The organism is Marinovum sedimenti, assembly GCF_054052205.1.
Map to the genome: position 1 here is coordinate 2,972,501 of NZ_CM133223.1, position 224,684 is coordinate 3,197,184.

The 224,684-nt window shown below is 61.5% G+C and carries 205 protein-coding genes, 2 tRNA genes, 2 rRNA genes and 7 pseudogenes (1 of these 216 cut by a window edge); 121 read left to right on the forward strand and 95 right to left on the reverse strand.

All coding sequences use genetic code 11. The features are described from left to right. Positions 1–40: 40 nt before the first annotated feature. The 4 genes from ACW9UO_RS14265 to ACW9UO_RS14280 all read left to right on the forward strand — a co-directional run bounded on the left by ACW9UO_RS14265 (position 41) and on the right by ACW9UO_RS14280 (position 4,731). A tRNA-Ala gene (locus ACW9UO_RS14265) sits at positions 41–116 on the forward strand. 516 nt (positions 117–632) lie between these two features. Continuing rightward, positions 633–4,168: ribosomal RNA gene (locus ACW9UO_RS14270) — 23S ribosomal RNA — on the forward strand. Between the two features lie 250 nt (positions 4,169–4,418). Continuing rightward, positions 4,419–4,533 (forward strand): 5S ribosomal RNA (rrf, locus tag ACW9UO_RS14275). A 121-nt stretch (positions 4,534–4,654) separates the two neighbouring features. Next, positions 4,655–4,731, forward strand: a tRNA-Met gene (locus ACW9UO_RS14280). A gap of 520 nt (positions 4,732–5,251) precedes the next feature. Here the strand turns inward: ACW9UO_RS14280 and ACW9UO_RS14285 are convergent. The 7 genes and pseudogenes from ACW9UO_RS14285 to ACW9UO_RS14315 all read right to left on the reverse strand — a co-directional run. Continuing rightward, positions 5,252–5,446 (reverse strand): annotated as a pseudogene (locus ACW9UO_RS14285) (IS3 family transposase); the annotation flags it as partial. 260 nt (positions 5,447–5,706) lie between these two features. After that, positions 5,707–6,745: pseudogene (locus ACW9UO_RS14290) on the reverse strand (IS110 family RNA-guided transposase). A 40-nt stretch (positions 6,746–6,785) separates the two neighbouring features. Then, positions 6,786–7,058 (reverse strand): annotated as a pseudogene (locus tag ACW9UO_RS14295) (integrase core domain-containing protein); the annotation flags it as partial. A gap of 36 nt (positions 7,059–7,094) precedes the next feature. Further along, the gene (locus ACW9UO_RS14300) at positions 7,095–8,468 is read right to left on the reverse strand and encodes an IS30 family transposase (protein ID WP_457085814.1); all 1,374 of its coding nucleotides are present in this window, start codon (positions 8,466–8,468) and stop codon (positions 7,095–7,097) included. A gap of 46 nt (positions 8,469–8,514) precedes the next feature. Beyond that, positions 8,515–9,179, reverse strand: a pseudogene (locus ACW9UO_RS14305) (IS3 family transposase); the annotation flags it as partial. Next, a complete protein-coding gene (locus ACW9UO_RS14310) occupies positions 9,180–10,541 on the reverse strand; it encodes an IS110 family RNA-guided transposase (protein ID WP_457085813.1) in 1,362 nt (453 codons plus the stop codon). A 213-nt stretch (positions 10,542–10,754) separates the two neighbouring features. Further along, a pseudogene (locus ACW9UO_RS14315) lies at positions 10,755–11,009 on the reverse strand (transposase); the annotation flags it as partial. Between the two features lie 63 nt (positions 11,010–11,072). Here ACW9UO_RS14315 and ACW9UO_RS14320 point away from each other — a divergent pair. After that, a pseudogene (locus ACW9UO_RS14320) lies at positions 11,073–11,513 on the forward strand (ATP-binding protein); the annotation flags it as partial. A 339-nt stretch (positions 11,514–11,852) separates the two neighbouring features. On the opposite strand, the gene ACW9UO_RS14325 reads toward ACW9UO_RS14320, so the two are convergent. From ACW9UO_RS14325 to ACW9UO_RS14335, 3 genes are all read right to left on the reverse strand, one after another. Then, on the reverse strand, positions 11,853–12,548 hold the full coding sequence (locus tag ACW9UO_RS14325; protein ID WP_457086453.1) for a hypothetical protein: 696 nt from the start codon (positions 12,546–12,548) through the stop codon (positions 11,853–11,855). Between the two features lie 13 nt (positions 12,549–12,561). Next, positions 12,562–12,903 carry an antifreeze protein gene (locus ACW9UO_RS14330; RefSeq protein WP_457086454.1) on the reverse strand — a complete coding sequence of 114 codons (342 nt, stop codon included), beginning with the start codon at positions 12,901–12,903 and terminating at the stop codon, positions 12,562–12,564. A gap of 217 nt (positions 12,904–13,120) precedes the next feature. Then, positions 13,121–13,693, reverse strand: coding sequence for a TlpA family protein disulfide reductase (locus ACW9UO_RS14335; RefSeq protein ID WP_457086455.1), 573 nt, complete (start codon positions 13,691–13,693; stop codon positions 13,121–13,123). Here ACW9UO_RS14335 and argH point away from each other — a divergent pair. From argH to ACW9UO_RS14365, 6 genes are all read left to right on the forward strand, one after another. Next, complete coding sequence (gene argH, locus ACW9UO_RS14340) at positions 13,692–15,083, forward strand: argininosuccinate lyase (protein ID WP_457086456.1); 1,392 nt, start codon at positions 13,692–13,694, stop codon at positions 15,081–15,083. The genes ACW9UO_RS14335 and argH overlap by 2 nt on opposite strands. Beyond that, positions 15,080–15,226 carry an argininosuccinate lyase gene (locus ACW9UO_RS14345; protein ID WP_457086457.1) on the forward strand — a complete coding sequence of 49 codons (147 nt, stop codon included), beginning with the start codon at positions 15,080–15,082 and terminating at the stop codon, positions 15,224–15,226. The genes argH and ACW9UO_RS14345 overlap by 4 nt, the downstream gene beginning before the upstream one ends. A 14-nt stretch (positions 15,227–15,240) precedes the next feature. Then, positions 15,241–15,558 (forward strand): DUF2834 domain-containing protein, encoded by a 318-nt coding sequence (locus tag ACW9UO_RS14350; RefSeq protein WP_457086458.1) that lies wholly within the window; start codon positions 15,241–15,243, stop codon positions 15,556–15,558. A gap of 187 nt (positions 15,559–15,745) precedes the next feature. Further along, complete coding sequence (locus ACW9UO_RS14355) at positions 15,746–16,915, forward strand: sugar-transfer associated ATP-grasp domain-containing protein (protein ID WP_457086459.1); 1,170 nt, start codon at positions 15,746–15,748, stop codon at positions 16,913–16,915. Positions 16,916–16,957: 42 nt separating this feature from the next. Beyond that, entirely contained in the window at positions 16,958–18,223 is a 1,266-nt protein-coding gene (lysA, locus tag ACW9UO_RS14360) for a diaminopimelate decarboxylase (protein ID WP_457088662.1), read from the forward strand. 39 nt (positions 18,224–18,262) lie between these two features. Next, complete coding sequence (locus ACW9UO_RS14365) at positions 18,263–20,911, forward strand: TIGR02302 family protein (protein WP_457086460.1); 2,649 nt, start codon at positions 18,263–18,265, stop codon at positions 20,909–20,911. A gap of 57 nt (positions 20,912–20,968) precedes the next feature. On the opposite strand, the gene ACW9UO_RS14370 is transcribed toward ACW9UO_RS14365, so the two are convergent. After that, a complete protein-coding gene (locus ACW9UO_RS14370) occupies positions 20,969–21,862 on the reverse strand; it encodes a zinc-ribbon domain-containing protein (RefSeq protein ID WP_457086461.1) in 894 nt (297 codons plus the stop codon). A gap of 177 nt (positions 21,863–22,039) precedes the next feature. On the opposite strand from ACW9UO_RS14370, the gene ACW9UO_RS14375 reads away from it, so the two are divergent. Genes ACW9UO_RS14375 through ACW9UO_RS14385 form a run of 3 tightly spaced genes read left to right on the forward strand, consistent with a single transcriptional unit; the run spans position 22,040 to position 24,368 of the window. Next, complete coding sequence (locus tag ACW9UO_RS14375; RefSeq protein ID WP_457086462.1) at positions 22,040–22,717, forward strand: cell division ATP-binding protein FtsE; 678 nt, start codon at positions 22,040–22,042, stop codon at positions 22,715–22,717. Between the two features lie 26 nt (positions 22,718–22,743). Then, positions 22,744–23,619 carry a cell division protein FtsX gene (locus ACW9UO_RS14380; protein WP_457088663.1) on the forward strand — a complete coding sequence of 292 codons (876 nt, stop codon included), beginning with the start codon at positions 22,744–22,746 and terminating at the stop codon, positions 23,617–23,619. Continuing rightward, a complete protein-coding gene (locus ACW9UO_RS14385; RefSeq protein WP_457088664.1) occupies positions 23,619–24,368 on the forward strand; it encodes a lysophospholipid acyltransferase family protein in 750 nt (249 codons plus the stop codon). The genes ACW9UO_RS14380 and ACW9UO_RS14385 overlap by 1 nt, the downstream gene beginning before the upstream one ends. A 93-nt stretch (positions 24,369–24,461) precedes the next feature. Here the strand turns inward: ACW9UO_RS14385 and lpdA are convergent, their stop codons facing one another. From lpdA to mdh, 9 genes are all read right to left on the reverse strand, one after another. Then, complete coding sequence (lpdA, locus tag ACW9UO_RS14390) at positions 24,462–25,856, reverse strand: dihydrolipoyl dehydrogenase (RefSeq protein WP_457086463.1); 1,395 nt, start codon at positions 25,854–25,856, stop codon at positions 24,462–24,464. Between the two features lie 89 nt (positions 25,857–25,945). Beyond that, complete coding sequence (locus ACW9UO_RS14395; protein ID WP_457086464.1) at positions 25,946–26,356, reverse strand: MAPEG family protein; 411 nt, start codon at positions 26,354–26,356, stop codon at positions 25,946–25,948. Then, positions 26,353–26,571 carry an HTH-like domain-containing protein gene (locus tag ACW9UO_RS14400; protein ID WP_457086465.1) on the reverse strand — a complete coding sequence of 73 codons (219 nt, stop codon included), beginning with the start codon at positions 26,569–26,571 and terminating at the stop codon, positions 26,353–26,355. Before ACW9UO_RS14400 ends, ACW9UO_RS14395 begins: the two co-directional genes overlap by 4 nt. 48 nt (positions 26,572–26,619) lie before the next feature. After that, positions 26,620–28,143 carry a 2-oxoglutarate dehydrogenase complex dihydrolipoyllysine-residue succinyltransferase gene (odhB, locus tag ACW9UO_RS14405; protein WP_457086466.1) on the reverse strand — a complete coding sequence of 508 codons (1,524 nt, stop codon included), beginning with the start codon at positions 28,141–28,143 and terminating at the stop codon, positions 26,620–26,622. A gap of 4 nt (positions 28,144–28,147) precedes the next feature. Continuing rightward, the gene (locus ACW9UO_RS14410) at positions 28,148–31,117 is read right to left on the reverse strand and encodes a 2-oxoglutarate dehydrogenase E1 component (RefSeq protein ID WP_457086467.1); all 2,970 of its coding nucleotides are present in this window, start codon (positions 31,115–31,117) and stop codon (positions 28,148–28,150) included. Between the two features lie 98 nt (positions 31,118–31,215). Further along, positions 31,216–32,103 (reverse strand): succinate--CoA ligase subunit alpha, encoded by an 888-nt coding sequence (gene sucD / locus ACW9UO_RS14415; RefSeq protein ID WP_457086468.1) that lies wholly within the window; start codon positions 32,101–32,103, stop codon positions 31,216–31,218. A 1-nt stretch (position 32,104) separates the two neighbouring features. Continuing rightward, positions 32,105–32,530 (reverse strand): hypothetical protein, encoded by a 426-nt coding sequence (locus ACW9UO_RS14420; RefSeq protein WP_457086469.1) that lies wholly within the window; start codon positions 32,528–32,530, stop codon positions 32,105–32,107. A 3-nt stretch (positions 32,531–32,533) separates the two neighbouring features. Beyond that, positions 32,534–33,727: an ADP-forming succinate--CoA ligase subunit beta gene (sucC, locus tag ACW9UO_RS14425; protein WP_457086470.1), complete on the reverse strand. Its 1,194-nt coding sequence runs from the start codon at positions 33,725–33,727 to the stop codon at positions 32,534–32,536. Positions 33,728–34,029: 302 nt separating this feature from the next. Next, a complete protein-coding gene (gene mdh, locus ACW9UO_RS14430; protein ID WP_457086471.1) occupies positions 34,030–34,992 on the reverse strand; it encodes a malate dehydrogenase in 963 nt (320 codons plus the stop codon). A gap of 160 nt (positions 34,993–35,152) precedes the next feature. Here mdh and ACW9UO_RS14435 point away from each other — a divergent pair, with 160 nt between their 5' ends. Beyond that, a complete protein-coding gene (locus ACW9UO_RS14435; protein ID WP_457088665.1) occupies positions 35,153–35,908 on the forward strand; it encodes a sulfite exporter TauE/SafE family protein in 756 nt (251 codons plus the stop codon). Positions 35,909–35,930: 22 nt separating this feature from the next. On the opposite strand, the gene ACW9UO_RS14440 is transcribed toward ACW9UO_RS14435, so the two are convergent. Then, complete coding sequence (locus tag ACW9UO_RS14440) at positions 35,931–36,251, reverse strand: hypothetical protein (RefSeq protein ID WP_457086472.1); 321 nt, start codon at positions 36,249–36,251, stop codon at positions 35,931–35,933. A gap of 249 nt (positions 36,252–36,500) precedes the next feature. Between ACW9UO_RS14440 and ACW9UO_RS14445 the strand changes: the two genes are divergently transcribed. From ACW9UO_RS14445 to ACW9UO_RS14500, 12 genes are all read left to right on the forward strand, one after another. Next, positions 36,501–37,358, forward strand: a complete 858-nt coding sequence (locus ACW9UO_RS14445) for an HpcH/HpaI aldolase/citrate lyase family protein (RefSeq protein WP_457088666.1) — start codon at positions 36,501–36,503, stop codon at positions 37,356–37,358. Positions 37,359–37,364: 6 nt separating this feature from the next. Then, positions 37,365–37,925, forward strand: a complete 561-nt coding sequence (locus ACW9UO_RS14450) for an NnrU family protein (protein ID WP_457086473.1) — start codon at positions 37,365–37,367, stop codon at positions 37,923–37,925. Continuing rightward, the gene (locus tag ACW9UO_RS14455; RefSeq protein WP_457086474.1) at positions 37,922–38,125 is read left to right on the forward strand and encodes a DUF1737 domain-containing protein; all 204 of its coding nucleotides are present in this window, start codon (positions 37,922–37,924) and stop codon (positions 38,123–38,125) included. Before ACW9UO_RS14450 ends, ACW9UO_RS14455 begins: the two co-directional genes overlap by 4 nt. Next, positions 38,126–39,157, forward strand: a complete 1,032-nt coding sequence (locus ACW9UO_RS14460; RefSeq protein WP_457086475.1) for a MaoC family dehydratase — start codon at positions 38,126–38,128, stop codon at positions 39,155–39,157. A gap of 351 nt (positions 39,158–39,508) precedes the next feature. Beyond that, a complete protein-coding gene (gene sdhC / locus ACW9UO_RS14465; protein ID WP_457086476.1) occupies positions 39,509–39,898 on the forward strand; it encodes a succinate dehydrogenase, cytochrome b556 subunit in 390 nt (129 codons plus the stop codon). Positions 39,899–39,911: 13 nt separating this feature from the next. Further along, positions 39,912–40,283, forward strand: a complete 372-nt coding sequence (gene sdhD / locus ACW9UO_RS14470; protein ID WP_457086477.1) for a succinate dehydrogenase, hydrophobic membrane anchor protein — start codon at positions 39,912–39,914, stop codon at positions 40,281–40,283. Positions 40,284–40,299: 16 nt separating this feature from the next. Further along, positions 40,300–42,102, forward strand: coding sequence for a succinate dehydrogenase flavoprotein subunit (gene sdhA / locus ACW9UO_RS14475; RefSeq protein ID WP_457086478.1), 1,803 nt, complete (start codon positions 40,300–40,302; stop codon positions 42,100–42,102). Further along, a complete protein-coding gene (locus ACW9UO_RS14480) occupies positions 42,102–42,374 on the forward strand; it encodes a hypothetical protein (RefSeq protein WP_457086479.1) in 273 nt (90 codons plus the stop codon). Before sdhA ends, ACW9UO_RS14480 begins: the two co-directional genes overlap by 1 nt. Positions 42,375–42,379: 5 nt before the next feature. After that, positions 42,380–42,700, forward strand: a complete 321-nt coding sequence (locus ACW9UO_RS14485; protein WP_457086480.1) for a hypothetical protein — start codon at positions 42,380–42,382, stop codon at positions 42,698–42,700. Positions 42,701–42,710: 10 nt separating this feature from the next. Next, positions 42,711–43,490, forward strand: a complete 780-nt coding sequence (locus ACW9UO_RS14490) for a succinate dehydrogenase iron-sulfur subunit (protein ID WP_457086481.1) — start codon at positions 42,711–42,713, stop codon at positions 43,488–43,490. 534 nt (positions 43,491–44,024) lie between these two features. Continuing rightward, positions 44,025–44,192: a hypothetical protein gene (locus tag ACW9UO_RS14495; protein WP_457086482.1), complete on the forward strand. Its 168-nt coding sequence runs from the start codon at positions 44,025–44,027 to the stop codon at positions 44,190–44,192. A gap of 175 nt (positions 44,193–44,367) precedes the next feature. Continuing rightward, positions 44,368–45,222, forward strand: a complete 855-nt coding sequence (locus tag ACW9UO_RS14500; protein WP_457086483.1) for an urea carboxylase-associated family protein — start codon at positions 44,368–44,370, stop codon at positions 45,220–45,222. A gap of 199 nt (positions 45,223–45,421) precedes the next feature. On the opposite strand, the gene ACW9UO_RS14505 is transcribed toward ACW9UO_RS14500, so the two are convergent. From ACW9UO_RS14505 to ACW9UO_RS14515, 3 genes are all read right to left on the reverse strand, one after another. After that, positions 45,422–46,759 carry a serine hydroxymethyltransferase gene (locus tag ACW9UO_RS14505; protein ID WP_457086484.1) on the reverse strand — a complete coding sequence of 446 codons (1,338 nt, stop codon included), beginning with the start codon at positions 46,757–46,759 and terminating at the stop codon, positions 45,422–45,424. Positions 46,760–46,836: 77 nt separating this feature from the next. Further along, positions 46,837–47,409: a hypothetical protein gene (locus ACW9UO_RS14510; RefSeq protein ID WP_457086485.1), complete on the reverse strand. Its 573-nt coding sequence runs from the start codon at positions 47,407–47,409 to the stop codon at positions 46,837–46,839. A gap of 156 nt (positions 47,410–47,565) precedes the next feature. Further along, positions 47,566–48,552 carry a 2-hydroxyacid dehydrogenase gene (locus ACW9UO_RS14515; RefSeq protein ID WP_457086486.1) on the reverse strand — a complete coding sequence of 329 codons (987 nt, stop codon included), beginning with the start codon at positions 48,550–48,552 and terminating at the stop codon, positions 47,566–47,568. Positions 48,553–48,719: 167 nt separating this feature from the next. Here ACW9UO_RS14515 and ACW9UO_RS14520 point away from each other — a divergent pair, with 167 nt between their 5' ends. Further along, positions 48,720–49,193 carry an SH3 domain-containing protein gene (locus ACW9UO_RS14520; protein WP_457086487.1) on the forward strand — a complete coding sequence of 158 codons (474 nt, stop codon included), beginning with the start codon at positions 48,720–48,722 and terminating at the stop codon, positions 49,191–49,193. A 141-nt stretch (positions 49,194–49,334) separates the two neighbouring features. Here the strand turns inward: ACW9UO_RS14520 and deoD are convergent, their stop codons facing one another. Next, positions 49,335–50,042 (reverse strand): purine-nucleoside phosphorylase, encoded by a 708-nt coding sequence (gene deoD / locus ACW9UO_RS14525; protein ID WP_457086488.1) that lies wholly within the window; start codon positions 50,040–50,042, stop codon positions 49,335–49,337. A gap of 150 nt (positions 50,043–50,192) precedes the next feature. Here deoD and ACW9UO_RS14530 point away from each other — a divergent pair, with 150 nt between their 5' ends. After that, positions 50,193–51,647: a putative bifunctional diguanylate cyclase/phosphodiesterase gene (locus ACW9UO_RS14530; RefSeq protein WP_457086489.1), complete on the forward strand. Its 1,455-nt coding sequence runs from the start codon at positions 50,193–50,195 to the stop codon at positions 51,645–51,647. 12 nt (positions 51,648–51,659) lie between these two features. On the opposite strand, the gene ACW9UO_RS14535 is transcribed toward ACW9UO_RS14530, so the two are convergent. Continuing rightward, on the reverse strand, positions 51,660–53,627 hold the full coding sequence (locus ACW9UO_RS14535; RefSeq protein ID WP_457086490.1) for a methylmalonyl-CoA mutase family protein: 1,968 nt from the start codon (positions 53,625–53,627) through the stop codon (positions 51,660–51,662). Positions 53,628–53,763: 136 nt separating this feature from the next. Between ACW9UO_RS14535 and ACW9UO_RS14540 the strand changes: the two genes are divergently transcribed. From ACW9UO_RS14540 to rimO, 6 genes are all read left to right on the forward strand, one after another. Continuing rightward, positions 53,764–55,104, forward strand: a complete 1,341-nt coding sequence (locus ACW9UO_RS14540) for a 1-acyl-sn-glycerol-3-phosphate acyltransferase (RefSeq protein ID WP_457086491.1) — start codon at positions 53,764–53,766, stop codon at positions 55,102–55,104. Between the two features lie 131 nt (positions 55,105–55,235). Continuing rightward, complete coding sequence (ccrA, locus tag ACW9UO_RS14545; RefSeq protein ID WP_457086492.1) at positions 55,236–56,528, forward strand: crotonyl-CoA carboxylase/reductase; 1,293 nt, start codon at positions 55,236–55,238, stop codon at positions 56,526–56,528. A gap of 386 nt (positions 56,529–56,914) precedes the next feature. Beyond that, a complete protein-coding gene (locus ACW9UO_RS14550) occupies positions 56,915–57,610 on the forward strand; it encodes a helix-turn-helix transcriptional regulator (RefSeq protein WP_457088667.1) in 696 nt (231 codons plus the stop codon). Positions 57,611–57,693: 83 nt separating this feature from the next. Continuing rightward, complete coding sequence (locus ACW9UO_RS14555; RefSeq protein WP_457086493.1) at positions 57,694–58,326, forward strand: acyl-homoserine-lactone synthase; 633 nt, start codon at positions 57,694–57,696, stop codon at positions 58,324–58,326. A gap of 140 nt (positions 58,327–58,466) precedes the next feature. Then, positions 58,467–59,993, forward strand: a complete 1,527-nt coding sequence (locus ACW9UO_RS14560; RefSeq protein ID WP_457086494.1) for an ATP-dependent DNA helicase — start codon at positions 58,467–58,469, stop codon at positions 59,991–59,993. A gap of 43 nt (positions 59,994–60,036) precedes the next feature. After that, complete coding sequence (gene rimO / locus ACW9UO_RS14565; protein ID WP_457086495.1) at positions 60,037–61,416, forward strand: 30S ribosomal protein S12 methylthiotransferase RimO; 1,380 nt, start codon at positions 60,037–60,039, stop codon at positions 61,414–61,416. A 68-nt stretch (positions 61,417–61,484) separates the two neighbouring features. Here rimO and ACW9UO_RS14570 read toward each other — a convergent pair whose 3' ends face one another. Then, positions 61,485–61,943: a phage regulatory CII family protein gene (locus ACW9UO_RS14570; RefSeq protein ID WP_457086496.1), complete on the reverse strand. Its 459-nt coding sequence runs from the start codon at positions 61,941–61,943 to the stop codon at positions 61,485–61,487. 261 nt (positions 61,944–62,204) lie between these two features. On the opposite strand from ACW9UO_RS14570, the gene ACW9UO_RS14575 reads away from it, so the two are divergent. Beyond that, positions 62,205–62,786, forward strand: coding sequence for a thymidine kinase (locus tag ACW9UO_RS14575; protein WP_457086497.1), 582 nt, complete (start codon positions 62,205–62,207; stop codon positions 62,784–62,786). Positions 62,787–62,790: 4 nt separating this feature from the next. Here ACW9UO_RS14575 and ACW9UO_RS14580 read toward each other — a convergent pair whose 3' ends face one another. From ACW9UO_RS14580 to ACW9UO_RS14590, 3 genes are read right to left on the reverse strand one after another with little or no spacing between them, the layout of a single operon-like run. Beyond that, entirely contained in the window at positions 62,791–63,129 is a 339-nt protein-coding gene (locus ACW9UO_RS14580) for a tRNA-binding protein (RefSeq protein ID WP_457086498.1), read from the reverse strand. Beyond that, positions 63,122–63,937, reverse strand: coding sequence for a pyrroline-5-carboxylate reductase (proC, locus tag ACW9UO_RS14585; RefSeq protein WP_457086499.1), 816 nt, complete (start codon positions 63,935–63,937; stop codon positions 63,122–63,124). The genes ACW9UO_RS14580 and proC overlap by 8 nt, the downstream gene beginning before the upstream one ends. A gap of 34 nt (positions 63,938–63,971) precedes the next feature. After that, positions 63,972–64,472: a type III secretion system chaperone family protein gene (locus ACW9UO_RS14590; RefSeq protein WP_457086500.1), complete on the reverse strand. Its 501-nt coding sequence runs from the start codon at positions 64,470–64,472 to the stop codon at positions 63,972–63,974. 321 nt (positions 64,473–64,793) lie between these two features. Between ACW9UO_RS14590 and ACW9UO_RS14595 the strand changes: the two genes are divergently transcribed. After that, complete coding sequence (locus tag ACW9UO_RS14595) at positions 64,794–65,945, forward strand: GAF domain-containing protein (protein WP_457086501.1); 1,152 nt, start codon at positions 64,794–64,796, stop codon at positions 65,943–65,945. A gap of 71 nt (positions 65,946–66,016) precedes the next feature. On the opposite strand, the gene ACW9UO_RS14600 is transcribed toward ACW9UO_RS14595, so the two are convergent. After that, entirely contained in the window at positions 66,017–67,666 is a 1,650-nt protein-coding gene (locus tag ACW9UO_RS14600) for a BCCT family transporter (protein ID WP_457086502.1), read from the reverse strand. Between the two features lie 343 nt (positions 67,667–68,009). Next, positions 68,010–68,255, reverse strand: coding sequence for an accessory factor UbiK family protein (locus tag ACW9UO_RS14605; RefSeq protein WP_457086503.1), 246 nt, complete (start codon positions 68,253–68,255; stop codon positions 68,010–68,012). A 93-nt stretch (positions 68,256–68,348) separates the two neighbouring features. Between ACW9UO_RS14605 and lgt the strand changes: the two genes are divergently transcribed. The 5 genes from lgt (at position 68,349) to ACW9UO_RS14630 (ending at position 72,561) form a co-directional block, all read left to right on the forward strand. Beyond that, entirely contained in the window at positions 68,349–69,233 is an 885-nt protein-coding gene (gene lgt / locus ACW9UO_RS14610) for a prolipoprotein diacylglyceryl transferase (protein ID WP_457086504.1), read from the forward strand. After that, positions 69,230–70,291 carry a class I SAM-dependent methyltransferase gene (locus tag ACW9UO_RS14615; RefSeq protein WP_457086505.1) on the forward strand — a complete coding sequence of 354 codons (1,062 nt, stop codon included), beginning with the start codon at positions 69,230–69,232 and terminating at the stop codon, positions 70,289–70,291. Before lgt ends, ACW9UO_RS14615 begins: the two co-directional genes overlap by 4 nt. Continuing rightward, positions 70,288–71,043 carry a peptidoglycan editing factor PgeF gene (pgeF, locus tag ACW9UO_RS14620; RefSeq protein ID WP_457086506.1) on the forward strand — a complete coding sequence of 252 codons (756 nt, stop codon included), beginning with the start codon at positions 70,288–70,290 and terminating at the stop codon, positions 71,041–71,043. Before ACW9UO_RS14615 ends, pgeF begins: the two co-directional genes overlap by 4 nt. 261 nt (positions 71,044–71,304) lie before the next feature. Continuing rightward, a complete protein-coding gene (locus tag ACW9UO_RS14625) occupies positions 71,305–71,442 on the forward strand; it encodes a hypothetical protein (RefSeq protein WP_457086507.1) in 138 nt (45 codons plus the stop codon). Positions 71,443–71,760: 318 nt separating this feature from the next. Continuing rightward, positions 71,761–72,561 (forward strand): Hint domain-containing protein, encoded by an 801-nt coding sequence (locus ACW9UO_RS14630; RefSeq protein WP_457086508.1) that lies wholly within the window; start codon positions 71,761–71,763, stop codon positions 72,559–72,561. Between the two features lie 86 nt (positions 72,562–72,647). Here ACW9UO_RS14630 and clpA read toward each other — a convergent pair whose 3' ends face one another. After that, complete coding sequence (gene clpA / locus ACW9UO_RS14635) at positions 72,648–74,978, reverse strand: ATP-dependent Clp protease ATP-binding subunit ClpA (protein ID WP_457086509.1); 2,331 nt, start codon at positions 74,976–74,978, stop codon at positions 72,648–72,650. 173 nt (positions 74,979–75,151) lie between these two features. Further along, the gene (gene gloB, locus ACW9UO_RS14640) at positions 75,152–75,922 is read right to left on the reverse strand and encodes a hydroxyacylglutathione hydrolase (RefSeq protein ID WP_457086510.1); all 771 of its coding nucleotides are present in this window, start codon (positions 75,920–75,922) and stop codon (positions 75,152–75,154) included. A 63-nt stretch (positions 75,923–75,985) separates the two neighbouring features. Here gloB and ACW9UO_RS14645 point away from each other — a divergent pair, with 63 nt between their 5' ends. From ACW9UO_RS14645 to ACW9UO_RS14700, 12 genes are all read left to right on the forward strand, one after another. Then, a complete protein-coding gene (locus tag ACW9UO_RS14645; RefSeq protein WP_457086511.1) occupies positions 75,986–76,732 on the forward strand; it encodes a methyltransferase domain-containing protein in 747 nt (248 codons plus the stop codon). 248 nt (positions 76,733–76,980) lie between these two features. Then, positions 76,981–77,583 (forward strand): F0F1 ATP synthase subunit delta, encoded by a 603-nt coding sequence (locus tag ACW9UO_RS14650; RefSeq protein ID WP_457086512.1) that lies wholly within the window; start codon positions 76,981–76,983, stop codon positions 77,581–77,583. Beyond that, positions 77,584–79,122: a F0F1 ATP synthase subunit alpha gene (atpA, locus tag ACW9UO_RS14655; protein WP_457086513.1), complete on the forward strand. Its 1,539-nt coding sequence runs from the start codon at positions 77,584–77,586 to the stop codon at positions 79,120–79,122. A 12-nt stretch (positions 79,123–79,134) separates the two neighbouring features. Beyond that, on the forward strand, positions 79,135–80,016 hold the full coding sequence (locus ACW9UO_RS14660) for a F0F1 ATP synthase subunit gamma (RefSeq protein WP_457086514.1): 882 nt from the start codon (positions 79,135–79,137) through the stop codon (positions 80,014–80,016). 16 nt (positions 80,017–80,032) lie between these two features. Beyond that, entirely contained in the window at positions 80,033–81,457 is a 1,425-nt protein-coding gene (gene atpD / locus ACW9UO_RS14665; protein WP_457086515.1) for a F0F1 ATP synthase subunit beta, read from the forward strand. Between the two features lie 54 nt (positions 81,458–81,511). Next, complete coding sequence (locus ACW9UO_RS14670) at positions 81,512–81,946, forward strand: F0F1 ATP synthase subunit epsilon (protein WP_457086516.1); 435 nt, start codon at positions 81,512–81,514, stop codon at positions 81,944–81,946. A 213-nt stretch (positions 81,947–82,159) separates the two neighbouring features. Further along, the gene (trpB, locus tag ACW9UO_RS14675) at positions 82,160–83,392 is read left to right on the forward strand and encodes a tryptophan synthase subunit beta (protein WP_457086517.1); all 1,233 of its coding nucleotides are present in this window, start codon (positions 82,160–82,162) and stop codon (positions 83,390–83,392) included. A 140-nt stretch (positions 83,393–83,532) separates the two neighbouring features. Next, the gene (gene metG, locus ACW9UO_RS14680) at positions 83,533–85,251 is read left to right on the forward strand and encodes a methionine--tRNA ligase (RefSeq protein WP_457086518.1); all 1,719 of its coding nucleotides are present in this window, start codon (positions 83,533–83,535) and stop codon (positions 85,249–85,251) included. A 244-nt stretch (positions 85,252–85,495) separates the two neighbouring features. Beyond that, positions 85,496–86,011, forward strand: a complete 516-nt coding sequence (locus ACW9UO_RS14685) for a spore coat protein U domain-containing protein (RefSeq protein ID WP_457086519.1) — start codon at positions 85,496–85,498, stop codon at positions 86,009–86,011. Between the two features lie 29 nt (positions 86,012–86,040). Next, positions 86,041–86,484, forward strand: coding sequence for a fimbrial biogenesis chaperone (locus ACW9UO_RS14690; RefSeq protein WP_457086520.1), 444 nt, complete (start codon positions 86,041–86,043; stop codon positions 86,482–86,484). A 63-nt stretch (positions 86,485–86,547) separates the two neighbouring features. Beyond that, positions 86,548–88,950, forward strand: coding sequence for a fimbria/pilus outer membrane usher protein (locus ACW9UO_RS14695; protein ID WP_457086521.1), 2,403 nt, complete (start codon positions 86,548–86,550; stop codon positions 88,948–88,950). Next, positions 88,947–89,879, forward strand: a complete 933-nt coding sequence (locus tag ACW9UO_RS14700; RefSeq protein WP_457086522.1) for a Csu type fimbrial protein — start codon at positions 88,947–88,949, stop codon at positions 89,877–89,879. Before ACW9UO_RS14695 ends, ACW9UO_RS14700 begins: the two co-directional genes overlap by 4 nt. 79 nt (positions 89,880–89,958) lie before the next feature. On the opposite strand, the gene ACW9UO_RS14705 is transcribed toward ACW9UO_RS14700, so the two are convergent. Together ACW9UO_RS14705 and ACW9UO_RS14710 are read right to left on the reverse strand one after the other, a co-directional pair. After that, the gene (locus ACW9UO_RS14705) at positions 89,959–90,393 is read right to left on the reverse strand and encodes an FKBP-type peptidyl-prolyl cis-trans isomerase (protein ID WP_457086523.1); all 435 of its coding nucleotides are present in this window, start codon (positions 90,391–90,393) and stop codon (positions 89,959–89,961) included. Between the two features lie 124 nt (positions 90,394–90,517). Further along, positions 90,518–90,901: a VOC family protein gene (locus ACW9UO_RS14710; protein WP_457086524.1), complete on the reverse strand. Its 384-nt coding sequence runs from the start codon at positions 90,899–90,901 to the stop codon at positions 90,518–90,520. Between the two features lie 100 nt (positions 90,902–91,001). On the opposite strand from ACW9UO_RS14710, the gene ACW9UO_RS14715 reads away from it, so the two are divergent. From ACW9UO_RS14715 to ACW9UO_RS14725, 3 genes are read left to right on the forward strand one after another with little or no spacing between them, the layout of a single operon-like run. Continuing rightward, positions 91,002–91,688 (forward strand): haloacid dehalogenase type II, encoded by a 687-nt coding sequence (locus ACW9UO_RS14715; RefSeq protein WP_457086525.1) that lies wholly within the window; start codon positions 91,002–91,004, stop codon positions 91,686–91,688. Position 91,689: 1 nt separating this feature from the next. Next, positions 91,690–92,514 carry an alpha/beta fold hydrolase gene (locus ACW9UO_RS14720; protein WP_457086526.1) on the forward strand — a complete coding sequence of 275 codons (825 nt, stop codon included), beginning with the start codon at positions 91,690–91,692 and terminating at the stop codon, positions 92,512–92,514. Further along, positions 92,511–93,476, forward strand: coding sequence for a threonine ammonia-lyase (locus tag ACW9UO_RS14725; protein ID WP_457088668.1), 966 nt, complete (start codon positions 92,511–92,513; stop codon positions 93,474–93,476). Before ACW9UO_RS14720 ends, ACW9UO_RS14725 begins: the two co-directional genes overlap by 4 nt. Before the next feature lie 41 nt (positions 93,477–93,517). On the opposite strand, the gene ACW9UO_RS14730 is transcribed toward ACW9UO_RS14725, so the two are convergent. Further along, positions 93,518–94,639, reverse strand: coding sequence for a hypothetical protein (locus ACW9UO_RS14730; RefSeq protein ID WP_457086527.1), 1,122 nt, complete (start codon positions 94,637–94,639; stop codon positions 93,518–93,520). Positions 94,640–94,826: 187 nt separating this feature from the next. Here ACW9UO_RS14730 and ACW9UO_RS14735 point away from each other — a divergent pair, with 187 nt between their 5' ends. The 5 genes from ACW9UO_RS14735 to ACW9UO_RS14755 all read left to right on the forward strand — a co-directional run bounded on the left by ACW9UO_RS14735 (position 94,827) and on the right by ACW9UO_RS14755 (position 99,223). Then, on the forward strand, positions 94,827–96,044 hold the full coding sequence (locus ACW9UO_RS14735; protein WP_457086528.1) for an endonuclease/exonuclease/phosphatase family protein: 1,218 nt from the start codon (positions 94,827–94,829) through the stop codon (positions 96,042–96,044). Positions 96,045–96,159: 115 nt separating this feature from the next. Continuing rightward, positions 96,160–96,483: a 5-aminolevulinate synthase gene (locus ACW9UO_RS14740; protein ID WP_457086529.1), complete on the forward strand. Its 324-nt coding sequence runs from the start codon at positions 96,160–96,162 to the stop codon at positions 96,481–96,483. A 71-nt stretch (positions 96,484–96,554) separates the two neighbouring features. Continuing rightward, positions 96,555–97,346, forward strand: a complete 792-nt coding sequence (gene pcaD / locus ACW9UO_RS14745; RefSeq protein ID WP_457086530.1) for a 3-oxoadipate enol-lactonase — start codon at positions 96,555–96,557, stop codon at positions 97,344–97,346. Beyond that, positions 97,339–98,049 carry an alpha/beta fold hydrolase gene (locus tag ACW9UO_RS14750; RefSeq protein ID WP_457086531.1) on the forward strand — a complete coding sequence of 237 codons (711 nt, stop codon included), beginning with the start codon at positions 97,339–97,341 and terminating at the stop codon, positions 98,047–98,049. Before pcaD ends, ACW9UO_RS14750 begins: the two co-directional genes overlap by 8 nt. A gap of 88 nt (positions 98,050–98,137) precedes the next feature. Then, positions 98,138–99,223, forward strand: a complete 1,086-nt coding sequence (locus tag ACW9UO_RS14755) for a zinc-binding dehydrogenase (RefSeq protein WP_457086532.1) — start codon at positions 98,138–98,140, stop codon at positions 99,221–99,223. 5 nt (positions 99,224–99,228) lie between these two features. Here ACW9UO_RS14755 and ACW9UO_RS14760 read toward each other — a convergent pair whose 3' ends face one another. Continuing rightward, positions 99,229–99,663, reverse strand: a complete 435-nt coding sequence (locus ACW9UO_RS14760; RefSeq protein WP_457086533.1) for a GNAT family N-acetyltransferase — start codon at positions 99,661–99,663, stop codon at positions 99,229–99,231. A gap of 27 nt (positions 99,664–99,690) precedes the next feature. Between ACW9UO_RS14760 and ACW9UO_RS14765 the strand changes: the two genes are divergently transcribed. Continuing rightward, on the forward strand, positions 99,691–100,926 hold the full coding sequence (locus tag ACW9UO_RS14765) for a mandelate racemase/muconate lactonizing enzyme family protein (RefSeq protein WP_457086534.1): 1,236 nt from the start codon (positions 99,691–99,693) through the stop codon (positions 100,924–100,926). 159 nt (positions 100,927–101,085) lie between these two features. Beyond that, positions 101,086–101,400: an ArsR/SmtB family transcription factor gene (locus tag ACW9UO_RS14770; protein WP_457086535.1), complete on the forward strand. Its 315-nt coding sequence runs from the start codon at positions 101,086–101,088 to the stop codon at positions 101,398–101,400. Here the strand turns inward: ACW9UO_RS14770 and ACW9UO_RS14775 are convergent. Then, positions 101,388–102,575, reverse strand: a complete 1,188-nt coding sequence (locus tag ACW9UO_RS14775; protein ID WP_457086536.1) for a DUF1963 domain-containing protein — start codon at positions 102,573–102,575, stop codon at positions 101,388–101,390. The genes ACW9UO_RS14770 and ACW9UO_RS14775 overlap by 13 nt on opposite strands. Positions 102,576–102,660: 85 nt before the next feature. Beyond that, positions 102,661–103,278, reverse strand: coding sequence for an ImuA family protein (locus tag ACW9UO_RS14780; protein WP_457086537.1), 618 nt, complete (start codon positions 103,276–103,278; stop codon positions 102,661–102,663). Between the two features lie 268 nt (positions 103,279–103,546). On the opposite strand from ACW9UO_RS14780, the gene ACW9UO_RS14785 reads away from it, so the two are divergent. After that, positions 103,547–104,590: an aldo/keto reductase gene (locus ACW9UO_RS14785; protein ID WP_457086538.1), complete on the forward strand. Its 1,044-nt coding sequence runs from the start codon at positions 103,547–103,549 to the stop codon at positions 104,588–104,590. A 99-nt stretch (positions 104,591–104,689) separates the two neighbouring features. On the opposite strand, the pseudogene ACW9UO_RS14790 reads toward ACW9UO_RS14785, so the two are convergent. Next, positions 104,690–105,583, reverse strand: a pseudogene (locus ACW9UO_RS14790) (IS481 family transposase); the annotation flags it as partial. A 136-nt stretch (positions 105,584–105,719) separates the two neighbouring features. On the opposite strand from ACW9UO_RS14790, the gene ACW9UO_RS14795 reads away from it, so the two are divergent. After that, positions 105,720–106,379 (forward strand): thermonuclease family protein, encoded by a 660-nt coding sequence (locus ACW9UO_RS14795; protein ID WP_457086539.1) that lies wholly within the window; start codon positions 105,720–105,722, stop codon positions 106,377–106,379. Positions 106,380–106,477: 98 nt separating this feature from the next. Here the strand turns inward: ACW9UO_RS14795 and scpA are convergent, their stop codons facing one another. Next, positions 106,478–108,610: a methylmalonyl-CoA mutase gene (gene scpA / locus ACW9UO_RS14800; protein WP_457086540.1), complete on the reverse strand. Its 2,133-nt coding sequence runs from the start codon at positions 108,608–108,610 to the stop codon at positions 106,478–106,480. A gap of 128 nt (positions 108,611–108,738) precedes the next feature. Between scpA and ACW9UO_RS14805 the strand changes: the two genes are divergently transcribed. After that, positions 108,739–109,323, forward strand: a complete 585-nt coding sequence (locus ACW9UO_RS14805) for a DUF4174 domain-containing protein (RefSeq protein ID WP_457086541.1) — start codon at positions 108,739–108,741, stop codon at positions 109,321–109,323. Positions 109,324–109,495: 172 nt separating this feature from the next. On the opposite strand, the gene ACW9UO_RS14810 is transcribed toward ACW9UO_RS14805, so the two are convergent. The 8 genes from ACW9UO_RS14810 to ACW9UO_RS14845 all read right to left on the reverse strand — a co-directional run bounded on the left by ACW9UO_RS14810 (position 109,496) and on the right by ACW9UO_RS14845 (position 116,239). Continuing rightward, complete coding sequence (locus ACW9UO_RS14810; protein WP_457086542.1) at positions 109,496–110,329, reverse strand: hypothetical protein; 834 nt, start codon at positions 110,327–110,329, stop codon at positions 109,496–109,498. Between the two features lie 7 nt (positions 110,330–110,336). Continuing rightward, positions 110,337–112,382: an ATP-binding protein gene (locus ACW9UO_RS14815; protein ID WP_457086543.1), complete on the reverse strand. Its 2,046-nt coding sequence runs from the start codon at positions 112,380–112,382 to the stop codon at positions 110,337–110,339. Then, positions 112,364–112,951: a hypothetical protein gene (locus ACW9UO_RS14820; RefSeq protein WP_457086544.1), complete on the reverse strand. Its 588-nt coding sequence runs from the start codon at positions 112,949–112,951 to the stop codon at positions 112,364–112,366. Before ACW9UO_RS14820 ends, ACW9UO_RS14815 begins: the two co-directional genes overlap by 19 nt. A gap of 14 nt (positions 112,952–112,965) precedes the next feature. Next, positions 112,966–113,328 carry a hypothetical protein gene (locus tag ACW9UO_RS14825; RefSeq protein ID WP_457086545.1) on the reverse strand — a complete coding sequence of 121 codons (363 nt, stop codon included), beginning with the start codon at positions 113,326–113,328 and terminating at the stop codon, positions 112,966–112,968. A 66-nt stretch (positions 113,329–113,394) separates the two neighbouring features. Next, positions 113,395–113,538 (reverse strand): hypothetical protein, encoded by a 144-nt coding sequence (locus ACW9UO_RS14830; protein WP_457086546.1) that lies wholly within the window; start codon positions 113,536–113,538, stop codon positions 113,395–113,397. 214 nt (positions 113,539–113,752) lie between these two features. After that, entirely contained in the window at positions 113,753–114,214 is a 462-nt protein-coding gene (locus tag ACW9UO_RS14835) for a DUF6497 family protein (RefSeq protein WP_457086547.1), read from the reverse strand. 95 nt (positions 114,215–114,309) lie between these two features. Beyond that, on the reverse strand, positions 114,310–114,666 hold the full coding sequence (locus ACW9UO_RS14840; RefSeq protein WP_457086548.1) for a hypothetical protein: 357 nt from the start codon (positions 114,664–114,666) through the stop codon (positions 114,310–114,312). Positions 114,667–114,706: 40 nt separating this feature from the next. Beyond that, on the reverse strand, positions 114,707–116,239 hold the full coding sequence (locus ACW9UO_RS14845; RefSeq protein ID WP_457088669.1) for an acyl-CoA carboxylase subunit beta: 1,533 nt from the start codon (positions 116,237–116,239) through the stop codon (positions 114,707–114,709). Positions 116,240–116,475: 236 nt separating this feature from the next. Between ACW9UO_RS14845 and ACW9UO_RS14850 the strand changes: the two genes are divergently transcribed. Beyond that, positions 116,476–117,693: a multidrug effflux MFS transporter gene (locus ACW9UO_RS14850; RefSeq protein ID WP_457086549.1), complete on the forward strand. Its 1,218-nt coding sequence runs from the start codon at positions 116,476–116,478 to the stop codon at positions 117,691–117,693. Between the two features lie 71 nt (positions 117,694–117,764). After that, entirely contained in the window at positions 117,765–119,171 is a 1,407-nt protein-coding gene (locus tag ACW9UO_RS14855) for a helix-turn-helix domain-containing protein (RefSeq protein WP_457086550.1), read from the forward strand. Here ACW9UO_RS14855 and nhaA read toward each other — a convergent pair. From nhaA to ACW9UO_RS14870, 3 genes are all read right to left on the reverse strand, one after another. Then, positions 119,159–120,352 (reverse strand): Na+/H+ antiporter NhaA, encoded by a 1,194-nt coding sequence (gene nhaA, locus ACW9UO_RS14860; protein ID WP_457086551.1) that lies wholly within the window; start codon positions 120,350–120,352, stop codon positions 119,159–119,161. The genes ACW9UO_RS14855 and nhaA overlap by 13 nt on opposite strands. Before the next feature lie 277 nt (positions 120,353–120,629). Continuing rightward, positions 120,630–122,171: an alanine/glycine:cation symporter family protein gene (locus tag ACW9UO_RS14865; RefSeq protein WP_457086552.1), complete on the reverse strand. Its 1,542-nt coding sequence runs from the start codon at positions 122,169–122,171 to the stop codon at positions 120,630–120,632. Positions 122,172–122,202: 31 nt separating this feature from the next. After that, positions 122,203–122,637: a universal stress protein gene (locus ACW9UO_RS14870; protein ID WP_457086553.1), complete on the reverse strand. Its 435-nt coding sequence runs from the start codon at positions 122,635–122,637 to the stop codon at positions 122,203–122,205. A 253-nt stretch (positions 122,638–122,890) separates the two neighbouring features. Between ACW9UO_RS14870 and ACW9UO_RS14875 the strand changes: the two genes are divergently transcribed. The 8 genes from ACW9UO_RS14875 to ACW9UO_RS14910 all read left to right on the forward strand — a co-directional run bounded on the left by ACW9UO_RS14875 (position 122,891) and on the right by ACW9UO_RS14910 (position 128,381). Continuing rightward, positions 122,891–123,898, forward strand: a complete 1,008-nt coding sequence (locus tag ACW9UO_RS14875; protein ID WP_457086554.1) for an endonuclease/exonuclease/phosphatase family protein — start codon at positions 122,891–122,893, stop codon at positions 123,896–123,898. A 100-nt stretch (positions 123,899–123,998) separates the two neighbouring features. Next, positions 123,999–124,889, forward strand: coding sequence for a carbon-nitrogen hydrolase family protein (locus tag ACW9UO_RS14880; protein WP_457086555.1), 891 nt, complete (start codon positions 123,999–124,001; stop codon positions 124,887–124,889). A 71-nt stretch (positions 124,890–124,960) separates the two neighbouring features. Then, positions 124,961–125,179, forward strand: a complete 219-nt coding sequence (gene infA, locus ACW9UO_RS14885) for a translation initiation factor IF-1 (RefSeq protein WP_457086556.1) — start codon at positions 124,961–124,963, stop codon at positions 125,177–125,179. An 11-nt stretch (positions 125,180–125,190) separates the two neighbouring features. Next, positions 125,191–125,772 (forward strand): Maf family protein, encoded by a 582-nt coding sequence (locus ACW9UO_RS14890; RefSeq protein ID WP_457086557.1) that lies wholly within the window; start codon positions 125,191–125,193, stop codon positions 125,770–125,772. Further along, positions 125,769–126,788, forward strand: coding sequence for a ribonuclease E/G (locus ACW9UO_RS14895; protein ID WP_457086558.1), 1,020 nt, complete (start codon positions 125,769–125,771; stop codon positions 126,786–126,788). The genes ACW9UO_RS14890 and ACW9UO_RS14895 overlap by 4 nt, the downstream gene beginning before the upstream one ends. Further along, positions 126,785–126,967, forward strand: coding sequence for a DNA gyrase inhibitor YacG (locus tag ACW9UO_RS14900; protein WP_457086559.1), 183 nt, complete (start codon positions 126,785–126,787; stop codon positions 126,965–126,967). The genes ACW9UO_RS14895 and ACW9UO_RS14900 overlap by 4 nt, the downstream gene beginning before the upstream one ends. A gap of 147 nt (positions 126,968–127,114) precedes the next feature. Then, complete coding sequence (locus tag ACW9UO_RS14905; RefSeq protein WP_457086560.1) at positions 127,115–127,465, forward strand: hypothetical protein; 351 nt, start codon at positions 127,115–127,117, stop codon at positions 127,463–127,465. Positions 127,466–127,595: 130 nt separating this feature from the next. Further along, positions 127,596–128,381 (forward strand): inositol monophosphatase family protein, encoded by a 786-nt coding sequence (locus ACW9UO_RS14910; protein WP_457086561.1) that lies wholly within the window; start codon positions 127,596–127,598, stop codon positions 128,379–128,381. On the opposite strand, the gene ACW9UO_RS14915 is transcribed toward ACW9UO_RS14910, so the two are convergent. Further along, complete coding sequence (locus ACW9UO_RS14915; protein WP_457086562.1) at positions 128,378–129,370, reverse strand: zinc ABC transporter substrate-binding protein; 993 nt, start codon at positions 129,368–129,370, stop codon at positions 128,378–128,380. The two genes, ACW9UO_RS14910 and ACW9UO_RS14915, sit on opposite strands and share 4 nt — an antisense overlap. A gap of 111 nt (positions 129,371–129,481) precedes the next feature. Between ACW9UO_RS14915 and ACW9UO_RS14920 the strand changes: the two genes are divergently transcribed. The 9 genes from ACW9UO_RS14920 to ACW9UO_RS14960 all read left to right on the forward strand — a co-directional run bounded on the left by ACW9UO_RS14920 (position 129,482) and on the right by ACW9UO_RS14960 (position 142,905). Next, entirely contained in the window at positions 129,482–129,961 is a 480-nt protein-coding gene (locus ACW9UO_RS14920) for a transcriptional repressor (protein WP_457088670.1), read from the forward strand. Next, positions 129,961–130,722, forward strand: coding sequence for an ATP-binding cassette domain-containing protein (locus tag ACW9UO_RS14925; RefSeq protein ID WP_457086563.1), 762 nt, complete (start codon positions 129,961–129,963; stop codon positions 130,720–130,722). Before ACW9UO_RS14920 ends, ACW9UO_RS14925 begins: the two co-directional genes overlap by 1 nt. Next, positions 130,719–131,522: a metal ABC transporter permease gene (locus ACW9UO_RS14930; protein ID WP_457086564.1), complete on the forward strand. Its 804-nt coding sequence runs from the start codon at positions 130,719–130,721 to the stop codon at positions 131,520–131,522. The genes ACW9UO_RS14925 and ACW9UO_RS14930 overlap by 4 nt, the downstream gene beginning before the upstream one ends. Before the next feature lie 145 nt (positions 131,523–131,667). Further along, complete coding sequence (locus ACW9UO_RS14935; RefSeq protein WP_457086565.1) at positions 131,668–132,951, forward strand: ferredoxin reductase family protein; 1,284 nt, start codon at positions 131,668–131,670, stop codon at positions 132,949–132,951. Between the two features lie 12 nt (positions 132,952–132,963). Then, the gene (locus tag ACW9UO_RS14940) at positions 132,964–136,590 is read left to right on the forward strand and encodes a c-type cytochrome (RefSeq protein WP_457086566.1); all 3,627 of its coding nucleotides are present in this window, start codon (positions 132,964–132,966) and stop codon (positions 136,588–136,590) included. A gap of 14 nt (positions 136,591–136,604) precedes the next feature. Then, positions 136,605–137,834 (forward strand): OmpA family protein, encoded by a 1,230-nt coding sequence (locus ACW9UO_RS14945; protein ID WP_457086567.1) that lies wholly within the window; start codon positions 136,605–136,607, stop codon positions 137,832–137,834. Next, entirely contained in the window at positions 137,818–139,461 is a 1,644-nt protein-coding gene (locus ACW9UO_RS14950) for a caspase family protein (protein WP_457086568.1), read from the forward strand. Before ACW9UO_RS14945 ends, ACW9UO_RS14950 begins: the two co-directional genes overlap by 17 nt. 6 nt (positions 139,462–139,467) lie before the next feature. Then, positions 139,468–141,171, forward strand: a complete 1,704-nt coding sequence (locus tag ACW9UO_RS14955) for a caspase family protein (RefSeq protein WP_457086569.1) — start codon at positions 139,468–139,470, stop codon at positions 141,169–141,171. Between the two features lie 9 nt (positions 141,172–141,180). Continuing rightward, the gene (locus ACW9UO_RS14960) at positions 141,181–142,905 is read left to right on the forward strand and encodes a caspase family protein (RefSeq protein WP_457086570.1); all 1,725 of its coding nucleotides are present in this window, start codon (positions 141,181–141,183) and stop codon (positions 142,903–142,905) included. A 371-nt stretch (positions 142,906–143,276) separates the two neighbouring features. Here ACW9UO_RS14960 and ACW9UO_RS14965 read toward each other — a convergent pair whose 3' ends face one another. Beyond that, a complete protein-coding gene (locus tag ACW9UO_RS14965) occupies positions 143,277–143,687 on the reverse strand; it encodes a hypothetical protein (RefSeq protein WP_457088689.1) in 411 nt (136 codons plus the stop codon). Between ACW9UO_RS14965 and ACW9UO_RS14970 the strand changes: the two genes are divergently transcribed. The 3 genes from ACW9UO_RS14970 (at position 143,590) to groL (ending at position 158,633) form a co-directional block, all read left to right on the forward strand. After that, entirely contained in the window at positions 143,590–156,324 is a 12,735-nt protein-coding gene (locus ACW9UO_RS14970) for a DUF7933 domain-containing protein (protein WP_457088671.1), read from the forward strand. The two genes, ACW9UO_RS14965 and ACW9UO_RS14970, sit on opposite strands and share 98 nt — an antisense overlap. 314 nt (positions 156,325–156,638) lie before the next feature. Beyond that, positions 156,639–156,926, forward strand: coding sequence for a co-chaperone GroES (gene groES / locus ACW9UO_RS14975; protein WP_457086571.1), 288 nt, complete (start codon positions 156,639–156,641; stop codon positions 156,924–156,926). A 60-nt stretch (positions 156,927–156,986) separates the two neighbouring features. Continuing rightward, a complete protein-coding gene (gene groL / locus ACW9UO_RS14980; protein WP_457086572.1) occupies positions 156,987–158,633 on the forward strand; it encodes a chaperonin GroEL in 1,647 nt (548 codons plus the stop codon). Positions 158,634–158,862: 229 nt separating this feature from the next. On the opposite strand, the gene ACW9UO_RS14985 is transcribed toward groL, so the two are convergent. The 4 genes from ACW9UO_RS14985 to ACW9UO_RS15000 form a co-directional block, all read right to left on the reverse strand. Further along, entirely contained in the window at positions 158,863–159,330 is a 468-nt protein-coding gene (locus ACW9UO_RS14985; protein WP_457086573.1) for a DUF1178 family protein, read from the reverse strand. Between the two features lie 77 nt (positions 159,331–159,407). Beyond that, positions 159,408–159,884, reverse strand: coding sequence for an NUDIX hydrolase (locus ACW9UO_RS14990; RefSeq protein ID WP_457086574.1), 477 nt, complete (start codon positions 159,882–159,884; stop codon positions 159,408–159,410). Positions 159,885–160,021: 137 nt separating this feature from the next. Next, positions 160,022–161,227, reverse strand: a complete 1,206-nt coding sequence (locus tag ACW9UO_RS14995; protein ID WP_457086575.1) for a 3-deoxy-D-manno-octulosonic acid transferase — start codon at positions 161,225–161,227, stop codon at positions 160,022–160,024. Between the two features lie 63 nt (positions 161,228–161,290). Further along, complete coding sequence (locus ACW9UO_RS15000; protein ID WP_457086576.1) at positions 161,291–162,922, reverse strand: AMP-binding protein; 1,632 nt, start codon at positions 162,920–162,922, stop codon at positions 161,291–161,293. 75 nt (positions 162,923–162,997) lie between these two features. On the opposite strand from ACW9UO_RS15000, the gene ACW9UO_RS15005 reads away from it, so the two are divergent. The 3 genes from ACW9UO_RS15005 (at position 162,998) to ACW9UO_RS15015 (ending at position 164,892) form a co-directional block, all read left to right on the forward strand. Continuing rightward, positions 162,998–163,918, forward strand: coding sequence for a DMT family transporter (locus tag ACW9UO_RS15005; protein ID WP_457086577.1), 921 nt, complete (start codon positions 162,998–163,000; stop codon positions 163,916–163,918). Between the two features lie 9 nt (positions 163,919–163,927). Beyond that, positions 163,928–164,572 carry a sulfotransferase family 2 domain-containing protein gene (locus tag ACW9UO_RS15010; RefSeq protein ID WP_457086578.1) on the forward strand — a complete coding sequence of 215 codons (645 nt, stop codon included), beginning with the start codon at positions 163,928–163,930 and terminating at the stop codon, positions 164,570–164,572. 143 nt (positions 164,573–164,715) lie between these two features. After that, the gene (locus tag ACW9UO_RS15015) at positions 164,716–164,892 is read left to right on the forward strand and encodes a hypothetical protein (RefSeq protein WP_457086579.1); all 177 of its coding nucleotides are present in this window, start codon (positions 164,716–164,718) and stop codon (positions 164,890–164,892) included. A 37-nt stretch (positions 164,893–164,929) separates the two neighbouring features. On the opposite strand, the gene ACW9UO_RS15020 is transcribed toward ACW9UO_RS15015, so the two are convergent. Then, positions 164,930–165,817 carry an S-methyl-5'-thioadenosine phosphorylase gene (locus tag ACW9UO_RS15020; RefSeq protein WP_457086580.1) on the reverse strand — a complete coding sequence of 296 codons (888 nt, stop codon included), beginning with the start codon at positions 165,815–165,817 and terminating at the stop codon, positions 164,930–164,932. Between the two features lie 251 nt (positions 165,818–166,068). On the opposite strand from ACW9UO_RS15020, the gene ACW9UO_RS15025 reads away from it, so the two are divergent. After that, positions 166,069–167,703, forward strand: coding sequence for a SulP family inorganic anion transporter (locus tag ACW9UO_RS15025; protein ID WP_457086581.1), 1,635 nt, complete (start codon positions 166,069–166,071; stop codon positions 167,701–167,703). A gap of 82 nt (positions 167,704–167,785) precedes the next feature. Here the strand turns inward: ACW9UO_RS15025 and tyrS are convergent, their stop codons facing one another. Then, entirely contained in the window at positions 167,786–169,138 is a 1,353-nt protein-coding gene (tyrS, locus tag ACW9UO_RS15030) for a tyrosine--tRNA ligase (protein ID WP_457086582.1), read from the reverse strand. Positions 169,139–169,199: 61 nt separating this feature from the next. Between tyrS and ACW9UO_RS15035 the strand changes: the two genes are divergently transcribed. Next, the gene (locus tag ACW9UO_RS15035) at positions 169,200–170,300 is read left to right on the forward strand and encodes an anhydro-N-acetylmuramic acid kinase (RefSeq protein WP_457086583.1); all 1,101 of its coding nucleotides are present in this window, start codon (positions 169,200–169,202) and stop codon (positions 170,298–170,300) included. Positions 170,301–170,853: 553 nt separating this feature from the next. Here the strand turns inward: ACW9UO_RS15035 and ACW9UO_RS15040 are convergent. Then, positions 170,854–171,459: a flavin reductase family protein gene (locus ACW9UO_RS15040; RefSeq protein ID WP_457086584.1), complete on the reverse strand. Its 606-nt coding sequence runs from the start codon at positions 171,457–171,459 to the stop codon at positions 170,854–170,856. Between the two features lie 101 nt (positions 171,460–171,560). On the opposite strand from ACW9UO_RS15040, the gene ACW9UO_RS15045 reads away from it, so the two are divergent. The 4 genes from ACW9UO_RS15045 to ACW9UO_RS15060 all read left to right on the forward strand — a co-directional run bounded on the left by ACW9UO_RS15045 (position 171,561) and on the right by ACW9UO_RS15060 (position 174,384). Next, positions 171,561–172,031: a GNAT family N-acetyltransferase gene (locus ACW9UO_RS15045; protein WP_457088672.1), complete on the forward strand. Its 471-nt coding sequence runs from the start codon at positions 171,561–171,563 to the stop codon at positions 172,029–172,031. Positions 172,032–172,105: 74 nt separating this feature from the next. Then, on the forward strand, positions 172,106–172,867 hold the full coding sequence (locus ACW9UO_RS15050; protein ID WP_457086585.1) for an EcsC family protein: 762 nt from the start codon (positions 172,106–172,108) through the stop codon (positions 172,865–172,867). 120 nt (positions 172,868–172,987) lie between these two features. Next, entirely contained in the window at positions 172,988–173,305 is a 318-nt protein-coding gene (locus tag ACW9UO_RS15055) for a hypothetical protein (protein ID WP_457086586.1), read from the forward strand. Between the two features lie 122 nt (positions 173,306–173,427). After that, entirely contained in the window at positions 173,428–174,384 is a 957-nt protein-coding gene (locus ACW9UO_RS15060) for a LysR family transcriptional regulator (RefSeq protein WP_457086587.1), read from the forward strand. Positions 174,385–174,421: 37 nt separating this feature from the next. Here ACW9UO_RS15060 and ACW9UO_RS15065 read toward each other — a convergent pair whose 3' ends face one another. Beyond that, entirely contained in the window at positions 174,422–175,177 is a 756-nt protein-coding gene (locus ACW9UO_RS15065; RefSeq protein WP_457086588.1) for an alpha/beta fold hydrolase, read from the reverse strand. A gap of 42 nt (positions 175,178–175,219) precedes the next feature. On the opposite strand from ACW9UO_RS15065, the gene ACW9UO_RS15070 reads away from it, so the two are divergent. Next, positions 175,220–175,672, forward strand: coding sequence for a hypothetical protein (locus ACW9UO_RS15070; protein WP_457086589.1), 453 nt, complete (start codon positions 175,220–175,222; stop codon positions 175,670–175,672). 10 nt (positions 175,673–175,682) lie between these two features. On the opposite strand, the gene ACW9UO_RS15075 is transcribed toward ACW9UO_RS15070, so the two are convergent. Together ACW9UO_RS15075 and glyA are read right to left on the reverse strand one after the other, a co-directional pair. After that, entirely contained in the window at positions 175,683–175,841 is a 159-nt protein-coding gene (locus tag ACW9UO_RS15075) for a hypothetical protein (protein ID WP_457086590.1), read from the reverse strand. Between the two features lie 136 nt (positions 175,842–175,977). Continuing rightward, positions 175,978–177,273, reverse strand: coding sequence for a serine hydroxymethyltransferase (gene glyA, locus ACW9UO_RS15080; protein ID WP_457086591.1), 1,296 nt, complete (start codon positions 177,271–177,273; stop codon positions 175,978–175,980). Positions 177,274–177,451: 178 nt separating this feature from the next. Between glyA and ACW9UO_RS15085 the strand changes: the two genes are divergently transcribed. Continuing rightward, entirely contained in the window at positions 177,452–178,213 is a 762-nt protein-coding gene (locus ACW9UO_RS15085; protein ID WP_457086592.1) for an NAD kinase, read from the forward strand. A 2-nt stretch (positions 178,214–178,215) separates the two neighbouring features. Here ACW9UO_RS15085 and ACW9UO_RS15090 read toward each other — a convergent pair whose 3' ends face one another. The 3 genes from ACW9UO_RS15090 to ACW9UO_RS15100 all read right to left on the reverse strand — a co-directional run bounded on the left by ACW9UO_RS15090 (position 178,216) and on the right by ACW9UO_RS15100 (position 183,741). After that, on the reverse strand, positions 178,216–178,905 hold the full coding sequence (locus ACW9UO_RS15090) for a Crp/Fnr family transcriptional regulator (RefSeq protein ID WP_457086593.1): 690 nt from the start codon (positions 178,903–178,905) through the stop codon (positions 178,216–178,218). 438 nt (positions 178,906–179,343) lie between these two features. Next, positions 179,344–181,233, reverse strand: a complete 1,890-nt coding sequence (gene prpE / locus ACW9UO_RS15095) for a propionate-CoA ligase PrpE (protein WP_457086594.1) — start codon at positions 181,231–181,233, stop codon at positions 179,344–179,346. 225 nt (positions 181,234–181,458) lie between these two features. Then, positions 181,459–183,741: an NADP-dependent malic enzyme gene (locus ACW9UO_RS15100; protein WP_457086595.1), complete on the reverse strand. Its 2,283-nt coding sequence runs from the start codon at positions 183,739–183,741 to the stop codon at positions 181,459–181,461. A 232-nt stretch (positions 183,742–183,973) separates the two neighbouring features. Between ACW9UO_RS15100 and ACW9UO_RS15105 the strand changes: the two genes are divergently transcribed. From ACW9UO_RS15105 to ACW9UO_RS15130, 6 genes are all read left to right on the forward strand, one after another. Beyond that, positions 183,974–184,375 (forward strand): cytidine deaminase, encoded by a 402-nt coding sequence (locus ACW9UO_RS15105; protein ID WP_457086596.1) that lies wholly within the window; start codon positions 183,974–183,976, stop codon positions 184,373–184,375. Further along, positions 184,372–185,682, forward strand: a complete 1,311-nt coding sequence (locus ACW9UO_RS15110; RefSeq protein WP_457086597.1) for a thymidine phosphorylase — start codon at positions 184,372–184,374, stop codon at positions 185,680–185,682. The genes ACW9UO_RS15105 and ACW9UO_RS15110 overlap by 4 nt, the downstream gene beginning before the upstream one ends. Then, positions 185,679–186,887: a phosphopentomutase gene (locus ACW9UO_RS15115; RefSeq protein ID WP_457086598.1), complete on the forward strand. Its 1,209-nt coding sequence runs from the start codon at positions 185,679–185,681 to the stop codon at positions 186,885–186,887. Before ACW9UO_RS15110 ends, ACW9UO_RS15115 begins: the two co-directional genes overlap by 4 nt. Then, positions 186,884–187,870: an adenosine deaminase gene (locus ACW9UO_RS15120; protein WP_457086599.1), complete on the forward strand. Its 987-nt coding sequence runs from the start codon at positions 186,884–186,886 to the stop codon at positions 187,868–187,870. The genes ACW9UO_RS15115 and ACW9UO_RS15120 overlap by 4 nt, the downstream gene beginning before the upstream one ends. Further along, positions 187,867–188,499 (forward strand): uracil phosphoribosyltransferase, encoded by a 633-nt coding sequence (upp, locus tag ACW9UO_RS15125; RefSeq protein WP_457086600.1) that lies wholly within the window; start codon positions 187,867–187,869, stop codon positions 188,497–188,499. Before ACW9UO_RS15120 ends, upp begins: the two co-directional genes overlap by 4 nt. A gap of 91 nt (positions 188,500–188,590) precedes the next feature. Continuing rightward, positions 188,591–189,832: an SPOR domain-containing protein gene (locus ACW9UO_RS15130; protein WP_457086601.1), complete on the forward strand. Its 1,242-nt coding sequence runs from the start codon at positions 188,591–188,593 to the stop codon at positions 189,830–189,832. Between the two features lie 37 nt (positions 189,833–189,869). Here the strand turns inward: ACW9UO_RS15130 and ACW9UO_RS15135 are convergent, their stop codons facing one another. From ACW9UO_RS15135 to ACW9UO_RS15160, 6 genes are all read right to left on the reverse strand, one after another. Further along, positions 189,870–190,895: a hypothetical protein gene (locus tag ACW9UO_RS15135; RefSeq protein ID WP_457086602.1), complete on the reverse strand. Its 1,026-nt coding sequence runs from the start codon at positions 190,893–190,895 to the stop codon at positions 189,870–189,872. 86 nt (positions 190,896–190,981) lie between these two features. After that, a complete protein-coding gene (ccoS, locus tag ACW9UO_RS15140) occupies positions 190,982–191,140 on the reverse strand; it encodes a cbb3-type cytochrome oxidase assembly protein CcoS (RefSeq protein WP_457086603.1) in 159 nt (52 codons plus the stop codon). Positions 191,141–191,144: 4 nt separating this feature from the next. After that, on the reverse strand, positions 191,145–193,331 hold the full coding sequence (locus ACW9UO_RS15145; RefSeq protein WP_457086604.1) for a heavy metal translocating P-type ATPase: 2,187 nt from the start codon (positions 193,329–193,331) through the stop codon (positions 191,145–191,147). Continuing rightward, positions 193,321–193,782, reverse strand: a complete 462-nt coding sequence (locus ACW9UO_RS15150) for a FixH family protein (RefSeq protein ID WP_457086605.1) — start codon at positions 193,780–193,782, stop codon at positions 193,321–193,323. The genes ACW9UO_RS15145 and ACW9UO_RS15150 overlap by 11 nt, the downstream gene beginning before the upstream one ends. Before the next feature lies 1 nt (position 193,783). After that, on the reverse strand, positions 193,784–195,211 hold the full coding sequence (gene ccoG, locus ACW9UO_RS15155; RefSeq protein ID WP_457086606.1) for a cytochrome c oxidase accessory protein CcoG: 1,428 nt from the start codon (positions 195,209–195,211) through the stop codon (positions 193,784–193,786). Positions 195,212–195,322: 111 nt separating this feature from the next. Beyond that, positions 195,323–196,195, reverse strand: a complete 873-nt coding sequence (locus ACW9UO_RS15160; protein ID WP_457086607.1) for a LysR family transcriptional regulator — start codon at positions 196,193–196,195, stop codon at positions 195,323–195,325. 102 nt (positions 196,196–196,297) lie between these two features. On the opposite strand from ACW9UO_RS15160, the gene ACW9UO_RS15165 reads away from it, so the two are divergent. Continuing rightward, the gene (locus tag ACW9UO_RS15165; RefSeq protein WP_457086608.1) at positions 196,298–196,456 is read left to right on the forward strand and encodes a hypothetical protein; all 159 of its coding nucleotides are present in this window, start codon (positions 196,298–196,300) and stop codon (positions 196,454–196,456) included. A gap of 157 nt (positions 196,457–196,613) precedes the next feature. Then, on the forward strand, positions 196,614–197,069 hold the full coding sequence (locus ACW9UO_RS15170) for a DsrE family protein (RefSeq protein WP_457086609.1): 456 nt from the start codon (positions 196,614–196,616) through the stop codon (positions 197,067–197,069). A gap of 63 nt (positions 197,070–197,132) precedes the next feature. Here the strand turns inward: ACW9UO_RS15170 and ccoP are convergent, their stop codons facing one another. From ccoP to ccoN, 4 genes are read right to left on the reverse strand one after another with little or no spacing between them, the layout of a single operon-like run. Beyond that, positions 197,133–198,008: a cytochrome-c oxidase, cbb3-type subunit III gene (gene ccoP / locus ACW9UO_RS15175; protein ID WP_457086610.1), complete on the reverse strand. Its 876-nt coding sequence runs from the start codon at positions 198,006–198,008 to the stop codon at positions 197,133–197,135. Beyond that, complete coding sequence (locus ACW9UO_RS15180) at positions 198,005–198,196, reverse strand: cbb3-type cytochrome oxidase subunit 3 (protein ID WP_457086611.1); 192 nt, start codon at positions 198,194–198,196, stop codon at positions 198,005–198,007. The genes ccoP and ACW9UO_RS15180 overlap by 4 nt, the downstream gene beginning before the upstream one ends. 11 nt (positions 198,197–198,207) lie before the next feature. Next, complete coding sequence (gene ccoO, locus ACW9UO_RS15185; protein WP_457086612.1) at positions 198,208–198,936, reverse strand: cytochrome-c oxidase, cbb3-type subunit II; 729 nt, start codon at positions 198,934–198,936, stop codon at positions 198,208–198,210. A 12-nt stretch (positions 198,937–198,948) separates the two neighbouring features. After that, a complete protein-coding gene (gene ccoN / locus ACW9UO_RS15190) occupies positions 198,949–200,562 on the reverse strand; it encodes a cytochrome-c oxidase, cbb3-type subunit I (RefSeq protein WP_457086613.1) in 1,614 nt (537 codons plus the stop codon). Between the two features lie 205 nt (positions 200,563–200,767). On the opposite strand from ccoN, the gene ACW9UO_RS15195 reads away from it, so the two are divergent. Beyond that, positions 200,768–201,607, forward strand: a complete 840-nt coding sequence (locus ACW9UO_RS15195; protein ID WP_457086614.1) for a universal stress protein — start codon at positions 200,768–200,770, stop codon at positions 201,605–201,607. Positions 201,608–201,621: 14 nt separating this feature from the next. Here ACW9UO_RS15195 and ACW9UO_RS15200 read toward each other — a convergent pair whose 3' ends face one another. Then, positions 201,622–202,056: a DMT family transporter gene (locus ACW9UO_RS15200; RefSeq protein ID WP_457086615.1), complete on the reverse strand. Its 435-nt coding sequence runs from the start codon at positions 202,054–202,056 to the stop codon at positions 201,622–201,624. A gap of 122 nt (positions 202,057–202,178) precedes the next feature. Between ACW9UO_RS15200 and ACW9UO_RS15205 the strand changes: the two genes are divergently transcribed. After that, entirely contained in the window at positions 202,179–202,592 is a 414-nt protein-coding gene (locus ACW9UO_RS15205) for a c-type cytochrome (RefSeq protein WP_457086616.1), read from the forward strand. A gap of 56 nt (positions 202,593–202,648) precedes the next feature. Here ACW9UO_RS15205 and ACW9UO_RS15210 read toward each other — a convergent pair whose 3' ends face one another. The 3 genes from ACW9UO_RS15210 to ACW9UO_RS15220 all read right to left on the reverse strand — a co-directional run bounded on the left by ACW9UO_RS15210 (position 202,649) and on the right by ACW9UO_RS15220 (position 203,913). Continuing rightward, positions 202,649–203,146, reverse strand: coding sequence for a MarR family winged helix-turn-helix transcriptional regulator (locus tag ACW9UO_RS15210; RefSeq protein WP_457086617.1), 498 nt, complete (start codon positions 203,144–203,146; stop codon positions 202,649–202,651). Between the two features lie 84 nt (positions 203,147–203,230). Then, entirely contained in the window at positions 203,231–203,518 is a 288-nt protein-coding gene (locus tag ACW9UO_RS15215; protein WP_457086618.1) for a succinate dehydrogenase assembly factor 2, read from the reverse strand. Then, positions 203,515–203,913: a helix-turn-helix domain-containing protein gene (locus tag ACW9UO_RS15220; protein WP_457086619.1), complete on the reverse strand. Its 399-nt coding sequence runs from the start codon at positions 203,911–203,913 to the stop codon at positions 203,515–203,517. The genes ACW9UO_RS15215 and ACW9UO_RS15220 overlap by 4 nt, the downstream gene beginning before the upstream one ends. 91 nt (positions 203,914–204,004) lie before the next feature. Between ACW9UO_RS15220 and ACW9UO_RS15225 the strand changes: the two genes are divergently transcribed. Together ACW9UO_RS15225 and ACW9UO_RS15230 are read left to right on the forward strand one after the other, a co-directional pair. Then, on the forward strand, positions 204,005–205,216 hold the full coding sequence (locus tag ACW9UO_RS15225) for a pyridoxal phosphate-dependent aminotransferase (protein WP_457086620.1): 1,212 nt from the start codon (positions 204,005–204,007) through the stop codon (positions 205,214–205,216). Continuing rightward, the gene (locus ACW9UO_RS15230; protein WP_457086621.1) at positions 205,213–205,614 is read left to right on the forward strand and encodes a hypothetical protein; all 402 of its coding nucleotides are present in this window, start codon (positions 205,213–205,215) and stop codon (positions 205,612–205,614) included. The genes ACW9UO_RS15225 and ACW9UO_RS15230 overlap by 4 nt, the downstream gene beginning before the upstream one ends. Positions 205,615–205,849: 235 nt before the next feature. Here ACW9UO_RS15230 and ACW9UO_RS15235 read toward each other — a convergent pair whose 3' ends face one another. The 5 genes from ACW9UO_RS15235 to ACW9UO_RS15255 all read right to left on the reverse strand — a co-directional run bounded on the left by ACW9UO_RS15235 (position 205,850) and on the right by ACW9UO_RS15255 (position 210,947). Further along, positions 205,850–207,202, reverse strand: a complete 1,353-nt coding sequence (locus ACW9UO_RS15235; RefSeq protein ID WP_457086622.1) for an MATE family efflux transporter — start codon at positions 207,200–207,202, stop codon at positions 205,850–205,852. Positions 207,203–207,265: 63 nt separating this feature from the next. Further along, complete coding sequence (locus ACW9UO_RS15240) at positions 207,266–207,973, reverse strand: DUF1194 domain-containing protein (RefSeq protein WP_457086623.1); 708 nt, start codon at positions 207,971–207,973, stop codon at positions 207,266–207,268. Beyond that, on the reverse strand, positions 207,940–208,368 hold the full coding sequence (locus ACW9UO_RS15245; RefSeq protein ID WP_457086624.1) for a VOC family protein: 429 nt from the start codon (positions 208,366–208,368) through the stop codon (positions 207,940–207,942). The genes ACW9UO_RS15240 and ACW9UO_RS15245 overlap by 34 nt, the downstream gene beginning before the upstream one ends. Before the next feature lie 66 nt (positions 208,369–208,434). Beyond that, complete coding sequence (locus ACW9UO_RS15250; RefSeq protein ID WP_457086625.1) at positions 208,435–209,904, reverse strand: hypothetical protein; 1,470 nt, start codon at positions 209,902–209,904, stop codon at positions 208,435–208,437. Between the two features lie 2 nt (positions 209,905–209,906). Further along, positions 209,907–210,947, reverse strand: a complete 1,041-nt coding sequence (locus ACW9UO_RS15255; RefSeq protein WP_457086626.1) for a hypothetical protein — start codon at positions 210,945–210,947, stop codon at positions 209,907–209,909. A 197-nt stretch (positions 210,948–211,144) separates the two neighbouring features. On the opposite strand from ACW9UO_RS15255, the gene thyX reads away from it, so the two are divergent. Further along, on the forward strand, positions 211,145–212,059 hold the full coding sequence (gene thyX / locus ACW9UO_RS15260) for an FAD-dependent thymidylate synthase (RefSeq protein WP_457086627.1): 915 nt from the start codon (positions 211,145–211,147) through the stop codon (positions 212,057–212,059). Here the strand turns inward: thyX and ACW9UO_RS15265 are convergent. The 3 genes from ACW9UO_RS15265 to ACW9UO_RS15275 form a co-directional block, all read right to left on the reverse strand. Continuing rightward, on the reverse strand, positions 212,046–212,561 hold the full coding sequence (locus ACW9UO_RS15265) for a hypothetical protein (protein WP_457086628.1): 516 nt from the start codon (positions 212,559–212,561) through the stop codon (positions 212,046–212,048). The genes thyX and ACW9UO_RS15265 overlap by 14 nt on opposite strands. A 39-nt stretch (positions 212,562–212,600) precedes the next feature. Continuing rightward, the gene (locus ACW9UO_RS15270; protein WP_457086629.1) at positions 212,601–212,918 is read right to left on the reverse strand and encodes a hypothetical protein; all 318 of its coding nucleotides are present in this window, start codon (positions 212,916–212,918) and stop codon (positions 212,601–212,603) included. Between the two features lie 1,159 nt (positions 212,919–214,077). Next, on the reverse strand, positions 214,078–214,527 hold the full coding sequence (locus tag ACW9UO_RS15275; protein WP_457086630.1) for a YHS domain-containing (seleno)protein: 450 nt from the start codon (positions 214,525–214,527) through the stop codon (positions 214,078–214,080). A 531-nt stretch (positions 214,528–215,058) separates the two neighbouring features. Between ACW9UO_RS15275 and ACW9UO_RS15280 the strand changes: the two genes are divergently transcribed. Then, positions 215,059–215,508, forward strand: coding sequence for a copper chaperone PCu(A)C (locus tag ACW9UO_RS15280; protein ID WP_457086631.1), 450 nt, complete (start codon positions 215,059–215,061; stop codon positions 215,506–215,508). A 74-nt stretch (positions 215,509–215,582) separates the two neighbouring features. Here the strand turns inward: ACW9UO_RS15280 and ACW9UO_RS15285 are convergent, their stop codons facing one another. After that, the gene (locus ACW9UO_RS15285) at positions 215,583–216,272 is read right to left on the reverse strand and encodes an NAD-dependent deacylase (protein WP_457086632.1); all 690 of its coding nucleotides are present in this window, start codon (positions 216,270–216,272) and stop codon (positions 215,583–215,585) included. An 82-nt stretch (positions 216,273–216,354) separates the two neighbouring features. Between ACW9UO_RS15285 and ACW9UO_RS15290 the strand changes: the two genes are divergently transcribed. Next, positions 216,355–216,798: a low molecular weight protein-tyrosine-phosphatase gene (locus tag ACW9UO_RS15290; protein ID WP_457086633.1), complete on the forward strand. Its 444-nt coding sequence runs from the start codon at positions 216,355–216,357 to the stop codon at positions 216,796–216,798. Between the two features lie 78 nt (positions 216,799–216,876). Here the strand turns inward: ACW9UO_RS15290 and ACW9UO_RS15295 are convergent, their stop codons facing one another. Continuing rightward, entirely contained in the window at positions 216,877–217,086 is a 210-nt protein-coding gene (locus ACW9UO_RS15295) for a dodecin (RefSeq protein WP_457086634.1), read from the reverse strand. 136 nt (positions 217,087–217,222) lie between these two features. Here ACW9UO_RS15295 and ACW9UO_RS15300 point away from each other — a divergent pair, with 136 nt between their 5' ends. Then, positions 217,223–217,411, forward strand: coding sequence for an entericidin A/B family lipoprotein (locus ACW9UO_RS15300; protein WP_457086635.1), 189 nt, complete (start codon positions 217,223–217,225; stop codon positions 217,409–217,411). A gap of 211 nt (positions 217,412–217,622) precedes the next feature. On the opposite strand, the gene lepA is transcribed toward ACW9UO_RS15300, so the two are convergent. Beyond that, on the reverse strand, positions 217,623–219,422 hold the full coding sequence (gene lepA, locus ACW9UO_RS15305; RefSeq protein WP_457086636.1) for a translation elongation factor 4: 1,800 nt from the start codon (positions 219,420–219,422) through the stop codon (positions 217,623–217,625). A 124-nt stretch (positions 219,423–219,546) separates the two neighbouring features. Here lepA and ACW9UO_RS15310 point away from each other — a divergent pair, with 124 nt between their 5' ends. Beyond that, positions 219,547–219,828, forward strand: a complete 282-nt coding sequence (locus tag ACW9UO_RS15310; RefSeq protein WP_457086637.1) for an acylphosphatase — start codon at positions 219,547–219,549, stop codon at positions 219,826–219,828. A 163-nt stretch (positions 219,829–219,991) separates the two neighbouring features. Here ACW9UO_RS15310 and ACW9UO_RS15315 read toward each other — a convergent pair whose 3' ends face one another. Then, positions 219,992–220,444 (reverse strand): Lrp/AsnC family transcriptional regulator, encoded by a 453-nt coding sequence (locus tag ACW9UO_RS15315; RefSeq protein WP_457086638.1) that lies wholly within the window; start codon positions 220,442–220,444, stop codon positions 219,992–219,994. A 131-nt stretch (positions 220,445–220,575) separates the two neighbouring features. Here ACW9UO_RS15315 and ACW9UO_RS15320 point away from each other — a divergent pair, with 131 nt between their 5' ends. After that, entirely contained in the window at positions 220,576–221,622 is a 1,047-nt protein-coding gene (locus ACW9UO_RS15320; protein ID WP_457086639.1) for a Glu/Leu/Phe/Val family dehydrogenase, read from the forward strand. Positions 221,623–221,719: 97 nt separating this feature from the next. After that, positions 221,720–222,463, forward strand: coding sequence for a 1-(5-phosphoribosyl)-5-[(5-phosphoribosylamino)methylideneamino]imidazole-4-carboxamide isomerase (locus ACW9UO_RS15325; RefSeq protein ID WP_457086640.1), 744 nt, complete (start codon positions 221,720–221,722; stop codon positions 222,461–222,463). 45 nt (positions 222,464–222,508) lie between these two features. On the opposite strand, the gene ACW9UO_RS15330 is transcribed toward ACW9UO_RS15325, so the two are convergent. Further along, entirely contained in the window at positions 222,509–223,201 is a 693-nt protein-coding gene (locus tag ACW9UO_RS15330; protein WP_457086641.1) for a metal-dependent hydrolase, read from the reverse strand. A gap of 301 nt (positions 223,202–223,502) precedes the next feature. On the opposite strand from ACW9UO_RS15330, the gene gatC reads away from it, so the two are divergent. Together gatC and gatA are read left to right on the forward strand one after the other, a co-directional pair. Then, positions 223,503–223,790, forward strand: coding sequence for an Asp-tRNA(Asn)/Glu-tRNA(Gln) amidotransferase subunit GatC (gene gatC / locus ACW9UO_RS15335; protein WP_457086642.1), 288 nt, complete (start codon positions 223,503–223,505; stop codon positions 223,788–223,790). Further along, a protein-coding gene (gene gatA, locus ACW9UO_RS15340) for an Asp-tRNA(Asn)/Glu-tRNA(Gln) amidotransferase subunit GatA (RefSeq protein ID WP_457086643.1) crosses the window boundary here: on the forward strand, positions 223,790–224,684 show its 5' portion. The gene runs 593 nt beyond the window's last position; the window shows 895 of its 1,488 coding nt (coding positions 1–895); its start codon is at positions 223,790–223,792; its stop codon lies beyond the right edge, outside the window. The genes gatC and gatA overlap by 1 nt, the downstream gene beginning before the upstream one ends.

Consider the following 224,684-nt stretch of genomic DNA (forward strand, 5'->3'; position numbering starts at 1 on the left):
TTTACGGCCCCTTTGATGATCCGCATTGCGGATCATCAAAGGGGCCTTAGCTCAGCTGGGAGAGCGCCTGATTTGCATTCAGGAGGTCAGGAGTTCGATCCTCCTAGGCTCCACCATAGTTCTTTCGTCAACGACGAAAGAACGGAACAGGCGAAAGTGGTTGGCGCAGCCAAACACGTGCCGCACTTTCCAGGCGACTCCACGAAAAAAACATAGTCTTGTTCATGACCAATCGATTAGATCGGCAAGCATTTGCGAATGCTTTCCCGTCCAATCGGACGTTGGCTTTCTTCGGAAAGCCTTTGACATCGTTTAGAGAGATACAAAATATCAACACTGTTTGATCGCCCGAGTATGGGATTGATCTCAGTGGGGTGCTGATCCCTTCGGGGTGACGCGAGCAGGATTTTAGGTTGTTTCCTCGACCGAACCCCTGTCTGCCTTGCTGAAAAGAACAGAGTTGTCCAAGTCAAGTACACTAACTGATGCTGATCTTAGGATCAGCATGGGATAGTTTGCTTTTGATCGGAAAGAACGTTTGTATATTGTTTTACGGCTGGCTGCCTGGTGTTTAACCGCAATCAGGTTGTCGTGAAGGCTGTGAGATGAGCAATCTGTCTCTTTCTGGATCAAATCAAGCGCGAGAAGGGCGTTTGGTGGATGCCTTGGCAGTAAGAGGCGATGAAAGACGTGATACTCTGCGATAAGTCATGGGGAGCTGAGAATAAGCTTTGATCCATGAATTTCTGAATGGGGGAACCCACCTGATATTCTGTTATTGTTGCCCGCAAGGGTGATCAATAATGGGGTAAACCAGGTACTTAAGAACTGAATACATAGGTTTTTAAGAGCAAACCCGGGGAACTGAAACATCTAAGTACCCGGAGGAAAGGAAATCAATTGATACTCCCCTAGTAGCGGCGAGCGAACGGGGACCAGCCGAGCTGTGAGTGTGAATAGAATGGCATGGAATGGCCAACCATAGTGGGTGACAGTCCCGTATATGAAGCATGATCAGACGTATTAAGTAGGGCGGAACACGTGAAATTCTGTCTGAAGATCGGAGGACCACCTTCGAAGGCTAAGTACTCCTTACTGACCGATAGCGAACCAGTACCGTGAGGGAAAGGTGAAAAGCACCCCGACGAGGGGAGTGAAACAGTACCTGAAACCGAACGCCTACAATCAGTCGGAGCTTGACTGGACTCTAATGATAATCTGATGCATGTCCTGCCCTGGAAATGGGGAGTTGGACATGGCGGATGGAACCTTTGCCATATTGATGTTGGTCGCAGGACTGACGGATATGGGCATGAATTACTGTGGCACACCGCAAGGCTGTTTAGGCCGAAACGATGTGGCACCGCGGATCGCCTTCTCAGGTGGTCAGGTTCTTGAACGCCGCGCAAAGACGGGTCGTGAAGCCTATCTTCGCTATGATCTGGGGCACCGTAATGGTCCTTTTGGTCATGCGGTGGGGCTCAGTGTCGGCAGCCGGGGGTCAACCTGGTTCGGCATTGGACAGACGTATACGGTGAACGATGGTTCATCGCCGTTTTATGCGCAATTGCATGCGATGACCGGCATTTATAATGCGGGTGACGGCCTTGATCTGGGTGGACCCATTGTGTTCCGCTCGGGTGCAGAGGTCGGTTGGCAGAACAATCGCGGTTGGCGATTTGGTCTCAGCTTCGACCATCGGTCGAATGCGGGGATCTACGATCACAACCCCGGAGTAGAGACGGTGCAACTGCGCCTCTCGATCCCAACCAGATAAGTCGCATCGAAAATTGCATTCTTTAAAACCATCTTCGAAATGGCACGCCAGTGCCGATCCGAAGGATTGGTGTACCGGCATTGCGCCGGCACGGAGTGCAAATCAAACATGATTATTATCAGTGTCCAGTCTTGTGACGGCGTACCTTTTGTATAATGGGTCATCGACTTAGTGTATCTAGCAAGCTTAAGCCGTTAGGTGTAGGCGTAGCGAAAGCGAGTCTTAATAGGGCGATTGAGTTAGATGCATTAGACCCGAAACCGAGTGATCTAGGCATGACCAGGATGAAGGTAAGGTAACACTTACTGGAGGTCCGAACCCACACCTGTTGAAAAAGGTCGGGATGAGTTGTGCCTAGGGGTGAAAGGCCAATCAAACTCGGAGATAGCTGGTTCTCTGCGAAATCTATTTAGGTAGAGCGTCATCCGAATACCCTCGGGGGTAGAGCACTGGATGGGTAATGGGGCCCCACAGGCTTACTGATCCTAACCAAACTCCGAATACCGAGGAGTACTAGATGGCAGACACACTGCGGATGCTAACGTCCGTAGTGGAGAGGGAAACAACCCTAACCTACAGCTAAGGCCCCTAATTCATGGCTAAGTGGGAAAGCAGGTGGGACGACCATAACAACCAGGAGGTTGGCTTAGAAGCAGCCATCCTTTAAAGATAGCGTAACAGCTCACTGGTCTAAATAAGTTGTCCTGCGGCGAAGATGTAACGGGGCTCAAGCCATGAGCCGAAGCTTAGGATGCCGTAAGGCATGGTAGCAGAGCGTAGTGTGACATAGGACCCTTCCTCTTTAGCATCTTTCGGGATGTTGCGGAGGATTGGGTTCTTTCTGTGAAGCCGGCGCGTGAGCGATCCGGTGGAGAGATCACTAGCGAGAATGATGACATGAGTAGCGACAAAGAGTGTGAGAGACACTCTCGCCGAAAGTCCAAGGGTTCCTGCTTAAAGCTAATCTGAGCAGGGTAAGCCGGCCCCTAAGGCGAGGCAGAAATGCGTAGCCGATGGGAACCACGTTAATATTCGTGGGCCAGGAGGATGTGACGGATCATGAAGGTAGTTCATCCTTATTGGATTGAATGGGCTGCTAATTGGTCCCTGGAAATAGCCCTCCATCAGACCGTACCCTAAACCGACACAGGTGGACTGGTAGAGAATACCAAGGCGCTTGAGAGAACTATGTTGAAGGAACTCGGCAAAATACCTCCGTAAGTTCGCGAGAAGGAGGCCCGGTTCTTAGGAAACTAGGGGCTGGGGGCACAAACCAGGGGGTGGCGACTGTTTACTAAAAACACAGGGCTCTGCGAAGTCGCAAGACGACGTATAGGGTCTGACGCCTGCCCGGTGCCTGAAGGTTAAAAGGAGGGGTGAGAGCTCTGAATTGAAGCCCAGGTAAACGGCGGCCGTAACTATAACGGTCCTAAGGTAGCGAAATTCCTTGTCGGGTAAGTTCCGACCTGCACGAATGGCGTAACGACTTCCCCGCTGTCTCCAACATAGACTCAGCGAAATTGAATTGCCTGTCAAGATGCAGGCTTCCCGCGGTTAGACGGAAAGACCCCGTGCACCTTTACTACAGCTTCGCACTGGCATCAGAACTGCAATGTGCAGGATAGGTGGTGGGCTTTGAAGCAGGAACGCCAGTTTCTGTGGAGCCTCCCTTGAGATACCACCCTTTGCATTTTTGATGTCTAACCGCGGTCCGTTATCCGGATCCGGGACCCTGCGTGGCGGGTAGTTTGACTGGGGCGGTCGCCTCCTAAAGAGTAACGGAGGCGCGCGATGGTTGGCTCAGACCGGTCGGAAATCGGTCGTTGAGTGCAATGGCAGAAGCCAGCCTGACTGCAAGTCTGACAAGACGAGCAGAGACGAAAGTCGGTCATAGTGATCCGGTGGTCCCGAGTGGAAGGGCCATCGCTCAACGGATAAAAGGTACGCCGGGGATAACAGGCTGATACTGCCCAAGAGTCCATATCGACGGCAGTGTTTGGCACCTCGATGTCGGCTCATCTCATCCTGGGGCTGGAGCAGGTCCCAAGGGTACGGCTGTTCGCCGTTTAAAGAGGTACGTGAGCTGGGTTTAGAACGTCGTGAGACAGTTCGGTCCCTATCTGCCGTGGGTGTAGGATACTTGAGAGGAGTTGCCCCTAGTACGAGAGGACCGGGGTGAACGATCCACTGGTGTACCAGTTGTTCCGCCAGGAGCAGTGCTGGGTAGCTATGATCGGACAGGATAACCGCTGAAGGCATCTAAGCGGGAAGCCCCCCTCAAAACAAGGTATCCCTGAGGACCGTGGTAGACCACCACGTCGATAGGCCAGAGATGTAAGCGCGGTAACGCGTTCAGTTGACTGGTACTAATGGTCCGATAGGCTTGATTTGATCCAGTAAAAGACAGATTTGAAACGCACTCAAGTAGCCGAAAGGCGGTAGCGCAAATCAAATAAGTCCTTACCGGACGAAGATCAAAGCAAACATCACACTAAATCAGAACGTCACGCTGCAAAGCGGACGTAAATGACTTGACTTGGACACTCTCAAACGAGAGTGAAATCAACCTGTACATAGCAATACTACAGGTCGTTGCGCTTCAGCCGCGCAACACAATCCACCCTTACCGGGGCTTTCCTGGTTTGGTGATCACAGCACGAGCAAAACACCCGGTCCCATCCCGAACCCGGCCGTTAAGTGCCGTCGCGCCAATGGTACTGCGTCTTAAGACGTGGGAGAGTAGGTCATCGCCAAACCTGATAAGCCCCGATAAGTTGTATCTCTCAAACGATATCAGCGACACTGGCCAGAACCAGCCGCTACAACACAGGCCCACAGCCTAAAGTAGCCGCTAACCACCCGGCCAAACAAAACTGTCGCGGGATGGAGCAGCCCGGTAGCTCGTCAGGCTCATAACCTGAAGGTCGTAGGTTCAAATCCTACTCCCGCAACCAACAATTACACACTGAAATCAAGACCATAACAGACACCTCCGGGTGGATATCCGCGTTCCGTTCTGCGCTATGTCCGGCTGATGTGCGTCTCGAAACCAAGGCCGAAATCGCTCCACTGGAGCAGTTACGTATCAGGAAAACCTCGTCAGCTTCCCGACCTGAAAGGTGATCCGCGTCTCGGAGAGCGTACGAAACGCCAATTCCAGCGGAGAACGGGCGGAGGGGAGGGCGGGCGAAGGTTCAAATCCAATTCCTGTTAACCAAAAACAAACTTAAGTCGCAAACCCCGCCACAAGCGGGGCGTTAGAGGTGGCTCGGCTTGTCTGAACAGTTTCCGAGCATTTTCTAAGTGGTTTTCCGCCTCGGTTACGCCGCCACCGCTTCGGGCATTGGCTGATTGAAGTAGGCCTGATCGGGGGTTTTCCCTTCAAGTGACGAATGCGGGCGGCGGCTGTTATAGAAGCTGAGATAACAGCCGATCTGAATCGCCCCGGTTTCACCGGAGACCTATAGCTTCATTTCACGCGACCATATCGAGCACGTCGCGCTGTGCATAGAAGTTCTCTTCAGCCTCTGCTGGCGGGATGTTTCCGATGGGGCCAAGCAAGCGTCTGTTGTTGAACCAATCGACCCATCCGAGGGTGGCCATTTCCAGATCCTGCATGTTCCGCCACGGTCCCTGGCGATGGACCAGCTCGGTTTTGTAGAGGCCGTGTGTGGATGCCCCTTTCAATGCAAGAAGTTTTTCAGATTGCTTGGAACAAGTGATCAGTGCAGTCGTGTGTCCGGCCTTTGAATGCGGCTTTCACACGCCGCTGGCCTGTATGGTGTCCGTGGATCGGGTCCAAATCGTTGATGCGAGCACAAGGCTCCTGGCTTCTATCTGGTTTTCCCAACCCCGTCTAATGACCGTTGTTCCTTACTCTCCTTCGCCCTTCTCACATTGCCGGTTTACTCCAACGCATAGTGCAAAGCTTATGCAGCCAGCGGTGGAATTCGATAGTTCTCTTTTGTGGTTGTTAACGCCCAAACAGTGCGGGCCAGCTTGTTTGCCAGTGCAGTCGCCACCAGCATACGAGGCTTGCGCGCCAGCATCTTGGCAAGCCATGATCCAGGTGGTGGACCTTTCCGGATGGCCCAACGGATGACTGCCATTCGCTGCCCGGCAGTGCATGTTCACATGCATGAGAGGGGTGCCTGTGATCAGCAATCGCCGGATATCGCGCTGTCCCATTTTTGAGGTTCTACCCAGGATTTGTCGCCCACCGGTCGACTTCTGCCTTGGTACAAGCCCGCACCAAGCTGCAAACTCACGCCCATTAGAAAATTCTTCCATTGGTGGCGCGAAGGCCTGAATAGTCGTAGCATACATAGGCCCAACTCCGGGGATTGTCATAAGCCGTGATGTTGCTTCATCTGTTTTTGCTCGGCCTTTGATCTCGTGATCCAGCACCACAATCCTTTCGTCAAAAAGAGCGATCTGATCAATGTATGCTTGGCAAAGGCTTAGAATTTGCGCGGGCAGGTCAACCGCGACTTCATCAAAGCTGGTTATCATACGTCTAAACTGAACCATCCCTTGAGCGACGACGACACCGTACTCCGCTAAATGACCCCGCAAAGCGTTTACCAACTGGGAGCGTTGGCGGACAAATAAATCGCGTGTTCGAAAGACCATGCCCTGCGACTGTTGTTCTGCGCTTTTGACCGAGACGTAGCGCATCGTCGGGCGCGATGCCGCCTCTGCGATTGCTTCTGCGTCATTTGCGTCGTTCTTTTGACGCTTCACAAACGGCTTAACGTAAACAGGTGGGATAAGGCGCGCTTCGTGGCCAAGCTTGCCAATCTCGCGCCCCCAATAATGGGACGTAGCGCAAGCCTCCATCACAACAACGCACTTTGGAAGCTCACTCAGGAACGCGGTAAGCTGAGGGCGCGACAATTTCTTGCGGAACACGACAGAACCATCAGCGGCAGCCCCGTGCAGCCGGAAGCTCCGTTTTGCTAAATCAATTCTGGACCTGTCACGCTTTAGTGCCGCCCCAAGTGCTCGTTTATGCCACCTTTCGTTCAAAAGCGACCGGGCTTTTCCAGCCGAGTGCCGAGTGGCGTCGGCGAGGATTGTAGAAGCCGTTGATGTATTCGAAGATCGCCATCTCAGCCTTCCGTCGCGTTTCCCAAGGGTGTCTCCAGATCAGCTCAGCTTTGATGGTTTTGAAGAACGTCTCGACCGCTGCATTGTCGTAGCAATTTCCTTTACCGCTCATGGACACTTTGAATCCATGCTGACGCAGGATCTTCTGATAGTCGTGAGAGCAGTATTGGGCGGATTCAACTGGTCGTCGCAACGGTTGGTTTATATCTTACCGCAGGACGTCGTCCAATGCCTCTGCAGGCGTTCTCCAGCCAAGCGTTTTGCGGGGTCTGCTGTTGAGTGTGTGTGCCACGGCGTTCAACTCGTCCTCACCATGCGCACTTAGATCCGTTCCTTTGGGAAAGTATTGGCGCAGCAGGCCGTTGGTGTTTTCGTTAGAACCGCGTTGCCAGGGGCTTTGAGGTTCGCAAAAGTAGACGTCGATCCCGGTTTCAGACGTCAGCGTTTCGTGCTGAGCCATTTCAGCACCTTGGTCCCACGTGAGTGATTTACGCAAGTGTTCGGGCAGATCCTGAATGGATTTGGCGATGGCGTCGCGCACGGCTTCAGCGCCGTGCCCGGCAAGAGCTGGGCCGTTCTTGAGGCGCAGGCCCGTTCCATGGCCGGGCATAGGTGGCAAATGAAGCAGCAGCGTAAAGCGGGTTTTGCGTTCAACCAATGTGCCGATCGCAGAGCTTTTAAGACCGAGGATCAAATCTCCCTCCCAGTGTCCTGGAACCGCACGATCCTCGACTTCGGCTGGACGTTCACTGATCATTATCTCGTCCGTAACGTAAGCCTTGCCTTTACCCTTTCGTCGCGCGCGAGGAACGCGCAAGGCGCGGCCAGAGCGCAGGCAAGCGACCAATTCTCGACGCAGCGCACCACGCCCCTGAATAAACAAGGACTGATAAATGGCTTCATGGCTGATACGCATCAAGGGGTCATCCGGATAATCCAGCGGTAGGCGGCGTGCAATTTGCTCAGGGCTCCAAGCCAGGGCCCATTTGCGGTGCTGGCGCCGCACCGAACGCCGCTTTGTCCAGCGTACGGTAGGACCAGCGACAACATCCCCATCGGGGCCCGCTATCTGACCCGACAGCCGCTCTTCGACATAGTGCCGCAACATATCATGTCGTGCCAGTTTTGTTGTCTTGGGTCTGCGCGCTGCACGATCAGCGTGCCATTGGGCGGTTGTCGCGCGATACTCAAAACCGCCGCTGCGCGTTGCTGCATTACGACGCAATTCTCTGGAAATCGTAGAAGCAGCTCTGCCAATCTTACGGGCGATCGCGTTGACGCCCAAACCTTGAGCCCGACAAAGCGCAATCTCTTCACGTTCTGCAAAACAGAGATAGCGCCCCGAAGGTGGCGGTGCGGAACTGGAGTATTGTGATGGCGGCATGCCTCCGGCCTCTCGAAACCAACGACTGCCAACAGGGGCAGACGCTCCAGCTTGAACTGCGGCTTCTTCGCTGGAAATGCCCTGTTCAATCAATCGCCAAAACAAAACTTGCTGAGCGCGATCTGCCACTTTGGGCCGTCCTGGCGAGCGCATCTTGTCTCGGGTGCTTCGATCCGAAGCTCGTTTGTGTGTTGTCATCACAACCTCCAATCTGGAACCGTTGCGACGACCAGTTGAATCCGCCTTGGCTGCCGCGATCCGTGTGGTGGATGCAGTCTTTCGGCGGTGACCGGAACGCGATGGCCATTTTCAAAGCCCGGATCGCAAGATCGCGCTTCATGCGATTGCTCACAGCCCACCTGTTACCCGGCAGTGGTTTGCCTTTGCAAACCATGAGAGGGCGATGACACGACGGGAATGCAAATCTATGACCACAGCCAGATACAGCCATCCCTCACGGGTCCAGACGTAGCTTATGTCACCAGCCCATTTCTGATTTGGCCCATCTGCGTTGAAGTCACGATCCAGCAGGTTTGGCGCGATATTGAACTTGTGATTGCTGTCTGTGGTCACCTTGTGTTTGCGCGTCCTGACCACAGATATGCCGTTCTGACGCATCAAGCGCCCGACACGGCGGTGCCCGACATCCAGACCAATCTCTTTCAGTTCTTCGGTCATCCGTGGCCTTCCATAACTGCCCAAACTAAGACGGGACTGTTCTTTGATGTGGGCCAAGGTCACCAGATCTGACCGCTGCCGACGGCTGGCAGGACGACTGCGGAAGGCACGTAGACCGCGTGCGCTGACACCAACGACATCGCACAAGCGATTGGCTGGGAAGCTGGACATGTGCTCTTCGATGAACCTAAACCTCATTGCTTTAGACCCGCGAAGAATTGGGTGGCCTTCCTAAGAAACAGCCGCTGTCTCCGGGATGGGCGCCAATGCAAATCCGAGGGTCTTGGCGCGCCGTTGAAGGTTTGACAGCACACGTTGCCGATGTCGTTCGTCATAAGCTGCGGCGCCTTGATCTTGGTAAGTCATGCCGTGCCGCACAGCGTTGTAAAACAGAACTGCGATCTTGCGCGCCGTTGCGGTCACCGCCTTCTGCTTGCCGATCCGGGCCGAGAGGCGTCGATAGAACGCACCGAGGGCCGTGTCACTTCGGCCAATCGTGACGGCTGCAAGACGCAGAAGTGCAGCGGCGCGGCTTGAAGATCGGCGTGTCCGCGAAGACAGCAGCTTGCCACCAGAGATCTTGTTGCCCGGCGCCAGACAGAGCCACGACGTGAAGTGCTTGGCGCTCTTCCACGCGCGCAAATCCGTGCCGCATTCGGCCACCAGCTTCAAAGCCAGCGACGGCCCAAGGCCATGGATCTGCGTCAGGTCCGTGCCCAGCACCCCGTAAAGTGCAGCGCGCACATCGAAAGACGGCGCGTTGTGCTGCTTGCACTTGATCCGTGCCTTGGGCAGTGGGGCCAGATCTCCATCTGCCTTGGCAGTCAGCGCTCCGACCGCCGTCTCGAGCCTGCGGTCGCATGCTTCGATCTGCGATTTGTAGAAATCGTAAAGTTCCAGCGACTGTGTCAGGGCAAAGACATGCTCCTCACGGTCGTTGCCGACCAGCGCGGCCTTGATCGTGTCCATAGAGGATTTGCAGCGAACATCCCGGAACGCGGCGAGAGCCTCCGGATCACGCTCGCCAGCGACGATGGCGCGGATGATCCGCATACCGGTCCCGCCTGTGATATCGGAGACGACATGATGCAGTTGCAGGTTCATCTCCATCAGCGCCTTCTGCATGTGTTGGATGTGAGCGGCGGCATATTCTGTCAGGCGTTCGCGCTGGCGCATATAGGCGCGCAAGGTGGCGATCTCGGCCTCAGGCCGAAAACTGCCACGCAACAGACCATAGGAGTGTAGCTGACGCAGCCATCCGGCATCGCTGACATCGGTTTTGCGGCCAGGCACATTCTTGGCGTAACGGGCGTTCACGAGGATGACCTCGAAGCCATTCGCTTCCAAGATCTCGAAGGCCGGTATCCAGTAAACGCCGGTCGACTCCATGGCCACGCTGGTGACACCGCACGACCGGAACCAGTCGGCAAGGTCGTGCAAATCTTGTGTGAATGTCCCAAAGGCGCGCACTGGCATGATGTCGGTGTCAGGGTTCACAGCCGCCATGTGCATCGTCGAGCCGATGTCGATCGCGGCCGCATTGGGATTGACCATCTTCAAGTCCGGGTGGCCACCGGATTTACGCTTCGTCATGGCACCTCCTCCGTTCAAGGCGAAGGGCGTGGGCTATGCAAGTTCGTCATCTTCCTAACCGGGATCACCGCGATGGCGGCGTCACCACTCTCAAGTGCGCATCAGCCCATGTGCCACGTTTTTTAACGGGGTCCAGCCCACCAATAAGCCATCGGCAACTGCCCTTCAGGCGCAGCATAGCACAGGCTGTTTATACTGCGCACAGGCGGGCTGCGGCCGGGAACGGTTTTTTAAGATCTCCCTCTCCTCCTTGAGGAGCCTGATCTCGCGCCGAAGCCGATCATTCTCTTTGGCGAGGTCTAAATCCTCTTTGGAAACCACGTCTGTATCTCGGTGCGCGGTGATCCATTTGTTCAGCGTTGACATGCCAACACCCAGATCGTCAGCCACCTGCTTACGTGTTAGCCCACTGGTTAGTGCGATACGAACCGCATCTTGGCGGAATTCGTCCGTCCGTTTCAGTCCCATAGTCAATCTCCTTTGTTGCAGTAAATGCTATCAAAGGAGCGGCATCAAACCGCGACAGGTCCACTCATCGCCCTGGGCCCAAGCGGCACCGGCAAGACCCATGTCGCCCTGGGACTGGGATTGGCGGCCTGCCAGAAGGGTCTGAAGGTCCGCTTCACGACTGCCGCTGCCCTGGTTCATGAACTGATCGAGGCTGCCGATGAACGGCGCCTGCAGCGCCTGCAAAAGCTCCTGGTCAGCCAAGACCTTCTGATCATAGACGAACTTGGCTTTGTTCCGCTGTCCAAGACAGGCGCCGAATTGCTGTTCGAGATCATCTCCCAGCGCTACGAGCGCGGCTCGATAATCATTACCTCAAACCTGCCCTTCGATGAATGGACCGAGGTCTTCGGCTCAGAACGTCTGACCGGTGCCATTCTGGACCGCCTGACCCATCATGTGCATATCCTGGAAATGAACGGCGAGAGCTTCCGTTTGCGCCAAAGCCGAAAAGCCCAATCCTGAAATCCACATACCAAGATCGGAAGGGCTGGCCTGCGGCCAGCGCGCCTTGACACGCGTCAGCTATTTGGCAAGCACGCGCGCCAAGGCGCCGCTAACTCCCAACCAAACTGTCCAATTTTACACCGGGAAACTGACCCTTTTTGCGCCGGGATTGACAGCGATGCGCAGCCGCTTCTGTGGCCCATTATTGATCCGCGTTTTACACAGGCGTATAGAAAATTCGGGGCACCTCACCCCTCAGGCCAAAGAAGCTTGCCAAAAGTTCTGCCCGCTTGCTCGCATACAAAAACGGCGGCTCTTCAGGAGCCGCCGTTCTAGGTCGTTCAGGTAAATAATGTCTTACTTGCTGTCGGGCTTCGCCTGCGCGGCTGGTGTCGCGGAAGTCTGCGACGGAGTGCTCGGCTTTTCGGCCGGGCTGGAAACCGCGGGTTTGGACGATGCGGAGGAAGGTTGTGCCTGTGCTGTCGGTGCGTTTTGCGGCGCGGTTGGCTTCGCTTCGGCAGGTTTCGGCGCAACGGCTTTCGCCTCGGGTGCCTTCGGCGCGACCGGCGCGGGTTTCTTCACCTCAGGCGCGACCGGCGCAGCGGCTTTGGGTGCGGATTGCGGAGCAGGGGTCGGTTCTGCAGGCGCGGCTTTCGCGGAAGGTGCTGCAACCGGAGCGGCTTCTTTCGCCGGGGCGGTTGCGGCGGCTGGCGTCGCGGGCGATTTGGCCTCGGGAGCGGTCTTCTTCGCGACAGACGCGGATTTTTTCGGGCTTTTGGAGGCCTTTTTCGCCGCCGGTGCCGTTTTCACCTCGGGCAAATCAGCAACAGGTGCGGCCACTGGTTTAGGCGCAGCTTTGGCCGATGCCGGTGCCGTCGTCACATTGCTAGCCGGCGCTGCCGACACAGGTGTCACGGGCGAAAACCGCGCAGCGCTTTCGAAGGCGGAGGTCACGATGATCCGGGCCACGCGCAAGTTGCTTTCCAGCGTGCGGTTGGCCATTTGGATATAGGCGGCGGACATCTCAAGTTGTTTTACAAGCAGGTTCATCAATAAATTCCCGTAGTCAGAGTGTGTTGCTGAACAGGGCACCCGGAACAGTGGGCCCCCTTTTTTCCAGCCGCGCCAGGTTGCTTCCTACGGCGTCCGAAAGCGGAGCGACCCAGGCCAACGTCACTTGTTCGGGCCGGTTGCCCGCGAAAAATGCCTTGGCAGCGGCAAGATTGGCTTCAAGAAAGGCCACCGGTTTCTCGGCAACCATGCGTTGATTTTCGTCTTTTTCCAAGGACCAGCCGCCCAGCATGCCGAGGCTGCGATAGGCGATGACGCTTTGCGCCTGAACGGTGAGGGTTCCGAGTTCCAGACACGCTTTCCAGCCGTCCAGCGCTTGTCTGATTGAGGCATTCATCGTGTCTGTATCCTTCCATGCACCGGACAGATCCGGGTATGACCACCTCTGCGCCGCTGAAACGAAATCCAGACGCGCCGACAGCCATAAGTCAATTCCCGTTCATACTAGCATATTATTCTGCGCTTGCATTATAATTATGCTGCACTGCGGCAATGCTCGGCGACCTGTTGCCGCCGCGCGTAGGCGATTCAAAATTCTGTACTATTACAATGGCTCAGTGGTCGATGAAGGCCTGCAAAATGGCCTTTGCGCTGTCGCTGGACCAGTCTGCCTCACCCTGCATACGTGCGACCTCTTGACCCTGACGGTCAAGAATCACTGTGGTTGGCAGACCGAAAACCCCCATGCCGCGCGCGATCAATTGGTCGGGATCGCGGTGCAGGGGGAGGTTTTTGATCCCGACGGTGTCAAAAAACCGGGTCATCGCCGGCGCCGGATTGCGGCCTGTGGCCATCGTGACCACTTCGAAATCCGCGCCGCCGAGTTCGGTCTGAAGATCGGCGAGCATCGGCATTTCCTTGCGGCAGGGCGCGCACCATGTGGCCCAGAAGTTCAACAGAACCACCTTGCCGTGATAATCCGAAAGGTTCAGCGCTGCGCCGTCGAAATCGGTGAAATCGGTGGCCTCGACCGGCACCGGATCCGCATGCAACATCAGCATTTGCATTCCGCCGTCGCGCATCGCTTCGAGCTTGGCAATATCCGCAGCATTTGCGCTTGCCCCCAAGCCCATATAGACAGCCACAGCAACAGCCGACGCCATTATTCCCCGACGAGTGAGCTTCATGTCAGACAAATCCTCAAACCAGATGTGGGGCGGCCGCTTTGCCGCCGGACCGGACGCGATCATGGAGGCGATCAATGCCTCGATCGGGTACGATCAGCGGATGGCCGCCCAGGATATCGCGGGCTCGCGTGCCCATGCCGCCATGTTGGCCGCGCAAGGCATCATTGACGCTAAAGATGCCGAGACCATTCGGGAAGGGCTTCTCACGATTTTGTCAGAGATCGAGGGCGGCAAATTCGAATTTTCCACTGCGCTGGAAGACATTCACATGAATGTCGAGGCGCGGCTGAAGGAAGTGGTCGGCGAACCGGCCGGGCGTTTGCACACCGGGCGTTCGCGCAACGATCAGGTGGCGACCGATTTCAAACTCTGGGTGCGCGATCAGTTGGATGCGGTCGACCTCGCGCTTGGCGCGCTTTTGCAGGCGCTTCTTGCGCAGGCCGAGGCCGGTGCCGACTGGGTGATGCCCGGTTTCACCCATTTGCAAGTGGCGCAGCCCGTCACCTGGGGCCATCATATGATGGCCTATGTCGAGATGTTCGCCCGCGACCGCTCGCGTATTCAGGACGCCCGCAAGCGGATGAACGAATCGCCGCTTGGCGCCGCCGCTCTGGCGGGCACCTCCTTTCCCATCGACCGCGACGCCACGGCCAAAGCGCTTGGCTTTGATCGCCCCGCCGCCAACAGCCTCGATGCGGTGTCCGACCGTGATTTCGCGCTGGAATTCCTTGGCGCGGCGTCGATCTGTGCGATGCACCTGAGCCGTATGGCCGAGGAGTTGGTGATTTGGTCGTCGGCGCAGTTCCGGTTTGTCGCTTTGTCCGACCGGTTTTCGACCGGTTCGTCGATCATGCCGCAGAAAAAGAACCCCGATGCAGCTGAACTGATCCGGGCCAAGATCGGGCGGATTTTCGGGGCCAATGTGGCGCTGATGATGGTGATGAAGGGCCTGCCTTTGGCCTATTCCAAGGACATGCAGGAAGATAAGGAACAGGTGTTTGACGCCGCCGACAGTCTGATGCTGGCGTTGGCCGCGATGGAAGGCATGGTCAAGGATATGTCTGCCAACCGCGACAGCCTTGAAGCCGCTGCTGCGACCGGGTTTTCCACCGCCACCGATCTGGCCGATTGGCTGGTGCGGGTGCTTGGCATGCCGTTCCGTGATGCGCATCATGTCACCGGGTCGCTTGTGGCCATGGCCGAGGGCAAGGGCTGTGATCTGCCCGACCTTAGCCTTGAGGATATGCAGTCGGTGCATGAACACATTACCGCCGATGTGTTCGAAGTTCTCGGCGTGCACAATTCGGTCGCTTCGCGCGTCTCATATGGCGGTACAGCGCCGTCAAGGGTGCGCGAACAAGTGGCGCGCTGGAAGGAGATACTGGCATGAAGGCTTTCGTCGGTGTGGCAGTGGCTCTTTTCCTCGTCGGATGCGGTGTGGATGGCGCGCCAAAGCGGCCTGAGGCCGACAGCCCGGTCGCCATTAAAGTGACCGGCACCGCCGAGGTTGGCGTCTCTGGCGGCTCGAACTAGGCGCGATGGCGGGCATGTCTCCTCTTCGTTGGGCCTATCTGGCACTTGCGCTTTGGGGCACGGTGCATCCGATGGCGTATTTCGGACAGTGGCTCTGGGCCAACGGCTGGCAACTGTCCGGTTTGATCGACGCTTGGCACGTAAACGCCGCCACCCAAGGGCTCGTCTGGGATCTGACGATCGCTGCACTCGCGCTCACCCTCTGGATCGGAGCAGAGGTTGCGGTGCGTCGCAATTGGCTGGCCTTGATCGCCATTCCGGCGACATTTCTTATCGGGTTGAGCTGCGGTTTGCCGCTCTACTTGTTTTTGCGAAGCCGCCCGGTGGTCTGACGTCGAGTCGGGCGGTGGCGTTTGTTTACCACAGGACGCGAAATCTCCGAGTGAAATACCGTTAAAATTGTAATTTCCTGCAAACCTATCCTTAAGATTTGGTGGGTAATGGTGGTGTCGGCCGCATTCCGGCCACAATTGCCTGTGACTTTTGCGGACACGTTTAGCGATACCTCCGGAGGATTCCATGACCCCTGCCATCGCCCACAAAGGGCTGCTGACTGTTCCTGCTGCGGATCTCGGCCACCCGGTCGGGCAAATGGCCAAGGTGGCCCGCGCGCACGGGATAGGGCGCGTGCAGCAATACGCTCAGTTGCTTGCGTTACGTCTTAGCGGCACAGGCCTGCGGACGTGCGAATATTACGACTACGGTCTCTACGCCAAGGGCCATAGCCGAAGCAGTCGCGCGCAGTTTCTTGGTGCGCGGGGCAGCGAACGCCTCAATCGCGAACTGGCACAGCCCGGCGACGCAGAGCATGCCGCGCTGATGACCGATAAGGCGGCTTTGACATTCTACCTGGCGGAACGTGGGCTTGCCACGACCGCAACCCAAGCGGTCGTGGGCAACCGAATGCAATCCGGCGCGCTCCCCATGCTCAAAAATGTCGGACAAATTCTCAGCTTTCTGACCGGTGCCGCCCAATATCCGCTGTTTGCCAAGCCGGTGAATGGCGAGCTCACTGTCGGCTCGGCCCGGATCGAGCGACTTGATGATGAATGCCGCTTCCTGCAATTCTCCAATGGCCGCTGCATGGATCTCATCGCGTTTGCGGAAGAGGTGATGCGCGACCACGCCAAAACCGGATTTATGTTTCAAACGGCCGTGCGTCAGCACCCTTTGTTGACCGCGATGGCCGGTTCGACGCTTGGCACAATCCGCATCGTCACCGCAACCGAGGAGGCGGGCGCGCCGCGTCCGCTGTATGCGTTGTGGAAAATTCCGGCCCCGGCGGCGATGTCCGACAGCTTTGGTCGCAGCGGCGCGATGCTGGCGCATGTGGATGTCGACACCGGGGAAATCCTGCGGGTGCGCCGCGGAAAGGGCCTCAAGACCGAGCATCTGGATCATCACCCGACAACGGGCCGGCGGTTGACCAACCAATTTCTGCCGCACTGGCGAGAGCTGCGCACGCTGGCGAGCGAGGCGCATTGGATGTTTGGCCACGACGGCGTTCTGGGCTGGGATATCGGTATCTCAGCGCAGGGGCCGCAGATCGTATCCTGCACCGATGCACCGCTGCACCGGCTTTACCAACTGGCCAGCGGCGAGGGCGTGATGAACGACCGCTTCGCGCCGGTGTTCCGGATGATGGCAAAACGCCAGGCCGCGGCACCGCGACAGGCAAAGACCGCTTGATCCACCATTGATCCCGTCAGCGGTTTTGCTATGACCGCCGATATGGATCATTTTCTCTACCGCGACGGCGCGCTTTTCGCCGAGGATGTGCCCGTGGCCGAGATTGCCGCCACGGTCGGAACCCCGTTTTACGTCTACTCAACCGCCACGTTGCTGCGCCATTTCCGGCTCTTCGACGAGGCGCTCGAGGGCATGCCGCATCTGGTGTGTTACGCGATGAAGGCCGCCTCGAACCAGGCGATCCTGAAAACCCTGGCCGAGGCCGGGGCCGGGATGGATGTGGTATCAGGTGGCGAATATGCCCGCGCCAAAGCAGCAGGCGTGCCGGGCGCGCGCATCGTGTTTTCCGGCGTCGGCAAGACCCACGAGGAAATCCGCGACGCACTGACCGGTGGCATCCGCCAGTTCAACGTCGAAAGCGAGCCAGAGATGGCGGTGATTTCCGAGGTTGCCACATCTTTGGGCACCGAGGCCCCGATCACCATCCGAGTGAACCCGGACGTTGACGCTAAGACCCACGCCAAGATCGCCACCGGCAAGAGCGAAAACAAATTCGGCATCCCGATCAGCCGCGCGCGCGAGGTGTATGCCCACGCCGCAACCTTGCCCGGCATCCGTATTATCGGCATCGACGTGCACATCGGCAGCCAACTCACCGATCTTGAACCCTACCGGCTTGCCTATCGCAAGGTCGCAGAGTTGACCGAGATCTTGCGCGCCGACGGCCACGATATCCAGCGGCTTGATCTCGGCGGCGGCCTCGGCATTCCCTATACACGGTCGAACGAAAAGCCGCCGCTGCCGGTGGAATATGGCCAGTTGATCAAGGACACCCTCGGCCATCTTGGCTGTGAGATCGAGATTGAGCCGGGCCGCCTGATTGCTGGCAACGCCGGGCAATTGGTGTCGAAAGTGCTTTACGTCAAGCAGGGCGAGGACCGTCAGTTCCTGATCCTCGACGCGGCGATGAATGATCTGATCCGCCCCGCGATGTACGACGCGCATCACGATATCGAGCCGCTCAACGAACCTGCGCCGGGTGTGGAACAGGTGCCCTACGACATCGTCGGCCCGGTCTGCGAATCGGGCGATACCTTTGCCAAGGGGCGGATGATGGCGCCGCTGGCGGAGGGCGATCTCGTGGCGTTCCGCTCGGCGGGCGCATATGGCGCGGTGATGGCCAGCGAATACAACACCCGGCCCCTGATCCCCGAGGTTCTGGTGCGGGATGATAAATTTGCTGTCATCCGGGCGCGTCCCACCTTTGACGAAATCATAAATCGAGATACCATTCCCGAGTGGCTCTGACGCGCGTCCGCGTCTGGGCCTCCTTGAGAATGGAGCGGTATGATCCCCCAGACGACACGCTATCTTGAAAGCCTGAGCCAAATTCGCGGCGCTGTGACGCTCACCCATCTTGGCCTTTGGGCCGAACGGGTGACGCGCGCGTTTTGGCCTTTGTGGTCTTTGGTTCTGGCGGCCGTGGCGCTGCTCATGCTGGGCGTGCAGGATCACCTCCCGATCGAGGCGGTCTGGGCGTTGATCGTGCTGTCTGCGCTTGGCGGGCTTTGGGCACTGATCCACGGTATTCGGCAGTTCCGCTGGCCCGCGCGGCAAGAGGCGCTTGACCGGCTGGATGCCACGCTCAAGGGCCGGCCGCTGCAAACCCTGCGGGATTCGCAAGCAATTGGCGGCAAGGATGCGGCGTCGGTCGCCGTCTGGCAGGCGCATCAGGCGCGCATGGCGCAACGTGCTGCCGAGGCGCGGGCGGTGTCGCCCGACCTGCGGGTGTCGCGGCGGGATCCGTTTGCGCTGCGTTATGTTGCGGCGTTGGCGCTGGCCGTTGCGCTGCTGTTTGGCTCGGTGTGGAAGGTGTCGTCGGTGGTGGACATGACGCCGGGCAACGGCGCGCTTGCCGGTGGCCCAACATGGGAGGGCTGGGTCGAACCGCCCGCCTATACCGGCTTGCCCTCGCTGTATCTTGCTGACCAGGCCGCCGCGACGCTGACCCTTGCTGAGGGCAGCCGCATCACCTTGCGGCTTTATGGCGAGCTTGGCGCGCTCACGGTGTCTGAGACGATTTCGGGGCGCAGCACAGACCTTTCCGGCGCAGATCTCCCCAGCGCAGAGGACAACCCCGGCACCGCCGATCCCTCGCAAAGCTTTGACGTAACCCGCGCCGGCACCTTGGCCATCGACGGTCCCGGTGGCCGCAGGTGGGACATCCTGCTGGCGGGAGATACGCCGCCCTCGGTGCGGGTGACGGACGAGATCACTACAGCGGCGCGGGGCGAAATGTCCTTGCCGTTCGAGGCGCGCGACGATTTCGGAGTGATGGGCGGCGAGGCGGTGATCACGCTTAACCAAGCCGCGATAGACCGCCGCCACGGACTTGCCCGCGCGCCAGAACCGCGCGATGCGATCCGGGTGCCTTTGCCGCTGCCGATTGCCGGGTCACGGGCCCAGTTCAACGAAACCTTGATCGAGGATTTCTCAGAGCACCCTTGGGCCAATCTGCCGGTGCGGATCGAATTGACGGTTTACGATGACCTCGATCAGGCCAGCGCGCCCGAAGTGCTTGAGGTGCCGCTGCCGGGCCGACGGTTCTTTGATCCATTTGCCGCCGCGATCATCGACCAGCGCCGCGCGCTGTTGTGGACGCGCGACAACGCCCCCGACACCATCCAGATCCTGCGCGCCATCGCCCACCGGCCTGAGGATCTGTTCCGGTCTTCTGTGCCTTATCTGCGGATGCGCACGATCCAGAGACGGCTTGAGGCGTTCACGGCGCAGGGGTTGACTGAGGCGCAGCGGGATGAACTGGCAGAGGCCATGTGGGATCTTGCGGTTTTGCTCGAGGACGGCGATCTTTCAGATGCGCTTGAGCGTTTGCGCCGGGCACAAGAGCGGCTGAGCGAGGCGATGAAAAATGGCGCTTCGGATCAGGAAATTGCCGAGCTGATGCAGGAATTGCGCGAAGCGACCGACGATTACATGCGGCAACTGGCGCAGCAACAGCGCGAAAATGGCGATCAGAATTCCGAGATGGCGCAGAATCCGGGCGACACGATGGAGATGTCGCAGGACGATCTTCAGGCGATGATGGACCGGATTCAGGAACTGATGGAGCAAGGCCGTATGGCCGAGGCCGAGCAGGCGCTGCGCGAATTGCAGCAGATGATGGAGAACATGCAGGTCACCCAAGGCCAGCCGGGGCAGGGCCAGCCTTCGCCGGGACAGCAGGCGATGGACGGTCTCGGGGAAACGCTGCGCGAGCAACAAGACCTGTCGGATGAGGCGTTCCGCGACCTTCAGGAGCAGTTCAACCCCAATGGCCAACAGGGCCAGAGCGAGGGTGAGCAAGGGCAGCAGGGCGAGCCGGGGCAAGGGCAGCCAGGCCAGGGCCAGCCAGGCCATGGTCAACCAGGTCAGGGACAGGACAATCAGCCGGGCGAGGGCCAAAGCCAAGGCCAGCAACCCGGCCAGCAGCAAGGGCAGGGCCAGCGTGGCGGGCTTGCCGACCAGCAAGAGGCGCTGCGCCGCGAGCTTGAGCGTCAGCGCGGGGCGCTTCCCGGTCAGGGCACCGAGGCGGGGCAGCGCGCGCAGGAGGCGCTTGAAGATGCCGAGCGTGCGATGGACGGCGCGGAAGAGGCGCTGCGCGGCAACGATCTGCCTGAGGCGATTGACCGTCAGGCCGAGGCCATCGAGGCGTTGCGCGAAGGCATGCGCAATCTGGGCGAATCGATGGCCGAGGAGCAACGCCAGCAGGGCGGGCAGGGCGATACGGCTGGCGCGCCGGGCGGCGACCGCCGCGATCCGCTGGGCCGTGATCCGGGCAACAGCGGCAACGTCAACAGCAACGAAGACCTGTTGCAGGGCGAGGATGTCTATCGCCGCGCGCGGGAATTGCTGGATGAGATTCGTCGGCGGTCCGGCGATGGCGACCGCCCCAAAATCGAGCGCAACTACCTCGAACGATTGCTCGATCGCTTCTGACAAGACGGACCCGATCCATCAATGGATCGGTCCCGATCTGTTGACAGATCGGCCGCGTTACTGCGGCGAAGCTTCGGACGCCATGCCGTCAAGCCATTGCAATCCGGCCAAAATCCGGGCGTCGAGCCAAATTCGCATCTCACCCACCCAGATCACATAGGCCTCAAGCGTTGACGCAAGTGCCGGCACGCGCTCGGCGATCTGGGGCGCATAGATGTACAGCAGTGCCGCGACCGCCGCCAACAACAGGATATAAGTGAACCCGCGTCGAAAGCCGCTGCGCGTGGCCCGCTCGGGCTCGGCGGCACTCTCTTCGCTGGCGTGCTGCTGGCGCGGTTGGTCGGTCGAGCGCAGGGTGGAGTTGATCTCTTCGATATCGGGCAAAAGCTCGCGCCGCGACCCGCTGGCCGCTGCGGCTGCCGCTGCGGTGGCTGCCGAGGTTTGCGCCGCCGCCTTTTCGGGATCTTGCCCGCGCATCCGTGCCATACGCTCGCGCGATTGACGGGCGCGTATTTCAGCGTCGTGGTCCGTGCTCGACATATCATCGAGGCCGAGGTCAGGCTGGCTTTCCACCGCGCCCCGCTCGGCCTGGCGCACGCGCGTTTCGCGCTCGGCCTCTTCGCGCAGAACGCTGGCAACCTCGGGGTCAAGCTTGCGCGGCTGTGCCTCGGGCATATCGGGCGCAGGCTCTGGCCGAGGGGGCGGCGCTGGCGCGGGCTCTGGTGGGGGGACGGGCGCAGGGGCTGGCGCAGGGTCTGGTGCGGATTCTGGCACGGGGTCGGGACGTGCCGACTGTCGCACCGGATCGGCGTCGTCCATTGCATCCTCGTTCGGCGCGGCCTGAAACCAGGTCTTGCCGCAACTGGAACATTGCACATCCCGGCCATCGGGCGGGATCACATCGTCCGGAACCTCGTATTGCGCGTCACAATTTGGGCAAGTCAGCCGCATTTTTCCTACCTGTCGCTCATTGGGGCACGTGCCCCGCCTTAACTTGGATCATATGGCCCCGGAACAGCAAGGAAAAGCTCAATGACATCAAGGGCGCGGATTGCAAGTAGGCCTGTGCTGTTGCATTACAGGCCATAATTGACGGCAATCCAACGAAATCCGAAGCGGGGCGCGCAGGTGATCGAGCTTGATGAAGTGGCTTACAGCTATGGCGGCGGCGAACTGCTGACCGATATGTCGCTGCGTCTGGCACCGGGATCCTTCCATTTCCTGACCGGTCCGTCGGGCGCGGGCAAGACGACGTTCCTTAAACTGTGCTACGGCGCGCTGGTGCCGACCGGCGGCCATGTGCGGCTGTTTGACAAGGATGTGCGCGAGCTTGACCGCGACGGGGTGGCCTATGCCCGCCGTCGCATCGGCGTGGTGCATCAGGATTGCCAGTTTCTGGATCATTTGACTGTGGCCGAAAACATTTCACTGCCCTTGGCGGTGTCGGGGCAGGACAAGCTGGAAACGCAGTCCAACCTAAAGGAGCTGATGAGCTGGGTCGGGCTGTCGTCGCGCGCCAAAGCCTATCCGCCGGAACTGTCGGGCGGCGAACGTCAGCGCGCGGCGCTGGCGCGGGCGCTGATTCTGTCGCCCGAGGTGGTGCTGGCGGATGAACCCACCGGCAACGTCGATTGGGAAATGTCGCAGCGGCTTTTGCAATTGTTGGTCGAGCTGAACAAGATGGGCACGACGATCATGATCGCCACCCACGATCTGAGCCTGATCCGCGCCGCCAAGCATCATGTGCAGGCGCGGGTTCTGCGCATCTCGGGGCGTAAGTTGCAATTGGCGGGGGCGGATCTGTGAAGCTCGACCTTTCTGCCATCACTGACATGATGTCGTTTGACGCGGGTGCGGACCGCGTGGTGCCGCCCACCGGATTTACCGCGCGGCTGACGGTGTTCACTGCTGGGGCGATGGCCTTTCTGGCGGTGTTTGCGCTGGCTCTGTCGCTGGCCTCGGGGCGGTTGGCTTCAAATTGGAGCGACGCACTGGCCGGCAGCGCCACTTTGCGGATCTCGGCCCCCGTCGCGCAGATGGCGGCCCAGACCGAACGCGCGCTCAAGATCCTGTCCGAGACGCCGGGCGTGGCCGAGGCCCGTGCTTTGGACGCCGATGAACAACGCGCGCTGCTCGAGCCGTGGTTTGGCCCCGATCTGCCGGTTGAAAGCCTGCCGGTGCCGCAGCTGATCGAAGTGCGCGAAACCGGGGGCGGCTATGACAGCGACGGTCTGCGGTTGCGGCTTCAGGCGGAACTACCGGGCGCGGTGCTTGACGATCACACCCGTTGGCGCAAACCGCTGGTCAGCGCGGCCGGGCGGCTGCGGCTGCTGGGCTGGGTGGCGATCCTGCTGATCTTTGGCACCATGGGCGCGATGATCACGCTGGCGGCCAATGCCGCATTGGCGGCCAATTCGCAGGTTATTCAAGTGCTTCGGCTGGTGGGCGCGACCGATACCTATATCGCCCGCGCCTTTGTGCGGCGCTTTACCCTGCGGGCGGCGATGGGGGCGGCGATGGGCGTGGCGCTCGGGCTTTTGGCGGTGTTGCTGCTGCCCTCGGCCCGTGTGGATGCCAGTATTTTGACCGGCCTGCGGTTTCAGGGCCTGCACTGGCTTTTGCCGCTGATGGTGCCGTTTCTGGCCGCTGCGGTGGCCTTTGGCGCCACCCGCTGGGCGGCAATGCGCGTTCTGGGAGGGCTGCGGTGATGCAATATATCCGGTCACTGATTTTCAATATTCAGATGTATGTGATGATGGCCCTGATGGGCATCTTCTTCTTTCCGCTGGCCCTGATCAGCCGCCGTGGCGCGCGCTGGACCGCGCGGACCTATTGCCATTGGGTGCGCTGGACCGCGAGCTGGATGATCGGGCTCAAGACCGAAATCCGCGGAAACGTGCCGCAGGGCGAGGTGATGGTGGCGTCGAAACACCAATCCTTCCTCGACATCATCATGATCTATTCGGCCCTGCCCAACGGCAAGTTCATCATGAAACGCGAGCTGTTGTGGACGCCGATTGTTGGCCAATACGGCCTGCGCGTCGGCTGTGTGCCGGTGGCGCGCGGCAAGCGGGGCGCGGCGATCAAGAAGATGGTGGCGGATGTGGCAGCCGGGCTGGAAAACCCCGGTCAGCTGGTGATTTACCCGCAGGGTACGCGCGTCGCGCCCGACCGGTATCTGCCGTATAAAGTGGGCAGCCACGTTCTGTATTCCGAGATGAAGCACCCCTGCGTGCCGGCGGCAACCAATGTCGGCGTGTTTTGGCCGCGCCAGACCGTTCTGCGCAAACCCGGCCTTGCGGTGATTGAGTTTCTTGATCCGATTGCGCCGGGGATGGACCGGGCCACCTTTATGCCGCTGCTGGAAAAGACCATTGAGGTCCGCTCCGTGGCATTGATGCGCGAAGCAGGGTTCGACGCGTTCCCCGAGGAAACCCTCAAGGTCGTCGCACCCTGAACGGGTGAAATTCCATCGATGGAATTTTAAAAAGTTTATTAAAAACTTTTGGTCGTCGCCGGTGGCGGGCGTTGGCGCGCCACCGGCAGGGGATCACATGTGGATCGGGCCGTCACCACAGGCCAGAGCCGCCTCGCGGACCGCTTCGGAGAAGGTCGGGTGCGCGTGGCAGGTCAGCGCGACATCTTCGGCAGAGGCCCCGAATTCCATCGCCACACAGATCTCATGGATCAGGTCGCCGGCACCCGGTCCGATGATGTGGCAGCCGAGAACCCGGTCGGTTTCTTTGTCGGCGATCAGCTTGACGAAACCGTCACCGGCAAACACCGCTTTTGCGCGGGCGTTGCCCATGAAGGAGAATTTGCCGACCTTATAGGCGCGGCCTTCTGCTTTCAGTTGGTCCTCGGTCTTGCCGACGCTGGCCACCTCGGGGTGGGTGTAGATCACGCCCGGAATGACGCCATAGTTCACGTGCCCGTGCTTGCCCGCGATGACCGCAGCGGTTGCCATGCCCTCGTCTTCGGCCTTATGCGCCAGCATCGGGCCTTCGATCGCGTCGCCGATGGCATAGATGCCTTTGACGTTGGTCTGCCAGTGGTCATCTACCTTGATCTGGCCGCCCTTGGTGGTCTCGATCCCGAGCGCCGCGAGGCCGAGGCCATCGGTAAACGGACGCCGCCCCGTGGCGCAGAGCACCACGTCCGCCTCGGCGGTGGCTTCGCTGTCATCTTTGCGCAGTTTGTAGGTGACTTTCGCCTTGGTCTTGTTGGCGTCGACCTTTTGCACAGCCGCACCAAGGGTGAATTTCAGCCCCTGCTTTTCGAGCAATTTCTTGAACTGCTTTTGCACGTCAGCGTCCATGCCGGGGGTGATGTGGTCGAGGTATTCGATCACTTCGACCTCGGAGCCAAGCCGCGCATAGACCGAGCCCATCTCAAGCCCGATCACGCCCGCGCCGATCACGATCAGCTTCTTCGGGATCTTGCCGAGGTCCAGCGCGCCAGTCGAGGTTACCACGACCTTTTCATCCACGGTGACATCCGCGCCCGGCACTGGCGAAGGCTCAGAGCCGGAGGCGATGATGATGCTTTTGGCGTCGTGGATCTCGTCGCCAACCTTGACCTTGCCGGCCTCGGGGACCGATCCCCAGCCTTTGAGCCAGTCGATCTTGTTCTTTTTGAACAGGAATTCGATGCCTTTGGTGTTGGTGTCGATGGTGTCCTGTTTGTAGGCCAGCATCTGTTTCCAATCGACGGAGGGCGATTTGCCCTTGAGGCCCATCTTGGCAAAGTTATGCTCGGCCTCGTGCAGTTGGTGGCTGGCGTGCAGCAGCGCCTTGGACGGGATGCAGCCGACGTTGAGGCAGGTGCCGCCAAGGGTTTCGCGGCCTTCGACACAGGCGGTTTTCAACCCGAGTTGCGCACAACGGATGGCGGCAACATAGCCGCCGGGGCCTGCGCCGATTACGATGACATCATAGCTTGCCATGGTTTGTCCTTTCTTGAGAGGGCGTTTCGGGGGCGCTGCCCCCGGACCCCCGGGATATTTTCAAAGCCAGAGAAGAGGGCGGTGAGCGCTCATAGCAGGGTGGCCACGAGCAGGATGAGGATGGCGACAAGGCCGAGCGCCCAGAACAGCGAGCGCCAGGGCACCCAGCCGAAGGCGTAGGCCGGGATATAGAGCACACGGGCGATCAGGTAGAGGCCGCAGGCGGCCCCGGTGATGGCGTTGCCTTTGTCGGCGAAGGTGACGGTGAGGGTGGCGATGGCGAAGAGGAGCAGGCTTTCGAAGTGGTTGGTCATCGCGCGGTGCAGGCGGGCGGTGCGCGGGGTGACTTGCTCCATCAGCGGCTTGGTCATCCGGTGGGGGTCACGCGGGCTGAGGGTCTTGGCGGTGCCGAGCTCACGGTTGGCCGGGATCGCCATGAGGGCGATCTGGATGATTTGCAGCAGGGCTGCGAGGGTGAGGGCGGTGAGTTCGGGGGTCATTTTAGCGTGACAAACTCTGCCAGCCTCATACCCTTGCGCAATTCTGTCCCATAAGATGTCGGAACGTCAGCATCAGCGCAAATCTGTTTGAGGTTGTGGCCGTCGAGTTCTCTTGCAAACTCAATGCCGAAAAGATGAATTGTTACGACGGTCATGCCATTGGCGGCCGCATGGTATCGCTTCTTAAATTCCATACTAAGCGCTTCAGCTTGCATAACGTTCACCTCGAAACGAAGGCCGGGCCATGAGCCCGGCCTCATTTTTTACAAATCCATCAGCATCCGGCGCGGGTCTTCCAGCGCTTCTTTGACGCGGACGAGGAAGGTCACGGCACCTTTGCCGTCGACGATGCGGTGATCGTAGGACAGGGCGAGGTACATCATCGGGCGGATCTTGATTTCGCCGTTAATGACCATCGGACGGTCCTGGATCTTGTGCATGCCGAGGATGCCGGACTGCGGTGGGTTGAGGATGGGCGAGGACATCAGCGAGCCATAGACGCCACCATTCGAGATGGTGAAGGTGCCGCCCTGCATTTCGGCCATCGACAGTTTGCCGTCGCGGGCGCGTTTGCCTTTTTCGGCGATGGCCTTTTCGATCTCGGCAAAGCTCATCTGGTCGGCGTCACGGATCACCGGCACGACGAGGCCCTGCGGGGTGCCCGCCGCGATGCCCATGTGCACGAAGTTCTTGTACACAATATCGGTGCCGTCGATCTCGGCGTTCACTTCCGGCACTTCTTTCAAAGCGTGGCAGCAGGCCTTGGTGAAGAACGACATGAAGCCGAGGCGCGCGCCGTGCTTTTTCTCGAACAACTCTTTGTATTCGCTCCGCAATGCCATGGTCTCGGTCATGTCCACCTCGTTGTAGGTGGTCAGGATCGCGGCGGCGTTTTGCGCGTCTTTCAGGCGGCGGGCGATGGTCTGGCGCAGGCGGGTCATCTTGACCCGTTCCTCGCGCGAGGCATCGTCAGCCGAGACCGGCGCACGCGGCGCGGCAGCAGGGGCCGAGGCGGCGGGCGCTTTGGCAGAGGCTGCGACAGCCTTGGCCACGTCATCCTTCATCACCCGACCATCGCGGCCCGAACCGGTCACTTGATCGCGCGACAGGCCGGCTTCGGCCATGGCTTTCTTGGCCGAGGGCGCGTCTTCGATATCTTCCTGCGCGCGGCCTGCGGGGGGCGTGGTGTACTGGCTGCCGCCTGCGGGGTGTTCGACATCGCCGCTTGCAGCGCCCGCACCAGCCTCAGAGGAAATCACCGCCAGCTTGGCAGAGGCATCTACGGTGTCGCCTTCTGCGGCCACGATTTCGGTCAACACGCCAGCGGCGGGCGAGGGCACTTCAACGCTGACTTTGTCGGTTTCCAACTCGCAGAGCATCTCGTCTTGCGCCACGGTATCGCCGACCTTCTTGAACCAGGTCGAAACGGTCGCTTCGCTTACGCTTTCGCCCAGTGTCGGCACCATGACGTCAACCGATTTGGCGGCCTCGGCAGCAGGGGCAGCCTCGGCTTTCGGGGCGGCGTCGGCCTTGGGGGCCGCCGCTTCACCGCTTTCGGCGATATTGGCGAGGAGCGCATCAACGCCCACGGTTTCCCCTTCGGCGGCGACGATATCGGCCAGCACACCAGCGGCGGGCGAGGGCACTTCAACCGTCACCTTGTCGGTTTCCAGTTCGCAGAGCATTTCGTCCACGGCCACCGCTTCGCCCGGTTTCTTGAACCAGGTTGCGACGGTGGCTTCGGTCACGGATTCACCCAGAGTGGGCACACGTACTTCGGTTGCCATATCGTTAGTTTCCTTCGATCGTCAGCGCCTGGTCAATCAGCGCTTTCTGTTGGGCTTTGTGTTGCGAAGCGAGGCCCGTTGCGGGCGACGCGCTGGCCGAACGGCCAACATAAACGGGGCGCGAATGGGCCGCGTTGATACGGTTGAGCACCCATTCAAGGTTGGGCTCCATAAAGGTCCAGCCGCCTTGGTTCTTGGGTTCTTCCTGACACCAGATCATCTCGGCATTCTTGAACCGTTCCAGCTCTTTCACCGCCGAGATGGCCGGGAAGGGGTAGAATTGTTCGAACCGCATCAAATAGACATCGTCGATGCCGCGGGCGTCACGCTCTTCGAGCAGATCGAAGTAGACCTTGCCCGAGCACATGACCACGCGCTTGATCTTGTCGTCGCCTTGCAGCGTGGTGTCGGAGTTGCCCTTTTCGGCGTCGTCCCACAGCACCCGGTGAAAGCTGGACCCGGTGGTGAAATCTTCGGCCTCAGACACCGCGAGCTTGTGACGCAGCAGCGATTTCGGCGTCATCAGGATCAGCGGTTTGCGGAAGGTGCGGTGGATCTGCCGGCGCAGGATGTGGAAATAGTTCGCCGGCGTGGTGCAGTTGGCGACAATCCAGTTGTCCTGACCACACATTTGCAGGAACCGTTCGAGCCGTGCGGAAGAGTGCTCTGGGCCCTGACCCTCATAGCCATGCGGCAGCAGGCAAACGAGGCCCGACATCCGCAGCCATTTGCTTTCGCCCGAGCTGACAAACTGGTCAAACATGATCTGCGCACCGTTGGCGAAATCGCCGAACTGTGCTTCCCACATCACCAGGGCGTTGGGCTCGGCAAGCGAATAGCCATACTCAAAACCGCTCACCGCGTATTCGGACAAGGCGCTGTCGATGACTTCGTAGCGCGCCTGACCTTCGCGGATGTTGTTGAGCGGGAAATAACGCTCTTCGGTGTCCTGATTGATGATCGCGGAGTGGCGTTGCGAGAAGGTGCCGCGCGCGGAATCCTGCCCCGAGAGGCGCACTTTGTAGCCCTCGGTCAGCAGCGAGCCATAGGCCAGCGCCTCGGCGGTGGCCCAGTCAAAGCCCTTGCCGGTTTCAAGCATCTTTTGCTTGGACTCAAGGATGCGGCCCACGGTTTTATGCACCGGATAGCCTTCGGGGACGCGGGAAATCGCGTCGCCCACTTCCTTGAGCGTTTCGGGTTTCACCGCAGTTTCGCCGCGCTGATAATCGTCTTCGGCACGCCGATCAAGGTGGGCCCATTTGCCATCAAGCCAGTCGGCCTTGTTGGGTTTATAGTCTTTGCCGGCTTCGAATTCCTCGTTCAGATGCGCCTGAAACGCGGCCTTCATATCCTCGATCTCGCCTTCGGGGATCAGCCCGTCTTTGACCAGCCGTTCGGTGTAAAGCGACAGCGTGGTTTTGTGGCCTTTGATCTTTTTGTACATCAGCGGGTTGGTGAACATCGGCTCGTCACCTTCGTTATGGCCGAACCGGCGATAACAGAAGATGTCGATGACAACGTCCTTTGAGAATTTCTGGCGGAACTCGGTCGCCACTTTGGCGGCGTGCACAACCGCTTCGGGATCGTCACCGTTGACGTGGAAAATCGGCGCCTCAACCACCAGCGCGTTGTCGGTGGGATAGGGGGACGAGCGTGAGAAGTGCGGCGCCGTGGTGAAACCGATCTGGTTGTTCACCACGATGTGGATGGTGCCGCCGGTCTTGTGACCGCGCAGACCCGACAGGGCGAAACATTCCGCCACAACACCCTGACCAGCAAAGGCCGCGTCGCCGTGCAACAGCACGGGGATAACCGTCTTGTGCTCGGCGTCGTTCTTTTGGTCCTGTTTGGCGCGGGCCTTGCCCAGCACCACCGGGTTTACGGCTTCAAGGTGCGAGGGGTTGGCTGTCAGCGACAGGTGCACCTTGTTGCCATCGAATTCGCGGTCGGACGAGGCGCCAAGGTGGTATTTCACATCGCCAGAGCCGTCGACATCTTCGGGTTTGAAGCTGCCGCCCTGAAATTCGTTAAAGATCGCCTTGTAAGGCTTGCTCATCACGTTGGCCAAAACGCTAAGACGGCCACGGTGGGGCATGCCGATCACGATTTCCTGCACGCCAAGCGCGCCGCCGCGTTTGACGATCTGTTCCATCGCCGGAATAAGGCTTTCGCCGCCATCGAGACCAAAACGCTTGGTCCCCATGTATTTCACATGCAGAAATTTCTCAAAGCCCTCGGCCTCGACCATCTTGTTGAGGATCGCCTTGCGGCCTTCACGGCTGAATTTGACTTCCTTGCCATAGCCTTCGATCCGCTCTTTGAGCCATGCCGATTGCTCGGGGTCGGAGATATGCATGTATTGCAGCGCAAAGGTGCCGCAATAGGTGGCTTTGACGATATCGACGATCTGACGCATCGAGGCGATTTGCAGCCCCAGCACGTTGTCGATGAAAATCGGCCGGTCCATATCGGCGGCGGAAAAGCCGTATGTCTTTGGATCAAGCTCGGGGTGCGGATTGTCTTCGCGCAGGCCCAGCGGATCGAGATTGGCGGCAAGGTGGCCGCGAATACGGTAGGCCCGGATCAGCATCAGCGCCCGGATCGAATCCAGCACAGCGCGCTGGATCTGGTCGTCGGTCAGCTCGACACCCTGCGATTTGGCTTTGGCGACGATCTTCTTGCCGGCGGATTTCGCCTCGGCGGGGGGCGGTGCCGGCCATTCGCCAGTCAGCGCGCCGGTCATCTCGTCCATGGGCATCGGCGGCCAATCGGCGCGCGCCCAGCTGGGGCCCTGCGCCTCTTTCTTGACGTCGAGACCATCGTCGCCCAACTGCCGGAAAAAGTCCTGCCACGACTCGTCAACCGCATTGGGGTCGTCGGCGTAGCGGGCGTAAATCTGTTCCAGGTATTCCGCGTTATGCCCCTGCATAAAGCTGGAGGCGTGGAAAATATCGTTGGAGCTTTGGTCGGTCATCTTGGCACCTTTGGCGAGCGTGAACCGGTTGTAGATTGCGGCAGGGCGGGGGCTAACCCCGCCTTACCATAAGATATTCTGGTCGGATTGACAGGGTGTCAGCCCTTGTCGATCGCTTCCTTGACCGCTTCGCCCAGAGTGGCGGGGCTGTCTGCGACGATGATGCCAGCGGCACGCATGGCTTCGATCTTGTCCTCGGCACCGCCTTTGCCACCGGCAACAATCGCGCCCGCGTGGCCCATGCGGCGGCCCGGAGGGGCCGTGCGACCGGCGATAAAGCCAGCGGTCGGCTTCCAGCGGCCTTTTTTCTTCTCATCGGCAAGGAACTGCGCCGCTTCTTCTTCTGCCGAGCCACCGATTTCACCGATCATGATGATTGACTGCGTTTCGGGATCCGCGAGGAACATTTCCAGCACGTCGATATGCTCGGTGCCTTTGATCGGGTCGCCGCCAATGCCAACAGCCGACGACTGGCCAAGGCCAAGATCGGTGGTCTGCTTGACCGCTTCATAGGTGAGCGTGCCCGAGCGCGAAACAACGCCGCAAGAGCCGCGCTTGTGGATGTGGCCGGGCATGATGCCGATCTTGCAGGCGTCGGGCGTGATGACACCGGGGCAGTTCGGCCCGATCAGGCGGCTTTTGGAGCCTTCGAGCGCGCGCTGCACCTTCATCATGTCAAGCACCGGGATGCCTTCGGTGATGCAGACGATCAGCGGCATGCCGGCGTCAATCGCTTCGAGGATCGAGTCGGCCGCAAAGGGCGGGGGCACATAGATGACGGAAGCGTTGGCTTCGGTCACATGCATCGCCTCGTGCACAGAGTTGTACACCGGCAGATCCAGATGCGTCTGACCGCCCTTGCCGGGGGTGACACCGCCGACCATTTTGGTGCCATAGGCGATGGCCTGTTCGGTGTGGAATGTGCCCTGCGAGCCGGTGAGGCCCTGACAGATCACCTTGGTGTTTTCGTCTACAAGTACGGCCATTTTAGTGTTCCTCGAAATGCGACCTGACAAAATCCGCGACGTCGGGTTCTATCGATGCAATTTTATTGAGAGTGTGTGTGTAAAAGACCCGTCCCGCAGCCGGTTTCGGTGTCTTCCTGACACCGTCACTGCGCGAGAAAATCTGATCCAACGACAGCGCGCGTGTCGGCGCGGCTGCGGTGATCTCAACGTCGAGCACAAGTTCCTTGTGCTCACCGGGTCCGGATGGGTTGGGCATGGTTTCGATCCGGGACGCAACAACAGTGCCGCGCGCGGCAAGGTTGTGCCCGCCGGACATCTCGGATGTCCAGACGAAGATCTCTTCTCCGACATGCGCGTCAGCGGCTTTGTAAGGCCGCGCATGGATTTGCGCGGTCTCACCTTTGGCGACAGTCAGCGGAGGATCGATTTTCGCGATCACAGCCATGGTTTATCCCTTCACCGCTTTCACGATCTTCTGAGCGCCATCTTTGAGGTCGTCGGCGGCAATCACATCAACGTCGGAGTTGTTGATGATCGCTTTGCCTTGCTCAACGTTGGTGCCCTCAAGGCGCACAACCAGCGGCACTTTCAGACCGACTTCTTTCACCGCGGCAATCACGCCTTCGGCGATGACGTCACAGCGCATGATGCCGCCGAAGATGTTGACCAGAATGCCTTTGACCTGCGGATCGGAGGTGATGATCTTGAAGGCTTCGGTCACTTTCTCTTTGGTCGCGCCGCCGCCGACATCAAGGAAGTTGGCAGGCTCGGCGCCGTACAGCTTTATGATGTCCATCGTCGCCATCGCAAGGCCGGCACCGTTCACCATACAGCCGATTTCACCGTCCAGAGCGATGTAGTTGAGGTCATACTTCGACGCCTCAAGCTCTTTGGGATCTTCTTCGCTGGTGTCGCGCAGTTCGGCGATGTCGGGGTGGCGATACATCGCGTTGCCGTCAAAGCTGATCTTGGCGTCGAGCACCTTGAGATCGCCGCTGTCGGTAACGATCAGCGGGTTGATCTCCAGCATCTCCATGTCTTTGTCCATGAACGCTTGGTAAAGCTGGCCCATCAGGACAACGCACTGCTTAACCTGTTTGCCTTCAAGGCCAAGGTTGAAAGCGATGCGACGGCCGTGAAACGCTTGGTATCCGCTGGCCGGATCAACCGAGAAGCTGAGGATTTTCTCGGGCGTTTCCGCCGCCACTTCTTCGATGTCCATGCCGCCTTCGGTCGAGCAGACAAACGACACCCGGCTGGTCTGGCGATCCACCAGCAGCGCGAGGTACAGTTCGGTTTCGATGCCCGAGCCGTCTTCGATATAGATGCGGTTGACCTGTTTGCCCGCTGGGCCGGTCTGATGCGTGACCAGTGTGCGGCCGAGCATTTTCTTGGCTTCGTCGGCGGCTTCCTGCACCGATTTGGTCAGGCGTACGCCGCCTTTTTCGCCAGCGCTTTCTTCTTTGAAAGTGCCTTTGCCGCGGCCACCGGCGTGGATTTGCGCCTTGACGACCCACAAGGGCCCGTCCATTTCGCCAGCTTTGGTTTTGGCCTCTTCTGCCTTCAATACGACGCGCCCATCCGATACCGGTGCGCCGTAGGAGCGAAGCAGTGCCTTCGCCTGATACTCATGAATGTTCATGGATCATCTGTCCCGTCTTGCTGCAATTGCATCCTCTTTTGCACAGCAATATCCGGCAGCTAAACGCCAATTTGCCGCAGTTGAGGTGTTAGCGGCAAAAATCCGACATTTGTGATCACAGCTTGAAATCGTGTGATCACAAATCTGGAGGGGTGCCGGCGCTAGGAGCGATTTGGGCGAATCACTTCGCCTTGGGGTTGCTCCGACCTAACGTCACTTTGGGCGCGTGCGGGCCCCGGTCTTTCGGAAACGAAAAAGGGCGCCCCGCATGGGACGCCCTGTAACATCGTATGTCCGGCAAATTATGCCAGCGAGTTGTCGATGCCTTTGCAGGCTTCCACGAGGCCTTTGACAGCCTTGACCGAGGTGTCGAACATCTCTTGCTCTTCTTTGTTGAGCTTGATGTTGACGATTTTCTCGACGCCGCCGGCACCGATCACGGTCGGCACGCCGACATACATGCCGTTCAGGCCGAACTCGCCGTCGCAGTACGCGGCGCAAGGCAGAACGCGCTTTTGGTCTTTGAGGTAGGCTTCGGCCATTTCGATGGCAGAGGTCGCAGGCGCGTAAAACGCCGAACCGGTTTTCAGCAGGCCAACGATTTCGGCGCCGCCGTCACGGGTGCGCTGCACGATCGCGTCGAGTTTCTCTTGCGTGGTCCAGCCCATCTTTACGAGGTCGGGCAGGGGGATGCCGCCAACGGTCGAATACCGCACCGAAGGAACCATCGTATCGCCGTGGCCGCCAAGAACGAACGCGGTGACGTCTTTCATCGACACTTCGAATTCAGTGGCGAGGAAGTGGCGGAAGCGTGCGGAATCGAGAACGCCGGCCATGCCGCAGACTTTGGCGTGGGGCAGGCCGCTGAATTCGCGCAGAGCCCAAACCATCGCGTCGAGCGGGTTGGTGATGCAGATCACGAACGCATCGGGTGCGTTGTCGCGGATGCCTTCGCCGACCGATTTCATGACCTTGAGGTTGATGCCCAGCAGATCGTCGCGCGACATGCCCGGCTTGCGCGGGACACCGGCGGTCACGATGCAGACGTCGCAGCCTGCGATGTCGGCGTAATCCTGCGTGCCCTTCAGCGTGGCATCAAAGCCTTCCGACGGGCCGGATTCCGCGATGTCGAGCGCTTTGCCTTCGGGTATACCCTCGGCAATATCGAACAGGACGACATCGCCCAGTTCCTTGAGCGCGACGAGATGCGCGAGCGTGCCGCCGATCTGTCCGGCGCCGATAAGGGCAATCTTGGGTCTGGCCATGGAAATTTCTCCGGTCCGTGATGAATTTGGCCGTTTGGGTAAATCGGAATTCGTCCCGGCGCAAGGGCGCTGCACTGCGGCACGTGCACAATCAACCGCTGGAAGAGCGGCACCGATAGCGCTAAAGACCCGTTAACTAGGGCAGTTAGGCATGATTGGTATGCTGGATTTCACGCCGGGATTTTTCGCGATAGCATTGCCTGCGGTGGCGTTTGCGGGGTTTTCCAAGGCCGGTTTCGGCTCGGGTGCCTCCTTCGCAAGTGCTTCGATTCTGGCGATTGTTCTGCCGCCGGGGCTGGCGCTGGGCATCATGTTGCCGCTTTTGATGCTGGTAGATGCGGCCAGTTTGCGGCCCTATTGGCGGCGTTGGTCCTGGCCCGAGGCACGGGTGATGATCCTTGGCGCATTGCCCGGCGTGGTGATCGGCGCGCTGCTGTATTCGGTGACCGATGATGACGCGATCCGATTGCTGATCGGCGTCATCTCCATCGCCTTTGTGGTCTGGCAGGTCGGCGTGGCGCGCGGATTGATCCGCCTCGGCGGGCGGCCTTTGCCGCTCCGGGGCGGCTATCTCGCGGGGCTGACCGCGGGCTTCACCAGTTTTGTCAGCCATGCTGGAGGACCGCCCGCCGCGGTGTTTCTACTCGGTCGCAAGCTTGACAAGACCACCTATCAGGCCACGACCGTGCGGGTGTTCTGGGCGGTCAATCTGTTCAAATTCGTGCCCTACAGCTTTCTCGGGATCTTCACCCTTCAGACTGTACAGGCCGATCTTTTGCTCGCCCCCGCCGCCCTGATCGGGGCCTGGCTTGGGGTGCGGGCGCATCATATCGTGCCAGAGCGCGCCTATTTCGCGCTCACGTATGTCCTGTTGGTCTGCACCGGCTCCAAGCTGATCTGGGACGCGCTGACCTGAAAACCCCTCCAGTCAGCCGAAGTTAGGCGTCCTTGCCTTTGGCCGGCAAAGTCTCGGCCATCGCCTCAAACGCCTGCCCCGATGCCAAAAGGCAGGTTGTGCCATCCGCCAAGGTCACGGTGATGGTCCAGCTGCCGCTTTCTTCCGAGGCGAAGACCTCCATCATCGCGTTGTTGCCGCCCAATCCCATCGACTGGCGGCTTTCGCCATATTTCTCGGCCAGCCGCTGGACCACGATGTCACGCGGCGCGCATTGATTGGCTGTTTGCGCCTCAACCAAGGTCGCGCCCAGAACAAGGATGCTTGCGCCAAGGCCAAGCGTCATTTCCCGCATGCTTTTCATATCAAACCCTCCGGTGGTGGCAGCACGCCAGTGCGGCCGCTTCATTCCTGCCGCCAGATGTCCGATCCTTCGGGTCATCTTTTGTGCGACGATGTCCCGAGACTGCCAAAAAATGGTTAAAATCGCGGTAAACACACCGTACGCTGCCCCGCCTTGCGTATTTTCGCTGCGCTGCGGCACTTCTGCTCTTGAAGTTTTTGCAAATATTGCGCCTTATCCGCGCAACTTTGTTGCAAGAGGAATCCGATGATGGACATGCGCGCACGCCCTTACCGTTCCGTTCTTTATATCCCCGGCTCGAAAACCCGGGCGCTGGACAAGGCGCGCACGCTGGCCGTCGATGCGATCATCTTTGACCTCGAAGATGCGGTGTCTGTCGACGAAAAGGCCAACGCCCGCGCCACTCTGGCCGAAGCTTTGGCGCAAGGCGGCTATGGCGCGCGGATGAAAATCGTGCGGATCAACGGGCTCGATACCGATTGGGGCCGGGCCGATGCCGAGGCTGTGGCGGCGATGAAACCCGACGCGGTGCTGCTGCCCAAGGTCAACGGGGCCGCCGATCTTGACGCGCTGGCCGCGATCACGGGCGACATTCCGATCTGGGCGATGATGGAAACGCCGCTGGGCATGTTGCGCGCCGAAGAGATTGCCGCGCATCCCAAACTGGCCGGTTTTGTCATGGGCACCAATGACTTGGCCAAGGATCTGCAAAGCCGCTTTCGTGCCGACCGCTTGCCGATGATGGCGTCGCTCGGCCTGTGCCTGCTGGCGGCCAAAGCGCATGGGGTGGTGATTGTCGATGGCGTCTATAATGCCTTCAAAGATGACGAGGGCCTGCGCGCCGAATGTGAGCAGGGCCGCGATATGGGCATGGATGGCAAAACGCTGATCCACCCGGCACAGATTGACGTGGCCAACACCGCCTTTGCCCCCTCGGGCGAGGAAATCGACCTCGCGCAGCGCCAGATTGCGGCGTTTGAAGAGGCCGAGCGCCAAGGGCAGGGGGTGGCCGTGGTTGATGGCAAGATCGTCGAAAACCTGCATGTTGCCACGGCGCGCGAGATACTGGCAAAAGCAGAGGCAATTGCAGCCATCTCAGCGGAGTAATCCCCCATGTTCTTCCTCATTCTCGGCCTCGCCCTTTGGGTGTTGGCGCATTTTTTCAAACGCCTGATGCCCGAACGCCGCGCCGCTTTGGGCGACAAAGGCAAGGGCATCGTGGCAGCGGTGCTGTTTGCCTCAGTCGTGCTGATGGTGCTTGGGTATCGCGCGGCACCAATCGTGCCGATTTATACGCCGTTCCCCGGGGCCGGGCATCTTAACAACCTGTTGATGGTGATCGCTGTGCTTTTGTTTGGCATGGGGTCGTCGGGCAGCTGGTTGTCGACAAAGACGCGCCACCCCATGCTGATCGCGACCAAGATCTGGGCGCTCGCCCACCTTTTGGTCAATGGCGATCTGGCCTCGATCCTGCTGTTTGGCACCATTCTGGGCTGGGCCGTGGCCGAAGTGATCCTGATCAACAAATCGGGCGCCACATGGGCACGCGACCCCAACAGCAAACCGGGCAAGCGCGATGCAAAGCTCCTGGTGATTTGGTCGGTGATGTTTGTGGTGATTGCGGGCGTTCACATCGCGCTGGGCCACAATCCGTTCATGGGCACCTATGGATGAAACTCTATCGTTTCCTCTCGGCCGATGATTCCTCGGCCTTTTGTCACAAGGTCACGGCGGCGCTCAATAAAGGTTGGGCGTTGCACGGGCCGCCGACCTATGGCTTTGACCATGCCAATGGCGTGATGCGCTGTGGGCAGGCGGTCACCAAAGAGGCCGAGGGCACCTATACCCCTGATATCAAACTGGGAGATCAGTGAATGGCCAAAACCAATCCGGGCCGGTTTTTCGAAGATTACACGCTGGGCGACGTGATCCCCCATGCGGTGCCGCGCACCGTGTCGGGCGGTGAACGGGCGCTGTATCACGCGCTGTATCCGGCGCGCCACGCGCTGTACTCCTCGGACGAATTCGCGCGCGCCTCGGGCCTTCCGGCCGCGCCGATTGATGATCTGGCGGCGTTTCATGTCGTATTTGGCAAGACCGTGCCGGACATCTCGCTGAACGCGGTGGCCAATCTGGGCTACGCCGAGGGCAACTGGCGGCTGCCGGTCTATCCCGGCGATACCCTGCGCTCTGAGAGCGAGGTGATTGGCCTCAAACAGAACTCCAATGGCAAATCCGGGGTGGTTTATGTCCGCACGCGCGGGCTTAACCAGCGCGATGAGGTGGTGATGGACTATGTCCGCTGGGTCATGGTCCGCAAGAATGACCTTGATGCACCGGCACCGGAAACGGTGATCCCTGAGCTGCAAAAGGTGATCCCGGCGGCGGATCTGGTGATCCCCGAGGGGCTTGATTTCACCGGCTATGATTTTGCGCTTGCGGGCGAGCCGCATCGGTGGGGCGATTACGAAGTGGGCGAAACCATCGACCATGTCGACGGTGTGACCATTGAAGAAGCCGAGCATATGCTGGCCACACGCCTGTGGCAGAACACCGCCAAAGTGCACTTCGACGCCACCTTCCGGCCCGACGGCCAGCGGCTGATCTATGGTGGCCACATCATTTCGATGGCCCGCGCGCTGAGTTTCAACGGGCTGGCGAATGCGCAGATGATCGTCGGGTTGAACGGCGGGGCGCATGCCAATCCGTGTTTCTCGGGGCTGACGGTCAAGGCGTGGTCCGAAGTTCTCGACAAGGCCGAGACCTCGGCCCCTGGTGTCGGCGCGATCCGGCTGCGGCTGGTTGCGACCTCGGGTGGCGATGCCTTCACGCTCAAAGGCGAGGATGGCAAATACCTGCCGCATGTGTTGCTGGATCTGGATTATTGGGCGCTGATGCCGCTGTGATCGCAAAAGATGCGCCCCTGGGGCGCGTCTGTCCGCAAACCGGTCCGCGGACTGGCCGGCGGACATCCCGCGCAAAAGCAGCGTGATCACAGAGGTCCGTTGTGTGAACGCTAACACCGCGTCGCGCGGTTTCGGCGCATCTCGAAACCGCAATCGTTGATTGAGTCGCGGCATTTGCTGCAAGGCGGCATTTTTGTGATCACTGCCTTCGCGGCTGTGATCACAAAAAGCGAAAAAACCACGCAAAGCGCGAAAAAACCGCGACAAAAGCCCTCAAAACCCCTGAGGGCGGCGTGACAGCGCGGAAAAAATCTTTATCACCTAGGGGCAAGAGAACCGAAAGGAACAGCCATGGCCGATGTGAATCGCGGCAATCGCCCGCTCTCGCCCTTCATGCTGGGCAAGTATTACAGGTTTCAGCTCAACTCAGTGACCTCGATCCTCACCCGTATCACCGGCAACGCGCTGCTGCTTGGCGCGCTTCTCGTGGTTTGGTGGCTTCTGGCCGCTGCGTCGGGGCCGGAGTATTTCGCCACCGTCGATTGGATCGTCACCAGCTTTATCGGTGATTTGATCATGCTCGGCTCGGCCTGGGCGCTCTGGTATCACCTGCTGGCCGGTCTGCGCCATCTGGTCTGGGACCAGGCCAAGATGCTCGATATGGCCACCGCTGACAAACTCAGCTGGGGCGTTATTGGCGGCTCGGTGCTGCTGACCCTCATCACAATCATCGCAGTCTAAGGAGGCTTCCATCATGGCATTTCTGACGGACCGCAAACGCGCCGTAGGCTGGGGCTCGGCCAAAACCGGCACCGAACACGCCTGGGGCATGAAGGTCTCATCTGCGGGCCTTTTGATCCTGATCCCGCTGTTCATCTTCAACTTCGGGGCCATGCTTGGCGCTCCTTATGAGGACGTCGTGGCCCATTTCGCGCGGCCTTATCCTGCGATCCTCGCGGCGCTGACCATCGTTGTCGGCTTCATGCACTTCAAAAGCGGCGCGCAGATCATGATCGAGGACTATGTCCACGGCACAACGCAGAAGGTGCTGATCATCGGCGTCATCTGCCTGTCTTATGCCGCTATGGCGACCGGGCTTTTCGCCATCGCCAAACTCGCACTTTGAAAGACCGGAGCTTGTAATGGCTGAATACACCTACGAGACGCATGATTATGACGTCGTGGTTGTGGGGGCTGGCGGCGCCGGTCTGCGCGCAACGCTTGGCATGGCCGAACAGGGCCTGCGCACCGCCTGTGTGACCAAGGTTTTCCCGACCCGCTCGCACACCGTGGCCGCACAGGGCGGCATCGCCGCGTCGCTGTCGAACATGGGGCCGGACCACTGGCAGTGGCACATGTATGACACCGTCAAAGGCTCCGACTGGCTCGGCGACACCGACGCGATGGAATACCTCGCGCGTGAAGCCCCCAAGGCGGTCTATGAGCTCGAACACTACGGCGTGCCGTTTTCGCGCACCGAAGAGGGCAAGATCTACCAGCGCCCCTTTGGCGGCCACACCACCGAGTTTGGCGAAGGCCCCGCCGTGCAGCGCACTTGTGCCGCCGCCGACCGTACCGGCCATGCCATCCTGCACACGCTCTATGGCCAGTCGCTGAAGAACAACGCGGAATTCTACATCGAATACTTCGCCATTGATCTGCTGATGGAGGATGGCGTCTGCAAAGGCGTGCTCTGCTGGAAGCTTGATGACGGCACCATGCATGTCTTCAACGCCAAAATGGTGGTGCTGGCGACGGGCGGTTATGGTCGCGCCTATTTCTCGGCCACCTCGGCCCACACCTGCACCGGCGACGGTGGCGGCATGGTGGCGCGCGCGGGTCTGCCGATGCAGGACATGGAGTTCGTCCAGTTCCACCCCACCGGCATCTACGGCTCGGGCTGTCTGATCACCGAAGGCGCGCGCGGGGAGGGGGGCTATCTGACCAACTCCGAAGGCGAACGCTTTATGGAGCGTTACGCGCCGCAGTACAAAGACCTCGCACCGCGCGATTACGTGTCGCGCTCGATGACGATGGAGATCCGCGAAGGCCGTGGTGTCGGCGCAGAGGGCGATCACATCCACCTCAACCTGTCGCACCTGCCCGCCGAAGCTTTGGCGGAACGCCTGCCGGGCATCTCGGAATCGGCCAAGATCTTCGCGGGTGTCGATGTCACCAAAGAGCCGATCCCGGTCATTCCGACGGTGCACTACAACATGGGCGGCATTCCGACCAACTATTGGGGCGAAGTGCTGAACCCCACCGCAGACGACCAGACCGCCGTCGTGCCGGGCCTGATGGCTGTGGGCGAAGCGGGCTGTGCGAGCGTTCACGGGGCCAACCGCCTCGGCTCGAACTCGCTGATCGACCTCGTGGTCTTTGGCCGCGCCGCTGCCATTCGTGCGGGCAAGGTTGTGGACCCCGAAACCGCCGTGCCGACCGCCCCCAAGGCGGAAATCGACAAGGCGTTTGACCGTTTTGACGGGCTGCGCAATGCCAAGGGCGGCATCTCGACCGCCGATCTGCGGCTTGAGATGCAAAAGACCATGCAGCGCGACGCGGCTGTGTTCCGCACCGCCGAGACCATGAAGCAGGGCGTCGAGGCGATGACCGAGATTGCCGGCAAGATGGGCGATCTCAAAGTCACCGACACCTCGCTGGTGTGGAACTCGGACCTGATGGAAACGCTGGAACTGGCCAACCTGATGCCCAACGCGCTGGCCACCATCGTCGGGGCCGAGGCACGCACCGAAAGCCGGGGTGCCCACGCGCACGAAGACTACAGCACGCGTGACGATGAAAACTGGCGCGTGCACACCGTTGCGCGCATCGATGGAAATAAAGTTGATCTGAGCTACCGTCCGGTGATCACAGATCCCCTTTCGACCGAAGCCGAAGGCGGCATTTCGTTGAAGCGGATCGCACCGAAAGAAAGGACGTTCTGATGAAACTGACCCGATTTGCTGTGTGTGTGACCCTGTCTGCCATGTTGACGGCCCCGGTGGCTGTTGTCGCCCAGGACGCCTATGGCGAAAAGGGTTGGGTGGAGCCTGTGGACGCCAAATCCTATGTGCCCGAGCAAAACCACTATGTTGCACCGCGCCGCGAAACCCGCGTTTACGTGCAGCAAACCCATGTCGTCCGCTCCAGCACCCATGGCTGCGTCATGGGTATGGGCGTCATGCAGCGCGGCACGCTGCTGTGTCCGGGGCACTGATCGGGATGCGCGCGCGCTCTCTTATCCTTGCGGTGGTTGCGGTGTCGCTGGCCGGTTGCACCGCCGCCACGCAGGACCAATTTGCCCGTGGCGCGGCCAAATCGGTCGTGGCCCGCACCGCCGCAGAACGGCTGCCCGGTGTACCGGTCGAGCCCTACACTGACTGCATCATCGACAACGCCACTTCGCAACAGATTCTGGCCCTCGCCGCCGATAGCGTAACCGGCCCCACCGCCTCGTCGTGGGAAATCATCACCGGCATCGCGCGCAAGCCCGAGACCCTCCAATGCCTGCTGACCAATGGTGTCAGCGCCTTGCTGCAATAGGAGCAACGACATGGTACAACTGACCCTTCCCAAGAATTCCCGCATGACCACCGGCAAAACCTGGCCCAAGCCGGAGGGGGCCACCAATGTGCGCAAGTTCCAGATCTATCGCTGGAACCCGGACGACGGCAAACAGCCCAGCGTCGACACCTATTTCCTCGACATGGACAAATGCGGCCCGATGATTTTGGACGCGCTGATCAAGATCAAGAACGAGATCGATCCAACGCTGACCTTCCGCCGCTCTTGCCGCGAAGGCATCTGCGGCTCTTGTGCGATGAACATCGACGGCATCAATACGCTGGCCTGCATCTATGGCCTCGACGAAGTGAAAGGCGACGTGCGGATCTATCCGCTGCCGCACATGCCGGTGATCAAGGACCTGATCCCCGATCTGACCCACTTCTATGCCCAACACGCCAGCATCATGCCGTGGCTGGAAACCAAGACCAACCGCCCGGCCAAAGAGTGGAAGCAGTCGATTGCCGACCGCAAAAAGCTCGACGGCCTGTATGAATGCGTGATGTGCGCCTCTTGCTCGACATCGTGCCCGTCGTATTGGTGGAACGGTGATCGCTATCTTGGACCGGCAGCGCTGTTGCACGCCTACCGCTGGATCATCGACAGCCGCGACGAAGCCACCGGCGAGCGCCTCGACCAGTTGGAAGACCCGTTCAAGCTCTACCGCTGCCACACCATCATGAACTGCACCAAGACCTGCCCCAAGGGTCTGAACCCGGCAGAGGCGATTGCGGAAATCAAGAAGCTGATGGTGGAACGGGCCATTTGATCTCAAGCCTCAGGGAAAGTGTTACCGCCACCTTCCCTGTGCTTCTTCTGTTTCAAAATACCTTGGGGGTCTGGGGGCAAAGCCCCCAGCCTGTCGACACGCGCAGGCGTGGGGAAATTCTCTCCGCCAAGCAGCGCCACATATTGCAAAACCATCAAAAGCCACGCCTAGCTGAACCGCCATTATTATTTGGCGTATTGAAAAGAGAGCTTGCCCTGTGATCATTGCAGTCGGCCTCATCCTCGCCTTTCTCCTGATGTTGATCTTTGCGCGCCCCGGCACCCGACACTGCCGCTGGCGCGAATATCGCCAAGACACTGGCAGCCAGTGGAATTGCGCGTTCTGCGGTGCCTCAATCGAGGGGCAAAAGGGCCAGCCGCCGCGAAAATGCCTCCGGAACCGCGACTAAAGCGCGAAAGCGTCCCGTTGCGTCCGACGCAAATCCAATATGTGCAGTCTGGGGGTGTTTCTTCGCCACACCTGTCCTATCTACAGTCGCAGGGAGGGGGCTAACTTCGCACGAAGGCGACCCCTATGACACAGACACGTAGAACCACGGCCAATATTCCTGCCAATATTCCGGCCAAAACCATGGCAAAGGCCGCACTGGCCGACCTCGATCAAGCTTGGGTCTACTACACGCCTGAACCACTTATCCCGTCGGACGCACCGATATACGAAGCGATCCCGACCGCGGCTTGACCATCCTCCACCACAAAATCACCGCGCGCGACTTGCATTTGCAGGGTCGGGCGCGCGCATGTGCGGCCTGCGGGCCGGACAACGGGATCTGGCCACGCGCTTTGCAAGGATCGCAAGCGGCTCTTGCCAAGCGCGGGGCCAGCCTGTCACATCGGCGCGAACAGGAGACTGATCCATGCGCCAAATCCCCGCCGATGCCGAAGATCGCCGCGCCCGTCCGCCGGTGATCTGCTATCCGCCAGAGACGCTCCCCGATGCGGAGCTGGCACTGAAACAGGCGGCGCGGACCTCTGCGCACAAAGTGGGCGAAGTGATCATTCCGCCGCGTGACGCCCGCACGTTTGAGGTCAAGGCCGGGCAGTTCTTTCGGATCACCAGCGTTGAGGGCCCGCAGGTCGGGGATCTGAACCTGTGGAACGCAGATGATCTGAACGAGCGCTTTTTCTCCGGCAAGACGCGGGCGTTGCACGGCACCCATGTCAGTACGGGTGACCGGCTGTGGAGCAATCTGCCTTATCTGCGCGCGATGGCCACGGTGGTCGAAGACACGCTGGATTGGTACGGAATCGACGCATTCGGCGGGTCGGTGCATGATGTGATCGGCACCCGCTGTGACCCCTATACCGGCAATCTGCTGTCGGGTTCGCAGTACCACAATTGCTGCCATTCCAACCTGACGCGGGCCTTGGCCGAGGCGTCAGAGCTGCCGGCGCACGCCTGCGAATTTCATGTCCACGATGTGCTGAACGTTTTTATGTGCACGGGGTTCACCCGAGACACCGGCCAGTATTTCATGAAGGCGAGCCCGGTGCGGCCCGGCGATTACATTGAATTTTTCGCAGACATCGACCTGATGGGAGCCTTGAGTGCCTGCCCCGGTGGCGATTGCGCGGCCGAGCATTCCTCGGACACGGCCGCCTGTCATCCGATGCTTGTGGAGGTGTTCGAGCCTGATCGCGCCGCGCTTGGCCGCTGGCGGCCGTCGCCGGCAAACGGGTATGACCGCACGCATGGTTTGGAGATGGACTGACCGGCCACGCCCCCCTTCCGACATGCGCGCAGGAAGACCGATCCATCAATGGATCGGTTCCGATCTGTCAACAGATCGGTTCGCGCGCCGAGCCGCTGCTGTCTTGCTGTGTGAATGACCCCGATCTGGTCAAATCCGATCCATTGATGGATCGGTTCCGATCTGTTGACAGATCGGGGCCCACGCCAGGCCGCCACTGTCACGCCGTATGAATGAACCCGATCTGATCGAAGCTGGCGCGCCAGTCCGCGACATCCGCGGCCATCGTTTCCGGCGCGTCCGACTTGAGCGCTTGCGCCACCAAAGCGGCCAGCTTTGGCGCGTGGTCCACCGTCATGCCCCAGCGGACCAGTTCCGGCGTGCCAATCCGCACGCCGTTCATGTCGCCCGCGACCGGATCAACCGGCAAACCGATGCCGCTGGTGAGAAAGCCAGCCTTGCGCAGCTTTCTTGACGCGGCTTGACCGCCGCCGAAATCGGCGGCTTCCACCGCAAATTGATGCGACCGGGTGCTGCCGTCCTTGGTGCGAAACACCGGCAGCCCCTCGGCCGCCATTGCGCGGGCCAAAGCGCGAGCCATGGCGATCATCTGCGCCGCATAGGCCGCGCCGTGGTCGCGCCAGTCGAGCAGCGAGACTGCCAAAGCCGCTGATTTTGCGGCGTCGAAGTTGGCGGTCAGGCCGGGAAAGGCGATCTGTTCCAGCCGCGCGGCCAACTCCGCATCGCGGGTGACAATCAATCCGCCGGGCGGCCCGCCCAGCGATTTGTAGGTGCTCATCGTCATCAGATGCGCCCCTTCGTCCAGCGGATTGGGCCAGGCCCCACCGGCGATGATGCCGCATTGATGGGCCGCGTCAAACAGCACGCGGGCACCGCTTCGGTCGGCAATGGTGCGGATCTCGCGCACCGGATGGGGCAGGAGGTTGAGGCTGCCGCCGATGGTGATCAACTGCGGCTCGACCGCGTCAACCATATCGGCCAGCCCCTCGAGATCGACGGTAAAGCCCGAGGCATCCACCGGCGCTTCGTAGATCGTCAGGCCGAACAGCCCCGCCGCCCCGGCGTCGTGATGGGTGACGTGGCCGCCGATGCGCGCGGGGGGCACAATCACCGCATCGCCGGGCTGGCACAGAGCCATAAAGGCATAAAGATTGGCCATTGCGCCCGACGGCACCCGGATCTCGGCATGGCTGGCGCCAAAGATTTCGCAGGCGAGCTCGGCGGCAATCACCTCGATCTCCTCGATCGCCTCCAGCCCCATTTCATATTTGTCACCGGGATAGCCGAGCGATGGCCGGGTGCCGATCCCGCTCGACAGCAGTGCCTCGGCGGCGGGGTTCATCACGTTGGTCGCGGGGTTGAGGTTAAAGCACTCGCGCTCGTGGATGCGCCGGTTCATCGCGGCCAGTGTCGCGATCCGGCGGGCGGTCTCGCCGCTGCCTCGGTTGGCGGTGCTGGTGGCGATCTTGTCGATCAACGCGGCGCTGTGATCCGGCAGCCAGGGCCGTTGCGCGAGAAAAGCAGGTTTGTCGGACATCTATAGCCTCGTTGTGACGGCTCTGAAGCCTGCCGCACCTCATGGTTGAAATCAATCGCCGGGCGGGGCGTCGGCGGTTAGCGGCCCGCGGCGCGCTGTTCGCGGCGGATACGCCAGACGGTTTCGCGCGGGGTCCAGCGATAGCGCAGATCGTTGCGGGTGTGTGCCCAGAACAAGGTGCCGCCTTGGCGCCACGGGTCGAGCACAATGCCATCCTCAAGCGATTGGCCACGGGCGCTGAGGATCACTGTGCTGTGCTCTAGCAGGATATTATCCCAATTTGCGACGGCGCGGTGCAACTGCAACGTCTGAAATTGCTCTTGCTTGAGACGTTTCTCCAGATCGTCAGCCCAATGATAGCACAGCCCGCGCGGCTTGATCCCGAAGTTGACCTTGGAGTTATGGGTGAGCGGCGCATCTTCGATTTCATATTCCTGCGCCAGCCGCCAAACCTCGGCATAGGTGACGCGGGCGGCGCGGTAGGCCTCTTCCGGGGACACACCCGGACCCATGATGCGAAAGGCCTGCGTCAGCGCCTCGTGATCTTGCGGGGTGGCGCGCGTGGGGCCATAGGTGCCCGGCGTTGCACAGGCCGCGAGGCCAGAAGCGGGCAGGGCAAGAAGGAAGAAACGGCGTGTCAGATGCGGCATGGCTACCCTGCGAAACTCAAGATCAGTGCAGGGAGTTGTAGCGCGCCCGGCGCGGCTGTCGAGCCGCGCCAAGGTGAGAAAGCTGCGGATGTTGCCCGTTCGCACAGCGGTGTGCACAGTGGTTCGCGCACCGGTTCGCGCCTCGGGCAACCCCGGTTACAGCATCGACGGAACAACCTGGTCGGGTGGCCGGTGGCCATCTGCGAAGGTCTTGATATTCAACAGAACCTTTTCGCCCATCTCGATCCGCCCTTCCAGTGTGGCCGACCCCATATGCGGCATCAGGGCCACGTTGGGCATATCGCGCAGATCGGGATTGACCGTCGCGCCATGCTCGTACACATCGAGGCCCGCGCCGGCGATATCGCCAGCTTTGAGCATCCGCGCCATCGCATTCTCATCGATGACCTCGCCGCGCGAGGTGTTGACGATCACGGCGGTGGGCTTCATCAGCTTCAGCCGCCGGGCGTTCATCAGATGGAAGGTCGAGGGGGTGTGCGGGCAGTTGACCGAGACCACATCCATCCGCGCCAACATCTGATCAAGGCTTTCCCAATAGGTGGCCTCGAACCGCGCTTCGACCTCGGGGCGCAGGCGGCGGCGGTTGTGGTAATGGACCTGCATGCCAAAGGCCATCGCGCGCCGCGCCACGGCCTGACCGATGTGGCCCATGCCCAGAATGCCCAGACGGCGGCCGCCAACGCGGCCCCCCAGCATGGCCGAAGGCGACCACCCCTGCCAAGCGCCCGATTGCATCAGCGACAGGCCCTCGGGAATGCGGCGGGTGACGGCGAGAATCAGCGACATCGCCATATCGGCGGTGTCCTCAGCCGACACGCCGGGGGTGTTGGAGACCAACACGCCGCGGCTGCGCGCGGTCGCGACATCGACGTGGTCAACCCCCGCGCCGTAATTTGCGATCAGTTTGAGCTGTTCTCCGGCACCGGAAATCAACCCGGCGTCGATGGTGTCAGACAGGGTCGGGACCAGAACATCGGCTTCCTGCATTGCTGCGGCCAGTTCCTGACGGCTCATCGGGGTATCGTCCTCGCGCAGGCGCACGTCGAACAACTCCTTCATCCGGGTCTCGACCACCTCGGGCAAGCGTCGCGTAACGACAACACTCAGGCGTTTTGATGGCATAGGCTCCCGGCTCCTTCTTCCCTTCGGGGTCTTGTTGCTGGCACAGTGACGCAGAGCACGCGGAGGCACAAGAACCCCGTGGCGAATAAACGATTGGCAGGCAGTGCAAGGTGGCGGACATGGTGTCGCGGGGCAGGCGAACAAGCGCGTTGAGCGCAATTTTTCTGATGTTTTCAATAGGACTGGCGGCTGGTGTGGCGGCGGCTGCCGAAGGGCGGGGGCCGGTGACGAACCTGCCGATGCCCCGGTTCGTGTCGCTTAAGGCGACCGAGGGCAACGTGCGGCGGGGGCCTTCGCTAAGCCATCGGATCGACTGGGTGTTCAAACGGCGCGATATGCCGCTGGAAGTGACCGCCGAATATGGCCACTGGCGCCGGGTGCGCGACCGCGAAGGCGCGGGCGGCTGGGTGCATTACGCGCTGTTGTCCGGCTCGCGGACGGTGATTGTGGATATGGACCTTCTGCCGCTGCATGTGCGCCCGGATGACCGCACGCCGGTCAAGGCGCGGCTTGAACGCGGGGTGATCGCGCGGTTGGGCGATTGCGATCTGGCGTGGTGTCAGGTCAGCTCGGGCGGCTACAAGGGCTGGGCCGAGAAGACCGCGCTTTGGGGTGTGTTGCCGGACGAAATCCGCGAGTGACGCGTTTCGGGGAGAGGGTAGGGAGGGGCTTTGCCCCTCGGCCTTGCGGCCTCACCCCAAGGTATTTTTAAACAGAAGAAGACCTTTTGGTCGGGATGTGGGGCCAGCTGCGGGGCATCTCGCGGCGGCGGGCCCAGTGGTTTAGGTTTTGAAAGCGGCTTCTAGGGCGATTTCGACCATGTCGCCAAAGCTTTTCTCGCGCTGATCGGAGGGCAGGGCCTCGCCGGTGATCAGGTGATCGGAGACTGTGAGCACCGCCAGCGCCCGGATCTTGTGGCGCAGGGCGAGGATGTAGAGCTCGGCTGCTTCCATCTCGACGCCAAGAATGCCGTGACGGGTCATTTGTTCGTTGAGATCGGGGCGTTCGTCGTAAAACACATCTGAGGAATAGATGCCGCCGACATGGGTGGGCGTGCCACGGGCCTCTGCGGCATCGGCGGCGGCGCGCAGCAGGCCGTAATCGGCGCAGGGCGCGAAATTCAGCTCGCGCAAGATGCCACGCGACGGGGTCGACAGCGTGGTCGAGGTCATTGCGATGATGATGTCGCGGACGTTGATCTGTTCCTGCATTGCGCCGCAAGAGCCGATGCGGATCAGCGTCTTGGCCCCGTAATCGCGGATCAGCTCATTGGCGTAGATCGACAGCGAGGCCATGCCCATGCCCGACCCTTGGATCGTGACGCGATTGCCTTTCCAGGTGCCGGTATAGCCGAGCATGCCGCGCACCTCGTTGATACAGACCGCATCGTCTAGAAAGGTCTCGGCCGCCCATTTGGCGCGATAGGGGTCGCCGGGCATCAGGACGGTTTCGGCGATCTCGCCGGGCTTGGCACCGATATGAATGGTCATGCGACCTCCGCTATAGACGTGTTGTGGCAAAGACTGACACCCACGGGCTGGGATCGCAAGATGCCTCGGGTTTCAAATATTACGATTGCAGAGACCGACTTTATCCCTAGGGTTGTGACGGGTGGGGGCAAATTTGGAAGGCATGCATTCATGTCACCCTTTTGGGTATCGACTATTATATTGGTATGTCTGGTCGGGGTGGTGGTCAGCCGGCTGTTGCGACGTCGGTCACAGCAACACCTCGACAGCATCACCGCATTGAGCGAGCGCAACCGCGCGCTTGCGACGGAAAACGCCCGCCTGCTGAACATGGCTGAGTTCGACGATCTGACAGCGGCGCGGTCGCGGCGGTATCTGCGCGAAATGTTTGCGCGCACCCGTCAGGACGGCAACAACGCGATGATCTTTGTCGATCTGGACGAATTCAAGAGCGTCAATGATGGCTTTGGCCACCGCGCTGGCGATGGATTTTTGCGCCGGATCGCCGAGGCGCTGCGCCTGGAGTGCCGAGAGGGTGAAACCCTGTTTCGCCACGGGGGCGACGAATTCTGTATTTATCTGCAACAGATGGATGTGGCCGAAGCGGCTGCGCGGGCCCGGGCCTTTGTGCGGGTTGTGGGCGAAACGGTGGTGGATTTTGGTGGCGTGCGGGTGCGGCGGACCGCAAGCGCAGGCGTGGCGCGGATTGACCCCGGACAGGACATGGTGGGGGCGCTGTATTACGCCGACGAGGCGCTGTATGCCGCCAAGCAGGCGGGTGGCAATACGGTCAAGGTGGTCGAGGGGGAAACGCTCAAATCGATGATCGCCCGGCGCACCGGGCCGCGTGCCGAGGACCTTGCCGAAGCCCTGCGCCGCGATGAAATCACCTATTACGTTCAGCCGATCTATGACACCGCGCGCGGCCGTGCCGTTGGGGTTGAGGCGTTGATCCGCTGGGTGCGCGGCGACGGGGATGTGCTGTTGCCCGAGAAGTTTATCGACATGATGCACGGCAGTCGCCACCGCGAGCTGATGCCGCCTGTGGCCGCCTCTGCCGATGTGGCCGAGCGGCTGTGTCCGGTGAACGAGGGGTTGTATTGCGCCTTCAACGTGTCGTCGCGCTTTCTGGAACGCTCGGTTCAGGACAATCTGGAATACACCCGCGCGCTGACACGGAGCATTGACCCGTCGCACCTGGTGTTTGAGCTGGTGGAAAGCGCGGTGATCCGCAATCCGGGGCGCACGTCTGAGCTGTTGCAAGAGTTGCGCGGTCTCGGCGTCCGGATCGCGCTCGACGATTTCGGCACCGGGTTTTCAAACCTTGATCGGCTTCAGGATTATCCGGTTGATATGGTCAAGATCGACCGGCGGTTTGTGCGCGGTTTAAGCCAGGGGCGGGGCCATCGGGGCATTCTACGCGCGCTGCACGATCTGTCTTGCGATATGGGGTTCACGGTGATTGCCGAGGGGGTCGAGACCCGCGAAGAGCTCTCGATTTTGCAGGAGATCGGGATCTCCAACGTGCAGGGCTACCTCCTCGGGCGGCCCGAGAAGGTAGAGTATTGGCAGTCGCGGCTTGGTGCGCCGCTGCCGTCGGCGCTGTGCACGCTGAAATCGGCGTGACGTGCCGGGCGGTTACTCTGCCGCCACCGATTTGGGATCGGCGAGGGTGACGATATCGGCCATGATGGTGTTGAGCTCGAAATCTTTCGGCGTATAGACCCGCGCCACGCCCATCGCCAACAGCCGCTTGGCATCGTCGTCGGGAATGATGCCGCCGACGATCACCGGCACGTTGCCAAGCCCGGCGGTGCGCATCCGCTCGATCAGGTCTTCGACCAGCGGGATATGCGAGCCTGACAGGATCGACAGGCCGACCACATGCGCTTTGTCGTTTTCCGCGGCGGTGACAATCTCTTCGGGGGTCAGGCGGATGCCATCGTAAGAGATGTCCATGCCGCAATCCCGCGCGCGGTAAGCGATCTGTTCGGCCCCGTTGGAGTGGCCGTCGAGCCCCGGTTTGCCGACGAGGAACTTGAGCCTGCGGCCCAGACGGTCGCTGACGGCATCAACGGCACTGCGCAGATCGTCGAGGTTCTCGGTGCGGTTGGATTGCGACGAGGACACACCGGTCGGGCCGCGATACTCACCGTAAGCGGCGCGCATTTCAGCCGCCCATTCGCCGGTGGTGACCCCGGCCTTGGCCGCCGCGATTGAGGGCGGTACGATATTGCCGCCGTCTTTGGCGGTTGCGCGCAGATCGGCCAATGCGGCGTCGACAGCGGCGGCGTCACGGGTGCCGCGCCATGCGTCGAGCCGGGCAATCTGTTCCTGCTCCGTGGCGGGGTCGACCACCATGATGCCGCCATCTGCGGTCATCAGCGGCGAGGGCTCGGTCTCTTTCCAGCGGTTCACGCCGACAACGGTGGTTTCATTGCGCTCGATCCGGCCCAGCCGTTCGGCATTGGCATCCACCAGCCGCGATTTCATGTATTCGATGGATGACACTGCGCCGCCCATGCTGTCGAGGTTGGCCAGTTCATGCCGCGCGCCGTCCTTGAGCGCCTCAACCTTGCGATCCACCGCCGGGTTGCCATCGAACAGGTCGTCAAATTCCAGCAGGTCGGTCTCATAAGCCAGGATTTGCTGCATCCGCATCGACCATTGCTGATCCCACGGGCGGGGCAGGCCCAGCGCTTCGTTCCACGCGGGCAATTGCACGGCGCGGGCACGGGCGTTTTTCGACAGCGTCACCGCCAACATTTCGATCAAAATGCGATAGACGTTGTTTTCGGGCTGTTGCTCGGTCAGGCCAAGGCTGTTGACCTGCACGCCATAGCGAAAGCGGCGCATCTTGGGATCGGTGATGCCGTAGCGCTCGGCACAGATTTCATCCCAGAGATCGACAAAGGCGCGCATCTTGCACATCTCAGTCACAAAGCGGATGCCGGCGTTAACGAAAAACGAGATGCGGCCAACGACTGTGGGGAAATCTTCGTCCGGGATACGCGGTTTCAGCTCGTCCAGAACCGCCGTCGCCGTGGCCAAAGCAAAGGCCAGCTCTTGTTCGGGCGTCGCACCGGCCTCTTGCAGGTGATAGGAACAGACGTTCATCGGGTTCCATTTGGGGATGTTGGTGTAGCAATATTCGGCCACATCCGCGATCATCTTGAGGCTGGGTTTGGGCGGACAGATATAAGTGCCGCGCGACAGGTATTCCTTGATCAGATCGTTCTGCACCGTGCCTTGCAGCTTGGTCACATCGGCGCCTTGCTCTTCGGCCACGGCTATATAAAGCGCCAACAGCCAAGGGGCGGTGGCGTTGATCGTCATCGAGGTGTTCATTTCCTCAAGCGGGATGTCATCAAACAGCGCGCGCATGTCGCCAAGATGGCAGACAGGCACGCCGACCTTGCCCACCTCGCCACGCGCCAGCACATGGTCGCTGTCATAGCCGGTCTGGGTGGGCAGATCGAAGGCCACCGAAAGCCCGGTCTGGCCCTTGGCAAGGTTGCCGCGATACAGCGCGTTTGAGGCCTTGGCGGTGGAGTGGCCGGCGTATGTGCGGATGAGCCACGGTTTGTCCTTGGTCGTCTCGGTCATGTCAGCCCTCGATTCAGATGCGCAACTTTGTTTCGTTTGATGTGACATAATCGAAATAAAGTGGCGCTGTCAATTCGCTGCGTTGCGGCGTGCGACTTATGTTTACGCAATTGCAGCAAAATGCAAATGTCACCGCATGTCTGGTAGCGTTGAAATCCCATTATGGCTGTTTTTGTTGATTGTTGCCTTCGCGGCGATCACTTTCGCCTCACATTTCCTGTTCCCCTCGGTGCGCTGGTTTCTGCGCCGCAGGATGGAGCGGGTGGTGGCGCGGATCAACGAGAGGCTGGAACGGCCGATCCACCCCTTCAAGCTGGCGCGGCGGACGGATATGATCCAGCGGCTGGTGTATGATCACGAGGTCAACAAGGCGATCCTCGACTATGCCCGCGAAGAAGGGGTGCGCGAGGATGTGGCCTCGGAGAAGGCGCGCGACTATGCGCGCGAGATTGTGCCATCGTTCTCCGCCACCGCCTATTTCGGCTTTGCCATCCGCGCCGCGCGCTGGTTGTCGCGGGCGCTGTATGATGTGCGTCTGCTGCGCAAGGATGATGGGGCGGTGGCCAAAATCGACCCCGAGGCGACGGTGGTCTATGTCATCAACCACCGCTCGAACATGGATTACGTGCTGGTGACTTATTTGGCGGCGGAAAGCTCGGCGCTGGCTTATGCGGTTGGTGAATGGGCGCGGGTCTGGCCGTTGTCGGGGCTGATCCGCTCGATGGGGGCCTATTTCATCCGGCGGAAATCGCGCGATGCGCTCTATCGCCGGGTTTTGGCGCGCTATGTGGCGCTGGCCACCGGCGGCGGCATCAATCAGGCGATGTTCCCCGAAGGCGGGCTGAGCCTTGATGGCGCGTTGGCCCCGCCGCGCGTTGGGCTGCTTAAGTATATCGTCGATGGCTGGGAGGACAGCGGGCGCGATGTGGTCTTTGTGCCGGTGGCGCTGAATTATGACCGAGTGCTGGAGGATCGGGTGCTGATCTCCGCGCATCAATCCGGCGAGCGGCGGTTTCGGGGGCGTCTGGGCGAGGGGCTGGCGTTTCTGGGGCGGCAGATCCGGTATCGGATCACCGGTCGGTCCAATCGCTTCGGCTGTGCGGCAGTAAGCTTTGGGCCGCCGATCAAGCTGCGCGCCTTTGTCGAGGAGAACGGCCGCAACCCCGAGGCGCTGGCGACGGTGCTTATGGCGCGGATTGCGGCGGTGATGCCGGTGCTGCCGGTGCCCTTGGTGGCGCAGGTGTTGCGCGATGGTGTGATCCGGAGCGAGGCGGCGATCCTTGAGGCCGCGACACGTATCGCGCCAGAGGCGGCGGCGGCGCTGGTTCCGGCGGGCATCGCAGGCTTGCTCAAGCGTAAACTGATCCGCGAGACCGGCGAAGGATACGAAGTTGTGCCCGAAAACGCTGACGTCGTGGCATTTTACGCCAATTCCATCACCCATCTTGATCCGCATAATTCTGCAGCAGCACGGTAATTTCTGCACTGGCTCGGTTATAAAATTACAAAACCGCTACATTCTTTGTTGCAATGTTGCGTATCGCTCGATATTTCAAGGATAGAGCCCGCGATTCTGCATTGCGGCATGATCTAACGATGGAGGCCGACATGGCACTGGACACGCACGGCGGCATCGCCGCCTATGAGGCGCCTGAAAAGGACCTGTACGAACTGGGCGAAATGCCCCCTCTGGGATATGTTCCCAAGCAAATGTACGCTTGGGCGATCCGCAAGGAACGCCACGGCGACCCGGACACCGCGATGCAGTTGGAAGTGGTCGATGTGCCGGTTCTCGACAGCTACGAGGTGCTTGTGCTCGTGATGGCGGCGGGCGTGAACTATAATGGTGTCTGGGCCTCACTTGGCCAGCCGATCAGCCCGTTTGACGGCCACAAGGCCCCCTATCACATCGCCGGTTCCGATGCGTCCGGCATCGTTTGGGCGGTGGGCGACAAGGTCAAGCGCTGGAAAATCGGCGACGAGGTGGTGATCCACTGCAACCAGGATGATGGCGACGACGAGGAGTGCAACGGCGGCGATCCGATGTATTCCCCGACCCAGCGTATCTGGGGTTATGAGACGCCGGATGGCAGCTTTGCCCAGTTCACCAACGTGCAGGCGCAGCAACTGATGCCGCGCCCCAAGCACCTGACCTGGGAAGAGGCGGCGTGTTATACGCTGACACTCGCCACCGCCTACCGGATGCTGTTTGGCCACGAGCCGCATGACTTGAAACCGGGGCAGAACGTGCTGGTTTGGGGCGCGTCGGGCGGTCTTGGCTCATATGCGATCCAGCTGATCAACACGGCGGGTGCCAACGCGATTGGCGTGATCTCGGACGAAACCAAGCGTGATTTCGTCATGTCGCTGGGCGCGAAAGGCGTGCTCAACCGGCGCGATTTCAACTGCTGGGGCCAGTTGCCCACGGTAAACACCCCGGAATACGCCGAGTGGTTTGCCGAGGCGCGCAAATTCGGCAAGGCGATCTGGGAGATCACCGGCAAGGGCGTGAATGTCGACATGGTGTTCGAACACCCCGGCGAGGCCACGTTCCCGGTGTCGACCTTCGTGGTCAAAAAGGGCGGCATGGTTGTGATCTGCGCCGGCACCAGCGGGTTTAACCTGACGTTTGACGTGCGCTACATGTGGATGCACCAGAAGCGTTTGCAGGGCTCGCACTTTGCGCACCTGAAACAGGCGAACTCGGCCAACAAATTGATGCTCGAGCGGCGGCTTGATCCCTGCATGTCGGAAGTGTTCGAGTGGGATGACCTGCCCGCAGCGCACATGAAAATGCTGCGCAACGAGCATAAGCCGGGCAATATGTCGGTTCTGGTGCAATCGCCCCGCACCGGGTTGCGCACCTTCGAGGACGCGCTTGAGGCTGGCCGCAAAGCCTGAACGCCTAAGTGATTCTGATTTCGGCCCGTCGCTTCACACCTGAAGCGGCGCGCCGAAGTGTTTACGAGGGATGAAAACTACCTTTTCAATTGTTTATATTTTGCCGCCTCGCCGTTTCTGGGGAGGGGTATTACGTGAATATTTTAGAAACATCTTGTGTGTTATGGTTGATTTAATGCTTCGTTAACCAATCAAAATGAGAATTGTCATGCAACACGACTGGATTTTAGACGTACTGGCTGACCTCAAAGCTTTTGCGGCGTCGAACGGACTGCCGGCTCTTGCCGAACAGTTGGACGATGCGCGGATTGTAGCAATGGCTGAGGCTGCCTCGTGCGCGGAGGAGACTCATTTTGGGATTCGAGGCAACGACGCCACGATTGGACATAGTCCTCAAGCGGTTGGAGCAGTCCGACGCGCATGAGGAATTGCAGGACATCATAACGGAACTGCGCGATGCGTTTTGCGTGGACCACATGGTGTATCATTGGGTAAGCAGCAAGGGCGAACAATACGGCTGCGGCACGTATTCGGCGGAATGGGTCGCGCACTATCTGGAACAGGGGTATCTCAGAATCGATCCCGTTGTTCTGGGGTGTTTCCAGCGCTTCCACCCGGTCGATTGGAAACGTCTGGATTGGTCGTCGAGGGCGACCAAGGCCTTTCAGAAAGACGCCATTGCGCATGGCGTCGGGAACCAAGGGTACTCGATCCCGATCCGGGGCCCAAACGGCCAGTTCGCCCTGTTTAGCGTCAGTCATTCGTGCACGGATGAGGCGTGGGAGGACTTCTACTACAGCCATCGGCGCGATCTGATATTGGTGGCGCATTTCTTTAATCAGAAAGCGCTGGAATTCGAACCGGGGCGATTGCCAGAACAAGGCCAGGCGCTCAGCCCGCGAGAGGTGGACGCGATCACGCTGATTGCTGTCGGCTACAACCGGGCGCAGGCCGCCGAGATGCTGTCGATTTCAGAGCATACGCTGCGCGTCTATATCGAATCCGCCCGCTTCAAACTGGGTGCGTTGAACACGACACATGCCGTGGCACGCGCGCTGAGTCGCGGGTTAATCGTTGTCTGATCGTTAACAGGGTCGGCTGTCTGGTTCGGTGGTGTTAACTGTGTTTGCGCCAAGCTTCTCTCAGACACGAGAGGAGTGCCACCATGATCAGATTTCTTTACGCCGATGAGCTTGCCCGCAATCCACAGCTGCAGCGCGCCATGTTCCGCGACAGGGCCGACCAGTTTCACACCCGTCTGGGGTGGGAGGTATCGGTGAACGACGCGGGCGAAGAGCGTGACGAATACGATGATGAGAACCCGCTGTATGTGATCTGGCAAAATGCCGATGGCAGTCATGGCGGCTCGATGCGGTTTTTGCCAACCACCGGGCGCACAATGGTCAATGACCATTTCGGCCATCTTACCGGCGGTGGCAAAATCCAAAGCCCGTTTATTTGGGAATGCACGCGGTTTTGCCTGGCGCGTGGGGCAGGGGGGAATGTGGCGGCAGCGCTGATGCTGGCGGGCGGCGAGATCATGGAAAATTTCGACGTGCGCCACTTTGTTGGTGTGTTCGACGCCCGGATGGTGCGGATTTATCGCCGTATCGGCGCATCGCCCGAAGTCTTGGGCAGCGAAGGTGAGGGGCGGGCAAAGGTCAGTGTCGGGCTTTGGGAGTTTTCCGCCGCCGCACAGGCGCAGGTGGCGCAAAGTGCAGGGTTTTCGCCGTTGCAGTCCCGGCAGTGGTTTGATCAGGCCTTTGGATGTGCCCCCCTTTTGGCGCAGAGCGCGTGATCCGCGAGGGCGGCATTTGGGGGCTCTGCCCCCCGGCCTTCGGCCGCCCCCCGCGATATTTAGGAACAGAAGAATGACCGGGCTCGCACAGGGGCGCGAAGGCTCTGGTGCTTGTCAGAGCGGGGCGATAGTGTCCGGCCATGACCTTGCCCGCGCTGACATTTTCCGAAGATCAGGCCGAAGCCTTTGACCGTGTGAGCGCCGCCTTGCGCGAGGTTGGCGTTAACCTTGATGAGGGGTTGCTGGCCCCGCCGCAAGAGGGACGCTCCGGGGTTCTCGCGGTCACGGGCAAGGCGGGATCGGGCAAGACATTGCTTTTGGCCGAACTTTACAAAGCGCTGAAGGATGCCGGTGTTGATATCATCTCGGGCGACTGGGAAGGCAAGCGGCGCAAGGACCGGCGGACGCTGGCGATTCTGGCTCCGACCAACAAGGCGGCGAGCGTGCTGCGGATGCGCGGTGTGCCGGCGACGACGATCCACCGCATCCTTTATACGCCGGTTTACGATCCGGAATATGAACGCATTGCCGAATGGCTGGCCGGGCAGGGCGATCGGCCCGAGATTGAAGCGCTGAGCGATGCGGCGCTGGACCGTGCCTATGCGTTTTATCAGACCAACAATTCCGTGCCCGGTGCGATGGCGGCGGCAGGCTTGCGCGGGTCGGACTTTATCACCGGCTGGAAACGGCGCGAGGAAGAGCTTGATATCGGCTTTGTCGATGAGGCCTCGATGCTGGACGACCGGCAATATGATGACCTGCGCGAAATTTTCCCGACGCTCTGTATGTTTGGCGATCCGGCGCAGTTGGCCCCGGTCAACCAATCCGGCGCTATGGTGTTTGAAAAGCTGCCCGAAGAACAGGTTCTGGCCCTGCGCCGCATCCACCGGCAGGAAGCGGACAATCCGATCCTTGATCTCGCGCATGCTTTGGCCGATCCGAGCCTTGAGTTTCACGACTTTGAGCGGATGGTTGAGGAGAAATCCAAGGTCGATGACCGGGTGGTCTGGGGCCAGCGGGTCGAGGTCGATCTGATGGCGCGCTCGCCGGTGCTGGTCTGGCGCAATGCCACGCGCATTCGGCTGATCAACGCCTTTCGCAAGGTGCATGATGCGCCGGATGATCGGCTGCTGGAGGGCGAGCCACTGATTTGCGACGGCATAGAATTGCCGCTCAAGCATCGGAAAAAGCGGCTGGATCTGGAGGCACGCGGGCTTATCAAAGGCGCGCAGGTGATTTTTCTGGGCGAGGGGCGCAAGCCCGGCTTTTCACGTTTGCATGTGATGGGGGCCGAAGATCCGCGGGTCTCTGCCGCCTCAATCGTCAAGATCGAGATGCCCGATGAGGAAGAGCCGTTCATTCCATTCGCGGCCCGGATGGGGGCGACCTTTCTGCATGGTGCGGCGGTCACGATTCACAAAGCGCAAGGGTCGCAGTGGGATTCGGTTCAGGTGTTTGCGCCCGATTTGTTTGTTGCCGCGCGCATGGGCCGGGTCGAGGCCGGGCAACCGCTGTGGAAGCGCTTGGCCTATGTGGCGATCACCCGCGCGCAGGAGCGGCTGATCTGGGTGGTGCGCAATCGGCTGTCGAAACCGACCTATCCGCTGCGGATAGACGATCTGCCCGCGCCGCAGCAGACGCTGACTTTGGAAGCGCTGGGCGAATAGCGCCCCCTTCCCACAGGCGCGGGCCTCGGCTATAGCGCGTGGCATGACAACCAATCCGCCAAACCTCCGCCCCGATCTCGCTCATATGACTTTGCCCCGGGATCAGTCCCGCCGGGGCCAGCCGACCATCGGCATGGTCTCGCTTGGCTGCCCCAAGGCGCTGGTCGACAGTGAACGCATCCTGACCCGGCTGCGTGCCGAAGGCTATGGCATTTCGCCCCAGTATGCCGGGGCCGATGCAGTGATCGTGAACACCTGCGGCTTTCTCGACAGTGCCAAGGTGGAAAGCCTTGAGGCGATTGGCGAGGCGCTGCGCGAGAATGGCAAGGTGATCGTAACGGGGTGTCTGGGCGCAGAGCCGGAGTACATCACCGGCGCGCATCCCAAGGTTTTGGCCGTGACCGGCCCACATCAATACGAACAGGTGCTGGATGCGGTTCACGCGGCGGTGCCGCCTGATCCCGATCCGTTTATCGATCTGTTGCCGGGCAGCGGGGTCAAGCTGACGCCGCGCCACTACAGTTACCTCAAGATTTCCGAGGGCTGTAACCACAAGTGCAAATTCTGCATCATTCCCGACATGCGCGGCCGTCTGGCGTCGCGTCCCGCGCGGGCGGTGCTGCGCGAGGCGGAAAAGCTGGTCGAGAATGGGGTGAAAGAGCTGTTGGTGATCTCACAGGACACCTCGGCTTATGGCACCGACTGGAAAGACCGCGAGGTGAAGGCGCCGATCCTGCCGTTGGCGCGTGATCTTGGCAGCCTTGGGGCCTGGGTGCGGTTGCACTACGTCTATCCTTATCCGCATGTGCGCGAATTGATCCCGCTGATGGCGGATCCGGCGAATGGTGTGCTGCCCTATTTGGATATTCCGTTCCAGCATGGGCATCCTGAGGTGCTTAAACGTATGGCGCGTCCTGCGGCGTCGGCGCGGACTTTGGATGAGATTGCGGCGTGGCGCAGCGATTGCCCTGAGATTATTTTGCGGTCGACCTTTATCGTCGGCTATCCGGGCGAGACGGAGGCCGAGTTTGACTATCTGCTCGATTGGCTCGATGAGGCGCAGCTCGATCGGGTGGGGTGTTTTCAGTATGAGAACGTCGCGGGTGCGCGGTCGAATGATCTGCCGGATCATGTGGCCCCTGAGGTCAAGCAAGAGCGCTGGGATCGGTTCATGGCCAAAGCGCAGGAGATTTCCGAAGCGCGGTTGGCGGCGAAGGTTGGCACGGTGATGCCGGTGATCGTGGATGATGTGGATGAGGACGGGATTGCGACCTGTCGGACGATGGCGGATGCGCCCGAGATTGATGGCAACCTGTTTATCGACGAAGGCGCAGAGGCGCTGACACCCGGCGACATCGTGTCGGTCGAGGTGGACGAGGCTGGCGAATATGACCTGTGGGGGCGGCTTCTGTCGAAACCGTAGGCCGAGGCGGCGGGCCGATCCATCAATGGATCGGTACCGATCTGTCAACAGATCGGCGCCCGCCCCGATTAGACCTCGCCGTCTTCGAGATGCAGCTTCATATCGATCAGCACCTGTTGCAGCGCCAGCGTCTCGTTCAACATGCGCTTGGCTTCGTTGACGGTGATGATGCCATCTTCGATGGACTGCGAATATTCCGACATCAGCATCGCGAACCGTTGGCTTAGCGCCACAACGTCCGCATTCACACCGCCGGTGCGCTCGGCATTTGGGCGGGGTTTGGTGAACGACAGGGTGATCCCGCGCAGTTCGCTCAGGGCGGCGGTGACATGCGGATAAGACGAGGCCGCTTCCAGTGCCGCCACCGCATCGATTGGCATGAACCGGTCGGCGTGCTCGTCATGTTCGGAATAATAGCGCCCCAGGGTGGCCTTGGATTTTCCGGTCACTTCGCAGGCGGGTTCGATGCCCACTTCCTTGACCAACGCTTCCGTGTGCCGTTTCAGATAACTTCCAACGCTGTTCATTCTTGCTCCCGGCCCTCTGCTGCGACCCACCGTCAGGGGAATTCCCTGATTTTTTCCCATTATTCGACTTAACAGGATTTGTCATTCATGGAACACCCCTTAACCTGGGGATTAACGAGTTACCGGCGCCCAAGGCCGGTGTCAGGGTGGGGACAGTAACGCGTTTGTCGATTTGGGAGGCAGATCCGCTGATAAGGCCGCGTTACGCCCCGTGTTTCCCCCTCTTGCCTTGGCCGCCCGCGCCCGGCATAGCATCGCCCCATGGCCAAGCTTTATTTTCACTATTCCACGATGAACGCCGGCAAATCGACGTTGTTGCTGCAGGCGGCGCATAACTACCGCGAACGCGGCATGGACGTGTTCTTGATGACCGCGCGCCATGATGATCGCGACGGTCCTAGCCGCATTGGCAGCCGGATCGGCATCGGCAGCGCCGCAGAGACCTATGCCCCGGGCGAGGACCTTTTGGCGACAATCACCGCGCGGCTTGCGCAGGGGCCGGTGGCCTGTGTGTTCCTCGACGAGGCGCAGTTTCTGGAGCCGGATCAGGTTTGGCAATTGGCGCGCGTGGTTGATGATCTTGGCGTGCCGGTGATGTGTTATGGGCTGCGGGTGGATTTTCTGGGCGAGCTGTTTCCCGGCTCTGCCACGCTTTTGGCGCTGGCGGATGAGATGCGTGAAGTGCGCACCATTTGCCATTGCGGGCGCAAGGCCACGATGGTGGTGCGCCAAGACGAAAGCGGTGCGGTGCTGATCGCGGGCGCGCAGGTGCAGATCGGCGGCAATGAAACCTATGTCAGCCTGTGCCGCCGCCATTGGCGCGAAGCCACCGGCGACCGCTAAGGGTTCAGTGCATCCGCGCGCCGTTGGCGACCGGTTGACCCGGCTCAAGCAGCACAATCCCACCCTCGGCGTCCGACACGCCCAGCGTCAGCACCTCGGACATGAACTTGCCAATCTGGCGCGGGGGAAAGTTCACCACCGCCATCACCTGTTTGCCGATAAGGCTCTCGGGCGTGTAATGCGCGGTGATCTGGGCCGAGGTCTTTTTCTCGCCAATCTCCGCACCAAAGTCGATCCATAGCTTGATCGCTGGTTTGCGCGCCTCGGGATAGGCTTCGGCGCGCACAACGGTGCCGGTGCGGATGTCGACCTTGAGGAAGTCGTCAAACGTGATCTCAGCCATTGCTCAGCTCTTTCGACCGGTCCGCTGCCGCCTTGACCGCGCGGTTCAGCAGTGGTGGAAAGCCGGTCACCGGGTCCATCAGCACCTCAAGCGCGGCCTGCGTGGTGCCATTGGGTGAGGTCACATTGGCGCGCAACTGGCTGGGGCTGTCGTCGGACTCTTCGGCCAACACGCCGGCACCGCCCACGGTGGCCCGCGCCAGTTTAAGCGCAAGATCCGAAGGCAGCCCCTGTGCCTCGCCCGCCGCCGCCAGCGTTTCGATCAGGTGAAACACATAGGCCGGGCCAGAGCCGGAAACGCCGGTGACGGCATCCATCTGCTCTTCGGTCTCAAGCCGCACGGTCTGGCCCACCGCCTGCAACAGGTCTTCGGCCAGTTCCATATGGGTGCCGGTCACGCCCGCGTTGCCAAACAGCGCGGTGATCCCACGCCCGACGGCGGCGGGGGTGTTGGGCATGGCGCGGATGATCGGGTTTTTGCTACCAAGCACGTCCTCAAAGCTGGCCAGCGTCACGCCGGCAGCCACCGAAAGGAACAGCGTGTCGCCATTCGCCATCGCTTTGATTGCGGGCAGGGCATCGCCCATCATCTGGGGTTTTACGGCGATCAGCACAATCGCGGGCGCGGCGGGCAGGGGGGCGTTGATGTGAACGCCCTGCTCCGAGAGCCAGTCCGAGGGGTTGGGGTCGATCACATGCACCGACGTCGCGGGCAGGCCATCGGCCAGCCAACCTCGAAGCATCGCCGATCCCATTTTGCCGCATCCCAGCAGCACGAGGCCGCGTTCGGCCAGATCATTTGAGGTCATCGCCCCCTCCTGTCTTTGCATTCAGGGGCGAGTGTTACGCGCGGCCGTATGCCTCTGCAATGGCAACCTGAAGCGCCTCTTTCGGGCTACGATCCCCCCAGACAACCAGTTGCAGCGCGGGGTAATAGCGCTCGCAGCTCATCACAGCGGCGTTGATCATCGTGTCGATCTGATCGGGGCTGGCGACCTGACCGCCGGCCAGAACCAGACCGTAGCGATAGACCATAAGCTGGTGGCCCTCCCACCAAGTGAACGCGCCGGCCCAGCATTGATCGTTAATCGCGTTGATCGCCTCGCAGAGCTGCGGGGTTTTTTCTTCGGGCGGCTCCATTTCGAAGCTGCAAATCAGCCGCAGCGTTTCGTCATAGGCCGACCAGGCCAGCGTAATCGAATAGGTGCGCCATTGGCCCTCAATTGCCATAGCGATCTGATCATCGTGGATACGGTCGAAATCCCAGTCGTTGTGGTCGGCGATATGCTCGACGATGTCGATGGGGTGGAGGTCGTCCTCCAGATACTGCTCGGAAAGTGCCATGCGCCACCTCTTTGTTTTATTAGCACAAGGGGGTGGCAGCGCCCCAAGCGCTAGGTGCCTGCTCTAGGGGCGGTGGGCATAACCGCAGCCCCTACCCGATATGGTGCGGGTCGAGGGCTTTCATGTAAAGCGATATTTGCGTGTGACTCGCAATAAGTTGTGGATGGATTGGAATTTAGCACTAACTATCGCCGTAACAAGATTGCCCCGGCGTGAGCCAACCGATTTGAAACTAACTCCGTGCACATGTGGCAGACCTCGCATAAGGTGGCAGGCGCATTTGCGGAGGCAATTGCCGACCCATTCCAGGAGGCCTCTGGCTTGCCCAGCACAGACAATGATTTTCCGAAGAAGCCCATCGAATTGCACAGTGATCGGCTGAACGATCCTGTTCGGCTCAAGAGCCTTGAGTTGTCCGCCCTGATGGACACCATGGCAGAAGAGGCGTTTGACCGCGCGGTGCGCATCGCCACCGAAGCCATCGGCGTGCCGGTTGGCCTTGTGTCGCTTGTTGATGGCCAGCGGCAATTCTTCAAGGCGCAGACCGGTCTGCCGGAACCGGCGGCCACCGATATGCAAACGCCGCTGAGCCATTCGTTCTGTCAATTCGTTGTCTCTGGCGACCGGCCGATGACCATTGCCGACGCCCGCGAACATCCGATGCTGCGCGACAACCTCGCCATCGAAGACCTTGGCGTTGTTGCTTATGCCGGGGTGCCGATCCATGCGCCTGACGGGGCGACGCTCGGCTCGTTTTGCGCCATCGACAGCGAGCCGCACGACTGGACCGAGAGCGAATTGCAGATCCTCACCGACCTGTCCGGTTTCCTAGAGGCCGAGCTGCGGCTGCGGGTCGAGGTCAACGCCCGCCAGCTTTTGGCCGAGGAATTACACCACAGGATCAAGAACATATTCGCCATCACCGGCGGCATGATCAACATGACCGCGCGGATGAGCGACACCAAGGAAGAGATGACCGATGCCTTGCGCGGCCGTCTGGCTGCATTGGCGCAGGCGCATGAAATCATCCGCCCCGCGATCACCGGCGATGCCACGGGCAGCGGCGATGCGGTTGTCTCGACGCTGCTGGCCACGCTGATCGAGCCGCATGTGGTGCCGGGTGGCAACCACATGACGCTGGACGGTCCGAACCTGATGATCGGGGCCAATTGCGCCACGCAACTGGCGCTGGTGCTGCACGAATTGGCGACCAACGCCGCCAAATACGGTGCGCTTTCGGTGCCCGAGGGGCGGCTTGATCTGCGCTGGCAGGATGACAACGGCCTGTTCCGCCTGACGTGGACGGAAACCGGCGGCCCGGCGGTGAGCGCCGAACCGACAAAGAAGGGCTTTGGCAGCAGGCTTGTCGACATGACGATCACCGGCCAATTGCGCGGCACGCATGACAGGCGCTGGCTCGCGTCCGGGGTGCAGCACGACATCGCCTTTCCCATCGGTGAGCTGGAAAAGTGACCCTCTGAAACGCAAGCGGCGCGCAGGCTGAATACCCCGCGCGCCGCAATTTTCGCTGTGATCAGGCCCGCTTAGCGCGGCTCTGAGCGCAGGCCCTTGATGATCGCCACGCAGATCAGCAACAGGATGACGGTGAACGGCAAGCCGGTCGAGATCACCATCGCCTGCAGCGCGCCAAGCCCGCCGCCGATCAGCAGCGCAATCGCCACAAGCCCCTCAAACGTACACCAGAACACCCGCTGCGGCAGCGGTGCGTCGACCTTGCCACCGGCGGTGATGGTGTCGATCACCAGCGATCCGCTGTCCGACGAGGTGACAAAGAACACGATCACAAGCACGATCCCGATGGTCGAGGTGATCCCCGCCAGCGGCAGGCTTCCCAGCATCGCAAACAGCGACAGCGGTGGATTGTAGCTGTCGATCACCTGCGCCTTGACGGCACTTCCGGCAGGATCCGCGAGCACTTGTTCAATCGCTGCGCCGCCAAACACGGCCATCCACAACAGGCAGACAAACGACGGGATGATCAACACGCAGGTGATGAATTCGCGCACCGTGCGGCCGCGGCTCACCCGAGCGATGAACATGCCAACAAACGGTGACCAGGAAATCCACCACGCCCAATAGAAGGCGGTCCAACCCTGCATATAGCCGGTGTCTTCGCGGCCATGCGGGTTTGACAGTGGTATAACCTCTTGGAAATAGGCGACAACGCCCTTGCCGAATTCCGACAGGATGGTGCCGGCACCCGCCGCGAACAGCACAAACAGCAACAGCAACAGGGCGATGACCATGTTGATCTCGGACAGGACTTTGACCCCGCCATCAAGCCCCCGCATCACCGAAATCAGCGCCACGGCGGTGATCGCGATGATCAGGATAACCTGCACTGTCACGCTCATCGGCACGCCATAGACGTATTCCAGCCCGGCGTTCGCCTGCTGCGCGCCAAAACCAAGCGATGTGGCAAGGCCAAACAGCGTGGCAAACACCGCCAGCGTATCGATGATATGGCCGGTCCAGCCCCAGACCCGCTCGCCAAAGATCGGGTAAAACGCCGAGCGGATCGTCAGCGGCAGTCCCTTGTTATAGGTGAACAGCGCCAAGGCCAGCGCCACCACGGCGTAAATCGCCCAAGGGTGAAGCGCCCAGTGATACGACGTTGCGGCCAGCGCCATGCGCCGGGCTTCGGCGACGTTTTCGGCGATCAGCACGCCATCTTCGGTAAAGGGCCGCGCCGCGCCCAAAGGCGCATCGCCCCAGGGTGTGCCGAAATAATACACCGGCTCCAGCACGCCAAAGAACATCAGCCCGATGCCCATCCCGGCGGCAAACAGCATGGCGAACCAGCCGAGGTAGCCATAGTCCGGCTTGGCATCGCGCCCGCCCAACCGGACCTTGCCCCAGGGCGACACGATCAGGAACAGGCAGAAGATCACAAAGATGTTCGCGGCCCAGAGGAAGAACCAGTCAAAGGTCGAGGTCAGAGCCGGGCGGAGCCAGCCAAAGAACTCGGCCGCCTGCGTCGGGGCAACCAGCGCATAGGCCACGAAGGCCACGATCGACATGCTCGAAATCAAAAAGACCGGGTTGTGAATGTCAAACCCGATCGGGCCAACGCTGGATTCGAGGTTGTCCTGACCGATCTCGTAATCGGTATCGATCACATCCGACGCGCCCGATGGCGGCGGAATGCCTTGGTCTGTGTTTGTGTCAGTCATTGCACAATTTCCTTGCCCCTTGGATATGTGTTTTCGAGTGGCGTGGTCGGCCACCCTTCGTTTTTATCAAAGCGATGCGGGACTGTGATTTGCCCGCGCATGGTGATCTGTCTCCGCGACAAGATCGGCCATTACCGCCGTTTTGATGGATCGGTTCCGCGCCCATGTGCGCATAGGCCCGCCGCCGCATAGTAGGTGCAAAAACCCCAAAGATGCAAACATCAGCCAGCCGCCCCCCGCAAGGGAGCTAGGCCAAGCGCCAAGCAAGTCACGGGTATCGCGCATAAAAAAAGGCCGGGCGCTGGGCCCGGCCGTTTTCGTTAGGTGTCTTGGGGGTTTGGCCTCAGACGTCCTTGCGCTCCAGCGCGTCAAGCCGAGACTTCAGCGTCTCGTTTTCTTCGCGGGCCTTTTGCGCCATCGCGCGCACGGCGTCGAACTCTTCGCGGGTCACAAAATCGCGGTCCGCCAGCCAGCGGTCCATCATCGATTTCATCGCGGTTTCAGCTTCGGTTTTTGCACCCTGAGCCACGCCCATTGCGTTGGTCATCAGTTGTGACAGGTCGTCGAATACCTTGTTGCGGCTTTGCATGGGGTCTCTCCGTTACATTTTAATACTATATGGCGGCGCTGTTGCCGGGCGACAAGGTTGACCTTGGCAATAGTGAAAGGCAAAGGAGCGGATATGTTGGCGATGATCCCTTTCCCCCCGCTCAGTTCCGAGATTTTCTCAATCGAAGTCTTCGGTTTCGCGTTTGCTTTGCGCTGGTATGCGCTGGCCTATATCGCGGGCATTCTGCTCGGCTGGTGGCTGGGGGTGCGCCTGTTGCTGCGCCCGGCGCTCTGGCGAAACGACAGCCCGCCGATGACGCGCGAACAGCTCGAAGATCTGATGACCTGGATCATTCTGGGCATCATTCTTGGTGGGCGGCTGGGCTTTGTGCTGTTTTACCAACCGGCGTATTACCTGCAGAACCCCTCTGAGATCCTGATGATCTGGCAGGGCGGCATGGCGTTCCACGGTGGATTGCTCGGGGTCGTTTTCGCCGCGTGGATCTGGAGCGCGCGGCAGGGTGTGTCGCGGCTCGGGATGGCGGATATTCTGGCGCTGGGCACATGGCCGGGGCTGCTGTTTGGCCGGCTGGCGAACTTCGTCAACGCCGAGCTTTGGGGCCGCCCGACCGATGTGCCTTGGGCCGTGGCCTTTCCCGGCACGGCGGCGCAGGATTGTGGCCAGCCGGTGGGCGAGATCTGTGGCCGGCATCCCAGCCAGCTGTACGAGGCTGGGCTTGAGGGGCTGGTGCTCGGCGCGCTGCTGCTCTGGCTGGCGCTGGCGCGCGGTTGGCTGAAAACGCCGGGGCGGATCACCGGATTTTTCCTCGCTTGGTACGGCGCGGCGCGGTTCTTTGTTGAGCTGTTTCGCCAGCCCGACGCGCAGTTTGTCAGCGACGGCAATCCTTTGGGACTGGCCTGGCAGATCGGCGGTCTGGGCCTGACGATGGGGCAAATGCTGTCCCTGCCGATGATCGCGGTGGGCCTGTACCTGGTGGCGCGGAAACGCCCGGCATGACGCCGCTAGAGCAGATTTTGCTCGAACGGATTGGCGCGACCGGGCCGATCTCGATGGCCGATTATATGGCCACCTGCCTGCTGCATCCCGATCACGGCGTCTATACCGCGCGCGACCCGCTGGGGGCGGCGGGGGATTTCACCACCGCGCCCGAGATTAGCCAGATGTTTGGTGAAATGCTCGGCCTCGCGTTGGCGCAAAGCTGGATCGATCAGGGGCAGCCCGCGGCGTTTACACTGGCCGAACTGGGGCCGGGGCGCGGCACCCTGATGGCCGATATCCTGCGGGTGGGGCGCAAGGTGCCGGGGTTTGTCGAGGCGGCGCAGGTGGTGCTGGTCGAAGCCTCGGGCACCATGCGCGCCCGCCAAAAAGCGGCACTGGGCGACCATGATGTGACATGGGCCGACCACGCCGGCGACTTGCCCGATGCGCCTTTGTGGCTGGTTGCCAACGAATTTTTCGACGCACTGCCGGTGCGCCAGTTCGAGCGGCAAGGCGCCGGCTGGTGCGAACGCCGGGTCGGAGCCAAGGACGGCGCGCTGGTGCTGGGCCGGACCGAAGCCGCTCCGATTGATGCCTTGGCGCACCGTTTGGCCGACACCCGCGACGGCGACATCGTTGAAATCGCCCCGGCCTTTCCCGCCGTGACCGAAGCCATCGGCGGGCGTATCGCGGCGCATGGCGGCGCGGCGCTGATCGTGGATTATGGCGACTGGCACTCCCTGGGCGACACGCTTCAGGCGCTGCGGCGGCATGACCCTGTTGATATCCTCGACGGCCCCGGCACCGCCGACCTCACCGCGCATGTGGATTTCGAGGCCATCGCAGCCGCCGCGCCCTGTGCCCACACCCGGCTGACACCGCAGGGTGTGTTCCTCGAACGGTTGGGCATTACGCCGCGTGCGCAGCAATTGGCCAACGGGTTGGCCCCTGTCGCGCTTGAGGCGCATATTGCGGCACATCGGCGGTTGACGCACCCCGACGAAATGGGAACTCTCTTCAAAGTGCTGGGGCTGTTGCCAAAGGATGCCCCGCCGATACCGGGACTGGACACATGACGCTCGAAATTCTTTCCTCCGATCTTCTCGCCCCGCTGCGCCACGGGTTTTACACTCGCCGCGGCGGCGCTTCCTCGGGCGTGTTTTCCGGGTTGAACTGCGGGATGGGGTCGTCTGATCAATCCGAAATCGTGGCGATCAACCGAGGCCGGGTGGCCGACAGTCTTGGGGTGGAGGCGCGCAACCTTTTGACCGTGCATCAGGTGCATTCGGCCACGGCGCTGGCCGTTGACGCGCCGTTTGACACCCCGCCGCAAGCCGATGCGATGGTCACAAACCGCCCCGGACTGGCGCTTGGCGTGCTAAGCGCGGACTGCCAGCCGGTGCTGTTTGCTGATGCGCAGGCCGGGGTGATCGGTGCGGCGCATGCCGGATGGCGCGGCGCGCTGGATGGCATCCTCGAGGCGACATTGGACGCGATGGAAGATCTCGGCGCGGCACGCGGCCGTGTGCACGCGGTCATCGGCCCGGCCATCTCGCAGCAGGCCTATGAAGTCGGGCCGGAGTTCCTTGAGGATTTCATGGCCGAGGACCCCGACAGCAGCCGGTTCTTTGCGCGCGGCGAGGGCGATCGCTATCTCTTTGACCTTCCCGGTTTCGGAGTGCACCGGCTCCGCACGGCGGGCGTCGGCGAGGCCGCCTGGATTCGCCACTGCACCTATTCCGACCCGGATCGCTTTTATTCCTATCGCCGTTCGGTGCACGCCGCCGAGGCGGATTACGGGCGCTTGATCTCGGCCATCACCCTCTGATCTCAGCGATTGCGGCAGTGGCGGGGCAGGCCACCGCCGCAGTGCCGCCACAAACCCCGGGCCGCGCCAAAAGGATATATGGACTATCCTTCTGATATTTAGACATATTCTGTATATTCAGGCGGTGCCCATTTTGGCCCGTGCAATTGCGTAAACTTTGCTGAAAATTTTCTGTTTTGCCCCAAGCTTGCCGGAAATACCCGTCATCTTGGTAGGGTAAGAGCGGTCAGACCGGCCGCCGAAAGATTTCAGGAGAGCGACATGAAAACCCGTTTTATCCAATCCGTCGTGAAAACCGCACAGACCACCCGCACCGAAATGCCATGGGAGCGTGGCTATCGCCGTGAGGTGATGATTGCCCGCCGCAAAGGTGTGGTGGAGCAGCGCAAAAGCGCCTGATCCCGGTCTTCCGACCCCCGACATCCCTCGAAAAAGCCGTGCCCCGAAAATGGGCGCGGTTTTTTGCTTTTGGCGGAGTCGGATGGCCAACTGCACCAGAATCGCCCGGATTCGAATTGTGGCAAACCGCGCGGCTGAAACGGGGACAATCGGGCGGGCAGGGGTGGATTGTGGATGGTAAGCGTATCAATTAGCGCCATTTTTTGACGGACCGGCAGAAATAAGCGATATTGTAGGGGTTAGTAATGAATTGATGTTGTCGATCTGACGTTGTCGGTGGGGCCGATGCGGATGTGACCAATAAGCTGGAAGCATGCCATGACGATTCCCCACCTGCCGCAGCAGCGGTTTCCAAACGACACCCGTTCCTATCCGGTCCCGTCCAAGGATCGATTTGCCCGCAGGGACGCGCAGCCTCGACGCGATATGGCGCTTATGCGCCGGATCGAAGTCAGCTCTCTGGGCCCCGATTTCTCTATTCAAGACAGCGTTCATGTCGTGCCGCAAACGGAAACGTTTGAGCGCGCCGTCTGCGGCATTGCGCGCGGCACTTTGATTGCAACGCCACAAGGGCCGCTCGCGATCGAAGACATGCTGCCCGGCGATATGGTGAACTCCTCCGAAGGGCCGCAGCGCGTGCTTTGGATCGGATCCACGACGATCTTGCCGGGGCAAACGGGTGGGTCGGGCGTGCTTGACGGGCTGATCCGGGTGACGGCAGATGCGCTTGGCATGGGCCGCCCCGCTGGCGATCTCGTGCTTGGGCCGGGGGCGGCGATGCTGCACAACCCGCCGCAATTTCGCGCGGCGAATGGCAAGGGGCATGTGCTGACGCCGCTGGCGGATTTTATCGACGGACTCAGCGTGTTTCGGGTGACGCCGCCGAGCGCGGTCAAAGTGTATCACCTGATGCTCGCCCGGCACGCCGTGATCCAGGCCGGGGGGCTTGAGATCGAGAGCTATCATCCCGGCATCGGGGCGGTTGCAAAGATGGGGGCCTCGGCGCAGAACCTGTTTATGTCGCTTTTCCCGACGGTTACGCAGCCGCGTGATTTCGGTCCGCTGTCCTACCCACGGGTCGAGATGGAGATGCTAGACGGCTTGCGCGCGAGCGGCTAACGCCCCCCGGCACCGCGTGGGGTGAACCGAAAAAGGCCCGGCTTCACGCGAAGCCGGGCCTTTGATTTGCGCAAAGGATGCGCGGTTTATTCCGCCGTCAGCAGGGGCGGCTTTTTGCCTGCAATGCGCGGTTTGTCTGGCCCGCTCATCTGCAGATCGATTTTGCCGTCCTTGATCGTCACCCGCACGACGCCGCCCTTGGCCAGTTGGCCAAACAGAAGCTCTTCGGCCAGCGGCTTTTTGATGTGCTCCTGGATCACACGCGCCAGAGGCCGCGCGCCCATTTTATCATCATAGCCTTTCTCACCCAGCCATTCGGCGGCGGGTTTGGTCAGCTCGATGGTCACGTTGCGATCCATCAGCTGGGCTTCGAGTTGCAGCACGAACTTCTCGACCACTTGCGAAATCACCGATTTCGGCAGCGGCTTAAAGCTGATCACCGCATCCAGACGGTTGCGGAATTCCGGCGTAAAGGTGCGTTCGATCGCTGCCGTATCCTCGCCTTCGCGGCGGTCGCGGCCAAAGCCGATGGCGGCCTTTGCCTGTTCCGTCGCGCCGGCGTTGGAGGTCATGATCAGGATCACATTGCGGAAATCCACCGTGCGACCATTGTGGTCGGTCAGCGAACCGTGGTCCATCACCTGCAACAGGATGTTATAGACATCCGGGTGCGCCTTTTCCATCTCGTCGAGCAGGAGCACGCAGTGTGGATGCTGGTCGACGCCGTCTGTCAACTGGCCGCCCTGATCAAACCCAACATAGCCCGGAGGCGCGCCGATCAGACGGGACACCGCGTGTTTCTCCATGTATTCCGACATGTCAAAGCGCAGCAGTTCCACACCCAGCGTATCCGCCAGCTGCTTGGCCACCTCGGTTTTGCCCACGCCTGTTGGCCCGGCAAACAGATAGTTGCCGATGGGCTTTTCTGGCTCGCGCAGACCGGCACGGGCCAGTTTGATCGCGGAGGAGAGCGCCACGATGGCGGCGTCCTGACCGAAGACCACCCGTTTCAGGCTGGTTTCCAGATCCTTGAGCACCTGCGCATCATCCTTGGAGACGTTTTTCGGCGGGATGCGGGCAATTTTGGCCACAACATCCTCAATCTCTTTGGTGCCGATGGTCTTGCGACGCCGCGATTCCACCACCAGATGTTGCGCCGCACCGGCCTCGTCGATCACGTCGATGGCCTTGTCGGGCAGTTTCCGGTCGGTGATGTAGCGCGCCGAAAGCTCCACCGCGCTTTTGATGGCGTCGGCGGTGTACTTGATGTGGTGGTGATCCTCGAAATACGGCTTCAAGCCTTTGAGAATCTTAACCGAATCCTCGACCGAAGGCTCCACCACGTCGATTTTCTGGAACCGACGCGCCAGTGCCCGATCCTTTTCGAAGTGCTGGCGGAACTCTTTGTAGGTGGTCGAGCCCATGGTGCGCAGCTTGCCGCCCTGAAGCGCAGGCTTGAGCAGGTTCGAGGCATCCATCGCGCCGCCCGAGGTCGCCCCGGCACCGATCACGGTGTGGATCTCGTCGATGAACAGCACCGCGTCGGGGTGTTCTTCGAGCTCGTTCACCACGGCTTTCAGGCGTTCTTCAAAATCGCCGCGATAGCGGGTGCCCGCCAAAAGCGCGCCCATGTCGAGCGAATAGATCGTGGTATTGGCCAGAACTTCGGGCGTTTCCCCCGAAACAATCTTACGCGCGAGGCCTTCGGCGATGGCGGTTTTGCCCACACCGGGGTCGCCCACCAACAGCGGGTTGTTCTTGCGCCGGCGGCACAGCACTTGAATGCAGCGTTCAACTTCGCTTTCGCGGCCGATCAGAGGATCAACGTCGCCAAGCCGGGACTTTTCATTGAGATCAACGCAGTATTTGCCAAGAGCGCTTTCCTTCTGGTCCGCCTCTGGTGCGCTGTCGGCGGCTTGCGCCTCATCGTCCATGTCCTGCGCACCCGAAACCGGGCGGGCCTCGCCATAAGCGGGGTCTTTGGCCACGCCGTGGGCGATGAAATTCACCGCATCATAGCGCGTCATGTCCTGCTCTTGCAGGAAGTAGGCGGCGTTCGACTCGCGTTCGGCAAAGATCGCGACGAGCACGTTGGCCCCGGTCACTTCGGTGCGGCCAGAGGATTGCACATGGATCGCCGCGCGCTGGATCACGCGCTGGAAGGCGGCCGTTGGCACGGCTTCAGACCCTTCGATATCGGTGACGAGGTTGGCGAGATCGGCATCGACATATTCCACAAGCTTCGTGCGAAGCTCTTCGGTGTCGACCGAACAGGCCTTCATCACCCGTGTCGCATCGGGTTCGTCAATCAGCGCCAGCAGCAAATGCTCCAGCGTTGCGAATTCATGAGAACGGCTGTTGGCCAAGGCCAGGGCCGCGTGGATCGCTTGTTCAAGCGTATTAGAGAATGAAGGCACTGTTTCCGTGCTCCTTCTGATCTGGGTCGGCGGGCGGTTGCGCACCAACCATGGCCTCATAAGGTTAAAGTTTGGTCGATCTTTGGCGCGCTTCAAGGTTTTTCTTTGCGAACCCGGTCACATTTCCAAACACTGTGGGCACAGCGCCGTGATTTGCGGCAGTGCAGCATAAGCTAGGAGAAGCTGTCGCGGCGCTTTCGCACTTCGGTAAAGACGGCCAGTGGGGTGCCATCCGCCAGGCCAACCGTAGCCTGAACTGCCGGGACATGGCAGCGCAGAAAGGGGTTGGCGTCCAGCTCTTGTGCCAGAGTTGTGGGGACAGTGGCGCGCCCCGCTGCGCGCGCCGCTGCAATCTCATCTCTACGAGAGATAAGTGCGGGATTGTCAGGGTCAATAGTCAGGGCGAAACGGACATTGGTTTGCGCGTATTCGTGGCCGGAACAGACGGTGGTTTCGGGCGGCAGGGCGGCCATCTTTTGCAGGCTGTCGAACATCTGCTCCGGGGTGCCTTCAAAAAGGCGGCCACAGCCGAGGTGCATCAGGCTGTCCATCGTCACCAGTATGGCCGAGCCGGGCAGGTGATAGGCGATATGGCCGGTGGTGTGGCCGGGCACCGCCATCACCTCAACGGTTTCGCCACCAAAGGCGATACTGTCGCCCTCACCCAGTTCGTGGTCCAGCGACGGCAGGCGGTGGGCATCCGCGCGGCCGCCGTAAACCGGGGCAGGGGCCTTGGCCAAAAGGTCAGAAACGCCCTGCACATGGTCGGCGTGGTGGTGCGTCAGAAAGATATGGCTAAGCGTCCAGCCGCGACTGTCGAGCATGTCGAGAATCGGTCTGGCTTCGGGCACATCGAACACTGCCGTCGCGCCGCTTTCGGCGTCATGCACGAGATATGTGTAGTTGTCGGACAGGCAGGGAATGGTGACGAGCTCAAGGGGCATGGCAATTCGCGGCTCCGTTGCTAGAGTGGCCCTCAAGTCTGGCGCAAGGGAGCACGGATCGCAATGCATCTGGATGTGCAGGACCTGAGGAATTTTTATTACCGCAGCGCCATCGGGCGCGCGGCGCAAAAGGCTGTGCGGGACCGGATGCTGCGGATCTGGCCCGAGGCCAAGGGACAGACGGTGGCGGGCTTTGGCTTTGCTGTGCCGCTGTTGCGCCCCTATCTGGCCGAGGCGCGGCGGGTGATTGCCTTTATGCCGGGGCCGCAGGGGGTGATGCCCTGGCCTGCGGGCATGCCGAATGTCTCGGTTTTAACCGAAGAAACCCTTTGGCCGATCGACACCGGGCGGATCGACAAGCTGGTGCTGATGCACGGGCTGGAAACATCCGAACGGCCGTCGCAACTGCTTGAGGAATGCCACCGCGTGCTTGGGCCGGGGGGCAAGGTGCTGTTTGTGGTGCCCAACCGCGCCGGGCTGTGGTCGCGCAGCGATGCCACGCCCTATGGCTTTGGCCGCCCCTACACCCAAAGCCAGCTTGAGACTCAGTTGCGCACCCACGGCTTTATGCCCGAAACCCATGCCACCGCGCTGCATCAACCACCCTCGCCGCGCCGGTTCTGGATGAAGACCGGCCCGGTTTGGGAACGTTCGGGCCAAAGGTTTGGTCTGCCGCTGCCCGCCGGTGTGCTGATGGTCGAGGCGTCAAAGCGCGTTCAGGCCCCGCATGGCCCCGGCACGCGGGTTCGGGTGCCCAATCCGCTCGAAGTTCTTAGTCCGAAGCCCGTAAAAGAGGCCAAGCCAGTTTAGGCGCTAACATTCCATAACCGGTGAAATATAGGGCGAAGGAATCGTCTATCTTCACGAAATTGCAGGCTTTTTGTGGGGTCTAGGGGGGCGCAATAGGTCGCACATGGATCAAGGCGTTGAAATTATTAATTAATCCACCGCCCTTAAAAACCCTCATCTCTGTTGCTAGGTTAGGAAGGCTCTGCTACATCCGGCGTGATTTTGCGCCTTGAACACCTTCAAGGCCGAGAAACGCCCCCGGAAGTCACATGTTCGTGGCCAACCGGGGCCAGATAGTCGGAAGGGTGGACGTGTCCGAACCAGCTTCGATTTCCTCCGGCATTGCCAATCGCTATGCGACGGCAGTGTTCGAGATCGCAAACGAGAATGGCAAACTTGCCGAACTTGAAGGAAACCTCGATGATCTGTCGGCTGCGCTGGGTTCCAGCGAAGAGCTGCGTGATCTGACAAAGAACCCGCTTTATTCGCGCGAAGAGCAGGGCGCGGCAATCACCGCGATTGCCAAAAAGATGGACCTGCGTCCGGTGCTGATCCAGACCCTCGGTCTGATGGCATCCAAGCGTCGTCTGTTCGTGCTGCCGCAGCTGATTGCATCGCTGCGCGACAAAATTGCCGCCCATAAGGGCGAAGTGACCGCGGATGTCACCAGCGCCCGTGCGCTGAGTGACGCGCAAGCGAAGGCCTTGGCCGAAACGCTGAAGAAATCCGTGGGCAAAAATGTGAAAGTCAATGCGACTGTCGATGAAAGCCTCATCGGTGGTCTTGTCGTCAAGGTGGGCTCGAAGATGATCGATACGTCGATCCGCTCCAAGCTCAATTCCCTCCAGAATGTAATGAAAGAGGTCGGATAAATGGGTATCCAAGCAGCCGAGATTTCTGCGATCCTAAAGGAGCAGATCAACAACTTCGGGCAAGAAGCCGAAGTTGCCGAAGTGGGCCGCGTGCTTTCCGTCGGTGACGGTATCGCGCGTGTGTACGGCCTCGACAACATCCAGGCGGGTGAAATGGTCGAGTTCCCCGGCGGCATCATGGGCATGGCGCTGAACCTCGAAACCGACAACGTCGGTATCGTGATCTTCGGCACCGACCGTGACATCAAAGAAGGCGACACCGTCAAGCGCACCAACTCGATCGTTGACGTGCCTGCCGGCCCCGAACTGCTTGGCCGCGTTGTTGACGGTCTTGGCAACCCGCTGGACGGCAAAGGCCCGATCAACGCCTCCGAGCGTCGTATCGCAGACGCCAAAGCCCCCGGCATCATCCCGCGTAAATCGGTTCACGAACCGATGGCGACCGGCCTCAAAGCCGTTGACTCGATGATCCCGATTGGCCGTGGCCAGCGTGAGCTGATCATTGGTGACCGTCAGACCGGCAAAACTGCCGTGGCTCTCGATGCGATCCTGAACCAGAAATCCTACAACGAAGCCGCTGGCGACGACGAAGACAAGAAGCTGTACTGCATCTATGTCGCCGTTGGCCAAAAGCGTTCGACTGTGGCCCAGCTGGTGAAACGTCTCGAAGAGACCGGTGCCATCGACTATTCCATCGTCGTTGCGGCCACCGCGTCCGATCCGGCACCGATGCAGTTCCTGGCACCCTATGCCGCGACAGCCATGGCCGAATACTTCCGTGACAACGGCAAGCACGCGCTCATCGTATACGATGATCTCTCCAAGCAAGCTGTGTCCTACCGCCAGATGTCGCTTCTCCTGCGTCGTCCGCCCGGACGTGAAGCCTATCCGGGTGACGTGTTCTATCTCCACTCCCGCCTGCTGGAACGTTCGTCGAAACTGAACGAAGACAATGGCTCGGGCTCGCTGACGGCTCTGCCGATCATCGAAACCCAAGGTGGCGACGTTTCGGCGTTTATCCCGACCAACGTGATCTCGATCACCGATGGCCAGATCTTCCTTGAAACCGAACTGTTCTATCAGGGCATCCGTCCTGCTGTGAACACCGGTCTGTCGGTTTCGCGGGTTGGTTCGTCCGCTCAGACCAACTCGATGAAGTCGGTTGCTGGTCCGGTGAAACTCGAGCTTGCTCAGTACCGCGAAATGGCGGCCTTTGCGCAGTTCGGCTCCGACCTCGACGCCGCAACCCAGCAGCTGCTGGCCCGTGGCGCGCGTCTGACCGAGCTGATGAAACAGCCGCAGTATTCGCCGCTGACCAACGCGGAAATCGTTTGCGTCATCTTCGCTGGCACCAAAGGCTATCTCGACAAGGTCAAAGTGTCCGAAGTTGGCCGGTTCGAAGCGGGTCTGCTTCAGCATCTGCGCTCCAAGCACAGCGATCTCTTGGCCTTCATCACCAATGAAGACCCCAAGATCAAAGGTGAAGCCGAAGACAAGATCCGTGCTGCACTGGATGAATTCGCCGCTGACTTCGCATAAGGAGATAGGGCTATGCCAAATCTCAAGGACCTGAAAAACAGGATCGCGTCGGTCAAATCGACCCGCAAGATCACCAAGGCCATGCAGATGGTGGCCGCCGCAAAACTGCGGCGGGCACAGGAAGCAGCCGAAATGTCACGTCCCTATACCGAACGGTTTAACGCCGTGATGGCGGGGCTGGCACAATCGGTGGGCGACAGCGACAGCGCGCCCAAGCTTTTGTCGGGCACCGGCAGTGACGATGTGCATCTGCTCATCGTCATGACGGCGGAACGTGGTTTGTGTGGCGGCTTTAATGGCAACATTGCCAAGCTGGCGCGCAACCGTGCTGACGAGCTGCTGGCCAAAGGCAAGACGGTCAAAATTCTGACCGTCGGCAAAAAAGGCCGTGACGTTCTCAAGCGTGAATATGCTGCGCATCTGGTGGGCCATATCGACCTGAGCGAAGTCAAACGTGTGGGCTATGCCAACGCGCAAGACGTTGCAAAGGACGTGCTGGGCCGCTTTGACGCGGGTGAATTTGACGTGGCGACTTTGTTCTATTCGAAGTTCCAGAACGTCGTGACCCAGATCCCAACGGCGCAACAAATCATCCCGGCCCACTTCGAAGTGGACGCGGACGAGGATGCGGGCGCAAGCACGCTCTATGATTACGAGCCCAGCGAAGAGGCCATCCTGGCCGATCTGCTGCCGCGCGGTGTTGCGACACAAATCTTTGCGGGGCTGTTGGAAAACGCGGCGTCCGAACAAGGCGCGCGGATGTCCGCAATGGACAATGCCACGCGCAACGCCGGCGACATGATCGACAGGCTGACCATCGAGTATAACCGCTCGCGTCAGGCCGTCATCACCAACGAACTGATCGAAATTATCTCGGGCGCGGAAGCGCTCTAAGAACCGGAGACCTAAAATGGCAAACGCACAAGGCAAAGTGACCCAGGTCATCGGCGCCGTTGTCGACGTACAGTTCGACGATGAGCTGCCGGCGATTCTCAACGCGCTGACCACTGACAACAACGGCAACCGCCTGGTTCTGGAAGTTGCCCAGCACCTGGGTGAAAACACCGTCCGGACTATCGCGATGGAAGCCACCGAAGGCCTCGTTCGCGGTCAGCAGGTTGAAGACACCGGCGGCCCGATCTCGGTTCCGGTTGGCACGGCCACACTTGGCCGCATCATCAACGTCATCGGCGAGCCGGTTGACGAAAAAGGCCCGGTCGAAGCCAGCGAAACCCGCTCGATTCACCAGCCCGCTCCGGAATTCTCGGATCAGGCGACCGAAGCCGAAGTTCTGATCACCGGCATCAAGGTCATCGACCTGCTGGCCCCCTACGCCAAGGGTGGTAAAATTGGTCTGTTCGGTGGTGCCGGCGTTGGCAAAACCGTTCTGATCATGGAACTGATCAACAACATCGCCAAGGTGCACTCGGGTCTGTCCGTGTTCGCCGGTGTTGGTGAGCGGACCCGTGAAGGCAACGACCTTTACTACGAAATGATCGAATCCGGCGTTATCACTCCTGATAACATGGCGGACTCGAAAATTGCGCTGGTCTACGGCCAGATGAACGAGCCTCCCGGTGCGCGTATGCGTGTTGCTCTGACCGGCCTGACACTGGCCGAACAGTTCCGCGACTCGACCGGTTCGGACGTTCTGTTCTTTGTCGACAACATCTTCCGCTTTACCCAAGCGGGTTCGGAAGTGTCGGCTCTGCTCGGTCGTATCCCGTCTGCTGTGGGCTATCAGCCGACACTGGCCACCGACATGGGCGCAATGCAGGAACGTATCACCTCGACAAAACGCGGTTCGATCACCTCGATCCAAGCCGTTTACGTTCCCGCGGATGACCTTACCGACCCTGCACCGGCCACAACCTTTGCGCACCTCGACGCGCAAACCGTTCTGTCGCGTGCGATTTCGGAGCTCGGCATCTATCCGGCCGTTGACCCGCTCGACAGCTCGTCGCGTCTGATGGACCCGGCGATTGTGGGCGAAGAGCACTACAAAGTTGCGATGGACGTCCAGAACATCCTTCAGCGTTACAAATCGCTGCAGGATATCATCGCCATTCTCGGCATGGACGAACTGTCGGAAGAAGATAAGCTGACTGTTGCGCGTGCGCGTAAAATCCAGCGTTTCCTCTCGCAACCGTTCGACGTGGCCAAAGTGTTCACCGGCTCCGACGGCGTTCAGGTGCCGCTCGAAGACACCATTTCGTCCTTCAAGGATGTTGTGGCCGGCGCATACGATCACCTTCCCGAAGCGGCCTTCTATATGGTTGGCGGCATCGACGAAGTGAAAGCCAAAGCCGAGAAGATGGCTGCCAACGCGGCCTAAGTGGTAGGGTGCGCAGCAATTGCGCACCTTTTCCCATCCGAATGGAGGCCATGAATGGCAGATGAAATGCAATTCGACCTGGTCAGCCCCGAGCGCAGCCTTGCTTCGCTCAAGGTGACTTCGGTTCAGATCCCCGGTGCGGACGGCGATATGACGGCTATGGCCGATCATTCCCCGACCATCACCACCCTGCGCCCCGGCGTTCTGCGGATCGAAGGCAGCGAGACGACGGAATATGTCGTCACCGGTGGCTTTGCCCAGATCAAAGCTGATGGTGTGACCGTTCTGGCCGAACGCGCGATCCCGCGTGCGGACATGACGCAAGAGATGCTTGACGAGATGGTTGCCGAAGCGGCGGCTGTGCATAAGTCGGCGAAAGAGGCGAAAGAGCCGGACACCAATGCCGTTGACGAAGCGGTAAAGCTGGTGGCCGACATGGTGGCGATGGGCGGCGAAATCGGCCTGTCTTCGCAACAGCCGAGCCTCTGAGCCCCCTCTGATAACGTTAGACAACGGCGTGCCCTTCCGGGCGCGCCGTTTTCGTTTGCGCGCGACGCGGGCCGATCCATCAATGGATCGGTTCCGATCTGTTGACAGATCGGGCCCCAGTTCCGCACCCAGGCCCGCCAAAGCCATCACAAAGGCTTTCCTTCCCGAAGATGCGGCGGTATTCAATGCGGCGAAACCGACAAAGGTGCACCCATGTCCAACGACCTTTTCAACTCTTTCATGACCGGCCCTGACGAAAACGGCCGTTTCGGCAATTACGGCGGGCGGTTCGTGTCCGAAACGCTGATGCCGCTGATCCTGTCGCTTGAGGAGGAATACGAAAAGGCCAAGACCGACCAAAGCTTCTGGGACCAGATGGACTACCTCTGGAAGCACTACGTGGGCCGTCCCAGCCCGCTGTACTTCGCCGAGGGCCTGACCGAGCGGTTTGGCGGCGCGAAAGTCTATCTCAAGCGGGACGAGTTGAACCACACGGGCGCGCATAAGATCAACAACGTGCTCGGGCAGATTCTGCTGGCGCGGCGCATGGGCAAGACCCGGATCATCGCGGAAACCGGGGCAGGGCAGCACGGCGTCGCCACCGCCACCGTCTGTGCCAAGTTCGGTCTGAAATGCGTGGTCTACATGGGCGCGCATGACGTCGAGCGGCAAAAGCCCAACGTGTTCCGCATGCGCCTGCTGGGCGCCGAGGTTATTCCCGTCACGTCGGGGCGGGGCACGCTGAAAGACGCGATGAACGACGCGCTGCGCGACTGGGTGACCAATGTGCGCGACACCTTCTATTGCATCGGCACCGTGGCGGGACCGCACCCCTATCCGGCAATGGTCCGCGACTTTCAGGCGATCATCGGCAAGGAATCCAAGGAACAGATGCAAGAGGCCGAGGGCCGTCTGCCCGACACGATCATTGCCGCGATTGGCGGCGGGTCGAACGCGATGGGCCTGTTCTACCCGTTCCTCGATGACAAATCTGTCCGCATCATCGGCGTCGAAGCCGGCGGCAAAGGCGTGACCGAGAAGATGGAGCACTGCGCTTCGCTCACCGGCGGCCGTCCGGGCGTGTTGCATGGCAACCGCACCTATCTGTTGCAAGACGACGACGGCCAGATCCTCGAAGGGTATTCGATCTCGGCCGGCCTCGATTATCCCGGCATCGGACCCGAGCATTCCTGGCTGCACGACACCAAGCGCGCCGAGTATGTCTCGATCACCGACAAGGAAGCGCTCGCCGCCTTCCAGCTGTGCTGCGAAAGCGAGGGCATCATCCCGGCGCTCGAACCCAGCCACGCGCTGGCGCATGTTGCCAAGATCGCGCCCGATCTGCCGAAAGATCACCTGATCATCATGAACATGTGCGGGCGCGGCGATAAAGACATCTTTGCCGTGGCGAAACACCTTGGGTTTGACATGTCCGACGTCGACTGAGCGGGGCAAAATTCCATCAATGGAATTTGCAAAAGTTTTTGAAAACTTTTGGCCCGTCTTCCACGCCTCTGTCTGCCGTGGCTCTGGCCCCGCGTGCCCCTCTGGGGTAAACGGGGCCAAATGACCATGCGGGACCGCTCATGACACGCCACCTCATCACCTCTGCCATTCCCTATATCAACGGGATCAAGCATCTCGGGAACCTCATCGGCTCGCAGCTTCCGGCCGATCTGTTCGCCCGCTATCAACGGGCACGCGGCGAAGAGGTGCTGTTTCTCTGCGCCACCGATGAACACGGCACGCCCGCAGAGCTTGCCGCCGCCAAGGCCGGCAAGCCGGTCGATGCGTTTTGCAAAGAGATGCACGCCGTTCAGACCGAGATCGCCAAAGGCTTCCGCCTCAGCTTCGATCACTTTGGCCGCTCCTCCAGCCCGCAGAACCACAAGCTCACCCAGCATTTCGCCGGGCGTCTGGCCGAGGCCGGGCTGATCCGCGAAGTCAGCGAAAAGCAGGTCTATTCCCACGCCGATGGCCGCTTCCTGCCTGACCGCTATATCGAAGGCACTTGCCCGAACTGCGGCTATGACAAGGCCCGTGGCGACCAATGCGAGAACTGCACCAAACAGCTTGATCCGACCGACCTGATCGAACCGCGCAGCGCCATTTCCGGCTCCACCGATCTTGAAGTGCGCGAGACCAAGCACCTGTACCTGTGCCAATCGCAGATGCGCGGCCAGCTTGAGGAATGGATCAACGGCAAAACCGATTGGCCGATCCTCACCACCTCGATTGCCAAAAAGTGGCTCAATGACGGTGACGGCCTGCAAGACCGGGGCATCACCCGCGATCTTGACTGGGGTGTGCCGGTCAAGCAGGGCGATCAGGACTGGCCGGGGATGGAGGGCAAGGTCTTCTACGTCTGGTTCGACGCGCCAATCGAATACATCGCCTGCGCCGGCGAATGGGCCGAGGCCAACGGCAAGACCGACGCCGATTGGGAAAGCTGGTGGCGCACCGACAAAGGCGCAGACGATGTGCGCTACACCCAGTTCATGGGCAAGGACAACGTGCCGTTCCACACGCTGAGCTTTCCGGCCACGATCCTCGGGTCGGGCGAGCCGTGGAAGCTGGTCGATTACATCAAATCGTTCAACTACCTGAACTATGACGGTGGCCAGTTCTCGACCTCGCAGGGCCGTGGCGTCTTTATGGATCAGGCGCTGGCCATCCTGCCGGCGGACTACTGGCGCTGGTGGCTGCTCAGCCATGCCCCCGAAAGCTCGGACAGTGAGTTCACTTGGGAAAATTTCCAAGCCTCGGTCAACAAGGATCTGGCCGACGTTTTGGGCAATTTCGTCAGCCGCGTCACCAAATTCTGCCGCTCGAAGTTCGGCGAAGATGTGCCAGCAGGCGGCGCCTATGGCCCGCGCGAGCAGGCGCTGATCTCGGATCTGACCACGCGGCTGCGCGCCTACGAGGGCCACATGGAGGCGATCGAAGTGCGCAAAGCCTCGCAAGAGCTGCGTGCAATCTGGGTGGCGGGCAACGAATACCTGCAAGACGCCGCGCCCTGGTCGACCTTCAAGACCGACCCAGAGGCGGCGGCGGCGCAGATCCGCCTCGCGCTCAATCTGATTCGTTTCTACGCGGTGGTCTCTAGCCCCTTCATCCCCGATGCCTGCGCACAACTTATGACGGCAATGCAGTCGGATGACACAACTTGGCCCGATGATTTGACTGCCGCGCTCAACGGTCTGGAACCCGGCCACAGCTTTACCGTACCCGAGGTGACATTCCGCAAAATCACCGATGACGAGCGTGAAAAGTGGCAGGAAGATTTCGCTGGCACGCGAAGCTAAACGTATAGAATTATATGCTTTTACAACCTTGACAGGGTTGTTTGAAACCTCGGCTTCGGCCGGGGTTTTTTCGTTTTACGGGCCGTCCGCCGCGCCAAAGCGACGAACAAGTTAATCACTCTCCTTTGCTTAACGAACAAATTCAATGCGTTGCGCCGACACATTTCAGGCTCAATCCAATGGAATCATAAGTCGAACCTGAAATGCACGTTTGAACGCGCCAAGGGCCGGTCGCGTGCCAGTTATGGAGATGTTTATGTTTACCAAGTCGATAGCGAGCGCCATGTGCCTGACTTGCATGACGGCCTTTGCCACCACTGCAACCGCCGCTGAAACCACGTCAAACCTCGGCGTCATCGCCGTGGTGGCCGATACCTGCATCCTTGCCGCAGGCACGGCGCTGTCGTTTGCCACCATCAACACCGGACAGGCAAGCAACCAAGCAACCCCCGGCGTCGTGACCGTGACTTGCACCTCGACCAAGGATGCGATTTCCGTGACGGTCGGGGGCGGAGCCGGTGCCAGCGGAGGCAGCCGTCATATGAAAACCTCCGAAGGCGATGTGATGAAATACAGCATCCATTCCGACAGCGGCCACGCCAGCGAAGTCGGCATCGACGGCACGCTGTATAGCCAGGGCGTCACCGCCGCCGTGCCCAAGCTGATCCCGGTGTACGGCCAGATTCCAGCCGGGAATTACAAGGTGGGCGCGTACACGGACACCCTGCTTGTCACGCTGAACTACACAGTCGCACCCTGATTTTTTTGACGTTCAATGGAGGTAGAGTCATGTTTAACGATTGTCTGAAAACCGGCGCGCAGCGCCTTATCCTGGCCACCGCACTTGTTCTGGCACCGGGTCTGACCCTCGCCGACAGCGTTGCGGTGTCACCGACACAACTGTCTGTCCCCAACAAGGGCAACCAGACCACGCTGACGGTCAAGGCCGGCGGGCGCGAAATGTCGGTTGTGCAGCTGCGCGTTGTCGCTTGGAACCCGCGCCATGACCCGGACCGGGTCAAAGCCACCCGCGATGTCGTGGTCAGCCCGCCCATCGCCAAACTGCGCCCGCGTCAGGAACTGACCGTGCGCGTGGTGCGCACCAAAGGCCGGGCGGTGCGGGGCACGGAATGCTACCGCGTCCTGGTCGACCGGCTTCCGGGCAAAGAGCAATCCGGCAAAGCGGTGAAATTGCAGGTCCGCCATTCAGTGCCGCTCTGCTTTTCATCCTAAGCGAAACCATCGGGGAGGGGCGCTGGCACGGCCAAACCAGAGGCACGGTCAGCAGGCTACGTCATGAAAGTCATCCGCATCACCCTTGCCACCTTTGGGCTGGTTGCCGGTTTGTCCGCCGTTAAGGCCCAGACCGGCGACACCGCCGACCTGCTGCTGACAGCCGAGGTTGGCGATGACTTTGCCGACGCGGTGATCCCGCTGTTCCTTGCGGTCACGGTGAACGGACGCGACACCGAGTTGATTGCCGAATTCTCCGCCGATCTTGATGGTGCCAACATGGCCTCACCACGCAGCGAACTGACCGAGCTTGGGATCAAGGCCCCGCTTGGGGTGGGCGAGCAGGTGCAGCTGTCTGCGATCAAGGGGCTGAGCTACAAATACGATTCCGAACAACAGATCATCCACATCTCGGCCCCGCATAAGGTGCTGTTACCAGATGTGATTTCCGCGGCCCACACGCCTGCGTTCGAAGAGTCCGACACGTCGTATGGCGCGGTCCTGAACTATTCGCTGGTGGGCGACACCGGGTTTGGCGAGGGGTACGAAGGCTATGATGGCACCGTTTCGGCCAGTCTTGAAGGCTGGGCCTTTGCTCCGCTGGGCCGGCTCGCCGCGACCGGCTATTTCAGCAAAGAATTGGGCGATGGCGGCGAGGCCAAGGCGCTTCGGCTTGAGACCTCTTTTACCGCTGATGTGCCGGAACAGGCGCTGACCCTGACGGTGGGGGATTTCACCTCGTCCGGGCCAAGCTGGACCCGCGCAATCCGCATGGGCGGCATCGAGCTGCGCCGCGATTTCTCGTTGCGCTCGGATCTGGTGTCGGACCAGCGGTTTTCCTATTCGGGGGCGGCGGCTGTGCCGTCCTCAGTCGATGTCTTTATCGAAAACAGCCGGGTGTTTTCCGCACAGGTGCAGGACGGGCCGTATCGGCTTGAGGATGTGCCGGTGCAGGGCGGCGGCGACGCCGAGATCGTGGTGCGCGGCATTGACGGCCAGACCACCCGCCGCACCGTCAGCTTTTTCACCTCGGATGGCTTGCTGAAACAGGGCATGGCGGATTACGCCATTGGGCTGGGCCGGGCCCGCCAGGGCTTTGGCACCGAAAGCAGTTCTTACGGCAAACATGACGTCTTTACCGCCAGCCTGCGCTATGGGCTGACCAAGAAGATCACGGTTGATGGCCACTACAGCGCAACCGACAACCTGCAGCTTGCGGGCATCGGCATGACCGCGGTGCCGCTGTCACTCGGCGAGGTGCGCCTTGCCGTGGCCTCCAGCAATTTCATGGGGCGCACCGGCAATTTTGCGCAGCTCGATCTGCAAACCCAGATTGGCGGCGTCGATATTCGCACGTCGAGCACCCGCACCGATCCCGGCTTTGCAGATCTGGCCTACGTCACCGGCCTCGATTACCTCGGCAGCGCGGGCGTCTCCAATGGCTCGCTGCTCGAAGTGCCGCTGGCGCAGGATGTGGTCAGCCTGTCGATCCCGGTGACCAAATCCAAGCGGCGTCTGGGCCTGTCTTATGTCAACGCCCGCCGCGAAACCTCGCGGGATGAGCTGGCGTCGGTGTCCTTTGGCGCGCCTTTGCGCGGCGGGCGCGGGTCGTTCAGCGTCAACAGCACCTATAATTTTGACTCCCAGGATGTGCGGGTCTCGCTGGGCCTGTCGATGAAGCTTGGCGCGCGCACCTTTGGTCAGGCCAGCGCGTACCGCGATGGGTCGGGGCGGGAAACGCGGGATATCTCGCTCAATCGGTCGATGGGCGAAGGCATTGGCGCATGGGGCTATCACCTTCAGGCCGCGCAGCGCGATGGCAAGACGCCGGTGCGGTTCAAAGGCGATTACCGCAGCCGCTATGGCGAGATGTCGGGCGAGGTGCAGACCCAAGGCGAAAGCAGCTATCTGCGCGGCCAGATCGACGGCGCGGCGGCCTTTACCGGCGGCGCGTTTGCGATGGGCAACACGGTGAACGATGGCTTTGCGGTGGTCGATCTTGGGGTGTCGGATGTGCCGGTCTACCTTGATAATCGCCCGGTGGCGCGCACCAATGCGCGCGGTCGGGTCTTGGTGAACGGGCTCAACGCCTATCGCCGCAACCGCCTGTCGGTGAATGTGCGCGACTTGCCTGACAGCGCCTCGCTCGGCGTGTCGGCCGCCGATATGGTGCCTGCGCGCGGCTCGGGCCAATACGTGAGCTTTGGCGGCAACGAAGCCGGTGGCGTGCTGGTGGTGATGCGCGACGAGGCAGGCCGGGTTTTGCCAGCGGGCACAGTGGTGTACGCCGATGGCGAAGAGCAGGAAGCCTATGTCGGTTATGACGGCGAAACCTGGATCGAGTCGCCAAAGGTGCGCAACACCGTCACTGCAGGCGTGGCCGGCGGCACCTGCACCGCGCATTTTTCCTACAACCGGTCCGAGGCGCTGCAGGAGGTGATCGATCCGGTCACGTGCCGCCGATGATCCGCGCCTTTGCCCTTGTTTTTGCGTTCTTTCTCGGGCTTTTGATGGGTGCCCCGGCGCAGGCCGCGACCTGCACGGCAGAGGTCAGTGACATCCTGTTTGGCGCCATCAGCCTGCGCTCGGGCGAGGTCAACCGCACCTCCGGCACCCTGACTGTATCGTGCTCAAACGCGCTGGTGTCGGATGTTGGCGTGTGCGTGCGGTTTGGGGCCGGATCGGGCGGCGCAGGCAGCGGCAATACCCCGCGTTTCATGACCGGCCCCACCGGCCAGTCGTTGGCCTATCAGCTGCGGCGCGGCGGCCACGGCGCGGCCTATGGCACGCTTGACACTGCCTATCTCAACGTCCCCATCGTGCGCGGGCAGGGGCAGGCCACCTTGCCGATCTATGGCGAGATCCTGTCCAACGGCACCGAGTATGACACCGGCGTCTATGCCTCGGTGTTTTCCGGCCCCTCCAACATCGAGCTGAGCGCGGGCGTTGTCAGTTGTGATCTCTTTGGCCCCAGCACCCCGGTGCCGGATTTTCGCGTGTCGGCCCAGACTGTTGCGAGCTGCGAGCTTGACGTGGGATCGATGAACTTTGGCCAGATCACCGGCCTTGGTCGCGCGCCTGCGGATGCCATCGGCACGGTCGATATTCGCTGCACCTCGGGGGCCGAATATGCGGTGTCGATGGGGCTGGGAAACGGGTTGGGCGTGAGCAACCCCACCTATCGCAAGATGCGCAGCGGCCTTAGTACGCTGGTCTACGGATTGTTCCGCGACAGTGCGCGCAGTCTTGTCTGGGGCGAGGCCCCGAACCAGCGCGCCTATGGCACCGGCAGCGGCTATGGCCAGCGCTTCAACGTCTATGGCCGGGTTTACAAAGGCCAACCGGCGGCGTTTGGCACCTATGACGATTCCGTTGTGGTGACGGTGCATTACTGAAGTGCGCCGACAAATCCGCATGAAAAACGCCCGCCGGAGCCAGTCCGACGGGCGCAATCTTTAGCGTAAGTCCTGAAGATCAGGCGGCTTTGATGTCGACCAGCTCGATGTCAAACGTCAGGTCTTTGCCCGCGAGCGGGTGGTTGGCATCAAGCGTCACCTGCTCGTCGGTCACTTCGACCACAACAACCTGCATCGCTTGGCCGGTGGGGGTCTGAACCTGCAACTGTGTGCCAAGATCGAGCGGGATATCGTCGGGGATTTCCGCGCGCGGCACCGCTTGGCGGGCGTTGGGATCGGGCTGGCCATAGGCTTCGTCAGCCGCGATTTCGACAACCTTCTTGTCGCCAACCACCATGCCGGGGATCGCCTTGTCGAGACCGGGAATGATCTGGCCCGACCCTACGGTGAATTCCAGCGGATCGCGGCCTTGCGAACTGTCGAACGTGGCACCGTCAGCAAGGGTTCCGGTATAGTGAATGGCAACGGTGTCGCCCGATTTAACCTGGGTCATACTAGCTCCGAGAATTTGGGGGGTGTGATGGGGAGGCCGCCGCTCTGACGGGTGCTCCGCGAATATGCGCGGCACCCTAACCGAGGCGCGCGCAAATGGCAAACCGCGTGCTCGGCCAAGGGGGTTACGCGCTTAGCGGCTTGGTGAAACCAAAGGCGGCCCCTGAAGGATCTTTCACAATCGCAAACCGGCCCACGCCCTCCACATCGAATGGCGCGCGCATCACCGTGCCGCCCATTTCGGTGGTGGTTTTGGCGGCGGCGTCCACGTCTGCCACCTCTAGATAGGTCATCCAATGCGCTGGCATGTCGGCCAATTCGGGCATTCCGGCGAGGTCGAATACCCCCGCCGCCATCTTATCGCCCGCCATCGCGACGTGATACTCGCCATCCTCCATCGGCATCACATCCCAGGTCCAGCCGCAGACCGCTGTGTAATAGGCTTTGGCCCCCGCCACATCGTGGGTGTTCAATTCGGTCCAATGAACGGTACTTTGAAAATCAGCCATTCCGGCCTCCCTTGTTACAACGCCCCAAACCTACCACGGAATCGGGCTTTTCGCCCAGTGTTTCCCATGCCAGTCTCGCGCCCGGACCAAGGGGGATTTCATGACCATCACGACCTGCATCTTCGACGCCTATGGCACATTGTTCGACGTCGCCGCCGCCGCCCGCGTCGCTGCGAGCGAGCCGGGGCAGGGGCATTGGGCCGGCAAATGGCCGGCGCTGGCCGCCGATTGGCGCGCGAAGCAGCTGCAATACACTTGGCTGCGCGCGATCACCGGCGATCACTGCGATTTCTGGCAGGTCACGCAAGAGGGGCTGGATTGGGCGATGGAGCATCAGGGGTTGGACGGCAACCCCGAGCTGCGCGAACGTCTGCTGGCACTCTACTGGGAGCTTCAGGCCTATCCGGAAGTGCCCGAGATGCTGGGCGCGTTGCAAGCCGCCGGGCTGAACACCGCGATCTTGTCGAATGGCTCGCCGGATATGCTGAGTGGCGCGGTGCAAAGCGCCGGGCTCGAGGAGTTGCTTCACGACGTGCTGTCAGTCGAAAGCGTTGGCATCTTCAAACCGGCGCGGCAGATCTATGACCTCGTGGGCAAGCGGTTCGACTGTGCGCCCGAGCAGGTGCTGTTTGTGTCCTCCAACGGCTGGGATGCGGCGGGGGCGGCGGGGTATGGCTTTCGTACCGTCTGGGTCAACCGTGCGGGCGACCCGGTCGACCGGCTGCCCGCAGTGCCGCACGATATCCTCACCGATCTGACCGATATTCCGAAACTGGCAGGGGTTTGACATGCCGCATTTCACCACCTCCGACGGGCTGAAACTGCATTTTGAGGACGAGGGCACCGGCCTACCGCTGCTCTGCCTTGCTGGCCTTACCCGCGATGGGCGCGATTTCGACTATGTGCTGCCGCATCTGAGCGGCTGCCGGGTGATCCGGCTCGATTACCGGGGCCGGGGCAAATCCGAATTCGCCGCCGATCCGTTGACCTACAACATCCCGCGCGAAGGGCTGGATGTAGTGGAATTGCTCGACCATCTCGGGCTGGATAAGGTTGCCGTTCTTGGCACCTCGCGTGGCGGGCTGGTGGCGATGCTGCTGGCGGCGACGGTGCCCGACCGGCTGATCGGGGTGACGATGAATGACATCGGCCCGGTGATCGATCCGGGCGGGCTGGAGTTCATCATGGGCTATCTTGGCAAGCAGCCGCCGTGGAAAACCTATGAAGAGGCGGTGGCGGCGCGGCGCGGCAATATGCCGGGCTTTGTCGATGTGCCCGACAGCCGTTGGCGTGCCGAGGTCGAGAAGTTCTATGACCTCACCGACGATGGATTGCGCATCACCTACGATCCGAAACTGCGCGATGCGGTCGAAGCGGCAGGGGCGCAACCTGCGCCCGATCTCTGGCCGCTGTATGATGCGATTGCGGGCAAACCGCTGGCGATCATTCAGGGGGCGAATTCCGATCTGCTGTCGGCTGAGACCTTGGCCGAGATGCAAAAACGCCGCCCCGACGCGCATGTCGCCGTGGTGCCGGGGCGCGGCCACGTGCCGTTTCTGGATGAGCGCGAAGCTTTGGTGGCGCTAAGCGCATGGCTGGACGACATGCGATGAACATTGAGATGATCGAAGCCGCCTACGCGCGGATTTCCGGCGAGGTGCGGCGCACGCCTCTGCTGTCGTCGCCCTTCCTTGATGAGATCGCCGGGCGGCGCGTTTTGGTCAAGCCTGAGTGCTTGCAGCACACCGGCAGCTTTAAGTTTCGCGGCGGCCTGTCGGCGGTATCGGCGCTGGATTCGGCCGTGCGCGCCCGTGGCGTACTGGCGTTCTCGTCGGGCAACCATGCGCAGGGCGTGGCCTTGGCGGCGCAGAAATTCGGCGTGCCAGCGGTGATCGTGATGCCGTCCGACGCGCCTCAGATCAAGATCGCCAACACGCGGGCCTATGGCGCCGAAGTGGTGCTTTACACCCGTGGTGTGGACAATCGCGAGGCCATTGGCGCAGAGCTGACCGAGGCGCGCGGCTCGACGTTGATCCGGCCTTACGACGATCCGCAGGTGATCGCGGGGCAGGGCACCTGTGGGCTGGAGATTGCGCAGCAGGCGGCAGAGCTTGGCGTGGCCAAGGCCGATGTTCTGGTGTGCTGCGGTGGTGGCGGGCTAAGTTCCGGCATCGCTTTGGCCGCCGAGGCGCATGCGCCCGGCCTGCGCGTGCGCCCGACCGAGCCGGAGGGGTTTGACGATACCGCACGCTCGCTCAAAAGCGGTACGCGCGAGGGCAACGCGACCGAGGCCGGTGGCTTCTGTGACGCCATCCTGACGCCAAGCCCTGGCGAGCTGACCTTTCCGATCCTGCACCGGCTCTGCGGGCCGGGGGTGGTTGTCAGCGACGGTGAAGTGCGCCGCGCGATGGCGCTGGCGTTTGCCCATCTTAACGTGGTGGCCGAACCCGGCGGCACCGTCGCACTGGCCGGCGCGCTGTTTCACGGCCCGGAGATCGAAGGCGACGCGGTGATCTGCACGATCACCGGCGGCAACGTCGACCCCGAGGTCTTTGCGCGCGTCTTGGCATCGTGATCCCCGCCCTCGGCCGACTGTGACCGGGGGCGGATCGCGGCTTATCTCACGTGCAGATCGTATTCCACGCTACTCATCAGGTCCGGATACTTGGCCTTGTACGCGTCCCACATGGCCCGCAATTCGGGGCTGTGCGCCTTGATCGGGTCGCTCACCGAGGGGCGGGTAAACAACACCGATTCCTCAAGCGTCATCATCTTTTCGCCAACCTTGACTTGCTTGGGCGGCGTCCGCACCCGGCGGATGTCTTCGCTGATCACAAAGCACACGTGACCCTTTGGAATATCCGGCCCCGGCACCGTCTTGGACCACGTTTGCATCTCTGCAAAGGTCTTGTCCAATTCCTCGGCGACCTTGCTGGCCGTATTGCGCGCTTCGGAAAACGACAGACCGATGGTGACGGCATTCTTGGCAATGCCTTCGCTGCCGCTTTGGTATTTGTACTGCACGGATTGCGAGTAAGTGTCAGTGTCGCTGTGGCTCGAGGAGGACGACGTCACCAGCTTGGTTGTGACGGTCGAGGTGATGGTATTGGTGATCGGGGTCTTGGCGTTGACCAGTGAGATTGCGCTAAAGGTGCCCAGCGGGCTGTCGTGCCACGTTCCCTTGGGCCGAATAATCTTTGTTCCGGCCACGGCGGCCGGATAGCGGATCTCTTTTGATTTAAGCTTTAGCCGGTCCCATGTCGATTCATTACCATCAACGCCGCTGCGTCCCGGGAATTTGATGGTTTCCGCGATCGTGGCCTTTTTGTTGAACGTTTTCGCTAACCATGCCGTCAAACCGGCGCGCGAATTATCATCCTTGCGCCGTTTGACGGCGGTCTTTGCGTCCTCGCTCGAGGCAAACACCAGAATGTCCATTTCGAGGTCGTCAAAAACCCAGCCATCGCGGTTCGTCATCGAAAATTCGAGGTTCTTGGGAAACCCGATATCGCCCACATCCCCGGCATGGATCATGAAGTAATCCGGGGTCTTGGTCTCAAAGTTGTTCTTGGAATTGTCCAGCAGAACGGTCGTTGGCGCGTCCTGCGTATCGCCATTGATTTTTAGATAAATGGGGGCGTCACTCTGCTGTAGCGTCTTGACCGAGATTCCATAGACAATCTGCGTATAAGCCTCTGCTCCAAAATTTATGCCGGTCGTGGCGGTGTTTTGTGCCATCGTTTAGGTCCCCCCTTGTTGTCCCGGAAATCGGGCAACGAAACAGGGTAGGGCGGGCACCCGCTTTCGAGCAAGCTTTTAAACGGGGGGCTGTGAGCGGTGTGTTGAGCTTGCCCCCCATGCGGCCCTTGCGCCAGCGCGGGTCTGGTGGTTCCCTGCGGGTGTCCCGCGCAGCAAGGAACACGCCATGACCGATTTCACGATTGCCTCGTTCAACGTCAAAAACCTGATCGGACCGGACAAGGAATATTACCAGTTTCAGACCTATACCCCCGAGGAATACGCCTGGAAAAAGGACTGGATGGCCGACCAGCTTTTGACGATGGATGCCGATATCGTCGGCTTTCAGGAGATCTTTGAGGAAGAGGCGCTCACCGATGTGATCGAAGAGGCCGACGCCCGCGGGGCCGCGCTCAACCGGGCGTCGATCCCCGACAAGACCAAGCGTTACCACAAGAAAGCGATCTTCCGAAAACTGGCCTACCGCGCCTATGACGATGCCTCGCTCGCCTTTGCGCCCAACGCCGCCGATGACGGCGTGCCGGGCCAGCGCCGCCCCGGCGTGGCGATCCTGTCGCGCTTTGGCTTTGTGGGCGAACCGGAGGTTATTCAGGATCTCGACACGCCTCTGACCATCCCGTTCCGCCCGCTGCGCGGCCTTGAGGCGGGCGACAGCGGCCAGTTCACCCTGCACCGTCTGTCGCGTCCGGTGCTCAAGGCGCGCATCCCGGTGGGCGGGCAGGTGATCACCGTGTTCAACTGCCACCTGAAGTCGAAACTGGGCGAATACCTCACCCCGCCGGGGGCGGAATTTGCGCCCGAAGAAAACCTGTTGCGCTATGATCCTGTGGGCCGCGCGATGGGGTCTTTGCGGGCGGCGGTGCGGCGGATGGCCGAAGCTTGGGTGCTGCGCGGCGAGATCGTCGCCGAGCTCGACCAAGGCAATCCAGTGATGGTGCTGGGCGATTTCAACGATGGCGAAGATGCGGTGAGTTCGGAAATCATCGCCGGTGAGGTGCCGTTCAAGAACTACGGCTGGATGCTGCGCCACGATGCCGAGGACCGAGGCGACCGTTATACGCGGGAAGAGAACCTGCAAATCACCGAGGCGGTGGATAAGGTCCGGTTGCATTCTGCGGAAAAGCTGTTCGTGCGCAAATCCCTGCGCGATATGGTGTTTACCTCGGCTTTCGGTGGCAACTTCCAGTCGATTGACCAGATTTTCATGTCGCGCCATTTCCACCCCGACCATGACAAACGCATCGGCCAGATGGAGTATTTCAGCGCGCTCAACGATCACCTGACCGACGGCAGCCACCCCGAAGCGCCGTATAACAAGCTCGCCTCTGACCACGGCCAGATCATGGCGCATATCCGGCTGAACACGGGGGACAGGAATACCTGACTTTCCCGCGCGGCACAGGCTGGGCTATCCTTGATCCATTGTGGTTTTCAGGTGAAAGGTGGCGTCCGACGCCCCGTTTTTTAATTTCACTGCGGGTCGGTCGCTGTGTTTAAAAATGGAATTATTTGACGCGCGCCTCGGTGTTCTGGCGCTTTTGGCGGCTGCTGGCTATGGCGTGGCCACAATCGGTATGAAGGTTGCCTCGGACGGCTGGACCGGCGTTGCGCTGGGCCTGATCTTGGTGGGGTTCTTCGCGGCCACACAGGCCGAGATTATCCTGATGCGGAGCATGTCGCTCAGCGTGCTGTATTTTGCTGTCATCGCACTCGAAACGTTGATCGTGCTGACCTATGCCTTCAGCATCGGCGAGGGGCTAAGCGCGCGTGAATCGCTTGGCGGCGGGATGATCCTGACCGGGCTGATCATCGTGTCGCATTAAGCCTCGGGCGTTGCCCTTGCTATTGCTCCGCCAGTTGGTATGCCGATTGCCGTAGGCAACCGGGGGCCGTGATGGGCAATTTCGTCGATGCAAATGGCATCAGCTTGTACGTCGTGGAAGAGGGCGACCCCGGTGGCGCGCCGCTGGTGTTTTCCAACGCGCTGGGCTGTGATCTGCGGATCTGGGACGGCGTGGTGGCGCAACTGCCGCCCGGTTTGCGCATCATTCGCTATGACACGCGCGGCCACGGGCGGTCGGATTGCCCGCCGGGGCCGTATGCGATGGGCACGCTGATCCGCGATGCCGAGGCGCTGATGGATGCTTTGGAGGTGCGCGATGCGGTGATGGTCGGGCTGTCGCTGGGCGGGATGGTGGCGCAGGGGTTAGCGGTCAAACGGCTCGATCTGATCCGCGGCTTGGTGCTGTCACACACCGCCGCCAAGATCGGTCTGCCCGCGCATTGGGACGCACGGATTGACGCGGTCAAGGCGGGCGGCACGGCGGCGATTTCCGACATGCTGATGGAGCGCTGGTTCACCCGCACATTTCGCAGCAGCCCTGCGGCGCAAGCGATCCGCGAGATGCTGGAAAGCCAGCCGCGCGAGGGCCACGCCGCCTGTTGCGCCGCGATTTCGGGCACCGATTTCTACACCCCCACCTCTGGCCTGCGTCTGCCCTGCCTCGGCATTGCCGCGAGCGAAGATGGCACCACGCCGCCCGACCTAGTGCGCGAAACCGTTGAGTTGATCCCCGGATCGCGCTTTGCGTTGATGCGGCGGGCCGGGCATATGGCCTGCGTCGAGCGGCCCGAGGATTATGCCGAGTTGCTGACCGGCTTCCTGAGAGAGATTGGCCATGTCTGACATTCTGCTGATCCACGGTTCCTGCCACGGCGCATGGTGCTGGCGCGACCTGATCCCCGCACTCAACGCGCGCGGCCATAACGCCCGCGCCATCGACCTTCCCGGTGCGGGGGCGGACGAAACGCCGCTGGCCGATGTCACCCTCGACAGCTACGCCGAGGCGATTGTCGCGGCGCTTGGCCCGCGTACGGTTCTGCTTGGCCATTCCGCCGCCGGATATGCCATCACCGCCGCCGCCGAGCGCGCGCCAGAGCGGATTGCGCGGCTGGTCTACCTTTGTGCCTACGTGCCGGAACATGCCCGCTCGATGCTGGATCTGCGCCGCGATTCCGCGCGCCAGCCGCTGAGCGGTGGGCTGATCAAAAGCGACGATGGGCTAAGCTATGCCGCGCGCCCCGAGGCCGCCGCCGCCACGTTCTATCACGATTGCACCCCCGATCAGCAGCGCTTTGGGCTTGCCCACCTCGGCCCGCAGCCGATCGCGCCGCAAGCCGCAGTGCCACTGATCAGCAATGCCTCGCGCGATCTGCCGCGCAGCTATATCCTGTGCGGCGATGACCAGACCATCCCACCCGAGCATCAGGCCGCGATGGTGGCCAATTGGCCGCCCGAGGATGTGCATCGCCTCGCGTCCGGGCATTCGCCGTTTCTCTCGGCACCGGGGCCGCTTGCCGCGCTGATCGACCAGTTGTTGCCAAAGTGACCTCACGTCGCATTCGCCGCAGGGGGGCGTTTGCGGGTTTCCAGCTTGCGGCGTTTTTGCTTGGGTGAACCTCTTAAATGGAGACATCATGCCAACAATCAAAGCCGCCGTTCTGCGCGAATTCGGAGCGCCGTTGGAGATCGAAGAGATCACCCTGCGCGCCCCCGAAGCGGGCGAAATCGAAGTGACGTTGGAGGCGGTGGCGATCTGCCATTCCGACATTTCCTTTGCGGATGGATCATGGGGCGGCACCTTGCCAGCGGTTTATGGCCACGAGGCGGCGGGGCGGATTTCGGCGCTGGGCGCGGGTGTGAGCGGGCTGTCCGAGGGCGATTTCGTTGTTGTGACCCTGATCAAACCCTGCGGCACCTGCCCCAATTGCGGCACCGGCAAACCCACGATCTGCGACACACCCAATGATACGGCGCAAAAGCTGACTGATGCCAGCGGCGCCCCGGTTGAGGCGGCGATGAACTGCGGGGCCTTTGCCGAACGGGTGGTGGTGGCCGCATCGCAGGTGGTGCGCGTCGACAGCGCCATTCCGGCCGAGAGCGCGGCTTTGCTGGCCTGTGGCGTGATCACCGGCGTCGGCGCGGTGATCAACGCCGGGCGGCTGCGCGTGGGCGAGGATGTTGTGGTGATCGGCGCCGGCGGCGTTGGGCTGAACGCGATCCAAGGCGCGAAAATCGCCGGAGCGCGGCGGATTGTGGCGGTCGACATGAGCGAAGAGAAGCTCGCCATCGCCCGCGAATTTGGCGCGACGCATGGCGTGCTTGGCACCTCAAAAGCGCCGTGGAAAGATGCCTTTGATGCGCTGGGCGGGCGCGGTGCGGATGTTGTGGCCGTCACCGTCGGCGCAATCCCGGCTTATGACGACGCGCAGCGCTATCTTGGCTGGGGCGGGCGGATGGTTATGGTCGGCATGCCCAAAACCGGTGCAATGGCGCAGTACGAACCGGTGGTGAACGCCTTCATGAGCACCGCGATGGTGGGCTCGAAAATGGGCGACGTGGTGATTGCGCGGGATATTCCGTGGATGGCCGATCTGTACGCGCAAGGGCGGCTTAAGCTGGATGAGCTGGTGTCGGGCCGCTGGCGGCTCGATCAGATCAACGAGGCGATTGCCGACACCAAATCCGGCGCGGCACGGCGCAATGTGATCCTGTTCGCGTGAGCGGTTCAGTCATCGTCAAATGCGCCATCCCAGCCGAACCCGACAATCGTCTCTTCCATGCCGCGCATCGCCCGGTACAGCGCCAAAGCGGCGGCATTGTCCGGTTCGGTCCCAAGCCAGATGCCGTTTTCACAGCCGATGCCGCGCGCATGGGCCATCAGTGCCTGCGTCACCGCTTGGGCCAATCCCTGCCGCCGGTGGCACGCGCGGGTGCCGACCTCATTGATGAAAAATCCCGGCGGTTTGTCGGGGTGCAATAGCACGGTGCCCGAGGCGAACGACACGATATTCCCGCCCTCAATCGCCGCCGCCATCGCGTGCAGCGGGCTGTGCAGAAACGCCTGCGCCTGTTCGTGAATGATGGGGGTATCAAACAACCCCTGCGTGACATTCAACAGCAGCGCGGTATCCTGCGCTGACAATATGCGGATGTCCGGCATGACCCACCTCAAAAGAAAGACCCTGCCATGAAGCTCGCCGATTTGGATGTGATTGTCACGGCGCCGCCTGCGCCGGGGTGGGGCGGGCGCTATTGGATTTTGGTCAAAGTGACGACGGACAACGGCATTACCGGCTGGGGCGAATGTTACGCTGCCTCGGTTGGGCCCAAGGCGATGGAAGCGGTGATCCGCGACGTGTTCGAGCGGCATATGGCGGGCGAAAACCCCGAGAATATCGAGCGGATGTACCGCCGCGCCTATTCGTCGGGCTTTACCCAGCGCCCCGATCTGACGGTGATGGGCGCGTTTTCCGGGCTTGAGATTGCCTGTTGGGACATCCTCGGCAAGGCGCGCGACCGTCCGATCTGGGCGCTGCTCGGCGGGATGATGAACGAGAGGCTGCGCGCCTATTCCTACCTCTATCCTTTGCCCGACCACCCGCTGCCCGACTTCTGGATCTCGCCTGAGATGGCTGCCGAAAGCGCGCTCGATCTGGTGAGCCGAGGCTATACAGCGGTCAAATTCGACCCGGCAGGGCCCTATACCATGCGCGGCGGCCACCAACCGGCGCTCAGCGATATTTCCATGTCGATGAGCTTTTGCGAAGCGGTGCGCGAGGCGGTGGGCGACCGGGCCGATCTGTTGTTCGGCACGCATGGGCAGTTCACCACCGGCGGCGCGATCCGGCTGGGGCAAGCGATCGAGGCCTATCAGCCGCTGTGGTACGAAGAGCCGATCCCGCCGGATAACCTGCTCGAGTTCCGCAAGGTGGCCGAAGCGGTGCGCATCCCACTCGCCACCGGCGAACGGATGACCACGCGGGCCGAATTCGGCGCGGTTCTGCAAACCGGCGGGGCCAGCATCCTGCAACCGGCGCTGGGGCGCTCGGGCGGGATATGGGAGACGCGCAAGATCGCGGCGATGGCCGAGGTGTTCAACGCCCAGATCGCGCCGCATCTTTATGCCGGGCCGGTGGAATGGGCGGCGAATGTGCAACTGGCCGCCACGATCCCCAACCTGTTGATGATCGAAACCATCGAAACCCCGTTTCACCACGATTTGATCGGCGGGGCGATCACCGTCGATCAGGGCTTTGTCACCCCCTCCAACGCCCCCGGCCTTGGCATCGAGGTGAACGAAGCCCTCGCCCGCGCCCATCCCTATGACGACACCGGGTTGCACCTCGAGATGCAGGAAGCGCCCTGTAACTATGCCGGTGGCAACCTGTTTGCCGGGGGCGCGCCAGTTAAGATCGACCAGTAAAACTAGACCCTTGAAGATCGACCAGTAAAGCTCGACCAGTAAAGCTCGACCAGTGAAGCTAAACCGGTGCAGCTAAACCCATGCAGCAAAGCTGATTGTCGCAACCGGCAGGGCCGTGATACATGTGGGCAGTAGTGAGTTTCTAGGCAACGGCGTATTGTGACAGACACACAGGCGAACCCTGACCCCGACCAGCTGGCCGAAAGCGCGAAGTTGGCCGCCGGGTATCTCAAGACGCTGGCCCATGAGGGCCGGCTGATGATCCTGTGCCACATCGGCCAAGGCGAGATGTCGGTCGGCGCGCTAGAGGAAACGCTAGGGATGCGGCAGGCGGCGGTCAGCCAGATGCTGGCCCGCCTGCGCGACGAGGGTTTGGTGACCACCCGGCGCGAGGGCAAGACGATTTACTATACGCTCGCGGATGACCGCACGCGGCGGATGATCGAACTGCTGTACGAATATTACTGTAGCTGATCCTCGGTCCAGCGGGCGGTGCTTTGGCTGAAATCGCCTTCGGCCAGCGCTGCCAGCGGCAGACATATCTCCAAAGCCTCTGCCTGCCAGTTCCAACCAATCAGCGGCGCGCGCGGCAGCCGCAGCAGCGATGCAACCGGCCCCTCGGCGGTAAAGGTGACGTCGCCCATTGCCAGAGTCGTGGCCTCGGCGGTGCTGGCGAGATAGGCCTCCCAATCGGCGCGGGCCTCGGGGGGGAGCGCCTCTTTGTCCGTCGCCAGCATGGCGCAGGCGCGTGCGGCCAGCATCAGGTGCCAGTCTTCGGCCCAGCGGCTGCGCGGTGTGCCCTCGGGGCCCCAGGCCGAGCGAACGGCCGGGACATTGCGCTGATAAATCCGCACCGGTTCGGGCTCTTCTGCGACAGTGGGCAGGTCCGGCGCAGGTTCGCTCAGGAACAGCGGCAACTCAAGATGGCCGAGCACATCACAGATCAGGGCAAGCCCCTCGGGCGGCAATTCGTCCTGCACCCGGTCCAGCAGGTCATCTATCCGGGCCAGCGTGGCGCGGGCGGCGGCAATATCCTGGTGCCCGGTGTGCAATATACCGGGGTTGGCAATCGGGCGGGCCATCCGGCGGGGCTGTGGCGCACTGCGCAGCATCCGGCCCCAGATGCCATTCGCACCGGGTTTTTGCTCCGCTTGCGCGCTGGCATCTTCGGCGCTGGCTTCGGCACTCAGCTTGTCAAGATAGGCCACCGACCGGTCAAGCTCGGCGTGCAACGCCGCCATCAACTCAAGCGCTGACGCAAGGTTTACCGGCTGACAGGAGGGGTGGCTGAGGTCAAACGCAAGCGGCTCTGGCGGCGCGGCAGGATACGGCGTGCGCGCCAGATCGCGGCGCAGCGTGTCGGTGCCATTGGTCGGTGTGCCCTTTTGGGTGCTGTGAATAACAATCGGCTGGCCATTCTCAGCCAGAAACAGCCGCAGCCAGCCCCGGCGTGGCCCGCGTCCGCGCCAAAGTGCGGCGGGCAGGGCGCTCATGTCGATCTGGGCCAGAAACCGCGCTGCCTTTGGCGCGGCCATGCCGTGGGGCAGGTCGGGGCGCCCGCCTATCCATCCCAACGCCGTGTCGGGCGTGTCTGTGGTGGGGTAAAGCCAAACGGTATCGTCGTCCAGTAAGGGGGCGCGTTGTTCCATAAATGTATTCCTCTCGCGCCCTGATTAATCAAAAGATTGCGGGAAAATTGCGGCACAACCACGGCAATATAGGCGAGGGCGGGGGCTATTCCGGCACAAGCTCGGGGCCGGATGCGCCCAGCCTTACCTGCCAGTCGCGCACCGGGGCGGTGCGCGCGCGCAACCGGGCCAGGCGCCATCTCTCGGCCTCGGGGTGATGCGCGGGGTCAAGCTTCCAGCGGCTCTCCACTCCCGGCGCGCCACCTGTTGTGCCCGGCGTCAACAACAGCCCCAGCGGGGCGCTGCCTTGGGCCTTTGCCCCGGCTTCGGCGGCCAGATGCATCCGCCGCACCTGCGTCAGGTTGGGCAGGCCGGGCAGGTCGCCCACCACCAAAGGCACGGCCCCCGAGCGCAACACCTCTTCCAGCGTCCAGAGAATATCCTCGGGGCGCTTGGGGCTGACAAAGATAAACCGCTCCGGCTTGCAAAACGCCACCATTCCGGGGCCATAAAGCCGATCCGCCTCCCAGGCGGGCGCGACCCAGATCACCGGGCCAGAGCTTTCGCGCTGGACCGCACCGGCGATCCAGGCCGCAAGGGTGCGCCGCGCCCGGCCGCACAGCTCATGCACCCGCATCTGTGCAAGGGACAACTCGCCCATGACAGACAGCGCAGGCCGGCCCTGATCCGGGGCACGCGTAAGAAGGGCAAGATGGCGACTCATGGGCCCATCTTACATGTTCGCGAAATGTTCCGCAAATACTCTTGCCGTGACGGCCCGGCCCATCGCGGCGCAAAAACCGGCGCGCCGCTTCGGCAACTGTACCGCGTGACCGACACCTACCGGCACCCGCGCCCCTTCTGCGGCCCGGACCACGCGCGCGCGACCTACCGAACGACCTGCCGAACAGTTTACCAACCGGTTTTCGGGGCTTTATCTTCCCCGCCCGCGCGGCATAGGGTCCGCACAACTCTGACCGAAGGACCGACCCATGAAGATGACGCAGCTTGGCCGCAGCGGCCTGAGTGTTTCCGAACTTTGCCTTGGCACGATGACATTCGGCACCCAAACCCCGCCCGCCGAAGCCCACCGACAGATCGACCGCGCATTGGCCGCCGGCATCAACTTCATCGACACCGCCGAGATGTATCCGGTCAATCCCAAGTCGCGCGAAACCGCCGGAGGGACCGAAAGCATCATCGGCGATTGGGTCGCTGCCAGTGGCCGGCGCGGTGATGTGATCCTTGGGACCAAACATCTGGGCAACGGGTCAAACCAGTCGCCCGACGGGGGGCCGATTTCGTCCAAGACCATCCCGGCGGCGATCGAAGGCTCGCTCAAGCGGCTGAAAACCGATGTGATCGACCTCTATCAATTCCACTGGCCCAACCGCGGCTCTTACATGTTTCGCAAGAACTGGACCTTTGATCCCTCGTCCCAGAACCGCGCCGCAGTGATTGACGATATCGAGGATTGCCTTGGCGCGCTCCAACGCGAGGTTGAACGCGGCACTATCCGCGCCTTTGGCGTGTCGAACGAAAGCGCCTGGGGCACAACGCAGTGGATCGAAGCGGCGGGGCGCGTGGGCGGGCCTCGGGTGGCCTCGCTGCAAAACGAGTATTCGCTGATGTGCCGGTTGGCCGACACCGACGTTGCCGAAATGTGCTGGAACGAAGATGTGGGCCTGTTGCCCTTCTCGCCGCTGGCCTGTGGCTATCTGACCGGGAAGTACAGCGGTGCGCAGGCGCCCCAAGCCTCGCGCATGGATCTCACCGGCGACATGGGCGGCCGCGACAGCACGCGCACCCGCGAGATTGCCGATCTTTACGTTGGCGTCGCGCGCAAACACGGGCTCGATCCGGTGCACATGGCGCTGGCCTGGACGGTGCAGCGGCCTTTCGTCGCCTCCTCGATCTTTGGCGCGACGACTTTCGAGCAGTTGGAACACGCTTTGGGGGCCGCAGATGTCACGCTGGATCAAGAGGTTATCACGGAACTCGACGCGGTGAACCAAGCCCACCCCATGCCGTACTAAGCACGGCTGACACAGCGGAGCGGTTAACTTTCCCTAGGTGTTCAGTCCCGGCATGTGGTGGATCGGATTTACGATGAAACGATCTGGCTCTGAAGTCTAGATTTTACAGATGTATTCGTGGGGCGTCAGACCGTTGAGCGTCTTGAGTCTTCGGGCGAAGTTGTAGGCTGCTATGAAGTCGGCGAGGTGCGTGCGCAGCCGTTCGTGGTTTTCGTAAAGGAAGCGTTTGACGTTTGCTTCCTTGATGGTTCGGTTCATTCTCTCGACCCTGCCTTTGGTCCCGGGATGGTTTGGCTTGGTCAAGCGATGCTCAATCCCATGCGCCTCACAGATCATGTCGAAGCGCATCTGGCGCGAATATGCTGTGTTCGTGTTGCGGCGTTGCTCGGCAAACTGAATGCGGTTGTCGGTCAGAATTGTGTGGATGCGATAGGGGACTGCCTTGAGCAGATGTTCGAGGAAATCCCAGGCGGTCTTGCGATCCGCCTTGTCCACGAGTTGGGTGATCGCAAATTTGCTGGTCCGGTCAATGCCTACAAAGAGATAGAGCTTGCCCTCCGCCGACTGAACTTCGGCGATATCGATATGAAAGAAGCCGATAGGGTAACGCTTGAACTTCTGCCGCTTTGGCACGTCACCTTCGATATCCGGCAAGCGAGAGATGCCGTGCCGCTGAAGACACCGATGTAGCGCGGATCGCGTCAGATGCGGGACAGGCGGCTGAAGAGCATAGAGACAATCATCCAGCGGCAGTAACATGTGCCGCCGGAAGGCAACGATCATTGCCTCCTCTGCTTGCGTAAGAACGGTTGAACGCGGTTCCTCCGGCCCTGTCATCAAGTCTTCGACCGTCGCGCGCTTGCGCCACTTTGCGACGGTCTTGGGATTGATGCTTATCTCCTCGCTCAACTGCGAGAGCGAAGCTTGCGATCGCTGTATCGCAGCTCTGACGGCGTGCGTTGTCGTGGCGCTCCCGTGACGAACTTGTCCCACATAGCTTCCTTCTATTTCTGAGAAAGAATCGCACCATCAAACCGTGGGATCAAACACCTTAACATTTCAGCTTGCGCGCGGTGAATTCTGCGCTCATTTTAACGAAATGTTAAAGTTTTGTTCCCGCTTCGTTTTGTTGGCTGCCGGTTTTCTGGCTGTGCCGGTTGGCATGGCCCAAGCCGTCACTCCCGAGATTTCCGGCGTGACGCGCGTGATCGACGCCGACACGCTGGACGTGGACGGAACCCGCATCCGGCTGTTCGGGATCGACGCGGTGGAAACCCGCCAGACCTGTCGCCATCCGACCCGTGGCGTCTGGCCCTGTGGCCGGGATGTGACGCGCGAAGTGTCGGTCTGGCTCGACGGCGAAACCCTGCGCTGCTTGCCGCGTGACACCGACCGTTATGGCCGTGTGGTGGCGATCTGTTACCTGAAGGAGGCCGACGTCGGCGGCGTGCTGGTCGAGTCTGGCCTCGCCTTTGCCTATCGCAAATATTCCGAACTTTATCTGCCGCATCAGGCGCGCGCGCTCAAGGCGGGACGGGGGCTTTGGACCTCGGTTGTGATCCAGCCGGAAGCCTTTCGGAGGGGCGGGACAGGCACAGATAAGCCGGTGGTTCCGGTGCAGGCGGGCTGTCGGATCAAGGGCAATATCTCGTCCAAGGGCGTGCGGATATACCATGTGCCGGGGCAGAAATATTACGAGAAAACAAGGATTTCGCCGCGAAAAGGCGAGCGCTGGTTCTGTAGCGAAACTGAGGCCCGCCAAGCCGGATGGCGCAAGTCGCGCATCTAAGCGGGGCCAAATTCTATTGATAGAATTTTGAAATTCCTTCGAAGGAATTTGGCACCCGATTGCTAAGCAAGCCGCCGGGTGCCACCGTCATTCGTGTATCAGCTCTTGCGCGCCTCGCGGATCAACTGGAGGATGTTCTGCGCTGCTTCGGGGATATTGGTGCCCGGCCCAAAGATCGCCTTCACGCCGGCGTTTTTCAGGAAATCGTAATCCTGCTGTGGGATAACCCCGCCACAGATCACCAGAATATCGCCCGCGTCATTGGCCTGTAGCGCCTTGATCAACTGCGGCGCCAGCGTCTTGTGGCCCGCCGCCTGGGACGAGATGCCGATGACGTGCACATCGTTGTCGATGGCGTCTTGCGCGGCCTCATCCGGGGTCTGGAACAGCGGCCCCACATCGACGTCAAAGCCGATGTCGGCAAAGGCGGTGGCAATCACCTTGGCCCCGCGATCATGCCCGTCCTGGCCCATTTTCACCACCAGCATCCGAGGGCGGCGGCCTTCTTCCTCGGCGAAATCCTCGACAGATTTCTGGATCGCGGCAAAGCCTTCGTCACCTTCATACGCCGCGCCATACACCCCGGCGAGGGTCTTGACCTCGGCGCGGTGCCGACCGAATTGCTTTTCCATCGCCATGCTGATTTCTCCTACGCTGGCACGGGCACGCGCGGCTTCGACCGCCGCGTCCAACAGGTTGCCGCCCTCTTTGGCGCGGCGGGTGAGTTCCTCAAGTGCCGCATCACAGGCCGCCTGATCGCGGCTGCCCCGGATGCGTTCGAGCCGAGCAATCTGGCTGTCGCGGACCGCCACGTTGTCGACGTCGAGAATGTCGATCGGGTCTTCCTTGTCCTTGCGATATTTGTTGACGCCCACAATCACCTCGGTGCCACGGTCGATCATTGCCTGACGGGTGGCGGCGGTTTCCTCGATCCGCAGCTTGGGCATGCCCGAGGCCACGGCCTTGGTCATCCCGCCCATCTCCTCGACCTCTTCGATCAGCGCCCAGGCCTTTTCGGCCAGATCATGGGTCAGCTTTTCAACGTAGTACGAGCCCGCCAGCGGATCGACCACATTGGTTACGCCGGTCTCTTCTTGCAGGATCAACTGGGTGTTGCGTGCGATCCGGGCTGAGAAATCGGTGGGCAGGGCAATCGCCTCATCAAGCGCGTTGGTGTGCAGCGACTGCGTGCCGCCGAGCACCGCCGACATCGCCTCATATGCGGTGCGGATCACGTTGTTATAGGGGTCTTGCTCTTGCAGCGACACGCCCGAGGTTTGGCAGTGGGTGCGCAGCATCTTGGAGCGGTCATTCTTGGCCCCGAACTCGGTCATGATCCGGTGCCACAGCAGGCGTGCGGCGCGCAGCTTGGCGGCCTCCATGAAGAAGTTCATCCCGATGGCGAAGAAGAAGGACAGACGCCCGGCGAATTTGTCGACGTCCATCCCGGCCTCGATCGCCGCGCGCACATATTCGCGCCCGTCGGCCAGCGTATAGGCCAGCTCTTGCACCAGGTTCGCCCCGGCCTCTTGCATGTGGTAGCCAGAGATCGAGATCGAGTTGAATTTCGGCATCCCGTCCGAGGTGTATTCGATGATGTCCGAGATGATCCGCATCGACGGTTCCGGCGGATAGATATAGGTGTTGCGGACCATGAACTCCTTCAGAATATCGTTCTGAATCGTGCCCGACAGCAGCGCCTTGTCGTGGCCTTGCTCTTCGCCCGCCACGATAAAGCTCGCCAGAATCGGGATCACCGCACCGTTCATCGTCATCGAGACCGACACCTTGTCGAGCGGGATGCCGTCGAACAGGATCTTCATGTCCTCAACCGAATCGATGGCCACGCCCGCCTTGCCAACATCGCCTTCGACGCGAGGGTGATCACTGTCATAGCCCCGGTGGGTGGCGAGGTCGAACGCGACCGAAACGCCCTGTTGCCCGGCGGCCAGATTGCGGCGGTAAAAGGCGTTGCTCTCCTCGGCGGTCGAGAAGCCAGCGTATTGCCGGATCGTCCAGGGCCGGCCGGCATACATCGTCGCCTTGGGGCCGCGCGTGAACGGCGCAAAGCCCGGCAGGCTGCCCATATGCGGCAGGTCGGCGGTGTCTTCTTCGGTGTACACCGGGTTGACCGGGATGCCCTCAAGCGTGTTCCAGGTCAGGTCGTCCAAGGGGCGGCCGCGCAGCTCCTTTTCCGCCAGTGCCTTCCAGTCGTCCTTCGAATGGGTCATCTGTTGTCCTTTCCAATGGGCAGGGCACGGGGCACACCTGCGAATTCGTATTGCATCGGCGTTATGTCACGCCATTCTCAGTCGCAATTCGGCGGCAAACGCCTATATGCTGTGAACGAGGAGAGCCCATGGCCAATATGTACCGCGTTCTGATGTTGTTCTGTGTCCTGACCGCCACGGCGGCGGTGGCGCAAGAAGATGTGGCCGCCGCGCCACCGAGCGAGGACGCGCCAACGCTGGATGTTCCGACGCTGGAAAACGCGGCCCCTGTCACCGGCGATCCGCTGGATGGGGGGGATATTGTGGCCGATGAGGTCGAGGCCGAAGAGGACCCGGTGATCCTGCCCGCAGGCGCGCATGAGCTTAGCGAATATCTTTGGCTCAAACGCCCTGTGGTGGTGTTCGCCGACACCGAGAATGACCCGCGCTTCCAGCAACAGATGGATCTGTTGAGGGAGCGTCTGGCCGAACTGGCCGAACGCGATGTGGTTGTGCTGACCGATACCGATCCCAGCACGCTTAGCCCGTTGCGGGAAAATTTGCGCCCGCGCGGCTTTATGCTGGTGCTGCTCGGCAAGGATGGCAGCGTGTACCTGCGCAAACCCTTCCCGTGGTCGGTCCGCGAGATTTCGCGCTCGATCGACAAGATGCCGCTGCGCCAGCAGGAAATCCGCGACAGACGCGAGCGGCGGGATGACTCGCCGCGCAACTGACCACCAGATTCATTGAAATTTGACACAATCGGTCTTATATAAAGGCCAAGACCCGTGCGATACTTGGCACTGGTGAGACCAGAGAAAGGACTGCGGACGTGCAATATCAGCCCAAACAGCCCGAAAAGACGCCCGGTGGACCGGGGGGCGGCGGCGATTACTGACGCGCTGTTCATAGCAAGATATCCTTATTCAGCCCGGAGCGTGGAATCGCCTCGGGCTTTTCTACGCCCAGATTTCGGTTGACCGCTTCCAGCGCCCGTAGACCCCAATAAAGCGTGCCCTTGCGCTGTTGCGTCAGCTCGGCGTGCCATGACACCCGGCGCAGCGCTTCCAGCGCGCGAAACTCATCGCGGTGCGTATCTGCCACCATCGTCGTCAACTCGGACACCGCCGAATAAAACCGCAACAGCGGCTCAAGCGTGGCGGGGTTGATCACATGCAACTGGCCCGACACGGCGTCATAGACGGTGGCAGGGCTTTCCGAGGCGGCGAAGGGGAAATAGGCGCTGCCCGGCGCATCGCCGCCCCGCTTGATTTTCTCCTGCACCGCTTCGGCCTGTTCGGTGATCGGGTGACTGTCGAGCTTTTCGACAATGGTGAACACCTCAGAGCGCAGTGCGAGCAACAGGTCGAACTCCTGCGCCTTGCGCTCGGAAAACCGGCGCTCTTCTTGCAGCACAAAGGTGGTGAGCCAGCCGGCCACGATGATCAGCCCGGCCAGGATCGCCTGACGCAGCCGCACATCCATCGCCGTATCGGTCATCACCCAGATCATTGGCAGCAAGATCGCCAGCACGATCGGCAGGATCACCAGCAAGCCGCGCCGCAGCATCCGCAAAAGATCGCGGTCGCCCCGGCGCCAATAGGCGGCCAAAAGCAGCACCAGAACCAGCGTTGTGAGTGACAGACCGGCCATCCGGTCCGCCAACACCACGCCAGTTGCGGCAAAGCTTAGCCCCAGCCACACGGCCAGAAAGGTTGCTATCCAGCCCAGCGCCGCCATGACAGGATCATTCGAATTCCATGATCACGTCGTCAACGGCAAGGCTTTCCCCCGCGCTGGCGTTGATCTTGGACACCACACCGGCTTTCTCGGCGCGCAGGATGTTCTCCATCTTCATCGCCTCGACGGTGCACAGCGCCTGACCGTCCTGCACCTCGTCGCCCACTTCAACGTTGACCTTCACGATCAGGCCGGGCATCGGGCATAGCAGCAGTTTCGAGGTATCGGGCGGCAGTTTCTCGGGCATCAGTTCGGCAAGCTCGGCCTGACGACGCGAACGCACATGCACCTTAAGATCGGCCCCGCGGCTGCGGATGCGGAACCCGTGGGTGATCTTGTCGGCCTTGAGCACCAGCGGCGCGCCATCCACCGACATCTTGGCCAGTGTCTGGCCCGGCAGCCAGTTGCCTTCAACCCGCAGGCTTTCGCCATCCTCAAAATGGACGTCCGCGCCCGCGGCCTCGGCGTCAAGCGTCAGGTGGTAGGTCACACCTTGCAGAGTGACAGTGGCCTTGTTGTCGACCCGGCGTTCGTGGTTATCGAGGCGTCCGGACACGCGGGTGCGGCGAATTTCGGCCACCCGGTTCATCGCCGCCGTACAGGCCGCGATCTGGCGCAAGGCAGTATCGTCGAGCGTAACCCCCTCAAAACCATCGGGATATTCCTCACCGATAAAGGCGGTGGTCATCTCGCCGCTGGCAAATTTCTCGTGGTCCATCACCGCCGACAGGAACGGAATGTTGTGGCCAATGCCCTCAACCTCGAAACTGTCGAGCGCCACGCGCATCGCCTCGATCGCTTGGTCGCGGGTCGGGGCCCAGGTGCAGAGCTTGGCAATCATCGGGTCGTAATACATCGAGATTTCGCCACCCTCGAACACGCCGGTGTCATTGCGCACGGCGGTCGCGCCTTCGGGGGCCTCGCCCTGCCATTTGTCGTTCACCAACAGCGGGCCAGCAGCCACCTCGGCGGGCGGACGATAGCGCGTCAGGCGGCCAATCGAGGGCAGGAACCCGCGATAGGGGTCTTCGGCATACAGCCGGCTTTCCACCGCCCAACCGGTCAGTTTTACATCGTCTTGGGTGATGCTCAGCGGCTCGCCTGCGGCAACGCGGATCATCTGTTCTACCAAATCTACACCTGTGATCAATTCGGTCACAGGATGTTCAACCTGGAGTCGTGTATTCATTTCAAGGAAATAGAAGTTTTTGTTGCCGTCGACAATGAACTCTACAGTCCCGGCGCTGGTATAGCCCACGGCTTTGGCCAGCGCGACAGATTGCTCGCCCATTGCCTTGCGGGTGGCTTCGTCAAGGAAAGGCGAGGGGGCCTCTTCGATGACTTTCTGATTGCGGCGCTGGATCGAACATTCCCGCTCGCCGAGGTAAATGCCATTGCCATGCGCGTCACATAGCACCTGAATTTCAATATGGCGTGGTTGCGTTACGAACTTCTCGATAAAAATCCGGTCGTCGCCAAAACTATTCGCGGCCTCGTTTTTGGAGGATTGAAAGCCTTCGCGGGCCTCTTCGTCATTCCAGGCAATCCGCATGCCTTTGCCACCGCCCCCGGCGCTGGCTTTGATCATCACCGGATAACCCACCTGATTCGAAATCTTAACGGCGTCGTCGGCATCTTCGATCAGGCCCATATAGCCCGGCACGGTGCTGACATTGGCCTCTTGGGCAATCTTTTTCGAGGTGATCTTGTCGCCCATTGCCTTGATCGCGTCGACGGGCGGGCCCACAAAGGCAACGCCAGCGGCCTCAAGTGCCTCTGCAAACTTGGGGTTTTCTGACAGAAAGCCATAACCGGGGTGCACGGCTTCGGCCCCGGTCTGCTTAATCGCCTCCATCACCTTATCAATAACGATATACGATTGGTTGGCGGGTGGCGGGCCAATATGCACCGCTTCATCGGCCATTGCCACATGCAGCGCGTGTTTGTCGGCGTCGGAATAAATCGCGACGGTCTCGATACCCATCTTGCGGGCCGTCTTGATAACACGGCAGGCAATTTCGCCGCGATTGGCGATCAGGATTTTTCTGAACATGGGGAGTCCTTCTTGGTCTTATTGGACACGACAAAATGGCCCCACGGTGCAATGCGCACCGGGAGCCACTTGAAGGTGGTGAGAGGAAGCAGGTTTAACGCAGAAGTGGCGAGACCATTGAATAGCCCGACCGAGAGGTTATCTCGGCTCGGCTGCACGATGAAACCGTGGCCACCACGAACACCAATACCATGATGAATTGAATTTGTTTTACTGCTCTCATTTTTTGCCCCTTTTGGCAGGCGCTTAATGGAGTTCAGGTTACGCTTTTGTTTCCAATTCGTAACCCCAGTTAATTCAATTGGTGGTTGTCCTGATGCGAATCCGCAGCAGTTGCATTTTGCAACTATATTGCTGCGGTGCGGCAATTGAGGAAAAGGCGCGGACGGATGCATAGGGGAAACGCAGAGCCGTCCGCAGATCGCAGGGTCACGGGGGATGGCAGGAAGAGACTGGAAAGACCGCCGCACCCGTGTATCTGCAACACTGCGTCCAGTTTTAAGCAATGCCAAGCGCAAGCCGACGGCCCTGAAAGGCTCGGCAGAGCTCCGCGCGTTTCGCAGAATCATGGGCGGGAACATGCTCAATTCCAGGTTCCGCCCTGCTCAAAGGCCTCGGGGAACGCGCGGCGCGCGGCGTCTTCGTCGATGATCAGACGCGCCTCATAGTCCTCAATATCAAAGGGGTCGTCATACGGCAGCACCTCGCGGCCAAACAGCCAGCTCAGCCGCCCTCCGTCAAGGTTGCCGCGCTCGAAGGGCTCAGTGCCGAACTGCATCCACAGCGCCGCCATAAACCACAGGTCGGCCCGCTTGTCGGGGGGGCGGCGGTCACGTTTGCGCTCGCGCCGGATCAGCGGCGTGGCGCCATCGGGATTGGCGCGTCGGATGGTAAATTGGAAATCGGTGCCGGGAAGGCGGCCAGGGAAACCGCGATGCTTGATCATGCCATGCCTCCCCGGATGGAGGTGGGCGCAAGCGGAGCAGGCCCAAAGGCCTGCCCCGAAGTGTTATTACTTGTATTTGCCGGTGTAGACGGGCTCGACCGAAATCGGCTCCGGATCAACGACAATGTATTCCTCTTCTTGCTGCTGCGAACATGCGGCAACAACTGTGAAAAGGCCAAGCGCTGCGATGAGCTTGATGCTCTTGGACATAAAGTTCTCCTGTCAGTCACAACGGCACAGTTGCGCGCGCCGCGCGCGGCACCATGCCGACACATAGGTAAGGTCACTTGGGGGTAACCCGCCTTAACTTTAGCCGATAAGCATACGGAAATATACGGGTTTTCGCTTTGTCCACGTCCATGTGGCGCGAAAGCCGCAAACTGTGATCCGGCGGCGGATTGAGCCGCAATATATAGTGTTGTCATCAGAACAACTCCCAGATGCAGATGCCGTCCTGAAGTGAATAGGACTCGAAATATTGGGCGATGTCGGGTGCGATACTGCCAAACGCCAGCGGCTCAGTGCTGATTGAAACGATGATCCGTTGGACGGCAATTCCACGAAGCGTGACTTCGGGAACAGCGGCAGCATTGCAGAGGTACTCCATGTCGGTAAACACCGCCTCAAGGTCGTCGATCTTGGACTCAAGGTCGGGTGCCACAAACCTGGCACGAAAGATGCCGTGCATGTCTGCGGTTTCATCAAGGTATTCAAGCAAGAACGCCCCAAGACCCGACGGCATATCAACCGGCGCCGGGTCTACCGGGGTCTGGTCGCTCAGAGTAGGATCAGCCAGGGCCGGATCGATCAGCATCGGATCCGCCAATGCCGTATTGGTGGCAGGGGCAGGGGCCCCGAATACAGCGATGAATGCAAGTGTGATCAAGGGGCAGCCCCACCCCCGTTGCCGGGCTCCTCCCGGTGGGGCTGCGCGGCATGTGGGTCCCCCTCGTGCCGCTTTTTCCTTGATCTGAAGAGTGGTCATAACAGAACTTTCCGCCGCGTCAATAGCGCAGAATGAGACCAGCGTGCGCGCAGCCTGCTATCATCCAAAAGCGCTTTGATCTGCGCTTCGGTTTCGTCCTTGGGGAAGCGCCCCGCAACCGCACCGCCTGCCGTCACCCGCAGGCCATCATCGTCCTGTTCGATCCGCACCGCGGGCGCAAATCCGCGCAGCCCGCGCAGCCGCCGCCACATGTCCTGACGGATCATATGCGCCAGCGGCACCATCCGCAGCGGCGCAAACCGCGTCACCGCCGACACATCAAACCGCGCCACGGCATGGCGGGACAGGGTCAGCCCCTGCGCGTCTCGGGTGATGTGCCAGCGTTTGGCCACGGGTGGTGCCTCCGGTTAAACTGCGGTGCCTTGAGTGGCGTTACAACGGGATGTTGTCGTGCTTTTTCCACGGGTTGGTGAGCTTTTTGCCGCGCAGTGCCGCAAAGGCGCGGCTGACCCGTTTGCGGGTCGAATGCGGCATGATCACCTCGTCAATAAAGCCACGTTCGGCGGCGACAAACGGGTTGGCAAAGCGGGTTTCATAATCCGCCGTGCGCTTGGCGATCTTCTCCGGGTCGCCCAGTTCCGAGCGATAAAGGATCTCGGTCGCGCCCTTGGCCCCCATCACCGCAATCTCGGCGGTGGGCCAAGCATAGTTCATATCGCCGCGCAGGTGCTTGGACGCCATCACGTCGTAAGCCCCGCCATAGGCCTTGCGGGTGATCACCGTGACCTTGGGCACCGTCGCCTCGCCATAGGCAAACAGCAGCTTGGCGCCGTGTTTGATGACACCGCCATATTCCTGCGTCGTGCCGGGCAAGAAGCCCGGAACGTCAACAAAGGTCAGGATCGGGATTTCGAAGGCATCGCAGAATCGGACGAATCGCGCCGCCTTGCGCGACGAATCGATATCAAGGCACCCGGCGAGCACCATCGGCTGGTTGGCGACAACGCCCACGGTCTGGCCTTCAAGCCGGATAAAGCCGGTGATGATGTTCTTGGCGAAGTCCTCTTGAATCTCATAGAAATCACCTTCATCCGCCGTTTTGTGGATCAGCTCTTTCATGTCATACGGCGTGTTGGCGTTTTCGGGCACCAGCGTATCAAGGCTTTTGTCGAGCCGGTTCACATCGTCGAAAAACGGCCGCACCGGCGGCTTTTCGCGGTTGTTGAGCGGCAGGAAATCGACAAGGCGGCGCACTTCGGCCAGCGCTTCGACATCGTTCTCAAACGCACCGTCGGCGACCGATGACTTCTTGGTGTGGGTGGACGCACCGCCCAGCTCTTCGGCAGTGACCTGTTCGTTGGTCACGGTTTTCACCACGTCGGGGCCGGTGACGAACATGTAAGAGCTGTCGCGCACCATAAAGATAAAGTCGGTCATCGCCGGGGAATAGACTGCGCCGCCCGCGCAGGGGCCCATGATCACGCTGATCTGCGGCACCACGCCCGAGGCCATGATATTGCGCTGAAACACCTCGGCATAGCCGGCCAGCGCGTCGACGCCTTCTTGGATGCGCGCGCCGCCGGAATCATTGAGGCCGATCACAGGCGCGCCGTTCTGCATCGCCATGTCCATGATCTTGCAGATCTTTTGCGCGTGGGTCGCGCTGACCGAGCCGCCAAGAACGGTGAAATCCTGGCTGTAGACATAGACCATGCGGCCATTGACCGTGCCCCAGCCGGTGACAACGCCGTCGCCTGCGGGCTGGTTGTCTTCCATGCCGAAATCGGTGCAACGGTGGGTGACGAAGGTGTCGTATTCTTCGAAACTCTCCTCATCGAGCAGCAGCTCGACCCTTTCGCGCGCGGTCAGTTTGCCCTTGGCGTGCTGCGCGTCGATCCGCTTTTGGCCTCCGCCCATGCGGGCGTCTTGGCGGCGGTCTTCGAGTTCCTGAAGAATATCTTTCATCATCGGCCCCTTGAATGTGTGGCGCGACAATACTGCAGTGCAGCACTGAGGCAAGGGAAACGTGGCATATTTGCAAATCCCTTCGCTGCATAATATGAATATTTGCAAATTTTGGCTGCTTGAAAATTATCGCGCGCAAATTTCTGCATAAATGCACAATCCACTGTGCAAACCAGACCGGACTTTCCACGCTCGCACCGATGGACACCCCCTAAGCCCGGGCGTAACAAAAACAAATGTCAGACACACCCAACGTTCGTTTTCTCGACCGGTCGACCCCGCCCCATATCGCAACTTTGATACTCTTGGCGGGCATGTCGGCATTGGCGATGAATATCTTTCTGCCGTCGCTTCCGGGCATGACGGCCTATTTCGGCACGGAATACCGGCTGATCCAGCTTTCGGTGGCGATTTACCTTGCGGTCAACGCCCTGCTGCAGCTGGTGGTGGGCCCGTTGTCCGACCAAATGGGCCGCCGGCCGGTGATCCTTGGCGGGCTGGCGATTTTCGTTGTGGCGACGCTGGGCTGTATCTTTGCGCCCAATGTCACGGTGTTCCTGGTTTTCCGCATGGCACAGGCGGCGGTGGTGACTGCGATGGTGCTCAGCCGCGCCGTGGTGCGCGATATGGTGCCGCAGGATCAGGCCGCGTCGATGATTGGCTATGTTACGATGGGCATGGCCGTGGTGCCGATGCTCGGGCCGGTTGTTGGCGGCTTTCTCGATGGGCTTTGGGGTTGGAAGGCCTCGTTCTGGCTGTTGTTTATCGGTGGTGCGGCCACATTGTGGCTGGCCTACCGCGATCTCGGCGAGACCAAGCAGCGCTCAGGCCAAACCCTGTTGCAGCAGTTCCAAGATTACCCCGAGCTGTTCGCCTCGCCCCGGTTCTGGGGCTATGCGCTGGCGGCAGCGCTGTCGTCGGGCGCGTTCTTCGCCTACCTCGGCGGCGCACCTTTTGTCGGATCGCAGGTGTACGGGCTTGAGCCGACGATGCTTGGCCTGTTGTTCGGCGCACCGGCGGTCGGGTATTTCGTCGGCAATGGCCTGTCGGGGCGGTATTCCGCGCGCATTGGGGTCAATCGCATGGTGCTGATCGGCGGCTGCATTGTGACCGGCGGTATGGCGTTGTCTTTGCTGGTGTTTGCCTTGGGCCAAGGCTCCGCGCTTAGCTTTTTCGGTTTCATGACCTTCGTCGGCCTCGGCAACGGCATGACCATTCCCAATGCCACAGCGGGCATGTTGTCGGTGCGCCCGCATCTGGCGGGCACCGCCAGCGGCCTTGGCGGCGCGATCATGATCGGCGGCGGGGCCGGGCTTTCGGCCTTGGCGGGCACTTTGTTGCAGCCGGGCACCGGGCCCTGGCCGCTGCTCTGGATGATGCTGATCACCGGCGGATTGAGCATCTGCGCCATCCTCTATGTGATGCTGCGCGAGCGGCGTTTGGGGCTGGCCTAGGCCAAAGGCGGCTTGCGCGCGGCGGTTTGCAAACTTACTCTGCGTGGAAAGCAAATCCGCAAAGGCACGTGATGGCGACCCAGAAACTCTATGCTGGCGCAAAACTGCGCGAGACCCGCACGCGGCTTGGCCTGACGCAAAAGGACTTTGCCGCCAAGCTTGGGGTCTCGTTGCCCTATCTCAACCAGATGGAAAACAACAACCGGCCCGTCAGCACAACCGTGGTGCTGGCGCTGGCGCAGGAGTTCGGCTTTGACGTCACCGAGCTAAGCTCTGGCGATGCCGAGCGGCTGGTGTCGGACATGCGCGAGGCCCTGGCCGATCCGGTGTTCAATCAGGGCGAGGGCGGCACGCCCCCCTTGGCCGATCTGCGGCTGACCGCCTCGAACGCTCCGGCGCTGGCGCGGGCTTTTCTCGAATTGCACCGCTCTTATCGCCAAACCCATGAGCGGCTGGCCTCGCTGGATGCCGCATTGGGGCATGAGGGCGGCGGGCTGCAACTGAGCCCATGGGAAGAGGTGCGCGACTTCTTTCATTACTGCGACAATTACATTGATGCGGTCGACCGCGCCGCCGAGAATTTCGCCGCCACCGCGCCGCGTGGCGATGTGCCTGCTGCCGCCGAGGCTTGGCTGAACGGGCAGGGGATCACCCTGCGCATCGCCGACACCGACCGCCTGCGCGATCTTGACCGCGCGGCGGGTGTGGTCACGCTGTCCGACCGTTCCTCACCCGAAACCCGCAACTTTCAACTGCTGTTGCAGGTGGCGCTGTTGCAGCAGGACAAGCTGTTGAATGCAACGCTCGATCTTGCGCGGTTCCAGTCCGACACCGCGCGCGACATCGCCCATATCGGGCTGGGCAATTACTTCGCCGGGGCCGCGTTGATGCCCTATCGTCCGTTCCTTGAGGCGGCGCAGCAATCGCGTCATGATCTTGAGCGGCTGACCACGCGGTTTGGGGCGTCGATTGAGCAGGTCGCGCATCGGCTATCGACGTTGCAAAGGCCGGGGGCGAAGGGCGTGCCGTTCTTCTTTGTCCGGGTTGATCAGGCCGGGACGATCACCAAGCGCCACTCGGCCACCCGGCTGCAATTTGCCCGCTTCGGCGGTGCCTGTCCGCTGTGGAACGTGCACCGCGCGTTTGAAACGCCGGGGCGTTTCATGCGGCAGTTGGCGGAAACGCCGGACGGGGTGCGCTATATCTCGATCGCGCGCGACATCTCGAAAAGCGGCGGGCGTTACGGTGCGCCGGTGCGGCGCTATGCGATGGCGCTGGGGTGCGAGGTCGAGCACGCGGCGCAGATTGTCTATGCCGATGGGATGGACGTGGGGCAGGACGCGGCGTTTGAACCCATCGGCATCTCGTGCCGCATCTGCGAACGCACCCACTGCCATCAGCGCGCCATTCCCCCATTGGAACAGCGCCTTAGCATCACCCGCGACAGTCGCGGGGTGCTGCCGTATCAGGTTGACTGAGCCGCGTCGGCCTGTGTTGCGGTGCTGCGCGAGGCCGCCAGCATCAGCGCGCCATAGCCCAGAACACCCGACACCAGCGAGCCCGACAGCACGCCCAAGCGCACCTGATTCATCAGGGCCGGATCGTTAAAGCTTAGCGAGCCGATGAACAGTGACATGGTGAAACCAACCCCGGCGAGGCAGGCCAAGCCATAAATGTGCAGCCAGTTCGCGCCATGCGGCATCCGCGCCAGCCCGGTTTTCACCATCGCGTAGGTCACGCCAAACACGCCGATCTGTTTGCCGATGATCAGGCCGAGTGCCACGCCCAACGGCAGCGGCGCAAGCAGATCGCCAAAGCTCATTCCCTTGAGGACAACCCCGGCGTTGGCGAACGCAAAGATCGGCACGATGCCATAAAGCACATAAGGCGTCAGGCCGTGTTCCAGCGAATGTAGGGGGCTTTTGCCCCATTTGTCCTTCAAAGGAATACAAAAGGCCGTAATCACCCCGGCCAGCGTGGCATGCACGCCGGACTTGAGCACGAAATACCACATGATGGTGCCCAGCAGCAGCGCCGGTGCAATCCGGTGCGCGCCTTTGAAGTTGAGCCAAAGCAACCCGACCAGCGGCAGCAGCGCCATAAAGAGGTAATCGACTTTCAACTCGGCGGTGTAAAACAGCGCGATGATGATGATCGCGCCGAGATCGTCAAGAATGGCCAGCGTTAGCAGAAACACCTTAAGCGATGATGGCGCGCGGCTGCCCACCAGCGCAAGGATGCCCAGCGCAAAGGCGATGTCTGTCGCCGCCGGGATCGCCCAGCCGCCCAGTGTGGCAGGCGAAGACCAGTTCAGCAGCACAAACACCAGCGCGGGCAAGGCCATACCACCCACCGCCGCGGCACCGGGCAGCACCACGTCGCGCGGGTTCTTGAGCTTGCCTTCCATCATCTCGCGCTTGAGCTCGAGACCGATCAGAAAGAAGAACACCGCCATCAGCCCGTCGTTGATCCACAGGATTGCCGGTTTCGCCAGCCCTTCGCCATTGACAGTCAGGCTGAGCAGCGCCCCGAGAAAGGCGTCATAGGCCCCGGACAGGCCGGAATTGGCAACGATCAGCGCCGCGACCGCAGACAGCATCAGGAGAATGCCCCCCGATGCCTCATGACTGAAAAAACGGTCGAGCGCGCGCAAAAGCATAGGGGTCTCCAAAATCAATGTGTTTGGTTTGATATGACCTAAAAGGCGATTTTTTCAATGCTGCTAACCGTTCGCAAATGGCGAAAGTTGCGCCGGAAGCGGGCGCAGATTGTCGCATGCTGCACAGCGGCGGCGTTGGGGGCGAATTTTAGGGGAGGGGAGGGCCTTGGCGCAGGCGGATATTCAAGCCGGGCATTGAGAAGCGGGGCACGAAAAAGCCGGGCACGAAAAAGCCGGGCACCACAGATGCCCGGCCTGTTGTCTTATCGCAAAGAGATCAGGTGTATTTCTTGATCTCGCCGGATTTCAGCCGCGACAGATAGCTGTTCATCTCGGCTTTCACGATCGGCATCAGGAAGTAGAGCGCGAAGATGTTGACCACCGCCATCGCAAAGATCGCCGCATCCGAGAAGTCGATGACCGGGCCAAGGCTGGCCGACGCGCCGACGATGACGAACAGGCAGAAGATCACCTTGAACACCAGCTCTTTGGTTTTGCCTTCGCCAAACAGGTAGGTCCAGGCCTTGAGGCCGTAGTACGACCACGAGATCATCGTCGAGAAGGCGAACAGGATCACCGCCAAGGCGAGGATATAGCGGAACCAGCCGAAGGAGGCCGAGAACGCCGCCGAGGTCAGCGCCACACCGGAGTTGCCGTCAACCGTCTGGATCATGCCGTTTTCACCCACCAGATACAGGCCGGTGTCGGCATCAATCATAAGCTGCCCGGTGATAACGATCACCAGCGCGGTCATGGTACAGATCACCACGGTATCGATGAAGGGTTCGAGCAGCGACACAAAGCCTTCGGTGATCGGTTCTTTGGTGCGCACCGCCGAGTGGGCGATGGCCGCCGAGCCAACACCGGCTTCGTTCGAGAACGCAGCCCGTTTGAAGCCCTGGATCAGCGCGCCAACCATGCCGCCGGCCACGCCAAGCCCGGTAAAGGCCCCTTCAAAGATCTGGCCAAAGGCCCAACCGATCTTGTCAAAGTTGAGCAGCAGGATGATCAGAGCGGTCAGGACATAGAGCACGCCCATGAACGGCACGACCTTTTCGGTCACGCTGGCGATGGACTTCAGGCCGCCCACAATCACCGCAAACACCACACCGGCAAAGATAAAGCCGGTGATCCAGCCGGGATAATCGCCAAGGACGTTGGTCAACTGGGCATGGGCCTGGTTGGCCTGGAACATGTTGCCGCCGCCAAGTGCGCCCAGGATACAAAAGATCGAGAACATCACAGCGAGGATACGCCCGCCCGGCAGGCCACGCTCGGCGAAGCCCTTGGTCATGTAATACATCGGGCCGCCCGAAACGTGGCCGTCTGCAAACTCGTTGCGGTACTTCACGCCCAGCGTACATTCGGTGAACTTGGACGCCATGCCCAACAGACCGGCGAGGATCATCCAGAAGGTTGCCCCCGGTCCGCCGATGCCGACAGCCACCGCAACGCCGGCGATATTGCCAAGGCCGACGGTGCCCGAAAGCGCGGTGGCCAGCGCCTGAAAGTGGCTGACTTCGCCCGCGTCATCCGGGTCGGAGTAGTCGCCTTTGACCAGCTTGATGGCGTGGCCAAAGGTGCGGAACTGCACAAAGCCGAAGTAGATCGAAAACACGGTGGCGGCGACAACCAGCCACATCACGATCCAGGGAAAAGAGGTGCCCGGAAAGGGCGAGAAAATGAAATTGACGAACCAGCCGGTAGAGCTGGCGAAGATCTGATTGACCTTTTCGTCAATCGACTGGGCCAGTGCGGGTGCGGCGGAAATGACCGTGCCCGCGGCCGCCAAAACGGCGGCTTTTGATAAGGATGACATGCGTTGATCCCTGTTTTTATGTTTTAATTCGTTATGGAACGATCGTGACCGGGGCTGGCGCGGCTTGGGCCAGTGATCCGGCAACCGAGCCAAACAGCCGCGATTCCATCGCGGAATGCCCGGTGCGGCCGATAATGATATGTGAGGCACTGTGCTCGCGGGCCACTTTTAGCAGTGTTTCCGCGATGTGGCCGTATTTCAGCGAGGTTTTCACTTCAACGCCACTGGTCGACAGTTCGGCCAACAGCGGGTCAAGCAGGGCGGTTTCCGCGCGCTTAAGCTCTTCGCCCCGGCGTTTGTGCCGTTCTTCCAGCTCGGTCGGGGTGAGGAAGGAATAGGGCGACCATTCCAGCACATGGGCAACGACGATGGTGTCGCCTTGTGCCTTGGCCGTGGTCACCGCGAATGCGACGGCGCGCTTTGCGCTGTCGCTGCCGTCGAAGCCGACGACGATGGTTGAGGCCATGATGAACTCCTTGTTGGTTGCTTGGCCCCCGGCGGGGGCAATGCCCGAGCATAACAGCACAACCACAGGCGGTTTCCCGGTTTTTCGACATTTGGGCACGCTTTCCGACGGAAATTTTGGCAATTCGCCGGAAATTCGAAGATTCTGCGCAAAGGACTGGCGGTTCTGCAGCGCTGTGGCTTGCGGTTGCCTCGGGCGGCTGGGGTGGTGATAGTGCGGGCGAATGCCCTTCCCGACGGCCGCGAGGACCCCGATGCGCATAGCCACTTATAATGTCGAATGGTTCGACGCGCTGTTTGACGACGACGGGCGGCTTTTGGCGGATGACGCCTGGTCGTCGCGCCACGATGTCACCCGCCGCGAGCAGGCCGAGGCGCTGGGCATTGTGTTCACCGCGCTGGATGCCGATGCGGTGATGGTGATCGAAGCCCCCGACAGCCACAGCGGGCGCGATGGGGTGCGGGCGCTGGAAACCTTTGCGCGCGACTTCGGGCTGCGCGCGCGTAAGGCGGTGATGGGGTTCACCAACACCACGCAGCAGGAAATCGCGCTGCTGTATGATCCGGATGTGATGACGGTGGCGCATGCGCCGGGCGAGAGCGCGCAGACGCCGCAGTTTGATCGGGAGTTCGAGATTGATCTCGATTTCGACGCCCGCCGCGACCGGGTGCGGTTTTCCAAGCCGCCGCTGGAGTTGGCGGTGACTTTGGCGGGCGGGCAAACCCTGCGGATGATCGGCGCGCATCTGAAATCCAAGGCCCCGCATGGGGCGAAGACCCGCGATCAGGTGATGCGGATTTCGATTGCCAACCGGCGCAAGCAACTGGCGCAGGCGATCTGGCTGCGGCAACGTGTGGAAGACCATCTTGCGGCGGGGGAGGCGTTGATCGTGCTAGGCGATCTGAACGACGGGCCGGGGCTGGATGAATACGAAGAGCTGTTTGGCCGCTCTTCGGTCGAGATCATTCGGGGCGAGGCCGAGGACAGTCCGCACCTTTACGATCCCAACGCCAATATCGCCTTGCAACGCCGGCTGGGGGCGATGCCCACCACCGCGCGGTTTTTCATTGCGCCGCAGAACCGGTATTTGCAGGCGCTGCTCGATTACATCTTTGTTTCGCCGGACCTGAGGGCGCGTGATCCCAAGTGGCGGATCTGGCATCCGTTCAATGACCCCACCTGCTGGCAGACCGAAGAATTGCGCTCTGCTTTGGTCACGGCCTCGGACCACTATCCTGTGACGCTGGACATCGATCTCTGAGACAGGACGAATTTTTTCAAAAAATTCGGGCCGATTTATTGATAAATCGCGCCAAAATTCATGATGAATTTTGGGTGCGTGTGAGGAAAGGACATTGAAAATGAAACTTGCCACTGCGGCTTATGAGATGTCGTTTCTGCGCTCTTGGGCGGAGTATGAGGACAAGATTGCCGCTTGGGTGGGCGACGCCGCGGCGCAGGGGGCCGATCTTTTGGTCTTTCCCGAGTATGGCGCGATGGAGCTGGCGACGCTTGCGGGCGCTGACGTTGCGGGCGATCTCGAACGTTCTTTGCACGCCGTTTCCGAGCGGATGCCCGAGGCCAATGCGCTGCACGCCCGGCTGGCGGCCGAGCACGGCGTGCATATTTGCGCTGCCTCTGCCCCGGTGTTTGACGGCCGCACCCGCCCCGTCAACCGCGCGCAATTCTTCGCGCCCAGCGGCCAGAGCGCCTATCAGGACAAGCAGATCATGACCCGGTTCGAGCGCGATCCTTGGGGTGTGACCGGCGGCGATCCGCTGTGTCTGATCGATACGGATCTGGGCCGTATCGGCATTCTGATCTGCTATGACAGCGAATTTCCCCTTTTGGCCCATGCCCTTAGCGACTGTGACCTCCTGCTTGTCCCCTCCTGTACCGAGGCGCTTGCCGGCTATTGGCGGGTGCGCATCGGCACTATGGCCCGTGCGCTAGAAACCCAATGCGTGGCCGTCATGGCAAGCACCGTTGGCGATTGCCCCTGGTCCGAGGCGGTCGACACCAACACCGGCGCGGGCGGCATCTTTGGCCCGCCTGACACTGGCTTTCCATCCACCGGCGTTTTGGCCGCAGGCACGTTGAATGTAGCGGGCTGGACCTTTGCCGACCTCGCCGCTACAAGCATCGCCGAAGTGCGCCGGACGGGCGTTGTTGCCAACCGTGCCCATTGGACAGAGCAGACCTGCGCTGATCTGTCGGTCACAAAGCGCGACCTGCGTTCACATAGCTCTTGAAAAATTGCAAACATGCGCCCATTTAGGGCGCGCTTGGCCGATGTGCCGGGTTTTGATAACAAGGAGAGACCATGGCCAAGGAAGAGATGCTCGAATTTCCCGGTGTCGTGAAGGAACTCCTGCCGAATGCGACATTCCTGGTCGAGCTGGAAAACGGCCATACGATCATCGCACATACGGCAGGCAAGATGCGCAAGAACCGCATCCGTGTTCTGGCAGGCGACAAAGTTCAGGTGGAAATGACACCGTATGATCTGACCAAGGGTCGGATCAACTATCGATTCAAATAACCGGGGTTCCAGTGAAGTTTATCTTGGGATCGGGAAGCCCCAGACGGCGTGAGCTGCTGGGGCTTTTGGGTGTTGTGCCCGATGACATCCGTGCGCCCGACATCGACGAGACGCCGCATAAGGCCGAACAGCCGCGCGCCTATTGCATCCGCATTGCGCGGCAAAAGGCCGAGGCGCTGGACGTGGCCGAGGGCGAAGTGCTGCTGTGCGCTGACACCACGGTGGCTTTGGGCCGTCGCATTCTTGGCAAACCGTCGGATATGGGCGAGGCGGCAGAGTTTCTGACCAAGCTTGGCGGGCGGCGCCATCAGGTGATCACGGCGGTTGCCGTGCGCACCGCCAGTGGTTTCTGGCAGCGTGACGTTGTCAGTGCGGTCAAGATGAAGCGGCTTAGCGACTTGGAACTGAACGCTTATCTGCAATCGGGCGATTGGCAGGGCAAGGCGGGCGGTTACGGCATCCAAGGCATGGCCGGGGCGTTTATCCCGTGGATCCAAGGGTCTTACCCCGCGATCATGGGCCTGCCACTGGCCGAAACCTCTGCACTGTTGCAAGCTGCGGGTTATCCGCTCTATCGGGAGGGTGCCGCATGAAGGGCCGCCAGATCGTTCTTGATGAATACGCCGGCCAAGAGGCTGCGGCGCTTTTGGTCGATGGCAAGCTTGAAGACCTGCTGATTGACGGCGAGGGTGTGCGCGTCGGGGCCATCTATCGCGCCAAGGCCGACCGGCCGATGAAGGGGCAGGGGGGCATGTTCCTCACCACCCCCGACGGCCCGGTGTTCCTGCGCCAGGTCAAAGGGTTGAAACCAGGCGAGCCACTGTTGGTGCAAGTCACCGGCAGTGCCGAGCCGGGCAAGGCTGTGCCAGTCACGCAAAAGCTGTTGTTCAAGAGCCGCTATGCCATCGTCACACCCGGCGCGCCGGGGCTGAATATCTCGCGTCAGATCCGCGATGAGGATGTGCGCGACGGGCTGTTGGAAATCGCCAACGAGGCGTTGCCCGAGCGTGACATGGGGCTGATCCTGCGCTCGTCCTGTGCCGAGGCCGACCCCGAAGACATCGCGGAAGACATCCTTGCGATGCTGGACTTGGCGCGCAGTGTGCTGGCCGATGCTGAGGGCGCGCCGGAAAAGCTTACCGAGGGCGATGGCCCGCATGTTCTGGCCTGGCGCGACTGGGTCGAGCCTGCGGATGTTGAGACGGATGAGGGCGGATTTGAGCGTCTCGGCGTGCTCGACTTGATCGAAGAGCTGCAACAGCCGATGGTCTCGCTGCGCGGGGCTGGGCATATGTATATCGAGCCGACCCGCGCCTTGGTGGCGGTCGACGTGAACACTGGCGGCGATACCTCGCCCGCGGCAGGGCTTAAGGCCAATCTGACCGCCCTGCGCGATTTGCCGCGGCAGCTGCGGTTGCGCGGTCTTGGTGGGCAGATTGTGATCGATATGGCTCCGATGGCGAAGAAGGATCGGCGGGTGGCCGAGACCGAACTGCGTCGCGCGCTAAAGGCCTGCACGGTCGAAACCACGATGGTCGGCTGGACCAACCTTGGCCATTACGAGCTGCACCGCGCCCGTGTGCGCCCCGCCTTGCCGGAGGCGCAATGAGCTGCCCGATCTGTGCCAAACCGACAGAGGCCAAGTACCGGCCGTTCTGCTCGAAACGCTGCGCCGATCTTGACCTCGCCAAGTGGTTGACCGGCGCTTATGCGATACCGCTCGAGGAGGAAGACGAGTTCAGCGACACGACCGCGCCCATCGACCCGTCGCCAGACCGCACGCATTAACCTTTGGCCCCAAGGGCCAGAGGCGCACCCCCGTCAAACCCCGGAAATATCAGGCATTTGTGCAGGCTTTCGTTGACTTGGGCAAAGAAGCAGGTAGCCTTGCGGAATCATACGGTCACGAGTTTGCAGCCTGATACGGGGGATACCATGAATTTTACCAAAGCCACTTTGATCGCCGGTTTTCTGGCGCTCAGTGTTACGATGAGCGCCTCGCCTGCGCTGGCCTGGGGCGACATGTATATGGGGGATGGCACCACAAAGGCGGGGCAAAATCTGGTGTATGCCTATCCCGGCGTGCCGAATTACTGCCCGGCGGGGCTGCAACCGGTGCTGGCCAATGGCGAGATTTGCTGCGGCAAGCCCAACACCACCGGCACCTATTACAACGCGCCCGGCAAGGCCAAGGCGGTGCGGGTCAAGCGGCGCAGTCATGGGGCGAAATCCTATGCGCCGAAAGCCTATGCGCCTGAGGGCGTTAAGGGCGTGATTTACCGCTAGGCCGCAACGTCTTGCCGCCAGTTTAACCACCAAAGCCGATCCGGCCTTGGCAAGACCCGACGGGCCGCGTATATGCGCGGCCTGATGCTTTTCGTGCCCGCGTAGGGGCGACGACCCCGAAGGAACCGATATGCAAGGCAGCGCCAATCTTAACATCATGCTCAAGACCGCACGCAAAGCGGGCCGGTCTTTGGTCAAGGATTTCCGCGAGGTCGAGAACCTGCAAAGCTCGTCCAAGGCGGCAGGCGACTTTGTCACCAAGGCTGACATCGCCTCAGAAGCCATCATCCGTGAGGAATTGATGGGCGCGCGTCCGACCTATGGTTTCCTCGGGGAAGAGGGCGGCGAGACTGCCGGCCAAGACCCCACCCGCCGTTGGATCGTTGATCCGCTTGATGGCACCTCGAACTTTCTGCACGGTCTGCCGCATTGGGCGGTGTCGATTGCGCTGGAACACAAGGGCCAGATCGTTTCCGCCGTGGTGTTTGACCCGGCCAAGGACGAGATGTTCTTCGCTGAAAAGGGCTCGGGCGCCTGGATGAACGACACCCGTGTGCGGGTGTCTGACCGGCGCAAGATGAACGAAGCGCTGTTTGCCACTGGCATTCCGTTTGGCACCCGTCGTGGTCTGCCTGAGACGCTCAAGGATATCGCGCGCCTGATGCCGGTCTGTGCCGGGGCGCGCCGCTGGGGCGCGGCGGCGCTTGACCTGTCGTATGTCGCGGCGGGCCGGTTTGACGGCTACTGGGAGCGTAACTACCAGATTTGGGATGTGGCCGCGGGCCTGTTGATTGCCCGCGAAGCCGGGGCGCTGGTCGAAGCGATCGATCCGGCGGGGGATCCGCTTGAAGATCAGTCGATGATCTGTGCCAACGACCAAATCTTCAATCAGTTCGCCAAGGTTTTGCGGGCCTAACCCTCGAAACAACTGGCCATGGCGTCGGCCATCCCGGTGATCAGCGCCGGATAAAACCCCGGTCCGGTGGGCAAAGTGCTGCCCAGCGGATCGAGCACGGCGATGCGCGCCGCTGATCCTTCTGCCAATGTGGTCACCAGGCCTTTGTCGAATTGCGGTTCGGTGAACAGGCAGGTGATGCCTTCGGCGGCGATCTTTTGTTGCAGCGCGCGGATGCGGGCGGGGCCGGGGGCCGCCGCGTCGCCTTGGGCCACGGAGCCGGACATGGTCAGGCCGAAACTCTCTTCGAAATAGTGATAAGCGTCGTGATAGACGAGGAATGACGCCGCAAGGTGCGGGGCCAGCCGGGCATCGACCTCGGCGATCACTGCGTCGATCTCGGCCACAGCGGCGCTGGCATTGGCGCGGTAGGTGGCGGCGTTGTCAGGGTCGGCCTTGGCGAGTTCAGTGGCAATCGTCTCGGTCCAGAGCTTGGCGTTGTCGGGGTCGAGCCAGCTGTGCGGATCGGCTTCGTCGGGGTCATGGCCGTGTCCGTCGTGCATCGCCTTGGTGTGGGTTTCATCGTGGTCGCCATGGTCGTCTTCGGCGTGATCGTCATGACCGTGCGCATCGTTGTGATCGTGATCATCGTGCTCCTCCTCGTGGCCGTCTTCGTCGCGCCAATCGAGCAGATGCGTGCCGGGCAGGGCGTTGAGGTTGATCACGCGCGCCTGCGAGACATTGTCCATCGTCCGCCCCAGCCAGGGCGTCAGGCTTGGCCCGGTCCAGAACACCAGCGCGGCGTTTTCCAGCGCGCGGGTTTGTGATGGGCGCAGGGTGAAATCATGCGGGGTGGACTCGGGGGGCACGATCAGGTCGGGCGCGCCGAGGCCCTCCATCACACGGGCGACAAGGCCATGCACCGGGGCGATGTCGGTCACGACTTGCGGCGCTTCGGCCATAACAGCGGCGGGCAGGGTGAGCAGGGCGGCAGAGATAATAGTTTTCATAAGCAGTGTTACCTTATAACAGTCGCCGCTTGATACATGCCATGTTATAACGTATCAAGTCGGAAAATGACTCTGCGTGAAATCGCAGTGCCCCTGCGCGAGGAAACCGGAATGCAATCGCTTGGCTTTGAGACCCACGATCACGACAATTGCATGTCGGGCGGTGTGACGGCGGCGGATGAGTATTGCGCCGCGCGTGGGCTGCAATTTACCCCGGTGCGGCGGCGCACGCTTGAGATTTTGCTGACCGAACACCGGGCGATGGGGGCCTATGACCTGCTTGAGGTGCTGGGCAAAGAGGGCTTCGGCTCGCAACCGCCGGTGATTTATCGCGCGCTGGAATTCCTTGTGAAACATGGGTTTGCGCATAAGATCGAGCGGCTGAATGCCTTTGTCGGCTGTGTGCATCCCGGGGCCGACCATGCGCCCGCGTTCCTGATTTGCCGGTCCTGCGATGCGGTGGCCGAAACCCGTGCGCGCCCGGCGATGGCGCTGCTGCGCGAATTGGCGCAAGAGGCGGGGTTCGCGGTCGAGCGCGCGGTGATCGAGGCCGAGGGCCTGTGCCCGAATTGCCGCGAGGACGTGCGCTGATGGCGCTTTTGTCGATGCAAGGGGTGAGCATCCGCCACGGGGTGCTTCCGGCGCTGCGCGACGTGGATTTCGCGGTCGAGGCTGGCGAGATTGTCACTGTGGTGGGGCCGAACGGTTCGGGCAAGTCGACGCTTTTGCGGGCGATGATTGGCGCGGTGAAGCCGTTTTCGGGCCGGATCATCCGGGAAACCGGGCTGCGCGTTGGTTATGTGCCGCAAAAGCTGCATATCGATCCGACGCTGCCCTTGCCGGTGGATCGGTTCCTGTCGCTGCCGCATGGCGCGACGCGCAAGGACCGCGAGATTGCGCTGGAGCGCGCCGGGGTGTCGGACCTTGGCAACCGCCAGATGGCGCGGCTGTCGGGCGGGCAAATGCAGCGGGTGCTGCTGGCGCGCGCCATCCTGAACACGCCGCATCTGTTGTTGCTCGACGAGGCGACGCAAGGGCTGGATCAGCGCGGATCGGCGGCGTTTTACCGTCGGATCGAAGAGGTGCGGGCCGAGATCGGCTGTGCCGTGGTGCAGGTCAGCCATGAGCTGCATGTGGTGATGAGCGCGTCTGACCGGGTGATTTGCCTCAACGGTCATGTTTGCTGCGAGGGCCGCCCCGAGGTGGTGGCCTCGGCCCCGGAATACCGCGCGCTGTTTGGGTCGGGCACCGGTGGGGCGCTGGCGCTGTACCGGCATGAACATGACCACGCCCATGACGCGGGCTGCAATCATGACCACGGGCACGATGATGTACATGAGGCGGCGCAATGAGCTTGCTTGACGATTTTCTGGTGCGCGCGGTTTTGGCGGGCCTTGGCGTGGCTTTGGCGGCGGCGCCTTTGGGCTGTTTCGTGGTCTGGCGGCGGATGGCGTATTTTGGCGATGCCACGGCGCATGCCTCGATCCTTGGGGTGGCTTTGGCGCTGGCTTTCTCGGTGTCGCCGTTCATCGGCGCGCTGGTGGTGGCGCTGTTGATGGCAACGGTTGTGACCGCCTTGTCGGGGCGTGGCTTTGCCGTTGATACCATGCTGGGCGTGCTGGCGCATTCTTCGCTGGCCTTTGGGCTGGTGGCGGTGTCGTTGCTGGATGGCGTGCGCATCGACCTGATGTCGTATCTGTTTGGCGATATCCTCGCGGTGGGTCGCGGCGACCTTGCGGTGATCTGGGGCGGGGCGGCGCTGGTGATTGGGCTGATGCTTTGGCGTTGGCAGGCGCTGTTGACCGCGACGCTGAGTGATGAGCTGGCCTGGGCGGCGGGCATTGATCCGCGACGCGAACAGATCGTGTTGACGCTGGCCTTGGCGCTGGTGGTGGCGGTGGCAATCAAGGTGGTTGGCGTGCTGCTGATTGCGGCGATGCTGATCATCCCCTCGGCGGCGGCACGACCGCTGTCATCCACGCCCGAAGGCATGGCGGCGATTGCCGCGATGGTGGGGGTCGGCGCGGTGCTGGGCGGGGTGCAATTGGCGCTGATCCTCGATTCCCCCACCGGGCCGACAATTGTCTGCACCGCTGCGCTGCTGTTCGTGGCCAGTCTGGCGGTGGCCATGGTGCGGGGCAGGAATACCTGACTGGCGCGGGGGTGGGGCCGGGACCAAAGGTATGGATTTCCAGACGTTTTTGGCCATCGGGCGTCATTTCCGTTGACTCAACGACGGCCAGCGCGCGACCGTGGGGTAAGGATTTTTCCCGCTGCCACGGAGCACGCGCCCAAATATGTTTTATTTTCTCGTCTTTCTAACCGGCGTCGCCGCCCCCACCGCATTGATTGTCTTTGCCGCCGGCAATGCCAGCCTGCAAAGCGTTGCGGCGCTGTCGGCGGGGGCCAGCGCCTTTAGCCTGATGGCGATCAACCTGTTTCTCGCCACCCGCCCGCGCGGGATCGAGGCTTTGGCCGGCGGGTTGGATCGGCTCTATCAGGTGCACAAATGGACCGGCATTTCGGTGCTCGGATTTGTGCTGTTTCATGAAGGCGTCGGCATGGACCTTGATGGTCAGATCGTCGCCTCGGGCATCGCCAAGACCGCTGTCGACATTGCCGAATTTGTCTATCCGGTGCTGATTGGCCTGCTGCTTGTCAGCTTTTTCAAGCGGCTGCCTGACAAGATCACCCGCCGGTTTCGCGCTCTAAACCGCGATCTTGTGCCCTATGACCTGTGGCGCTGGTCGCATCGGGTGCTGGGGCTGCTGTTCATGGCTTTGGTGGCGCATCAGTTCTTTGTCAAAGTGCCGTTCAACCTCACGGCGATGGCGGCGCAATACCTTAATTTCATGGCCATTCTGGGGGTGCTCAGCTTTCTCTACAGCCAGCTTCTCGCGGTGTATCGCCGCCGGCCTTATGACATCACATCGGTCGAACATCACCCTGCCGCGACGATCATCGATGCCAAGCCACGCGGGCGCGGTGTGCGCCCCAAACCCGGTGCCTTTGCGGTGATCTCGATCAAGCGGTTGGGCCTGCGTGAACCGCATCCGTTTACCATTTCCGGCACCGGGCCGGACGGTGAGGTGCAGTTTTCGATCCGGGGCTTGGGCGATTACACCAAACGCCTGCGCGACGTGGTCAAGGTGGGCGACAAGATGACGGTTGAGGGCGGCTATGGCCGGTTCAATTATGCCAAAGGCCCCAAGGAACAGCTTTGGGTCGCGGGCGGCATCGGTATCACGCCGTTTCTAGCCTTTGCCGACAGCCTGAGCGCCGATGAGCCGCGCACCATCAAGCTGGTGTATTGCGTCAACGCGCCGGAAGAGGCCGTGGGGCTTGACCGACTCCGTGCTGCTGAGCGACGATGTAGCGGATTTGAGCTGGACCTGCATGTCAGCAAAACCGACGGTCGCCTGACCGCACAGGTGCTGGCCGACAAGGTCTCATTTGATCTCACCAAGGCCGGATTTTGGTTTTGCGGACCGGCCCCCATGCGCAGCGCTTTGTTATCAGGGCTGAAGACCCTCGGGAAATACCCGGCTTCTGTCCATTTTGAAGAATTTGAGTTCCGTTGAAAGGACAATGACATGAGACTTCCTCTCACTTTCGGCCTCGTCCTTGGCGTTTTTGCCACTGCCGCCTTTGCACAAGATGCTGAACCCTTTGCCGAAGGGGCCTATAGCGATTATTCCGCCGACGCGGAAAATGGCAAAACCATCTATTACGCCGCGGGTTGCGCCACCTGTCACGGGGTGGATGGCGATGACACGCTTTTGGCGGGCGGCCAGTCGATGGCAACGAAATTTGGCGATCTTTATACGCCCAACATCACCCATCACAACGCCGACGGGATTGGCGAGTGGAGCAACGCCACCTTCCTCAATGCCGTGTTGCGGGGGCTGACACCCGAGGGCGAAAGCTATTTTGGCGCGGTCTTTCCGTACCCCGCCTATTCGCTGATGAAGCCTGAAGATGCGCTGGATATGAAGGCGTATATGGCGACCTTGCCGCTGTCGGACGCGAAATCGCGCGATCATAACGTCAGCCTGGTCAGCCAGACGGTGCTGAAATACTGGAACCGCTACCGCGAGCCTTTGCCCACGCTGGCCGATGCGCAAATGGCGCGGGGTCAGTACCTTGTCGAAGCGGTGGGCCATTGCGGCGAATGCCACACCCCGCGCGGCGGCACCCTGGGCGAAAAGCCTGATACCGCGCGTGCCTATCAGGGCGAGTTTGGGCTGTTGGGCGAATATGCCCCCGATATCAGCGCTTCCCGGTTGGCCAATGTCGAGCCGGTGGCCTTTGTTGTGGGCGCCTTGACCGAGGCGACCAAGCTGAACGGCAACCCGATGACCTCGCCTTCGATGCGCCGGATCGCGCGGCAGACGCAGAACCTCGGGGTTGAGGATCGCACCGCGATCTTTGCCTATCTGTCGGGCAAATCGGTTGACGTAAGCACCTTGCCGCAGGTTGAAACCGTGGCCGCAGGCAGTGGTGAGACCGGTGGCGAGACGGGCAGCGATTCTGGCGGTGGCTTTACCCCCATCATCGAGGACACGCCGATCATTCTGGCCGAGGCCGACACCCGCACCGCCCCTTCGGAGCCGCGCCAACAGGTGGTGCCCGATTTCACCGAGGCCGACCGGCTGGTCAAGCGGGTGGACGCCTATTGCCAATCGACCGAGCCGGTGATGGCCGAGGTCCCGCCCGCCCGCGCCGCAGCGCCCGTGGCTGCGCCCAAAATCGCGACCGCTCCGGCCAAGGCTGGCATTGACCCGGCTTTGGTGAGCGCTGCCGATCAGTTGATCGAGGACTATTGCCGCGCCTGCCACGCGCCGGGCAAAAGCTTTTTCAGCGTCTTTCCCACCGGCGACATTGCCGACATGAAGTTCGACAAACGCATCCTCACACCCGGCGACCCCGAAGCCTCGCCGCTGTATTCCTCTATCGCCAAGGGCACCATGCCCAAGGGCCTGAAGATGAACTCCGATCAGTTGGGCGTGCTGCGCGACTGGATCAACGCGTTGGCCGAGCCTGATGCGCCGGTTGACGCCCCTGTTGTGGCCGAATCCACCCCGGCACCGGCAGCGCCGGCACCTGCGCCCGTGGCCCAAGCGCCGCGTGAAGAGCTGCCCGCGCCGCTGTTTGCCGGGTTCTCGCGCCAGCAACGCATGTTGGCCATCGCCAATGACATCGCCAGCGTTGATGAGCGTGACCGGCAATATGTGCGCTACTTCACCTTTTCGGAAATGCCGCTGGCCAAGATTGATTGCAACGACGCCGGTGCGATGCGCAACCCGATGCACTACCTGCACGCGGGCTTTAACAAGCTGATCAATTCGCTCTCGAACGGCCCGCGCATCGTGACGGTGACGCCGGTGCCCAACACCGAAGGCGCCGTGGTGCGCATCGATCTGCGCGATTACGACTGGAGCTTTGACGACTGGCTGACCCTTTCGACCGGTGTCTTTACCCAAGAGGCGGCGGATGCCGATTTTGGCCGCGACGCCTGGGAGGATCTGGCCGTTGTCTATCCCTATGGCATTGATCCGCAATACGATCCGCTGCTGCAAACCGTGTCTGACGCCACCGGGGCCTATGTGCCGATCATGCGCGCCGATTGGGTGTCGCGCTTTGCCTCGCAGTCGCCGTACTACGATGTGCTGCTTAATCTGACCGGTGACATTCGCGATATGGAAGAGCGGCTTGGCATCGACGTTGACCGCGAAATCGAAGGCCTGCGGATGATCCGCGCCGGCATGCTGCCGGGGTCTTCGGGGGTGTCCGATCACAACCGGATGCTGGAACGCTTTGACCTGCCGCGTGGCGGATACTATTGGAAATCCTACGATTTCGCCGGTGACTCTGGCGAACAATCGCTGGAACTGCACCCCGATGGCCCGCGCGAATTGCCCTATGTGCCGTCGCAGACCGCGCCGTTCGAACATGACGGCGGCGAGATGATCTTTTCGCTGCGCAATGGCATGCAGGGCTATTACCTGTCCACCAACCTGGGCGAGCGTCTGCTTGTGGGTCCGGCGTCGATCGTATCGTTCCGCACCAAGCCGATCGGCAAGGGGGTCGAGATCGTCAATGCCCGGTCCTGCTTTGATTGCCATGACAATGGCATGATCGAGAAGAAAGACGAGATGCGCGACGCGATGCTGTCATCGCAACGGTTCTCACGCGATGAGCTGGAAGTTTTGCTTGAGATGTATGTCGAGAACGACGAGCTCAGCGAGTATTACAGCAAGGACCGCGCCACCTTCTTGTCGGCCATGCGCCAGATGAACGCCACCGATATGACGGCGGGCGGCGAAGTGGCCAGCCTGCGTGCGCCGATGTCGGCGGGGGGGGCCGAGCTTGTCACCTATATGGCGGACACGCATTTCCACGCGCTTGAAATGCCGCAACTGGCGCGGGACTTTTATCTGGATGAGGATGAGTTCCGCACCCGCGCCCGCCGCATGGGCGACCCGACGCTGACGTTTATCGTCGGCGACTGGATTTCGCGGCTGGATGCCGGTGGCAAGATCCAGCGGTCCGAGGTTGAGAAATACTACGGCGATATCCTTGAACGGATCACCGATCTGCGCGCCTATCGTGCCAAAGGCAGCAGCTATGAGGCCGTGAAACACGAGCCGGTCTATGTTGCGCCTGAGGTCTATGAGGAGAAGGTTGAAAAGGCGGTTGAGGTCTATGTTGCCAAGGAAGAGGTTTATGAACCCGCGGTCAAAGAGCCGGTGGATTACGCGCCGCCAAGTTATGAGCCGGATCATGACAAGCTGACCCTCGCGATCCATGTTGACCGCAATCAGTACTACGTCAACGACCTGCTGGAGTTCGAAATCGAGGTCAACAAACGCTGCGAGTTGCAGGTGTTCTATGTCGAGGAAAGCAAGAACATCGAAGAAATGCCGCCGCAGCTGCTTGGGCCGACTTTCATGGAGGCCGGTGAGCGGCGCAAGATCCCTTACGACGGATCGGACCTGCAAATCCGCTTTGATACGCCGGGCTCGGGCGAGACCATGCTGGCCTTTTGCCGCAGTGGCGGCTTGGGCGACAAGAAGATGAGCGCCGAGGGGGCCAAGGACTATGCCAAGTCGCATTTCCAGCCGCTGACCCGTGGGATTTCCATCGAATCCGCCAAGATCGTGGCCGAGGACGATGGGCAGAGCGCCACCAACCACGTCACCTTTGACGTCTACAAATAAGGAAGGATGCAGAGATGTTACGCACAACACTTTACGCCGCCGTCCTGATTGGCGCAGGGCTTCCTGGTGCGGCTTTGGCCGCCTGTGCAGACAGGCTTACCGATCTGCGCGCCACCTATGCCGCTGGAAGCGTTGAGGATATCCTTGGCGCGGTGTCTTCGCTGCGCGCGGGGGGCGATTGCAACGACGCCACGGTGCGGCGGGCGATGGCGCAGGCCTCGGGGGTGTTGGCCGGGCGGGCCGGGCGCTTTGTCTCGCAGGATGATATCGCCTCGGCCGAGGCGATACTGGCGCGCGCGCCGGGGCTGCATTGGGCGGTTCAGGCGGTGCGGGGCGACATTGCCGCCAAACGCGGGGATCGCGCCGAAGCGGCCCAGCTTTACAACGCTGCGTTGGACACGATCACCGATCCGTCGCTGACGCCGCCCAGCGCCAATCTTGTGCCCATCGCCGAACGTCTGGCGCAATTGGCGCAAGAAAACATCATGCTCGCGGGCACGCTTGACGGCACGGTAACACGCGGCGGATCGCCCAGTGGCGTGCTCAAGGCCGCCAAGCGCGGCATCGCCATCGAGGCTTACGGCGACCCGGTGAATGAGGACTACAAAGACGAGGTGGCCAAGGTCGACGATGTTTACGTCGCGCCGCCCAAAAAGGAGGAAGAGGTCTATGTTGATCCTCCGAAAAAGGAGGAGGTCTACGTAGAGCCACCGAAAAAGGACGAGGTCTATGTAGAGCCGCCGAAGAAGGTGGAGGTGTATGTCGAGCCGAAAAAGCCGGATGACGCCTATGTGCCGCCGAAAAAAGAGGTGGTTTACGAAGACCCCTATGCCGGTGGCAAAAAGGAAGATTACGCCGTGGCCGATGGGGCCGCCAAAGCGGTGACAACCGTGTTTTTGCCAATCAAGTTCGCCACCGATTCCGACCGGCTTGATGACAAGGGGCGCTATGAGGCCGACTATATCGGGGCCTTCCTCAAGGCCAACAAGATCACCGAAGTCACCCTTGTCGGCCACACCGATGAACGCGGATCAGACGGGTATAACCTTGATCTGTCGTTCCGCCGCGCGCAGGCGGTGCGCGATTATCTGACCCATTACCTTACCACCTATGACGCCTACACCTACATCCATGTGGATGGCAAAGGCGAACGCGCGCCACCAAGATTGTCCGATCCCTATATCTATTCGATTGCGGAGCGGCAGGCGATTGCCCGGAGGGTGGAGCTTGTCTTGCACAAATAGCCTCCGCTCTACGGTCTGTTCTGCGGCCAGTGCTGCGGCCAGTACTGCGGCCTGCGCCCTGACCCTTACCCTGGCCGCTGCTCCGGCGGCCTGGGCTGCGCAATTCGGCATGGTGGTCGGGATCGACGATTACCGCGCGTTTCAGCCCTTTCCCGCCCCGCCGGGCGAGCTCTCCGATCTTCAGGGCGCGGTGAATGACGCCAATCGGATCGCCGGGGCGATGCGTTCGGTCAACATCGATCTGCCCGAAAGCCGCTTTCTCACCGACAGCAATGCTACGGTGGAAAACTTCCTGAAATCATGGCGCGCGATGATGGCCGGGGCAACGCCGGGCGATACGTTGATTGTGACCTTTTCGGGCCACGGCGGGCAGGAACATGAGGTCTCGGAACCCTTTGACGAGGTGACGGACCAAAAGGACGAAACCATCATGTTCTTTGAGTTCGACCCGGAAAACCCGCGCAGGGGCCGGTTGAACGATGACCAATTGCGCGAGGTGCTGAACGAGGCTGCGGCCTTTAACGTGATCTGGGTGATGGACAGTTGCCACTCTGCCGGGCTGACCCGCAAGGTCAAACCCGGCGCGATTGGGCTGACCCGCAACGGCGGCGTCTGGGATGCCGGGATCGTGCCGCTGGAAGATGAGATCATTGCGGAGGTGGGCGACGACGGTAGCGAAGGCCTGCCGCATGTGACGCAGATCCTTGCCACCGCGAGCGAGGAGCGGCTGGTGACGGAAACCCGGATTGATGGCAAACAGCATGGCGCGCTGTCGTGGTTCTTTGCCGAGGCGATCACTGGCGCGGCCGACACCAACAAAGACGGCGCCATGACCCGCGCCGAGATTGCCGAATTCCTCGAAGATCGGGTGTTCGCGCATATGAACCAAAGCCAGCAGCCGCGTATCCTTCCGCGCGGTGACAGCCGCACGGTGCTGTCGTTCAACGACCCACCGCCGCCGCCACCGCCCACGGTGCCCAAACGCGAAGACCCGCCGCCGGGCACGGTAACGGTGAAATTTGAAGGCACGCCGCCGCCGGGGCTGACACAGGGCAGCTTTTTCGCCGTCGACGTTTCGCCCGAATTGCTGTTCGAGGATCTGGGCGGCGGGCGCTGGGATGTTTACAACCACACCGGCGATCGGATCACCACCATCGCGGGCGAAGATGCCTGGCGGCTGGTGGCCCGCACCAAGGCGCTGCGCCATATCCGGGGGTCGAAAAAGGCCAATATCCCCGGCATCGGGCTGACCGCCGGGCAGGATCATACGCTTAACCCCGTGGGCGCGATTGTCAGCTATAAGTTCGCGCCGCCCAGCCCCGACATGGGCTATATCACGCTGTTCAACGTCGCGAGCAACGGCACGCTGCAATATCTTCACCCGCTCAATCCCTCGGGGGATGATCCGGTGGGGCAGGGCGGCTTTCCGGTGCGATTCCGCGTGACCGAACCCACCGGGGCCGATCAGCTGGTGGCGATCTTTTGCACCCGTCCGCCGCTTGATCTGCGCCGGATGCTGGCGCAGTTCGATGGCAAGACGGTGCCCGATGACGACACCCTGCCATCGGTTTTGAACCGTGGCACATGCCAGACCGGGATCATCGGTCTGTATACCGAGGGAGGTTAGGGCGCCATGTTACGACTGCTCATTGTCCTGTGGGTTTGTGGGATGAGTGCCACGCTGGCCACGGCTGAAACCCGCGTGGCGCTGGTGATCGGCAATTCCGACTATGCCAATACGCCGCGTCTGGTGAACCCGATGAACGACGCCCGCGCCCTGACGGACAAGCTTAAGGGCATGGGGTTTGAGGTGATGGCGCATGAGAACCTTGATGGGCAAGGGATGCGCCGCGCCTTGGGTGCGTTTACCGAGGCCGCGCTGCGGGCCGATCTGGCGCTGGTGTTCTATGCTGGCCACGGGATCGAGATGAGCGGGCGCAATTACCTGATCCCGGTGGATGCCGAGATGCGTTCAGAGGCGACCGCGCAATTCGAGGCGCTGGCGCTGGATGATGTGATCTCGGCGGTGCGGCTTGCGGGGTCGCTGGGCATCGTGATGCTCGATGCCTGCCGCGACAATCCCTTTGCCAGCAAGATGCAGCGCAACAGCGGCACCCGGTCGCTGTCGCGCGGCTTGGCGCCGGTGAATGTTGAGGGCGAGCAGGGGCTTGTCGTTAGCTTTGCCGCGCAAGAGGGCAGTACGGCGGCCGATGGCGATGGCACCAACAGCCCCTATACCGCCGCGCTGCTCAAGGTGATCGATGAGCCGGGGCTTGAGGTGGGGCGGCTGTTTCGCCGGGTCCGCGCGCAGGTGCGTGAAACGACCAAGGGCCAGCAGGTGCCGGTAGAGCGGATGCAATTGCCCGACAAGGCGATCTATTTTGTGCCTGACGGTGCCGCGCCCGAGGCCCAGCCCGTGGTGCAGCCTGTCGCCCCCCCGCGTGGCCCGGTCGCGCGCGACCCGATGGTGATCTATCTTGAGGCGGTGGCCAGCGGAGAGCTTGAGCCGCTGAATGATTTTGTCAGCCGCTACCCCGATCACCCCCGCACCAAAGACGCCCGCAACCTGATTGCGATGCTACAGGATGATGCCTTTTGGGCGCAGATCGTGGCCGAGGATACGGTGCAGGCCTATCGCCGCTATCTGATCGCGTTTTCCGACGGCCAGTATGTTGATCGCGCGTCCGAGCGGATCGCGGCCCTGACCGAACCGCCGAAGGCCACAGCGCCAGTCGTCACCCAGCCTGTTGTTACCCAGCCAGTCGTCAGCCAGCCTGTGGTGACACAGCCGGCAGCGCCTTCGACACGGGGCGATGTGTCGCCCAGCTTTGATTGCGGGCGGGCGACGACCTCAGTTGAGCGGGCGATCTGTTCCAGCGCCGGGCTGGCGCAGCAGGATAATGACCTGTTGGCCGCCTATCAAACCGCGCGCAACAACGGCTGGGTCAGCCAGTCCAACCAGCGCAGTTGGGTGCAACAGCGCGGCGCCGCCTGCAATGGCGTTGGCTGGCAGGTGGTGGACTGTGTCGGCACGATTTCGGGCGACCGGATCAACGGGCTGCGCGCCGGGCGGCTGTCGGGCAACATCAGCCCCGGTTTCAACTGCGCCAAGGCCGGCACCAATGTTGAACGCGCGATCTGTGGCAGCGATGTGCTGGGCCGTCAGGATCACCTGCTGTTGACCCTCTATAAAAGCGCCAAAAGCCGCAATACCTCGGCCGCCCGGTCGCAGGGCGACTGGATCCGCCAGCGCGAAACCCAATGCGGCCGGCAGAGCGATGTTGCGCTTTGTGTGGCCAAAACGACGGCCGACCGCATGAGCGCGTTGGCCAGATAGGAGCAACCGATGTCTCGTTTTCCCAGCCTCGCCGCCCGCCTGTTTTTCGGGCTCACGCTTTTGCTGTGGTCCGGGTTTTCGACGCAGACACAGGCGCAAGACCAAAACCGCATCGCTTTGGTGATCGGTAATGCGGCTTATGCCAACACCACCCCGCTGGCCAACCCGGCCAATGACGCCCGCGCCGTGGCCGAAAAGCTGGGCGCCATGGGCTTTGAGGTCATGCTGCGCGAAGATCTGACCGGCCAGGGGTTTCGCATCGCGCTGGGCGAGTTCACCGAAAAGGCGCTGCGGGCCGATCTGGCGCTGGTGTTTTATGCCGGTCACGGGATCGAGATGTCGGGCAGCAACTATATGATCCCGGTCGATGCGCAGATGCGATCAGAGGCGACAGCGGTTTTTGAGGCGATCAAACTGGATGCGATGCTGACGGCGGTGCGTCAGGCGGGCAAGCTGGGCATGGTGATGATCGATGCCTGCCGCGACAATCCCTTTGCCTCGTCGATGAACCGCAACAGTGGCACACGTTCGCTGCGCCGTGGGCTGGCGCCGGTGTCGCTTGAGGGCGAAAGCGGGCTGGTGGTGAGCTTTGCCGCCGAGGCGGGCAGCACCGCCGATGACGGCGACGGCATGCACAGCCCCTACACCGACGCGCTTTTGGCGGTGCTTGATGAGCCGGGGCTTGAGGTGGGGCGGATGCTACGCAAGGTGCGCGCGCAGGTGCGCCAAACCACTGGCGGACGGCAGGTGCCGATCGAGCGCACGCAACTGCCCGACGAAGAGATCTATCTTGTGGCGCTGCCCGAGGGAGGCGGCGTGGTGCCGGTTGTCCCGACGCCCGATCCGGGCACCGTGACCCGCCCGCCGCTGACCGAAGATCCGTTTCTTGTCTACCTCAATGCCGTCAGCAGCGGCAACAAGGCCGACCTCGAGACCTTTATTTCCCGCTATCCCGACCATCCCAAAGCGGCGGATGCGCGCAAGCTTTTGCTTGAGATGGCCGACCGCGACTATTGGGAGCGTATCCTGGCGCAAGACAACGAAGACGGCTATCGCACCTATCTGATTGTCTTTCCCGAGGGCCGTTTTGCCGATCTCGCCAAAGAGAAACTGGCGACCTATCAGCGCCCCCCGGCCGACCCTGAACCGCCCAAGGAAGATCCGCCGTTCCAGCCGCCCGTTTCGCCGCCTGTTACGCCACCCGTCACGCCGCCCAGTTCGCAATATTCCTGTGTGCCGCTGAATGGCCAATGGTCGGTGACGGCGATCCCCACCGACGACACCTTGTTTGTCCGCTCGGGCGCGGGCAGCAAGTTCAAGGCCATCGGAGAGTTGCCGTTCAACGCCAACGGCGTGCGGGTGCAAAGCTGTGGCAGCAACGGCTGGTGTCAGGTGACGTATGGCTGCACCAAGGGCTACGCCTTTGGCCGCAAATACCTCAAGCAATCGCAAGGCGGCCATCCGAGCTCTGCTTATGCGGGCAGCTATTCCGTGGTGGATGTTGCCTCTAATGACACGCTCAACCTGCGCTCGGGGCCGGGGAAATCGAAATACGGCGACGAATACGGTGTTGTCGCGGAGCTGCCGTATAACGCCACCGGGGTTGTTGTTTCGGATTGCCAGGTCAAGTCGAACTACCGATACCGCTGGTGTTCTGTGCAGTGGCAGAACGTGTCCGGGTGGGCCTATGGTCGCTTGCTCCAGACCGCGCAGGGCTATCGCCCGGCCCGGTAAGACCGGCAGTGGCGGGCCGAGCGGGGCCAAGGACGTTGAGAGGCCGGTGAAAGGCCGGTGATTTGCGCGTGCCGTGGCGCTTGGCACGCTGTCGCGCGGGGCAGGGCGGTTGCTGCCAAGGCGGTGTTGAGGGCCGATTGCGGCGCGTGGCGACGCCGCCGCGGCTGAGAGAATCGGCCCGCCAAGCCCGCCCGCGCGCCAACCCGATCCAGCGCCTTTCCCGCCCAAACACGGTGCGCGTCGCCTGCGGCCAAACGTACCACTCCTGCTTTGAGCCTGAGAGTCGGTGCGATTGCGCAACACTTGGCTTGTTTCCCGCCCGATCCACGCAATTTGTGAGAACAGTCACAACGCAGGCCGGTAAATCTAGATTACGAAAGCGTGACAGCCGAGCAATTGTTCGGATTCGGCTGTGTCGTGCGACACTCGTCGCTGCCGCCCTTGTGCGGCTTTTTATCCGTCTGCGGCCACAGCGCCGAGGCGGCCTTTTCTAACACGCCGGGCCTGGCCCGGAATTGAATAACGAATGGGGCATTCGACATGGGTTTTTCTCGGGCAAAGCAGATGTTTGCGGTCTTGTTCGCAGTGGTCTTGGGCAGCGCAATTGCCTCAGATGCGGCGGCACAAGCTACTTTCGAGCAAAGCTTCTCACCCACGACGATTAACACCGGTGCCAGTTCGGAACTGACCTTTACTATCTCAAATAACGGCACCGACGGGATTACCGACGTCGCCTTCTCCAATACATTGCCAGCCGGTCTGAACTTGGTCGGCGTTGGCACGACCGATTGCTTTAATGCCACGCTGACCACTGCCGATGGCGGCACGGATATCGCCCTGACCGATGGCCAAGTCGGGCCGGGCGAATCCTGTGAAACGGCTGTGATCGTCACGGGCAGTGCCGTAGGCGAATACGAGCTTGGCAGCACACAGCTTTTCGCGAATGGCGGCGTTGTGGCCGAGGCCAGCACCTTTCCGCAAACTCTGACCATCGAGGCGATGCTGCTCGATTTCGAGAAAACCACGAGCGTGAGCGCGCTTCGGGTCGGCGACGAACTCACGCTGACTTATGAACTTACTGAAACCGGGGGGGGATTTCAGTCGGTCAGCTGGTCTGAAACCTTTCCAAACCAGTTTGTTGTGTCGTCTCCCTCGAATTTGCGCACGACATGCGGGAATGTCGGATCAACTACGACGACTGGCAACTCAATCAGCGTTCAAAATGTATTCTTATCCGCAAATACGTCATGCCTTGTCGAAGTCCGGCTCACAGCGGCTGACACCGGTCCCGTCACCCTGTCGAACGATTACAGCTATAATAATTTTAGTACCACCGAACGCGCGTCGGTGTTTGTCGATGTGGCCCCGTTGGCGAGCGATGACTTTCTCTTGGTCAAGCGGTTTGAGGGCGATGTCACCGCGGGACAGACCGTCAATTTGACGTTTGAGCTGATCAACGCGTCGCCGACCGATGATGCCGTCGACATCAGCTTTACCGACGATCTGAATGCATTCCTTGCCGGTGCGAGCATTTCGGGCCCGATTCCCACAGGGTTGTGCGGCGGGGCCACGATTAGCGGAAATTCAAACCTGTCGTTCAGCGGCGGCGTTGTGCCGATGCGGGACCGATGCAGCTTTACCGTCGCGGTCGATATTCCTGCCAATACCGCAGGCGGAGACTACGGCAACACCACGTCGGCTGTGACCCTGAACCTTGGCGGGAACACGATAAAAGACCCCGCAACAGACACCCTGACCGTCATTGACGCGAACAACGCCGCGCCGCTGTTGACCAAGGCCTATCTCACGAATCCGATTTTGCCGGGTGAAAGCACCACGCTGGAATTCACCATCACCAACCAAAGCTCCACCGGCGTGGCCACCGACATCGAATTTACCGATGCGTTGACCAATCCCAGCGGCATGACACCATCCCTGCCGGCATTCGGGTTTTGCAATGGCGGCGCGGTCGGCTATGATAGTTTTACAGGGGTGGCTACCTTTTCCGGGATGGAACTCGCGGTGTCCGGAAGCTGCACTTTCTCGGTCGGGCTTGCGGTAGATGGCAATGTTCCGGGCGGCGATTACCTCAATACCACCTCGGAAATCTCGGCCACGGTCGGCGGGGTCGCCGTAACCGGGCCTGCGGCCTCCGATACGCTGACCGTTCAGTCAAATGCAGACATGCGGTTTTCCAAGGCGTTTGCCTCCTCCACCGCCGCGCCGGGATCGCTTGTCGAGTTGACGTTCACCATCGAGAACCTCGACTCCTCGACCGCCACTGCCGAGGGCATCGCCTTTTCCGACGATCTTAATGCCTTCCATTTCGGTTCGACCTTCGATTCTGCGGTGTCGAACACCTGTGGCGGCATGGCGACCAATGGGTCGGGCGCGAGCGTCTTTGACTATGCGGGCGGCTCTTTGGCACCCGACAGCACCTGCACGATCACCATCAATGTGCTTTTGGGCGCGGGGGAAGCCGACGTAAGAAATACGACGTCCGAACTTACAGCGACGGCCGATGGCATCGCGAAAACCGTCCCGCCGGCATCTGCCGATTTGAGCGTGAGCAACACCATGCCGCTGGTGGTGGCGATGGCAATTACCGACAATCCTGCAACGCCGGGCGGCACAGCCACCCTGGAATTCACCCTGACCAACCCGAATGCGTCAGACGCGGCTTCGAATGCCGTCTTTACGCTTGATGTGGACGCCAATTTGCCCGGGCTGGCAAGCATATCGCCGGATGCTGCGGACGTTTGTGGTGCGGGCAGCGCTCTTTCCAACGTCAGCGGGGGAACCTTTCTCGTGTTCCAGAACGGTTCGCTTGCGCCGGGGGGAAGCTGTACCTTCTCGGTGACGCTTGATGTGCCGGCTGGTGCCGCAGCCGACGATTATCCTCTTGCCACGTCGTCAACATCGGCAACCATCGGCGGTACGAACAAGGCGTCCGCACCGGCGCGTACCGCGCTGCAAGTCGAAGATCTGGCCCTCACCTTTGCCAAAGCCTTCGATCAGGACTTTGCTGCGCCGGGCGATACGATGTCGCTTGCGTTTACCCTGACCAACCCGACCGGTCAGACCATCGAAAATCTTGCCTTCACCGATGATCTTGGCGCGATGTTGGCCGGCACAACCGCCAGCGTCCTTCCTGCGGCGGGCAGTGTGTGTGGCACCGGCACCGTTTCGGGCACCTCGGTCCTAAGCTTTTCCGGCGGCAGCCTTGCGCCGACCGAGTCGTGCAGTTTTTCGGTCACGGTGCAATTGCCGGCCTCGGGCTTTGATGACAGCTACACCAACACCACCTCGATCCTGACCGGTGATGCGTCCGGCGTTGAGGCCTTTGGCCCGCCCGCCAGCGACAGCTTTTTGCTGCGCAGTGGTGCGGGGCCGATCTTTACCAAGACCTTCCTGTCCTCCTCCACGACGGCAACCGGCACCGCCACAATGCGGATCTTCATCCAGAACCGAGACACGGAACGCGGCATTGTCGAGTTGTCGTTCACCGATGATCTGTCGGGTTTCGTGACCGGCGCGACGGCGAGTTCGGGCACCGGCGCCAATGTCTGTGGGGCAGGGTCCAACCTGTCTGGCGCAAGCACGCTGTCGTTTACCGGTGGCCGCCTGCCGCCCAGCGGAACCTGTAGCTTTGACGTTGATATCGCGATCCCGGCCAATGCTGTGGCGGGCAATTACACCAACACCACCTCGGTTTTGTCCGCCGATGGGATAGAGGTCGCCAGCGCGGCCTCGGACAGTGTGACAATCGAGCCCGCGCCGACTTTCGCCAAATCCTTTGCGCCCGACACGATCGGCATTGGCGAAACCTCGAGCCTGACGCTGACCATCGACAACTCCGCCTCGGCCCTTGCCGCAAGCGCGCTTGATTTCACCGACAATCTGCCTGCGGGCATGACCGTTGGCACCACGCCGGCCAACTCAACCTGTGGCGGCAGTGTTACCGCAGTCGCGGGCACCGGCACCGTGGCGCTGTCGGGCGGCACCGTTTCCGCCGGGTCCATCTGTACCGTGCAAGTAATTGTGCAACCCGTGGCCTCGGGTGACCAAATCAACACCACCGGCGATCTGACCTCCAGTTCCGGCAACTCGGGCAACGCCAGCGATACGCTGTCGGTGCAACCGGCGCCGACAGCCGCGCTGACCTATCTCGACAACCCAGTTGTCGAAGGCGCGCCAGCCACGGTGCAGTTCCTGATCGGGAATTCCGGTTCAAGCCTGCCCGCCACTTTGGCGCAGGTGCAGATCGACCTGCCTGCGGGCCTCGTGATCGATACGCCCTCGGGCGCGTCCAACACCTGTGGTGGCACCTTTACCGCCGATCCTGGGAGCACAACATTGTCGCTGTCCGGCGGCACTGTGGCCGCAGGCGGCAGCTGTGCCTTCACCGCCGAAGTGCTGACCTCGGCGGATGGCGATTTCGTGACCACCAGTGGCGATCTCACCACCTCGCGGGGCAATTCCGGCACCGCCACTGACACGCTGACCGTCAGCCCTGCGGATGCGCCGCTGTTCACCGCCGCCTTTGCGCCGGAAAACGTGGTGCAGGGCGCGACAGCAAACCTGACCTTTACCATCAACAACAACGCGGCCCTTGTGGGCGCCAATGCGCTCGACTTCAGCGCAGAATTGCCCGAGGGCCTGACCATCACCGCCGCCGAAGTGAGCGCGAACACCTGTGGCGGCACCCCCACCGCAGCGGCGAACGGCACCACGATCCAGCTTACCGGCGGCAGCGTCGGGGCCAGCACGAGCTGTGCCATGACCGTGGGCATCCAGACCTCGTCAAGCGGGACCCAGACCGTGACCGCTGGCGATCTGACCTCCTCGCAGGGCAATTCCGGCCCGACGTCGGCCGACCTTGAGGTCGACAATGCCCCGACCCCGACCGCTTCGATGAGCTTCTTGCCCGATGTGGTCTCGACCACGCAAACCTCGGCGCTGACCTTTGTGATCGGCAACTTTACCGCCTTGGTTGCTGCCAACGATGTGGCGTTCACCCTGCCGTTGACCGGCGGGATGACAGTCTCGGACCGCGGGCTTTTGGCCAACTCCTGTAACGGCACTGTCGTTGCGGATGCCGGCACCGGGTCCATTACCCTGACGGGCGGCACGATCCCTGCGGGGCAGGGCTGTGCCATCGAAGTCGAGATCCTGACCGCCGCTGCCGCCGGGACATTTGACCCGGTGACCGGCGATGTCACGTCTTCGCTGGGCAATTCCGGCACCATAACCGACCGCATTGTGGTCGAGCCGCAGCCGGTGCTGTCGCTTGCCTATCTTGACGATCCGGTGGCGCAAGGCGCGGCCAGCACGCTGCAATTCACCATTGATAACAGTGCCTCGTCGCTCGGGGCCAGCAATGGCGCTGTCAGCCTGACACTGGATGCGGCGCTGCGCGTGGCCAATGTGCCCGCACTCTCCAACACCTGTGGCGGCACTCTTACTGCCGACCCTGGCAGCGACAGCGTGAGCATCACCGGTGCCACCATCGCAGCGGGCGGACTCTGTACTTTTTCCGCCGAAATTCGCACCTCGACACCGGCCACCTTTACCTCGACCACAAGCGTTCTGATGACAAGCCAAGGCACGTCCAACCTTGCCAGCGATCAGCTGACGGTCGACCCGGCCCCCGTGCCCGGCTTTGCGATGGCCTTTGATCCGGCCAGCGTTGTGCAGGGTGCAACCTCGTCGGTGACCTTCACGCTCGACAACGCCAGCGCTTTGGTTCCGGCCAACACAGCGGGCTTTTCGCTGACCCTGCCAGCCGGGCTGACCGTGTCCGCAGCGGTCCGTTTGTCCAACACCTGCGCCGGCACCACCGAAACCGTTCCCGGCTCCGATCAGATCGGCTTGACCAACGGCGAAATCGCAGCAGGCGACATCTGTACCTTTGTGGTGGGCGTGCAAACCGCCACGGCGGGCACGTTCAATCCGTTGACCAGCGAGCTTTCCACCAGCCTTGGCGCCGCTGCGCCAGCAACCGCCGAACTTGAGGTCACAGCGGCTCCGGAACCCGGCTTTGCGATGGCCTTCGATCCCGCCAGCATCGTGCAGGGCAACCTCACTACGGTGAGCTTCACAATCGACAACACCAGCGCGCTTGTTGCGGCCAATGATGCGGGTTTCGCGCTGTCCTTGCCTGCGGGCGTAACAGTGTCTGCGGGCCTTATGGACAACACCTGTGGCGGCTCTCCTGTGGCGGTGTTTGGCACCGATACCATCGGGCTGACCGATGGCGTGATCGCGGCGGGCACCAGCTGTACGCTTGAGATCGGGCTGCAAGCCACGTCGGCGGGCATCTTTGATCCGGTCACCAGCGATCTGATCACCAGCCTTGGCAATTCCTCGACCGCGACCGCCACGCTTGAGGTGACACCGGCCCCGGAACCCACCTTTGCGATGGGTTTCGTTCCGGACACAGTTGAGCAGGGCGAAACCTCGTCAGTGACCTTTACCATCGATAACTTTGCCGCGCTTGTTCCGGCCAATGATGCGCTGTTCTCGCTCACCTTGCCTGCGGGGCTGACGGTTTCGGACTTGGGTCTGACCGCCAACACCTGCGGCGGCACCCCTGATGCGATCAGCGGCACTGATGTGATCGGCCTCGCCGGTGGCACCATTTCAGCGGGCGAAAGATGTATCGTCGAAGTCGGGGTGCAGACCTCCTCGGCGGGCACGTTCAACCCGTTGACCGGCGAACTGACCACCACCCTTGGCACCTCGGGACCGGCAACAGCCGAGCTTACCGTCACCGCCGCGCCAGAACCGAGCTTTGCGATGGTCTTTGATCCGGCCAGCGTTGTGCAGGGCGCACCTACGTCGGTGCGGTTCACCATCGACAACGCCCTCGGCCTTGTTGATGCCGAAACAGCGGGCTTCTCGCTCACGTTGCCTGCGGGGCTGACGGTGTCAGCGGCGGGCCTTAGCGAAAACACCTGTGGCGGCACGCCCGAGGCAGTGGACGGCACCGATGTGATCGGCCTGATCGACGGCACGATTGCGGCGCGCGGCAGCTGTAGCTTGGCCGTGGGGGTCGATACCTCTGCGCCAGGCACGTTCAACCCGGTGACCAGCGATCTGATCACCAGCCTTGGCAATTCCGGCACCGCAACCGCCGCGCTTGAGGTCACTTCGGCCCCGGCGCCCGGCTTTACCATGGCCTTTGATCCAGCGGTCATCGCCAATGGTGGCACCTCTGCCGCCGATTTCCGGATCGACAATGGCGCCGCCTTGGTCGCGGCTGACGATCTGGCCTTTACCCTCACCCTGCCTGCGGGCCTTGAGGTCGTGTCGGGCGCCGGGGCCACCCCCTGCGGCGGCACTGTGACGGCCACGCCGGGCACCGCCGATATTGCCTTTAGTGCGGGCAGTCTTGGGGCCGCAGCCTTCTGTCAAATCAGTGTTCAGGTGCGCGGCACCGCCGTCGGCAATTTCACCGCGCTGACCAGCGATCTGACCTCGACCCTTGGCACCAGTGCCCCCGCCACATCGGCGATTGCTGTGTCGCCATTGCCGGTACTGGACCTGACCTACCTCTCCAATCCGGTGGTGCAGGGCGACGTCAGCACGCTGCAATTCACCATCGACAACACCGGCTCTACGCTGGCCGCGTCCAATGCCGATGTGTCGCTGGCACTGCCCGGCGGGCTTGTGCTGGCCGATCCGGTGGATGCCGCCAACCTCTGCGGCGGGGCCTTCACGGCAAACGCGGGCGGCACCCTCATCAACCTGTCGCGCGCCAATGTTGCGGCAGGGCTAAGCTGTACGTTCTCGGCCAATGTCCAAAGCGCCGGCGTCGGCAGCTTTGAAACCATCAGCGGCGATCTGACCACCAGCCAAGGCAATTCCGGCTCGGCCCGCGATACGTTGATCGTCAATGGCGCTGAGGTGCCGGTGTTTACGCTGGCCACCGATCCGTCGGTGCTGGTGCAAGGCGCGGCGTCGCTTGTGACCTTCACCATCGACAACTCCGCAGCCGCGGTTGCGGCCGACACCCTGTCGGTCAGCCTGCCTTTGGGCGGCGGCGTCACTGTGGGGCCTGCGGGCGCCACCGCCGCGACCTGTGGCGGCACTGTCACCGCGACACCGGGCAGCAGCGTGATCACGCTGGCCAACGGGATCGTGGCGGCGGGCGGCATCTGCGAAATCGATGTGGCTCTGGCGACCTCGACACCGGGCGATGTGACACTGCTCACCGGGGATCTGACCTCTAATCTTGGCAATTCCGGCCCGGCTTCGGCCCCGCTGAACATGCAGCCTCTGGCGAGCCTGTCGCTGGCCTATCTCACCAGCCCGATTGCCCAAGGCGGCGAAAGCGCGCTTGAGATCGGCATCGACAACAGCGCCTCGTCGCTGGCGGCCACGGGGGCCACGGTGATCGTTGATCTGCCAGCCCCGCTACAGCTTGCGGGCGACCCGATGCTTACCTCAACATGTGGTGGGTCCGCAGTGGCCAATCCCGGCGGCACCAGCATTGCGCTGTTCGACGGGGTGATCGCAGCGGGCGGCACCTGTACGCTTAGCGCGCAGGTTCTCGGCACGGACGTCGGGGATTTCGTGACCACCTCGGGCGATCTCACCACCGATCAGGGCAATTCCGGCACAGCCAGTGATACCCTGCGGGTGCAGCCTGCGGATATCCCGCTGTTCTCGATGGCATTTGCCCCGGACAGCGTTGAGCAGGGCGGCACCAGTGTTGCCAGCTTCAACATCTCCAACGGCGGCGCACTTGTCGCGGCGACGGATGCGGCCTTTACCTTGAACCTGCCCGCCGCGCTGACGGTGTCGGCGGCGGGGATCGTGAGCAACTCGTGCAACGGCACCTTGACGGCGACTGCAGGCACAGGCGCGATTGAGCTCAGCGGCGGCACTGTCGCGGCGGGGGGCAGTTGTCTGATCGAGGTCGGCATTTTGACCTCGGATGCAGGTACCTTCGATCCGGTGACCGGTGATCTGACCACGAGCCTTGGCAATTCCGCCACCGCAACCGCGACACTGACAGTGATTGCAGCCGGTCTGCCAACGCTTGCCATGTCGTTCGATCCGGCCAGCGTCGAACAGGGCGCGCCGACCACCGTGCGCCTTGCAATCGACAATGCCACCGCCTTGGTCGCGGCCGAGGCGCTGGCAGTGACCTTGCCTTTGCCAGCCGGTCTGACCGTGTCATCGGCGGGCATCGTAAGCGACACGTGCGGCGGCACTTTGACGGCGGATGTGGGCACAGCGTCGGTTGACCTCAGCGGCGGACTTATCGCGGCGGGGGGCAGCTGCCTGATCGAAGTTGGCATCCAAACCTCGGATGCGGGCACTTTCGATCCGGTGACTGGCGACCTGACCTCGAGCCTTGGCAATTCCGGCCCGACAACCGCGTCGCTGACGGTAACTGCGGCAGATGCTCCAGCACTTGCGATGTCATTCGACCCGGCCAGCTTGGTGCAGGGCGAAACCTCGACCGTGCGCCTTGCCATCGACAATGCCACTGCTTTGGTCGCGGCCGAGACGCTTGCAGTGACCTTGCCCTTGCCAGCCGGTCTGACCGTGTCAGCAGCGGGCATCGTAAGCAGCACCTGCGGCGGCACTTTGACGGCGGATGTGGGCTCAGCGTCGGTTGACCTTAGCGGCGGACTTATCGCGGCGGGCGGCAGTTGCCTGATCGAAGTCGGCATCCAGACCTCGGATGCAGGCTCCTTTGATCCGGTGACCGGCGATCTGACCTCGAGCCTTGGCAATTCCGGCCCGGCCACCGCCAACTTGCGGGTGATCGCGGCAGGGCTGCCCTCGCTTGCACTGTCGTTTAACCCCGACAGCGTGGTGCAGGGCGCAACGACCACCGTGAGCCTTGGCATCGACAACGCCACGGCTCTGGTTGCGGCGGAAGCGCTGGCAGTGACGCTGCCCTTGCCCGCAGGCCTGAGCGTTGCGGCGGCTGGCGTGGTGACAGACACCTGCGGGGGCACCACAACTGCGCCCGTGGGCGCATCGAGCATTGCTCTCAGCGGCGGGACTCTTGCCGCAGGTGCGGCGTGCCGGATTTCTGTCGCGGTTCAGACCACAGACGCAGGCACCTTCGATTCGATGACCGGCGATCTGACCTCAAACCTTGGCAATTCCGGCGCGGCCAGTGCATCGCTTGCGGTGATCACCGCCCCGGTGCCGACAGTGGCCCTGTCGTTTGATCCGGCCAGCGTGGTGCAGGGCGCAACAACCGTTGTGCGCGTCGACATCGGCAATGCTGCGGCACTGGTGGGGGTGAGCGATCTTAACGTCATCCTGCCGTTGGCCAACGGGTTGACCGTCTCGACAGCCGCACTGGTAAGCAACTCTTGTGGCGGTGCCGTTGCGGCCCCCTCTGGGGCGGCGTCCTTCAGCCTCGCGGGCGGCGTGCTTGCCGCTGGCGCGAGCTGTGCGGTGGAAGTCGGCATTCAGACGTCGGCGGCGGGCGACCTTAACCCGACAACCGGCGACCTGACCTCGAACCTGGGGAATTCCGGCAGCGCAACGGCCAATCTGGCGGTGCTGGCGGCCACCCCTCCGGGGATTGCCATGTCGTTTGATCCGTCCAACTTTGTGCAAGGGGCGACCACCACGGTGCGTCTTGCCATCGACAACAGCACGTCGCTGGTGTCGGCGGATACGCTTGCGGTGACATTGCCGCTGAGTGGCGGTCTTACGGTGTCTTCGGCACAAGTGGTCGGCAACACCTGTGGCGGGACTGTGAATGCAGCAGCCGGAGCGGGGTCTCTTAGCCTCGCCGATGGCAGTGTGGCGGCGGGCGCGACCTGCGCCATCGAGGTTGGCATTCAGTCCGCAGACGCAGGCAACTTGCTGTTGGACACTGGCAGCCTCACCTCGTCGCTGGGCGATTCCGGTACAGCGCGGGCAACGGTTGAAATCACACCGGCGCCACTGCCAGGCTTTGCGATGGCCTTCGATCCGGCCAGCGTGGTGCAGGGCACAACGTCGACAGCGGTGTTCACCATCGACAACAGCACCGCACAAGTCGCGGCGGAGGCCTTGGCCTTCACCCTGCCACTGAGCGCAGGCTTGACGGTGTCGACGGCGGAAGTGGTGAGCAACTCTTGCGGCGGCACCCTGTCGGCGCTCGCTGCTGGGTCTTCGCTTGGCCTTTCGGGCGGGACAGTGCCCGCCGGGGCAAGCTGTGTGATCGAGGTCGGAATTCAGACCTCGGATGCGGGCAATCCCAACCTCACCACCGGCGATCTTACGTCATCGCTGGGCAATTCCGGCGCGGCTGCGGCGGCGATCGAAGTGCTGGCGGCTCCGGCCCCCGGCGTGGCGATGGCCTTTACCCCGGCCAGCGTGGTGCAGGGCGCGACATCGGTGGTCAGCCTGATCATCGACAACAGCGCCTCGCAGGTCCCGGCAGAGGCGCTTGACGTCACATTGCCGTTGATCGGCGGGCTCACCGTGTCGTCGGCCACGCTTGTCAGCAACACGTGCGCGGGCAGTGTCACGGCAACGGCAGGCGCGGCATCGCTTGGCCTGAGCAGCGGCACCGTCGCGGCAGGGGCAAGCTGCCAGGTCGAGGTGGGCGTGCAGACGTCAGCCTCGGGCAGCATCTCGCCAGTGAGCGGCGATCTGACCTCCAGCTTGGGCAATTCCGGCACCGCCACGGCAACGCTTGCCGTGACACCTGCGCCGGCCCCAACCCTGACGGCCAGCTTTACACCGTCGACCATCCAGACGCGCCAAACCTCGGTCCTGTCGATCCAGATCGACAACGGGGCGGCGCTGGTGGCGGCCAATGGCACCTCGCTGACGGCGACCCTGCCAGCCGGGGTCAGCTATGTGGTGCCCGGCACCCCGACCGGCAGTGCCGGTTGCGGTGGCGCGGTCTCGCTGGCACAGGCGGGCGATACGCTGACGGCTTCGGTGGGCACCATCGCACCGGGCCAGCAGTGTCTGATCACGGCGACGGTCGGCTCGGACGTTGTGGGCACCTATACGGCGGCGGCGGGCCCTGCGGCGACATCGCTGGGCAACACCAACGCGGCCAACCCGCAATTGCGGGTCGAGCAGGCCCCCGAGGGCACGCTGACCATCGTTCAAACCACCAACGAAGACGGCAGCTTTGGCTTCTCGTCCACCACCGGTGCGCTGAACTTTACCATCGCCACCAGTGGCGGAACCGGCCGCTTTGGCCCGGTCTTCGTGGCCGCCGGAACGCATGTGATCGCCCAAACTCCGCCCGACGGGCAGGGCACCGACGCGATCACCTGCACCGATGCCAACTCCACCGGCAATGCGAGCCGTCGCGAGCTGACAGCGGTGATCGAACCGGGTGAAAATGTGGTCTGTACCTTCAGCTCGATTGCCACCCGGCAGAAAACCATCGACGAAATCAACACTTTCCTGAAAACGCGCGGCACGCTGATCCTGTCGTCCGAGCCGGGAGCGGGCCGTCGCTTTGACCGCCTGAACCGCGGCTTTGGCGGGGCAACGCAGCTCAGCTATTCCAACGGCGATCTGCAAGCCTTCCTGCCGTTCTCGTATGACTTCAAATCGGCACAATCGGGCAACTACAGCTTCTCGACCAGCTGGCGCCAGATGCGGATGGCGGCGGAAAGCCTGGCCCTTGCACACGGCGATACCGACGGGATCGGCTTTGTTGAGGATCAGCGTTTCGATGTCTGGGTCGAGGGGACGTACAAGAAGTTCGAAACCGCCGGCAACGACGATGGCCACTTTGCCATTGGCTATGTCGGAGCGGATTACCTTGTGAACCAGGACGTGCTGGTGGGGGTGATGCTGCAATTCGACGACGCCAAGCTTTATGGCGACAACAGCAAGGTGTCGGGGCAGGGCTGGATGGCAGGGCCATATGTGACGGCGCGGCTTGGGCAACATCTGTACTTTGATGGCCGTCTCGCGGCGGGCACCTCGCGCAACCAGATCAGCCCGTTCAACACCTACACCGATGACTTCGACACCACCCGCTGGCTGGCCAACGCAAGCCTCACCGGTGAGATCGAAAACGGGCCATGGATGATCCGGCCAACGGCGAGCTTTAGCTACTATGAGGAAACTCAGGACAGCTATACCGATTCGCTCAACGTCGGCATCCCGAGCCAGACCATCTCGATTGGCGAAGTGAAGCTTGGCCCAACCATCAGCGGCAACTTCATTGACGCCAATGGCATCACCTATCGGCCGGAATTCGGGTTGAATGCGATCTATCAGCATTCCGAAACCGAAGGTGTGACGCTGACGCAGGATGATGCGACGGGCGCGGATGGCTGGCGCGGCAGGCTGAAGGCGGGTCTGACCGTTCAGGGCACAAACGGCGGACGGGTGCACTTTGGCGGCAGCTACGACGGCATCGGCAGCGATTTTGAAAGCTGGGGCGTCGAGTTCATGGTGGAAGTGCCGCTGCGCTGACACCGGCCACCAGAAACGATTGAGGAACGCGGGCTCAGGCCCGCGTTTTTCGTTTTCGGGCTGGGGGGACTGGGTAAAACCCGCCAGCAGGGGTCTGACCGGGCGCGTTTTGGCACCCAAGCATGGCCAACCCCAGCGCCGGGCAGGGCCTATGACAGCACCGCGACCTGCGCGTGAAAAATTTTGGCAAACGCGTTGACAGGTCGCAGGCTAAACCTTAGCTATGCGTCGTTAGCACTCACACAGGGTGAGTGCTAATACCCCTCCGAGGAGGGGGAGACTGAAACAGAACTTTGAGCCAAGGAGCTGCAAAGATGGCATTTACACCGCTGCATGACCGCGTGCTGGTACGTCGCACCGAGAGCGAAGAAAAAACCAAAGGCGGGCTGATCATTCCTGATAGCGCGAAAGAAAAGCCTCAGGAAGGTGAAGTTGTTTCGGTTGGCGCAGGCGCGCGTGACGACAACGGCGCTCGCATCGATCTGGACGTCAAAGCCGGCGACAAGATCCTGTTCGGCAAATGGTCGGGCACTGAGATCACGCTGGACGGCGAAGAGCTGCTCATCATGAAGGAAAGCGACATCATGGGCGTTATCGCCTGATTGTCGCCGGGTGGTGCGCCACCCGCTTCCCTAGAAATTTCAAGTCAAGGAGAGACATAAATGTCTGCCAAGGACGTCAAATTCGCCACCGATGCCCGCAACAAGATGCTGAAGGGTGTCAACATCCTCGCTGACGCGGTCAAGGTTACACTCGGCCCCAAAGGCCGTAACGTTGTGCTCGACAAATCCTTTGGCGCACCGCGCATCACCAAAGACGGTGTATCGGTTGCCAAGGAAATCGAACTCGAAGACAAGTTCGAAAACATGGGCGCACAAATGGTGAAGGAAGTCGCTTCCCGCACCAACGACGAAGCCGGCGATGGCACCACCACCGCAACGGTTCTGGCGCAAGCCATCGTCAAAGAAGGCCTGAAATCGGTTGCCGCTGGCATGAACCCGATGGACCTCAAGCGTGGCATCGATCTGGCGACTTCCAAAGTTGTCGAAGCGATCAAAGCCGCGTCGCGTGACGTGTCCGACAGCGCCGAAGTCGCGCAGGTTGGCACCATCTCCGCCAACGGCGAAAAAGAAATCGGCCAGCAAATTGCTGACGCGATGCAGAAAGTCGGCAACGAGGGTGTGATCACCGTCGAAGAAAACAAAGGTCTCGAAACCGAGACTGATGTTGTCGAAGGCATGCAGTTCGACCGCGGCTACCTGTCGCCTTACTTCGTGACCAACTCCGACAAGATGATTGCAGACCTCGAAGACTGCATGATCCTGCTGCACGAAAAGAAACTGTCGTCGCTCCAGCCGATGGTTCCGCTGCTCGAGCAAGTGATCCAGTCGCAAAAGCCGCTGCTGATCATTGCCGAAGACGTTGAAGGCGAAGCGCTGGCGACCCTCGTGGTCAACAAACTGCGCGGCGGCCTGAAAATCGCAGCTGTCAAAGCACCTGGTTTCGGCGATCGCCGCAAATCCATGCTGCAAGACATCGCGATCCTGACCGGCGGTCAAGTGATCTCGGAAGACCTGGGCATGAAGCTCGAGTCGGTGACAATGGACATGCTTGGCACCGCCAAGAAAGTGACCATCACCAAAGACGAGACCACCATCGTTGACGGTGCCGGCGAGAAAGCCGAAATCGAAGCGCGCGTTTCCCAGATCCGTACCCAGATCGAAGAAACCACGTCCGATTACGACCGTGAAAAACTGCAAGAGCGCGTGGCCAAACTGGCCGGCGGTGTTGCTGTTATCCGCGTTGGCGGCATGACCGAAGTCGAAGTGAAAGAGCGCAAAGACCGTGTTGACGATGCTCTGAACGCGACCCGCGCTGCTGTTCAAGAAGGCATCGTTGTTGGCGGTGGTGTGGCTCTGATCCAAGCGGGCAAAGTGCTCGAAGGTCTGACAGGCGACAACTCCGACCAGAACGTTGGTATCTCGATCGTTCGCAAGGCGCTTGAAGCGCCGCTGCGTCAGATCGCTGAGAACGCTGGTGTTGACGGTTCGGTTGTGGCTGGCAAAATCCGCGAAAGCGACGACCCCAAGTTTGGCTTCAACGCTCAAACCGAAGAATATGGCGACATGTTCAAATTCGGCGTGATCGACCCTGCCAAAGTTGTTCGGACGGCTCTGCAAGACGCGGCATCGATTGCTGGTCTGCTGATCACCACCGAAGCCATGGTTGCCGACAAGCCCGAGAAAGCCGGCGCTGGCGGCGGCATGCCCGATATGGGCGGCATGGGCGGCATGGGCGGCATGATGTAAATCACGCCTTCTAACCGGAAGATTTTAGGGGTCGCCTGCGGGCGGCCCCTTTTTTGTGCTTGGGGTTTGGCCGGTTGATCCTGCGTCGCGCCAAACCTAGCGCGTTGTTGCACGGGCCAGCCCAGCCAAACAGCGCCAGCCCAGCCAAACAGCAGCACACACCGCCCGACCGAAATCGGCGGCATGTCCCGCGCAGATTAGAAATGGTGTGGTACAGCCGGTCCCGGCGTCAGTTCGACTTGCGCCCCGGACGGAACGGCAGCGGCGCAATCGGCACGCCTTCTTCGGCCAGTTTGCGCGCCTCTTCGGGGCGGGCCTCGCCGTAAATCGCACGCTCGGGCGCTTCGCCCAAATGGATGGCGCGGGCCTCGCGGGCAAAATCGCGGCCCACGTAGTCGGAATTCTTCTCGATGTGTTTCTTGATCTCGGCCAGCGCCTGTTCGGCAGGCGAGGCGGGGCCCGATAGCTGGCCTTTGTGCGGCCCGTTTTGGGGCCGGTCTTGCGGTTTGGCCTGCGGCCCCGGTGCCTCACTGCCTTGCGACACGCGCGGGGCCATCACATCACGATCCACCGCGCTGCTGCCGCAGATGGCACAGGCCACCATGCCCGCACCTTTGAGTTTGTCAAAGGCGGCAGCCGACTGAAACCAGCTTTCGAATTTGTGGTTGTCCGTGCATTTCAAAGCATAGTGAATCATCACCAACACCTAGCAAGTTCTTATCTACACATATCTCTTTGGCGCGAAAGTTCAACGCCGCGCCTGCATCCTGCGTGCTACAATCGAAGCCGCCGCGGATCGAAATGGCGCAGCATTTGCGCCAATTCCGGCTCTGACACCAGCGCCGCCGCCTTGCTGGGGCGCACCCATTTCAGCCGCCGCTGCCCGACCTCGGGATAGTCGTCGTGCATCTTCTTGACCTTGATCGGATAGACCATCGCGAGGCAGGGCAGCGCGCCGGATTTGGCATTCAGCTTGATGTAGGAAAACACCCCAAGGCATTGATTATGCGCGCGTCCGGTCACGCCAGCCTCTTCCCAGGCCTCGATCGCCGCGCCCTGTGCCGGGGTCACATTGTGGCTTGGCCAGCCCTTGGGAATGATCCAGCGCTTGCGCCCGCGCGAGGTGATCAAGAGCACTTGGACCTTGTCATTCACGACACGGTAGCAGAGCGCGGCAAACTGCGCGCGCATCTCTTCCTTTTGGCGCGCCTTCACCGTCAGCGGCAATTGCGCCTTGTCATGATAGGACATGCCGTGCCCTCCGTTTGATCGCAGGCAGGTTAGGAAAGAACCCCACCCGCTGTCACCCTCGAAAGCATCCGTGTGGCGCAAAAAACCCCGCACTGCGGCTGTGCTGCGCCTGCGCTGGGCCGACCCTGTGCTGCTGATCACCCCGGCAGGCGCGCCGCCAATTGTCGCACCACTTCCATCAGATCGGCAGGCTGATCGAGCTGGTCACGCGCCTTGCGCCGCATCGCGGTTTGACGATCCGCATCGCGGCATTGCAACAGCGCGCTGGCAAGGTCGTCGGCGTCTTCGACCTGGATCGCGGCGCCGGAGATATCAAGCAAGCGGAAGATCCGGGTAAAGTTGCTGGTGTGCGGGCCATGCAGCAACGTGCTGTCAAACACGGCGGGCTCAAACGGGGTGTGGCCGCCTTTTTCCACCAGCGAGCCGCCGATAAAGGTGGTGCCCGCCAGCTTGTACCACAGCGGCATCTCGCCCAGCGTATCGGCGATATAAACCGCCCCGTCGCGCGGCGCATCCCCGGCCGAGCGCAACGCCGCCCCCATATCCGCCTGGCGCACCATCGCCGCGATCTCGCCGCCGCGCCGGGGGTGGCGGGGGGCAATGATCAGCCGCGCCTCGGGCCAGCTTTCCAACAGCCTGCGATGGGCGGCGATCACAATATCTTCTTCGCCCTCATGGGTCGAGGCCGCCAGCCACGTCGCCCCACGGTTAAACCTCTCCAGAAACGCAGGCTCCGGTGTGAGGCTGGGCGGCGGGGTGAAAAACGCCTTGAGATCCAGCACCGGGCCAAGCTGCGCTGGCTCTAGCCCAAGCTGCAACAGCCGGCGGCGCGAGCCGTCATCCTGCGGCGACACATAGCTCAGCCGGTGCAGAACCTGTTGCGCCAGCACCGAAATCTTGCGCCAGCTTTGCGAGGTGCGGCGCGACAACCGCGCGCCAAGCGCCACCACTGGCAAGCCCCGATTGGTGGTCGCGGCAATCCGGTTGGGCCAGAATTCGGCCTCAAGCAGCACATGCCCCACCAGCCCATAGCGCCGATGCAAAAGCCCGGCCGCCCAGCGGGTATCAAGCGGCGCAAGCCGCGCGGTCACGCCCGACATCTCCCACTTACGGGCCAAATCGCGACCGGTCAGCGAATTGGTGGTGATCAGCAGCTTGAGATCGGGCCGCGCCTCTTGCAACGCCAGCAGAACCGGCCGCGCCGAGGTCAGCTCACCGTTAGACGCCGCGTGCAGCCAGACATGCGGCCCCGGCGCGCCACCGGGCGCAATCCCGATGCGTTGCGCCCAATCGCACAGCGCCTCGCGCCTGCTGAGCACGCGCCAAAGCAGAAGAACGGCCACAACGGGCCAGGCCAGGCACACAAAGAGCCTGTAAATCGGCAATGCCGGTGACGTCATGAAAATTTACAGGTCCTTGGCTAAAATGCGCAGTTCGAATTTTTGAATCTTGCCGGTCGAAGTCTTCGGCAACTCCTGAAATACGATCTTTTTCGGCGTCTTGAAACCGGCAAGTTTGCTGCGGGCAAAGGCAATGATCTCGGCCTCGCTCACATCGTGCCCGGCCTTCAGCTCGACAAAGGCGCAGGGCACTTCGCCCCACTTTTCGTCCGGCTTGGCCACCACCGCCGCGAGCGACACAGCCTCATGCGCCATCAGACAGTTTTCCACCTCGACAGACGAGATATTTTCGCCACCCGAAATGATGATGTCCTTGGCGCGGTCGGCGATCTGAATATAGCTGTCGGGGTGCTGAATGGCGAGGTCGCCAGAGTGGAAATAGCCGCCCTTGAAGGCCTCCTGCGTCGCCTCGGGGTTCTTGAAATACCCTTTCATCACCGCATTGCCACGAAACATGATCTCGCCCTGATGGCCGCTGTCCATCGGCACTTGGCCCATGTTTTCGGCGTCCATCACCGTGATATGCTCCATCATCGGCATCGCCACGCCTTGCCGCGCCTTGATCGCCGCCCGGTCTTCGCCCGCCAGGTCGCCCCAGTCATCTTCGCGCCAGACGCATTCGGTCGAGGGGCCATAGGTCTCGGTCAGGCCGTAAACCTGGGTGATGTTAAACCCCATCGGCTCGATCTTGGCGAGGGTCGCGGGGGCAGGGGGCGCGCCTGCGGTCAGCACCTCAACGGTGTGGTCAAATTGGCGGCGCTCAGAGTCAGGCGCGTTGATCAGCAGGTTAAGCACGATGGGCGCGCCGCCAAAATGCGTGGCCCCTTCGTCGGCAATCGCGTCGAAAATCGCCTTGGCGGTGATGTCGCGGCACGACACCAGCGTGCCGCCGACCACCGGCATCATCCACGTATGACACCAGCCGTTGCAGTGAAATTGCGGCACGATGGTAAGGTATTTTGGATAGAGCACCATGCGCCAGGAAATCGGCTGCGCCATGGCAATAAGATAGGCACCGCGGTGATGATAGACCACGCCCTTGGGCCGCCCGGTGGTGCCAGAGGTATAGTTAAGCGCGATGCTCTCCCACTCATCCTCGGGCAGGATCCACGCGAAATCGGGGTCGCCGGTGGCAAGAAAATCCTCATATTCCATGTGCTTGCCACTGGCGGGGAAGCCGGCGTGGGTATCCGCCACCTCGATGATCGTCGGCGCTGGCCCCTCCATTCGGCGGGTCGCCTCGGTCACGACAGGCAGGAACTGCGGATCCACCAGCGCCACCTTGGCCTCGCCGTGATCAAGGATATAGGCGATGGTATCGGGATCAAGCCGGGTGTTGATGGTGTTAAGCACCGCGCCACAGGCGGGAATGCCGAAATGCGCCTCGGCCTGCGCCGGGATATTGGGCAGCACCGTCGCCACCACATCGCCGGGCACCACGCCCGCCTGCGCCAAAGCCGAAGCCAACCGCGAACACCGCGCGTAATAGTCGGCATAGGTCTTGCGATGCGGGCCATAGACCACGGCCAGCCGCTCGGGAAAGATGCGCGCCGCGCGGATCAACATCGACAGCGGTGTGAGCGGAACAAAGTTTGCCGGGGTCCGGTCCAGACCGGTTTCATCCTTGAGCCAGCCCATCACAATCTCCCGTTTTCAATCACATAATGTCGTTATAGGGCAAGACAGCGCACCCGCAAGATGATCGGTAGGGCCATGAGCACAACAATACTACAAACCCGCCCGATGGCGGCGGCTGCCTCGATGCTGGGCGCAATGGCCGTGATCGGGGTGATCGACAACGCGGTGCCGCTGATCGCGGGCGAAATCGGCATATGGCAGTTCTATACCTGGCGCATGGTGCTGGCGCTGCCGGTGGTCATCTTGGCGGCGCGTCTGGGGCTGGGGGCGTTGACCCCGCGCAGGCTTTGGGCGGTGGTGTTGCGCGGCGCGCTGCTGTCGACCTCGATGCTGTTCTACTTCGGCGCGCTCTCGGTGATGCCGATTGCCCAAGCGCTCTCGGGCCTGTTCACCTCGCCGGTGTTTGTGCTGGTGATCACCGCTTTGGCCCTGCGCCAGCCCATCGGGCCGTGGCGCGTTTTGGCGGTAAGCATGGGCTTCGTCGGCATCCTTGTGGTGCTCAGCCCCGATCCCGCCAGCCTCAGCCTCGCGACCTTTTTGCCGGTGTTTGGCGGGCTGTTTTATGCCTTGGGCGCGATTGCCACCCGCACGGTCTGCGCGGGTGAGGATGTGATGGCGATGCTGTTTGCGATGTTCGTGATCCAGGGGATCATCGGCGTGTCGGGATTGGCGGGCGTCGCCCTGTGGCAGCCCGACGTTGCCCCCGGTGCCGCAGGTTTCGTGACGCGCGGCTGGGTCTGGCCGATGTCGCCGCTGGTGCATCTGCTGGTGTTGATCCAGGCGGTGTTTTCGGTGCTCGGCGTCGGGCTGTTGACCCGCGCCTATGCGCTTGGCGATGCCTCTTATGTGGCGGTGTTTGAATATTCGGTGTTCATCTTCGGCCCGCTCGCCGCCTTTGTAATGTTCGGCCATACGGTGGGCTGGAACGAGGTTGCGGGCATCACCCTGATCGCTGGCGCCGGGTTGGTGATTGTCTGGCGTCTGCGCAAAGAGTAGCGTCGCGCCATGATCATTTCCCGCGGGCGGCGCTATATCTTTGTCCACATCCCCAAGACCGGCGGCACCGCGATGGCGCTGGCGCTTGAAGCGCGCGCCAAGGCCGACGACATCCTGATTGGCGACACGCCCAAGGCGGTCAAACGCCGGCACCGGTTAAAGACCCTCGAGGCGCGGGGCCGGCTGTGGAAACATGCGACGCTGGCGGATATCGACGGTGTGGTGAGCGGGGCTGAGCTTGACGATTTCCAGATTTTCACCCTCGTGCGCAACCCGTGGGACCGGGTTGTGAGCTACTACCACTGGCTGCGCACGCAAAGCTTTGACCACCCCGCCGTGGGTCTTGCCCAGCATCTGAGCTTTGCCGATTTCCTGCGCGAGGCCACGGTCCAGAACAGCCTGCGCGCCACCCCCGCCGCGCGCTATGTCACCGACGCGCGGGGCCGCGAGCGCACTGCGCTGTTCCTCCGGCTCGAGCATCTGGCCGAAGATATTGCCCCGCTGGAAACCCATCTTGGCTTTGCGCTCGACTTGCCGCATGCCAACCGGTCGAACCGCAGCGCCGATCACCGCGGGTATTATGACACCGAAACCGCCGCGATTGTCGCCGAGATCTGCGCCAAAGACATCGCCCGCTTCGGCTATACCTTCTGACTTACGCCGCCCCGCCAGATTGCCGCGCGGCAGCAAAGCCTGTTGTCAACAAACCCCTCTTTCCTTTACACGCAGAGCGACGTGGCATCCGCCTGCATCGCCACTGCGATGACGAGCCGTAAACCAGCGCCGGGATCTGTGCATTGACCGATAAGACAGAGAAGAAACCGGGCAACAAGGATTCACAGCTTATCCTGCGGCTCGACAAATCCGAGCGTGATGAATTTGTGGCGCTGTGCAAAGAACTCGACACCACCGCCGCGCGCGAAATCCGGCTGTTTATCCGCAAGTTCACCAAGAAAAAGCGCAAGAAGGGCTGATCACGCCCCCGCTCCGGCCTCTGCCGTAGGCCGGGCTTCAGCCCGGCACTGCGTTCAAAACCCGCCCCGCCACCGCATCAAGCCGCGCCACAACCTCCGGGTCTCGCTTCTCAGGTGCGGTTAGGATCGCATAGTCCAACGCCCGGTCACAGCCATGCGGGCAGGGGGCACGCGCGGCCCCCAGAAGCGCAGGCAACCGCGCCACCAGCCCGCGCGCCTTATCGGCATTGCCCATCAGCGTGGCGATAATCTGCGTCACATCCACCTCGCCATGGTCGGGATGCCAGCTGTCGTAATCGGTGATCATCGCCACCGAGGCGTAACAAAGCTCGGCCTCGCGCGCGAGTTTGGCCTCGGGCATATTGGTCATGCCAATCACATCCGCGCCCCAGCTTTCGCGGTACATCTTGGATTCCGCCAAGGTCGAAAACTGTGGCCCCTCCATCGCGAGGTACGTGCCGCCGCGATGCACGCTGATGCCCGCGTCGCGCGCCGCGGTTTCACAGGCGTCCGAGAGCCGGGCACAGGTCGGATGCGCCACGCTCACATGCGCCACACATCCGGTGCCGAAAAAGCTTTTCTCGCGGGCGAACGTCCGGTCAATGAACTGATCGACGATGACAAAATCACCCGGCGCCATCTCTTCGCGAAACGAGCCACAGGCCGAGACCGAGATCACATCCGTCACCCCCAGCCGCTTTAACGCGTCGATATTGGCGCGGTACGGCACGGTGGTGGGTGAATGCACATGGCCGCGCCCGTGACGCGGCAGAAACGCCATCTTTACGCCGCCCAGCGTGCCAGTCAGAATCTGATCCGACGGCGTGCCAAACGTACTCTCGACCGTGACCCACTGTGCGCCTTCAAGCCCGTCAATGTCGTAAATCCCCGACCCGCCGATCACCCCGATCATCGTCTCTGTCATCCCTGCCTCCGCTGCTGCTCCAGCGCCCAACCTTAGAGCGGCACGACCCAGGCGCAAGGTCACGCAGGCCCCGATCTGTCAACAAATCAGCACCGATCCATTGATGGATCGGCCCCCGCCGACAAAACCGCGCGTCAAACCCGTGGCCAATCGTCCCGAACTGGCCCGACATAGGGGCACCGGGGTGGCAATCTGGCGCGATGCGCTCTATAGCGCTAACACCAAAAACATCAAAATTCAGGATCCGCTCGATGAAACGCGCTTTGCTGGCCTCGTTTGCCAAGGGCTCCGCCATGCCCGACCTCCGTTGGATGCCCGATGAGGGGCTGTCTGTCGGGCGGATAAGGATTGAACTGCTCTCCGGCCTCACCGTGGCCCTGGCCCTTGTGCCCGAAGCCGTCGCCTTTGCCTTTGTCGCGGGCGTGCACCCGCTGGTCGGGCTCTATGCCGCCTTCCTCGTCGGGTTGATTACCGCGCTGATCGGCGGACGGCCCGGCATGATCTCGGGCGCAACCGGCGCTCTGGCCGTGGTGATGGTGGCTTTGGTCGCGCAACACGGGGTCGAGTATCTCTTTGCCACCGTCGTCCTGATGGGTCTGCTCCAGATCTTTGCCGGGGCGATGCAGTGGGGCAAGTTCATCCGACTCGTGCCCCATCCGGTGATGCTGGGCTTTGTCAACGGGCTGGCGATTGTGATCTTCCTCGCCCAGATGACCCAATTCAAGGTGCCGGGCACCGCCGAGGCCACCGGCCACGGCACCACCGGCGGCGAATGGCTGACCGGGCTGCCACTGGCCACCATGCTGGGGCTGGTCGCGCTGACCATGGCGATCATCTGGGCCATGCCCAAGGTCACCAAGCTCATCCCCGCGCCGCTGGCCGGGATCGGCATTGTCGCCGGCATCGTCATCGCCTTTGGCATTGATGTGCCCCGCGTCGGCGATATGGCCTCGATCCAGGGCGGCTTGCCCGCGTTCCACATCCCGACCGTGCCGCTCACCTTTGAAACCCTTGAAATCATTCTGCCTTACGCGGTGATCCTTGCCGCCATCGGCCTGATCGAAAGCCTGCTGACGCTCAACCTTGTTGGCGAAATCACCAACAAACGCGGCGGTGCCAGCCAGGAATGTATCGCCCAAGGTGTGGCCAACACCGTGACCGGCTTCTTTGGCGGCATGGGCGGCTGCGCGATGATCGGCCAGTCGATGATCAACGTCAAATCCGGCGGCCGCACCCGTGTCGCGGCCATCGCGGCGGCGCTGTTCCTGCTGATCTTCATCCTCTTCGCCTCGCCCATCATCGAGCTGATCCCGCTCGCCGCGCTGGTCGGTGTGATGTTCATGGTGGTGATCGGCACCTTCGCCTGGAACTCGCTCACCATCCTGCGCAAAGTCCCGAAAATGGACGCGTTCGTCATCCTGCTGGTGACGGCTGTGACGGTCTACGAAGACCTCGCGGTGGCCGTTGTCGTCGGCGTGATCGTCTCGGCGCTGGCCTATTCCTGGAACAACGCCCGCCGCATCAGCGCCCGCACCCGCCAATCGGTGTCTGACCTTGGCGCACGGGTGTATGAAATCCGCGGCCCGCTGTTCTTTGGCTCCTCCGATGGCTTTGTCGAGCTGTTCGACGTCGACGGCGACCCCGAAACCGTGATCGTTGATTTTGCCGAAAGCCGGGTGGTCGACCAATCCGCGCTGCAAGCGATCGAGAACATTGCCGGCAAATATGAGGCCGCCGGCAAGCAGATCAAACTGCGCCACCTCAGCCGCGATTGCCACCAGTTGCTGACCAAAGCCGGCCACCTGATGGTCGACAGCGACGATGACCCCGATTACGAACTGGCGGTCGATTACAACGTGCGCACCGGCATTCTCGGCGGGCACTGAGCCCACAAAAAAGGCCCCGATCCATCAATGGATCGGAGCCGATCTGTTGACAGATCGGGGGCCGCGCGCCCCCGATTTGCGTTTAGCCCAGCTGCACCAGAGCGTGCCGTTTCTTGCCCGCCGACAGCTTGATCGGCGAGGCCAGTGCGCCCGCATCAATCATCAGCCCGCTGTCGCTCAGCTGCGCATCATCAATCCGTGCACCGCCCTCAGAAATCAGCCGCTTGGCTTCCTTGCTCGATTTTGCGAGTCCCGATTTCACAAACAGTGAAATTGCACTGATTTGAAATTCGTGGGGTCCTCTTGAAAGAGAGCTAATAAATTGGTTCCTCTCGGTAAGCGACATTCTCTGCAAGAAACTTTCATTTGCTCCAATCCAAATGAAGTCACTCATCGTCAGTGTCAGCGTCGGCAGGTCATCCCCAACACCGCCCTTTTCAAACACCTCCCGCGCCGTGGCTTCAGCGTTGGCCGCTGCATCAGCCCCGTGGCACAGGGTCGTGACAGCATTGGCCAGCACGATCTTGGCCTCGTTGATCTCCGATCCCTCCAGCGCGCCAAGACGGTCGCATTCGGCCACGTCAATCTCGGTATAAAGCTTGAGGAACCGGCCCACATCGGCATCGGTTGAATTGCGCCAGAACTGCCAGAACTCATAGGGCGACAGCATATCGGCATTCAGCCACATCGCGCCGCCTTGGCTCTTGCCCATCTTGCGGCCATCCGAAGTGGTCAAAAGCGGCGAGGTCAACCCATAGATCTCATGATCCAGCACCCGGCGCGTCAGGTCGATGCCGTTGATGATGTTGCCCCATTGATCCGATCCGCCCATCTGCAACACACAGCCATAGCGGCGGTTGAGTTCAAGGAAATCATAGGCTTGCAGGATCATATAGTTGAATTCGAGGAACGAAAGCGATTGCTCGCGGTCGAGCCGGGACTTCACCGATTCAAACGCCAGCATCCGGTTTACGGAAAAGTGCCGCCCGATGTCGCGCAGGAATTCGAGGTAGTTCAGCCCGTCGAGCCACTCGGCATTGTTCAGCATCAGAGCCGCATTATCCTGCGCCGCGTCGCCCTCACCATAGTCGAGATACTTGGCAAACACCTGCTGCATCCCGGCAATATTCGCGTCAATCTGCTCCGGCCCCAGCAAGGGCCGTTCATCCGAACGGAACGACGGATCGCCCACCTTGGTGGTGCCGCCGCCCATCAGGGTGATCGGCTTATGGCCGGTCTTTTGCAGCCAGCGCAGCATCATGATGTTCAGCAAATGCCCGACATGCAGCGATTTCGCCGTGGCATCATAGCCGATATAGGCCGTCACCATGCCCTGGGACAAGGCGTCGTCCAGCCCCTGATAATCGGTGCAATCGGCCAGATAGCCGCGCTCGATCATGACATGCATGAAGTCCGATTTGGGATGGTAGGTCATGGGGTCACTCCGATAAGGTCGCTGCAAGGCTATAAAGGCCAAGAACCAAGAGGAAAAGGGCATGTTGCAGTCAGGCATGGTGACAGCGCTGGGGGCCATGTCGGGCACATCGCTCGACGGGGTGGATGCGGCAGTGATCCGCACCGATGGCGTGACAATCGAACGCTTTGGCGACAGCCGCTATCGCCCCTATTGCGATGCGGAGCGCGCGACCCTGCGCGCCGCCCTTGGCCTTTGGCCCGGCGCGGATCTGGGGGCCGCCTCCGAGGTGGTGCAACGCGCCCACGCCGAGGCGCTGTCCGGCTTCGACGGCATCGATCTTGTCGGCTTCCACGGCCAGACCCTCGCGCATGAGCCGGGCGGGCGCGGCACCCATCAATTGGGCGATGGCGCAGCCCTGTCCGAGGCGCTTGATCTGCCGGTGGTCTGGGATTTCCGCTCGTCGGATGTGCAATTGGGCGGGCAGGGCGCGCCCTTGGCCCCGTTCTTTCACTTCGCCTGCGCCAAGTGGATCGGCGCCACGGCCCCCATCGCTTTCCTCAATCTCGGCGGCGTCGGCAATATCACCTGGGTCGATCCCACGCGCCCCGGACCCGAGGCCGAAGGCGCTTTGCTCGCGTTCGACACCGGCCCGGCCAATGCGCCGCTGAACGACCTGATGCAGGAACGCCGCGGTCTGCCCTATGACGAAAACGGCGCGCTGTCGCGGCAAGGTGCAGTGGTTGACGGTGCGCTCGAGCTGTTTCTCGACGAAGGCTATTTCCTGAAGATCCCGCCGAAGTCTCTGGATCGCAACGATTTCTCCCTGATGCTCGATCTTGTGCGTGAACTCGACGATGCCGATGCCGCCGCCACCATGTGCGCGATGGCCGCCAGCGCGGTGATGCGCGGGATGGAGCATTGCCCGACTCCGCCCAAGGCGCTTTATGTCACCGGCGGCGGGCGGCATAATCCGGTGATGATGCAGATGCTTGGCGTGTCGCTCGACTGCCCGGTTGCCCCGGTCGAAGACGTGGGCCTTGATGGCGATATGCTCGAGGCGCAGGCTTTCGGCTATCTCGCGGTGCGCGTCGCGCGCGGCCTGCCAACCTCATCGCCAAGCACAACCGGCGTGCGTGCCCTTGTCGGCGGAGGCGAGATTTCGCGGCCGGGCGAGGCCTGAAACGCGAGAAACGATGCGAAGCCGCGTCTCGTTGGGCCGCGGTACTTCCACAAACCGGCATCAAATTTCAAAGCACGGAGTAAAGGCCGCAGGCCGCCGTGCCATCGCCGACCCGCCCCACGGGGAGGCGATATGGTGAGGACGGTGTTACGGTCCGATTTCCTACGGATTTGGCAGGCATAAAGTGCCTCCAACACCCGTCAGATCGCCACCCCACGGTTCGGCGATCCCACGGCTTGCACCAAGATTAGGAAGCCCCGCCGCGTATCGCCGTGCCGGGGGGCGGCCCGGCGATACGCGGCGGCCTGCGGCCTTGAGTCCGCATGGCGTTTCCACAAACCGGCATCAAATTTCACAGCACGGAGCCAAGGCCGCAGGCCGCCGTGCCATCGCCGACCCGCCCCACGGGGAGGCGATATTGTGAGGCCAGCGCCACGGTCCGACCTTCTACGGATTTGGCAGGCATAAAGTGCCTCCAACACCCGTCACATCGCCACCCCACGGCTCGGCGATCCCACGGCTTGCACCTAGATCAGCTAACCAGCGCCAAACCTCACTCCCCCGGACGTTTCAGCGAAAACACCTCGCGGATCACTGAATAATCGCGATACCCCAGCCGGGTCAGCGGATTGAACCGGGTCACGTCAAACTGCCCGTCCACCACACAATCATCGCGCAGATGCACGCCAACCACCTCACCAAGCACCAGAAAATTCGACGCCCCCTCCAGCTTTACAATCTGCGTCATCCGGCATTCCAGTGACGCCGGACTGTCCGCCACCCGCGAACAGGCAATCGTCTCACACTCCGCGCGCGCAATCCCTGCCTTGCCAAACTCATCCACCTCGCGCGGCCACGGCCCCGAACTCACGTTCATCACATCGCGCTGCTCATACGCCACCACGTTCACACAAAACACACCGGTTTCGCGGATATTGGCGACGCTGTCCTTGGTATCGCCCCGATCCTCTTTCGCCGAGGTCGAGGAAAACATCACCTGTGGCGGCACATACGCCACCGCATTGAAAAACGAATAGGGGGCCAAATTGTCCTGCCCATCCGCCCCCCGCGTCGAGATCCAGCCAATCGGCCGGGGGGTGACAACTGCGTTGAACGGGTTATGTGGCAAACCGTGACCATCTTCGGGCCGATAGAACATCGCGTATTCCTTTGACTTTACGGCATACCTAGCCCCGTGCTAACCGCGTTTCCACCCCAACCGAGGCAAGGACCGCCGCTTTGATCCGACTGCGCAAGGAAATGCCCGAAGACTGGTGGGAAGTTGAGGCGCTTTATGACCTCTGCTTTGCCCCCGGTCGCACCGCGCTCAGCTCGTATCGGCTGCGCGAGGATGTGCCCCCCGTTGCGGGCCTGTCGCGGGTGGCCGAAGATGATCTTGGCATCATCGGCGGCGCGATCCGCTTTTGGCCGGTGCATGTGGGCGACTGGGATGCGCTGCTGCTTGGCCCGGTCGCGGTCCACCCCACCCGTCAGGGCGAAGGTCTGGGCGCGGCGCTGATCCGCGATGCATTGGCACGCGGGGCCGAGCTGGGCTGGACGCGGGTGCTGCTGGTGGGCGATGCGCCGTATTACAACCGCTTCGGCTTTCACAAGGTTGACGATGTGATCATGCCGCCCCCCACCAACCCCGACCGGGTGCTGGGCCATGACCTGATCGAAAACGCATGGGTTGGCGTGACCGGTGAAGTCTCTCGCTGGACCGGACCCTAAACCCGGCTCTAGATTTTGGCCCTTGATTTTGGCCCCAAAAGCCCAATGTAAATTTGGGCAACATGAGGCACGCCATGACCGGAACCGATCTGATCTCGCAAACCGCTGACGTCACACTCGACGCACTCGCCCTGCGCTATCGCAAGGCCGGGGGTGTCGGGCTGCAAGTGCTCAATCTCGTGGGCACCCAAGCGGAAAACCTGCTGGAACGGCTGCCCAACGCAGTCAAACAGCGGCTTGAGGCCGCCACCGAACGCGCCCTCGGCATCGCACTTGACGCCGCTGGCCAAAGCCGCGCGCGGGTGGGCGATGCGCCGGGCTGGCTTAACCGCGCGGCGACCACGGCGATGGGGGCGGCGGGCGGCTTTGGCGGCTTGCCCTCGGCGCTGGCCGAGCTGCCGGTGACCACAACCGTGCTGTTGCGCGCGATCCAAGGCATTGCCGCCGAGCATGGTTTTGACCCCGACGACCCCGAGATTCGCGCCGAATGCCTGCAGGTCTTTGCCTCCGCTGGCCCGCTTGAACATGACGACGGCGCCAACATGGCCTTCCTGTCCTCGCGCGTCACCCTCACCGGTGCCACGGTCCACGGCGTGATCGCCAAGGTCGCCCCGCGCCTTGCGACAGTCCTCGGCCAGAAACTCGCCGCCCAAGCGGTGCCGGTGGTCGGCGCAATCGCCGGCGCCGCAACGAATTTCGCCTACACCAGCTATTACCAAGAGATGGCGCAGGTGCATTTCGGCCTCAAACGGCTGTCGATCGACGAAAGCCTGCCGCGCGATGTGCTGATCGACGCCCTGCGCCAAAGACTGGCGCAACCGCCGCGCAAAGTATGAAGGTTAACGTCGCCGTGAATTGAAATCTGCCGCGAAATGAGGCAAGCTGCCGCCATAGAAACGACGGCGAGTCTGGGCCAGCCCGGACGTGAATGAGCGCCGCGCACATGAGGGCAGTCCATGAAACAGGTGATCTTTGCTATCGCCATCGCCGCCGCAACGGCGCCGATTTTGGCAAGCTACGCATCCGCAGGCCCGATCAGCCGTGCCTGCATGACCGGCGGGCGCAAGGCCGCGAACTCCGGCCTCTGCAACTGTATCCAGAACGTGGCCGACGCGGCGTTGTCGCGCTCTGACCAACGCTTGGCGGCCAAGTTTTTCCGCGATCCGCATATGGCGCAGGAAATTCGCCAATCCGACCGCGCCAGCCACGAATCTTTCTGGAAGCGCTACAAGGATTTCGGCTCGCGTGCCGAACAAAACTGCCGCGGCCGCTAAGCCCCTAATCTCGATTTAAAACGCTCCGGCCGATGCAGCCATCCGCCGGGGCGTTTGTCCTGCGGGCTTGATCAAAACCGCTGATACATTCACAAACGACAAAACTGTCGAGAGGATGGATCATGCTGGCCAAAGGCGTCACATTGCGCGGATTGCAGGTGTTCGAGGCGCTGGCCCAGAGCGGCTCTGTCGCCCAAGCGGCGCGCATCACCGGGCTGAGCCAACCTGCGGTCAGCCAGCAAATGCGCAATCTCGAAACCGCGCTTGGTGCTGATTTGGTCGATCACGCCCGCCGCCCAATGCAGCTTACCCCCGCTGGCCGCTCGTTCCTCGTGCGCACCGAAACCGTACTGGCGCAGCTCAGATTGGCGCAAAGCGAGCTGACGGTGATGGACCTCGCGCATCTCTCGACGCTCAATCTCGGCATGATCGACGACTTCGACAATGACCTGACACCCCGCCTTGCCACAATCCTTGCCGAGAGCCTGACGCGCTGCCGGTTCAAGCTGATCTCAGCCCCGAGCCATGAAATCAGCACCGCGCTGCGCGAACAGCGCCTGCATATCGCCGTCGCGGCATCAACCGGGGAAGTGATTGAAAACGTAACGGAATACCATCTGGTGCGCGATCCCTTCATCCTCGTCACCCCGCGCGGCATCGACGGCACCGCCGACGAGGTGATCGAGCAACTTCCGATGCTGCGCTATGATCCCGAACAGATGATCGGGCGTCAGATCGAGGCCCAACTGTCGCGCCTCAAGCTGGAGTTTCCCGGCCGTTTCGAGATCGGTTCACATCTGTCGCTGATGACACTGGTGGCGCGCGGCATGGGCTGGGCGATCACCACGCCGCTGGGCTACATGCGCTCGGCGCGCATCCACAGCGAGCTTGTCGCGCACCCGCTGCCCTTTGCGCCGTTGTCGCGCACCATCTCGCTGTTCGCCAGCCCCGACTGGGCCGATCAGGTCCCGCTTGAAATCGCCCGCACCGTGCGGCGGCTGGTGCAGGATTTGATGATCGCCCCCGCACACAGCCAACTGCCGTGGCTCCAAGATCAGCTCCGCGTGATCGAGGAATGACCCCGCAGTTTCGAAAAAACTGAAAGTAGCCGCGCGCTTAAGCGTCTAGAAACGCCCGCACCGAAGCCTCGAATTCGCGCGGCTTCTCGGCATGAAGCCAATGCCCGGCCCCCGCCAATTTGGCAAAGCGCGCTTTCGGAAAATACCCACGAATGGCGCCGCGATGCTCGGGCAGCACGTAATCCGACGTCGCCCCCGACAAAAACAGCGCCGGCCCCTCGAACTGCCCCGAAACCTCAGGAAAGCCGACAATTTTAGGCATTTCCGCCTTCAGCACCGCAAGATTAAGCTTCCAACGCTGGTTCGCCACGTCCAACGACTGGGTGAAAAAGCTTTGCAACACCGGATCGTCAACATGTTTGGCAAGCTGTTCCACCGCCTCCGCGCGCTTGCTCACCCGGCCCAGATCCACCGCCTGCATCGCCTCGATATACTGGGTCTGATCGTGGGAATAGCCCACCGGCGCAATATCCCCGACGACCAATTTCCGCACCATTTCAGGGTGTTGCAGCCCCAGCACCATCGCCGCCTTGCCGCCCATCGAGTGGCCCACCACATCGGCGCGCCCGCCAAGCCCGGCAATCACCTCGGCCAGATCAGCGGCCATTTCGGGATAGGAGTGGCCGTCGCGCCACGGGCTATCGCCGTGATTGCGCTGATCGACGGTCACAACATGGCGGCTGTCGGCCAGCCGCTTGGCGATCACGCCCCAATTGCGCGCCGAGCCGTACAGCCCGTGAACGATGACAAGCGGCGTGCCGCCGGGGGTGCCGTGAGAAATTTGATTAAGCATAGCCCAGAGTTAGCGCGGCGGCGCGGGCTGGGAAACCGCGAAATGCACATTAAGCTTGAGAACATGCACCATCTTGCCCCCAAGGCGCTGCCCGATTATGACGACCCCAGAGGTACACCGGTGATTGACGCAAAAAATATCGAGACTCGCAAAGCCGATTTGGCCACGCTCATGGGCGAACAGCTTCGTGTGGGCGGCGTCACGCTAGAGCAAAAACTGAGGCGGGCAGGGCGGTTACTGCCGCGTTGGGCCCGGCGGGATGCCCAGCGGTTTGTCCAGGCCAGCCAGATGGCCGCGCACCCGAAACTGTCGCGCCAGATTGACGGCAAGGCGCTCGATACCGCGCAGGCGCGGCTCACGCGCTATCTTACCGCGCTCGACCCCGATGAGCGGCGAACAACGGCGCGTTTGCGGCTGGCCGGGGAAATCGTGCTCAAACTGCTGATCATCGCGGCGACGTTTGTCATGGTCATGCGCTGGCAAGGCTTTGTTTAACGGCGCGTTTTCACTGCGCGCAACTGCCCTCCAACGCTGAAATCTCCATGGCACAGACCTGGGCAACCTCGGTCGAATTGGCCTGTCCGATGGTGGCAGCGGTGGCCAAAAACCCCAGCGCAATAAAGCCGGCGGTGATGATCGGTGGGATGTAATAGGGCCGTTTCATGGTGTCTCCTGTTGCATCGTACAAGAGTGATACGCACGAACAGTCGATTCCGTTGCATGAAAACTAGATAAAATGCGAAAGGCCCGGAGATCTCCGGGCCTTGTACACGTTTTGTTAAGCGCTCTGAGGCTAGGCTTCAGAGATCCGGATAGATCGGGAAGCGTTTGCACAGCGCTTCCACCTCGGCCTTGACCTTCGCTTCAACTGCGGCGTTGGCCTCTTCACCGTTGGCGGCCAGCCCGTCGACCACTTCGATGATCCAATCCGCGATCTGGCGGAATTCATCCTCACCAAAGCCGCGCGTGGTACCCGCAGGCGAACCCAGACGAATGCCCGATGTGATGGTCGGTTTTTCCGGATCAAACGGCACGCCGTTTTTGTTACAGGTGATATGGGCGCGGCCCAGCGCCTTTTCAGTCGCATTGCCCTTCACGTTTTTGGGGCGCAGGTCAACCAGCACCACATGCGTGTCGGTGCCGTGGGTCACGGTGTCGAGCCCGCCTTTGATCAGCTGATCCGAAAGCGCCTGCGCGTTCTTGATCACTTGCTGCGCATAGGTTTTGAACTCGGGGCGCAGCGCCTCGCCAAAGGCCACGGCTTTGCCGGCGATCACATGCATCAGGGGGCCGCCCTGAATGCCTGGGAAAATGGCGGAGTTGACCTTTTTGGCGATGGTCTCGTCGTTGGTCAGGATCATGCCGCCGCGCGGGCCGCGCAGGGTTTTATGCGTTGTGGTGGTGGCCACATGTGCATGCGGGAAGGGCGAGGGGTGCTCGCCCGCTGCCACCAGACCGGCGAAATGCGCCATGTCGACGTGCAGATAGGCACCGACCATATCGGCAATCTCGCGCATGCGGGCAAAGTCGATCTGGCGCGGAATGGCAGAGCCACCGGCGATGATCATCTTGGGCTGGTGCTCTTTCGCCAGCGCTTCAACCTGCTCGTAATCCAGCATGTTGTCTTCTTTGCGCACGCCGTATTGCACCGCGTTGAACCATTTGCCCGATTGGTTGGGCTTGGCACCGTGGGTCAGGTGGCCACCGGCATCGAGCGACATGCCAAGGATGGTGTCGCCGGGCTGGATCAGCGCCTGAAACACACCTTGGTTGGCCTGCGACCCGGAGTTCGGCTGAACATTGGCAAACTCACAGCCGAACAGCTGTTTCGCCCGGTCGATGGCAAGGTTTTCCGCCACATCGACCCAGTCGCAGCCGCCATAATAGCGCCGCCCCGGATAGCCTTCGGCATATTTGTTGGTCAGCACCGAGCCCTGCGCCTCAAGCACCGCGCGCGATACGATGTTCTCAGAGGCGATCAGCTCGATCTCATCGCGCTGACGGCCCAGTTCGCCGGTGATCGCGCCGAACAGTTCGGGGTCACGGTCGGCGAGGGGCTGAGAGAAAAATCCGGACTCTTTGACGGATGCGGTCATGGGCTGGCTCCTTGGGCAAGCATTTTGGCAAGCAGGTCTTGGCGCGTTTCCTAGTGCAATCTGCGGGCAACGGAAAGCCGGGAAAGCGACACAGAGCCGTTCGCGTGCGGCACCGCTGGCCTTGTCGGGGAACTTGTGGTTGTTTCGGAAACGCGACGGCCCAAAAAGGAACCCTGCCATGACGCTGAGAATCGCCTTTTGTGCCTCCAATGCGCCGATAGCGCAGTCCGCCAAGGCGTCTTTGACGGCGCGGTTTGGCGATCATAACGAGCAGGGGGCCGATATCATCGTGGCTCTGGGTGGCGATGGTTTCATGTTGCAGACCCTGCACCGGACCGAGGCCAACCCGGCGCCGGTCTATGGCATGAATCGCGGCACCGTCGGCTTTCTGATGAACGCCTACAGCGATCAGGGGCTGATCGAACGGCTTAACGCGGCGGTGGAAGAGGTGATTAATCCGCTGTCGATGGACGCGACCTGCACCGACGGCACGCTGCACCACGCGCTGGCGATCAACGAGGTTTCGCTGTTGCGCGCGGGGCCGCAAGCGGCTCGCCTGCGAATCTCGGTCGATGGGCGCGTGCGGATGCCGGAACTGGTTTGCGATGGCGCGCTGCTGGCCACGCCCGCCGGCTCCACCGCCTACAACTTTTCCGCCCACGGCCCGATTCTTCCGATTGGCGCGGATGTGCTGGCGCTGACCGCGATGGCCGCCTTTCGCCCCCGCCGCTGGCGCGGTGCGTTACTGCCGAAAACGGCGGTTGTGCGCTTCGAAGTGCTCGATCCCGACAAACGCCCGGTCATGGCCGAAGCCGATGCGCGCGCGGTGCAAAACGTGGTGCAGGTCGATATCCGATCCGAGCCCGCCACCGCCCACCGCATCCTGTTCGATCCCGGCCATGGGCTGGAAGAACGGCTGATCCGCGAACAATTTGTCTAAAATTACTGCGCCCGTTCGGCCAGCTTGTCAGGGTCCGTCAGGATCAGCTCGCGCCCATCGCGGCGCAGCATGCCCTCGGTCTCCCAGCTGCGGATCTGCCGGTTCACCGTCTCGCGGGTCAGCCCGGCCATATCGCCCAGATCCGACTGTGACACCGACGGCGTCAACCGATAACCGCCGGTTTCCTCAATCCCCCAGCGATCAAACAGACCCACCAAAACCTTGGCCAACCGCGTGCCGCCATCGGCCATCGACAGGTCGGCCAGCGCCTCGGTGGTGGCCTGAAGCTTGCGGCACAGATCGGCAATCAGCCCCAGCGTTGTCTTCGGGTGCTGCGTCAGAAAGCTAAGCAACTGCGTCCGGTGCAGCATACGCCCGGTCACATCATTGGTGGCAATCGCGTCCGCCGTGCGGTCACTGTCAAGCAGCACCGCCATCTCGCCCACCGAATCGCCCGGCCCCAAATGCGCCACGATCGACCGGTTCCCCGCCGCCGACGTCAGCGAAATCTCGACCCGGCCAGTTTCGATCAGCATCAGCGTCTCGCCCACGCTGCCTTTGGCGAAAATCACCTTGCCGCCCTGAAAGTGACAGGGCTTGGACACCGCCAAAAGAGCGGTGCGTTCCTGGGGGCTCAGAGCGCCTAGAATTAGGCTGTCACGCCGGGCAATATCACGGAATTTCAATGTCATAGGGTCAGGCCGGGGGCTGCTTTGGGCGATAAAAGCCCGTCTCGGTTCAAGGGTACACCCAACGGCCCGACAACAAAATAGCTTCGGCGTCGAATTACCGACTTGGAATGTGACCGGCATCACAGAGTTTCAAGTGGAAACCAGAGTACCAGTGTCTTGCGTTCGTCGGGGCCGGTGTCTCACAATAGATATCAAAACCTTTTTCCTCTCGGGTCTGATGGATGCGCACCCCTTCCGGGTGTGGGTATTATTGCCACGTTCGGATTGGTCGTGTGGCGGGTGAACGAGTGAGTGACGTTTGCCTATCCACGCGACCGCTAGCACTGTGATCTCGCCGCGCGCATTAGCGCAGTCCAAGGTGAGATCACGATGCCAACGCAGGTCTGCAAAGATCGTAGCCGCCCGGTTCGCACCGGGCGGCTGATCTTTTTGGTGGCTTTATTTAGCGTAACCAATGGTTTGCAGCGCTGTCTGGATTTCGTCCAGAACCGCCGGATCATCGATGGTTGCCGGCATTTTATAGCTTTCGCTGTCGGCAATCTTAACCATGGTCGCCCGCAAAATCTTGCCCGAGCGTGTCTTGGGCAGACGGTCCACCACCAGCGCCAGCTTGAACGCCGCCACCGGCCCGATCTTGTCGCGCACCAGTTTGACCACCTCGGCCACCACCTCCGACGTGTCGCGCCCAGCACCCGCGTTCAGGCACAAGAACCCCACCGGAAGCTGCCCCTTAAGCTGATCCGTTACCCCGATCACCGCGCATTCGGCCACATCCGGGTGGCTCGCCAGCACCTCTTCCATGCCGCCAGTCGACAGGCGGTGCCCGGCCACGTTGATCACGTCATCGGTGCGCGCCATGATGTAAAGGTATCCGTCCTCGTCGATCATCCCGGCGTCGCCAGTCTCGTAATAACCTGGGAACGTTGTCAAATAGCTTTTGCGAAACCGATCCTCGGCGTTCCAAAGCGTGGGCAAGGTCCCCGGCGGCAGCGGCAGTTTGACGGCAATCGCCCCCAGCTCCCCACGCGGCATTTCGCGCCCGCCTTCGTCGAGAATCTGCACGTCATAGCCCGGCATCACCACCGACGGCGAGCCAAGCTTGACCGGCAATTCCTCGATCCCGAGCGGGTTGGCGGCGATGGCATAGCCGGTTTCGGTCTGCCACCAATGGTCGATCACCGGCACGCCAAGCTTTTCCTGCGCCCAGGTGATGGTGTCGGGATCGGCCCTCTCACCCGCCAGATACACCGCCTTAAGCGCCGACAGATCGTAATCCTTGATCAGTTCGCCCTTCGGATCTTCACGTTTCACCGCCCGAAACGCGGTCGGCGCGGTGAAGAAACTTTTGACCCCATGATCCTGAATAACCCGCCAAAATGTGCCCGCATCCGGCGTGCCCACCGGCTTGCCCTCAAACACAATCGTGGTGTTGCCGTGGATCAGCGGCCCGTAACAAATATAGCTGTGCCCAACGACCCAGCCGACATCCGACGCCGCCCAAAACACATCGCCGGGGTCGACATTATAGACGTTTTTCATCGTCCAATTCAGCGCAACCAGATGGCCGCCGGTGTGGCGCACCACGCCCTTGGGCGCGCCGGTGGTGCCGGATGTATACAGCACATAGGCCGGGTGATTGCCCTCAACCGGCACACACTCCGCCGGTTCCACGCTCTCCTGCACGTCGTTCCAGTCGAAATCGCGGCCTGCAACAAGGCTGGCAACCTCTTGTTCTCGCTGGAAGATTACACAGAAGTCGGGCTTGTGGCTGGCAATCTCAATCGCCCCGTCCACCAGCGGTTTGTATTTCACCACGCGCCCCGGCTCGAGCCCGCAAGACGCCGCAATAATCGCCTTGGGCGTGGCGTCATCGATCCGCACCGCCAGCTCATTGGCGGCAAACCCGCCAAACACCACCGAATGCACCGCGCCCAACCGGGCACAGGCCAGCATCGCTTCCAGCGCCTCGGGCACCATCGGCATATAGATGATCACCCGGTCGCCCTTTTCGATGCCCTTGTTGCGCAAAGCCCCCGCCAGCCGCGCCACGCGGGTCTGCATCTCGGCAAAGGTCAGCTTGGTTAATGTGCCGGTGATCGGGCTGTCATGAATGATCGCCACCTGATCGCCGCGCCCCGCCGCGACATGGCGGTCAATCGCGTTCCAGCAGGTGTTAATCTTGCCGTCGGCGAACCATTCATAAAGCCCGTCGCCCTTGTCAAACAGCGCCTTCGATGGGGCCTCATCCCAGTCAACGGCCTGCGCCGCCTCCATCCAAAAGGCTTCGGGATCGGTCTTCCAACTGTCGTAGACGTCCTTGTATGCCATGGTATCCTCCTCCGGCAGGTTGGAATTTGGATACGAAAGCCGATGGGCTTGGGGCAAGCGGCTTGGCGCTATCAGCGTCAGATTATCGCAATGCGTTTGCAGAATTCACAAAACTAAACTGCAAATTGTTGCAAACCCCGCAAAATTTGCTTGTTTTCGGTGAATCCCGGCAGGGTTTGCAAAGTTTTCGCCGGGGCGCGTGGCCCCGGCAAAGAATCATCTGGCTCAGCCGTAGTTCGACACCGGTGTGCCCGCGACCGCCGCCATATTCAGCAGCCCGCGCGCGGTAATCCCCGGCGTCACCACATGCGCCCGGTTGCCCATGCCCATCAGGATCGGCCCAACTTCCAGCCCGCCGGCCTTCATCTTAAGGATATTGCGCACCCCCGAGGCCGCATCGGCATGGCCAAAGATCAGCACATTCGCCGCGCCTTCCAGCCGCCCACCGGGCAGAATGCGGTCGCGCAGATCGGGGTCAAGCGCCGCATCGACGTTCATCTCGCCCTCATATTGGAAGTCGGTGCCCGCCGCATCCAGCAGCTTGATCGCTGCCCGCAGCCGCTTGCCCGACCCCTCGCTTTGGTTGCCAAACTGCGATTGCGAGCAAAAGGCAACCCGTGGCTCGACGCCAAAGCGCCTTGCATGACGCGCCGCGCCAATCGCCACCTCGGCCAGTTCCTCGGGCGAGGGCAGGGACCAAACATGCGTATCGGCCAGAAACAGTGGCCCGTCTTCCAGGATCATCATCGACAGCGCGCCATGCGGCGCATGGCGTTCGCTGCCAAGGATCTGTTCAACGTAATTCAAATGCCAGCGATATTCTCCGATGGTGCCGCAGATCATACTGTCGGCCTCACCCCGGTGCACCATCACCGCGCCAATCGCGGTGGAATTGGTCCGCATCACCGCGCGCGCCACATCCGGCGTCACCCCGCGCCGGGCCATAATCTCATGATACGTGCCCCAATAATCGCGGTACCGCGGATCATTTTCCGGGTTCACAATCTCAAAATCGCGCCCCTGCCGGATGTTAAGCCCGTGGCGTTCGCAGCGTTGGTCAATCACCTCGGGGCGGCCAATCAAGATCGGCTTTTCGGTGGTCTCTTCGAGCACAGCCTGCGCCGCGCGCAACACCCGTTCATCCTCGCCCTCGGCAAAGACAATCCTGCGGCTCGCCGTCGCCGCCGATTGAAACACTGGCCGCATCAACAGCGCCGATTTGAACACGCTCGCGTTCAGCTTATGGCGATAGGCCTGCATATCCTCGATCGGCCGCATCGCCACGCCGGTGTCCATCGCGGCCTTGGCCACAGCGCTCGACACCACCGCGGAAAGGCGCGGATCAAACGGCTTGGGGATAAGGTAATCCGGCCCAAACGTCAGATCTTCGCCCTGATATGCCGCCGCCGCCTCGGCGCTGGTGGTCTCGCGCGCCAGAGCCGCAATCCCCTCGATACAGGCGATCTGCATCTCGTCGTTGATCTCGGTCGCGCCGACATCCAGCGCCCCCCGAAAGATAAACGGAAAACACAGCACGTTGTTGACCTGATTGGGAAAATCGCTGCGCCCGGTGGCAATAATCGCCCCCGGCTGCACCGCACGCGCCAGTTCGGGCATGATTTCCGGCGTCGGATTGGCCAGCGCGAAAATGATCGGGTTGTCGGCCATTTTCGCCGCCATTTCCGGCTTCAAAACGCCCGGCCCAGACAGCCCCAGGAACATATCGGCCCCGTCAATCACCTCGTCGAGCGTCCGCTTGTCGGTCTTCTGCGCAAAGCACGCCTTCTGGTCGGTCATCTCTTCGGTGCGGCCCTCATAGACCACGCCTTTGATGTCGCACAGCCAGACATTCTCGCGTTTCACCCCCAGTTTCAGCAGCATATTAAGGCAGGCAATCCCCGCCGCGCCGCCGCCGGTGCTGACAATCTTGATGTCCTCAAATTTCTTGCCCGCCACATGCAGCGCATTGGTCGCCGCAGCACCCACAACAATCGCCGTACCGTGCTGGTCGTCGTGAAACACCGGGATGTTCATCCGCTCGCGGCACAGTTTTTCAACGACAAAGCAGTCGGGGGCCTTAATATCTTCAAGGTTGATCGCGCCAAAAGTCGGCTCGAGCGCACAGACGATATCGGCCAGTTTTTCGGGGTCGGTCTCGTTCACCTCGATGTCAAAGCAGTCGATATTGGCGAATTTCTTGAACAGAACCGCCTTGCCTTCCATCACCGGTTTCGACGCCAGCGCGCCGATATTGCCAAGCCCCAAAACCGCCGTGCCGTTCGACACCACCGCCACCAGATTGCCGCGCGCAGTGTATCGGGCGGCGTTGGTCGCGTCCTTGACGATCTCCAAACAGGCCTCGGCCACACCGGGCGAATAGGCGCGCGCAAGGTCGCGGCCATTGGCCAGCGGCTTGGTCGCCCGGACCTCCAGCTTCCCCGGTTTGGGGTATTCATGATAGAAAAGGGCTGCCTCGCGCAACGTTTCCTGTGCCTTGCTGTCGGTCATTGTCTCCACCCCTCGATTATTTGGTTTAGCCTTAAACTAAATTATTTTCGGAGAATATCCCCCACGCGCCGATAGCAGTTATCGGCTAATCGTGTAAATCCAGCATATCCGCGAACCCGCCGGCTTGTCGCGGTTTGCGTGGCAATTCTTGGCTGATTTTGGCCACGTCACGCTTGCATCGCGCCGCCCGCACCGTGATCATCGGCGAACGTCATAACAAGGGGGATGTTTCATGAGTTTACCAGATGCCGCCCGCGCCGTGCGCGAAAATGCCTATGCGCCCTATTCCGGCTTCAAGGTCGGTGCCGCCCTGCAGGCCGCCGATGGCACAGTCTTTGGCGGCTGCAATGTGGAAAATGTCGCCTACCCCGAGGGCACCTGCGCCGAGGCGGGCGCAATCGCCGCCATGGTCGCCGCCGGCCAAACCCGGTTTGACGCGGCTTACGTCGTGGCCGACAGCCCCACGCCCGTCACCCCTTGCGGCGGTTGCCGTCAAAAGCTCGCGGAATTTGCCGCTGGTCCCGATGTCGCCGTCACGATGGCCACGCTCGGCGGCGCGGAAATGACGATGACCATCGCCGAATTGCTCCCCGGTGCCTTTGACGCGGCCCAGATGGACATCGCCAAACCATGAGCGACGCCCGTGCGATCATTGCGCAATTGCGCAAAGGCAAACCGCTCGGGTCCGAAGACCTTGCGTGGTTTGCCAAGGGCTTGGCCGATGGCGGCGTGACCGATGCCCAGGCCGGGGCCTTTGCGATGGGCGTCTGCCTGCGCGGCCTGAATGATGCGGGGCGCGTCGCGTTAACCCTTGCGATGCGCGACAGCGGCGCAACTCTGGCGTGGGATTTGCCCGGCCCGGTGCTCGACAAACATTCCACCGGCGGGGTGGGAGATTGCGTCTCGCTCGTGCTCGCCCCCGCGCTGGCCGCCTGCGGGGCGTTTGTGCCGATGATTTCGGGGCGCGGGCTTGGCCACACCGGCGGCACGCTCGACAAACTCGAAAGCATCCCCGGCCTGACCACCACACTCGACGAAACCCAATTTCGCGCGGTTGTGCGCAGTGCGGGCTGCGCCATCGTCTCGGCCAGCGCCGACATCGCCCCGGCCGACAAGCGCCTCTATGCGATCCGCGACGTGACGGCGACGGTCGAAAGCCTCGATCTGATCACCGCGTCGATCCTGTCGAAAAAGCTCGCGGCGGGGCTCGATGGCCTTGTTCTCGACGTCAAGCTCGGCTCCGGTGCCTTTATGAAGTCGCAAGACGACGCGCGCGCCTTGGCAGAGGCGCTTGTCAGCACCGCCAACGCGGCGGGTTGCCCGACGCAGGCGCTGATCACCGACATGTCGCAACCGCTGGCGCCGGCGCTCGGCAACGCGCTCGAAGTCGACCACGCGATGGCGGTCCTGACCGGCGCAAAAACCGACCGATTGCACGCGATCACCTGCGCTCTGGGCGGCGCTTTGCTGGCCTCTGGCGGGCTGGCCAATACCGCATCCGAGGGCGAAACGCTGATTGCAAAGTCCATCGCATCTGGTGCCGCCGCCGAACATTTTGGTCGTATGATCAAGACGATGGGCGGTCCGGTGCATTTTGCTGACAACTGGCAAAGGTTCCTGCCCGAGGCCCCGGTGATCCGCGAAGTGACCGCGTCCAAGGCGGGGATCGTCACGGCGATTGACGGCGAAGCACTGGGCCTCGCCGTGGTCAATCTCGGCGGCGGTCGGCTGGTTGAAAGCGATCTTGTCGACCCGGCGGTTGGCCTGTCCGACGTGGTCTCCTTGGGCGACAGCGTGGCCAAAGGCCAGCCCCTCGCGCGCATCCATGCTGCCCGCGAAAGCCAGGCTGACCGCGCCGCACAAACCGTCCGCGCGGCCATCGGTATTGGCCGCGACGCCCCGCAAAACACCGATCTGGTGATCGAAAGGATTGGCGCATGACCCGTGCATTTCTCGTCGTTATGGACTCGGTCGGCATCGGCGGCGCGCCTGATGCGGCCGAGTATTTCAACGGCGATCTGCCCGACACCGGAGCCAACACGCTCGCGCATATCGCCCAAGCCTGCGCCGAGGGCCGCGCCCAAGAGGGCCGCTCCGGCCCGCTGCGCCTGCCCAATCTCGACGCCCTCGGCCTTAGTGCCGCCTGCCGTCTCGCCTCGGGCGATGAAGTTCCGGGTCTAAACGCCACTCCAACCGGCCTCTGGGGCGCCGCAACCGAACAGTCACGCGGCAAAGATACCCCCTCGGGCCATTGGGAATTGGCCGGTCTGCCGGTGCCGTGGGATTGGCACACATTCCCCAAAGAAACGCCGTCCTTTCCCAAAGAAATCAGCGGTTTGACGGCCGACCTTGCAGGTGCAGATGGCATTTTAGGCAATTGCCACGCATCCGGCACCGAGATCCTCGAAGCGCTCGGCCAAGAGCATGTCCGCACCGGCAAGCCGATCTGCTACACCTCCGTCGACAGCGTGTTCCAGATCGCCGCCCACGAAGAGCATTTCGGCCTCGAAAGGCTCCTGAAACTCTGCCAAGACCTCGCGCCGCATCTGCACAAAATGCGCGTCGGCCGGGTGATCGCGCGGCCTTTTGTCGGCACCGAAGGGGCGTTCAAACGCACCAAAAACCGCCGAGATTATGCGGTGACGCCGCCGGGCCAAGTGCTCACCAATTGGGTTCACGACGCCGGTCGCCCGGTGCATGCCATCGGCAAGATCGGCGATATCTTTTCGATGCAAGGCATTGATACCGTGTCGAAAGGCACTGACGACGACTTGATGCGCGACCTCGCGCACCAAGTCGATCACGCCCCCGAAGGCGGGCTGGTCTTTGCCAATTTCGTCGAGTTCGACAGCCTCTACGGCCACCGCCGCGATGTCTCGGGCTATGCCCGCGCGCTCGAATGGTTCGACGCTGAAATCGGGCCGATCCTTGCGCGCCTGCGCCCCGATGATCTGATGATCCTGACCGCCGATCACGGCAATGACCCGACATGGCCGGGCACCGATCACACCCGCGAGCGGGTGCCGGTATTGGCCGCCGGAAATGGCGAAAAACCCATCGGTCTGGTGGATTTCACCTCTGTCGCAGCTACACTATCCGAACATCTAAACACCCCTTATCCACAGAATACACGGAGTTTCCTGTGAGTTTTCGAACATCCCCCAAAGTTGAGCTCCACCTCCACATCGAGGGGGCCGCCCCACCAAAATTCATCGCCGGGCTTGCTCGGGAAAAGTCTGTGGATATCTCGGGGATATTTGACGAACGCGGCAACTACGTCTTCCGCGACTTTGTCCATTTTCTTGAGGTCTACGAGGCCGCAACGCAGGTGCTGCAAACCCCCGAAGACTTCCGCCGCCTCACCCTTGCCGTACTTGAGGAAAGCGCCGCAAACGGCGTCGTCTACAGCGAAACTTTCCTCTCGCCGGATTTCTGCGGCGGTGGCGATCTTGGCGCGTGGCGCGAATATCTTCATGCCATTCGCGAGGCCGCAGATCAGGCCGAGCGCGACTTCGGCATCACCCTGCGCGGCATCGCAACCTGCATCCGCCACTTCGGCCCCGACCAAGCCAAGCATATCGCCAAATGCGCCGCCGAAACCGCCGATGACTGGCTTTGCGGCTTTGGCATGGGCGGGGATGAGAACAAAGGCGACCCTAAGGATTTTGCCTATGCCTTTGATATGGCACGCGAAGCCGGGCTTCGGCTCACCACCCACGCCGGTGAATGGCGCGGCCCGGATGAGGTGCGCGCCTCGGTGCGCGATCTGCATGTCGAACGCATTGGCCACGGCGTGCGCGCCATCGAAGACCTTGCGCTGGTCGAGGAACTGGCCGAAAAGGGCATCGTGCTCGAGGTCTGCCCCGGCTCCAACGTCGTGCTTGGTGTCTACCCGAAGATCGCGGCGCATCCGATTGAAAAGCTGCGGGAAAGAGGCGTAAAGGTCACGGTCTCCACCGACGATCCGCCGTTCTTCCACACCACGATGACACAGGAATACGAGGCGCTCGCGCGGGTGTTTGAATGGGATGAGGACGATTTCAAAGCCCTGAACCGCACCGCCATCGACGCCGCCTTCTGTGACCAGGCCACCCGCGACACCATCCTGAAAAAGCTGGAAACCACATGACCGATCATCTCACCGTCGTCGACCACCCCCTCGTGCAGCACAAGCTGAGCCTGATGCGCGATCAGGCCACCTCGACCTCGGAATTCCGCCGTCTTTTGCGCGAAATCAGCCAGCTTCTGGCCTATGAAATCACCCGCAATCTGCCGATGACCACCCAAAAAGTGCAGACCCCGATGGAGGTGATGGACGCCCCGGTGCTCGACGGCAAAAAACTGGCGCTGATCTCGATCTTGCGGGCGGGCAACGGGCTGTTGGACGGCGTGCTTGAGCTGATCCCCTCCGCGCGCGTCGGATTTGTTGGCCTGTACCGCGACGAAGAAACGCTCGAGCCGGTGCAATACTATTTCAAGGTGCCCGACGGCCTCGATGACCGGCTGGTGATTGCGGTCGATCCGATGCTCGCCACCGGCAATTCCTCGGCCGCGGCTATCGATCTTTTGAAACAGGCCGGCGCCACCAATATCCGCTTTTTGTGCCTGCTCGCGGCCCCCGAAGGCGTGGCCCGTATGAAAGAGGCGCATCCCGATGTGCCCATCGTCACAGCCTCGCTGGATAGGCAGTTGAACGACAAGGGATATATCATTCCGGGACTAGGTGATGCGGGCGACAGGATGTTTGGCACAAAATAGCCTGATGCGGCTTTACTAAAGAGAAACCATTTGTCATGCTTACTCAAACCTGTGGGGACTGGTTATGATTAAATTGAACATCTGCGCGGTAATGGCCGTGGCAATTGGTTTTTCTTTCAATGCACAAACGGCATTGGCGCAAATTCAGGCCGATCTTGCATCGCCCGCTGAAACGCCGCCAAGTTCGTATTCCGGGCGGCAATATGTCGACAGTCGCGGCTGTATCTACATTCGCGCCGGTATCGACGGCAATGTGAACTGGGTGCCGCGCGTCAACCGCGACCGGCAAGTGATCTGCGGGCAGGGTGGGGCACCGGCTCCGGCCCCCGCGTCAGGGGTGGCCCGCGTGGCTGCAGCCCCGGCACAACCGCCGCAAGTGATCGAGATTATCCCGGCACCTGTGGTCGCCGCCCGTCCGGCTCCGGCCCCCAAACCGATGGTGCGCCGCGCCACCACCCGCGTGACCTCCACCGCCAAGCCGCGCACCGTTCGCCGCGCCTCCGCACCCAAGGTCGTGGCCCGCGCGCCTGTCGTTTACGCCGCGCCGAAGCCTCCGATTGTGGTGCGCCGTGCTGGCCAACTGCCGCCCAATACGGTGTTGCGCGGCCCCGATGGCACCAAAATGGGCCCGGTGATTGTGGTCGGCAATGACCGCATTATCAAAAGCAGCGGCACCCAAGAGGCGCGCGTGTATGCCGGCGCCACCGGCGTGACCCATGTGACCGGCGACACCGTGATCGCCCCGAAAACCGCTTATATTCGCGGCGCGTCCGAGAAGGTCGCGGTGCCCAAGGGCTATCGCAAGGCCTTTGACGACGATCGCCTCAGCACCACCCGCGCACACCAAACCCTTGATGGGCGGCGCAAAATGCTGCTGGTCTGGACCAACACCGTGCCGCGCAAATTGATCGATAAATACACCGGCGAGGAGGTGAGCCAGCACTTCCCCGAGCTGCGCTACCCCTACACCACGATGCGCGCGCAGACCGCGTCGGGCGTGGTCAGCACCAAGGGCACAGCCCCCAAAGCCGCGCCGAAACAACTGCGCAAAACCGCGCCTGTCGCGGCCAATCAGCTGCGCAAATCCGCACCTGCCGCGGCCAGCCACCGTTATGTTCAGGTCGGCACCTTCAGCTCGCCCCAAACGGCGCAGGGCGCAATCAAACGTTTGCAAGCCGCCGGTCTTCCGGTGCAAATCAGCAAGTTCAGCCACAAAGGCACCCCGCTGCAGATGGTGCTTGTGGGCCCGTTCAAACAGCAGGATCGTCTGGCTTCGGCGCTCGAAACCGTGCGCAACCGGGTCGGCTATCGCGCGGCGTCGCTGCGCAAATAACCGGGATCAGGGCGCGCGGCCCAGTCGCGCGCCTCGCCTATTCGCCGCAGATCGTTTGCAGCCGCAGCCAGTCATTGTCTGTCAAAACCGGCACAGCGTCGCTCCCGGCCATCGAGTCTGCCTCGATCAGAGCAAGCGTGGATTCCCCCGTCACATCAACGGCATAGGCATAAGGCGCTGAATGCAGCCCCGCCGTCTGAAACGCTGTCAGCATCACATCATTGGGCAAGGTTCGCGGTTGCGCGGCCATCAATGTCTCGGCGTGGCGCTCCATCACGGCGTCGGGCAATTGCCCCGTTGTCAAAAGCCGCGCGGTGGCAAATATACCGGCCTCGCGCAGCAATGTCTCCAGCGGATCGGCCTGTTTCGCGCGCAGATCTTCCATCAGGATATAGCCCGCCGCCGCCTCCGGATCTTCGTTGTCTTCCAGAACCGCCCGGTCCAACAGGATGAATCCGCCGGGCAAATGCGCCGTATCGCGGCTGGTGTCGCGCAACACAATCAGGTCGCTGGCGCGCTTTTGCCCCAGCACCCGACGGCCAAGAATGCGCAGCGCCGGTGCGGCCCCTTCGGCCCGGCAAGGCGGGCCCGCCACGCGCGAAATCGCATCCAGCAGCGTCAGTCCAATAGCATCGCGTTTCACCTCGGGCACCACGCGCATGGTGTGCGACACCAGCGCATCGGGCAGCCAAAGCGCAGAACTTAGCGAAAACGCGGCAATCGCACAGGCCCCAAGCCCCCAGCGCAGCCGCCCCTGACGCGGACGCCGGCGCGCAATCTCACGCCGCAACCGCTCAATCGCCTCGATCATCTCAGCGGCGTCGCCGTCAAGTTCAAGCTCTTCACTGGGGTCGCCATCGGGGTGAAACCGGGCGGGAATGATGCCGGGATTGGCCCGCTCAATCGCCGCAAGCGACCAATGCGCCAAGGCCCGGTCGTTCATATCGCTCAACACCAGCGAGGCATCGCCCACCGAAACGATCACATCCCGCCGCTGCGCGTTTTCGTCGGCACGCCAGAGGCCGGGGGCCTCCAACCGCTGGAATTGTGTCAACGCTGTCATGGTCCGGGGACTGCTCCGCCTCTTTTCGCGGCACATTAGCATGAGCGGCGGGCAGAGGTCCATCGCCGGTCTTTTCCCTTGTGCCATCAGGGTTTGGGCGCGTCATCCCATTGATCATTCAGGATACGGCGGGCGTTGCCCTCGGGGTCGTCATACTGCCGCGCCCGCACAGTAAACAGGAAGGCAACAAGCCCGACAATGCCAAGAAGCAGCGCAATCGGGATCAAAAAGACAAGCACATTCATAGCGTTACCTCAGTCGCAAAGCGTTCAGGGACACGGTAATCGACGAGGTCGACATCGCCAAAGCCGCAATCAACGGCGTCGCCAACCCGGCCATCGCCAGCGGCACGGCAAGGATATTGTACAGCGTCGCGATGCGGAAATTCTCGCGGATGCGCCGGGTGGCGGCGCGCGCGGTGGCCAGCGCCTCGGGCAGCGGCGAAAGATCGCGGCCCAGCAAGACGATATCGCTCGCCACCCGCGCCGCGTCCAGCGCCGTCGCCGGCGAGATCGAGACATCCGCCGCCGCAAGCGCCGCCGTGTCGTTCAGCCCGTCGCCGACCATCAAAACCCGCGCGCCCGCCGCCTTGAGCGCCGCGATCTGCGCCGCCTTCTCCTCGGGCCGGGCCTCGGCCAGCCACTCGCCAATACCCAGCCGCGCCGCCATCGCCGCGACCGCCGCGCTGCTATCGCCCGACATCAAAATCACCCGCATCCCCGCACCGTGCAGCGCCGTCACCGCCGCTTCGGCCCCCGGCCGCAGCGCGTCGGTAAAGCCAAAGCGGTGCACCGCGCCCCCCGGCATCGCCAGCCAAGCCGAGGTTTCGGGCACCACCGCATCGCCCCCGGCCCAGCCCGCCCGGCCCAGCCGCACCCGCTGTCCGTTTAGCCGCCCCTCAGTGCCAAATCCCGGCACTTCGCGGATGTCCTGAACCATCGCCGGGGCCAGCCCGCGCGCCCGCGCCGCCCGCGCCAGGGCTTGGCTCAACGGATGCGCCGACCCCTCGGCCAGCGCCAGCGCCACCCGCATCGCCGCCTCAGAATGCCGCGCCGGATCGGTCACGTCTGGTAGCCCCTCCGTCAGCGTTCCGGTCTTGTCAAACACCACCGTATCCACCGCCGCCAACCGCTCCAAAGCGGTTTCGTGTTTGATCAGCAACCCGCGTTTGAACAGCCGCCCCGAGGCCGCCGTCGTCACCGCCGGCACCGCCAGTCCAAGCGCGCAAGGGCAGGTGATGATCAACACCGCCGCCGCAATATTCAGCGCAATCCGCAGGTCGCCGGTGGCCCCATACCAGCCCAAAAACGCCAAAGCCGACAGGATATGCACCCCCGGCGCATACAGCCGCGCCGCGCTGTCGGCCAATGAGGTATACTGCGCCCGCCCGGATTCCGCGATCGCCACCAAATCGGCCAATTGATGCAGCGAGCTGTCTTTGCCAATGGCGGTGGCGCGAATATGCAGCGGCCCGGTCAGGTTAATCTCGCCCGCGCTGACCACGCCTCCCGGCGCGGCAAACACCGGCAGCGTCTCGCCCGTCAAAAGCGAGCGGTCAATCTCGGACCGACCCTGCACAATCGCGCCGTCCACCGGCATCCGCCCGCCGGGCCGCACCAGAATAACATCGCCCACCGCCAAGTCGGCCAGCGCCACAACCTCCTCAACCCCTTGCAAAATCCGCGTCGCGCGCGGCACCTCAAGCGCCGCCAATTCCTCAGCCGCCGAGCGGGCAATCGCCCGCGTGCGGTGATCCAAGTACCGCCCCGCCAACAGGAAAAACGTCAGCGCAATCGCCGCGTCGAAATAGGCGTGCTGCCCCGACAGCCAAACCTCCCACAGCGAGGTCGCCAAAGCCAAGGCAATCGCCAGCGAAATCGGCACATCCATATTAAGCCGACCCACCCGCAACGCACTCCAGGCATTCACAAAAAACGGCTGGGCCGAGAATGCGACGGTCGGCAGCGCGATCATCGCGGAAATCCAGTGGAACATGTCGCGCGTCGCGCCCTCGGCCCCCGACCAGACCGCCACCGACAGCAGCATGATGTTCATCATCGCAAACCCCGCGACAGCCAAACGCATCAGCAAATCGCGCCCCGCCGTGTCGGTCGCCGTCGCCCGCAACATCCCGGCGTCAAGCTCGTGCGCCTCAAACCCCGCGCCCGCCAGCACCGCGATCACCTGCGCCGCCGAGACCTCGGGTGCCGCCGCCAATGTCACCCGTTTCAACGTCAGGTTCACCCGCGCTTCGCGCACGCCGTCGACCGCGTTTAACGCCCGTTCCACCGTGGCGATGCAGGCGGCGCAATGGATCCCCGGCAAGGACAGCGCGAGGGTGGCATCCGGCACCACCTGCGCCAATCCTTGCGCCGCCGGCACCGCCGCACAGGCCGGGCATCCCGACACGCCGGGGCGCAAAACGCTACTCGACATGCAAAGGCACCCGTTGTTCAAACGGCGTTCCGTCCAGCGCCTGCGCCGTCATCCGCAGGTTCCAATTGCCCGCACCCACATCGACATACGCCACGTAAGCCGCTCCGTTGAAACGAAATTCCGGCGTCACGTCATCCTTCACATGCGTCGCACGCCCGAGCACCGCCTGCAGGTCCACCACCTGCACCGGCGCCCCCGCTGCATCGGTGATCGACAAGATCACCGCGCCCTCCCGCGCCTCGGCCGTGACCACCCAGCCCAGCGCCACCTGCGCATCGCGGCGCGTGTCAAAGCTCTGGCTCGCGACATAAGAGTTGCGCGTTTCCAGCCCCGGAAAGGTCTTCACCGCGTTGAACGCCAGCGCCAGATTGACGCCGATGATCACCGCAAACGCCCCGACAAAAATCGCCAAAACGTGCCAGCCGGTCAGCCGCTTTTCCACCGTGATCATCTCAGTTCTCCTTGCCGTTAAACACCGTGTCTTCAAAACTGCGCTCGCCGTTAAGCGTGTCTTCCACCCACAGCCGAAATTCACTGCGCGCCGCGCGCGCCGGCGCCGACCCCGCAGGCGCAATCACATAAACCTTCTGAAATTGGCTGGCGTCGGCGGCGGCCACCACCGTATCGCCACTGACCCCCTCAAGCGCGACCCGCAGCGCCGGATCACCATTCAGCGACAGCCGAAACGGCCGCGCCTCGCCATGTTTGTTGCGCAGCCGCACCTCATACGTGTTGCGGATCGCCCCGTCCGACAGCGTCACAAACGTCGGATTGCGCACCGGCGCGACGGTCATATCAATCTCGGGCCGGACGAAAAGCGCAAACACCAGCATCATCCCGACCGCCGCCCAAAGCGCGGTATACATCACCGTGCGCGGCCGCAGAACATGGCGCCAAATCGGCTTTGGTGGCTGCCCGGCACGCTCTGCCGCCTCATCGGTCAGCGCCATATAATCGATCAATCCCCGTGGCTTACCCACCTTGCCCATGATGTCATCACAGGCATCGATGCACAGCGCGCAGGTGATACATTCCAGCTGTTGCCCATCGCGAATGTCGATCCCCACCGGGCAAACATTGACGCAGGCCATGCAGTCGATGCAATCCCCCTGCGCCTTGCCAGCCTTGACCTCTGCGCTGGCCTTACGCGGCTCGCCCCGCCACGGACGATAGCCCACGGTCAGCGTATCTTCGTCCACCATCGCCGCCTGAATCCGCGGCCAGGGGCAGGCGTAAATGCAGATCTGCTCGCGCGCGAACCCGCCAAAAAAGAACGTCGTCAGCGTCAAAATCGCCATCGTGGTATAGGCCACCGGATGCGCCGCCCCGGTCACCAGATCGCGCAAAAGCGTCGGCGCATCGGCGAAATAAAACACCCATGCGCCCCCCGTCGCCAGCCCGATCAACAGCCAAATCACCCATTTTGTCAGCCGTAACCGCACCTTACGCAGATCGAGCTTTTTCTGCCGATGCAGCCGCAGCCGCGCATTGCGGTCGCCCTCGATCCAACGTTCCACAAGGATATACAGGTCGGTCCACACCGTTTGCGGACAGGCATAACCACACCACACCCGGCCCAACGCCGAGGTGAACAGAAACAGCCCAAGCCCCGCCATGATCAGCAATCCGGCGACGAAATAGAACTCATGCGGCCAAATCTCGATCCAGAAAAAGTAGAACCGCCGCCCCGCCAGATCGATCAAAACCGCTTGGTCCGGCAGGCTCGGCCCCCGGTCCCAACGGATCCACGGCACCAGATAATAGATGCCCAGCGTGACGATCATGATCGCCCATTTCAGGTTGCGAAATTTGCCCGACACCCGCTTGGGAAAGATCGGTTCGCGCGATTTATACAGGCTTTGCTCTTGGGTCTCGCTCAACGGAACACACTCCGGCAGGGTCATCATCCTGGCCCTTTTCGCCCGTCCGGCCCCGCGCGGCCTTGACCTAAGTCAAATTGCGCATCCTCAAGTCAGGTTTTTATGCCGCCCTCACTCTGTCGCGTGCCGCCGCAGCCAGCGCACAAAGAGCCGCACCGGCGGGCGCTGCACACCGGGCCGCGTCACCACAAAATACCCTTTGTCGCGTATATCTTCGTAGAGCAGCCGCAAGCGCCCCGTCGCAATGTCATCCTCAACAAACGCCCGCGCGGTGATCGCAATGCCTTGCCCCTGCCGCGCCGCCTCGATCATCAGGTTGCCGGGCAGCGACGAAATCCCCATCGCGCGATTGCGGTCGACGCCGAGCCGGGCAAACCACTCGGTCGCCTCATTGGTCCCCAGCTCCTGAAGCCAGTGAAACTCGCGCAGCGCGCTCAGATCATCAAACGGTCCGGTGCCCACAAGCGAGGTCGCGGCCACCAGCGCAATCGGCGAACGCACCAGCAATTCCGCCTCCAGCCCCGGCCAATCGCCCGCGCCATAGCGCAGCGCCACGTCGATGCCGCCGGGTTCCAGCGATTTCACTTCGGCGGTCGGGTCGATCATCAGACTGATGCTGGGGTTGGCCGCCCGAAAATCCGCCAGCCGCGGCATCAACCAAGACGAGGCAAAACTCGGCGTCGCCGAGACCATAAGCGGCCGATCCGCATCGCGCCCGGTCAGCTCATCGGTGATCCGCACCACGCCGCCAAACCCGTCGAGCACCGCATCCGCCAGCCGCTGGCCATCACCGGTCAGCACCATGCTGCGCCCCGAACGATCCAGCAGCGACAGGCCCAAATGCGTCTCAAGATTGCGGATTTGCTGGCTGATCGCCGCATGACTGACGTTCAGCGCATCGCCCGCCGCCTGCACCGATCCCTTGTCGGAAAACGCGGCAAAGGCCCGCAAGGCGGCCAAAGGGGGCAGGGCGGTCCAATCCATATGTGTAATCCTACCTTACATTTCCGAAATATTCCAGACTCGCCTGACCCCCGTCAATAGCGCATATTCACTGCATACCCACCCAATGAACAGGAGGACGACATGTTCGGAATTTTTGCAGATGTCTTCAAGCGCGCCACCTATCAGGATGACGTTGAGCTTTACCAATCCATGCGCGGCGATTTCCGTCCGCCGGTCCACTGGTCGTACGAAACCCGCAAACGCCTTGGCCCAAAGGACACCCCCACATCCGAGGGCTAACCCCGCAAACCCCGCGCTGGAGGCTCCCCCGGCGCGGGGCAATATATACATTCATATAGCATAATTACTTGATTTGAATCGGTCCCAAGTCCAGACTGCAAGCCCGCGCGCCACGCAAAGAGCGCGCCAATTTGAAAAGTCACTTCGGGAGGATCTCATGAAATTCTTTATCGGGCTGTTGAGCGCCATGCTCTTTGCCGTGCTGGCTGTCACTGCCTCGGCAGAAGAGACCGAGCGCTACGGCAAGCAAAAAGTGGTGTACCACATCAACTATAACGGCGGCGAAGACTCCAAAGCCTACAAAGGTGCGATGCGCAACATCCAGAACCATATCAACGCCGTCGGGGCCGAGAATATGGACATCAAAGTGGTGATGCATGGCAATGGTCTCGGGCTGTTGATGGCCGCCAAGGATGACACCACGATGCAAACGGTTGTCGGCTCTCTCAAAACCCAGAATGTCGGCTTTCAAGTCTGCAACAACACCTTGGAAGGCCGCAAAATCAGCTATTCAGACGATCTCTATGACGTCTGGGAAGAAGACATTGTGCCCTCCGGCGTGGCCGAACTCTCGCGCCTGCAACAGATGGGATACACCTACATCAAGCCCTGATCCGGGGCGAACTTCCAAAGCATCGGGCCGCCCGCAGAGGCGGCCCTTTTCACATCGCGCAGGCTATTCGCCCCCGCCCAGCCCGTGAACAAAGGCCGAGACAGCACGGATTTCGGCCTCGGAAAGCCGCCCCTGCCATGCCGGCATCACACCGAAACGCGCGTTGGTGACAGTGTCGGTCAACTGCTCATAATCGCCCCCATACAGCCAAATTGCATCGCTCAGATCCGGCGCGCCCTGCGTCCGATCACCGGTGCCATCCTCGGCGTGACAGGCCGAACAGTCATTGGCAAACACCTCCGCGCCCGCCGCCACTTGGCCCGCGTCCTGCGCATCCCCCGACAGTGACATCACAAAGTTAACAACCTGTGAAATCTGCGCCTTTTCCAGCAGCTCATCCCGTCCAAACGCCGGCATCGCCGAATAGCGCGCATCCGGGTTTTCCTCATTTCGAATGCCATAAGACACGGTCTCATGGATCGCCGCGATATCGCCGCCCCAAAGCCAATCATCGTCGAGCAAATTCGGATAGCCCCCGGCCTGTGCGCCCGCTGCCCCCGAGCCATGGCACTGCGCGCACCACGTCCGAAACACCGCGCCACCGGCGTTGGTGGCATAGCTCAACAGCTCCGGATCGGCGGCAATCGCCTGCAAATCTGCCGCCTCCAACCGCGCATTGATCGCGGCATTGGCGGCATCGACATCCGCAATATCCTGCGCCACTTCGGCGCGGGTGGAAAAGCCCAAAACCCCCGCCGTTGCGCGCGAAATCCCCGGCCAGGCCGGATAGGCAATCGAATAGCCGATGCCCCAAATGATGGTCACGTAAAACGTCCAAAGCCACCAACGCGGCATCGGATTGTTGAACTCCTCGATCCCGTCCCAACTGTGGCCGGTGGTCTCGGGATCGCCCTTCTGTTTCGGCGGTGTCTTGGTCATTTCCGCACCTCTTTCCGGCCCGGCACCGCAGGTTTGTCATCATGGCGCAGCGGGATCGCGGCACAGTCGTCATAGGTGGCGCGGCTGCCGGGCCGAAACACCCAAGCCACCATGCTCACAAAGAAAATGAACAGCACCAAAAGCCCCCAGCTGTCGGCCAGTTCGCGCAAAAAGGAATAGTTTTCCATAGGTTAGCTCCTTACCGGCTTGCATCCGGGGTAAAGGTCGAAAAATCGACCAACGTGCCCAACATCTGAAGATAAGCGATCAGCGCATCGGCCTCCGACACCCCCGGCGCGCCATCGAAATTGCGCACAGTCACCCCCTCGCCATAGCGCTCCAACAGCCCGTCATAGTCGCTGTCGGGATCGGCCTGCGCCCGAAAATCCGCCGCCGCCAGCGCGATCATTTCGTCGCTATACGGCACGCCCACCATCCGGTGCGTCGACAGCAGATCGTCGCTGTAGCGCCCATCCACCAAGGTCCGTTCAAGCTGGTCATACTTCGGCATCACCGACTCCGGCACCACCGATTGCGGGTCGCGAAAGTGATCCACATGCCAGTCGTCGGAATACCGTCCGCCCACCCGTGCAAGGTCTGGCCCGGTGCGCTTCGAGCCCCACTGATGCGGATGGTCGTACATCGATTCCGCCGCGAGCGAGTAATGCCCATAGCGCTCGACCTCATCGCGCATTGGCCGGATCATCTGGCTGTGACAGGTGTAACAGCCCTCGCGCACGTAAATATCGCGCCCCGCCAGCTCCAGCGGCGTATAGGGCCGCATCCCCTCCACCTTTTCGATGGTGTTATCGAGGTAAAACAGCGGCACAATCTGCACCAGCCCCCCGATGCTCACCACCAGAAAGCTAAAGATCAAAAGCAACGTCGCATTGGTCTCAAGGATTTTATGTTTGTCGAGAATTGCCATCTCCGGTCCTCCTTATTCGGCCGGTGTGGCATGAGCGGAGGCGTCAACCGGCGTGATCGCCGGGCTGCGCGTCGCAGTCATCCACAGGTTGTAACACATGATGATCGCACCCGAGAGGAACAGGACCCCGCCCAAACCGCGCACCACATACATCGGCAGCTTCGCTTCCACCGTGTCAGCAAAGGAATTGACGAGGAAACCGTTGGCATCCACCTCGCGCCACATCAGCCCTTCCATGATGCCCGTCACCCACATCGAGGCCGCGTAAAGCACGATACCGATGGTCGCGAGCCAGAAGTGCCAGTTCACCAAAGACAGCGAATACAGCCGCTCACGGTTCCACAATTTCGGCACCAGAAAGTAGAGCGCCCCAAAGGTGATCATCCCGTTCCAGCCCAACGCACCGGAATGCACGTGGCCAATTGTCCAGTCGGTATAGTGACTTAGCGCATTCACCGCGCGGATCGACATCATCGGCCCTTCAAAGGTCGACATGCCATAGAACCCGACGGCAATCACCATCATCCGGATCACCGGATCGGTCCGCAGCTTGTCCCAGGCGCCCGAAAGCGTCATCAGCCCGTTGATCATCCCGCCCCAGGACGGCATCCAAAGAATGATCGAAAACACCATGCCAAGGGTCGAGGCCCAGTCGGGCAGGGCGGTGTAATGCAGATGGTGCGGACCGGCCCAGATATAGAGAAAAATGATCGCCCAGAAGTGAATAATAGACAACTTATAGCTGAACACGGGACGCTCGGCTTGTTTCGGAATGAAATAGTACATCATCCCGAGGAAGCCCGCGGTGAGAAAAAACCCAACAGCGTTGTGGCCGTACCACCACTGCACCATCGCGTCTTGCACGCCCGAAAACACCTGCACCGATTTCGACCCCCAGATCGACACCGGGATCGACAGATTGTTCACCACATGCAGCATCGCCACGGTGACGATAAACGCCAGATAAAACCAGTTCGCCACATAGATATGCGGCTCGCGGCGCTTGACGATTGTGCCAAGGAAAACAGCAAGATAGACCAGCCAAACCACGGTTAGCCACAGGTCAATATACCACTCCGGCTCGGCGTATTCCTTCGATTGGGTCGACCCCAGCAAATAGCCCGTCGCCGCCAAAACGATGAAAAGCTGATAGCCCCAGAACACAAACCACGCCGCGTTCCCGCCCCAAAGCCGCGCGGCGCAGGTGCGTTGCACCACATAAAACGACGTGGCGATCAAGGCATTGCCGCCAAAGGCAAAAATCACCGCCGAGGTGTGCAGCGGACGCAACCGGCCAAAGTTGGCATAGCCCTCGGACCAGTCGAAATTCAGCTCAGGAAAGGCCAGCTGAAAGGCGATGAAGGTGCCGACGAGAAAGCCAACCACGCCCCAAACCGCCGTCGCGACCACGCCATAACGGATCACGCCGTCCATGTAAGAGGTCTCGGCAATGGCCACCGGCACCGGTTCATCGGTCTGGCGCAGCACCCAGATAAACAGCCCGCCCGCGATCAGCATGATCAAAACGGCATGCACCTGATAGGCCAGATCGCGCGCGAAATTGGCGGCCAGCGCGGAAAAGAGCACCAGCAAGCCAAGCGCGATCAGCTTGATATAGTTCAACATTTTTTCGTCCCTTCGTCTTGTCCTGCACGATTCGTTGATCGCGCGGGCGGATACGGAATGGGGACGTTCTGCGCCTGCACAGCAAAAGACGCATTGATCTGGGTCAATTTAGCGCGCGCAGATTTTTACCCGCCAATTTGACGTGGCTCAAAGTGCGGGTGTACCTTTGCAGCTAGGCTTTTGGCAGACATCAAGGAGATGACCCATGGCTTACCAATCCCTGTTCACGGTTCTCACCGACCGCGATTTTGACCACACCGCCTTGCCGCAGGCGGTTGATTTTGCCGCCCAACTCAAGGCCCATCTTGAGGTTCTGTGCATCGGCGTTGATGGCAGCCAAAGCGGCTATTATTTCGCCGGCGCTGATGCCGTTATCCTGCAAGAGGCGATTGGGCGCGCCTCACAAGAGGCGGCGGCGCTGGAAAAATCCGCGCGCGAACGGCTGGGCCGCACCGATCTGTTGTGGAGCTGCGAGGCGGCGATTGCGCAATTCGGTGATCTTGGCCGCCATGTCGCGGCCCATGCGCGGTTCTCCGATCTGGTGATCCTGCCGCGCCCCTATGGCGAAAACCGCGGTGCCGAACTCGAAGCCGTGCTCGAAGGCGCGCTCTACGAGGGGCAAGTGCCGGTTTTGGTCGTGCCGGATGGCACAATGCCGCAAGGCGCGCCGCAACATGTGGCGATTGCCTGGAACGAAAGCAACGAGGCGCTGCGCACGGTGCGCGCCGCGCTTCCGCTGCTGAAAACCGCCAAGCGGGTGTCGGTGGTGGTGATCGATCCGCCGGTCCACGGGCCGGGCCGCTCTGATCCCGGCGGGCTGTTGTCGCAATATCTCGCGCGGCACGGCGTCAAGGTCGAGATTGACGTGCTGGCGCGCTCACTGCCCCGCGTCTCGGACGTGCTTTTGCGCTATGCCACTGATTCCTCTGCGGATTTACTGGTGATGGGGGCCTACGGCCACTCGCGCTTTCGCGAAGCGATCCTTGGCGGCGCCACCCGCGACATGCTCGAACAGGCCCATCTGCCCATCTTTATGGCCCATTGAAACCGGTTCGCCGGTCAGGCCTGCTGCGTGATCCAGACGCCAAAAGCCATCACCCCGATCCCAAGCGCGCGGGTCAGGGTGAGTGGCGAGATTTGCGCCGTGAACAACCCGTAGTGATCGATGGCCGCAGCGCTGATCAATTGGCCCAAAAGCACAAAGAACACCGCATTGCCGACCCCGAATTTCGGCGCAATATAGGTGATCGTCAGCACGTAAAACGCCACCATGAAGCCGCCAAGAAACAGGTGTTTCGGGGCACCGGCAGCACGGGCAAGGGCACTCGGGCCGGTGATCAGCAATACCGCGATGGTGGCCGACAAGGCGACACAAAACAGAATCGCCGCCGCACCGGCAGGCGATCCCATACGCACCCCAAGGGCGGCATTCAGTGCCGCCAGCACGGGGATCCCGATACCGGCAACCAGCATGGTCAGGGCATAAATTGGCATAGGCACCTCAGCGTTGCATTGCGCGCCACTATGACGTGGATTTAGCTGTGCGCCAGTCTATTTGCAGTTGCGACCGGCGCCATCTTTTGCAATTCACCGCGAAAAATACAGGAACCAATCAGATGACACCCTTCCGCCGTTTCGCCTTTGGATTTGCCAGTCTCGCCGCGCTTGCGGCCTGCAAACCCAATGAGATGCCCGATGCAAACGACGGTCGCAGGCTATATGTCGAAAATTGCGCCGTGTGCCACGGGCCAAGTGGCAAGGGCGACGGCCCCGCCGGGCGCGGGCTCAAACCGGCCCCCAAGGATCTCACGCAGATCACAGCAACCCACGATGGCCAATTTCCGCGCGCCAAGGTGCTCTCGCTTCTCGACGGCTACACCCGTGTGGAACTTCCCGGCAGCGGGATGCCCGAGTTCGGCACCTTGTTGCGGGGCGATCTTGTGCCAATCGACACCGGCGATGGCAAGCCTACACCAACGCCGCGCAAACTGGCTGCGCTGCTTGAATACCTTGAAAGCATCCAGGACTGACGCGGGGTCTGCTCTACCAGAGCTGCCCCCCCAAACAGTCGGCTAAGTCCCACAGATCAATAGATATAACGGATCTGGTCCGTCCAATACCGTTCGACCCGGCGCAGCGACGTGGTGATCGCGTCGATGCCCTCGGGTCCGATCACATCGCGCCCTTGGAGCCCTTCGGCATGGCGGGCAAACAATTGCGACACCACATCGCGAATGTCCCGCCCCTTGGGCGTCAATTTGACCCGCACCGACCTTCGATCAATCTCGCATCGCTGGTGGTGCATGTACCCAGTTTCAACCAACTTCTTCAGATTGTAACTGACGTTGGACCCTTGATAATATCCGCGACTTTTCAGTTCTCCGGCGGTCACTTCATTGTCGCCGATGTTGAAAAGCAAGAGCGCCTGGACCGCATTGATTTCAAGGACGCCAACCCGCTCGAACTCATCCTTGATCACGTCAAGCAAAAGTCGATGCAGACGTTCGACCAAGGCCAAAGCGTCAAGGTAATTGGCCATGAAACCCGCATTGCCAGAGGCGGGTAGGGAGGTATGCAAACTCATTTTGTTCTCCGCCGTGTTTCCATAACAGGCAACCTGAGCGACAAAACCGAAAAAAGAGTTAAGTTACGGAAATAATTTCGAATGTCAGCCGGTTTGGCCGACACCCTGACGCGCATCCAAGGCCACAGACCGGATATCCGCAATCATCTCTGCCAAATCCGCAGGGGCCGCGGCTTGACCAGAAACCCATTGATAAAGATCCTGATCATTCTCCTCCAAAAGCGCGTCATAGCGGTCCAACGTCGCGCCATCCATCGCTGCAAGCCGCGCATCAACATAGGCCACGAGGATCAGATCCATCTCCTTGATCCCGCGCCGCATCGACCGCATGCGCATCCGTTTCAACCGGGCCTCGCGGGGCTCAATGCTCATGTGCCGCCCTCCGTCAACTTCTGACGCAGCTTCTTTTCCAGCCGCCCCAGCTTCTCTGCATTGGTCAACATTGTCGCTTTCATCTCGCGCAATTCTATCAAGATTTCGTTGATGTCGGGGGTCATCAAATCGGCTTCATCGGGCTCCGACACCCCGGTGCCTTCGCCGTTCAACAGCCACATAAAGGTGACATTCAGCAAGCCCGCCATCATCGAAAGCCGGTTCGCGCGTGGCTCTAAAAGGTCATCTTCCCACTTCTTTAGCGTGCTCAGCTTGACGCCAAGCCGCTTGGCGAGGTCGGCCTGGCTCATCCCGGCCTGTTCGCGGGCGGCGGCCAGTCTGTCGCCAAAAGTTGCGGCCTCGGGGCCGTACCAGTCCGTGGCAGTGTCCTGCATGCTTCGCTCCTTTGTTCCGATCGCGCTTGATCGGCGTACCCGCGCAATCTATGACGAAAAGCAGTGCGCAATAAACCACAGGCCCGACCCGATGTCCCTGCTTTCCGACACGCTGTCCCGTGTCAAACCGTCGCCCACAATCGCCGTCACCACCATGGCCCAGGAATTGCGGGCCGCGGGCCGCGATATCATTGGCCTTGGCGCGGGTGAACCCGATTTTGACACCCCCGTCAACATCCGCCAGGCCGGGATCGACGCGATCAACGAGGGCAAAACCCGCTACACCGCGCCCGACGGCATCCCCGAATTAAAAGCAGCAATTTGTGCTAAATTTGAGCGGGAAAACGGTCTGACCTATGCCCCCGATCAGGTCAGCGTTGCCTCGGGCGGCAAGCAAATCCTGTATAATGCGCTGATGGCGACGCTGAACCCCGGTGACGAGGTGGTGATTCCCGCGCCCTATTGGGTCAGCTACCCTGACATGGTGCTGCTCGCGGGCGGCACACCGGTCATTGCCGAAACCACGCTTGAGGCCAGCTTCAAGCTCAGCCCCGAACAGCTTGAGGCGGCGATCACCCCGAAAACCAAGTGGCTTATCTTCAATTCGCCGTCCAACCCCACCGGCGCGGGCTATTCCCGCGACGAGCTGAAGGCGCTCACCGATGTGCTGATGCGCCATCCGCATGTCTATGTGATGACCGACGACATGTACGAACATCTGGTGTTTGACGACTTCGAATTCTGCACCCCGGCGCAGGTCGAGCCGGGGCTGTATGACCGCACGCTGACCTGCAATGGCGTCTCCAAAGCCTATGCGATGACGGGCTGGCGGATCGGCTATGCGGCGGGGCCCAAGGCGCTGATTGGTGCCATGCGCAAGATCCAGTCGCAAAGCACCTCGAACCCCTGTTCGGTGTCGCAATGGGCGGCGGTCGAGGCCTTGAACGGCCCGCAGGATTTCCTTGCCGACAATATCGTCACCTTCACCCGCCGCCGCGATTTGGTGGTGGGCATGTTAAACGCCATCGACGGAATGACCTGCCCGGTGCCGGAGGGGGCGTTCTACGTCTATCCCTCGATCGCCGGTCTGATCGGCAAGACCAGCGCCGGCGGCGTCGATATTGTGGACGACGAAGCCTTTGCCAAGGCGCTGCTGGAAGAGACCGGCGTCGCGGTGGTGTTTGGCGCGGCCTTCGGCCTGTCGCCAAACTTCCGGGTGAGCTACGCCACCTCCGACGCCCAACTCGAAGAGGCTTGCCGCCGGATCCAGACCTTCTGTGCCGGGTTGAGGCCGGGGGCATGAGCGAAGGCCTGCCCGAGTATTATTTCCGCGTCCGCGACAACGGCGCGATTGCGTTTCGGATCGACACCGGCAACCGGCAGCGCCGGATCGAGATGGACCAGATCGCAGTGATCAACATCCGCAACGGCGAGGTCAAACCGCACGGCGGGCGCGAGCTTTCGGCGGAGGACACAGCCGAGATCAATCGCTGGATCGCCGAGCGCCAGCGGCTTTTGGCGGCACGCGACATCGACGACATCCTGCGCACGGTCGACCACATGAACCTGACCACGCAATGGGCGCAGTCCAAGGCGAGCGCGGATCAACTCGACCAAGTGACCGACGCGCTGTTGCTGGCGATGCATGATCTGCGCACGGTTTTGGTGCGCAAAAAAGCGGATCGGTTGCTGCGGGAGTAAGGCGTTTTCAAACGGAGCGCTTTGGCGCGCAGGTTGGTTTGCGTTCACGCCACGCAGGCGTTGGGGGCGCTGCCCCCAAACCCCCAGTGATCCGGGGGGCCAGCCTCCCAAACCCCCGTAATCTGGGGGGCCAGCCCCCCAAACCCCTGTAATCTGGGGGGCCAGCCCCCCAAACCCCCAGTAATCCGGGGGGCCAGCCCCCCAAACCCCCCGAGGTATTTAAAAACAGAAGAAGTTAATGGGGTGCGTTATGGTCGAGGAGGGCGGCGCGGTGCCAGAAACGGGTCATCATCATGATCGCGGCGGCGGCGAGGCCGACGACCAAGCCAGCCCAGACCCCGACGCCGCCATAACCCCAGGTGAAGCCGAGCAGGTAGGCAGAGGTCAGGCCGAGGCCCCAATAGCTTATCGCGGCCATGATCATTGGCACTGTGGTGTCTTGGATGCCGCGCAGCAGGCCAAGCGCCAGCACTTGCACCCCGTCGGCCAGTTGGAACAGCGCCGCCATGATCAACAGGCCGGTGCCGATTTGCACGATTGCGGCGCGGTCTGGGTCTGTCTTTGAGAGAAAGACCGAGATCAGCGGTTCGGGCCAGAGCAGGAAGATCGCGATAGACACCGCGGCGGTGGCCGCCGAGAGCGCAATCACGCTGAAGGCGCCGCGCCGCAGGTGTTCGCCGTCTTTGCGGCCAAAGGCATTGCCCGCGCGCACCGTGGCGGCGTTGGACAGCCCGAGGTGGATCATGAAAGCCGCCGTTGCCAGTTGCAGCACGATGCCATGCGCCGCCAGCTGGATCGTGCCAAGCCAACCCATCATGATCGAGGAGGCGGCGAACAGCCCGACCTCGGCCAGATTGGTCAGCCCGATTGGCACACCCATGCGCAAAACCTGCGCCATCACTTCGAAATCGGGCCGCCACAGCCGGCCAAACAGCGCGTGTTCGGGCAGGGCGATGCGGGCATAGATCACCACACCGATCAGCGAGATCACCTGCACGATCAGCGAGGCAATCGCCGCCCCGGCAACGCCCATCTCGGGCGCGCCCCAGTTGCCGAAGATCAGCATATAGTTGGCCAGCACATTGGCCAGCGTCGCCAGCAGCGTGATCCAGAACACCACCGCCGTGCGCTCGAGCGCCGCGAGATAGCTCTTGATCACCATCACCAGCAGCGCCGGCAACAGCGCCACCCCGGTGATGCGCAGATAGGTCTGCGCCAGCGCCGCAAGGTCAGGGTCTTGCCCCAGCGCCCTTAGCACCGGTGCCGAAAACCAGAACAGCGGCAGGAACAGCACGCCATAAATCACCGACAGCCACAGCCCCATCCGAGTGATCCGGCGCAATCCGATCTCATCGCCCTTTGCCGCCGCCGAGGCCACCAAAGGCATCACCGCCCAGGCAAATCCCGACCCCATCAGGAACACCACGAAAAACACCGTTGTCCCCAGCACCAGCGCCGCCAGCGGCCCAACTCCGTACCAGCCCATCATCACCGTATCGGTCAACCCGATCAGGAATTGCGCCAGATGCCCGCCGATCAACGGCAGGCCAATGCGGGCCAGCGCCTGCATGTGTTGGGGGTATGTCATCGTGGGTTGCATGCGGCTTGCTCTATCATGTCTGTCCGCCCCGGCAAGCGCCTTCAAAACCGCTCACGGCCAGACAGCCCCCAGCGCCAGTTCCTCGGTCTCGCGGTACAGCTTGCGGGTCATCGCCGCCTGAAACCCGGCATAGCCGCGCGCCTCTTCGAGAAAGGCCAACCGCCCGCGCAGCACCTCTTGTCGGTAGTAAGGCACCACCCGGTCATCATCGCCCGTCACCACCAAACCATTCACCGTCACCCCGCCAAAGGGGAAATGCCGATAGGCCAGCTGCGGGCGAAACCCCTCGTTGGTGATGCCATCGCCCGACACATCCACCACCTTTCGATCACAGGCAGGCGCACGCGCCAGCACCCCGGCGGCGTAGCCCAAAGCATAGCCCATCGCCGTCGGAAACTCACTGTACGAGCGGGGCAGGGCGAGGATACGCTCGGCCACCGCCGCCAGATCTCCCCGGCTCTCAAGCAACACCCAGTCCTGCAACAACGCCTGCTGACTGCGCCCGCTCCACTCAAAGATCGCCAAAGCCACCGGACCGGAGCCGCCAAGGATGGCCCCGGCGACCCCGTCATCTGTCAAGGCAGCGGCCAGCCCTTGGCGTTGCAACGCATGTTCCTCGGCATCAACCGAGGCCGACACATCCACCGCCAGCACCAAGGCCAACCGGCACTGCGCCGCAGCACCGCCCGCCCAGAGCGCCAAAAGCAAAGCCGCCAGCCAACGCATCACCAGTGGCCAGTGTTTTCCATACTCGCCCACGGCTCTTGCGGTGCCAGCCGATCACCCTCTTGCAGCAACTCAATCGAGATATTGTCGGGCGAGCGCACAAACGCCATATGGCCATCACGCGGCGGACGATTGATCACCACCCCGTTGTCCATAAGCTTTTGACACAGCCCATAAATATCCTCGGTGCTATACGCGAGATGCCCGAAATGCCGGCTGTCGCTCGGCAACCCGTCATCGCCATCCCAGTTGTACGTAAGCTCAACCGAACACTCTTCCTGTCCCGGAGGCGCGAGGTACAACAGCGTAAACCGGCCCTTTTCACTCTCCATCCGGCGGATTTCCTGCAATCCGAGCAGTTCATAAAAGGCAATCGACTCTTCCAGGTTCTTCACCCGGACCATTGTGTGCAAATAGCGTAATGCCATAGGTAGCTCCTTTCTTGCTGTCCCGGACCCTAGGCGTGACGCCAGCGATGTCCAGTGCTTGCAGCCTCAGAAAGCCGACCGCAAACCAAGCGAGACCGAAAGCTCTTCGGTTTCAAACCGGCTGACATTCGACAGCGTGCGCTCTGAAGTGACGGTCAGCGTCGGCGCAAAGCCCATGTAATCCATTGTGTCAAACCCGAACGTGACCTCGGCAGTGCGCCGGCTGTCCTCACGCCCGCCCGGAACGCGCCAGAACAGGATGCTGTAGTCGGGGTAAACCGTTTGCGACACCCCCAGCGAGGCTGAAAGCGACACCGGACCAATCGGCTCTGCCTTATGATACGACAGCCGCGCGGAATGCGCGGTCGAGTTGGCTTGGGTGTTGTCGGACGTCGCCCATGTGGTGCCAAAGCTCAGCGCCAGCCTGTCTTGGTTGCCCAGCGTGTGCACCGCGCCAAGGCGGATGCCGGTGGTCTCAACATCCGGCACCCCGTTGGCGTCATTGTGGCGAAGCTGCGCATTGCCGCTTAGGGTCAGCCGGACCGCAGGCAACAGCGCAGACGGCACATCAAAACCATACGACAGCCCGGCGCTTGTCACGTCATACGACCGTTCGCCGCCGTTCCAGACCTGCCCGAAACTCAGCGTCGCACTGATCCCGCCCCCCGCCGGACCAAGCGTGCGCAGATGCGACAGGCCAATCGCCGCGTAAGTTGATCCATAGTCGCTGTCCTTGGCGTTTGGGGCCTTGTCGCGCGCCTCGTCACTCAGCGCCACCCGGCGCACCTGACCACCCCCGGTCAACCGGGTTTCCGAGGTTTCGCCCCGGTGCAGCCGATAGCTGAAATTACCACCAACCTCGGCAATGGTGCCCGAAAGCGCCTGAGTCGCCGCAGGCAAAATACCCACCACCGGGATGCCATCGACCACATTGATCCGGTCCGCCGAGCCATTGTTGACGTTTGAAGAGGGCACAATCTGCCCCGAAATCTGAAACCGCAGCCGCGCGGCACTGCGCAGCGAGCGGTATTCATTGACCGTGCGGTTGCGGGTCGGCTCACTCGGCGCGGCCTCCAAGGCACGGCGCATCCAGAGTTGGCCCATCACAAACCGCTTGTCGCGCGCCTGTGTCGCCGCCACCACGCGGGCAGCCTCGTGCCGTTGCCTTGGGCTTTGTGCATGGCGATAGGCCAGCTTGGCGGCACTGCGCGCCTCGCCGGTATTGCCCGACCGCATCAGAACGGTCGACATCACCATATGCCCAAAGGGGTCTTCAGGGTCTTGGCTCAACAGATCCAACGCCAGCGCACCGGCAAGGTCCAGCCGCCCGGCCTCAAGCGCGCGCAGCATAAGCGCGCGGGTCTCTTCAGCGGTCGGCACCGAGGCAAAGCCGCCTGCGGGCACCGTTGCAGAGCCGCCTGCGGCATTGGCCGTCGTGGCCACCGCAGGCGCTGTTGTCTCTGACCAGGCCGGGGCCATCAGGCCCAGGCTCACACCCAGCGCGACGAACCGGCCCCGCATCGTTACGGACCGCATCGTTAAGGACTTGGGGCCACGATATCACAGATCGGGCTGTCACCGGGCTGGCTGCACTGCGTCAAGACAAAGACGCCATGTTCGATCTCATTGTCGACCGAATCAATATGCCCTGCAAGCCGCACAAGCCCGGCTACGCTTGACGCGCCGTCGCCGCCAAAGATGCCGCCGTAGTTGCCCACAGTCGCACCGGGGTTGTTTGGCGCATCGTCTGCGATTTCGGCATCGCCGTAAAACTCGCCGTTGGCGTCGATGGGGGCCACGATCAGCGTGACATCTTCCAGCGCCGTGGTGCCGCCACCATCGGCATTGATCAACAGCCGGTCGCTGATTTCACCATTGACCGCGTTGTCGACAAAGTTGGCGTTCAAAAAGATCGTGCCTTCCACCCGATAGGGTTCACGCGGCAGATCCGGAAGCGAGACATTCGGGTCCGGGTTTGGCGGAACATCAATCAACCCGTCGCCATTCACAGTTCCGATATTGGTCACAGCGGCGTAGCGCCCGGCATAAGAAACCTGACCCTCGCCCGGACCATTGCCAATCTCGGGCGGGGTGAAATTGCCATTACGCTCGTAAAAGCCGCCGCCGAAATACCGGTTGAACTGCCCGCCATCCGACGCCACCCCAGCCATCACGCTGTTGTCAAAACTGGTCGCGGCCAAAGCCACAAACATCCGGTCAAGCGCATCTTCCTGCGCCGAATAGGCCAGGTATCCGCCGGTATCGAGCGCGGCATTGCGGGTAAAGGTGTTCTGAAGCGGTGTGCCGTCAAGCGATTGGATCGCCACGGTAATCGTGTTCCCGCCGGGTGTCGAGACATCCGCGAGATTCACCGAAAGCTCGTCAGGCACGGTGCCCGCCGGATCGGCAACCCCATCGCCAACAGACCCGCCTCCGGTGCCGCCGGTGCCATCTGTGCTGCCGTCACCAGTGCCCGTGCTGTCTTCGGGATCTTCCTGGAAAGGATTGTCCTTGCCTGTGCTGCCCACGCAAGCACCAAGAGTTGCCGCTACCATCAGCGACGCGATAATACGTTTCATGAAACTGCCCCGGTCATTGCCGTTTATTTTGTCCCTACGCTGGTTTTCAGAGCCCGAAAAGTCAATGTTAAAAACCGGATGCACGCCAAAGCTCATCCATGTGCGGCGAAAACAGCATACCGCATCTACGCTTCCAAATTGCCTCCCACACCAGATATAGTGGCCCTCTGATTCATCTTGTAGAAAGGATTCGCCCCATGTCCGTCACGCCCGAACAGGCCGCCGAAATCGAAGACCTCCGGGCCCAGACGACACCGACCCTGCGCGCCACCGCGCCCGGCATGGAGGCCCACCTCTACAAAGCCTACCCCGTGCTCGACCACGGCTTCATCCGCGTCGTCGATTACATGGGCGACGATTCCGCCATCTGCCAGGCCGCCCGCGTCTCTTATGGCAAAGGCACCAAGTCAGTCCAAAACGACGAAGGCCTGATCCGCTACCTGATGCGCCACTGGCACTCGACCCCGTTCGAGATGTGCGAACTCAAGCTCCACGTCAAACTGCCCGTCTTCGTCGCCCGCCAGTGGATTCGCCACCGCACCGCCAACGTCAACGAATACTCCGCGCGCTATTCCATCCTCGACCGCGAGTTCTACATCCCCGAGCGCGATGCCCTCAACGCCCAGTCCGTCGTCAACAACCAGGGCCGCGGCGAAGCCCTCACCGGCGAAGAGGCCGACCGCGTCCTGCGCTATCTGCGCGACGACGCCATGCGCGCCTATGACCACTACGAAGAGATGATTTCCTCCGAGGGCCAACAGGGTCTCGCCCGCGAGCTGGCCCGAATGAACCTCCCCGCCAATATCTATACGCAATGGTATTGGAAGGTGGATCTCCACAACCTCCTGCATTTCCTCCGTTTGCGCGCCGACGCCCATGCCCAATACGAAATCCGGGTCTATGCCGATGAAATCTGCAAAGTCGTCGCCGACTGGGTCCCATTCGCCTACAAAGCCTTCGAGGATTACCGCATGGGCGGTGCCACTTTGTCCGCCACGGCCCTTGAGTGTGTCCGCCGAATGTTGAAAGGTGAAGACGTCACGCAGGAAACCTCAGGCATGTCCAAGGGCGAATGGCGGGAGTTTCAGGGGGTGATTTCTAGAAGCGAGTAATTCTAATGTACTTGCTACACTGAATGGTGAGTTGTCGCATTTGATCGATTTCGAGGGAGTAGAAATGTTCGCTCAATCGGAAATTCAAACATTTCTCGCGATGAACCCTCATTTCCTCAAGCGCCCGATTTGCTGTCGTCCTTGCGTGGGCCGCTTCTAGGTAGAAAGTGCTTGTTGTGGCACTAAACGCCACAACAAGCACCGAAGCTATCACGCCTCTCCTCACATCTTGCATAAAAATATAACCGGTTCCGCCGGCAACGAAAATTAGAATTGCCGGCAGGACATCGCCGGCAACGCTGTCACGGCTGAGGCCTGCGATCGTTCCCACGTAACTGCCGACTGTGGCCAAGGCGAGCGCTGAAAATAGGAAATAGACAAAATGTGAGATCGATTTATCAAGAATAGACAGAATAAGTGCTGCTATTATCGCGGCAGCAGCCGAAAATATCCCTGTCGTTATAAGGATATTAAGTGGGCTTATTCCGAATTCTATGAACAAAATAATTCCTTCATTTAATTGATTGAGGAGGTTTTGAATCTACCTTTTTTCTATCTCTAAGGAGGGGGAGGAAAAGAATTCTTCGAAGGGATTTCTTGGAGGGAATTTGCTAGTTTCGGTCAGAAATGGTTCAGGATTTTCGTGATTCTGTTCGATGCACTCAATAAAGGCTTCGTAATCTTTTTCAGTCTTAGTGTCATTGTACGTGGATTTTAGAAGCGCACAGGGTTCGGCATTTAAGACGGATTCGAGTGTACCTAAAAAATCGGCGGCGCTAACCTTCGTCATCCCGCCGTAGAGATACAGAGCAAAAACACTGGTGACTGCTAATTTTAGCGTTGATTGTAATTTGCGCATATCTCAAATACTATCAAGGTTGTTTAAGCTAAAGCACTATACTACCTATTGTATGGTTTTTCCACCCGTTTAAATTGTCTCGACCTATGCCGCAGAGCATACCCCACAACGCCCCCAAGCCGCGCATCGCTGGGCCGTGGTACGGCGCTCCAACGCCGGTCACCCACGCTTTATCCCAGCCAAGCCCGCGTAACCTCAAAGTATCCCACCTACCGAAGCCAAATCGCCGTGCCGAGGGGCGGCCCGGCGATGCGCGGCGGCCTACGGCCTTGATTCCGCGCCACTCCCCCACACCCCCGTCACCACCCGAACCACCGTCCAAGCCCAAACCGCAGAGCACACCCCACAACGCCCCCAAGCCGCGCATCGCTGGGCCGTGGCACGGCGATCTAACGCCGGTCACCCACGCTTTATCCCAGCCAAGCCCGCGCAACCTCAAAGTATACCGCCTACCGAAGCCAAATCGCCGTGCCAGGGGACGGCCCGGCCCCTCTCGGCAGATTTGACCCTGTCAAATCTCCTGCCGGGCAATGGATGCGCGGCGGCTTCGCCTTGATTCCGCGCCAGTCCCCCACACCCCCGTCACCACCCAAACCCCCGTCCAAGCCCAAACCGCAGAGCAGCCCCCACAACGCCCCCATGCCACCCACCGCCGGGCCGTCGCACAGCGCTCCTACGCCAGCCCCAACGCTTTATCCCAGCCAAGCCCGCGTAACCTCAAAGTATACCGCCTACCGAAGCCAAATCGCCGTGCCGAGGGGCGGCCCAGCCCCTCTCGGCAGATTTGACCCTGTCAAATCTCCTGCCGGGCAACGGATGCGCGACGGCTTCACCTTGTCTCCGCGCGCGCCCCCCGCTGCCGCCAACCGGCCAACCCCAAGCCGCGCATCGCGGCACCGTGGCGCGGCCCCACGCGCAGCGGCATCGCTCCACCGGCAGCCATCCGCGTCGCCGCAAAATCGCAGCCGCAAACGATCAAAAATCCGTGGCCCATCCTGTCGCGCCAACGTCCCGCCAGACCCGCCGCATCGCCCCATTTCAGCCCAAAAACCCCGACCTCCGGCCCGGCGCAGGGCATCTGTACAGATACAACGTACAAATCGCCCCAAAGCCCCCAAACGCGGCCCCGACCAGCCCGTCCAGCCCGGCGCTCCCGCGCCTAGCCCAAAATCCCCGGCCAATTCGCGTTTCCTTTGGCGATATTCCCCGGAATATCTTGCAGCCAAAGTTCCCGCGCCCGCAGGTTTGCGTTGAGGTAAAGCCGCCCCTCATACACCGTCCACGCCTCTGGCACCGTCGGCGCGAGATACCCCCGCGAGGCGGCAAAAGCGCAATAACCTCCGTACCTTGGCGCAAATTTCTCGGGGTCGCTCTCGAAGGCAGTCATGCGCTCTTGGCTGTCAAACTGCCACTCCGCCCCGCGCCACATCAGCCGGTGCGCATTGCTCATCGTGTCGGGTGCTGCGTCGCGGAAATAGCCCACCGCATCCGCGCCGTTGATTGCCACTCCGCCGGTTTGAAACACCTCCGGCTCGCGCGCAAATGCCACCGATGGCAGCACCGGCACAGCCGCCAGCGCGCCCAAAAAGCTTCGTCTTTTCAGTATCATACCCAAATTCTCCCAAGGGGACCACAGTCACAATGACGCCCAAACCGAGTCGATAATACCCCGCTCGCCATAGCGTGATCCCCCCGTGATCGGCCGTCACACCCCCTTGGCCACCGCCGCGAAATACCCTAAACCCCCAGCATGGCACGATTTTTCCGCCCCCTCCAAGCGCTCCTGCTCGCCGTTCTCCTAACCGCGACGGCCCATCCCATGGCCAAAGCCCGCGCCATGCCCCACGCAATTTCTGAAACAATCCTATGCACTTACGCCGGTCCTCTAATGGTGCCCGCCGACTCCACCGGCACCCCCACCGGCCCCCCTTACATCTGCCCCGAGTTCGCACTCGCGCTAACCCTCACCGCTCCCACCACCCCTCTCCAACCGCGCCTCCGCGTTTGGATCCGGATTGGCCAAGCCACCACCAAAAAGCCCCGCGCCAGACCGCCCGTGGCCCATCTCCCCTCCGCCCGAGCGCCTCCATTCGTGACGTAAATTCAATACCTTACAGTCACACCTCGCATGGAGTCCCCGATGACCCTGACCCAGCTTTCCGCCGCGCTCATGGCGCTCATACTCACCTCGCAAACGCTCGCCGCTGACATCTCCATCCAAGATGCCTATGCCCGCGCGTCCAATCCTCAGGCCGGCGCCGCCTTCCTCGTGATCCACAATTCCGGCCCCGAGTCTGACCGCCTGATCGCCGTCACCTCCGACGCCGCCAAACGGGTCGAAATCCACACCCACAAGGAAATCGCCGACGGAGTCATGCAGATGATGCAGCTCGAAGACGGCATTCCCATCCCCGCAGGCACCTCCCACGCGCTCGCGCGGGGCGGCGACCACGTCATGTTCATGGGGCTCACCGCCCCCTTCGAACCGGGCGGTGTGGTGCCTGTGGTGCTGACCTTCGAAACGGCTGGCGAGATCGCGGTGGAGATCCCCGTTGATCAGGACCGGATGCCAATGGCGCAGGGTCACTGAAGCGAGAGGCTCCCAGTCAGATCAAGCCATAAGGCGTTGGTATAAAACGTTTTACAGACGGCGCAGCGCCGCACCTATCCCAGCACCGAGGCCACCCAGCGCGGCACGGTCTCGGTCGCGGGGCCGGGCAGACTGTGGTCAAACAGGTGGCTGACCGAGGTCGGCTCAAGGCTCATCTCCACCGTTTCGGCCCCGGCGGCGCGGGCGTCTTCGACAAAGGCCGCCGCCGGATAAACCTGCCCCGAGGTGCCGATCGCGGCGAACAACGTGGCCTCGGACAGATGCCGCGCGATGGCGTCGAGGTGATGCGGATACTCGCCAAACCACACCACATCCGGCCGCGCCGCCAACCCGGCGCAGGCCGGGCAGGGGGTGGCGGGTGTCATCTCGGTCGGGGCACGCCAGCGGTGACCGCAGGCATGGCACAGCGCCCCCGCCAGTTTTCCGTGCATTTGCATAACGTTACGTGATCCAGCCCGGTGATGCAGGTCATCGACGTTCTGGGTGATCAGCACCACCTCGCCCGCCAATTCCGCCTCAAGCCGCGCCAGCGCGCGATGCGCCGCGTTGGGCGCTGCCGCCGCCGCCTGCACCCGCCGGGCATTGTAGAACCGGTGCACGAGGTCGGGGTCGCGGGCAAAGCCTTCGGGCGTGGCCACATCCTCGATCCGGTGCTGCGCCCAAAGGCCGCCAGCGTCGCGAAAGGTGCCAAGGCCGCTTTCCGCAGAAATGCCCGCACCGGTGAGAATAACGATCTTGTCCATGCTGTCCTTTGGTCCATGCCCGTGTTTGCACCCGGCGAAATCCCGCGCTACACCTAAGGCATCTTGCCAAAGGCCATCTGTCATGACCACCCGTATCCTGTTTGTCTGCTTGGGAAATATCTGCCGCTCGCCTGCCGGTGAGGGTGTGCTGCGTGCCAAAGCCAAGGGGCAAAACCTGACGGTTGACAGTGCAGGCACCGGCGGTTGGCATGTGGGAGATCGGCCTTACGGTGCGATGCAGAAGGCGGCGCTGCGGCGCGGCTATGACCTCAGCGCGCAACAGGCCCGGGTCTTTGTGCCCGATGATTTCGACCGCTTCGATCTGATCCTCGCGATGGACCGCAGCAACCTTGTCGATATCGAGGCGCAGCGCGGGGCGAGCACGACGCCAGTGCGGCTGTTTGCACCCTATGCAGACGGCCCGGAACGCGATGTCCCGGACCCCTATTACACCCGCGATTTCGACGGTACGCTCGATCTGATCGAGGCCAGCGCCGAGGGCCTTTTGGCCGAACTTGCGGATTAACGTGGCATTGCCAGCATCGTATAAGGCATTGAGACCTTTGGTATAAGTCCGCGTGTGCCAACCAATTCGCGATGTGCTTCAGTCTTGCTCGAGCCGAAAGCCGAGCTTCACCCCAACCTGAAAATGCGCCACTTTGCCGTCGGCAACATGGCCACGCACTTCGGTCATTTCGAACCATTCGATATTGCGCACAGATTTGCTGGCGGATGAAACGGCTTGGCGGATGGCGTCTTCGATGCTCTCGGTCGATGAGCCGTAGACTTCGGTAACGGGATACACATGTGACATCTGGGGTCCTCCTTCTGTGCAGGACAACCTAGCGGGCCGGGGGCGTATGGCAAACGCACAGCGTTGATTTTTCGCGGTTTCCACCGGCCAAGCGGCCCTGCGCAAGGGGCTGCGTTTCTCCGCCGGGGCGGGTCACATGCGCTTTTCAATCGCCAATGCGCGCGCTATCTGTGGCGCGGTGAAATCGGAGAGCTATGAGATGCGGAACATGAAAATTGCCGGGCTGCTGCTCGCGGTGCTGGCGCTGGCTGGCTGTGAAACCGTCAAGGGCGCAGGCCGCGACATGCAATCGGCGGGCCGCGTCGTGGAGCGTGCGGTACAGTAAGCGCCGCCAAAGGCCCGGAGCCGTCAAGAATGCGGTAGGGTGGGGGATAAACCCAGCCTACCGTTGATCTGACCCGTGCTTGGCCCCATTGGGCCGGATGCCGCGACTGGTCAGTTGGCCATCACGCGCCGTAAACATCAGCGCAAAATCGCACCGCGTGGGCCCGTGTTTGACTGCGTCACCCACGTCGGCCCGCGCGAAAGACGGACAGTTAACTGTCCATCTTCAAAGCAGAAATAAACGCCTCTTGCGGGATGTCGACCTTGCCGAACTGGCGCATCTTCTTCTTGCCGGCCTTCTGCTTCTCGAGCAGTTTCTTCTTGCGCGTCGCATCGCCGCCATAGCATTTCGCGGTCACGTCCTTGCGCAGCGCCGACAGGGTCTCGCGCGCGATGACCTTGCCGCCAATGGCCGCCTGGATCGGGATCTTGAACATGTGGCGCGGGATCAGTTCTTTGAGCTTTTCGCACATCGCCCGCCCGCGCATTTCAGCCCGGTCGCGGTGCACCATCATCGACAGCGCATCCACCGGCTCGTCATTCACCAGCACCTGCATTTTCACGAGGTTGTCCTCGCGGTATTCGGTCATCTGATAGTCAAACGAGGCATAGCCCTTGGTCACCGATTTCAGCCGGTCGTAGAAATCAAACACCACTTCGTTCAATGGCAGATCATAGACCACCATCGCCCGCGTGCCCGCATAAGTCAGGTCAAGCTGCATACCACGGCGGTCTTGGCAGAGCTTCAGAACGTCGCCAAGGTATTCATCGGGCACAAGGATCGTGGCCTTGATCCGCGGTTCCTTGAGGTGGTCGATGGTCGACGGATCGGGCATGTCGGCGGGGTTGTGCAGCTCGACAAAACTGCCGTCTTTCATATAGATATGATAGATCACCGAGGGCGCCGTGGTGATCAGCTCAATGTCATATTCGCGTTCGACCCGGTCCCGGATCACCTCGAGGTGCAACAGCCCGAGAAAGCCGCAGCGGAAGCCGAAGCCAAGCGCCGCAGACGTCTCCATTTCATAGCTGAAGGAGGCGTCATTCAGCGCCAGTTTCTCGATCGCATCGCGCAGGTCTTCGAATTCGGCGCTGTCCACCGGGAACAGGCCACAGAACACCACCGGCTGTGACGGCGCAAAGCCGGGCAGGGGCGTGTCGGCGCCCTTTTTCTCATGCGTGACGGTATCGCCGACCTTGGTATCGCGGACCTGCTTTATCGAGGCGGTGATAAAGCCGATTTCGCCGGGGCCAAGTTCGTCAATCACGGTCATGGCGGGGCGGAACACACCAATGCGGTCAACGCCATACTTCGCGCCGGTCTGCATCATCTTGATGTTGTCGCCCTTCTTAAGCACGCCATCCATGATCCGCACCAGAACCACAACGCCAAGATAGGAATCGTACCAGCTGTCCACCAGCATCGCCTTAAGCGGCGCGTCGCGGTCGCCCTTGGGGGCGGGCAGACGGTGGACAATGGCCTCAAGCGTTTCCGCGATGCCGATGCCGGTTTTGGCCGAGACCCGAACCGCTTCCGATGCGTCAATGCCGATCACATCTTCGATCTGTTCCGCAACGCGGTCACAGTCGGCAGCGGGCAGGTCGATCTTGTTCAGGACCGGCACGATCTCGTGGTTGGCATCAATCGCGTGATAGACGTTGGCGAGGGTCTGCGCCTCGACCCCTTGGGTCGAATCGACCACCAGAAGCGAGCCTTCGACTGCCCGCATCGAGCGCGAGACTTCGTAGGCAAAGTCGACGTGGCCGGGGGTGTCAATCAGGTTAAGCACATAGGCTTCGCCGTTGTTGGCCACATAATCGATGCGCACGGTCTGGGCCTTGATGGTGATGCCGCGTTCGCGTTCGATGTCCATGCTGTCAAGCAGCTGGGCCTTCATATCCCGTTCGGCCACCGTATTGGTGGATTGAATAAGCCGGTCGGCGAGGGTGGATTTCCCGTGGTCAATATGCGCGACGATCGAGAAATTGCGGATATGGGCGAGGTCTGTCATGGATCGGGATATGATGCGAAATCGGCGTGCCGTCAATTGGCTGTAAGCGTCAGAGGCGGTGCAATCTGTTTTGCCGCAGCGCAATTCGTGGCAGAGTTGCGGACAAACCGCAGGAGGGCCGCCAATGACACAGAACATCGCAAGACAGGCACGGGTGATGGGCCGGGTGCAAGGCGTGGCGTTTCGCGCCTGGACGCAGGGGCAGGCGCAGTCGTTGGACCTGCGCGGCTGGGTGCGCAACAATCCCGACGGGTCGGTTTCGGCGCTGGTGGTGGGTCCGGCGGATCAAGTCGATGTGATGCTCGACCGGCTGTGGGCCGGCCCGGGCGCCGCCGCCGTGCGCGACGTTTCGGTCGAAACGGTGACGCCAGTGCCCGAGGTCACAGGTTTCGACATCACAGGCTAAAGCACCACCCGTCACACTCCGGGCAACCCACGTCAAAGCCCGAGCGCGCGTCCGCCCTTCTCTGGCTCTACAAATATCCTGGGGGGTCTGGGGGGCTGGCCCCCCAGCCTGTCGACCCGCGCAGGCGGGGCGAAAAAGCGACCAAACCCCGCGCCACACCCCGCTAAATCGGCAAGACATCGCGCCGGATCATCGTACGCAGCGCAAAGCTTGACCGCATGTTGCGAATGCCCGGCACCTGCATCAAACCGTCCTCAAGGAACCGGTCAAACCCCGCCAGATCGCGCGCCACCACCCGCACCAGCACGTCGCGGGTGCCGGTCATCAGATAGCATTCCATCACCTCGTCATGCCGCCGCAGCGCCGTTTCAAACTGGGTGAGCGCATTCCGGTTCTGCTGCTCGAGCTCAATGAAAATAAACACATTCAGCGGCAGCCCCAGCTTCTCTTGATTGACCCGCGCGGCGTAGCCGGTGATCACGCCATCCGCTTCCAGCCGCGCGATACGGCGCGCCAAAGGCGTGGCCGACAGCCCAACTTTTTCAGACAGATCCGCCAGCTTTTGCCGGCCATCGCGCTGCAAGGCCTGCACGATCTTTTTGTCGACAGCGTCCATTCTCTAAATCCCCGGCCAGTTTTGGTGATTTTCTCCAAAATCCCAGAGGCACGCAACGGTAAATGGTGCGTTTTCCTCCAAACACGGTCTTAGACTCCCCCGCAAGCTTGGGCAAAAGGGAGAAGTACGACATGCTCACACGGATCGACTGCACCACACATGAAGAGGTTTACCGCGTCACCGATCGTGACAGCGGGCTGGAGGGTGTCATTGCCATCCATTCGACCAAGTCTGGCCCCGCGGCGGGTGGCCTGCGGATGCGGGTGTATGATGGATTTGACGCGGCTCTGGCCGATGTTTTGGCCCTCTCGCGTGGCATGACCTACAAGAACGCTGCAGCCGGTCTGCCTTTGGGTGGCGGCAAGGCGGTGATCCTCGGCGATCCGCGCACAGACAAGACCGAAGCCCGCCTGCGGGCGATGGGCCGCGCTGTGGCCGAACTGAACGGGCGCTATTGGACCGCCGAAGACATGGGCATGTCGCCCGCGGACATGCAGGTGCTGGCGGGCGAGACCGATTTCGTTGCCGGTTTGGCCGACGGGCCTTTCGCCAGCGGCGATCCTTCGCCAGTGACCGCCAAAGGCGTGTTCAACGCGATGAAGATCGGCGCGGCGCGGCAGTTTGGCTGCCCGGACCTCGCGGGGAAACGTGTTGCGGTTCAGGGGCTTGGCCATGTCGGCTGGAGCCTGTGTGAATTTCTCAACGCGGCAGGCGCGCACCTCATCGTGGCCGACACCGATGCAGGCCGTGTGGCCGAGGCTGTGGCGACCTTTGGCGCAGAGGTGGCCGAGCCGGGTGCCATCCATGCCGTGCCTGCCGATGTCTTTGCACCTTGTGCGATTGGCGGCGTGCTGAACGCGAAAACTCTGCCCGAGATCGACGCCGCGATGATCTGTGGCGCGGCCAACAACCAATTGGCCGACGAGGCGACAGCCAAGGCATTGCACGCGCGCGGCATCCTGTATTTGCCGGATTACGTCGCCAATGGCGGGGGCATCATCAACGTCGCCACCGAAATCTTGCAGCTCGAGTCGCGCGCCGGTTTTGTGGCCGAGCGGTTGCGCCAGCTTGAAGCGACGATGCAAGGCATCCTCGACGCGGCAGCGCGCAAGGATGTCAGCCCGGCGCTGGTGGCCGATGCGACGGTGGAGCAGGGGATGCTGCGCCGCGCAGGCTAAAGACGGGTCGCCAAATGATCTGAGAGCGCCGCGTTTCGCGCGGCGCGACTCAGGCCTCCTGAATAATGCTATAGTGGTGCAGACAGGGAGGCGTCGCATGCAACTATATCCGACTATCGAACTTCAGGCTGGCCGCGTGGTGAGCCTTTATCGCGGGCGTCTGGACGAGCCGCAAATCTGGCATCGTGATCCGCTGGACTGCGCGCGGGGCTTTGCCCATGCGGGCGCAGAGTGGATCCACGTCACCGATTTTGATGCGGTCGCGGGCCAGCCGCCGCAGGACGATCTGCTGCAAGATCTGATTCGCGCCGCCGAGGTGCCGATCCAGTTTGGCGGCGGCGTGCGGTCGCGCGAGCGGATCGAACATCTGATCGATATGGGCGTCGGTCGGGTTGTGATTGGCACCGCCGCGTTAAGCAATCCGGCGCTGGTGAAAGCCGCCGCCAAATATCACCCCGATCAGATCGTGCTGGCCGTTGATGTCTATCAGGGGCGGGTGATGAGCCACGGTTGGCGCGAAACCTCGGCCTTTGAGCCGGGCGATTTCCTCGCGCAGTTTCGCGACGATCCTTTGGCGGCGATCATCATCACCGACATCGACGCGGACATCAGCGATGCTGAGGCCTCGCTTGCGCTGGTGACCGAGCTTGCCGGGGCCTCGCGCCATCCGGTGATTGCCAGCGGGCTGGTGCGCACGCTCGATGATCTGGCGCGGCTGAAATACGTGCGCAACGTGGCCGGAGCCGTGGTGGGCCGGGCGCTGTTTAACAAAAGCGTCGATCTGGGTGAGGCGCTGGCGCTGGCGGCTGGGCCGACAGAGGCGGTGGCGGAATTTCTGTAGCGGGCAGGGGTGGGCCACACCCACCCCACGCCCACCGTGGACCTGCTAAAGGTCGATGGGCTGCATGACCTCGGGGTCGATGACGTCGACACCGGGCAGCCCGTCGCGCAGCACCTCTGCCGATTGTTCAAGAATCGGGAAGGTGCGGTAGTGGCAGGGGATCACGGTCTTGAATTTGAAGTACCGCTTGGCCGCATAAGCCGCGCCTGCCATGTCCATGGTGAAGTGCCCGCCCGCCGACAGGATGCCGATGTCGGGTTTGTGGTAGTCGCCCATCCACTCCATATCGGCCATGATCGTGGTGTCGCCTGACAGATAGATCACCCGGCCCTCGGCCGCGATCATATAGCCCACTTCGCTGCCCGCCGCCTTTGGCCCGGTGTCGCTGGCGAAACTTGAGGAATGTGACGCGGGCACCATCGTGACCTTGACCCCGGCCAGCTCGACGGTGCCGCCTTTGTTAAAGCCGACCGCGTCGATGCTTTCGTGCTCGCCCCAATGGCTGAGCACGTCGTATTGCCCGACCACCGGGATATCGAGCTTGCGCGCCAGTTGCAGCACGTCGATCACATGGTCGAAATGGCAATGGGTCAGCAGGATATGCGTGGCGCCTTGGGTGGCGGCGTCATGTTGGCTTTCGTCAAGCATCGGGTTGCCGGTGAGCCAGGGGTCGATCAGGATTTTTGCCTCACCGGCGTCGAGGCGGAAAGAGCCGTGGCCGAGCCATATAAGCTGCATCTGGGGTCTCCTTTGTGATTTGGGGCATCTCTGATTTGCACCATCTCTGATTTGGACTGAGCCTAGCAGGATCAGGCGTTTGGTCTAGGCTGCGCGCGCGGGAGCGAGAGGCCAGCCTCTCGCGCTCTCCGAGGTATTTTTAAACAGAAGAAGAAGGGGTGTTGGGCACAGGTGTGGCGGCATTTGCCCAAAGGGGGCGTGTTGCGGCCTTATGTTCGCGCTTTCCCGCCGGCATATGGTTGCGGGCGGCGGGGCAGAGCGGTAAAGCGCTCCTCAGACCTGAATGCTTGGGAGTACCCCGATGTCGATTGACCAAGGCACCGCCGCCAAAGTGGCGAAACTGGCCCGCATCCGCGTGGCAGAAGCCGACCTGCCGGCGCTGGCGCAGGAATTCAACAACATCCTCGGCTTTATCGAACAGCTGAATGAAGTGGATGTTGAGGGCGTTGCGCCGATGGTGTCGGTGACGCCGATGCGTTTGAAGCGGCGCACGGACGGGGTGACGGACGGCAATCAGCAGGAAAAAGTTCTCAAGAATGCTCCTGATGCGCGGGAAGGATTTTTTGCAGTGCCGAAGGTGGTTGAGTGATGGCTGAGCTGAATGGGATGAAGATCGCCGAGGCGCGTGATGCGCTGCGCAAGGGTGATGTGACGAGTGTTGAGCTGACCGAGGCCTGTCTGTCGGCGATCGAAGGTGCCGGGGCGCTGAATGCAGTGGTGCATAAGACGCCCGAGATTGCCTTGGGCCAAGCCGCTGCGGCGGATGCGCGGATCAAGGCCGGCGACGCGCCTGACATGTGCGGTATCCCGCTTGGCATCAAGGATCTGTTCTGCACCAAGGGTGTCGCCTCGCAGGCGGCCTCGAACATCCTTGACGGGTTCAAGCCCGAGTATGAGAGCACCGTAACGCGCCAGTTGTTTGAAAGCGGCGCGGTCATGTTGGGCAAGCTCAACATGGACGAATTCGCGATGGGCTCGTCGAACGAAACCTCGACCTATGGCAACGCGGTGAACCCTTGGCGGCGTGGCAATGACGATGCTGAGCTGACGCCGGGCGGCTCGTCGGGTGGGTCGGCCTCGGCTGTGGCGGCGGACCTCTGCCTTGCCGCGACTGGCACCGACACCGGCGGCTCGATCCGACAGCCTGCTGCCTTCACCGGCATCACCGGCATCAAGCCGACCTATGGCCGCTGTTCGCGTTGGGGCATCGTGGCGTTTGCGTCGAGCCTCGACCAGGCCGGGCCGATGACCAAAGATGTGCGCGACGCGGCAATTATGCTTGAGGCGATGTGTGGCCATGATCCGATGGACAGCACCTCGGCCGATCTGGCGGTGCCGAATTTCGAGGCGATGCTGACCGGCGATATCAAAGGCAAGAAGATCGGCATTCCGCGCGAATACCACATGGACGGGATGCCCGACGAGATCGAAGCGCTCTGGGCCGAGGGCCGCAAGATGTTGCAGGATGCCGGGGCAGAGATCG

Excerpts from the sequence above, each read along its gene's own strand:
- ACW9UO_RS14520 (WP_457086487.1), top strand. The coding sequence starts at position 48,720 with ATGTTTTCAATAGGACTGGCGGCTGGTGTGGCGGCGGCTGCCGAAGGG.
- ACW9UO_RS15300 (WP_457086635.1), top strand. The coding sequence starts at position 217,223 with ATGCGCTTTTCAATCGCCAATGCGCGCGCTATCTGTGGCGCGGTGAAA.
- ACW9UO_RS14910 (WP_457086561.1), top strand. The coding sequence starts at position 127,596 with ATGCAAGGCAGCGCCAATCTTAACATCATGCTCAAGACCGCACGCAAA.
- ACW9UO_RS14845 (WP_457088669.1), bottom strand. The coding sequence starts at position 116,239 with ATGAAAGATATTCTTCAGGAACTCGAAGACCGCCGCCAAGACGCCCGC.
- ACW9UO_RS14515 (WP_457086486.1), bottom strand. The coding sequence starts at position 48,552 with ATGCCATCAAAACGCCTGAGTGTTGTCGTTACGCGACGCTTGCCCGAG.
- ACW9UO_RS15040 (WP_457086584.1), bottom strand. The coding sequence starts at position 171,459 with ATGTTCTATCGGCCCGAAGATGGTCACGGTTTGCCACATAACCCGTTC.
- prpE (WP_457086594.1), bottom strand. The coding sequence starts at position 181,233 with ATGGCATACAAGGACGTCTACGACAGTTGGAAGACCGATCCCGAAGCC.
- ACW9UO_RS14940 (WP_457086566.1), top strand. The coding sequence starts at position 132,964 with ATGAGACTTCCTCTCACTTTCGGCCTCGTCCTTGGCGTTTTTGCCACT.
- ACW9UO_RS14335 (WP_457086455.1), bottom strand. The coding sequence starts at position 13,693 with ATGAAGCTCACTCGTCGGGGAATAATGGCGTCGGCTGTTGCTGTGGCT.
- ACW9UO_RS15165 (WP_457086608.1), top strand. The coding sequence starts at position 196,298 with ATGTTCGGAATTTTTGCAGATGTCTTCAAGCGCGCCACCTATCAGGAT.
- ACW9UO_RS15235 (WP_457086622.1), bottom strand. The coding sequence starts at position 207,202 with ATGACATACCCCCAACACATGCAGGCGCTGGCCCGCATTGGCCTGCCG.
- ACW9UO_RS14535 (WP_457086490.1), bottom strand. The coding sequence starts at position 53,627 with ATGACCGAGACGACCAAGGACAAACCGTGGCTCATCCGCACATACGCC.
- ACW9UO_RS14955 (WP_457086569.1), top strand. The coding sequence starts at position 139,468 with ATGTTACGACTGCTCATTGTCCTGTGGGTTTGTGGGATGAGTGCCACG.
- ACW9UO_RS14865 (WP_457086552.1), bottom strand. The coding sequence starts at position 122,171 with ATGTCATCCTTATCAAAAGCCGCCGTTTTGGCGGCCGCGGGCACGGTC.
- ACW9UO_RS15110 (WP_457086597.1), top strand. The coding sequence starts at position 184,372 with ATGAGCGACGCCCGTGCGATCATTGCGCAATTGCGCAAAGGCAAACCG.
- ACW9UO_RS14930 (WP_457086564.1), top strand. The coding sequence starts at position 130,719 with ATGAGCTTGCTTGACGATTTTCTGGTGCGCGCGGTTTTGGCGGGCCTT.
- sdhA (WP_457086478.1), top strand. The coding sequence starts at position 40,300 with ATGGCTGAATACACCTACGAGACGCATGATTATGACGTCGTGGTTGTG.
- ACW9UO_RS14690 (WP_457086520.1), top strand. The coding sequence starts at position 86,041 with ATGTTTAACGATTGTCTGAAAACCGGCGCGCAGCGCCTTATCCTGGCC.
- ACW9UO_RS15310 (WP_457086637.1), top strand. The coding sequence starts at position 219,547 with ATGACACAGAACATCGCAAGACAGGCACGGGTGATGGGCCGGGTGCAA.
- ACW9UO_RS14350 (WP_457086458.1), top strand. The coding sequence starts at position 15,241 with ATGTCTCCTCTTCGTTGGGCCTATCTGGCACTTGCGCTTTGGGGCACG.
- atpA (WP_457086513.1), top strand. The coding sequence starts at position 77,584 with ATGGGTATCCAAGCAGCCGAGATTTCTGCGATCCTAAAGGAGCAGATC.
- ACW9UO_RS14330 (WP_457086454.1), bottom strand. The coding sequence starts at position 12,903 with ATGAATGCCTCAATCAGACAAGCGCTGGACGGCTGGAAAGCGTGTCTG.
- ACW9UO_RS14925 (WP_457086563.1), top strand. The coding sequence starts at position 129,961 with ATGGCGCTTTTGTCGATGCAAGGGGTGAGCATCCGCCACGGGGTGCTT.
- ACW9UO_RS15005 (WP_457086577.1), top strand. The coding sequence starts at position 162,998 with ATGAGCACAACAATACTACAAACCCGCCCGATGGCGGCGGCTGCCTCG.
- infA (WP_457086556.1), top strand. The coding sequence starts at position 124,961 with ATGGCCAAGGAAGAGATGCTCGAATTTCCCGGTGTCGTGAAGGAACTC.
- ccoS (WP_457086603.1), bottom strand. The coding sequence starts at position 191,140 with ATGAATGTGCTTGTCTTTTTGATCCCGATTGCGCTGCTTCTTGGCATT.
- ACW9UO_RS14455 (WP_457086474.1), top strand. The coding sequence starts at position 37,922 with ATGAAACTCTATCGTTTCCTCTCGGCCGATGATTCCTCGGCCTTTTGT.
- glyA (WP_457086591.1), bottom strand. The coding sequence starts at position 177,273 with ATGACCGCATCCGTCAAAGAGTCCGGATTTTTCTCTCAGCCCCTCGCC.
- nhaA (WP_457086551.1), bottom strand. The coding sequence starts at position 120,352 with ATGCTTTTGCGCGCGCTCGACCGTTTTTTCAGTCATGAGGCATCGGGG.
- thyX (WP_457086627.1), top strand. The coding sequence starts at position 211,145 with ATGTCCGTCACGCCCGAACAGGCCGCCGAAATCGAAGACCTCCGGGCC.
- ACW9UO_RS14650 (WP_457086512.1), top strand. The coding sequence starts at position 76,981 with ATGTTCGTGGCCAACCGGGGCCAGATAGTCGGAAGGGTGGACGTGTCC.
- rimO (WP_457086495.1), top strand. The coding sequence starts at position 60,037 with ATGACAACCAATCCGCCAAACCTCCGCCCCGATCTCGCTCATATGACT.
- ACW9UO_RS15045 (WP_457088672.1), top strand. The coding sequence starts at position 171,561 with ATGCCCGAAGACTGGTGGGAAGTTGAGGCGCTTTATGACCTCTGCTTT.
- ACW9UO_RS15060 (WP_457086587.1), top strand. The coding sequence starts at position 173,428 with ATGCTGGCCAAAGGCGTCACATTGCGCGGATTGCAGGTGTTCGAGGCG.
- deoD (WP_457086488.1), bottom strand. The coding sequence starts at position 50,042 with ATGACCATTCATATCGGTGCCAAGCCCGGCGAGATCGCCGAAACCGTC.
- mdh (WP_457086471.1), bottom strand. The coding sequence starts at position 34,992 with ATGGCCAGACCCAAGATTGCCCTTATCGGCGCCGGACAGATCGGCGGC.
- ACW9UO_RS14810 (WP_457086542.1), bottom strand. The coding sequence starts at position 110,329 with ATGGCGGCGCTGGGCTGGATAGCAACCTTTCTGGCCGTGTGGCTGGGG.
- ACW9UO_RS14440 (WP_457086472.1), bottom strand. The coding sequence starts at position 36,251 with ATGAAAAGCATGCGGGAAATGACGCTTGGCCTTGGCGCAAGCATCCTT.
- ACW9UO_RS14820 (WP_457086544.1), bottom strand. The coding sequence starts at position 112,951 with ATGATTCTGCGAAACGCGCGGAGCTCTGCCGAGCCTTTCAGGGCCGTC.
- ACW9UO_RS15275 (WP_457086630.1), bottom strand. The coding sequence starts at position 214,527 with ATGATACTGAAAAGACGAAGCTTTTTGGGCGCGCTGGCGGCTGTGCCG.
- ACW9UO_RS14715 (WP_457086525.1), top strand. The coding sequence starts at position 91,002 with ATGACCATCACGACCTGCATCTTCGACGCCTATGGCACATTGTTCGAC.
- ACW9UO_RS15050 (WP_457086585.1), top strand. The coding sequence starts at position 172,106 with ATGACCGGAACCGATCTGATCTCGCAAACCGCTGACGTCACACTCGAC.
- proC (WP_457086499.1), bottom strand. The coding sequence starts at position 63,937 with ATGACCTCAAATGATCTGGCCGAACGCGGCCTCGTGCTGCTGGGATGC.
- gatC (WP_457086642.1), top strand. The coding sequence starts at position 223,503 with ATGTCGATTGACCAAGGCACCGCCGCCAAAGTGGCGAAACTGGCCCGC.
- ACW9UO_RS15200 (WP_457086615.1), bottom strand. The coding sequence starts at position 202,056 with ATGCCAATTTATGCCCTGACCATGCTGGTTGCCGGTATCGGGATCCCC.
- ACW9UO_RS14710 (WP_457086524.1), bottom strand. The coding sequence starts at position 90,901 with ATGGCTGATTTTCAAAGTACCGTTCATTGGACCGAATTGAACACCCAC.
- metG (WP_457086518.1), top strand. The coding sequence starts at position 83,533 with ATGACACGCCACCTCATCACCTCTGCCATTCCCTATATCAACGGGATC.
- ACW9UO_RS14300 (WP_457085814.1), bottom strand. The coding sequence starts at position 8,468 with ATGACAACACACAAACGAGCTTCGGATCGAAGCACCCGAGACAAGATG.
- ACW9UO_RS14730 (WP_457086527.1), bottom strand. The coding sequence starts at position 94,639 with ATGGCACAAAACACCGCCACGACCGGCATAAATTTTGGAGCAGAGGCT.
- ACW9UO_RS14560 (WP_457086494.1), top strand. The coding sequence starts at position 58,467 with ATGACCTTGCCCGCGCTGACATTTTCCGAAGATCAGGCCGAAGCCTTT.
- ACW9UO_RS15245 (WP_457086624.1), bottom strand. The coding sequence starts at position 208,368 with ATGGCATTACGCTATTTGCACACAATGGTCCGGGTGAAGAACCTGGAA.
- scpA (WP_457086540.1), bottom strand. The coding sequence starts at position 108,610 with ATGACCCATTCGAAGGACGACTGGAAGGCACTGGCGGAAAAGGAGCTG.
- sucC (WP_457086470.1), bottom strand. The coding sequence starts at position 33,727 with ATGAACATTCATGAGTATCAGGCGAAGGCACTGCTTCGCTCCTACGGC.
- ACW9UO_RS15090 (WP_457086593.1), bottom strand. The coding sequence starts at position 178,905 with ATGACATTGAAATTCCGTGATATTGCCCGGCGTGACAGCCTAATTCTA.
- ACW9UO_RS15280 (WP_457086631.1), top strand. The coding sequence starts at position 215,059 with ATGACCCTGACCCAGCTTTCCGCCGCGCTCATGGCGCTCATACTCACC.
- ACW9UO_RS15065 (WP_457086588.1), bottom strand. The coding sequence starts at position 175,177 with ATGCTTAATCAAATTTCTCACGGCACCCCCGGCGGCACGCCGCTTGTC.
- ACW9UO_RS14505 (WP_457086484.1), bottom strand. The coding sequence starts at position 46,759 with ATGTCCGACAAACCTGCTTTTCTCGCGCAACGGCCCTGGCTGCCGGAT.
- ACW9UO_RS14875 (WP_457086554.1), top strand. The coding sequence starts at position 122,891 with ATGCGCATAGCCACTTATAATGTCGAATGGTTCGACGCGCTGTTTGAC.
- ACW9UO_RS14540 (WP_457086491.1), top strand. The coding sequence starts at position 53,764 with ATGTCTGGTAGCGTTGAAATCCCATTATGGCTGTTTTTGTTGATTGTT.
- groES (WP_457086571.1), top strand. The coding sequence starts at position 156,639 with ATGGCATTTACACCGCTGCATGACCGCGTGCTGGTACGTCGCACCGAG.
- ACW9UO_RS14705 (WP_457086523.1), bottom strand. The coding sequence starts at position 90,393 with ATGACCCAGGTTAAATCGGGCGACACCGTTGCCATTCACTATACCGGA.
- pcaD (WP_457086530.1), top strand. The coding sequence starts at position 96,555 with ATGGGCAATTTCGTCGATGCAAATGGCATCAGCTTGTACGTCGTGGAA.
- ACW9UO_RS14380 (WP_457088663.1), top strand. The coding sequence starts at position 22,744 with ATGATGTCGTTTGACGCGGGTGCGGACCGCGTGGTGCCGCCCACCGGA.
- ACW9UO_RS14400 (WP_457086465.1), bottom strand. The coding sequence starts at position 26,571 with ATGCAAGCTGAAGCGCTTAGTATGGAATTTAAGAAGCGATACCATGCG.
- ACW9UO_RS14985 (WP_457086573.1), bottom strand. The coding sequence starts at position 159,330 with ATGATTCACTATGCTTTGAAATGCACGGACAACCACAAATTCGAAAGC.
- ACW9UO_RS15115 (WP_457086598.1), top strand. The coding sequence starts at position 185,679 with ATGACCCGTGCATTTCTCGTCGTTATGGACTCGGTCGGCATCGGCGGC.
- ACW9UO_RS15330 (WP_457086641.1), bottom strand. The coding sequence starts at position 223,201 with ATGCAGCTTATATGGCTCGGCCACGGCTCTTTCCGCCTCGACGCCGGT.
- ACW9UO_RS15230 (WP_457086621.1), top strand. The coding sequence starts at position 205,213 with ATGAGCGAAGGCCTGCCCGAGTATTATTTCCGCGTCCGCGACAACGGC.
- ACW9UO_RS14600 (WP_457086502.1), bottom strand. The coding sequence starts at position 67,666 with ATGACTGACACAAACACAGACCAAGGCATTCCGCCGCCATCGGGCGCG.
- ACW9UO_RS14750 (WP_457086531.1), top strand. The coding sequence starts at position 97,339 with ATGTCTGACATTCTGCTGATCCACGGTTCCTGCCACGGCGCATGGTGC.
- ACW9UO_RS14490 (WP_457086481.1), top strand. The coding sequence starts at position 42,711 with ATGGTACAACTGACCCTTCCCAAGAATTCCCGCATGACCACCGGCAAA.
- ACW9UO_RS14555 (WP_457086493.1), top strand. The coding sequence starts at position 57,694 with ATGATCAGATTTCTTTACGCCGATGAGCTTGCCCGCAATCCACAGCTG.
- ACW9UO_RS14755 (WP_457086532.1), top strand. The coding sequence starts at position 98,138 with ATGCCAACAATCAAAGCCGCCGTTCTGCGCGAATTCGGAGCGCCGTTG.
- ACW9UO_RS15285 (WP_457086632.1), bottom strand. The coding sequence starts at position 216,272 with ATGGACAAGATCGTTATTCTCACCGGTGCGGGCATTTCTGCGGAAAGC.
- ACW9UO_RS14900 (WP_457086559.1), top strand. The coding sequence starts at position 126,785 with ATGAGCTGCCCGATCTGTGCCAAACCGACAGAGGCCAAGTACCGGCCG.
- ACW9UO_RS15205 (WP_457086616.1), top strand. The coding sequence starts at position 202,179 with ATGACACCCTTCCGCCGTTTCGCCTTTGGATTTGCCAGTCTCGCCGCG.
- ACW9UO_RS14570 (WP_457086496.1), bottom strand. The coding sequence starts at position 61,943 with ATGAACAGCGTTGGAAGTTATCTGAAACGGCACACGGAAGCGTTGGTC.
- ACW9UO_RS14645 (WP_457086511.1), top strand. The coding sequence starts at position 75,986 with ATGCATCTGGATGTGCAGGACCTGAGGAATTTTTATTACCGCAGCGCC.
- ACW9UO_RS14370 (WP_457086461.1), bottom strand. The coding sequence starts at position 21,862 with ATGCGGCTGACTTGCCCAAATTGTGACGCGCAATACGAGGTTCCGGAC.
- ccoO (WP_457086612.1), bottom strand. The coding sequence starts at position 198,936 with ATGGCAATTCTCGACAAACATAAAATCCTTGAGACCAATGCGACGTTG.
- gloB (WP_457086510.1), bottom strand. The coding sequence starts at position 75,922 with ATGCCCCTTGAGCTCGTCACCATTCCCTGCCTGTCCGACAACTACACA.
- ACW9UO_RS14510 (WP_457086485.1), bottom strand. The coding sequence starts at position 47,409 with ATGCCGCATCTGACACGCCGTTTCTTCCTTCTTGCCCTGCCCGCTTCT.
- ACW9UO_RS15135 (WP_457086602.1), bottom strand. The coding sequence starts at position 190,895 with ATGACAGCGTTGACACAATTCCAGCGGTTGGAGGCCCCCGGCCTCTGG.
- ACW9UO_RS14500 (WP_457086483.1), top strand. The coding sequence starts at position 44,368 with ATGCGCCAAATCCCCGCCGATGCCGAAGATCGCCGCGCCCGTCCGCCG.
- ACW9UO_RS15010 (WP_457086578.1), top strand. The coding sequence starts at position 163,928 with ATGATCATTTCCCGCGGGCGGCGCTATATCTTTGTCCACATCCCCAAG.
- ACW9UO_RS14830 (WP_457086546.1), bottom strand. The coding sequence starts at position 113,538 with ATGTCCAAGAGCATCAAGCTCATCGCAGCGCTTGGCCTTTTCACAGTT.
- lgt (WP_457086504.1), top strand. The coding sequence starts at position 68,349 with ATGTTGGCGATGATCCCTTTCCCCCCGCTCAGTTCCGAGATTTTCTCA.
- ACW9UO_RS15255 (WP_457086626.1), bottom strand. The coding sequence starts at position 210,947 with ATGAAACGTATTATCGCGTCGCTGATGGTAGCGGCAACTCTTGGTGCT.
- ccoP (WP_457086610.1), bottom strand. The coding sequence starts at position 198,008 with ATGACCAAGACACCGCCGAAACAGAAGGGCGATCCCGAGACCACCGGC.
- ACW9UO_RS14760 (WP_457086533.1), bottom strand. The coding sequence starts at position 99,663 with ATGCCGGACATCCGCATATTGTCAGCGCAGGATACCGCGCTGCTGTTG.
- ACW9UO_RS15295 (WP_457086634.1), bottom strand. The coding sequence starts at position 217,086 with ATGTCACATGTGTATCCCGTTACCGAAGTCTACGGCTCATCGACCGAG.
- ACW9UO_RS15100 (WP_457086595.1), bottom strand. The coding sequence starts at position 183,741 with ATGACCGACAGCAAGGCACAGGAAACGTTGCGCGAGGCAGCCCTTTTC.
- ACW9UO_RS15105 (WP_457086596.1), top strand. The coding sequence starts at position 183,974 with ATGAGTTTACCAGATGCCGCCCGCGCCGTGCGCGAAAATGCCTATGCG.
- ccoN (WP_457086613.1), bottom strand. The coding sequence starts at position 200,562 with ATGTTGAACTATATCAAGCTGATCGCGCTTGGCTTGCTGGTGCTCTTT.
- ACW9UO_RS14355 (WP_457086459.1), top strand. The coding sequence starts at position 15,746 with ATGACCCCTGCCATCGCCCACAAAGGGCTGCTGACTGTTCCTGCTGCG.
- ACW9UO_RS14345 (WP_457086457.1), top strand. The coding sequence starts at position 15,080 with ATGAAGGCTTTCGTCGGTGTGGCAGTGGCTCTTTTCCTCGTCGGATGC.
- ACW9UO_RS14880 (WP_457086555.1), top strand. The coding sequence starts at position 123,999 with ATGAAACTTGCCACTGCGGCTTATGAGATGTCGTTTCTGCGCTCTTGG.
- ACW9UO_RS15325 (WP_457086640.1), top strand. The coding sequence starts at position 221,720 with ATGCAACTATATCCGACTATCGAACTTCAGGCTGGCCGCGTGGTGAGC.
- ccrA (WP_457086492.1), top strand. The coding sequence starts at position 55,236 with ATGGCACTGGACACGCACGGCGGCATCGCCGCCTATGAGGCGCCTGAA.
- ACW9UO_RS15225 (WP_457086620.1), top strand. The coding sequence starts at position 204,005 with ATGTCCCTGCTTTCCGACACGCTGTCCCGTGTCAAACCGTCGCCCACA.
- ACW9UO_RS14445 (WP_457088666.1), top strand. The coding sequence starts at position 36,501 with ATGGACATGCGCGCACGCCCTTACCGTTCCGTTCTTTATATCCCCGGC.
- ACW9UO_RS15145 (WP_457086604.1), bottom strand. The coding sequence starts at position 193,331 with ATGTCGAGTAGCGTTTTGCGCCCCGGCGTGTCGGGATGCCCGGCCTGT.
- ACW9UO_RS15290 (WP_457086633.1), top strand. The coding sequence starts at position 216,355 with ATGACCACCCGTATCCTGTTTGTCTGCTTGGGAAATATCTGCCGCTCG.
- ACW9UO_RS15000 (WP_457086576.1), bottom strand. The coding sequence starts at position 162,922 with ATGGGCTGGCTCAAGGATGAAACCGGTCTGGACCGGACCCCGGCAAAC.
- ACW9UO_RS15025 (WP_457086581.1), top strand. The coding sequence starts at position 166,069 with ATGAAACGCGCTTTGCTGGCCTCGTTTGCCAAGGGCTCCGCCATGCCC.
- ACW9UO_RS14615 (WP_457086505.1), top strand. The coding sequence starts at position 69,230 with ATGACGCCGCTAGAGCAGATTTTGCTCGAACGGATTGGCGCGACCGGG.
- ACW9UO_RS14590 (WP_457086500.1), bottom strand. The coding sequence starts at position 64,472 with ATGGCACTTTCCGAGCAGTATCTGGAGGACGACCTCCACCCCATCGAC.
- ACW9UO_RS14960 (WP_457086570.1), top strand. The coding sequence starts at position 141,181 with ATGTCTCGTTTTCCCAGCCTCGCCGCCCGCCTGTTTTTCGGGCTCACG.
- lysA (WP_457088662.1), top strand. The coding sequence starts at position 16,958 with ATGGATCATTTTCTCTACCGCGACGGCGCGCTTTTCGCCGAGGATGTG.
- ACW9UO_RS15160 (WP_457086607.1), bottom strand. The coding sequence starts at position 196,195 with ATGGATTGGACCGCCCTGCCCCCTTTGGCCGCCTTGCGGGCCTTTGCC.
- ACW9UO_RS15130 (WP_457086601.1), top strand. The coding sequence starts at position 188,591 with ATGGCCGTGGCAATTGGTTTTTCTTTCAATGCACAAACGGCATTGGCG.
- ACW9UO_RS15270 (WP_457086629.1), bottom strand. The coding sequence starts at position 212,918 with ATGCGCAAATTACAATCAACGCTAAAATTAGCAGTCACCAGTGTTTTT.
- lpdA (WP_457086463.1), bottom strand. The coding sequence starts at position 25,856 with ATGGCAAGCTATGATGTCATCGTAATCGGCGCAGGCCCCGGCGGCTAT.
- ACW9UO_RS15215 (WP_457086618.1), bottom strand. The coding sequence starts at position 203,518 with ATGAGCATTGAGCCCCGCGAGGCCCGGTTGAAACGGATGCGCATGCGG.
- ACW9UO_RS15055 (WP_457086586.1), top strand. The coding sequence starts at position 172,988 with ATGAAACAGGTGATCTTTGCTATCGCCATCGCCGCCGCAACGGCGCCG.
- ACW9UO_RS14990 (WP_457086574.1), bottom strand. The coding sequence starts at position 159,884 with ATGTCCTATCATGACAAGGCGCAATTGCCGCTGACGGTGAAGGCGCGC.
- atpD (WP_457086515.1), top strand. The coding sequence starts at position 80,033 with ATGGCAAACGCACAAGGCAAAGTGACCCAGGTCATCGGCGCCGTTGTC.
- ACW9UO_RS14670 (WP_457086516.1), top strand. The coding sequence starts at position 81,512 with ATGGCAGATGAAATGCAATTCGACCTGGTCAGCCCCGAGCGCAGCCTT.
- ACW9UO_RS14870 (WP_457086553.1), bottom strand. The coding sequence starts at position 122,637 with ATGGCCTCAACCATCGTCGTCGGCTTCGACGGCAGCGACAGCGCAAAG.
- ACW9UO_RS14720 (WP_457086526.1), top strand. The coding sequence starts at position 91,690 with ATGCCGCATTTCACCACCTCCGACGGGCTGAAACTGCATTTTGAGGAC.
- ACW9UO_RS14420 (WP_457086469.1), bottom strand. The coding sequence starts at position 32,530 with ATGGCTGTGATCGCGAAAATCGATCCTCCGCTGACTGTCGCCAAAGGT.
- ACW9UO_RS14920 (WP_457088670.1), top strand. The coding sequence starts at position 129,482 with ATGCAATCGCTTGGCTTTGAGACCCACGATCACGACAATTGCATGTCG.
- ACW9UO_RS14700 (WP_457086522.1), top strand. The coding sequence starts at position 88,947 with ATGATCCGCGCCTTTGCCCTTGTTTTTGCGTTCTTTCTCGGGCTTTTG.
- odhB (WP_457086466.1), bottom strand. The coding sequence starts at position 28,143 with ATGGCAACCGAAGTACGTGTGCCCACTCTGGGTGAATCCGTGACCGAA.
- ACW9UO_RS15085 (WP_457086592.1), top strand. The coding sequence starts at position 177,452 with ATGACGCTGAGAATCGCCTTTTGTGCCTCCAATGCGCCGATAGCGCAG.
- ACW9UO_RS14605 (WP_457086503.1), bottom strand. The coding sequence starts at position 68,255 with ATGCAAAGCCGCAACAAGGTATTCGACGACCTGTCACAACTGATGACC.
- ACW9UO_RS14385 (WP_457088664.1), top strand. The coding sequence starts at position 23,619 with ATGCAATATATCCGGTCACTGATTTTCAATATTCAGATGTATGTGATG.
- sdhC (WP_457086476.1), top strand. The coding sequence starts at position 39,509 with ATGGCCGATGTGAATCGCGGCAATCGCCCGCTCTCGCCCTTCATGCTG.
- ACW9UO_RS14780 (WP_457086537.1), bottom strand. The coding sequence starts at position 103,278 with ATGAGTCGCCATCTTGCCCTTCTTACGCGTGCCCCGGATCAGGGCCGG.
- ACW9UO_RS14450 (WP_457086473.1), top strand. The coding sequence starts at position 37,365 with ATGTTCTTCCTCATTCTCGGCCTCGCCCTTTGGGTGTTGGCGCATTTT.
- sdhD (WP_457086477.1), top strand. The coding sequence starts at position 39,912 with ATGGCATTTCTGACGGACCGCAAACGCGCCGTAGGCTGGGGCTCGGCC.
- sucD (WP_457086468.1), bottom strand. The coding sequence starts at position 32,103 with ATGGCCGTACTTGTAGACGAAAACACCAAGGTGATCTGTCAGGGCCTC.
- ACW9UO_RS15075 (WP_457086590.1), bottom strand. The coding sequence starts at position 175,841 with ATGAAACGGCCCTATTACATCCCACCGATCATCACCGCCGGCTTTATT.
- ACW9UO_RS15315 (WP_457086638.1), bottom strand. The coding sequence starts at position 220,444 with ATGGACGCTGTCGACAAAAAGATCGTGCAGGCCTTGCAGCGCGATGGC.
- ACW9UO_RS14740 (WP_457086529.1), top strand. The coding sequence starts at position 96,160 with ATGGAATTATTTGACGCGCGCCTCGGTGTTCTGGCGCTTTTGGCGGCT.
- lepA (WP_457086636.1), bottom strand. The coding sequence starts at position 219,422 with ATGACAGACCTCGCCCATATCCGCAATTTCTCGATCGTCGCGCATATT.
- ACW9UO_RS15180 (WP_457086611.1), bottom strand. The coding sequence starts at position 198,196 with ATGGAAAACTATTCCTTTTTGCGCGAACTGGCCGACAGCTGGGGGCTT.
- ACW9UO_RS14735 (WP_457086528.1), top strand. The coding sequence starts at position 94,827 with ATGACCGATTTCACGATTGCCTCGTTCAACGTCAAAAACCTGATCGGA.
- ACW9UO_RS14685 (WP_457086519.1), top strand. The coding sequence starts at position 85,496 with ATGGAGATGTTTATGTTTACCAAGTCGATAGCGAGCGCCATGTGCCTG.
- ACW9UO_RS15070 (WP_457086589.1), top strand. The coding sequence starts at position 175,220 with ATGCACATTAAGCTTGAGAACATGCACCATCTTGCCCCCAAGGCGCTG.
- ACW9UO_RS14625 (WP_457086507.1), top strand. The coding sequence starts at position 71,305 with ATGAAAACCCGTTTTATCCAATCCGTCGTGAAAACCGCACAGACCACC.
- ACW9UO_RS14395 (WP_457086464.1), bottom strand. The coding sequence starts at position 26,356 with ATGACCCCCGAACTCACCGCCCTCACCCTCGCAGCCCTGCTGCAAATC.
- ACW9UO_RS14765 (WP_457086534.1), top strand. The coding sequence starts at position 99,691 with ATGAAGCTCGCCGATTTGGATGTGATTGTCACGGCGCCGCCTGCGCCG.
- ACW9UO_RS14495 (WP_457086482.1), top strand. The coding sequence starts at position 44,025 with ATGACACAGACACGTAGAACCACGGCCAATATTCCTGCCAATATTCCG.
- ACW9UO_RS14825 (WP_457086545.1), bottom strand. The coding sequence starts at position 113,328 with ATGATCAAGCATCGCGGTTTCCCTGGCCGCCTTCCCGGCACCGATTTC.
- ACW9UO_RS14815 (WP_457086543.1), bottom strand. The coding sequence starts at position 112,382 with ATGTTCAGAAAAATCCTGATCGCCAATCGCGGCGAAATTGCCTGCCGT.
- ACW9UO_RS15035 (WP_457086583.1), top strand. The coding sequence starts at position 169,200 with ATGTTGCAGTCAGGCATGGTGACAGCGCTGGGGGCCATGTCGGGCACA.
- ACW9UO_RS14725 (WP_457088668.1), top strand. The coding sequence starts at position 92,511 with ATGAACATTGAGATGATCGAAGCCGCCTACGCGCGGATTTCCGGCGAG.
- ACW9UO_RS15020 (WP_457086580.1), bottom strand. The coding sequence starts at position 165,817 with ATGACAGAGACGATGATCGGGGTGATCGGCGGGTCGGGGATTTACGAC.
- ACW9UO_RS14410 (WP_457086467.1), bottom strand. The coding sequence starts at position 31,117 with ATGACCGACCAAAGCTCCAACGATATTTTCCACGCCTCCAGCTTTATG.
- ACW9UO_RS14485 (WP_457086480.1), top strand. The coding sequence starts at position 42,380 with ATGCGCGCGCGCTCTCTTATCCTTGCGGTGGTTGCGGTGTCGCTGGCC.
- ACW9UO_RS14895 (WP_457086558.1), top strand. The coding sequence starts at position 125,769 with ATGAAGGGCCGCCAGATCGTTCTTGATGAATACGCCGGCCAAGAGGCT.
- trpB (WP_457086517.1), top strand. The coding sequence starts at position 82,160 with ATGTCCAACGACCTTTTCAACTCTTTCATGACCGGCCCTGACGAAAAC.
- ACW9UO_RS14660 (WP_457086514.1), top strand. The coding sequence starts at position 79,135 with ATGCCAAATCTCAAGGACCTGAAAAACAGGATCGCGTCGGTCAAATCG.
- groL (WP_457086572.1), top strand. The coding sequence starts at position 156,987 with ATGTCTGCCAAGGACGTCAAATTCGCCACCGATGCCCGCAACAAGATG.
- ACW9UO_RS14945 (WP_457086567.1), top strand. The coding sequence starts at position 136,605 with ATGTTACGCACAACACTTTACGCCGCCGTCCTGATTGGCGCAGGGCTT.
- ACW9UO_RS15320 (WP_457086639.1), top strand. The coding sequence starts at position 220,576 with ATGCTCACACGGATCGACTGCACCACACATGAAGAGGTTTACCGCGTC.
- ACW9UO_RS14855 (WP_457086550.1), top strand. The coding sequence starts at position 117,765 with ATGGCGACCCAGAAACTCTATGCTGGCGCAAAACTGCGCGAGACCCGC.
- ACW9UO_RS14365 (WP_457086460.1), top strand. The coding sequence starts at position 18,263 with ATGATCCCCCAGACGACACGCTATCTTGAAAGCCTGAGCCAAATTCGC.
- ACW9UO_RS15210 (WP_457086617.1), bottom strand. The coding sequence starts at position 203,146 with ATGAGTTTGCATACCTCCCTACCCGCCTCTGGCAATGCGGGTTTCATG.
- ACW9UO_RS15220 (WP_457086619.1), bottom strand. The coding sequence starts at position 203,913 with ATGCAGGACACTGCCACGGACTGGTACGGCCCCGAGGCCGCAACTTTT.
- ACW9UO_RS15250 (WP_457086625.1), bottom strand. The coding sequence starts at position 209,904 with ATGCGGTCCGTAACGATGCGGGGCCGGTTCGTCGCGCTGGGTGTGAGC.
- ACW9UO_RS14580 (WP_457086498.1), bottom strand. The coding sequence starts at position 63,129 with ATGGCTGAGATCACGTTTGACGACTTCCTCAAGGTCGACATCCGCACC.
- ACW9UO_RS14460 (WP_457086475.1), top strand. The coding sequence starts at position 38,126 with ATGGCCAAAACCAATCCGGGCCGGTTTTTCGAAGATTACACGCTGGGC.
- ACW9UO_RS14530 (WP_457086489.1), top strand. The coding sequence starts at position 50,193 with ATGTCACCCTTTTGGGTATCGACTATTATATTGGTATGTCTGGTCGGG.
- ACW9UO_RS14935 (WP_457086565.1), top strand. The coding sequence starts at position 131,668 with ATGTTTTATTTTCTCGTCTTTCTAACCGGCGTCGCCGCCCCCACCGCA.
- ACW9UO_RS14310 (WP_457085813.1), bottom strand. The coding sequence starts at position 10,541 with ATGACGAAGCGTAAATCCGGTGGCCACCCGGACTTGAAGATGGTCAAT.
- ACW9UO_RS14785 (WP_457086538.1), top strand. The coding sequence starts at position 103,547 with ATGAAGATGACGCAGCTTGGCCGCAGCGGCCTGAGTGTTTCCGAACTT.
- ACW9UO_RS15170 (WP_457086609.1), top strand. The coding sequence starts at position 196,614 with ATGAAATTCTTTATCGGGCTGTTGAGCGCCATGCTCTTTGCCGTGCTG.
- tyrS (WP_457086582.1), bottom strand. The coding sequence starts at position 169,138 with ATGACCTACCATCCCAAATCGGACTTCATGCATGTCATGATCGAGCGC.
- ACW9UO_RS14575 (WP_457086497.1), top strand. The coding sequence starts at position 62,205 with ATGGCCAAGCTTTATTTTCACTATTCCACGATGAACGCCGGCAAATCG.
- ACW9UO_RS14805 (WP_457086541.1), top strand. The coding sequence starts at position 108,739 with ATGGCCAATATGTACCGCGTTCTGATGTTGTTCTGTGTCCTGACCGCC.
- ACW9UO_RS14915 (WP_457086562.1), bottom strand. The coding sequence starts at position 129,370 with ATGAAAACTATTATCTCTGCCGCCCTGCTCACCCTGCCCGCCGCTGTT.
- ACW9UO_RS15150 (WP_457086605.1), bottom strand. The coding sequence starts at position 193,782 with ATGATCACGGTGGAAAAGCGGCTGACCGGCTGGCACGTTTTGGCGATT.
- upp (WP_457086600.1), top strand. The coding sequence starts at position 187,867 with ATGACCGATCATCTCACCGTCGTCGACCACCCCCTCGTGCAGCACAAG.
- pgeF (WP_457086506.1), top strand. The coding sequence starts at position 70,288 with ATGACGCTCGAAATTCTTTCCTCCGATCTTCTCGCCCCGCTGCGCCAC.
- argH (WP_457086456.1), top strand. The coding sequence starts at position 13,692 with ATGTCAGACAAATCCTCAAACCAGATGTGGGGCGGCCGCTTTGCCGCC.
- ACW9UO_RS15195 (WP_457086614.1), top strand. The coding sequence starts at position 200,768 with ATGGCTTACCAATCCCTGTTCACGGTTCTCACCGACCGCGATTTTGAC.
- ACW9UO_RS14630 (WP_457086508.1), top strand. The coding sequence starts at position 71,761 with ATGACGATTCCCCACCTGCCGCAGCAGCGGTTTCCAAACGACACCCGT.
- ACW9UO_RS14850 (WP_457086549.1), top strand. The coding sequence starts at position 116,476 with ATGTCAGACACACCCAACGTTCGTTTTCTCGACCGGTCGACCCCGCCC.
- ACW9UO_RS14775 (WP_457086536.1), bottom strand. The coding sequence starts at position 102,575 with ATGGAACAACGCGCCCCCTTACTGGACGACGATACCGTTTGGCTTTAC.
- ACW9UO_RS14905 (WP_457086560.1), top strand. The coding sequence starts at position 127,115 with ATGAATTTTACCAAAGCCACTTTGATCGCCGGTTTTCTGGCGCTCAGT.
- ACW9UO_RS14695 (WP_457086521.1), top strand. The coding sequence starts at position 86,548 with ATGAAAGTCATCCGCATCACCCTTGCCACCTTTGGGCTGGTTGCCGGT.
- ACW9UO_RS14435 (WP_457088665.1), top strand. The coding sequence starts at position 35,153 with ATGCTGGATTTCACGCCGGGATTTTTCGCGATAGCATTGCCTGCGGTG.
- ACW9UO_RS14480 (WP_457086479.1), top strand. The coding sequence starts at position 42,102 with ATGAAACTGACCCGATTTGCTGTGTGTGTGACCCTGTCTGCCATGTTG.